This window comes from Streptomyces sp. NBC_00887, assembly GCF_045207585.1.
The window spans coordinates 228,125-457,885 of sequence record NZ_CP108788.1; the positions used below are offsets into that span (position 1 = coordinate 228,125).

General features: G+C 67.8%; 195 protein-coding genes and 20 pseudogenes (2 of these 215 only partly in view). 108 read left to right on the plus strand and 107 right to left on the minus strand.

Annotation, left to right across the window (positions count from 1 at the left end; translation table 11 throughout):
- Positions 1-472, plus strand: partial view of a CU044_5270 family protein gene (locus OG844_RS01100; RefSeq protein WP_406387473.1) — the 3' end only. The gene continues 578 nt to the left of window position 1, outside the view; only the last 472 of its 1,050 coding nucleotides appear in the window; its start codon lies off the left edge, out of view; its stop codon occupies positions 470-472.
- Positions 473-559: 87 nt separating this feature from the next.
- On the opposite strand, the gene OG844_RS01105 is transcribed toward OG844_RS01100, so the two are convergent.
- The 5 genes from OG844_RS01105 to OG844_RS01125 form a co-directional block, all read right to left on the minus strand.
- A complete protein-coding gene (locus tag OG844_RS01105; RefSeq protein WP_406387474.1) occupies positions 560-1,282 on the minus strand; it encodes a GNAT family N-acetyltransferase in 723 nt (240 codons plus the stop codon).
- 337 nt (positions 1,283-1,619) lie between these two features.
- Positions 1,620-1,823, minus strand: coding sequence for a cold-shock protein (locus OG844_RS01110; RefSeq protein WP_406387475.1), 204 nt, complete (start codon positions 1,821-1,823; stop codon positions 1,620-1,622).
- Positions 1,824-2,421: 598 nt separating this feature from the next.
- Positions 2,422-2,667 (minus strand): hypothetical protein, encoded by a 246-nt coding sequence (locus tag OG844_RS01115; RefSeq protein WP_406387476.1) that lies wholly within the window; start codon positions 2,665-2,667, stop codon positions 2,422-2,424.
- 112 nt (positions 2,668-2,779) lie between these two features.
- Positions 2,780-3,082, minus strand: a complete 303-nt coding sequence (locus tag OG844_RS01120) for a muconolactone Delta-isomerase family protein (protein ID WP_406387477.1) — start codon at positions 3,080-3,082, stop codon at positions 2,780-2,782.
- Between the two features lie 90 nt (positions 3,083-3,172).
- A complete protein-coding gene (locus OG844_RS01125; protein WP_406387478.1) occupies positions 3,173-3,793 on the minus strand; it encodes a TetR/AcrR family transcriptional regulator in 621 nt (206 codons plus the stop codon).
- 206 nt (positions 3,794-3,999) lie between these two features.
- Between OG844_RS01125 and OG844_RS01130 the strand changes: the two genes are divergently transcribed.
- Positions 4,000-4,713 (plus strand): SDR family NAD(P)-dependent oxidoreductase, encoded by a 714-nt coding sequence (locus OG844_RS01130; protein WP_406387479.1) that lies wholly within the window; start codon positions 4,000-4,002, stop codon positions 4,711-4,713.
- 166 nt (positions 4,714-4,879) lie between these two features.
- Here the strand turns inward: OG844_RS01130 and OG844_RS01135 are convergent, their stop codons facing one another.
- On the minus strand, positions 4,880-5,095 hold the full coding sequence (locus OG844_RS01135) for a dodecin (protein ID WP_406387480.1): 216 nt from the start codon (positions 5,093-5,095) through the stop codon (positions 4,880-4,882).
- Between the two features lie 253 nt (positions 5,096-5,348).
- On the opposite strand from OG844_RS01135, the gene OG844_RS01140 reads away from it, so the two are divergent.
- Together OG844_RS01140 and wrbA are read left to right on the plus strand one after the other, a co-directional pair.
- Positions 5,349-5,714: an SgcJ/EcaC family oxidoreductase gene (locus tag OG844_RS01140; RefSeq protein WP_406387481.1), complete on the plus strand. Its 366-nt coding sequence runs from the start codon at positions 5,349-5,351 to the stop codon at positions 5,712-5,714.
- A gap of 406 nt (positions 5,715-6,120) precedes the next feature.
- Positions 6,121-6,732 carry an NAD(P)H:quinone oxidoreductase gene (wrbA, locus tag OG844_RS01145; protein WP_406387482.1) on the plus strand — a complete coding sequence of 204 codons (612 nt, stop codon included), beginning with the start codon at positions 6,121-6,123 and terminating at the stop codon, positions 6,730-6,732.
- Between the two features lie 338 nt (positions 6,733-7,070).
- Here wrbA and OG844_RS01150 read toward each other — a convergent pair whose 3' ends face one another.
- On the minus strand, positions 7,071-10,742 hold the full coding sequence (locus tag OG844_RS01150) for a S8 family serine peptidase (protein ID WP_406387483.1): 3,672 nt from the start codon (positions 10,740-10,742) through the stop codon (positions 7,071-7,073).
- 1,201 nt (positions 10,743-11,943) lie between these two features.
- Here OG844_RS01150 and OG844_RS01155 point away from each other — a divergent pair.
- The gene (locus tag OG844_RS01155; protein WP_406387484.1) at positions 11,944-12,945 is read left to right on the plus strand and encodes a helix-turn-helix domain-containing protein; all 1,002 of its coding nucleotides are present in this window, start codon (positions 11,944-11,946) and stop codon (positions 12,943-12,945) included.
- Between the two features lie 140 nt (positions 12,946-13,085).
- Here OG844_RS01155 and OG844_RS01160 read toward each other — a convergent pair whose 3' ends face one another.
- Together OG844_RS01160 and OG844_RS01165 are read right to left on the minus strand one after the other, a co-directional pair.
- Positions 13,086-14,534: a dihydrolipoyl dehydrogenase family protein gene (locus tag OG844_RS01160; protein WP_406395953.1), complete on the minus strand. Its 1,449-nt coding sequence runs from the start codon at positions 14,532-14,534 to the stop codon at positions 13,086-13,088.
- 236 nt (positions 14,535-14,770) lie between these two features.
- Positions 14,771-15,802 (minus strand): hypothetical protein, encoded by a 1,032-nt coding sequence (locus OG844_RS01165; protein WP_406387485.1) that lies wholly within the window; start codon positions 15,800-15,802, stop codon positions 14,771-14,773.
- Positions 15,803-16,603: 801 nt separating this feature from the next.
- Between OG844_RS01165 and OG844_RS01170 the strand changes: the two genes are divergently transcribed.
- Together OG844_RS01170 and OG844_RS01175 are read left to right on the plus strand one after the other, a co-directional pair.
- The gene (locus OG844_RS01170; RefSeq protein WP_406387486.1) at positions 16,604-17,476 is read left to right on the plus strand and encodes a Bax inhibitor-1/YccA family protein; all 873 of its coding nucleotides are present in this window, start codon (positions 16,604-16,606) and stop codon (positions 17,474-17,476) included.
- A gap of 671 nt (positions 17,477-18,147) precedes the next feature.
- On the plus strand, positions 18,148-19,248 hold the full coding sequence (locus OG844_RS01175; RefSeq protein WP_406387487.1) for a DUF475 domain-containing protein: 1,101 nt from the start codon (positions 18,148-18,150) through the stop codon (positions 19,246-19,248).
- A 779-nt stretch (positions 19,249-20,027) separates the two neighbouring features.
- Here the strand turns inward: OG844_RS01175 and OG844_RS01180 are convergent.
- Positions 20,028-20,453, minus strand: a complete 426-nt coding sequence (locus tag OG844_RS01180; RefSeq protein ID WP_406395954.1) for a TIGR02611 family protein — start codon at positions 20,451-20,453, stop codon at positions 20,028-20,030.
- Between the two features lie 343 nt (positions 20,454-20,796).
- On the opposite strand from OG844_RS01180, the gene pspAA reads away from it, so the two are divergent.
- Positions 20,797-21,075, plus strand: a complete 279-nt coding sequence (pspAA, locus tag OG844_RS01185; RefSeq protein ID WP_406387489.1) for a PspA-associated protein PspAA — start codon at positions 20,797-20,799, stop codon at positions 21,073-21,075.
- Between the two features lie 507 nt (positions 21,076-21,582).
- Here the strand turns inward: pspAA and OG844_RS01190 are convergent.
- Positions 21,583-21,852: a hypothetical protein gene (locus tag OG844_RS01190; RefSeq protein WP_406387490.1), complete on the minus strand. Its 270-nt coding sequence runs from the start codon at positions 21,850-21,852 to the stop codon at positions 21,583-21,585.
- 224 nt (positions 21,853-22,076) lie between these two features.
- Positions 22,077-23,387: a preprotein translocase subunit SecY gene (gene secY, locus OG844_RS01195; RefSeq protein ID WP_406387492.1), complete on the minus strand. Its 1,311-nt coding sequence runs from the start codon at positions 23,385-23,387 to the stop codon at positions 22,077-22,079.
- Between the two features lie 1,298 nt (positions 23,388-24,685).
- On the opposite strand from secY, the gene OG844_RS01200 reads away from it, so the two are divergent.
- From OG844_RS01200 to OG844_RS01215, 4 genes and pseudogenes are all read left to right on the plus strand, one after another.
- Positions 24,686-26,182, plus strand: a complete 1,497-nt coding sequence (locus OG844_RS01200) for a sugar ABC transporter ATP-binding protein (RefSeq protein ID WP_406395955.1) — start codon at positions 24,686-24,688, stop codon at positions 26,180-26,182.
- Positions 26,172-28,209: pseudogene (locus tag OG844_RS01205) on the plus strand (substrate-binding domain-containing protein). The gene OG844_RS01200 and the pseudogene OG844_RS01205 overlap by 11 nt, the downstream one beginning before the upstream one ends.
- Positions 28,210-28,242: 33 nt before the next feature.
- The gene (locus OG844_RS01210; RefSeq protein WP_406387493.1) at positions 28,243-29,151 is read left to right on the plus strand and encodes a ribokinase; all 909 of its coding nucleotides are present in this window, start codon (positions 28,243-28,245) and stop codon (positions 29,149-29,151) included.
- A gap of 932 nt (positions 29,152-30,083) precedes the next feature.
- A complete protein-coding gene (locus OG844_RS01215; protein ID WP_406387494.1) occupies positions 30,084-32,939 on the plus strand; it encodes a S8 family serine peptidase in 2,856 nt (951 codons plus the stop codon).
- Positions 32,940-33,551: 612 nt separating this feature from the next.
- Here OG844_RS01215 and OG844_RS01220 read toward each other — a convergent pair.
- Positions 33,552-34,163 carry a GPP34 family phosphoprotein gene (locus tag OG844_RS01220; RefSeq protein WP_406387495.1) on the minus strand — a complete coding sequence of 204 codons (612 nt, stop codon included), beginning with the start codon at positions 34,161-34,163 and terminating at the stop codon, positions 33,552-33,554.
- Between the two features lie 491 nt (positions 34,164-34,654).
- Between OG844_RS01220 and OG844_RS01225 the strand changes: the two genes are divergently transcribed.
- Both OG844_RS01225 and OG844_RS01230 read left to right on the plus strand, forming a co-directional pair.
- Positions 34,655-35,254 carry a GPP34 family phosphoprotein gene (locus OG844_RS01225; protein ID WP_406387496.1) on the plus strand — a complete coding sequence of 200 codons (600 nt, stop codon included), beginning with the start codon at positions 34,655-34,657 and terminating at the stop codon, positions 35,252-35,254.
- A 1,053-nt stretch (positions 35,255-36,307) separates the two neighbouring features.
- Positions 36,308-39,955 carry a S8 family serine peptidase gene (locus tag OG844_RS01230; protein WP_406387498.1) on the plus strand — a complete coding sequence of 1,216 codons (3,648 nt, stop codon included), beginning with the start codon at positions 36,308-36,310 and terminating at the stop codon, positions 39,953-39,955.
- Between the two features lie 254 nt (positions 39,956-40,209).
- Here OG844_RS01230 and OG844_RS01235 read toward each other — a convergent pair whose 3' ends face one another.
- Complete coding sequence (locus OG844_RS01235; protein WP_406387500.1) at positions 40,210-40,971, minus strand: VOC family protein; 762 nt, start codon at positions 40,969-40,971, stop codon at positions 40,210-40,212.
- A gap of 744 nt (positions 40,972-41,715) precedes the next feature.
- On the opposite strand from OG844_RS01235, the gene OG844_RS01240 reads away from it, so the two are divergent.
- Positions 41,716-41,892 carry a hypothetical protein gene (locus OG844_RS01240; RefSeq protein ID WP_406387502.1) on the plus strand — a complete coding sequence of 59 codons (177 nt, stop codon included), beginning with the start codon at positions 41,716-41,718 and terminating at the stop codon, positions 41,890-41,892.
- Positions 41,893-42,125: 233 nt separating this feature from the next.
- Here OG844_RS01240 and OG844_RS01245 read toward each other — a convergent pair whose 3' ends face one another.
- A complete protein-coding gene (locus tag OG844_RS01245) occupies positions 42,126-45,452 on the minus strand; it encodes a S8 family peptidase (protein ID WP_406387503.1) in 3,327 nt (1,108 codons plus the stop codon).
- 686 nt (positions 45,453-46,138) lie between these two features.
- Complete coding sequence (locus tag OG844_RS01250) at positions 46,139-46,648, minus strand: MarR family winged helix-turn-helix transcriptional regulator (RefSeq protein ID WP_406387504.1); 510 nt, start codon at positions 46,646-46,648, stop codon at positions 46,139-46,141.
- A gap of 92 nt (positions 46,649-46,740) precedes the next feature.
- On the opposite strand from OG844_RS01250, the gene OG844_RS01255 reads away from it, so the two are divergent.
- From OG844_RS01255 to OG844_RS01265, 3 genes are read left to right on the plus strand one after another with little or no spacing between them, the layout of a single operon-like run.
- Positions 46,741-47,772, plus strand: coding sequence for an LLM class flavin-dependent oxidoreductase (locus OG844_RS01255; protein ID WP_406395956.1), 1,032 nt, complete (start codon positions 46,741-46,743; stop codon positions 47,770-47,772).
- A 3-nt stretch (positions 47,773-47,775) separates the two neighbouring features.
- On the plus strand, positions 47,776-48,471 hold the full coding sequence (locus OG844_RS01260; RefSeq protein WP_406387505.1) for an NADPH-dependent F420 reductase: 696 nt from the start codon (positions 47,776-47,778) through the stop codon (positions 48,469-48,471).
- Positions 48,472-48,529: 58 nt separating this feature from the next.
- Positions 48,530-48,907: a DoxX family protein gene (locus OG844_RS01265; protein WP_406387506.1), complete on the plus strand. Its 378-nt coding sequence runs from the start codon at positions 48,530-48,532 to the stop codon at positions 48,905-48,907.
- A gap of 548 nt (positions 48,908-49,455) precedes the next feature.
- Here OG844_RS01265 and OG844_RS01270 read toward each other — a convergent pair.
- From OG844_RS01270 to OG844_RS01280, 3 genes are all read right to left on the minus strand, one after another.
- Positions 49,456-50,103 (minus strand): DsbA family oxidoreductase, encoded by a 648-nt coding sequence (locus OG844_RS01270; protein ID WP_406387507.1) that lies wholly within the window; start codon positions 50,101-50,103, stop codon positions 49,456-49,458.
- Between the two features lie 763 nt (positions 50,104-50,866).
- Entirely contained in the window at positions 50,867-51,229 is a 363-nt protein-coding gene (locus OG844_RS01275) for a UBP-type zinc finger domain-containing protein (RefSeq protein WP_406387508.1), read from the minus strand.
- A gap of 227 nt (positions 51,230-51,456) precedes the next feature.
- Complete coding sequence (locus OG844_RS01280) at positions 51,457-51,939, minus strand: hypothetical protein (RefSeq protein WP_406387510.1); 483 nt, start codon at positions 51,937-51,939, stop codon at positions 51,457-51,459.
- A 76-nt stretch (positions 51,940-52,015) separates the two neighbouring features.
- Between OG844_RS01280 and OG844_RS01285 the strand changes: the two are divergent.
- A pseudogene (locus OG844_RS01285) lies at positions 52,016-52,890 on the plus strand (transposase).
- Here the strand turns inward: OG844_RS01285 and OG844_RS01290 are convergent.
- The 4 genes from OG844_RS01290 to OG844_RS01305 form a co-directional block, all read right to left on the minus strand.
- Complete coding sequence (locus OG844_RS01290; RefSeq protein ID WP_406387512.1) at positions 52,792-53,379, minus strand: Imm21 family immunity protein; 588 nt, start codon at positions 53,377-53,379, stop codon at positions 52,792-52,794. The pseudogene OG844_RS01285 and the gene OG844_RS01290 overlap by 99 nt on opposite strands.
- A 153-nt stretch (positions 53,380-53,532) precedes the next feature.
- A complete protein-coding gene (locus tag OG844_RS01295; RefSeq protein ID WP_406395957.1) occupies positions 53,533-54,996 on the minus strand; it encodes a UvrD-helicase domain-containing protein in 1,464 nt (487 codons plus the stop codon).
- A 106-nt stretch (positions 54,997-55,102) separates the two neighbouring features.
- Positions 55,103-55,966 (minus strand): DUF6083 domain-containing protein, encoded by an 864-nt coding sequence (locus tag OG844_RS01300; protein ID WP_406387513.1) that lies wholly within the window; start codon positions 55,964-55,966, stop codon positions 55,103-55,105.
- Positions 55,967-56,122: 156 nt separating this feature from the next.
- The gene (locus OG844_RS01305; protein ID WP_406387514.1) at positions 56,123-56,386 is read right to left on the minus strand and encodes a helix-turn-helix transcriptional regulator; all 264 of its coding nucleotides are present in this window, start codon (positions 56,384-56,386) and stop codon (positions 56,123-56,125) included.
- A 1,463-nt stretch (positions 56,387-57,849) separates the two neighbouring features.
- On the opposite strand from OG844_RS01305, the gene OG844_RS01310 reads away from it, so the two are divergent.
- The 4 genes from OG844_RS01310 (at position 57,850) to OG844_RS01325 (ending at position 60,319) form a co-directional block, all read left to right on the plus strand.
- Positions 57,850-58,458: a hypothetical protein gene (locus OG844_RS01310; protein ID WP_406387515.1), complete on the plus strand. Its 609-nt coding sequence runs from the start codon at positions 57,850-57,852 to the stop codon at positions 58,456-58,458.
- A 323-nt stretch (positions 58,459-58,781) separates the two neighbouring features.
- Positions 58,782-58,967: a hypothetical protein gene (locus OG844_RS01315; protein ID WP_406387516.1), complete on the plus strand. Its 186-nt coding sequence runs from the start codon at positions 58,782-58,784 to the stop codon at positions 58,965-58,967.
- Positions 58,968-59,048: 81 nt separating this feature from the next.
- Positions 59,049-59,669 carry a hypothetical protein gene (locus tag OG844_RS01320; RefSeq protein ID WP_406395958.1) on the plus strand — a complete coding sequence of 207 codons (621 nt, stop codon included), beginning with the start codon at positions 59,049-59,051 and terminating at the stop codon, positions 59,667-59,669.
- Positions 59,666-60,319: a hypothetical protein gene (locus OG844_RS01325; protein WP_406387517.1), complete on the plus strand. Its 654-nt coding sequence runs from the start codon at positions 59,666-59,668 to the stop codon at positions 60,317-60,319. Before OG844_RS01320 ends, OG844_RS01325 begins: the two co-directional genes overlap by 4 nt.
- A 769-nt stretch (positions 60,320-61,088) precedes the next feature.
- Here OG844_RS01325 and OG844_RS01330 read toward each other — a convergent pair.
- Both OG844_RS01330 and OG844_RS01335 read right to left on the minus strand, forming a co-directional pair.
- Positions 61,089-61,823, minus strand: a complete 735-nt coding sequence (locus OG844_RS01330; RefSeq protein WP_406387518.1) for an HNH endonuclease family protein — start codon at positions 61,821-61,823, stop codon at positions 61,089-61,091.
- 448 nt (positions 61,824-62,271) lie between these two features.
- Entirely contained in the window at positions 62,272-62,748 is a 477-nt protein-coding gene (locus tag OG844_RS01335; RefSeq protein WP_406387520.1) for a lamin tail domain-containing protein, read from the minus strand.
- A gap of 849 nt (positions 62,749-63,597) precedes the next feature.
- Between OG844_RS01335 and OG844_RS01340 the strand changes: the two genes are divergently transcribed.
- Together OG844_RS01340 and OG844_RS01345 are read left to right on the plus strand one after the other, a co-directional pair.
- Positions 63,598-64,215 (plus strand): hypothetical protein, encoded by a 618-nt coding sequence (locus tag OG844_RS01340; protein WP_406387521.1) that lies wholly within the window; start codon positions 63,598-63,600, stop codon positions 64,213-64,215.
- A gap of 242 nt (positions 64,216-64,457) precedes the next feature.
- A complete protein-coding gene (locus OG844_RS01345) occupies positions 64,458-65,282 on the plus strand; it encodes a hypothetical protein (RefSeq protein WP_406387523.1) in 825 nt (274 codons plus the stop codon).
- A 1,002-nt stretch (positions 65,283-66,284) separates the two neighbouring features.
- On the opposite strand, the gene OG844_RS01350 is transcribed toward OG844_RS01345, so the two are convergent.
- From OG844_RS01350 to OG844_RS01395, 10 genes and pseudogenes are all read right to left on the minus strand, one after another.
- Complete coding sequence (locus tag OG844_RS01350) at positions 66,285-67,544, minus strand: tetratricopeptide repeat protein (RefSeq protein WP_406387525.1); 1,260 nt, start codon at positions 67,542-67,544, stop codon at positions 66,285-66,287.
- Positions 67,545-67,834: 290 nt separating this feature from the next.
- Entirely contained in the window at positions 67,835-68,644 is an 810-nt protein-coding gene (locus OG844_RS01355; protein WP_406387527.1) for an AAA family ATPase, read from the minus strand.
- The gene (locus OG844_RS01360) at positions 68,631-70,271 is read right to left on the minus strand and encodes a Mu transposase C-terminal domain-containing protein (RefSeq protein ID WP_406387529.1); all 1,641 of its coding nucleotides are present in this window, start codon (positions 70,269-70,271) and stop codon (positions 68,631-68,633) included. The genes OG844_RS01355 and OG844_RS01360 overlap by 14 nt, the downstream gene beginning before the upstream one ends.
- A 15-nt stretch (positions 70,272-70,286) precedes the next feature.
- Entirely contained in the window at positions 70,287-70,760 is a 474-nt protein-coding gene (locus OG844_RS01365) for a type I-E CRISPR-associated protein Cas6/Cse3/CasE (protein WP_406395959.1), read from the minus strand.
- Positions 70,670-70,969: pseudogene (locus OG844_RS01370) on the minus strand (type I-E CRISPR-associated protein Cas6/Cse3/CasE); the annotation flags it as partial. The gene OG844_RS01365 and the pseudogene OG844_RS01370, both read right to left, overlap by 91 nt.
- Positions 70,951-71,763, minus strand: coding sequence for a type I-E CRISPR-associated protein Cas5/CasD (gene cas5e / locus OG844_RS01375; RefSeq protein ID WP_406387530.1), 813 nt, complete (start codon positions 71,761-71,763; stop codon positions 70,951-70,953). The gene cas5e and the pseudogene OG844_RS01370, both read right to left, overlap by 19 nt.
- On the minus strand, positions 71,760-72,944 hold the full coding sequence (gene cas7e, locus OG844_RS01380) for a type I-E CRISPR-associated protein Cas7/Cse4/CasC (protein ID WP_406387531.1): 1,185 nt from the start codon (positions 72,942-72,944) through the stop codon (positions 71,760-71,762). Before cas7e ends, cas5e begins: the two co-directional genes overlap by 4 nt.
- Positions 72,938-73,531 (minus strand): type I-E CRISPR-associated protein Cse2/CasB, encoded by a 594-nt coding sequence (casB, locus tag OG844_RS01385; RefSeq protein ID WP_406387532.1) that lies wholly within the window; start codon positions 73,529-73,531, stop codon positions 72,938-72,940. Before casB ends, cas7e begins: the two co-directional genes overlap by 7 nt.
- Complete coding sequence (casA, locus tag OG844_RS01390) at positions 73,531-75,126, minus strand: type I-E CRISPR-associated protein Cse1/CasA (protein ID WP_406387533.1); 1,596 nt, start codon at positions 75,124-75,126, stop codon at positions 73,531-73,533. Before casA ends, casB begins: the two co-directional genes overlap by 1 nt.
- A 369-nt stretch (positions 75,127-75,495) precedes the next feature.
- Positions 75,496-78,399, minus strand: a complete 2,904-nt coding sequence (locus tag OG844_RS01395; protein WP_406387535.1) for a CRISPR-associated endonuclease Cas3'' — start codon at positions 78,397-78,399, stop codon at positions 75,496-75,498.
- A gap of 1,716 nt (positions 78,400-80,115) precedes the next feature.
- Here OG844_RS01395 and OG844_RS01400 point away from each other — a divergent pair.
- The 4 genes and pseudogenes from OG844_RS01400 to OG844_RS01415 form a co-directional block, all read left to right on the plus strand.
- Positions 80,116-81,063 (plus strand): annotated as a pseudogene (locus tag OG844_RS01400) (helicase associated domain-containing protein); the annotation flags it as partial.
- 973 nt (positions 81,064-82,036) lie between these two features.
- Positions 82,037-82,282 (plus strand): annotated as a pseudogene (locus OG844_RS01405) (ATP-binding protein); the annotation flags it as partial.
- A gap of 127 nt (positions 82,283-82,409) precedes the next feature.
- Positions 82,410-82,562 carry a hypothetical protein gene (locus tag OG844_RS01410; RefSeq protein ID WP_406387537.1) on the plus strand — a complete coding sequence of 51 codons (153 nt, stop codon included), beginning with the start codon at positions 82,410-82,412 and terminating at the stop codon, positions 82,560-82,562.
- A 174-nt stretch (positions 82,563-82,736) separates the two neighbouring features.
- Positions 82,737-83,030, plus strand: a complete 294-nt coding sequence (locus OG844_RS01415; RefSeq protein WP_406387538.1) for a hypothetical protein — start codon at positions 82,737-82,739, stop codon at positions 83,028-83,030.
- Positions 83,031-83,623: 593 nt separating this feature from the next.
- On the opposite strand, the gene OG844_RS01420 is transcribed toward OG844_RS01415, so the two are convergent.
- The 4 genes from OG844_RS01420 to OG844_RS01435 form a co-directional block, all read right to left on the minus strand.
- Positions 83,624-84,474, minus strand: a protein-coding gene (locus OG844_RS01420) for an IS5 family transposase (RefSeq protein ID WP_406387540.1) whose coding sequence is annotated in 2 segments (ribosomal slippage) — positions 83,624-84,123 and positions 84,123-84,474 — 852 coding nt in all. Because the reading frame shifts where the segments join, the coding sequence is not laid out codon by codon here.
- Positions 84,475-85,199: 725 nt separating this feature from the next.
- On the minus strand, positions 85,200-86,426 hold the full coding sequence (locus OG844_RS01425) for a putative PEP-binding protein (protein WP_406387542.1): 1,227 nt from the start codon (positions 86,424-86,426) through the stop codon (positions 85,200-85,202).
- Positions 86,427-88,328: an FAD/NAD(P)-binding protein gene (locus OG844_RS01430; protein ID WP_406387543.1), complete on the minus strand. Its 1,902-nt coding sequence runs from the start codon at positions 88,326-88,328 to the stop codon at positions 86,427-86,429.
- Between the two features lie 261 nt (positions 88,329-88,589).
- A complete protein-coding gene (locus tag OG844_RS01435) occupies positions 88,590-89,138 on the minus strand; it encodes a carboxymuconolactone decarboxylase family protein (RefSeq protein ID WP_406387545.1) in 549 nt (182 codons plus the stop codon).
- Positions 89,139-89,682: 544 nt separating this feature from the next.
- On the opposite strand from OG844_RS01435, the gene OG844_RS01440 reads away from it, so the two are divergent.
- Together OG844_RS01440 and OG844_RS01445 are read left to right on the plus strand one after the other, a co-directional pair.
- The gene (locus OG844_RS01440) at positions 89,683-89,874 is read left to right on the plus strand and encodes a C40 family peptidase (protein WP_406387547.1); all 192 of its coding nucleotides are present in this window, start codon (positions 89,683-89,685) and stop codon (positions 89,872-89,874) included.
- A gap of 396 nt (positions 89,875-90,270) precedes the next feature.
- On the plus strand, positions 90,271-90,495 hold the full coding sequence (locus OG844_RS01445; RefSeq protein ID WP_406387548.1) for a cold-shock protein: 225 nt from the start codon (positions 90,271-90,273) through the stop codon (positions 90,493-90,495).
- A gap of 131 nt (positions 90,496-90,626) precedes the next feature.
- On the opposite strand, the pseudogene OG844_RS01450 reads toward OG844_RS01445, so the two are convergent.
- Positions 90,627-91,345, minus strand: a pseudogene (locus OG844_RS01450) (ferritin-like domain-containing protein).
- 228 nt (positions 91,346-91,573) lie between these two features.
- On the opposite strand from OG844_RS01450, the gene OG844_RS01455 reads away from it, so the two are divergent.
- Entirely contained in the window at positions 91,574-91,702 is a 129-nt protein-coding gene (locus OG844_RS01455) for a hypothetical protein (protein ID WP_406387550.1), read from the plus strand.
- Positions 91,703-92,224: 522 nt separating this feature from the next.
- On the plus strand, positions 92,225-92,698 hold the full coding sequence (locus tag OG844_RS01460; RefSeq protein WP_406387552.1) for an ATP-binding protein: 474 nt from the start codon (positions 92,225-92,227) through the stop codon (positions 92,696-92,698).
- A 321-nt stretch (positions 92,699-93,019) separates the two neighbouring features.
- Here OG844_RS01460 and OG844_RS01465 read toward each other — a convergent pair whose 3' ends face one another.
- Positions 93,020-93,460, minus strand: coding sequence for a hypothetical protein (locus tag OG844_RS01465; protein ID WP_406387554.1), 441 nt, complete (start codon positions 93,458-93,460; stop codon positions 93,020-93,022).
- Positions 93,461-93,671: 211 nt separating this feature from the next.
- Between OG844_RS01465 and OG844_RS01470 the strand changes: the two genes are divergently transcribed.
- The gene (locus tag OG844_RS01470; protein WP_406387555.1) at positions 93,672-93,827 is read left to right on the plus strand and encodes a hypothetical protein; all 156 of its coding nucleotides are present in this window, start codon (positions 93,672-93,674) and stop codon (positions 93,825-93,827) included.
- Positions 93,828-94,585: 758 nt separating this feature from the next.
- Here OG844_RS01470 and OG844_RS01475 read toward each other — a convergent pair.
- Positions 94,586-94,783: a hypothetical protein gene (locus OG844_RS01475; protein WP_406387556.1), complete on the minus strand. Its 198-nt coding sequence runs from the start codon at positions 94,781-94,783 to the stop codon at positions 94,586-94,588.
- A 14-nt stretch (positions 94,784-94,797) separates the two neighbouring features.
- Between OG844_RS01475 and OG844_RS01480 the strand changes: the two genes are divergently transcribed.
- From OG844_RS01480 to OG844_RS01490, 3 genes are all read left to right on the plus strand, one after another.
- Entirely contained in the window at positions 94,798-95,115 is a 318-nt protein-coding gene (locus OG844_RS01480; RefSeq protein ID WP_406387557.1) for a hypothetical protein, read from the plus strand.
- Positions 95,116-95,260: 145 nt separating this feature from the next.
- Positions 95,261-96,110, plus strand: a protein-coding gene (locus tag OG844_RS01485; protein ID WP_406387559.1) for an IS5 family transposase whose coding sequence is annotated in 2 segments (ribosomal slippage) — positions 95,261-95,619 and positions 95,618-96,110 — 852 coding nt in all. Because the reading frame shifts where the segments join, the coding sequence is not laid out codon by codon here.
- Positions 96,111-96,687: 577 nt separating this feature from the next.
- Positions 96,688-97,173 carry a hypothetical protein gene (locus OG844_RS01490; protein ID WP_406387561.1) on the plus strand — a complete coding sequence of 162 codons (486 nt, stop codon included), beginning with the start codon at positions 96,688-96,690 and terminating at the stop codon, positions 97,171-97,173.
- A 1,905-nt stretch (positions 97,174-99,078) separates the two neighbouring features.
- Here the strand turns inward: OG844_RS01490 and OG844_RS01495 are convergent.
- Positions 99,079-99,759 (minus strand): hypothetical protein, encoded by a 681-nt coding sequence (locus OG844_RS01495; protein WP_406387562.1) that lies wholly within the window; start codon positions 99,757-99,759, stop codon positions 99,079-99,081.
- A 977-nt stretch (positions 99,760-100,736) separates the two neighbouring features.
- Here OG844_RS01495 and OG844_RS01500 point away from each other — a divergent pair.
- The 4 genes and pseudogenes from OG844_RS01500 to OG844_RS01515 all read left to right on the plus strand — a co-directional run bounded on the left by OG844_RS01500 (position 100,737) and on the right by OG844_RS01515 (position 106,859).
- The gene (locus OG844_RS01500; RefSeq protein ID WP_406387564.1) at positions 100,737-101,693 is read left to right on the plus strand and encodes a hypothetical protein; all 957 of its coding nucleotides are present in this window, start codon (positions 100,737-100,739) and stop codon (positions 101,691-101,693) included.
- Positions 101,694-101,942: 249 nt separating this feature from the next.
- Positions 101,943-103,175, plus strand: a pseudogene (locus OG844_RS01505) (transposase).
- Positions 103,176-103,463: 288 nt separating this feature from the next.
- Complete coding sequence (locus tag OG844_RS01510; protein ID WP_406387565.1) at positions 103,464-104,525, plus strand: YihY/virulence factor BrkB family protein; 1,062 nt, start codon at positions 103,464-103,466, stop codon at positions 104,523-104,525.
- A 1,458-nt stretch (positions 104,526-105,983) separates the two neighbouring features.
- Complete coding sequence (locus OG844_RS01515; RefSeq protein ID WP_406387567.1) at positions 105,984-106,859, plus strand: SDR family oxidoreductase; 876 nt, start codon at positions 105,984-105,986, stop codon at positions 106,857-106,859.
- Positions 106,860-106,995: 136 nt separating this feature from the next.
- Here OG844_RS01515 and OG844_RS01520 read toward each other — a convergent pair whose 3' ends face one another.
- From OG844_RS01520 to OG844_RS01545, 6 genes are all read right to left on the minus strand, one after another.
- A complete protein-coding gene (locus tag OG844_RS01520; protein ID WP_406387569.1) occupies positions 106,996-108,612 on the minus strand; it encodes a phytoene desaturase family protein in 1,617 nt (538 codons plus the stop codon).
- Positions 108,613-109,193: 581 nt separating this feature from the next.
- Positions 109,194-110,285, minus strand: a complete 1,092-nt coding sequence (locus OG844_RS01525; RefSeq protein ID WP_406387571.1) for a glutamate--cysteine ligase — start codon at positions 110,283-110,285, stop codon at positions 109,194-109,196.
- A gap of 242 nt (positions 110,286-110,527) precedes the next feature.
- On the minus strand, positions 110,528-111,565 hold the full coding sequence (locus tag OG844_RS01530; RefSeq protein ID WP_406387573.1) for an NAD-dependent epimerase/dehydratase family protein: 1,038 nt from the start codon (positions 111,563-111,565) through the stop codon (positions 110,528-110,530).
- 182 nt (positions 111,566-111,747) lie between these two features.
- Positions 111,748-112,932, minus strand: a complete 1,185-nt coding sequence (locus OG844_RS01535) for a zinc-dependent alcohol dehydrogenase (protein ID WP_406387575.1) — start codon at positions 112,930-112,932, stop codon at positions 111,748-111,750.
- Positions 112,933-112,943: 11 nt separating this feature from the next.
- Positions 112,944-113,336: a hypothetical protein gene (locus OG844_RS01540; protein ID WP_406387576.1), complete on the minus strand. Its 393-nt coding sequence runs from the start codon at positions 113,334-113,336 to the stop codon at positions 112,944-112,946.
- Between the two features lie 261 nt (positions 113,337-113,597).
- Positions 113,598-115,868, minus strand: coding sequence for a catalase (locus OG844_RS01545; protein ID WP_406387578.1), 2,271 nt, complete (start codon positions 115,866-115,868; stop codon positions 113,598-113,600).
- An 860-nt stretch (positions 115,869-116,728) separates the two neighbouring features.
- Here OG844_RS01545 and OG844_RS01550 point away from each other — a divergent pair.
- The gene (locus tag OG844_RS01550) at positions 116,729-116,866 is read left to right on the plus strand and encodes a hypothetical protein (protein ID WP_406387580.1); all 138 of its coding nucleotides are present in this window, start codon (positions 116,729-116,731) and stop codon (positions 116,864-116,866) included.
- A 48-nt stretch (positions 116,867-116,914) separates the two neighbouring features.
- Here OG844_RS01550 and OG844_RS01555 read toward each other — a convergent pair whose 3' ends face one another.
- Positions 116,915-117,496 carry a fasciclin domain-containing protein gene (locus tag OG844_RS01555; RefSeq protein WP_406387582.1) on the minus strand — a complete coding sequence of 194 codons (582 nt, stop codon included), beginning with the start codon at positions 117,494-117,496 and terminating at the stop codon, positions 116,915-116,917.
- Between the two features lie 361 nt (positions 117,497-117,857).
- Between OG844_RS01555 and OG844_RS01560 the strand changes: the two genes are divergently transcribed.
- Positions 117,858-118,199 (plus strand): DUF6233 domain-containing protein, encoded by a 342-nt coding sequence (locus OG844_RS01560; RefSeq protein ID WP_406387584.1) that lies wholly within the window; start codon positions 117,858-117,860, stop codon positions 118,197-118,199.
- Positions 118,200-118,301: 102 nt separating this feature from the next.
- Positions 118,302-118,529, plus strand: coding sequence for a hypothetical protein (locus tag OG844_RS01565; protein ID WP_406387586.1), 228 nt, complete (start codon positions 118,302-118,304; stop codon positions 118,527-118,529).
- A 183-nt stretch (positions 118,530-118,712) separates the two neighbouring features.
- On the opposite strand, the gene OG844_RS01570 is transcribed toward OG844_RS01565, so the two are convergent.
- The gene (locus OG844_RS01570) at positions 118,713-118,835 is read right to left on the minus strand and encodes a hypothetical protein (protein WP_406387587.1); all 123 of its coding nucleotides are present in this window, start codon (positions 118,833-118,835) and stop codon (positions 118,713-118,715) included.
- A 207-nt stretch (positions 118,836-119,042) separates the two neighbouring features.
- Here OG844_RS01570 and OG844_RS01575 point away from each other — a divergent pair.
- Positions 119,043-119,933: pseudogene (locus OG844_RS01575) on the plus strand (transposase); the annotation flags it as partial.
- Here OG844_RS01575 and OG844_RS01580 read toward each other — a convergent pair.
- From OG844_RS01580 to OG844_RS01595, 4 genes are all read right to left on the minus strand, one after another.
- Positions 119,888-120,010, minus strand: coding sequence for a hypothetical protein (locus OG844_RS01580; protein WP_406387589.1), 123 nt, complete (start codon positions 120,008-120,010; stop codon positions 119,888-119,890). The pseudogene OG844_RS01575 and the gene OG844_RS01580 sit on opposite strands and share 46 nt — an antisense overlap.
- Positions 120,011-120,025: 15 nt before the next feature.
- Positions 120,026-120,433: a hypothetical protein gene (locus OG844_RS01585; RefSeq protein ID WP_406387591.1), complete on the minus strand. Its 408-nt coding sequence runs from the start codon at positions 120,431-120,433 to the stop codon at positions 120,026-120,028.
- Between the two features lie 4 nt (positions 120,434-120,437).
- Complete coding sequence (locus OG844_RS01590; RefSeq protein WP_406387592.1) at positions 120,438-120,665, minus strand: UDP binding domain-containing protein; 228 nt, start codon at positions 120,663-120,665, stop codon at positions 120,438-120,440.
- An 818-nt stretch (positions 120,666-121,483) separates the two neighbouring features.
- Entirely contained in the window at positions 121,484-122,146 is a 663-nt protein-coding gene (locus OG844_RS01595; RefSeq protein WP_406387593.1) for an HSP18 transcriptional regulator, read from the minus strand.
- 129 nt (positions 122,147-122,275) lie between these two features.
- Here OG844_RS01595 and OG844_RS01600 point away from each other — a divergent pair, with 129 nt between their 5' ends.
- The 3 genes and pseudogenes from OG844_RS01600 to OG844_RS01610 all read left to right on the plus strand — a co-directional run bounded on the left by OG844_RS01600 (position 122,276) and on the right by OG844_RS01610 (position 123,714).
- Positions 122,276-122,710, plus strand: coding sequence for an Hsp20/alpha crystallin family protein (locus tag OG844_RS01600; protein WP_406387594.1), 435 nt, complete (start codon positions 122,276-122,278; stop codon positions 122,708-122,710).
- 111 nt (positions 122,711-122,821) lie between these two features.
- A complete protein-coding gene (locus OG844_RS01605) occupies positions 122,822-123,217 on the plus strand; it encodes a DUF2267 domain-containing protein (RefSeq protein WP_406387595.1) in 396 nt (131 codons plus the stop codon).
- Positions 123,218-123,323: 106 nt separating this feature from the next.
- Positions 123,324-123,714 (plus strand): annotated as a pseudogene (locus tag OG844_RS01610) (DUF2267 domain-containing protein).
- Positions 123,715-123,788: 74 nt separating this feature from the next.
- Here OG844_RS01610 and OG844_RS01615 read toward each other — a convergent pair.
- Together OG844_RS01615 and OG844_RS01620 are read right to left on the minus strand one after the other, a co-directional pair.
- The gene (locus OG844_RS01615; protein ID WP_329204906.1) at positions 123,789-123,962 is read right to left on the minus strand and encodes a CsbD family protein; all 174 of its coding nucleotides are present in this window, start codon (positions 123,960-123,962) and stop codon (positions 123,789-123,791) included.
- Between the two features lie 222 nt (positions 123,963-124,184).
- Positions 124,185-124,313 (minus strand): annotated as a pseudogene (locus OG844_RS01620) (hemolysin III family protein); the annotation flags it as partial.
- 322 nt (positions 124,314-124,635) lie between these two features.
- Between OG844_RS01620 and OG844_RS01625 the strand changes: the two are divergent.
- The 6 genes from OG844_RS01625 (at position 124,636) to OG844_RS01650 (ending at position 131,523) form a co-directional block, all read left to right on the plus strand.
- Positions 124,636-125,238, plus strand: coding sequence for a DUF485 domain-containing protein (locus OG844_RS01625; protein WP_406387597.1), 603 nt, complete (start codon positions 124,636-124,638; stop codon positions 125,236-125,238).
- Complete coding sequence (locus OG844_RS01630; RefSeq protein ID WP_406387598.1) at positions 125,235-126,854, plus strand: cation acetate symporter; 1,620 nt, start codon at positions 125,235-125,237, stop codon at positions 126,852-126,854. The genes OG844_RS01625 and OG844_RS01630 overlap by 4 nt, the downstream gene beginning before the upstream one ends.
- A gap of 727 nt (positions 126,855-127,581) precedes the next feature.
- Positions 127,582-127,806: a hypothetical protein gene (locus OG844_RS01635; RefSeq protein WP_406387599.1), complete on the plus strand. Its 225-nt coding sequence runs from the start codon at positions 127,582-127,584 to the stop codon at positions 127,804-127,806.
- Positions 127,807-128,392: 586 nt separating this feature from the next.
- Positions 128,393-129,595, plus strand: coding sequence for an MFS transporter (locus OG844_RS01640; RefSeq protein ID WP_406387601.1), 1,203 nt, complete (start codon positions 128,393-128,395; stop codon positions 129,593-129,595).
- A gap of 154 nt (positions 129,596-129,749) precedes the next feature.
- Complete coding sequence (locus tag OG844_RS01645) at positions 129,750-130,073, plus strand: hypothetical protein (RefSeq protein WP_406387603.1); 324 nt, start codon at positions 129,750-129,752, stop codon at positions 130,071-130,073.
- A gap of 262 nt (positions 130,074-130,335) precedes the next feature.
- Positions 130,336-131,523 (plus strand): hypothetical protein, encoded by a 1,188-nt coding sequence (locus tag OG844_RS01650; protein WP_406387604.1) that lies wholly within the window; start codon positions 130,336-130,338, stop codon positions 131,521-131,523.
- Between the two features lie 691 nt (positions 131,524-132,214).
- Here the strand turns inward: OG844_RS01650 and OG844_RS01655 are convergent.
- Positions 132,215-133,270, minus strand: coding sequence for a GDSL-type esterase/lipase family protein (locus OG844_RS01655; RefSeq protein WP_406387606.1), 1,056 nt, complete (start codon positions 133,268-133,270; stop codon positions 132,215-132,217).
- 346 nt (positions 133,271-133,616) lie between these two features.
- On the opposite strand from OG844_RS01655, the gene OG844_RS01660 reads away from it, so the two are divergent.
- The 7 genes and pseudogenes from OG844_RS01660 to OG844_RS01690 all read left to right on the plus strand — a co-directional run bounded on the left by OG844_RS01660 (position 133,617) and on the right by OG844_RS01690 (position 140,358).
- The gene (locus OG844_RS01660; RefSeq protein ID WP_406387607.1) at positions 133,617-133,973 is read left to right on the plus strand and encodes an HIT domain-containing protein; all 357 of its coding nucleotides are present in this window, start codon (positions 133,617-133,619) and stop codon (positions 133,971-133,973) included.
- Between the two features lie 1,810 nt (positions 133,974-135,783).
- On the plus strand, positions 135,784-136,197 hold the full coding sequence (locus tag OG844_RS01665) for a hypothetical protein (RefSeq protein WP_406387608.1): 414 nt from the start codon (positions 135,784-135,786) through the stop codon (positions 136,195-136,197).
- A 795-nt stretch (positions 136,198-136,992) separates the two neighbouring features.
- Positions 136,993-137,661, plus strand: coding sequence for a DUF4232 domain-containing protein (locus tag OG844_RS01670; protein ID WP_406387609.1), 669 nt, complete (start codon positions 136,993-136,995; stop codon positions 137,659-137,661).
- Positions 137,662-137,775: 114 nt separating this feature from the next.
- Positions 137,776-137,898, plus strand: a pseudogene (locus OG844_RS01675) (IS5/IS1182 family transposase); the annotation flags it as partial.
- Between the two features lie 1,282 nt (positions 137,899-139,180).
- The gene (locus OG844_RS01680) at positions 139,181-139,363 is read left to right on the plus strand and encodes a hypothetical protein (RefSeq protein WP_406396389.1); all 183 of its coding nucleotides are present in this window, start codon (positions 139,181-139,183) and stop codon (positions 139,361-139,363) included.
- Positions 139,321-140,163, plus strand: coding sequence for a helicase associated domain-containing protein (locus OG844_RS01685; protein ID WP_406395960.1), 843 nt, complete (start codon positions 139,321-139,323; stop codon positions 140,161-140,163). The genes OG844_RS01680 and OG844_RS01685 overlap by 43 nt, the downstream gene beginning before the upstream one ends.
- A gap of 18 nt (positions 140,164-140,181) precedes the next feature.
- Positions 140,182-140,358: a hypothetical protein gene (locus OG844_RS01690; protein WP_406387610.1), complete on the plus strand. Its 177-nt coding sequence runs from the start codon at positions 140,182-140,184 to the stop codon at positions 140,356-140,358.
- A gap of 59 nt (positions 140,359-140,417) precedes the next feature.
- Here the strand turns inward: OG844_RS01690 and OG844_RS01695 are convergent, their stop codons facing one another.
- From OG844_RS01695 to OG844_RS01705, 3 genes and pseudogenes are all read right to left on the minus strand, one after another.
- Positions 140,418-141,050 carry a hypothetical protein gene (locus tag OG844_RS01695; RefSeq protein WP_406387612.1) on the minus strand — a complete coding sequence of 211 codons (633 nt, stop codon included), beginning with the start codon at positions 141,048-141,050 and terminating at the stop codon, positions 140,418-140,420.
- Positions 141,047-141,178 carry a hypothetical protein gene (locus OG844_RS01700; RefSeq protein ID WP_406387613.1) on the minus strand — a complete coding sequence of 44 codons (132 nt, stop codon included), beginning with the start codon at positions 141,176-141,178 and terminating at the stop codon, positions 141,047-141,049. The genes OG844_RS01695 and OG844_RS01700 overlap by 4 nt, the downstream gene beginning before the upstream one ends.
- Positions 141,179-141,404: 226 nt before the next feature.
- A pseudogene (locus OG844_RS01705) lies at positions 141,405-142,257 on the minus strand (IS5 family transposase).
- 86 nt (positions 142,258-142,343) lie between these two features.
- On the opposite strand from OG844_RS01705, the gene OG844_RS01710 reads away from it, so the two are divergent.
- Together OG844_RS01710 and OG844_RS01715 are read left to right on the plus strand one after the other, a co-directional pair.
- Complete coding sequence (locus OG844_RS01710) at positions 142,344-142,688, plus strand: C40 family peptidase (protein WP_406387615.1); 345 nt, start codon at positions 142,344-142,346, stop codon at positions 142,686-142,688.
- A 222-nt stretch (positions 142,689-142,910) separates the two neighbouring features.
- Positions 142,911-143,342 (plus strand): hypothetical protein, encoded by a 432-nt coding sequence (locus OG844_RS01715; RefSeq protein ID WP_406387616.1) that lies wholly within the window; start codon positions 142,911-142,913, stop codon positions 143,340-143,342.
- Positions 143,343-143,368: 26 nt separating this feature from the next.
- Here the strand turns inward: OG844_RS01715 and OG844_RS01720 are convergent, their stop codons facing one another.
- Positions 143,369-143,980, minus strand: coding sequence for a DUF6461 domain-containing protein (locus tag OG844_RS01720; protein WP_406387617.1), 612 nt, complete (start codon positions 143,978-143,980; stop codon positions 143,369-143,371).
- Between the two features lie 409 nt (positions 143,981-144,389).
- On the opposite strand from OG844_RS01720, the gene OG844_RS01725 reads away from it, so the two are divergent.
- Together OG844_RS01725 and OG844_RS01730 are read left to right on the plus strand one after the other, a co-directional pair.
- Positions 144,390-144,566 (plus strand): hypothetical protein, encoded by a 177-nt coding sequence (locus OG844_RS01725; protein ID WP_406387619.1) that lies wholly within the window; start codon positions 144,390-144,392, stop codon positions 144,564-144,566.
- 13 nt (positions 144,567-144,579) lie between these two features.
- Entirely contained in the window at positions 144,580-145,590 is a 1,011-nt protein-coding gene (locus OG844_RS01730) for a hypothetical protein (RefSeq protein ID WP_406387620.1), read from the plus strand.
- Positions 145,591-146,463: 873 nt separating this feature from the next.
- Here OG844_RS01730 and OG844_RS01735 read toward each other — a convergent pair.
- The 4 genes from OG844_RS01735 to OG844_RS01750 all read right to left on the minus strand — a co-directional run bounded on the left by OG844_RS01735 (position 146,464) and on the right by OG844_RS01750 (position 149,166).
- On the minus strand, positions 146,464-147,261 hold the full coding sequence (locus OG844_RS01735) for a hypothetical protein (RefSeq protein WP_406387622.1): 798 nt from the start codon (positions 147,259-147,261) through the stop codon (positions 146,464-146,466).
- Between the two features lie 514 nt (positions 147,262-147,775).
- Positions 147,776-147,925: a hypothetical protein gene (locus OG844_RS01740; RefSeq protein WP_406387623.1), complete on the minus strand. Its 150-nt coding sequence runs from the start codon at positions 147,923-147,925 to the stop codon at positions 147,776-147,778.
- Between the two features lie 146 nt (positions 147,926-148,071).
- Complete coding sequence (locus OG844_RS01745; protein ID WP_406387624.1) at positions 148,072-148,983, minus strand: esterase/lipase family protein; 912 nt, start codon at positions 148,981-148,983, stop codon at positions 148,072-148,074.
- 33 nt (positions 148,984-149,016) lie between these two features.
- Entirely contained in the window at positions 149,017-149,166 is a 150-nt protein-coding gene (locus tag OG844_RS01750) for a hypothetical protein (protein WP_406387625.1), read from the minus strand.
- A 189-nt stretch (positions 149,167-149,355) separates the two neighbouring features.
- Between OG844_RS01750 and OG844_RS01755 the strand changes: the two genes are divergently transcribed.
- The 4 genes and pseudogenes from OG844_RS01755 to OG844_RS01770 all read left to right on the plus strand — a co-directional run bounded on the left by OG844_RS01755 (position 149,356) and on the right by OG844_RS01770 (position 153,388).
- Positions 149,356-151,914, plus strand: coding sequence for a BTAD domain-containing putative transcriptional regulator (locus tag OG844_RS01755; protein WP_406387626.1), 2,559 nt, complete (start codon positions 149,356-149,358; stop codon positions 151,912-151,914).
- Entirely contained in the window at positions 151,829-152,203 is a 375-nt protein-coding gene (locus OG844_RS01760) for a tetratricopeptide repeat protein (protein ID WP_406395961.1), read from the plus strand. Before OG844_RS01755 ends, OG844_RS01760 begins: the two co-directional genes overlap by 86 nt.
- A pseudogene (locus OG844_RS01765) lies at positions 152,194-152,415 on the plus strand (helicase associated domain-containing protein); the annotation flags it as partial. The gene OG844_RS01760 and the pseudogene OG844_RS01765, both read left to right, overlap by 10 nt.
- A 757-nt stretch (positions 152,416-153,172) precedes the next feature.
- On the plus strand, positions 153,173-153,388 hold the full coding sequence (locus tag OG844_RS01770) for a hypothetical protein (RefSeq protein WP_406387627.1): 216 nt from the start codon (positions 153,173-153,175) through the stop codon (positions 153,386-153,388).
- Between the two features lie 292 nt (positions 153,389-153,680).
- Here the strand turns inward: OG844_RS01770 and OG844_RS01775 are convergent, their stop codons facing one another.
- Positions 153,681-154,706 carry an MmcQ/YjbR family DNA-binding protein gene (locus OG844_RS01775; RefSeq protein WP_406387628.1) on the minus strand — a complete coding sequence of 342 codons (1,026 nt, stop codon included), beginning with the start codon at positions 154,704-154,706 and terminating at the stop codon, positions 153,681-153,683.
- Positions 154,707-154,822: 116 nt separating this feature from the next.
- Between OG844_RS01775 and OG844_RS01780 the strand changes: the two are divergent.
- Positions 154,823-155,530: pseudogene (locus OG844_RS01780) on the plus strand (transposase); the annotation flags it as partial.
- Positions 155,531-155,570: 40 nt separating this feature from the next.
- Here the strand turns inward: OG844_RS01780 and OG844_RS01785 are convergent.
- The 7 genes from OG844_RS01785 to OG844_RS01815 form a co-directional block, all read right to left on the minus strand.
- Complete coding sequence (locus tag OG844_RS01785; protein ID WP_406387629.1) at positions 155,571-157,211, minus strand: L-lactate permease; 1,641 nt, start codon at positions 157,209-157,211, stop codon at positions 155,571-155,573.
- Positions 157,212-158,191: 980 nt separating this feature from the next.
- Entirely contained in the window at positions 158,192-158,641 is a 450-nt protein-coding gene (locus tag OG844_RS01790; protein ID WP_406387631.1) for a hypothetical protein, read from the minus strand.
- A gap of 319 nt (positions 158,642-158,960) precedes the next feature.
- Positions 158,961-159,401, minus strand: a complete 441-nt coding sequence (locus OG844_RS01795) for a transposase (RefSeq protein ID WP_406395962.1) — start codon at positions 159,399-159,401, stop codon at positions 158,961-158,963.
- Positions 159,398-159,895: a transposase gene (locus tag OG844_RS01800; protein ID WP_406387633.1), complete on the minus strand. Its 498-nt coding sequence runs from the start codon at positions 159,893-159,895 to the stop codon at positions 159,398-159,400. The genes OG844_RS01795 and OG844_RS01800 overlap by 4 nt, the downstream gene beginning before the upstream one ends.
- A gap of 596 nt (positions 159,896-160,491) precedes the next feature.
- Positions 160,492-160,977 (minus strand): hypothetical protein, encoded by a 486-nt coding sequence (locus OG844_RS01805; protein WP_406387635.1) that lies wholly within the window; start codon positions 160,975-160,977, stop codon positions 160,492-160,494.
- 415 nt (positions 160,978-161,392) lie between these two features.
- The gene (locus tag OG844_RS01810; protein WP_406387637.1) at positions 161,393-161,707 is read right to left on the minus strand and encodes a hypothetical protein; all 315 of its coding nucleotides are present in this window, start codon (positions 161,705-161,707) and stop codon (positions 161,393-161,395) included.
- A gap of 56 nt (positions 161,708-161,763) precedes the next feature.
- A complete protein-coding gene (locus OG844_RS01815; protein WP_406387639.1) occupies positions 161,764-162,855 on the minus strand; it encodes an IS630 family transposase in 1,092 nt (363 codons plus the stop codon).
- Positions 162,856-163,075: 220 nt separating this feature from the next.
- On the opposite strand from OG844_RS01815, the gene OG844_RS01820 reads away from it, so the two are divergent.
- The 3 genes from OG844_RS01820 (at position 163,076) to OG844_RS01830 (ending at position 164,050) form a co-directional block, all read left to right on the plus strand.
- Complete coding sequence (locus OG844_RS01820) at positions 163,076-163,210, plus strand: hypothetical protein (protein ID WP_406387640.1); 135 nt, start codon at positions 163,076-163,078, stop codon at positions 163,208-163,210.
- A gap of 122 nt (positions 163,211-163,332) precedes the next feature.
- On the plus strand, positions 163,333-163,713 hold the full coding sequence (locus tag OG844_RS01825; RefSeq protein ID WP_406387642.1) for a hypothetical protein: 381 nt from the start codon (positions 163,333-163,335) through the stop codon (positions 163,711-163,713).
- 40 nt (positions 163,714-163,753) lie between these two features.
- Positions 163,754-164,050 (plus strand): rubredoxin, encoded by a 297-nt coding sequence (locus OG844_RS01830; protein ID WP_406395964.1) that lies wholly within the window; start codon positions 163,754-163,756, stop codon positions 164,048-164,050.
- Here OG844_RS01830 and OG844_RS01835 read toward each other — a convergent pair.
- A complete protein-coding gene (locus OG844_RS01835; RefSeq protein ID WP_406387643.1) occupies positions 164,003-164,653 on the minus strand; it encodes a TetR/AcrR family transcriptional regulator in 651 nt (216 codons plus the stop codon). The genes OG844_RS01830 and OG844_RS01835 overlap by 48 nt on opposite strands.
- 134 nt (positions 164,654-164,787) lie before the next feature.
- Between OG844_RS01835 and OG844_RS01840 the strand changes: the two genes are divergently transcribed.
- From OG844_RS01840 to OG844_RS01855, 4 genes are read left to right on the plus strand one after another with little or no spacing between them, the layout of a single operon-like run.
- On the plus strand, positions 164,788-165,666 hold the full coding sequence (locus OG844_RS01840) for a metal-dependent hydrolase (RefSeq protein WP_406387645.1): 879 nt from the start codon (positions 164,788-164,790) through the stop codon (positions 165,664-165,666).
- 31 nt (positions 165,667-165,697) lie between these two features.
- The gene (locus OG844_RS01845; protein ID WP_406387647.1) at positions 165,698-166,792 is read left to right on the plus strand and encodes a PDR/VanB family oxidoreductase; all 1,095 of its coding nucleotides are present in this window, start codon (positions 165,698-165,700) and stop codon (positions 166,790-166,792) included.
- A gap of 30 nt (positions 166,793-166,822) precedes the next feature.
- Positions 166,823-167,692, plus strand: a complete 870-nt coding sequence (locus tag OG844_RS01850; RefSeq protein WP_406387649.1) for a M24 family metallopeptidase — start codon at positions 166,823-166,825, stop codon at positions 167,690-167,692.
- Positions 167,689-169,470 (plus strand): SDR family oxidoreductase, encoded by a 1,782-nt coding sequence (locus tag OG844_RS01855; protein WP_406387651.1) that lies wholly within the window; start codon positions 167,689-167,691, stop codon positions 169,468-169,470. The genes OG844_RS01850 and OG844_RS01855 overlap by 4 nt, the downstream gene beginning before the upstream one ends.
- Before the next feature lie 8 nt (positions 169,471-169,478).
- Here OG844_RS01855 and OG844_RS01860 read toward each other — a convergent pair whose 3' ends face one another.
- The 4 genes and pseudogenes from OG844_RS01860 to OG844_RS01875 all read right to left on the minus strand — a co-directional run bounded on the left by OG844_RS01860 (position 169,479) and on the right by OG844_RS01875 (position 171,855).
- Positions 169,479-170,441, minus strand: a complete 963-nt coding sequence (locus OG844_RS01860; RefSeq protein ID WP_406387652.1) for a hypothetical protein — start codon at positions 170,439-170,441, stop codon at positions 169,479-169,481.
- Positions 170,442-170,493: 52 nt separating this feature from the next.
- Positions 170,494-170,847: a hypothetical protein gene (locus OG844_RS01865; protein WP_406387654.1), complete on the minus strand. Its 354-nt coding sequence runs from the start codon at positions 170,845-170,847 to the stop codon at positions 170,494-170,496.
- A 66-nt stretch (positions 170,848-170,913) separates the two neighbouring features.
- Positions 170,914-171,159, minus strand: a pseudogene (locus OG844_RS01870) (NAD(P)H-dependent glycerol-3-phosphate dehydrogenase); the annotation flags it as partial.
- 195 nt (positions 171,160-171,354) lie between these two features.
- Positions 171,355-171,855 carry a hypothetical protein gene (locus tag OG844_RS01875; protein WP_406387656.1) on the minus strand — a complete coding sequence of 167 codons (501 nt, stop codon included), beginning with the start codon at positions 171,853-171,855 and terminating at the stop codon, positions 171,355-171,357.
- A 142-nt stretch (positions 171,856-171,997) separates the two neighbouring features.
- Here OG844_RS01875 and OG844_RS01880 point away from each other — a divergent pair.
- A pseudogene (locus tag OG844_RS01880) lies at positions 171,998-172,433 on the plus strand (integrase core domain-containing protein); the annotation flags it as partial.
- Between the two features lie 781 nt (positions 172,434-173,214).
- Here the strand turns inward: OG844_RS01880 and OG844_RS01885 are convergent.
- The 4 genes from OG844_RS01885 to OG844_RS01900 all read right to left on the minus strand — a co-directional run bounded on the left by OG844_RS01885 (position 173,215) and on the right by OG844_RS01900 (position 176,226).
- Positions 173,215-173,760, minus strand: coding sequence for an MOSC domain-containing protein (locus OG844_RS01885; RefSeq protein ID WP_406395966.1), 546 nt, complete (start codon positions 173,758-173,760; stop codon positions 173,215-173,217).
- Positions 173,761-174,236: 476 nt separating this feature from the next.
- Entirely contained in the window at positions 174,237-174,506 is a 270-nt protein-coding gene (locus tag OG844_RS01890; RefSeq protein WP_406387658.1) for a hypothetical protein, read from the minus strand.
- Between the two features lie 244 nt (positions 174,507-174,750).
- Complete coding sequence (locus tag OG844_RS01895; protein ID WP_406387660.1) at positions 174,751-175,548, minus strand: hypothetical protein; 798 nt, start codon at positions 175,546-175,548, stop codon at positions 174,751-174,753.
- 225 nt (positions 175,549-175,773) lie between these two features.
- Positions 175,774-176,226, minus strand: a complete 453-nt coding sequence (locus tag OG844_RS01900; protein WP_406387661.1) for a hypothetical protein — start codon at positions 176,224-176,226, stop codon at positions 175,774-175,776.
- 310 nt (positions 176,227-176,536) lie between these two features.
- Here OG844_RS01900 and OG844_RS01905 point away from each other — a divergent pair, with 310 nt between their 5' ends.
- Both OG844_RS01905 and OG844_RS01910 read left to right on the plus strand, forming a co-directional pair.
- Complete coding sequence (locus tag OG844_RS01905) at positions 176,537-177,181, plus strand: hypothetical protein (RefSeq protein WP_406387662.1); 645 nt, start codon at positions 176,537-176,539, stop codon at positions 177,179-177,181.
- 59 nt (positions 177,182-177,240) lie between these two features.
- A complete protein-coding gene (locus tag OG844_RS01910; RefSeq protein WP_406387664.1) occupies positions 177,241-177,471 on the plus strand; it encodes a hypothetical protein in 231 nt (76 codons plus the stop codon).
- A 1,680-nt stretch (positions 177,472-179,151) separates the two neighbouring features.
- On the opposite strand, the gene OG844_RS01915 is transcribed toward OG844_RS01910, so the two are convergent.
- Complete coding sequence (locus OG844_RS01915) at positions 179,152-180,018, minus strand: helix-turn-helix domain-containing protein (RefSeq protein ID WP_406387665.1); 867 nt, start codon at positions 180,016-180,018, stop codon at positions 179,152-179,154.
- 384 nt (positions 180,019-180,402) lie between these two features.
- Positions 180,403-181,182 (minus strand): hypothetical protein, encoded by a 780-nt coding sequence (locus OG844_RS01920; RefSeq protein ID WP_406387666.1) that lies wholly within the window; start codon positions 181,180-181,182, stop codon positions 180,403-180,405.
- Positions 181,183-182,743: 1,561 nt separating this feature from the next.
- On the opposite strand from OG844_RS01920, the gene OG844_RS01925 reads away from it, so the two are divergent.
- The 4 genes and pseudogenes from OG844_RS01925 (at position 182,744) to OG844_RS01940 (ending at position 185,357) form a co-directional block, all read left to right on the plus strand.
- The gene (locus OG844_RS01925; RefSeq protein ID WP_406395917.1) at positions 182,744-183,364 is read left to right on the plus strand and encodes a phosphotransferase; all 621 of its coding nucleotides are present in this window, start codon (positions 182,744-182,746) and stop codon (positions 183,362-183,364) included.
- Positions 183,365-183,711: 347 nt separating this feature from the next.
- Positions 183,712-184,512, plus strand: a complete 801-nt coding sequence (locus OG844_RS01930) for a maleylpyruvate isomerase family mycothiol-dependent enzyme (RefSeq protein WP_406387668.1) — start codon at positions 183,712-183,714, stop codon at positions 184,510-184,512.
- 157 nt (positions 184,513-184,669) lie between these two features.
- Positions 184,670-184,993, plus strand: a pseudogene (locus tag OG844_RS01935) (transposase); the annotation flags it as partial.
- Positions 184,994-185,012: 19 nt separating this feature from the next.
- On the plus strand, positions 185,013-185,357 hold the full coding sequence (locus OG844_RS01940; RefSeq protein ID WP_406387669.1) for a transposase: 345 nt from the start codon (positions 185,013-185,015) through the stop codon (positions 185,355-185,357).
- Here OG844_RS01940 and OG844_RS01945 read toward each other — a convergent pair.
- Positions 185,314-185,893, minus strand: a pseudogene (locus OG844_RS01945) (hypothetical protein). The gene OG844_RS01940 and the pseudogene OG844_RS01945 sit on opposite strands and share 44 nt — an antisense overlap.
- Positions 185,894-186,270: 377 nt before the next feature.
- On the opposite strand from OG844_RS01945, the gene OG844_RS01950 reads away from it, so the two are divergent.
- The 4 genes and pseudogenes from OG844_RS01950 to OG844_RS01965 form a co-directional block, all read left to right on the plus strand.
- Positions 186,271-186,555 carry a hypothetical protein gene (locus tag OG844_RS01950; RefSeq protein ID WP_406387670.1) on the plus strand — a complete coding sequence of 95 codons (285 nt, stop codon included), beginning with the start codon at positions 186,271-186,273 and terminating at the stop codon, positions 186,553-186,555.
- Positions 186,556-187,011: 456 nt separating this feature from the next.
- Complete coding sequence (locus tag OG844_RS01955; RefSeq protein ID WP_406387671.1) at positions 187,012-187,407, plus strand: YciI family protein; 396 nt, start codon at positions 187,012-187,014, stop codon at positions 187,405-187,407.
- A gap of 558 nt (positions 187,408-187,965) precedes the next feature.
- Positions 187,966-188,406 carry a VOC family protein gene (locus OG844_RS01960; protein ID WP_406387672.1) on the plus strand — a complete coding sequence of 147 codons (441 nt, stop codon included), beginning with the start codon at positions 187,966-187,968 and terminating at the stop codon, positions 188,404-188,406.
- Between the two features lie 512 nt (positions 188,407-188,918).
- Positions 188,919-189,008: pseudogene (locus tag OG844_RS01965) on the plus strand (IS5/IS1182 family transposase); the annotation flags it as partial.
- A 110-nt stretch (positions 189,009-189,118) separates the two neighbouring features.
- Here the strand turns inward: OG844_RS01965 and OG844_RS01970 are convergent.
- Positions 189,119-189,766 (minus strand): dihydrofolate reductase family protein, encoded by a 648-nt coding sequence (locus OG844_RS01970; RefSeq protein WP_406387673.1) that lies wholly within the window; start codon positions 189,764-189,766, stop codon positions 189,119-189,121.
- Positions 189,767-190,620: 854 nt separating this feature from the next.
- On the opposite strand from OG844_RS01970, the gene OG844_RS01975 reads away from it, so the two are divergent.
- Positions 190,621-191,892, plus strand: a complete 1,272-nt coding sequence (locus OG844_RS01975; RefSeq protein ID WP_406387674.1) for an APC family permease — start codon at positions 190,621-190,623, stop codon at positions 191,890-191,892.
- Positions 191,893-191,917: 25 nt separating this feature from the next.
- On the opposite strand, the gene OG844_RS01980 is transcribed toward OG844_RS01975, so the two are convergent.
- Positions 191,918-192,340 (minus strand): DUF6223 family protein, encoded by a 423-nt coding sequence (locus OG844_RS01980; RefSeq protein WP_406387675.1) that lies wholly within the window; start codon positions 192,338-192,340, stop codon positions 191,918-191,920.
- A 194-nt stretch (positions 192,341-192,534) separates the two neighbouring features.
- Between OG844_RS01980 and OG844_RS01985 the strand changes: the two genes are divergently transcribed.
- Positions 192,535-193,662: a sensor histidine kinase gene (locus OG844_RS01985; protein ID WP_406387677.1), complete on the plus strand. Its 1,128-nt coding sequence runs from the start codon at positions 192,535-192,537 to the stop codon at positions 193,660-193,662.
- Complete coding sequence (locus tag OG844_RS01990; RefSeq protein ID WP_406387678.1) at positions 193,659-194,321, plus strand: response regulator; 663 nt, start codon at positions 193,659-193,661, stop codon at positions 194,319-194,321. Before OG844_RS01985 ends, OG844_RS01990 begins: the two co-directional genes overlap by 4 nt.
- A gap of 265 nt (positions 194,322-194,586) precedes the next feature.
- Here OG844_RS01990 and OG844_RS01995 read toward each other — a convergent pair whose 3' ends face one another.
- Positions 194,587-195,120 (minus strand): GNAT family N-acetyltransferase, encoded by a 534-nt coding sequence (locus OG844_RS01995; RefSeq protein WP_406387680.1) that lies wholly within the window; start codon positions 195,118-195,120, stop codon positions 194,587-194,589.
- A 447-nt stretch (positions 195,121-195,567) separates the two neighbouring features.
- Positions 195,568-197,277, minus strand: coding sequence for a RecQ family ATP-dependent DNA helicase (locus OG844_RS02000; RefSeq protein ID WP_406387681.1), 1,710 nt, complete (start codon positions 197,275-197,277; stop codon positions 195,568-195,570).
- Between the two features lie 450 nt (positions 197,278-197,727).
- Between OG844_RS02000 and OG844_RS02005 the strand changes: the two genes are divergently transcribed.
- Positions 197,728-198,408 (plus strand): pyridoxamine 5'-phosphate oxidase family protein, encoded by a 681-nt coding sequence (locus OG844_RS02005; protein WP_406387682.1) that lies wholly within the window; start codon positions 197,728-197,730, stop codon positions 198,406-198,408.
- Between the two features lie 139 nt (positions 198,409-198,547).
- Here OG844_RS02005 and OG844_RS02010 read toward each other — a convergent pair whose 3' ends face one another.
- The 4 genes from OG844_RS02010 to OG844_RS02025 are packed head-to-tail and all read right to left on the minus strand — an operon-like array spanning position 198,548 to position 201,556.
- Positions 198,548-199,222, minus strand: a complete 675-nt coding sequence (locus OG844_RS02010) for a hypothetical protein (RefSeq protein WP_406387684.1) — start codon at positions 199,220-199,222, stop codon at positions 198,548-198,550.
- An 11-nt stretch (positions 199,223-199,233) separates the two neighbouring features.
- A complete protein-coding gene (locus tag OG844_RS02015; RefSeq protein WP_406387686.1) occupies positions 199,234-200,448 on the minus strand; it encodes a hypothetical protein in 1,215 nt (404 codons plus the stop codon).
- Entirely contained in the window at positions 200,448-200,963 is a 516-nt protein-coding gene (locus tag OG844_RS02020) for a DUF4259 domain-containing protein (protein ID WP_406387687.1), read from the minus strand. The genes OG844_RS02015 and OG844_RS02020 overlap by 1 nt, the downstream gene beginning before the upstream one ends.
- A 14-nt stretch (positions 200,964-200,977) precedes the next feature.
- Positions 200,978-201,556 (minus strand): dienelactone hydrolase family protein, encoded by a 579-nt coding sequence (locus tag OG844_RS02025; protein ID WP_406387689.1) that lies wholly within the window; start codon positions 201,554-201,556, stop codon positions 200,978-200,980.
- A 341-nt stretch (positions 201,557-201,897) separates the two neighbouring features.
- On the opposite strand from OG844_RS02025, the gene OG844_RS02030 reads away from it, so the two are divergent.
- Complete coding sequence (locus OG844_RS02030; RefSeq protein ID WP_406387690.1) at positions 201,898-202,539, plus strand: dihydrofolate reductase family protein; 642 nt, start codon at positions 201,898-201,900, stop codon at positions 202,537-202,539.
- 305 nt (positions 202,540-202,844) lie between these two features.
- Here the strand turns inward: OG844_RS02030 and OG844_RS02035 are convergent, their stop codons facing one another.
- The gene (locus OG844_RS02035; protein WP_406387691.1) at positions 202,845-203,588 is read right to left on the minus strand and encodes an esterase/lipase family protein; all 744 of its coding nucleotides are present in this window, start codon (positions 203,586-203,588) and stop codon (positions 202,845-202,847) included.
- Positions 203,589-203,858: 270 nt separating this feature from the next.
- Here OG844_RS02035 and OG844_RS02040 point away from each other — a divergent pair, with 270 nt between their 5' ends.
- The 5 genes from OG844_RS02040 (at position 203,859) to OG844_RS02060 (ending at position 209,720) form a co-directional block, all read left to right on the plus strand.
- Positions 203,859-204,731 carry an oxygenase MpaB family protein gene (locus tag OG844_RS02040; RefSeq protein WP_406387693.1) on the plus strand — a complete coding sequence of 291 codons (873 nt, stop codon included), beginning with the start codon at positions 203,859-203,861 and terminating at the stop codon, positions 204,729-204,731.
- A gap of 292 nt (positions 204,732-205,023) precedes the next feature.
- Positions 205,024-206,166: a polyprenyl synthetase family protein gene (locus OG844_RS02045; RefSeq protein WP_406387695.1), complete on the plus strand. Its 1,143-nt coding sequence runs from the start codon at positions 205,024-205,026 to the stop codon at positions 206,164-206,166.
- Positions 206,163-207,734: a phytoene desaturase family protein gene (gene crtI / locus OG844_RS02050; RefSeq protein ID WP_406387696.1), complete on the plus strand. Its 1,572-nt coding sequence runs from the start codon at positions 206,163-206,165 to the stop codon at positions 207,732-207,734. Before OG844_RS02045 ends, crtI begins: the two co-directional genes overlap by 4 nt.
- Complete coding sequence (locus tag OG844_RS02055; protein ID WP_406387698.1) at positions 207,721-208,716, plus strand: phytoene/squalene synthase family protein; 996 nt, start codon at positions 207,721-207,723, stop codon at positions 208,714-208,716. Before crtI ends, OG844_RS02055 begins: the two co-directional genes overlap by 14 nt.
- Positions 208,713-209,720 (plus strand): DUF5914 domain-containing protein, encoded by a 1,008-nt coding sequence (locus tag OG844_RS02060; RefSeq protein WP_406387699.1) that lies wholly within the window; start codon positions 208,713-208,715, stop codon positions 209,718-209,720. Before OG844_RS02055 ends, OG844_RS02060 begins: the two co-directional genes overlap by 4 nt.
- A gap of 91 nt (positions 209,721-209,811) precedes the next feature.
- Here OG844_RS02060 and OG844_RS02065 read toward each other — a convergent pair whose 3' ends face one another.
- From OG844_RS02065 to OG844_RS02090, 6 genes are all read right to left on the minus strand, one after another.
- The gene (locus OG844_RS02065) at positions 209,812-211,365 is read right to left on the minus strand and encodes an FAD-dependent oxidoreductase (protein WP_406387700.1); all 1,554 of its coding nucleotides are present in this window, start codon (positions 211,363-211,365) and stop codon (positions 209,812-209,814) included.
- Complete coding sequence (locus tag OG844_RS02070; RefSeq protein ID WP_406387701.1) at positions 211,362-212,093, minus strand: methyltransferase domain-containing protein; 732 nt, start codon at positions 212,091-212,093, stop codon at positions 211,362-211,364. Before OG844_RS02070 ends, OG844_RS02065 begins: the two co-directional genes overlap by 4 nt.
- Positions 212,090-213,313: a lycopene cyclase family protein gene (locus OG844_RS02075; protein ID WP_406387702.1), complete on the minus strand. Its 1,224-nt coding sequence runs from the start codon at positions 213,311-213,313 to the stop codon at positions 212,090-212,092. Before OG844_RS02075 ends, OG844_RS02070 begins: the two co-directional genes overlap by 4 nt.
- Positions 213,310-214,020, minus strand: coding sequence for an SDR family NAD(P)-dependent oxidoreductase (locus OG844_RS02080; protein WP_406387703.1), 711 nt, complete (start codon positions 214,018-214,020; stop codon positions 213,310-213,312). Before OG844_RS02080 ends, OG844_RS02075 begins: the two co-directional genes overlap by 4 nt.
- 102 nt (positions 214,021-214,122) lie before the next feature.
- On the minus strand, positions 214,123-215,370 hold the full coding sequence (locus OG844_RS02085; RefSeq protein ID WP_406387705.1) for an NAD(P)/FAD-dependent oxidoreductase: 1,248 nt from the start codon (positions 215,368-215,370) through the stop codon (positions 214,123-214,125).
- Between the two features lie 324 nt (positions 215,371-215,694).
- A complete protein-coding gene (locus tag OG844_RS02090) occupies positions 215,695-216,159 on the minus strand; it encodes a hypothetical protein (protein ID WP_406387707.1) in 465 nt (154 codons plus the stop codon).
- A 53-nt stretch (positions 216,160-216,212) separates the two neighbouring features.
- Here OG844_RS02090 and OG844_RS02095 point away from each other — a divergent pair, with 53 nt between their 5' ends.
- The 3 genes from OG844_RS02095 to OG844_RS02105 all read left to right on the plus strand — a co-directional run bounded on the left by OG844_RS02095 (position 216,213) and on the right by OG844_RS02105 (position 218,111).
- On the plus strand, positions 216,213-216,398 hold the full coding sequence (locus OG844_RS02095; protein ID WP_406387709.1) for a hypothetical protein: 186 nt from the start codon (positions 216,213-216,215) through the stop codon (positions 216,396-216,398).
- A 37-nt stretch (positions 216,399-216,435) separates the two neighbouring features.
- Entirely contained in the window at positions 216,436-217,479 is a 1,044-nt protein-coding gene (locus OG844_RS02100; RefSeq protein WP_406395967.1) for a zinc-binding dehydrogenase, read from the plus strand.
- Between the two features lie 236 nt (positions 217,480-217,715).
- A complete protein-coding gene (locus tag OG844_RS02105) occupies positions 217,716-218,111 on the plus strand; it encodes a DUF6355 family natural product biosynthesis protein (RefSeq protein WP_406387710.1) in 396 nt (131 codons plus the stop codon).
- 75 nt (positions 218,112-218,186) lie between these two features.
- On the opposite strand, the gene OG844_RS02110 is transcribed toward OG844_RS02105, so the two are convergent.
- The gene (locus tag OG844_RS02110; RefSeq protein ID WP_406387712.1) at positions 218,187-218,918 is read right to left on the minus strand and encodes a S1 family peptidase; all 732 of its coding nucleotides are present in this window, start codon (positions 218,916-218,918) and stop codon (positions 218,187-218,189) included.
- A gap of 174 nt (positions 218,919-219,092) precedes the next feature.
- Positions 219,093-219,668 (minus strand): CGNR zinc finger domain-containing protein, encoded by a 576-nt coding sequence (locus tag OG844_RS02115; protein ID WP_406387713.1) that lies wholly within the window; start codon positions 219,666-219,668, stop codon positions 219,093-219,095.
- Positions 219,669-219,844: 176 nt separating this feature from the next.
- Between OG844_RS02115 and OG844_RS02120 the strand changes: the two genes are divergently transcribed.
- Together OG844_RS02120 and OG844_RS02125 are read left to right on the plus strand one after the other, a co-directional pair.
- A complete protein-coding gene (locus OG844_RS02120) occupies positions 219,845-220,300 on the plus strand; it encodes a VOC family protein (RefSeq protein WP_406387714.1) in 456 nt (151 codons plus the stop codon).
- A 13-nt stretch (positions 220,301-220,313) separates the two neighbouring features.
- A complete protein-coding gene (locus OG844_RS02125; protein ID WP_406387715.1) occupies positions 220,314-221,285 on the plus strand; it encodes a pyridoxamine 5'-phosphate oxidase family protein in 972 nt (323 codons plus the stop codon).
- Positions 221,286-221,425: 140 nt separating this feature from the next.
- Here OG844_RS02125 and OG844_RS02130 read toward each other — a convergent pair whose 3' ends face one another.
- From OG844_RS02130 to OG844_RS02140, 3 genes are all read right to left on the minus strand, one after another.
- Positions 221,426-221,587 carry a hypothetical protein gene (locus OG844_RS02130; RefSeq protein ID WP_406387716.1) on the minus strand — a complete coding sequence of 54 codons (162 nt, stop codon included), beginning with the start codon at positions 221,585-221,587 and terminating at the stop codon, positions 221,426-221,428.
- 187 nt (positions 221,588-221,774) lie between these two features.
- Complete coding sequence (locus OG844_RS02135) at positions 221,775-222,092, minus strand: hypothetical protein (RefSeq protein ID WP_406387717.1); 318 nt, start codon at positions 222,090-222,092, stop codon at positions 221,775-221,777.
- Positions 222,093-222,522: 430 nt separating this feature from the next.
- Positions 222,523-224,373 (minus strand): serine/threonine-protein kinase, encoded by a 1,851-nt coding sequence (locus OG844_RS02140; RefSeq protein WP_406387718.1) that lies wholly within the window; start codon positions 224,371-224,373, stop codon positions 222,523-222,525.
- A gap of 513 nt (positions 224,374-224,886) precedes the next feature.
- Between OG844_RS02140 and OG844_RS02145 the strand changes: the two genes are divergently transcribed.
- Both OG844_RS02145 and OG844_RS02150 read left to right on the plus strand, forming a co-directional pair.
- Complete coding sequence (locus tag OG844_RS02145) at positions 224,887-225,741, plus strand: hypothetical protein (RefSeq protein ID WP_406387720.1); 855 nt, start codon at positions 224,887-224,889, stop codon at positions 225,739-225,741.
- A gap of 153 nt (positions 225,742-225,894) precedes the next feature.
- Positions 225,895-226,359 carry a GNAT family N-acetyltransferase gene (locus tag OG844_RS02150; protein WP_406387721.1) on the plus strand — a complete coding sequence of 155 codons (465 nt, stop codon included), beginning with the start codon at positions 225,895-225,897 and terminating at the stop codon, positions 226,357-226,359.
- Between the two features lie 91 nt (positions 226,360-226,450).
- Here the strand turns inward: OG844_RS02150 and OG844_RS02155 are convergent, their stop codons facing one another.
- Entirely contained in the window at positions 226,451-227,068 is a 618-nt protein-coding gene (locus OG844_RS02155; protein ID WP_406387723.1) for a TOPRIM nucleotidyl transferase/hydrolase domain-containing protein, read from the minus strand.
- Positions 227,069-227,500: 432 nt separating this feature from the next.
- On the opposite strand from OG844_RS02155, the gene OG844_RS02160 reads away from it, so the two are divergent.
- From OG844_RS02160 to OG844_RS02170, 3 genes and pseudogenes are all read left to right on the plus strand, one after another.
- Positions 227,501-228,601 (plus strand): DUF4037 domain-containing protein, encoded by a 1,101-nt coding sequence (locus OG844_RS02160; protein WP_406387725.1) that lies wholly within the window; start codon positions 227,501-227,503, stop codon positions 228,599-228,601.
- A gap of 161 nt (positions 228,602-228,762) precedes the next feature.
- Positions 228,763-229,281: pseudogene (locus OG844_RS02165) on the plus strand (LLM class flavin-dependent oxidoreductase); the annotation flags it as partial.
- 81 nt (positions 229,282-229,362) lie between these two features.
- A protein-coding gene (locus OG844_RS02170) for an SDR family NAD(P)-dependent oxidoreductase (RefSeq protein ID WP_406387726.1) crosses the window boundary here: on the plus strand, positions 229,363-229,761 show its beginning. The gene runs 564 nt beyond the window's last position; the window shows 399 of its 963 coding nt (coding positions 1-399); its start codon is at positions 229,363-229,365; its stop codon lies off the right edge, out of view.

Consider the following 229,761-nt stretch of genomic DNA (forward strand, 5'->3'; position numbering starts at 1 on the left):
CGGACGTCTCAACGCCCCCACTCATGACTACCTCGCCACCCTGCCCACCGACGCCGACACCCTGCTGGCGAAGATCTACAAGGAAACCAAGGGGATGGGCAACAACCCTGACCAGCAGGCGTTCACCACCATCGGAGACCTGCTCAACGAATCCCTAGCTCCCGCCGACCTCAACACCGCACTTTTCAAGGCAGCCGCCAAGGTCCCTGGAGTAGTCCAGGTCCAGGACGCTGTGGACGCGGCCGGCCGCCACGGCGTGGCTGTCGCGCGGCTCGACGAAACCAGCGGCGCCCGCACCGAGATGATCTTCAACGCCGAGACCTACACCTACCTCGGCGAGCGCACCATACAAGTCCGTCCTCACGGCGGTGACTCGGGCAAGATCGAGCCCGGCACCATCCTGTTCACCTCGGCCATCACCGCCCGGCAGGTCGTCGACGACCTGAAGGAGGTCACCTCCTCCCGGGCGTAGCGAGCCCGCCCGTGCCGGTGGGGTGTCATGACATCGGCGGTAGCAGCACGGTGTCGAACGCGTTCTGATGCAAGAGGCTTGGCAGAGTCACTCGGCGGCGGTGCAGGCACGAGTCTGCGCGAGTGTTCGGCGCTGGATGCCGTCGGTGTCGAAGTTGGCGGGCGCCAACCAGGCACCGAACGCATCGCGGAGCGCCGGCCACTCGCTGCTGACGATCGAGAACCAGGCTGTGTCGCGGTTGCGCCCCTTGTAGACGACTGCTTGGCGGAAGGTGCCTTCGTAGCTGAAGCCGAGTCGCTCTGCGGCCCTGCGTGAGGGGGCGTTGAGACTGTCGCACTTCCACTCGTAACGCCGGTAGCCGAGGTCGTCGAAGACATAGGTCATCAGGAGGAACTGTGCCTCCGTCGAGATGACGGTGCGCTTCAGCAGTGGCGAGAACATGACGTTGCCCACCTCGATCACCCCGCCGGCCGGGTCCTGGCGCATGAGCGAGAGGGTGCCCACTGCCCTTTCGGACCTGTTGTCGACCACCGCATAGTGCAGGGGGTCCGTGCCGGCCGCGGCGTCGGCTGCCCAGAGGCGGTACTCCTCTGCGTCGGAGAAGGGACCGACAGCCATGTAAGTCCAGTCACGATCGTCCGGCGCCGACCGAAGCGCGCTGAACACGTCCTTGGCGTGACGTTCGGGGTCCAGGGCCTCCAGCCGGCAGTGTCGGCCGCTCAGCGTACGGCGGACCGGCAACGGGCGGGGGCTCCATTCCGGAACCGGGTCCCCGATGGACTGACCCCACTCGTTCGTGCGTGCAGGCATTGGACTCCGTAGGTGATGCTGGGCCGCGACGGCAGGAGCCACTGAGTTCAGCGAACTCCGGCCTCCGCCATCGGACACACCGGCAGGCTTAGCCGTGCTCGTGGCCCGCGAGTCAGCCCGTCGAGGCGAGTTCGGAAAAAACACTACGGGTTCTCACGGGGGTGCGGGCCGGAGATCGGCGCCAAGGCGGGCGTGCTTCCTGCGTGGATCCTGGCCGTGTGTGCCGGGATCTTCCTCGTCCGCGCCTCCCCCGTCTCCAAGCGCGCGAGGAGGGCGGTGTGCGGGGAACCAGGCCCCCGGGAGCGGGCTCGTGGGCCTGGGTGAGCTCACCTGCTCGTCAGGCGAGGGTGATGTTCTCCGCCTGAGGGCCCTTCTGACCCTGGGTGATGTCGAAGGTGACGGCCTGGCCTTCCCGGAGCTCCCGGAAACCGGTGGCGTTGATGGCAGAGTAGTGCGCGAAGACGTCCGGCCCGCCGCCGTCCTGCTGGATGAAACCAAAACCCTTTTCGGCGTTGAACCACTTAACGGATCCGCTGGCCATGCTGGTGCCTTTCACGTTGACATCCGGTTCCGCATCATGCGGCTCCGGGGCTTGTGGCCCGCTCTTTGCAGCGAAACGCCCGCACCGGAGCGCGGGCGGGTAGTGCGGACCACGACATCTGGCGGTGACGCTACATGGTGAATCTCTTCCCATCACAGAGCAACGCCCGATGCGGGTACTTCTGGTGTGGCTCCAGCGCCGCTTGAGCCGTTCCGTCTCCCCGCGAGACTTTCGACGCTACAGCGACGGACAACAGAAGTGATCTGAGGGTGTGGCATGGGTTTGAACCGGAGGCCGGCAACACGTGCAGGTGTCACGGCCGTGGGGCGGCGTGACACCTGCACGTGTTGCCAAACTCAACGCGCTGTTGACCGATGAGTCACGCCACCCGAACTCGGCTGCCGCCGACGCACGGGCCCGCATGGCAAGGCCAGTCGGCCTTGAGGATCAGTGGCGGGCACCGCAGCGCTTTCGCAACAGCCCTCGACACTGCGGCGGCACGACTACCACTCCCTCGGTACAGCTACCGCGGCAGCTTTCGTCATCCGAGTCTCCGCGTGCGCAGGCTGAACACGTCCTGATGAAGCACGTGCTCGCCCTAGAACCACTTGGTCCACACGAAGGTGGCTACGTAGGCCTGGCGTACCGCGTCCATACCTCGCTTGTGGTGAAAGTGCGTGACCACGAGGCCAATGAAAAACAGAGCGGCAAAGGGTCCGGCCACGAGGGCAGCTACGAGTGGGTCCACCAGCATCCCCACGGTCACAGAGGCGACGATGACGACTCCCGAGCAGAAGTACGCGGCGGCCAGGTCTCCAGTGCTTGCCTCCCGTGGTTCCCGCATGTCTGGATCGTACTCACCAGCCGTTTCGAGCTGGTGTCTGGGTCTTCGGGGCAGCATCCGAGGGCCATGGCACGGGGCAGCGGATGCCGGGGAAACAAGTGGCCTGTCGGGGTCAGGTGGCGGAGCTGGCTTTGCCCGGGTCGTTGGGATGAGATTGCAGTGCCGTGATCGTTGCTGTCATCCACGGCCACAGAGGCAAGCTACCCAGGACCTTTTCTCGCAACTCATTTTCGTCATCGGCACACCACACGCCGATACTGCGCAGTTCTCCAACAGGGCGCCACAGCCGCACGAGGTGCCCGTCGGCCGCAAGTGTCTTCGCGCGCAGGCCTTCTGCGGCACGGATCCGTTCGACTTCAGCCGAGTCGGTGCCCTCGGGAACAGTCGTAATGAGCTCGACGAGGAACTCCTTCATCACTACCTCCGTTTGGTGCTGTTTCCTGAAAAACCCAGGAAAGATACCGGTGGCACAACAGCAGCCGTTGCCTGCGTCTGACTACGCCTGTCACACCGTCGCTGCGGTTTCCGCAGGTGCACTCGCGCGCAACAACGCCAGGCAGTTCGCCCACAGCGTGTCGAGCTGGTCGGTGTTGTTGTAGAGCTTCGCGAACAGCACCTGGCCCTCCAGTTGCGCGACAACCGAACGGGCGGCCTGGCGGGTGTCGGCGACAGTGATGTCTTCTCGCTCCAATGCTGCGGCGATCACTTCTTCGACCATGCCCACCTGTGCGTCGAAGATTTGCTGCAAGCGTTCCCGGATGGCTTCGGTCTGGTTGCTCAGCTCCAGGGAGAGATTGCCGAACATGCATCCGGCGACGGAGCCGCACGTGGCTTGACCTGCACTTTGAGCGGCTTGCGTCTCCTCAAACAACTGCCGGAGCCGCTTCAGAGGCTCTTCGTTGCCGCCCAGGGCCCGGGCCCACCCCTGCTGCTGGAGAGCCCAGTGCTCATCGATTACTGCCAGGGCCAGGGCCTCTTTGGAGTCGAAGAAGTAGTAGAAGCTCCCCTTTGGAACCTCGGCCTTCTTGCAGATCTCCGCCACGCCCAGGGCCGAGTACCCGCGCAGCTCGATGAGCGATTGCGCGGCGGTGAGGATCTTGTTCCTGGCGTCACTGGTGCGTCCCATAGCGCAAGTATACGACCATCCGACTACAAGTAGTAGATCGGTCGTCTATTACCCTGAGCCATGGAGGTTCCAAGGTGCGAGCCGCACCCCCAGGGCGCAGGCGACCGAGGCGCCGGACGGTCAACACCAGCCTCTTTGACTCCGTCGAGCCGGTCGGTTACCTTATAGACGACCAGTCGACTATTTCTCTCATCCAGGAGGTCATCATGAGCACGCAGGGACAGAAGGTAGCGGTCATCACAGGCGCATCCCAGGGCATCGGCGCCGGCATCGTCGCGGCCTACCGTGAGCTCGGCTACGGCGTCGTGGCCACGTCACGCAGCATCACCGCGTCGCAGGACCCTGACGTCGTCACCGTCCGGGGTGACATCTCAGACCCGGCCACCGCGGAACGCGTCATCGCCGCGGGCATCGAGCGCTTCGGCCGCATCGACACTCTGGTCAACAACGCAGGAGTCTTCATCTCCAAGCCGTTCACCGAGTTCACCCAGGAGGACTACGACACGGCGCTCGGGGTCAACGTGGCGGGCTTCTTCCGCATCAGCCAGCTCGCAGTCGCCAGGATGCTCGAACAGGGCGGCGGCCACATCGTGCAGATCACGACCAGTCTTGTCGACCAGCCCAGCTCGAAGGTTCCCTCGATCCTCGCTTCCCTGACCAAGGGAGGCTTGCAGTCCGCCACCAAGGCCCTGGCCATCGAGTACGCCGCCAACGGGATCCGCTCCAACGCTGTCTCCCTGGGAACGATCAAAACCCCCATGCACGACGAGCAGCACCACGACACACTCGCCGCCATGCACCCGGTCGGCCGTATGGGCGATGTGCGCGACATTGTCGACGCGGTGCTCTACCTCGAGAACGCGCCGTTCGTCACCGGCTCGATCCTGCACGTTGACGGTGGCCAGAACGCAGGACACTGACCCGCCCTGCCGGACGCCGGATTGTCGGCGGGCCAGGGACGGGCAGCACCGCAGGCGGCATCAGGCGCCGCGGCAGACGCAGACCTGGCTCGGCTCGCCCAACCGGGCAAATGGCACGTTCGCGGTCTCAGGCATCGTCACGGGACAGGTCCGGACGGGCGGGGCCTCAGGCGCCGCCCTCGAGCCTGAAGCCGACCTTCATGCCAACCTGGAAATGCCCGATCGCCCCGTCGACGATGTGACCACGGACCTGTGTCACCTCGAACCAGTCCAGCCCCCGCAGCGTCTGCGCCGCACGCTGGATGCCGTTGCGCACGGCTTGGTCGACGCTCTCCGTGGAGGTGCCGACAATCTCGGTGACGCGGTAGGTGTGGTTCGACATGAGCCGCTCCTGTCGGTGGATTTGTTCTACCGTGCCCCAAGCCAACTGCCTCCGCGACAGCTCGGCCGGCCACCGGGAACCAAGGCTTCCCGCGGCGAGCGCCTGCAGCTCCCCCTCCAGCCACCCACGCTCTTCTGCGCACCAGGACTGTGTGGGCAATTTTTATACGACCGGTCTACTATGCCACTGCCAAGATGGCGCCCCTGGACGCGGTCCCGATGGTGTCCCGCACACCGGAATGAGAGTTGACGCGATGAGCCACCCGATGAATGCCGTACTGAACCAGTGGAAGGCCGCGTTCGACGGCCACCAGCCGGACGTCATGGCCGACTTGTTCACTCCGGACACCCTCTTCCAGGGCTTCGGGCCGGTGGTGCTCTCCGGCAGAAGCGCGGTACGCGACTACTACGAGGCGGTCGCAGCGGACCGAAGCGCAGACGTGACGGTGCTCCACACCTACTCGCTCGGCAAGGACATTGCCGGAGGTTTCGCAGACGTCACATTCAGCGACCCGTCCGGCTGGGAGGCCAAGGTGCACATGTCACTGGTCTTGCAGCACGGGGACGACCGCTGGAGGATCCGCCAGTACCACGTTTCCCGGGTGGCCACTCAGAGCTGAGAAACTCCGAGCATCCCTTCGAGGGCTGGATGCCCCCGCGGGCCGGTAACGGTCCGCGGGGGCATCCAGCACCGGGCAGGCCGCTGCCGACAGACCCAGAGCCTGATCGACGGGCGGACTGCCGGCGCCGACCACAGCCCATGGCGCCTCCCCGTGGGATTCGGCGAGCTTTCGCATCAGCGTCAAAGGCGCCTGGGCAGGTGTCGAAACCGGCAGCCAGGCCGAGCGCCGCTAGGTAGAGGCGATCGAGGCACTGCGGTGTGCGCCGGCGAATTCCCGGACGAGGCGCCAACCTGTGTCTCTTAAGTCACTCGGCATTCCTTTGACAGGGATCGCCAACCCGCCTACTTTATAGACGACCGGTCATATAGCCGGTGAAGTCGAATCCAGAAATGAGATGACCCCCATGACCACCGCTGTGAACGTCGCTGTCGTGTACTACTCCTCCACCGGCACCATTACCGAGATCGCCAAGGAACTGCGCGACGCAGCGGTCAAGGCGGGAGCGGAAGTTCGTCTGGTGAAGGCACCGGAGCTGGCTCCTTGGGAGGCCATCGAGTCGAACCCGGCCTGGGCCGCCAATCACATCGCCACGACGGACATACCCGAGGCGACGGTGGAGGACATCGCGTGGGCCGACGCGGTCCTGTTCGGGACGCCGACTCGATTCGGCAACGTCTCCGCCCAGCTGAAGCAGTTCATGGACACCCTCGGTGGCCTGTGGGCCCAGGGCAAACTGACCGACAAGGTCTACAGCGGCTTCACATCCTCGGCCACCGCTCACGCCGGCCAGGAGACCACGCTGCAGGCGCTCTACACCTCCGTCCACCACTTCGGCGGCATTTTGGTGGCTCCCGGCTTCACCGACCCGGTCAAGTTCGAGGACGGCAACCCTTACGGCACCTCGCACGTGGACGCGCAGGGCAACAACCCGGTGGGTGACACCACCCGTGCCGCGGCCCGCCACCAGGCGGAGCGCGTGGTGAAGATCGCTGGCAAGCTCAAGGCCGCCGCCTGACCGCTCGGCGTGTGCGCCCCGGCTCCCGGCCTGCAATGACACATTGCAGACCGGGCTGGAGAGCAGAAGGCCGACGCAGATCACGCTGAGTCGGGCCCCCGATCCGCTCCTGCAGGACGCGCGCAGAATCAGTACCCCTCTGATCTGCTCGGCGCCTCAGGAGCTTGGGCAGAGACTGGACCTCTCTGCCACAGTGCCGTCCAGACTCCCCCGGTCTGGGCGGCACTGTCATGTGCAGCACCCGGCGGCAGGGACCTCGGCGCAGGTCCCGGTGGGGTGGGCACGCACCGGGGCGAAGGGGAGCGGTTCGAGCGGCTGCACCGCTCCCCGTGCGTTGCTTACTTCAAGCCGTAGGCTCGGGTGAGGGTCTGGGTGATTGATCCTCCCTTCTCGTCTCTCGCCGTGGCCCGCAGGGTCACGAATGATGCTGCTTTCGGAGCCGCGAGCGATGTCTTCCAGGTGCCCTTGTGGTGCGTGGTTCTGGGCCGGTGCCACGTGGCCCCGTCGTCGTAGGAGACCTCCAGTCCCAGGGACGAGACGTTGGTGCCCGGGTCTCCGAGCACTGAGGGTGTGACTTCCAGAGCCGCATTCCGGCGGGCCCTGCCCTCGGCATCCAGATTCACTTCGTAGTCGAGCTGGACGAGTGGAAGAATCTGCTGTTCCGCTTCACCCGAGACGAACGACCACTCGGTGCGGGTCGAGGTCGAGTAGGGGCTGAAGGCGGGGTTGGCGTTGACGCCCTCGACCACGAGCCTGTACCGCGCCGCTTCGGGGGGTAGGTCCCAGGCGTATCCGCTGTCGTAGTCGGACTCGGCGAGCAGTTCCTCGCCCCGGTAGAGCAAGGTGCGCTGGGACAGACCGCCGCTGTTGTACCCCTGGCCGGCGTGCGCCGTTCCGTTGTCCCCCCATGCCGGCGTCGTGAAGACGAGTTTTGCGCCGTACTGCCGTACGGGGAGGTGTTCACTGATCATGCGTGGTCGCATGATCGGTGTGAGCCATCGGTCCTGGTAGGTGTGCGCCGGGCGGTAGGAGACCACGTCGGTTGACTGGTCGAGCACCTCCCTGGCGCTCACCTTCTGCTGCCACCTGATGTCGTTTCCTGTGGAGACCCAGTCGGTGCGTGGTCCGCGTGCCACGGGCGAGGACGGGAAGCTCGAGCCGCCGCCGAAGACATAGGGCGGGAAGTCCATCCTGGTCTCCGTCGCCCGGGTCTTCGCATCCTGTCCGAAGGTGAGGTCGATCCGCGCCAGGTTCTGCGGTGCGGCCCGGTAGTCGAGGTCCTCCGGGATGCCTGCCGTGTGTTGGCTGACCAGGTCGTACAGGTAGGAGGGGTCGGGGTGCGCGGTGGCCCGCAGGCGCACCTTGGCGCCATGTGATTCCGCTATGTCGGCGATCAGTGCCTCACCGTCGTCTCCTGTCACCGAGGCGACAGCCACCGGTCCGGCGGACTCGTAGTCGTCAAGGCCGTACCAGGTGTTGAGCCGTCCTACGGCGTCATTGACCACAAGAAGCATCTTCACTCCTGCGGCGTGGGCGGCCTGGGACTGCTCGTAGGGGGTGACGGTGGTGCTGCGACGCACGACGGCGGCCTTGCCCGCGGCGGACAGGCGGGCGTAGTCGGCCGGGGTCCCGGTGCCCGCGAAGACGGCGTCCGCCATCGTGGTGGTGCCCTCGGGCAGCGGCTTGGAGCCGTTCTGGGTCAGGACGTCTATGTCGTGTCCGTCGTAGGAGACGGTGAGCGGGGTCTGCGGGGCTCGCCATCTGGTGGTGAGTATGAATCCGCCGTGCTTCACCTTGCCGGTGGAGGGCTGGGCCCAGACGCTGTCGTACTCCGGGCCGACCGTTCTGTTGTCGAGCACGTCCCCGGGTGTCCCGTACTGCGGGTGCGTGGTGGTGAACGAGCGCCAGTATTCGAGTCTGGTGTGGGCGGGCATGTTCGGCTTGGGGGTCAGGGCCCGGATCTGGTGTGCGCGGGAGGCGTCGAAGATGACGGTCCGCTGCTCGGTCAGTTCGATCTCGGGGTCGCCCAGCAGTGCCAGGCCTTTGGAGTGTGCGCCGTGTGCCCCTTGCACGTCCTTGAACATCGTGGCGGCGTAGGAGCCGCGGGGTAGGTGCAGGGTCAGCCCGGACTCGGGGATTTGGAGGAACTGCGGCCGCAGCGGGTCCTGGGCGGATACGAGCTGGGCGGTGCCGGTGGTGGGCCGGCCCTGGCGGTCTTTCGCCTGGAGCACCAGGTCGTGGCGCTCAGTTTCCGTTCTGGCGCTCAGCATGGTGTGGACGAGGGCCGTTCCGGCATGGTCGTGTGCGATCACCTGGCCGGTGTGGGCGCCGGCTGCCACCTCACGCGGGTCGATGACGAGGGGGACGGAGGTGCTTCCGTGTGCCGGGACGGTGACTTGGTCGGTGCCCATCGCGAACAGGGAGGGTGGGCTTGTTCCCCGCTCCAGCGAGAGCCGCAGCTCGATCGGGGTGCTGCCGCTGTTCGTGTAGGTGATGCGGCGTTCTATCGGTTTTGGGTCGCGTGCCCATTTGATCAGTCCGGTGTCGACTGCGCCGGAGGCGACGACCTGGGTGCGGAAGGCTGCGGAGATGTCGGCGCGTCCGGAGCCGCCACGGTAGGCGGATATGCCGGAGGTGACCTTGCTGGTGCTCATCAGGGCGTTCTTGAGTTGCTGCCCTGTCCAGTCGGGGTGCTTTTCCAGGAGGAGCGCGGCAGTGCCGGCGACATGTGGTGTGGCCATCGAGGTGCCGCTCTTGGAGGTGTAGGCGCCCTCTCCGGGCAGGTGCTGTGAGCGGGCTGCCAGTATGTTGACGCCGGGTGCGGTGAGGTCGGGCTTGAGGCCTTGGTCCCCTTCTCTTGGTCCGCTGCTGGAGAAGCCGGCCATCTGGTCGGTGACGTCCACGGCTCCCACGGTGAGCGCGGTCTCTGCCGTGCCGGGTGCGTTGACGGTGTATTCGCCTGGCCCGGAATTGCCTGCTGCAATGACGAAGAGCGCCCCCGTCTCCTGACTGAGCGCGTTGACGCTCTGGCTCATGGGGTCGGCCTGAGTGTGGGTGGAGGAATTGCCCAGGCTCATGCTGATGATCTTGGCGTGTTCGGTCCTGGCCGCCCACTCCATGCCGGCGATGATCCCGGATTCGGTTCCGCTGCCGCTGTCGGAGAGGACCTTGCCGATGGCCAGGTCTGCTCCTGGGGCGACTCCTCTCTCCTTGCCTGCTGAGGCGGCGCCGGTGCCAGCAATGATCGAGGCCACGTGGGTGCCGTGCCCGCGGCGGTCGGTGACGTCCTCACCGGGCACGAAGCTTCGGGTGCTGACGATCCTGTCGTGCAGGTCCTGGTGAGCGGCGTCAACTCCTGTGTCCAGGACGGCGACTTTGACTCCGGTCCCGATGGCTCCTTGTTCCCAGACCTGGGGTGCACCGATCTGGGCCGTTGATTCGGCGAGAGTTGCCCTGACTTTGCCGTCCAGCCAGATCCTGTCGATGACGCCGGGCAGGGATCGCCCAGTGGAGGATTTCGGGGCGGGGGTGCGCTGCGTCGCGGGAAGAAGTGACTTCCACAGGAGCCCTGCCCTGGCCCGGTCCGCGGTTGCCGCCACGGCGCGGGCGGACGCCAGTTGGCCCTTGACTACGACTCCTGGCAGGTGTGCGCCAGTCATCCGTGCTGCTGCTGCATCGCGGGTGATGATGAGGGGCAGACCGGTGGTGTGCGTGTCGTCGTATCCCTGGGCAATGAGGCCGGTGACGTTGAAGAGCCGCTTGTCGAGCAGCCCTTCGGCAACATATGTGTCGGCATCGCCGGGGTACACGTAGGTGCCGGTGGCGTCGGTGACGGTGCGCAGTGATCCTGTGGCATCCGCAGGGCGTTGCACGCTGAGTGTGGGCCCGCCCTTGGGCCTGGGAGTGAGAGTCACCTTGTCGCCGGTGATGAGGGTGACGGTCCGGGCGGCCTGACTCGGCGCCGGGGGCGCGGCGGTCGGCTGATGGGCTGCGGGCGTCGCCTGGGCCATGGGCGAAACGGCGCCGCCCAGCATTGTGATCGCAGCGCCGAGCGCTATTGCACCTATTTTGCGAGCAGCGTTTTGCTGCACATTTTCCTCCCTGAATTGCTGACGGGCGGAATGTGATCACACATCGTCAGCTTCGTTCAAGGAGTAATCCGGTGGCTGTTTTGTCAGTCGCGGTTGAGCAGGATCTAAGTCGAGGGGGAAGGGAGGTGATGGGGGCTTTGCATGCGGTGCGGGAATGCCTACGACGGCTCTTCCGGTGTGCCGCGATGGCTGTCGTGGGGATGTTGTTCGTTTCCGTGATGCGCCGTTCGCCATCGTGGGGTCCCTCGGCGTTGGCGTCAACCGGGTCCCGGCACTTCGTCAGGTGCCGTGCGTGGCCTCTGTGCTGCTGCATCGGTGCCACTGCCGGGCTGGGCAGGACCATGTGCGGCCGGAGTCGGAGCATGGCGCAAAGGCGACTTGGCGCTTTCTGGACAAGGTATGAGGGTGACTATCCGCTTCCGGTGCCGCCATTGTGTTCCCGAGCGGGCGACGAGCTGGTCCGCATTCAAAGGTGCGGCAGTCGACGGCTCCGGGTGGCGTGTGGGCGCGATCCCCCCGTGGGGGGTGGGATCGCAAGGGCCGCCCGAAAGGAGGGGGTGCGGTCGGAACGCATGCCGACCGCACTCTCCCTCTCGCGGTTTCCTTTACCCGTGTGGAGAATTCGCGGAATTCACCGCACGGCATCACCCAGTATTTCGTTGCGTGTTGCCCGGTGCTGCAACAGGCGCTGCCGGGGCCAGGAGCTTTGGCGGCGGCCGGTCCCACCGCCCCCTCCGTCTTCCGCGCGCTCTGCCCGGTTCACCGGCGTCGTGACCCGGTGGGCAAGGGGGGATGTGTCTAAGCAGCGGAGCCGGTCGGCGGCCGTGTGGCCCGGTTATGCGTACCCTCACTCATGGCGCGGTTGGGACATGTCATATCTGTGACACCGCGATTCCGATGACATGTCATGTGGCATCGGCGGATCCTGTGCTGCAGCGCGTTGCGTCCCGCCGGATCCATGACATCGGCACGACACACCTTCTCGTGTCGATGGGTGGTGGCGTCGCACAGGCACATCGACTCGGCGGAGACACACCCACCATCAGGTATAGTCCAATATTCAACGACATGTTCGGCAGGTACACCTGCCGGCACTCGCCCGCGCCACCAGGGAGGCGGCATGCTTGAGGCAGCGGGCCTCACGGCAGTCGAAGAGGCTGTCTACCGGCTTCTGATCACGAATTCAACGGCGTCGGCCGACGAAGTCGCCTCGCAGACCGGTCTCACGTCCGGGCAGGCCGAGGGTGTCTTGGCGGCGCTCGCCACTATGGGGCTCGCGAGTCCCACCGACCGGCAGCCGAGCCACTTCACCGCGTCCCCTCCCGATGTTGCGTTGCTGCCGCGTCTGCAACGCAACGCGGACGCTCTCGATCAGGCCCGGGCCGCAGTCACCGACCTGCTGGAGAGCTACCGCGGCACCAGGCGCCGCGGGGACGCCGACCAGCTCATCGAGGTCATTACCGGCGCCGAGGCTCTGCGTCAGAACTTGCGGCAGTTGCAGGAGAACGCACGTCACGAGATGTTGTGGTTCTGCAAGGCCGAGTATGTCGCCATGCCTTCCGGCAGCAATCGTTCCGAGTACGAAGCTCTGGATCGCGGGGTCCGCTACCGCGTCCTGTACGAGCGGGCATTCTTCGATGACGACGGCGCGGTTGACAACGTTGTTGAGGCTGTCGGCGCCGGCGAAGTCGCGCGGTCGGTTCCCCACCTCCCCCTGCGGCTCGCCGTCGCCGACCGGTCCATCGCCATCTGCCCGCTGGTACCGGGCGGGCCTTCCGGGAGCCCCATCGAACCCACCGCGGCGCTGCTTCGCGACAGCAGTCTCCTGGAGGCGCTGACGGCGCTGTTCGAACGCTACTGGGAGGACGCTGTGCCGCTGCACGTCAGCGGCGTCGGTGCGGTTGACGTCACCAAGGAGGCCCACGGCACGGGCACCCTGCGCGAGACCGACCGCCGGCTGCTCTCGCTCCTGGTCGCAGGCGTGACGGACAAGGCCATTGCCAGTCATATGGGATTGAGCCGGCGCACGGTTCAGCGCCACATCCACCAGATGATGACTCTCGCGGGCGCCACCACCCGTATGCAACTGGCCTGGCAGGCTGCCCGACGTGGCTGGTTGTAGCAACGGTTTCGAGCGCGGCGGGTGCCCGATCCGGCCCTGGTGCAGGCGAGCCGTCGCCTGGATTCCGTGGACATGGGCCTGCCGGACGGCCTCGCGCACCACCTCACCCTGGTGAGGGTTTTCATGTCATCCCGGTCGCCTCACTTGGCGCGGTCGCGGTAGGTCTCCAGGAGGCGGAGCCAGACCTCACTGATCGTCGGGAAGGCGGGGACTGCGTGCCACAGTTGTTCCACGGTTGCCTCGGTGGTGACCGCGACAGTCGCCGAGTACAGCAGTTCCTGGACTCCCGGACCGACGAAGGTGACGCCGAGAACCGTGCCGTGGTCGGCGTCGATCAACATGCGTGCCTTTCCACGGTAGCCCTCGGCGTACTGGGCGGATCCCGCAAGATGGGCAAGGTCGTAGTCCACCACGTCAACTGGTCGCCCGGTGTGCTCGGCTTCCGGAGTCGTCAGGCCCACACTCACGACATCCGGGTCGGTGAAGATCACCTGGGGGACGGCCTTGATGTCGGCCGTCGAGGCATGCGCGCCCCACTTTCCGATGTCAAGCGGCTTACCCTGGGCGCGTGCCCCGATAATCGCGCCTGCGATCCGTGCCTGGTACTTGCCCTGATGGGTCATCAGTGCCCGGTGGTTGACGTCGCCGACCGAATAGAGCCAGCCTTCGGTGATCGCGCTCACGCGATAGGTGTCGTCCACCACCAGCCAGTCCCCCGGTGTGAGGCCGACCGTCTCCAGGCCGATGTCCGCGGTATGGGGAGAGCGGCCGGTTGCGATCAGGATTTCGTCTGCGGTCAGCGAGTCGCCGGTTGACAGAGTGATCTGTACTGGGCTGTCCGGGCCGTTCTGGCGTGCCACCTCGCTCACCGTGACCCCGAAGCGCAGGTCGACTCCAGCCTCCTCCAGGGAAGCAGCCACCATTTCTCCGGCGAAGGGTTCCATACGGTGGAGCAGCCCGCTCCCCCGCACCAGCAGAGTGACTTGGGAGCCGAGCGCCTGCCACGCCGTTGCCATCTCGACCGCGACCACTCCGCCGCCTACTACGGCCAGTCGGTCGGGCACACTGCGGGCGGCGGTCGCTTCACGGTTCGTCCAGGGGCGGACCGATTCGAGTCCCGGAAGGTTCGGGAACGCGGTGACGGTGCCCGTGCACACCCCGACGACGTGCCGTGCGGTGAGGCGGACCGTGTCGCCGTCGGGGGTCTGGACTACGACCTGCCGGGGGCCGTCCAGACGCCCATGGCCCCGCACCAGGTCCACGGACACTGAATTCAGCCAGTCGACCTGGTTCTCGTCCTGCCAGTTGGCGGACATTTTGTCGCGGTAGGCAAAGACTGCGGGAATGTCCAAAGGTCCCTCGACGGCGCGCCTGAGGCCTGGGATGCGACGTGCGTCGGCACGTGCAACTACCGGACGTAGCAGCGCTTTGCTGGGTTCGCATGCCCAAAAGGAACACTCGCCGCCGAGCAGTTCGTTTTCCACGATCACTGAGGTGAGGCCAGCAGCGCTCGTTCGTTCAGCCAGGTTTTCTCCTGCAGGACCGGCACCGAGAACAACGACATCGTAAGTCCGAGAACTGTCACTCATGCCCACTCCAGCCGCTCGTTATTGATGCTCTCGGTCTACACGACGGGTAAGCCCGGGAGCGACTTCCCTCGCCGCTGCTATGCGGCGTTGGTGGCATATCTTCTTCGGTACTGTGCGGATTCCCCTTCTATTTGATCCCCGCATTGCCACATCACCGGACCGGCCCGGGGCATGTGGCGACCTGCCGCGGCAGCTGCAGGCCGCGTTGCTGCTCTGCGCCCACGGGCCGCCTCCGGTCATGGCCGGCCTGTGGCCTTCGTTCTCGAGAGCTTCGGCCGGGCCGCGACGAGCAGGGCAGCCCCGACAGCCCAGATGGCCAACGTGATCATGGGCATGAGCATCGAGGTGTTCTGGAAGTAGCTGAGGTTGCCGATCGCGCGGACGGCTGCCCCTGGGGGCAGCAGGGGCGAGATGAAGTGGGCGGGACCGGGCAGCAAATTGGCCCCTATGACCGCACCGCTGGTGGCATTGCCCAAGGTCAGCAGGAGGAGTGTGGCGACGGGGACACCAATGGGGCCCATGTAGATACCGAACAGTTGGGTGGTGAAGGCCGCAGCAGCTGCCAGCAGTGCCAGGGTGATGGCCAGAGGAATCACGGGTGCTGGCACTGCGCCGAGGGCGGGGCCCGCCAGAACCGCAGCAAGGATGCCTGCAGCAGCGGAGAAGGCGGTGATGAGCACGAAGCGGTAGCGCTGGGGCAGCACCGCTCTGAGCCCCAGCACGCTCTGCGCGAGAACAAATCCTGCGAGTGTGACACCGAAGGAGAGGTAGAACCCCGCCAATCCCCGGGCGTCGTATTTGACCAGGGGGATGACATCGTCGACCGTCAGTCGCTGGTCGGTCTCCTGTGCGTACGTGCGCACGAGGCCCGTGACGATGCCGGTGGTGGACTGCCCATTTGCTCCGGCGACTTCGAGGTGCAGCGCACCGGCACCGGGGTTCTGGGTCAAGGACGCCACCACGTCGCGGCTCTCGAGCGCCTGCCGTGCCGCGGCGGGGGTAGCTGTGTGGACAATGTGCGCGCTGGTGCCCAGCGCGTCACCTACCTCATGGGCCAATTGCTCCCCTGTCACCGCTATCGGAAGCTCGTGGGGCTGTGGATTTCTTTGGAGGCCGATGTAGGCGCCGATGAAGCCAGCCAGAATGGCCAGGCCGATCAGCGCCGGCTGCAACCACGCTTTTGTCGGTACCCGGCTTCTTTCCGCCGTGGCGGGCGCGTCGGACCCGGCGCTCCCGGCAGAGCCGGCACTGCTGCGGTGGGAGTTCAAAAACGCCTCCGTAGGTGCAGTGAGGGCGCATCTCTACTCTTCGGGTTGCGCACATGGGCCCGGCCCATGAGGGCTGCAGGCGTCCGGGACCTCGTCCTGCAGACCCTCCCTGGTGGGCGGTTCGGTCGTTCCGGGCGCGCACTCACGGCACGGAGGCACTTTCGTCCGTTGCGCCCAGTCTCCCATCGTCGCCTCGTCGTCGCCGCTCAAGAGCCGGCGCACCCGATCGGGCGGACACCCGCAGAGAGCAGTGGCCCCATGGTGCTCGGGGTGGCTCTGGCCTGGGCGCGGTTGGCCCTTTTCTGCGGTGTTCGGCACCGGCCGCTGCAGAAAGGTTCGCCCAGGCCGATGTGCAAGCGCCGAAACAGTCCTGGCCCCGGTGTGCAGCAGGAGGGTGATCGCCTCGCTCCCTAGGGCGCAGGCGTCGTGCCGGAAAAAGGGCTCACCATGTACCTCTTGAGCAGGGTGAGGCCGACGTGGTCTGCCTCGGCGGACAGAGCAGTCCGGCTGCACCCACCACCCGGGAATCCGCCTCTGCGGGACTGCGCGAAAGAGTAGAGACTGGGCGGGTAACCCCGAAAGATGCGGTCTGGAGACAGCGTCTCTTCGTAGCGGCTCACGGATGTGCTCACCGGGCTTCCGAGAGGGTGCGCCGGTAACGAAGCTTCACCGTCTGCAAAGAAATACGAGGCGAAGTCCCGGACAGTCTTCGTAGTGGAGAGGGTTCTCCCCAGAAGCCGGCACCACCCGCCTTGTGTGGGTTGCCCGGCCCAAGGCACCCCCTCGAAAGAGCTGAGTGAGATGAAGAGCTGGAATCCCCTCCTGAAGCCACAAGCGGCAAATCGCCGCAGCGGCTCGTTGGACCTTCAAGAGCGGGCCTCCGGGACGAACGGTGCGCCAGGACGGTCCAATCCGTACGCCAAAACTGTCAGCCTGACCAAGGGCGCATGGGGCAACGACACCGCCCCGTCCGGCACCGCCGGCGTAGCGATGACCATGGACGACGTCGTGGTCCGTACGACAATGACACTCGGTATGGTCGTGCTCGGGGCGGTCTTGTCATGGGTGCTCCTGCCGGTCGACGAGGAGAACCTGAATACGTCGTACGGCATCGCGGTGGGTGCCGCCCTGGTGGCTTTCATCCTCGCCCTCATCCAGGTGTTCACGCCCAAGCCGGTGCCTGCGCTGATCCTCTCCTATGCGGCGTTCGAAGGTGTCTTCCTCGGAGTGATCTCCAGCGCCGTGTCCACCTACATCAGCCCTGGCGTCGTCGTGCAGACGGTGCTGGGCACGATGGCTGTCTTCGCCGGCGTACTCATCGCCTACAAGCTTCGTTGGATCCGCGTCACCAGGCGCTTCTACGGATTCGTCATGGCAGCGGCAGTGGGATTTTTGATCCTGATGCTCGCCAACCTGCTGTTCTCCGCGTTCAGCCGCGGCGACGGGCTCGGTTTCCGCAGTGGCTGGCTCGGCCTGCTGTTCGGTGTCGTCGGAGTGCTCCTCGGGGCAGCGTTTTTGGCGCTGGACTTCCGGCAGGTCGAGGACGGCATCAACGAGGGCGCACCACGGGAGCAGTCCTGGCTCTCCGCTTTCGGCCTCACTTTGTCCCTGGTCTGGATCTACCTTGAGATCCTGCAGTTGCTGAGTTTGATCCAAGGTGACGACTGGACCTGAGCAGGACGGTCTGGACAGATTGCCGCCGCAAGAGGTCCGGGGGCTCACCGCTGGCTGAAGGGCAGGGGCAACTCGCTTCGAGTCACCGCATGCGTGCCCGTAATGCCGGTCCGTCCGAGACTCGCTGACGGTGCTGCCATGGTGTTGCGCCGGGATGCGCTGAGCCTCTCCGCCTTCCAAATCTGTGATCTGGCCGAAGTGCTGCCCGGTCAGGGCCCTGACCGGCAATGCCCGCTACGCCCGACTGCACTTGCACCAGTTCCTCAAGTGGGCGCCACACTGTCACGCCCTTGGGGCACTGGGGTCACAGGCCGAGGGTATGCGTGGGATCGGTTCATGCTGCCGAAGCCCCGTGAAGCTTCGGCCGTCTCGAGCGGCGACGTTGCATCGCCTTCAGCATCGTTGCGGGGCTGGATGGGCCACGGGAAGCACATCCGGCGCGGCGTTCGATTGCAAGCACGGGTTCGCGGGGTGGCTGAGCGGGGTCAGGAAGAGTGAATTCCCACCATGCGCATGCCGCCACTGACGGTCGCACCGACGCAAAAACGAAAGTACAGAGGGCAAGCATCTAAACTGCCGAAATCCGCCCGAAGTTCGCATCATGAAGCTGCGTCAGGCGCGGGATACCGCTCAGCTGCGAAGAATCCGTTACACACACGAAGAGGTAGCCAGTGCTTCTGAAAACCTTCGGCTGGTCGTTCGCGATTACCGCGGCTGGCTTGGTTGCGGCGGTGTTCTACGGTGGGTGGATGGCATTCGGGATCGTCGCGATCCTGTCGGTCCTCGAGATCTCGCTGTCCTTCGACAATGCGGTGATCAACGCCGGAATCCTGAAGAAGATGAGTGCCTTCTGGCAGAAGATCTTCCTCACCGTCGGTGTGCTCATCGCGGTCTTCGGTATGCGGCTGGTCTTCCCCGTCGTGATCGTGGCCATCAGTGCTCAGTTGGGGCCGATCGAGGCAATTGATCTTTCGTTCAACGACCCTGACCGGTACAAGGAACTGGTGACGGACGCGCATCCGTCCATCGCCGCCTTCGGTGGCATGTTCCTGTTGATGATCTTCCTCGACTTCATTTTCGAGGACCGGGACATCCAGTGGCTGCACTGGATCGAGCGTCCGCTCGCGAAGCTCGGCAAGGTCGACATGCTGTCGATCTGCGTCGCGCTGATCGTGCTTCTGATCGCCTCGATCACCGTGGCTACCCATGCGCATCAGCACGGTGGCGGGCACGCGGACAAGGGTGAGACCGTCCTTCTGGCCGGTATCGCAGGTCTGATCACGTATCTCGTGGTCGGTGGCCTCTCCGGGTTCTTCGAGAGCAAGCTCGAGGAGGAGGAAGAGCAAGAAGCAAAAAGGGCCGGGGGCTCTGCCTCCGTGACGGTTGTCGTGGGCAAAGCCGCGTTCTTCATGTTCCTCTACCTCGAGGTGCTCGACGCGTCCTTCTCGTTCGACGGTGTCATCGGCGCCTTCGCCATCACCAACGAGATCGTGCTGATGGCCCTCGGCCTCGGTATCGGTGCCATGTACGTCCGTTCGCTCACCGTGTACCTGGTCCGCCAGGGCACGCTGGACGACTACGTCTACCTGGAGCACGGCGCGCACTACGCGATCGGCGCGCTGTCCATCATCCTGCTCGTCACCATCCAGTACGAGATCAACGAGATCATCACCGGTCTCGTCGGCGTCGTGCTGATCGGCTGGTCCTTCTGGTCCTCGGTGCGGCGCAACAAAGCCCTCGCAGCAGCCAGCGGGGGCCCGGAGACCACCTAGCCGGCCATCTTCCGGGCATGAGGCGGCGCGCGAGACGGACTCTGCCGACCGGACACGACTGCGTCCGGCGTCCGATGCGCGCAGTTTGCACCCGCCCGTGTGGGGCGGGCACTGTTCGCCGGCCCCGGTCCATCTGGGCTCCCTGCCAACCGTGACCGCCGCACTGCGCCGGCTGGGCGCGTATCTGTGGTTGGTCCGGACACTGCTCCAGCGGGTCGATCCGAAGTGAACAGGGCCGGCTCCAGTCGGCTCTTGAGTCGGCGGGAGCTCCGGGCCGCTGAGTTGGCGGCGCTCCTGTGAAGCGCCTGCTCCGGGCGCGCGAAGGAATTGCGGTGGCGGATCCAGGACGATGGGCCGCACATGATTCCCGGGGAGTCAGGCGCCGGGTCGCCGTGGCTGGGGAAGCACAACCCCGTGGCGCTCCAGGCAGTCACTGCTCGGGCGGGACTGAACCGGGCGATCAGGGTTTGGAGCGAGAGGCGGAGCGAGGGCCATACCGCACCAGGCAAACGAATAGGGTTCGGCCAGATAGCCCCACACGTCGCGGCTTCGCAGGTAGGCGTCCCTGGCATTTCGCAGGAAATCAAATATCTTGTGCACCTGCCCAACCCCCTTAGGGAAAACCGTCCCCACCGGACGCGTCCAGCACCAGAAGGAGATACAGAGAGACCGATCCGGCGGCACCAACCGGCTTTGATATTAAACGGTCCTGCGAGCGCACTACGCGTTTGTTGTCCAGCCTCACTGAATCTAAAAGGAGTGCGCGCGGACCTCATCGCTCACCGCAGCATCACGAATCCGTATTCCCATACGGAGAGATAGACGGCGGCAGCAATGAGCACCAGCGCCACCGTCAGGATGATCAGGTTCCTGCGCCGGACTGCGGGATCCCAGGCCTTTTGGGCGGCATCGGTGACCTTACGTTTGACCCACCGCAGCAAGAGCTGGGCCCAGACGAACTCGGTTCCCCAGATACCCACACCAAGGAAGATGACCACCCAGCCGGGGCCGGGCAGGGGCAGCAGCACGATCCCGGCACCGACCACGGCGAGACCGGCGATGAAGACTCCGATCTTCCAGCTTGTGTGCAGCACGCCGGAGCGCTTGATGAAGGAGGGAGCCCGGGATCCCAGGGCCCTGTCTCGCGCATTCTCTTGTGTATCCAGACCGGTCTGGGGAGAACCGTTTTGCAGAGCCTCGGACATGGACGGGCTCAGATGCCCGGTGGCACCGGATTGTTCACTGTTTTCTCCGCTGGATTTCATGCCGCTCAACCTCACCGGACGATGTGCCGCAGTCTGTCAGGATACGCCCACAACCTGGCGCACAACACTCGCCGGAATAGGGGAACTGCCCAAAATATTCGCCGGATACTGCCACCCCTGATTTCATTCGTGTAATTTAGGGCAATGAACGATAGACGCCGGAGGCGTAGTTCTAATTCCCCCCGTCGAGGAGTGGGCATGAAAGGAGTGCCGCGGCATGCGGGCGCTTGGCGTTTCTGGGACTGTGAGCGTCCAGGGGTCGGCAGCGCACCAGGGAGGCAGAATGATCACGAGGATCATGGGGGAAGGGCAGTGGAGGCTGGCAGACGCCCATTTCCCCGAGCTCAACAAGCTGGACGACGAGTTGCTGGCCGAGCTGGAGAGCGGTAACGAGGACGGCTTCCGGCGCACCCTCGTGGCCCTGCTCGATGCGGTGCGTCGGCTGGGGGTTCCGCTCCCCGACGACTTCCTGGAGCCCAGCGAGCTGATTCTTCCGTGCCTCGACGCCTCGATGGACAGCGTCAAGGGGATGCTGAACGACGACGGCCTCATCCCGGGCTGAACGAGCACGCCAGCGGGCGGCACGTACCCGAGAGGGCTGACCGGTCCCACGGGTGATCAGAGCAGCAGCTCCCGGCGCCCGGACGTGGGGCCTGCTTCTTTTGTGCCGGAGCCGGCGGCCAGGGCCCGGCCCGTCTGCTGACTGCCTTCGCACGGCCCCGGCCGGCCTGGCCTGCGGTTGGTGCGGCCGATGCGGTCGCCCCTCTCGTGTCCCCGTGGGGCCGGGGTTACGGGTACACACCTCTGCGGCGATCCGTGCCGCTCGCTCAGCAGGGCAGGAAGTCAGCGGGATGTGTCGGCGGGTCGGCCAAGCAGGCTGCGGCTCTCCGACTCGTTCACCAGGCGAGGTGCGCAGCCGGCCGCTGATCCGCTGAAAGGGAGCGGCTCGGGTCGTTTCCCAGGCAGTGCGCCACTTCGCGGACGCCTGGTCAGGTGTCATACGGGGAACCGGGCTGGGCTGAACGGGTTGCCGCTGCCGCGCAAGGGCCGGGCGCCGCCTTTGACGGCGTCAGCGCCTGTCCCCACGCCAGTCCCACCACTGCGGATCAGTGGCGCGAGGCCCGTACTCGGAGCAACCGCCTGGTCCGTAGGTTCCGTCGTCGGTGGCCAGATCGAGCCCGTTGGCGATTTCCGCTGCGGAGAGGGCGGTGATGTCGATGAGCAGTCCGTCGAGCGGGCCACCGACCAGCTCCCGGTACGCACGACCGGTGTGCGGGGCGGCGCGGGAGTCGTCGGGGTCAGCACGGTAGACCCGACGCTGCTTCATTTCCTCATCCATACACGCATATTCACAGCCCCCTCGAATGCCGGCGACCGATGAACGATGGACCCTGAACGGTTCGGGGTACTGCCAATGCTCGCCTGCGGTGATGGGGCAGTTCGACCGCGAGCGGTCACCCCGTTGGCCGACGCCTGTGGCCTCCCCGCCCAGCAGGGCTGTGCGCGTTCGCCACAGGTCGCATTCTTCCTCGGGTACGTTGCCCGATCCGGGTGAACTCCCGGTCAGCGGAGAAAGCCGGAGTAGTCGTGCTGCTGGAGCTGGCTGGTGATCTGTTTGACGGTCTCCAGACCGACACCCACGATGATCAGAATGCTGATGCCGCTGAGCTGGCTGGCTCCGCCGTAACTCGCGAACGCCACTGTCGGAAGGAGGGAAATAATTCCAAGGTAGAGCGCACCTGGCCACGTCATCCTGTTGATTACATACCCCAGGTATCGCGCAGTCGACTTACCGGCCCGGTAGCCCGGGATGAAGCCGCCATGTTTTTGCATATTCTCCGCGATCTCATCCGGATTGAATGTGATGGAGACGTAGAAGAATGCGAAGAAGACGGTGAGGAGGAAAAAGGTGATGACATAGTAGGGATCGCTGCCCGTGACGAAATTGGATTCGATCCACGCCTTCCATCCGGAGTCGGAACTGGAGAACTGCGCAAGGAGGGCGGGAATGTAGAGCAGCGAGGACGCGAAGATGACGGGGATCACGCCCGCCTGATTGACTTTCAGGGGAATGTAGGTGGACGAGTGGCTGTAGGATTTTCGCCCGATTACTCTCTTGGTGTATTGCACCGGGATACGGCGCTGGGCCTGCTCGACGAACACCACCAGACCTACCAGGACGAAGCCGATGGCCAGCACGCTGGCGAAGTTCACCCAGCCATCGGCGATCTTCCCGTTCTGCTTGATGGCCCACAGAGCGCCCGGCAGCGTGGCGGCGGTGGAGATGAACACGAGGATCGACATACCGTTGCCGACACCACGGTCGGTGATCAGCTCGCCGATCCACATGACGCATGCCGTGCCGGCAGTAATGGCGAGCACCATCATGGCCGTAGTGAAAACTGATTTGTTCGGCACGATGTCCGCTGCAACGGGGCAGCCAGTGAACAGGGCTCCACTGCGTGCTGTGGTCACGAGTCCTGCGCCCTGGAGAAGCGCGAGCCCGATCGTGAGGTAGCGGGTGTACTGCGTTGTCTTGGCCTGCCCGGCCTGACCCTCTTTTTTCAGTGCTTCCAGCCGCGGAATTACAGCGGTGAGCAGCTGAATAATGATACTTGCCGTGATATACGGCAAAATTCCCAGCGCAAAGATGGTGATCTGCAGCAGTGCGCCTCCACTGAACAGATTCAGGAGGCCCAGGAGCTTGCTGTTGTCGGCCTCCACTGCGTCGATACAGGTCTGCACATTCGGGTAGCTGACACCGGGGATCGGGACATGTGCCCCGAAACGGAAAATGATGATCATGCCGAGCGTGAAAAGTATCTTCTTACGCAGGTCAGGGGTCGTGAAGGCCTTGACGAACACGGTGAACAAAGCGCCTCCTTCGCTCCTGCTTCAGCAATGCAGAGGCGATTGTCTCGAAAGATGCTGAATCATCGGTGCAGAAGCGCTTCACCGTAAGAGCACGATCGCCGAGTCCTCCAGGAGGCGTCCCGTGCCCGGCCCGGCAACACAACAGACTCCCGGTGCGAGCGTGCCACGCCCCCAGCCCTCTCACGACTCGGCGATACCAGGCTGTCGGCGCCGCCACCGCGCTTGTCACACGGCAGTCGGTCCGGGAGAGCTGTTTGAGGGTTTAGGCCGTTCGCGCCGTGATGCGTCAGGCAGCGGGGCGGACAGTCGCTCTGCCGGGGCGTCACTTGCTGCGGAGGCGAGCAGGAGACGTCGCTTGCGGGTCCGGATTCGACCAGCTGCTCCGGCTTTCCCGAGTCCGGGTACCGCAGGACCGTGGGCCCGGGCGGAATGGCGTGGGGAGTCCGGCCCCGGAGGGCCGCATACAGGGTGAGTACGGCCGGGCCGAAACGCGAAACGGCCGGGACTGGGGCACCGTCGGCAACCGCAGCGGCCGAATGCAGGCCGGTGTGCGTCGAGGTATTGGACGCCCGGTGAGCCGGTACCCGGCCGCTGCACGTCGAGCAATGCGCGCCCGAGCTGATCTTCGGCACGTCGCGGTCGACTGCCGTCCCGCTCGCTGGCCCCCGGCGCCCGGGTGCGCGTCGCCCGCACGACTGGGTCGGCGCCTGCCGGACCAGCCTCGGTCACCAAGGTGGCCCGGCGGGACCCAGTGTCTTTGGCTGCGGAGGTCGTGAGATGCAGCTCACTGTCCCCGATGGATTGGTTTGACGGAAATAGCCGTTACCTCCTTAACAGGTTATCGACTCCGGACGGCAACGGGCTGCACTGCATGACCGGCCGTTAGAGGCACCGCACCAGTGCGGCGTTGGGATCTCACTTCTTGGCCGGAGCCCTTTCGACCCCTTCATGTAATCGATTCCATAGGAGGTGAATCATGGAGAGCCGACTGACGGTGCTCAGTCCGCCCGCAGCCGCACCCGGCAGCGGGCAGGCCGGAACACTCCGTGGTGCACTCGCGTATGCGAACCATGCGCGGCCGGGCATGTGCACCGGTCCGGCCGGCTTCCGTGCCGGCAGCGGGCGCCGGTTCACCGACAGCATCACGCCTGCCGGGCAGCGGGTCCGCGTGCCCGCCTTCGGGCTCCGGGGCCGGCCGGTGCAGGCCCTTTCCCTTTACGTCCGTACTCCGTGGGCGGGCGCCTCTGCGGAAGCGAAGGGGGCCCCCGGTGAACAGCAGTAGCCCCGTGCTCCTGCGCATGGAGGGTGTACGCAAGGTCTTCCCTGGCGTTGTGGCACTGGACAAGGTCGACTTCGAGCTCCGCCGTGGCGAGGTCCACGTCCTGCTGGGCGAGAACGGCGCGGGCAAGAGCACCTTGATCAAGATGCTTTCCGGCGCCTACCGCCCTGACGCCGGGCGTGTCCTGCTCGAGGACCGGGAGGTCCGCATCCACGGTGCGCAGGATGCCGAGAAGCTCAAGATCGCCACGATCTACCAGGAGTTCAACCTCGTCCCCGCACTGAGCGTCGCGGAGAACATCTTCCTGGGCCGTCAGCCCCGCCGCTTCGGGCTGCTCGACCGCAAGAAGATGAACGCCGACGCAGCTCTGCTGCTGGCGCGCGTGGGGGTGGACGTCGATCCCCGCACGCCCGTCGGTGAGCTGGGCATCGCCCGCATGCAGATGGTGGAGATAGCCAAGGCCCTGAGCCTGGACGCCCGCATCCTGATCATGGACGAGCCGACCGCGGTGCTCACCAGCGACGAGGTCGCCAAGCTTTTCCGCATCGTGCGCAGCCTGCGGGCGGACGGTGTCGGCATCATCTTCATCACCCACCACCTCGAGGAAATCGCAGCGGTCGGCGACCGCGTGACGATTCTGCGCGATGGGGCGAGTGTGGACCGGGTCCCGGCAGACACACCCGAGGACGAACTGGTCCGGCTGATGGTGGGACGCAGCATCGAGCAGCAGTACCCGCGCGCCCGCAGCGAGGCCGGCCCGCCGCTGCTGCGCGTGCGCGGGCTTTCCCGCAGCGGCATCTTTCAGGAGATCGACTTCGACGTGCGGGCCGGTGAGGTCGTCGGGCTGGCCGGCCTCGTGGGGGCCGGGCGCACCGAGCTCGTCCGGGCCGTCTTCGGAGCCGACCCCTACGACTTCGGACTTGTCGAGGTCCAGGGCAAGCGCCTGCCGGGCCACGACATCAATGCAGCCATGGACGCCGGCCTCGGCCTGGTCCCCGAGGACCGCAAAGGACAGGGCCTTCTCCTGGAGGCCAGCGTCCAGGAGAACCTCGGACTCGTCACCTTGCACCGCTCCACCCGGTTCGGGTTCATCGACCGGGCAGGCCAGCACGGGGCCGCCCAGCAGATCGCCGAACAGCTCAAGGTCCGGATGGCCGGCCTGCACCAGCACGTGGGCACCCTCTCCGGCGGCAACCAGCAAAAGGTCGTCATCGGCAAATGGCTGCTTGCCGACACCAAGGTCCTGATCCTCGACGAGCCGACCCGCGGCATCGACGTTGGCGCGAAAGTCGAGATCTATCAGCTCATCAACGAACTGACGGCCTCCGGGCACGCCGTGCTGATGATCTCCAGCGACCTGCCCGAGGTCCTGGGCATGAGCGACCGCGTCCTGGTCATGGCCCAGGGCCGCATCGCCGGTGAACTGCCCGCCCACGAAGCCACTCAGGACGCCGTCATGGCACTCGCCGTCGGCACCAGGCCCTTTACCGATACGGAGCACTCCCGTGGCCACTGACACCCTCAAACCCAGCAGGAAGGCCGGCCGCGGCGCGGCCACAGTGCGTCAACTGCTCCTCAACAACGGTGCCCTGACCGCGCTGATCGGCCTGACCGTGGCCCTGTCCCTGCTGTCCGGGGACTTTTTGACCACGACGAACCTCCTCAACGTGGGCGTCCAGGCTGCCGTCGTCGCGATCCTGGCCCTCGGTGTCACCTTCGTCATCGTCTCCGCCGGCATCGACCTGTCCGTCGGCTCGGTCGCCGCCCTGTCCGCAACCGTCCTGGCCTGGACCGCGACGTCCGCGGGCCTGCCCATCTGGCTCGCACTCCTCATCGCCGTAGCCACAGGCATAGCCAGCGGCCTGATCAGCGGCATGCTGATCGCCTACGGAAAATTGCCGCCCTTCATCGCCACCCTTGCGATGCTCTCCATCGCCCGGGGTCTGACCCTGGTCATTTCCCAGGGCAGTCCCATCGCCTTCCCCGACTCCCTCTCCCACCTCGGTGACACCATCGGAGGTTGGCTGCCGGTACCCGTCCTCGTGATGATCGCAGCCGTCGTCATCACGGCCGTGGTTCTCAGGCGCACTTACATCGGCCGCTCCATGTACGCGATTGGAGGGAACGAGGAAGCAGCCCGCCTCTCCGGGATCCGCGTCCAGCGCAAGAAGATCATCATCTACGCGCTGTCGGGACTGTTCGCCGCTGTCGCGGGAATCGTCCTGGCCTCACGGCTCTCCTCCGCCCAGCCGCAGGGAGCCATCGGCTACGAACTCGACGCCATCGCGGCAGTCGTCATCGGCGGCGCCAGCCTGGCCGGAGGCGTCGGCAAAGCCACCGGCACCCTCATCGGCGCGCTGATCCTCGCGGTCCTACGCAACGGTCTCAATCTCCTGTCCGTCTCCGCGTTCTGGCAGCAAGTCGTCATCGGCGTCGTCATCGCCCTCGCCGTCCTGCTCGACACTCTGCGCCGCCGGACCTGATATCCCCGCGGACACGCTCCGCCCGGCGCCTGCCATCGGTTCGTTCCGGCCGGAGCGAACCGTCTGCTCCGGCTCCCCCATCCCTAATCGGCCCACCCTTTTTCCGAACCTGCAAGGAACTCTCATGCGCATCAAAACCGTCAGTGCTGTGGTCGTCTCGGTCGCGGTGGCAGGGCTCGTCGTCACCGCCTGTGGCCCCGGCTCCTCCTCTTCCTCCTCCGACGTGAACGTGGGCCTGTCGATCTCCACCCTCAACAACCCCTTCTTCGTCCAGCTGAAGGAAGGCGCCCAGGCCGAAGCGAAGACCCAGAGCATCAAGCTGACCGTGACGGACGCCCAGAACGACGCTTCCCAGCAGGCCAACCAGCTGCAGAACTTCGTCAGCCAGAACAACGAGTCGATCATCGTCAACCCGGTGGACTCCGACGCCTCGGGCCCCTCGGTCAAGGCCGCCAACCGGGCAGATATCCCGGTCGTCGCTGCCGACCGCGGCGTGAACAAGGCCGAACTGGCCACCACCGTCGCCTCCGACAACGTCGGAGGCGGCAGGCTCGCCGCGAAGACACTGGCCGACTCGCTGGGCGGCAAGGGCACCGTCCTGGTCCTCCAGGGCACCGCCGGCACCTCCGCCGCACGAGAACGCGGCCAGGGCTTCGCCGAAGGCATCAAGGCCTACCCCGGCATTGATGTCGTCGCCCAGCAGAGCGCCGACTTCGACCGTGCCAAAGCGCTCGATGTCACCACCAACCTGCTCCAGGCACACAGGAACGTGAACGGTGTCTTCGCTCAGAACGACGAAATGGCACTCGGCGCGGTCAAGGCCCTGAGCAGCAAGGCCGGTGCCCAGGTGAAGGTTGTCGGCTTCGACGGCACGCCCGACGGCCTCACCGCCGTCAAGGCCGGCACCCTGCACGCCTCCATCGCCCAGCAGCCCAAGGAACTGGGCAAACTCGCCGTCCGCAACGCAGTCAAAGCCGCTGCGGGCGACAAGCTCGACAACACCGTCAAGGTGCCCGTGAAGGTCGTCACGAAGCAGAACGTCGCCGCTTTCACCTCCTGACCACCCTCACTGCCCCTGGAAGGGAGCACCACGGTGTATCGCTACGACGTGCTGGTCATCGGCTCGGCGAACGCCGACCTGATGATCAGCGTCGACCGCCGGCCAGCCGCCGGCGAGACCGTCCTCGGCTCCGATCTGGTTACCCTCCCCGGTGGCAAGGGGGCCAACCAGGCCGTCGCCGCCGCCCGCCTCGGCGCCCGCACAGCTCTCCTCGCCCGCGTAGGCAACGACGCACACGGACGTCTACTCATCGACTCCCTGGCCACTGCCGGTGTCGTCACTCCCGCAATCCGGACCGACAGCGCCCCCACCGGCGTTGCCCTGATCACCACAGACCCGACCGGCGACAACAGCATCGTGGTCTCCCCCGGGGCCAACGGCCGGTTCGGGCCAGCCGACGCAACACGGATCCTGGCCCTGTCGGGCCGGGCCCGGGTCGTCTCGCTGCAGTTGGAAATCCCCGTGGAAACAGTGATCGCCACCGCAGCAGCCGCGTCGGCGTCCGGGGCTCGGATCGTAATGAACCCCTCACCACCCCAACCTCTTCCGCCTAGCACACTCGCTCTGTGCGACCCCCTGGTCGTCAATGAACACGAGGCGGTCCACCTGCTGGGCGACATCGGCCGAGGCGACAGCGGTCCCGAACAATGGGCAGCCCAACTGCTCGCCATGGGACCGCGCTCCGTCGTCATCACCCTCGGCTCCGCCGGCGCCCTGGTGGCCGATGCCAAGGGCACCGTCCGGGTACCGGGTCTGCCCGTCCAAGCAGTGGACACCACCGGCGCCGGAGACGCGTTCACCGGAGCGCTCTCATGGCGGCTCGCCCAGAACGACAGCCTGGCCACAGCCGCACGCTTCGCTGTCCGCGTCGCCGCCTACGCCGTCACCCGACGTGGAACACAACTGTCCTACCCCACCCTTGAGCAACTACGTGATCTCTGACAGAGCCCACAGTTCCTCCTGGGGGGACGGTGCGGGCTGGGGGACGGGATAAAGAGATACAGGGCTTGGGAGCGGTAGAGGGGCCGAGGCCAGTAGGTACCAGGGGGGCGGTTGATGCTGCCTGTGTCACTGCTCGCGGTACCGGACAGCTTCCGTTCTAGTGGTCGTCGCAACACCCAGCCCAGGGGATGCGATGGAGTTCGAAGTCCGGAAGGTCCGGGCGGAGTAGGACCTGTGCCATGGCTGCCTGGCGAACTCGACTGTGAGGCGAGACAGGTGCTCGGTCGGGGCACGTGGTCGATCGATACCACCTGCGGAGACCGGATCGGGATGATCGAGAGCAAGGTGCGCGACGCTTCCTTCGCGGTGATGTCCGGCAAGCCTGACCCAGTCGGCAGTGGCCCACATTGGGCACTACCGCGACCACGTCACCGGTGACAGTTCGTTGCGGAGTACTCCGCATGGTCTGGCCGCCGGGGTTCGCTGGTGTTCCCCCCTCTGACGTGTGCGGAAGCGACGTCAGTCCTCGCGGCGCGGCCGGCGGCCGGTTGCTCCGGGGTGCACGCGTGTCCGGACTTGGTGGGATACCGGTTGGGGCGGGCAGCCGTGGCGAGTTGTCGTGTTTGGGCCATGGCCAAAGGCGTCACATCTGCATCTGGACCTAGTCGGCGCCAAGGCCTTCACTTTCGAGTCGTGAAGATCATGACGGGAAAAGCAGTTGGGCACCGCCCCTCGGCCACCCGGTGTTCGGTCTCGCACGTTGTGCTGCCCTGTTGCACCTCATCTCCTTCTGGAGGACGAACGTGGCCTTGATGTCACGCAGAAGATCAGCCGCCGCAGGCGCGGTTGCGGTAGTGGCCGCTCTCGCCTTGGTACCCCTCTCCCCCGTCCACGCCGCCCCTGGTCCGGACACTGCGCCCACACCGGTCGCGGTGAACGGCTCACCGGGGCCCGGCCGCTATATCGTCACCCTCGCCGACCCTGCAATATCCGTCTACCGGGGCGAGGTCGCAGGCATACCTGCCCGGGCCTCGGGCGGGGGCGGTGCGCTGGACCTCACCAACGAGAGCACCGCCCGATACCGCAAGCACCTCGTGGCCGCGCACCGGGCCACGGCCGCTTCGGTAGGGGCGGAGATCGAGCAGCAGTACACGGCTGCGACCAACGGGTTCGTCGCCGATCTGTCCATCACACAGGTGGCCCGGCTGCACCAGGACCGGCGTGTCCTTTCGGTCGAGCCGGACGCCGAGCACCGCACGACGGATGACCGTAACTCCGTGGACTTCCTCGGCCTGTCGGGGCGCGGTGGGGTGTGGTCCGAACTGGGCGGCACGCGCGCTGCCGGCAAAGGTGTCGTCGTCGGGGTGATCGACACCGGGATCTGGCCTGAGAGCCGCTCGTTCACCGGAACCCGCCTCGGTGCGACGCCACCCCCGGTCAAGGACCCCTTCCGGCCCTACCGCAAGGGCGAAAGCATCGTGATGCGGAAGGCGGACGGCGGCACCTTCACCGGTACCTGCCAGAGCGGTGAAGAATTCACCGCCGATCTCTGCAACACCAAGCTGGTCAGCGCCCGCTCCTTCGGCGACAGCTGGCTCATGGCGGCGACGGATCAGGAGCGGGAGGCGGAGTACCTCTCCCCGCGCGACCTCGTCGGGCACGGCACGCACACCGCTTCCACCGCAGCGGGCCGAAGCGGCGTCGACGTCCGCCTTCAGGGACGCAACTTCGGTGAGATCTCGGGAGTGGCGCCCGGCGCCGCCGTCGCCTCCTACAAGGCACTGTGGGGAGGTGTGGGGATGTCCTCCGACATCGTCGCGGCGATCGACCAGGCCGTGGCCGATGGGGTCGACGTCCTCAACTACTCGGTGGGCACCTTCGCGGAGAGCCACCCCGACAACGTGGTCCAGCAGGCGTTCCGTAACGCCGCCGCTTCGGGGATCTTCATTGCCGCATCGGCCGGCAACCAGGGACCGGCGTCATCCTCGATCGACAACTCCACGCCGTGGCTGACCACCGTGGCCGCGAGCAGCGCGGCACCCTATGAGTCCTCGCTGCGGCTCGGCAACGGACGCATCCACGTCGGGGGCAGCGTCTCGGTCAACGCACCCCTAGGGCCGAAGCCTCTCGTCCTGGCCGAGGACGTGAAACGTGCCGACGCTTCCCAGGGCCAAGCATCGGCTTGCATCGCCGGCACTCTGGATCCTTCGAAGGCCAAGGGATTGGTCGTCGTCTGCGACAGGGGTGTCAACGGCCGCATGGACAAGTCCCAGGAAGTCCTGCGTGCGGGCGGCGCCGGGATGATCCTGGCGAACTTCTCCCAGGATTCCACCGACTGGGACCTGCATCCGGTCCCCACCGTCCACGTCGAGCACGCCGCAGCCGCTGCCATCCGCACCTACGCCCGGACCTTGAACGCGACAGTCACCCTGCTGCCGGGAGGATCATCGAACCGACCTTATCCCCAGGTCGCTTCCTTTTCGTCGAGAGGCCCCTCGGCACGCAACCACGGTGACCTCCTCAAGCCCGACATCGCTGCCCCGGGCGTGGGTATCCTCGCCGCTGTCGCACCCGGGTCCAACCACAGCATGAAGTTCGACTTCCTGTCCGGCACCTCCATGGCAGCCCCGCACATCGCCGGGCTGGCAGCCCTGCACCTCGCCCGGCATCCCCGCTGGTCCCCGATGGCTGTGAAGTCAGCCATGATGACCACGACCACCCCCACCAAGACCGCCGCCGGCACACCCAGCACCGACGCCTTCGCACAGGGCGCCGGTCACGTGCGGCCCACCCGGATGCTCACTCCCGGCCTCATCTACGACTCCGCGGAACACGACTGGCTGGGCTACCTCGAAGGCCTGGGCACCGACACCGGCACCGATACACCGCCCATCGCCGCCAGTGACCTGAACTACCCCACGATCGCGATCGGGAAAATGGTCGGCACACAGACCATCACCCGCACCGTCACCGCGACCACCCCGGGCACCTACCGGGCCTCCACCGACCTGCCCGGCATCACCGCCACGGTCAAGCCCGCTGTGCTGCACTTCTCCAAGGCCGGCCAGAAGGCCACCTTCACCGTCACCTTCCGCCAGACGAAGGCGAAGACAGGCCGCACCGTGACCGGCGCCCTGACCTGGAGCAGCCACCGGGCTGCCGTGCAAAGCACCATCGTCATCACACCGTGGAGCGTCCTCGCCGCGCCCGTCGCAGCAGGACCGGCAGGCACGGGCAGTACCTCCTTCCAGGTCACCCCAGGCGCCGGTCCCATTACTGCGACCGCCCTCGGACCCGTCACCGGCACTCCCCTCAAGGACACACTCACATCGCAAAAGACCGACCAGGGGTTCCGGTTCACCGTCACCGAGAAGGACGAAGCCGTCCAGTTCTTCGCCACCTGCAGCAACCCCGATGACGAGGTGGCGCTCCTCGTCGTCAGAGAGCGTGAAAACGGCGAACCAGCCGAGATCGTTGGCAACACCGCCTGGCTGCCCGAACACCGCCCTGTCGTCAGCGTGACGAATCTGCAGCCCGGAACCTATACCGCCTACGTCGTGTCCCTGTCCGACAAGGACATTCCCTTCACCTTCCAGGCCAACTTCGTCGGCCCGCACACCTCGCCGGCACCACCGCATACTTTCCGGGTCACCACCCCACCCACCCACACCCAGCCCGGAACGCCCTTCAACCTGACAGCGACCTGGAACAACATCCCCACCGACCGCCCGGCCACCGGATACATCAGCTACCCCCAAGGAGCCGGAACCCTCATCACCATCGGCTAACGGTCACCACCCCAACACCCCGCCACGAGAACTAGGGTGACCACTCCCCCTGCCCCCCGGGGGCAGGGGGACAAACGGCAGAAGCACGATCAAGAGCGGGAGTTGCGGACACGGCAAGGAAGAGGTTGTTTCGTATCTCGTAGCAGTTCCCCAGTCGCTGCAGTCGCGGAACATCGGAAGGTCCGTTCGGCGTCCCGTTGGGTCGCTCCCGCCGGAGCGGTGGGTTGTGGTGTCTTCGCTGGCGATCGCGGTGTAATGAACGCGGGCTCACAGAAGGTGGCGGTGCATACCGGTACCTCGGTCGGCGAACAGCGAGCCGGGCCGGTTCCTCAGTCTCCCGCGCATACTGCGGATCCGGGTATCGCGTCCAGCAAGGGCATCAGTCGCGTGACGTTGTCATGGATCCCCGCTGGTCAGCGGGTCGGGCCGGTCTACAAGCAGGTGGCGCCCCTGACGGGTTCGCGCGGCCGAGGCGTAGGTTCGAAGTGAGCCCCCTTGAGGGCTCGACATGTGAGCGCACTGCCGCTAATCCATGTCCAGTAGGCCCACAGTGCCGCTGTCGCCTCGCCGACCAAACTGACGATGCCTCAGGCACCGTGATGTCATGGGTTGTTAGCCGACATAGCTATCCCATAGACCATCCAGCTTGGCCTGCGTGATGATGCTTTCCTCCCTCTCGGCTGCCAGTCCCGCCAGCGCCTCCTCAACAGCTGACAGCACGGCCGCCACGGCTTCATCTGTTTCGGCGGCGGAGCGATGAGGCTGCTCCGTGCGGATCCCGACAGAGGCTGCCAGGGCCACAAGGACGGGCTCGGCTGAAGCCCAGCGCTCCAATGCCTGGCGGTGGGCGGGAGAGTCAACAAGAACGACCTCACGGCTTCGGAGGGGGTGCCCACGAGGACGTCTCCGAGTGGCCAAGTCTTCCGTCTCAAGAGCGGCTGTATAGCGCTCCACGAGCATGTCTTCCCTGTTCCCTAGCCAGTCGCTGACCAGCTGGTATGGCTCCGTCAGGTGCAGCGACTCCATAGCCTGCTGCAGGCAGTGGTCATCAGGCACAGCCTGCCGGCCAGGCACGAGGTATCCGTTGTCCAAGCCGATTGCCTTGGCCTCCAACAAGTCGATCAGCTCGGCACCCGCAAGCGCGACCGATAGGTCAGCTGGATCTACCCGGCGGGTGGATGTCTCATCCATGGTGATCATCAGTAGGTTCTGGGGTGTAGTCATGAGTTCACATCCAAGCCGCGCCAACGACGAGTCGTGGGCATTCCGGTAATTCCGCCGGGTGCGTGCTAATCCGTCAAGAGGAGGCTTGGTGTGAGAACTGCCAGGCTGGCTCTGAGTGGCTGCACCTTCCCCTGCCCAATACGGTTAGTCCTGATCTCTTATGCTCTACACCACCTCAGGGAATTAAGCGACCGCTGGCACTGCGGCAGAAATCGTAATTCGCAGTCGCACGAGCTAACCCCGATTACGTCCGCGGGAATCGCCGCTGACTGCTGCGACAGCAGGTAAACCCGACACCCATAGGTTCCGCAGCCGCAGAACCTATGGACACAGTGATCAGTGATACTGAAAGTACCGGAGATCCGTGTGTCCTTGGCGCGGGTGACCGCTTCCCGGCCCCGGGGGCACGGGGGTGTTGCCCTCCGTCGCACCTCGGGCTTCGGACTGGCCAGTGGCGGTATTTCGCTGTCACCGAACCGAGGGAGTCGTTCATGACTACAGCGAAAGACCTGTTCATGATCGCCATAGACCTTGGGCCCAATCCCTCCGTGAGGCAAGGCGACCTTTCGCTCGCGCTCGCTGGAGCAGAGCTGATCGACCTCATCGAAGCAGAAGCCGTCACCTTGGATGACAATCTCATCGCTTCGAACTCGCAGCACCCACTCGATGATCACTTTTTGCGCGAGGCATCATCGGCTCTCACAGGTCAGGCGGAGCACGTCGAGGACTGGCTTTGGCGGCGAGGACGTGACCTCTCCGCCGCGTACCAAGGTGCCCTTGAGGAAATTGGTCAGCTGAAACAAGCACGGCACAGCCGATTTTCCTTGAGGGCCGCACGCCTGGAACTGGTCGATACGCCCGATCGCCGCGGAGCCACGAGCCGCTGGAACAGTGATGAGCCCGTTCTCGTCGCCCTGGCAGCGGCTGCCGGGATCGACAGGTCGCGGTCCGTGGACGGATCAATCCTTGAGAACGAGGCCGTGACGACCGTGCTGGACGCCGTCCACAATGCAGTGATGGAGCTTGAAGCTGAACGCCAGAAGCGGACGATCGAGAATGAAGCGTTCGACAACGTCTGGCGACTTCCCTGACGCCCTGCCAGGAACATTTGCCAACAGACCGGCAAGTCCCTCTCGCTTACCGTAAGTGCGGGTACTGAGGGGAACTCGCCCTCTGCAACTGGGAGACAGGGGGCTCAAGTGGTCGGCTTGCGCGAACACCCGGCGCGTGGCTGACGGTTACTTTGTCCACGCGGCCACCGTTGCCGCGGGGCGTCCAAGCAGCCACGAGGCTCCCAGGAGCATTTCAGCAGGCCTGACCTTCGTAAGCCTTGGGCTATGGGGAGTGCGACGCTCTTGATGTGACAGCAATGCCCGCGAGGGCACAGCCCTTCTGGGTGGGCTGTGTCCCTGGTTTGAGTCAGCGCAGCCTCGGTAGGAATGCGGACCTCCCAGCGCGCTGAGGGGGCTGACTCGTTCCGCCAGAGCGGAAACCCGGCTGGTCGGCCAGGCTAAATACCCGCTCTTCCGCGTGATCCCGCAAAAAATCTGGCGCCTCTGGTCGGTTCCCCCTGTCTTCTCTTGGGCAGTGACGGTACTCAAGCCCCGTTCCATGGTGTCTCTGGGCCGGGAGACACCATGCCCTGAAGTGTCAAGCACGGAAGGCAGAATTCTGGCGGCACCGGGGGCCCTGCTTGTGGAAGCCCGGACGACGTTGGCGGCAGAGAAACTCTGCTTAGCCATCCTGGTTCCGTGCCGCCAGGCGGTACTTCGCCGCCCTCCCCTGCGCCTCGGAGCGTCACAGACCACGCCCGTGATGCAGTTCGTCGCCGCCGAGGGCCTTCTCGTGTCGCCTTTGGGACGTGACACCAATGCGACATCTTCACGCGTTGGCCTAGCCGGATTCCCCCTGGATGATGCGTCGGGATACGTGTCCGACATGCTTGTTTGTCTATCTAGGAAATTCCCATGCCTCCATCGCCTTCTTCTGGTCGGCGGGGGGTAGCGCTCGGCATCGCCCTGGCGCTACTCCCTTCCCTCGGCGCTGTCTCGGCGTCTGCATCCCCACCACATGTTGGTTCCGCGGCCAACGGGGCACTCGCAGCGAAGGCAGCAGTGCACAGTGCCGGCACCGCCCCTCGTACCGTGACGTTGCTCAGCGGCGACAAGGTGACCGTTACCGGGAACGGTGCGTCCATGGTCACGACCGTGGAAGGCGCCGACGGCAGTCCGGTATCGGCTCATACCACTCGGATCGATGACGAGACCTACGTGTATCCGCACAAGGTGATGCCGTACGTCTCGTCGGGCGTCCTGGACAAGAACCTCTTCAACATCACCCGGCTGCTTGCCTACGGTTACGACGATGCCAGTACTGACGGTGTGCCGCTGATCGTGCGCTATTCCGACGTCGCCCATGCGCGCGCCAGGGCGGTACCCGCCGGCGCCGCGAGCGTGCGCTCGCTGAGCAGCATCCGGGGTGCAGCTCTGGCGCAGAAGCACGATGATGCTGCGAAGTTCTGGTCCTCCCTCACCAAGGGTGTGAAGCCCGCCGATCTGACTCGCAACACCCTGGGCGGCGCCCTCGGCGGCGCTGCCCGTGCTGTGGGTGGTGCGAAGGCTGCCGCACCGGTGCTGGCCGGTGGTATCGAGCGCGTGTGGCTGGACGGCAAGGTGAAGGCTGATCTGGCCGAGTCGGTCGCCCAGATCGGCGCGCCGCAGGTGTGGCAGGGCGGTAACACGGGGCAGGGCGTCGATGTCGCGGTGCTGGACACCGGTGTTGATGCCGGACATCCCGACCTGGTCAGCCGGATCGCCGCGGCGGACAGCTTTGTTCCCGATGAGACGGCTGTGGACCGCAACGGACACGGCACTCACGTGGCATCGACCATCGCCGGTACCGGCGCGGCTTCCAGCGGCAAGGAGAAGGGGGTCGCCCCCGGTGCCCGGCTGCACGTCGGCAAGGTTCTGGACGACACAGGCGGGGGCCAGACCTCCTGGATTCTGGCCGGCATGGAGTGGGCGGCGCGCCAAGAGCACGCCAAGGTCATCAGCATGAGTCTGGGCAGCCACGATCCCAGTGACGGCTCGGACCCGATGAGCTTGGCCGTCGACGCCCTCAGCGCCGAGACGGGGGCACTGTTCGCCGTTGCCGCAGGTAACAGCGGTCCCAAGGGGGCCATCGGTGCCCCTGGGGCCGCGAACGAGGCGCTGACCGTCGGCGCTGTGGACTCCTCCGACACCCTCGCTGATTTCTCCTCCCGTGGGCCCCGCGTCGTTGATGCCGCCGTCAAGCCGGAGATCACCGCGCCCGGTGTCGACATCCTGGCCGCCCGCTCGCAGTTCTCACCGGGTTCCGGCTCCTACATGCCGCTGAGCGGCACGTCCATGGCCACGCCCCACGTGGCAGGCGTGGCCGCGCTGGTGGCAGCTGCGCACCCCGGGTGGACCGGCCGCCAGATCAAGGACGCGTTGGTCAGCACCGCCAAGGCCACCCCGAAGTTCACGGCCTACCAGGCCGGCAACGGGCGGGTGGACGCCGCAGCAGTCACGTCGGCAACCGTGACCGCCACGGGTGTCGTCTCTGCAGGCTTGCAGTCCTGGCCTGCCGCCCCGGGCACGACTGTTGAGCGGGAGGTGACCTACGCCAACACCTCCGGCACTCCCGTCACCCTTGCTTTGAAGGTCACGGGTTCCGCGGGCACTCCTTCCGGTCTGTTCACCCTGTCGGCTCCGTCGGTGACCGTGCCTGCGCACGGCACCAGCATCGTGACCGTGACCGCACACATGGACGCGGCTTCCTCGGGCAGGGTGTATGACGCCCGCATCGAGGCTGCAGCCGGCGGTTCGGTGAAGGTGGCCACCGCGGTGGGCATCAGTACCCAGAGCGAACAGTTCAAGATGACGATCATCCCCAAGGATCGTTCCGGGCAGATCGTCACGGAGGACACGCTGCTGTTCTTGCAGCAAGGCCAGTACCCCGGCCTCGCTGGATGGGCCACCATCAACGGCCCGGTCGCCTTCATGGTCGACAAGGGCTCATGGACTGTCGCCACAACCATCCCTGTGCAGGGCGCCAACGGCCCGCGCTCGCGTGGCATGGCCCTTGTCGCCGAACCGGACTTCGTTCTGAACCGCGACGCCACTCTCACCATGGACGCCTCCAAGGCACGCCGTATGAATGCGGCCACTCCGAAGGAGTCCGTCACCACCGCGATGCGCGTCGACTACAGCCGTACGCGCGAGGCCTCCGGCTCCTTCGAGTGGAACTTCGGCTTCTGGCCCGACTACGACAGCTTCTACGCATCGGCCACCGGTAAGAAGGTCAGTGACGGTGACTTCACCGTACGGGCCCGTTGGCGCAACGAACAGCCGGCGCTGAAGCTCACCTCGGAGAAGAGTCCCGTCGACGACATCCTCGTTCGCCGTGGGGCCAAGCCGCTCCCCAAGGGGAACAGCCGGCCTGACGCTGTCTACCTCGGACAGGGTGCACCCGCCGACTACGCCGGCCGCAAGGTACGCGGGAAGGCCGCTGTTGTGCGGCGCAATGACACCGTGCCACTGCCCGACCAGACGGCGGCCGCCGCCGCGGCCGGGGCCACCATGCTGATCGTGGTCGATAACGGCGTCAACTGGCGGCTGGACCCGCGCACGCAGGTCACCCCGCCGCTTACGGTCGTATCCGTCGGCGTCGACCAGGGTGAGCGTTTGATCCGCCGCCTCACCACGTCTGGCAACCCCACCGTGCAGGTGTTCTCCCACCCGGCCACCGAGTACTTGTACGACCTGACACATGTCTGGGACGGCGCTCTGCCGGCTGACATGACCTACCGTCCTGGCGTCAAGGAACTTGCCAAGGTCGAGATGGCGTTCAACAACTACCGTGCGGCCGACGCCCAGGAGTACCGGTACGACATCTGGCCCGGATTCTCACTGCTGGGGCTGGGCAGGGAACTCCCGCGCCCCGCGCAGGGCACCCGTACCGACTGGGTCTCAACCGGCTCCGGCGTTCAGTGGGCACAGGCCGCCACCGTTCTCGAAGAGGTCAGGGTTGTGGCGCCGCAGCGCTCCTACGCGCCCAACAGAACCACCCGCGATCAATGGTTCGCCCCGATCGCCCGGCCCCGCCTCAACTTCGCGACCCCCGGCTCAGTCACCTGGCGGCAGGACGACATGATGTTCGTCGACGTCCCAGGCTGGGGCGACGCCGGCACCCGCCGTGAGGGATACGCGCGCTCCGCGGACGCCAAGGCCACGGCGTCGCTCTATCAGGGCAGCACCCTGTTGAAAACCTTCGACGGCACTTACGCCTACACCGACGGCCTGAAGCCGGTGCCGCTGCCGTACCGGTACGTCCTCACCACTGCCCGCGGCAACGGGGCCAATCCGTACTCCACCTCCACCAAGACGGCATGGGACTTCATCTCCGCCCCCGGCGCGCCGAACCGGGGCGTCGCCCTGCCGCTGATCCAGCTCGACTACGACGTCGATACCGACGTCAAGGGCAGAACCCACCGTGACGCGCGCGTCAGTGTCACTGCTTCGCACCTGACGTCGCCCGACCCCGGACAGCACCTCCCGCCCACCTCGGCCATCGGCAAGGTCAGCCTGGAGCTCTCCTACGACGACGGCGCCACGTGGCACAAGGCCCCGCTGACCCACATCGGCGGCAGCTGGCGCACCACCCTGGACGCCCCGAAGCGGGCCTCGTACGTCACCATCCGCGCGACGGCCAGTGACGACCAGGGCAATGCGGTGAACCAGACCATCACCAGGGCCTTCGGCCTGAAGTAGCTCTGCGACAGCGGGCCGGAGCGGGCACCATGCTCCGGCCCGCTGCGTGGAGGTGTGGTCCGGTAGCCGTGATCGGAACTGTTTCTGGCTTCGCGAACCCTCTATTTCCGTCGAAGATCGCCAATCGGCAGGCCGAGCGCAGGTGCACTGCAGGACAGGCCGTGGGAAGAACACACGGCACGGCCAAGGGGTGCCCAATTCGCCAACCCGTCGTCCCTGCGGACTAGTTATCGTCCAGGTCCGGCGACATCGCTTCAGACCTTGGAGATGGCGAAGATGCCGCCTTCGGAGTCACGGATCACGTGTGCTTCCCCTGCCCCGGCCACCCGGGAGGACATGCCTCCGGCATCCACTGCGGCAGCCGCTGTGCCGGGGGGGTCCTCCACGTGAAAGTCGACGATCCACCGAGGCCAGATCTGGAGACCGAAGTCGGCTTCGTTGCCTCCTTCACGCAGCACAGCGACGGTCTGTCCACCAGCTTGGACGCCGATCTGGTTGTGGTCGTGGTCAAGATGGAAGTCGGGCTCGGCCCATTTGAAGACCTGGGTGTAGAAGCTGGCGGCATTGCGTGCGTCGCGGGTCTGCAGAGCGAGCCGGGCCGGAGCAGCTCCGTCTCCAACCGACCAGGCCAGAGTGGGGCCTTCCCAGAATCCGAAGACCGCTCCATCTGGATCCGCGGCCAGGCCTGCGCGGCCGCCGCCCATGGCAATCGGGCCGATAGCGACAATGCCTCCCCGTTCTCTGATCCGGGCTCCGGCTTGGTCCGCGTCCGTCACTGCAAAGTATGGCGTCCAGACTGCAGGAAGGCAGATTGAGTTCGAGCGGGAGCCGACCCCAGCGACAGGGCTGCCACCACTGGCCAGGGCGACCGAGAACTCATCACCGAGGCCACTGTTCCTGAACTCCCAGCTCAGCACCGCTCGGTAGAACGCATGTGCGGCCTCGAGGTCATGGCTCATCAAGTTCACCCAGCATGGTGCGCCGATCACCGGGACATTCTGCTTAAGGGCTGTCATCGCTTTCCCGCTCCCATACATCGGCGTCCGGGTAACTGGTGTCGGATTCCCCTTGCCGAATAGGCCGAAGGGGAGGTGGGGCGGCCAGTTCGTCGTCACGGCCTGTCACCCACTCTAATCGTTCACCATTATTTCGACCCGGATTGTCGCCCCGTCCGCGACGTCGGAATCGGCGGGTCCACTGTCCTCCGCAATCGATCTTGACGACTCGAACGCGCACACCGTTCCCCACTTAACTCAACGAGCGAGCCCCGTGCAGGACGCCGCCTTAAGAGGGACAACTCAGCCCGGACCACAGGATGCTCCGAGACTTCGGTGAAGACATGGGAAATCAACTCTCCGAGCCCAAGGGAATAAACCGTCGCGGCAGTGGAGCGCAACTCGTCCAGTGTCCACCAGCGGCCGGCAGGACGTGGTCGGTCTGGGTGGCTCCGGCCGGATCGATATCGCGCGCCAACAAATACTGCCTTGGCGGCCGACGCCGGGCTGCTCATTGCTTCAGTGAGAGGCGGTTTTGTCGTGCGATTCGCCGTACAGGACACTTTTGCGCCCCCGGGACGCGTGCTGATCCGCACACACGATCGCAGTCCAGCGAGACCGCCCCGTTCCGATTCTCATCAGTGCCGGAATCGAGCGCCACGGGAGGTGGCATGGCACCCTGGTAAGAGAAGCGTCGGCGTGATTCGGCCGGTCCGTTAACCAGACCGGGAAGCGAACCTGATCGCCGAATTCACAGGAGGCACCATGCACGACCTGCGCAGGCTCGTGCGAGCGAAGGCGCTCAAAGCCCGCGGCCTGATCGAGGAGTCCTACGGACACGCGCTAAATGACGAAGGACTCAAAAGGGAAGGCCGTCGCCTGCGCACGGCCGCTCAGGAACAGGAGCGCCTGCTCCGAGGCGCGGGATCGGCGGACCATTGAACATCGACGCTGATGACCGGCTCGGCGCCTGCTGGCCCCGCCGTCGGGCGCTGTGCATGTCGATCGCCGCTTCGTAGCGGTTTCTACGGCCACCAGTGCTTCGCCGCTGGGACCAGTAGTTGCAGCTCGCAGGGTGACTGGGGAGGTTCACTGCGGCACTTGCAGGTCTCTCGAAGGTCCATGACGCAGGCCCCCGCTGCTGGCGGGGGCCTGCGTTTCGGTCGATGGCGGTTCTACTTGGTCAGGTACGCGTCGTAGATGGTTTCGTTGACGGCGTTGCCTTGCTTGTCGACTGCTTGGGCCTTGAAGGAGACGCTGCCGCCGGCTTCGGGGTTGGTGATTTGGACCCGTCCGTTACGCACGGGCTGCTCGTGCCAGTGGGCTCCGTGGTCGTAGGAGACTTGGACTCGCAGGGACTTGAGGTTTCGTCCCGCTGCAGAGCCCTTCACAGTCACTGGTACGGCCATCTTCGCCCTTGCCTTGGCGGTGTTGTCCAGGGACAGCTTGGGGGTGAAGCGCACGACGGATACGGGAAGTACGGTGATTCCCGGTGCGTATTCAGAGGAGAATGTCCAGCTCGCGGTGACGTTCGTGGAGACGTCGGTGACTGCGCCGCGGGCGATCGAGGCAGTCAGTCGGTAGTCGGTTCGCTCGTTGGCCGCGATGTAGAAGAAGTCCATCGGGTAGATGCTCGTGCGGAGCATCTCTCCGTTGCCGTATAGGGTCGTTTGAGCACTTTCATACGCCGAGTTGTTGTTGCTTTCGTTACCGCTGCCGTCCGACAGAATCGGCAGGGTTCCCAAGAGCGCCTCGTCGGCCCGCACGAAGCCGGCGCCCTCCGGGAGGTCGGGGCCGAAGACGCCCATGTTGAATTCGTGCCGGTAGGAGCGGCCCGGCGTGAACGTCCGTACGGGTGAGGTGTAGTTGCTCTCGAAGTTGTTGTGTGTATCCACCTGGTCGAACAGCAGCAGCCACGAGGGATTTTCCGACAACAAGTGGAGTGTCGTTGTGTCGGGGAGAGGCCGCTCGGTGCCGAGACCAGCACCGTTCTCCGTAACAGGGGTGACGAACCCGATTTTGCCTCTCGCCGGTGCTCCGAGACTCACCCTGACCTTCGAAAGTTCGCGGTCCCTGACGTGGTGCGTGAAGCCGGTCAGTAGTTTGTCGCCCTTCGGCTCGTACACCAGATGGTATTCATCGTGACCCTTGGCTCCGGTGGAGAACGAGAGACTGAGCTGTTGGCTCAGCCGGAGATCAGGGTTCACCTTCGGGCCCAGGTGGGCGGAATGAAATTCTTTGAAGGATGCGACGAAGACACCGAACCCGCTGCCAACTCCGTCAACCGGATCGGCGTGTGCACTGATGTGGCCAAAGATTTGGCTGACAGTGCGGCCTGGGACCGTAACGTCGATCTCCCGGGCGGTGCGGGCATCCAACGTGACCGTGGTGTCCTTGGTGATCTCAAGCATGGGCTGGTTGATCCAGTCAATGCCCTGGGCGGTCGACCCGGCAGGGTCGACTCTGAGCATGCTGTTGAGGAAGTACTGCCCCCTGGGGACCCGCACCGAGTATGTGTCTCCAAAAAGGAGGACGGATGCGCCCGCGGCGGGACCGGCCATGCCCACCATGTATGCATCCCAGGAGGGGGCGGCAGCGGGCTTGCCCTTGCGGTCCAGGGGCTTCACGGTGAGAGTGAATCTCTCCGCCTCACGGTCCACTGCGAGTGCGGTGCCGACTGTCTGCCCGTCTCCTTCAGCTGTGATCCGCCCGGTAAAGGCACCCACTGTGTCGCCGCCGAGTCGGGTATCGGCGGTGACCTTCACGGTCGCCTCGCCGTGCGGCGCGATGGTGACCTGGTCGTCGAAGGTGAACATTCCGTTGGGCACGGGGCTGCCGTCAGGGCCGGTGGCATCCATGGTCAGCTTGAGGGTTATGGCGGCACTGCCCATGTTGCGGTAGGTGAGGTTCTTACTGACCGGCTGATCATCGGTGTGCGGCCACAGTGCAATACCGAAGGAGAGGGACGCCTCCCGGGTGGTCACCGTCTGCTTGATCGCCTTGCGCAGGTCGACCCGGCCCGAGCCCTGCTCAAACGGTGTGTACGCGCCCGGCGTTGTTGAGGTGAGCAGCGCCTTCTTGATGTCATCGCCAGTCCAGTCGGGATGCTGCTGGGCGAGAAGCGCAGCGGCACCGGCGACGTGCGGGGTGGCCATGGAGGTACCGCTGAGGCCCACGTACCCTTCGGCTACTTGATCACCCCTGTCAGCAAGCAGGCTGCCTTTCGCAGCTGCGGCTGCAATGGCCACTCCGGGTGCCGTGAGGTCGGGTTTGATCCCAGAGTCGCCGATGCGGGGGCCTGTGCTGGAGAACGGAGCGAGACGGTCTTGCTTGTCCACAGCTCCGACGGTGAGAGCGGCTTCCGCACTGCCGGGTGTGCCGACCGTACCGGAGCCTTCCTGGCCGTTGTTTCCGGCCGCGATGACGAAGAGGGTTCCGCTCTCGGCCGACAGCTTGTTGACGGCCGCCTCCACCGGGTCGATCCCTGGAGTGTCGTAGGTGCCCAGGCTGACGTTGGCGACATCCGCCTTCTGCGCTGCCGCCCATTCCATGCCGACGATTACGCCGGAGAGGCTGCCGGTGCCCTCGTCGTTGAGCACTTTGCCGTTCAGGATGCGGGCGCCGGGCGCTACTCCTTTGTATGTGCCTTCTGACTTGGCCCCGGTGCCGGCCGCGATGGACGCTACGTGCGTGCCGTGGCCGTACAGGTCCTGCGTGTTCAGTGAGGTGGAGAAGTTGCGCTCAGCAATGACCTGCCCCGCGAGATCGGGGTGGGTGGCATCAACGCCGCTGTCCAGGATGGCGATGCGTGTGCCCGTGCCGTCGAAGCCGGCCGCCCACGCTTCGGGGGCGCCGATTTGCGGCACGCTCTGGTCGAGAGTTGCTTGGACCACCCCGTCGAGCCACACCGAGGCGACGCCCGGTGTAGCGGTTCGGCTCGTCGCGGTGGCAGGTCCGTCCGTGAGCGTGGACCAGAGTTGTGTAGAGCCGTTCGCAGGGGCGGTGACCGCGTCGGCGTTGACGCTCGCCAAGGTGTGCTCGACCTCGGCACCTGTGATGGAGCGAATGGCTTTCCTGGACTTGGGACGTGTCTCGTCGTACATCACGATGAGGCCCAGGCCCGGACGCTGTGCGTAAGCGGGAGTACTCAATGTGGTGATGTCGAAGAGGCGCCGGTCCAGCCAGCCGCTGCGTACCAGGCTCCGTGCGTCATCCGGCATGGCATAGGTGTGCTTGCCGATGGTCTCTGTCCGGATGGGTATGTGCTCTCGCCCCTTGGCGGGGCGCACGGAACGGATTTCGCCCTTTGCGTTCACCCCGATCCGGTCACCTGTGATCAGGGGGATCCACCGTTGAGCTGTTTCGGTTGGGGTGCCCTTGACTGCGGAGCTGGGCCCGAACGCCGACGTCGGCGTCGGCACCAGGACCGAGCCGGGTGGATCTGCGAGTGCCAGGGATACCGAGGGGGTCAGGGCGACCAACAGCATACTGATGCCCACCATTGCGCCCAGGGCATGTTTCGGGGACGTGGGTTTCACGGCTTCCTCTCGCTCGTTCACCTTGTGTCCACCCATGGATCGCATGGCTGGATCAGGTTGCGGCGGACAGCGCGGCACAAGCGTGTAGCAGATGCCAACGGATGACCGCGTCCAGGAGTTAGTTGCTAAATACGGCCATGGTTAAGGGACTGTCGGCCGGAATTCCCGTAGGCGTGAACTGACAGACAGACGTGACGAGTCGTCGAAGACTCGTAAATCATCGTGATGGCTGTCCTCCCACTCAAGAGGCGGCTCTGGCGATCTTGCGCCATGACTCATTCGTGCCATGCAGGGGCGGACACGCGGGCGGGGTGTGTGGGAGCGGGTTTCAAGCCCTGGAGGGGCGCACCCGAGCGGAGCCGCGTGCCGCCTGATGCGCGGCAGCGTCGATGGCCGAGCTGTCGACGGGCCAACTGTGAGTTGGGGCGTCGTCCCCGGTGAAGAAGCTCGCGGGCCCTGGCGGCGCGGGCCTTGATGGGCATGGCCTGGGTCTGGACGGTCTTGGTCGCGATCGTCAACGCCTCGGGCACACCAACCGTTTCGTGGCGCTCCTCACCGGCGTCCGCTCCTTGGGGAGGTACCGGGTTCGGTCGATGACGGCGTGGCCGCGGGTGGGATAGCCCCCTCCGGATGGTCGGCGGTCATCCGGGTCAGCGGTTGGCTTCGGTGCCCGGGTTTCGCTTGGGGGTGTGCGTGTTCGGGCGGCGCAGGTCGAGGTGGGTGTGCAGGGCAGCAGCGATCTCGCCCGCGGCGGCGAGCTGGTCGGGCGACAGGGCGTCGATGAACAGCTCGCGGACGGCGCGCAGGTGCGGGAAGGTGGCCGTCTCGAATGCCTTGGCGCCGGTGGGCGCCATGGCGATGTCCGCGCCGCGGCTGTCGGTGGAGCACTTCTCGCGACGGATCAGCCCGCGTCGTTCCATGCGGCCCAGGTGATGGGACAGGCGGCTGCGTTCCCAGCCGATCACCACGGCCAGTTCGGAGGACCGGAGTCGGCCGTGCTCGGCCTCGCTCAGCGCGAGCAGGACGGCGTAGTCGCCTGGGGACAGATCGGTGTCGTCCTGCAGGCGGGCGGCAAGGATTGTTCGCAGCGCTTCGGTGGTCTCGATGAAGTCCCGCCAGGTGCGCAGTTCCTCGCGGGTGGGCAGTTTCCGTTCCGGCATGGTCACATTCCCTCTTACTTGACGCGTCAAGCATATGACGTCATAGTTGAAGCGTCAACATTGACATGTCAATCATCGCGGAAGTGAACACCATGGAAGACCTTGTGCTGGGCCTGGACACCTTCGGCGACATCCCGGCGGACGACTCCGGTATGCCGGTCTCCCACGCCGCTGCCATCCGGCAGGTCGTGGAAGAGGCCGTACTCGCCGACGAACTCGGCGTCGACGTCATCGCCGTCGGTGAGCACCACCGCCCGGAGTACTCGATCTCCACCCCGGAGACCGTCCTGGCCGGCATCGCCTCCCGCACCTCGCGCATCAAGCTCGCCTCCGGCGTGACCGTGCTGAGCTCCGATGACCCGGTGCGCGTCTTCCAGCGTTTCGCCACCGTGGACGCGATCTCCCGCGGCCGCGCCCAGACAATCTTGGGCCGCGGCTCGTTCACCGAGTCCTTCCCGCTGTTCGGCTACGACCTGAGCGACTACGACCTGCTGTTCGAGGAGAAGCTCGAACTGTTCGTGAAACTGCTGGACGAGGAGCCGGTCACCTGGAGCGGCACCACCCGCGCCGCCCTGGACAACGCCGAGGTGTTCCCCAAGACCGAGTCCGGCCGCCTGGACACCTGGGTCGGCGTCGGCGGCTCCCCCCAGTCTCTGGTTCGCACCGCACGGCACGGCCTGCCACTCATGCTCGCGATCATCGGCGGCTCCCCTGAGCGCTTCGAGCCCCACATCGACCTGTACCGGCGGGCCGCCGAACAGTTCGGCACGCACCCCCACCCCGTGGGTATGCACTCGCCCGGATTCGTGGCCGACACCGACGAAGAGGCCAAGGAGCTGTACTACCCGTCCTACAAGGTGATACGGGACCGGATCGGCGCGCTGCGCGGCTGGCCGCCGGTGCGCCGCGCCGAATTCGACGCAGAGGTCGAGCACGGCTCGATGTACATCGGCGCGCCCGAGACCGTCGCCCGCAAGATCGCCCGCACGATCACGGCGCTGGGCGTGGGCCGCTTCGACATGATCTACAGCGCCGGGGACCAGCCGGCCTCGGCACGCATGCGCACGGTCGAGCTGTTCGGTGCGAAGGTGGCGCCCATGGTCCGCGACATCCTGGCGGGTTGAGCCATGACCACCCTCGGCGTCCTGGGCGCCGGCAAGGTCGGCACCGTCCTGGCCCGGCTCGCCGTCGCCGCAGGCTACGACGTTCTGATCGCCGGCTCCGGCGACCCGGCCAGGATCGCCCTCATCGTGGACGTCCTCACGCCCGGTGCCCTCCCGGTGACCACGGACCAGGCCGCCCAGCGCGCCGACATCGTCGTGTCTGCCCTGCCTCTGGGCAAGCACCGCGCCCTGCCTGCTGACGCGTTGGCCGGCAAGCTCGTGATCGACGCCATGAACTACTGGTGGGAGGTCGACGGCGTCCGGGACGACCTCACCGACCCGCGCACCTCCTCCAGCGAGATCGTGCAGGCCTTCCTCCCGCAGTCACGGATCGTCAAAGCCTTCAACCACATGGGCTACCACGATCTCGAGGAAGGCGCCCGCCCGCCCGGCGTCCCCGATCGCAAGGCGATCGCGATCGCCGGAGACGACCCGGACGACCTCACCGTGACCGCGGCCCTGGTCGACGCCCTCGGCTTCGACCCGGTCGTGGCCGGGGCACTGGCCGAAGGTGTGCGCATGCAGCCCGGCACCGAGCTGTTCGGCGCCAACACCGACGCCGCGGACCTGCGGGCGATGCTGGACCGTTTCCCGGCCTCTGACTCCGGCCGCATGCTCGCCCAGGCCCGCGCCACACCACCCCGCAACGCCCATCACTGACCCCCACCACGCCCACCCCTACCAACGCGCCATTGCGCTTACAGTCAGGAAAAGAAAAATGAACGTCGTCCTGTGGATCAGCGCCAGCTTGCTGGCCGTCCTCTTCCTCGGCGGCGGCGCGGCCAAGCTGCTCCAGCCCAAGGAAAAGCTGGCCGCCAGCCCCAACATGGCCTGGGCCGAGCCGTTCTCCCCCGCCATGATCAAGCTGATCGGCCTCGCCGAGGTCCTCGCCGCGATCGGCCTGATCCTCCCCGCGCTGCTGAACGTCGCCCCCCTCCTCGTCCCCCTGGCCGCCACCGGGCTGATCCTGATGATGATCGGCGCCATGACCGTGCACGGCCGCCGCAAGGAGAACCAGGCCGTCGTCATAAACGTGATCCTGCTCGTCTTGGCCGCCTTCGTTGCCTGGGGCCGCTTCGGCCCACACGCATTCTGAACCGGCCGAACAACCAACCAGCGACGACGCGCACGATCGTGCGCGTCGTCGCTGGTTCAGCTGAGTGGACGATCTGTGGCCGAAGGACCGCCTTCGTCCGGCTGCCCAAGTCGCAGGGTCAGGGGCTGTCCTGCCCCTCATGCCGAGGGCAATCCGCTTGAGTTGCTCGATGTCCGGTGCGGGCTCGTTGCCCGGTGGCCGGCAACCGGTAGGAGCCCTCATCGACGGCCGTGATCGCCACCCCAGACCGTCCTTTCGGAAGGTGTCGACGATCCAATCGACCGCGCCTGGAGCTCCGCGGCGAGCGGGGCTTTTCCGAACACTGAAGCGGTGCCGTCGGACACGGCGTTAGCCTTCCGGAACCGTTCCGCCGTGGTGGGATCGTCAGGCCTCCAGCGCTGAGCGTTCACCGGCACAAGGCACTCGCCGCGGTCGTCATCGACCATGACGTGCGCGAGGCCGTCCGCCCCGCCTTCCCGCACCACGCGCAGCTCGGCAGGAAGGGTGCCCCGGCGGCCCGCGCCAACCGACTGGCGTCGTCGGAGCCGTTACGCAGCCGGCCGATCCGCCCAAGCCTGTTCCAGTGCCTGGGTAAACGCCTCGGGTGACTGGACACCACTCACCCCGTAGCTCCGGTCCAGCACGAAGAAAGGCACGCCGCCCGTGCCGAGTTCCGCGGCAAGTCGCTCGTCGGACCGCACTTCTTCGGCGAACGCGTCCGGATTGTCGAGCACCTCTCGCACCTCCGCCTCGCCCAGCCCCGCCTCCACGCCTACGCCCACCAGGGTCTCCCGGTCGTAGATCGAGGCTTCCTCCGCGAAGTTGACCCGGAAGGCGAGGTCCAGGAGCTTGCCCTGCAAGCCGCGGGTGCCGGCGAAGTGCGAGAGACGGTACACGTCAAAGGTGTTCCCGAAGACACGTCCGCCGACGCGGAACTCAAGGCCAACGGCGTTCGCCATGGCCGCGGCCTGCTCCTCCCGCGCGACCTGCTGCTCGCGGGTGCGACCGTACTGTGCCGCGACCGCGTCGATGATCGGAACCGTGCCGTTCTCGGCCTGGGGATTGAGCTCGAAGGATCGGTGCACGACCTCGACCTGGTCACGGTGCGCGAAGGCGGCGAGCCCTCTACTGAAGTGCTCCCGACCTATGTAGCACCACGGGCAAGCGACATCGGTCCACATGTCGACACGCATCATCTGGAATCTCCTCTATGCGGGGGCGGCGGGCTTCCAGCGCCCGGCACGGAATGAAGGGATGCCCGATCAGCCCATCACACCGAGTGACATCCCAATGCTGACCAGTACCTCTCTCACGAGAATAGACGACCGACCATCTTTTGCCAACGTGCCTGGTGGAAGGCCTTGTGTTCGCTGGAAGCTGCTAGATCGAGTGCAACGGATCCTTCCGCGCCGCCGTCGGCGGCACCGCGGAGGGTCATCAAGCTCGGCACGGCAGGGCACAGAGGGAGACTGGCAGCTCCACGCCCCCGGACCCCTTGTGCTCGGTGGTTCAGTTCGCGGAACCGATGTCGGGGCTCATGCGGTGCCGCGGTGGAGACGGGGCGGTCACTGTGCGGTGGACGCTGTTGCCGAGTGCGTCGGTCACGGCGACCCGCAGCGCGACGGAGGCTCAGTGGTGCGCCGGGCTGGGCTCCAGGTCGAACGTCGTCGCACAACGCTTCCATCTTGAGAGACGTCACGGGCGGCCATATCGTCCTGTGCGGACTCAGTCCGGCACCGCGCGTACTATCCCGGCCCACCGCGTTCTGCGCGTCATCCGGCACGTCGTAGTCGAGCTGGAGGAGCGGCAGGAAGCCGCCATCTTTGCTTCGCAGCAGACACCAGGCCGGTTCGCACGTTCCGTCGTCCTCGGGCAGAGGGCATCCAACACGCCATCGCAGCCGCCTGCTTTGCAGGTCCGGACTTGGCGGTCGGAGCCTTGGCTGCCATGAGCGCTGTGTCAGTGCAGTTGCTGCTGCCAGTCGGCCGGTACAGGCCCAGCAGGTCCGGGCGCGGGCTGTGCAAGCGGGCGGGCGGTGGGTTCGGAAAGTTCGGGGCCATCCTTGTAGTACTGCTCGGTCTGCACGTTCCAGAACCAGCTCTCGCCCGGCTCAAAACTGGTGAGGAATGGGTGGCCCGATTCCATCGCGTGGCGTGTCCCATGCCGTGAGGGGGACGAGTCGCAGCAGCCTATGTGCCCGCACTCGGCGCACCGTCGCAAGTGCATCCACCACCCTGGCCCATCACCCGCCAGGCACTCGACACATCCGGTGCCGCTGGGTCGTGCGGTCGGGTCGATACCGGCAATCCGGTCGCCTGCCATGGGCTGCTCCTCGATCGTTGTCGAACCCTGGAGGCACTCATGCCCTCGTAGCCAGGTTCGCGCCGTGAGCACGTGATCGCCAGTCGCCCCGGCCACAGGGTCGGTGCGTTCACCTGGCCGCTCACGGAACAATCGGGGTGCTGGGAAGCTACGCGCTCCCCGGCTCGGCGCTGGCAACCATCCCCGCTGCCTCGCCCCAGCAACCGGAGAGCTGGGCGCTGGCCCGGTCATGTGGCTGATCGCCGAAGGGTCTCCCTCCATTCGTCTCTCACTTCGCGGGATTCATCCATAGCGGGATCGCGCCTTCCGCCGGGTGCATAGGCCGGGGACCGGTCTGCGCGGAGCGGTATGTGGGCGCAATACCAGGCCCGCTCAGCGCCTGCCTGCTCGGCGTCCGTGCCGGTCTGTCGATAGTCGAGCAGGGCGGTCATGACCCGGTGGCGCCCGAAGGCATAGACCGCTGGTTCGACGAACCAGAGGCAGAAGCTGGGGTCCGGGTCATAGACGGCTGCAGCCATCAACGGGGCGAAGAACTCTTCGGGCAGGTTGGCACGTTGGAGCAGTGGCTTGCGCACCGCATGGGCCAGGTGCCGTGCGCGGCGTGCTTCCGGTACGTCGGCCGCGTTCCCGAGATCCATCAGCCGCGCCACCTCGGTGGCGCATGACAGGAATGAGCGTGCAGCTGCCTCGTTGTGCTCTTCGTCCGCCATGGCGACATTCTGAACCTGCTCAGGCCGAGAGGGTACGGGACGATGATTGCTTCTCACCGAGTGAAACGATCACGTCGTGGCTGGTGCGATATCGGCGTCGGTGCCGTCCTGGCTAGAGCCCTTCACTGGGCTGAGCTCGTGCTGTTCGGCAAGAGTTGGTTGCCTCGGTACGACGCGAGCAAGGCGTGGATCAGCAGCGCGGCCGGCCCTGGAGCCTGTCGCTAGAGGACCGTGTCCTGCTGGTGGCGGCGTACTGGCGCACGACCTTAACGATGCGCCAGCTTGCTCCGTTGTTCGGGATCTCCAAGTCGGCCGCGGACCGGATCATCGACCATATTGGGCCGTTGCTGGCGCTCCGGCAGCGGAACCAGTTCCGCAAGGACACCGTGCTCATTGTCGACGGGACCTAGTGCCACCCGCGATCACTCGGTGGCCAAGCAGTCGAAGAGCTACCGCTACTCCACTGCCCACCAGGTCGTCATCGACGCTGACGCCCGACTGGTCGTGGTGGTCAGCCGGCCCTTGCCGGGAAGCCGCCACGACTCCCATGGCTGGGAGGAGTCCGGGGCCAAGGCTGCCGTCGGCACCACAATGACGATCGCCGACGGCGGCTACCAGGGCACCGGCCTGGTCATCTCGCACCGCCGCCGTAAAGGCGAAGAACTCCCGCCCTGGAGGGAGAAGCACAATCGCTCCCACAAACAGGTCCGCGCCCGCGTCGAGCACACCTTCGCCCGGATGACGAGCTGGAAGATCCTGCGCGACTGCGCCTCAAAGGACGGCGTGCACCACGCCATGCTCGGCATCGCTCATCTGCACAACCTTGCGCGCGCGACTGACCGCACCCGGCGTTCAGGATTCGGCGGGCAGGAGCTGGACCAGGCCGACCCAGTTCTCCTCGTCCACCTTGGTCTGTGTGGCGCGGACCCGCCAGCGGCCGGCGGGCAGTGAGACCGGTGCCACGGTGGGCATCCCGCCGTAGGGGTACTCGATGCCCAAGTCCGAACCCGCCCATGCGGAGTCCATGAGTACCGCCGGACCGTCCGAGACCCAGGTGCCGCTCTCATCCCACTCCGTGGCCGGATCTGCGAGGGCAGTGTCTGCCGCGGCACTCAGTCCGGCCTCGGAGTCGGCAGCGAGCCACCGCAGAAACACTCGGTGCTGCGGCAGATAGCAACTGGTCGCCGGCTCATCGGCCAGCACCAGTGCTTGCGCACCGTTCGCGTCAACAGGGATCACACCGGCCAGATCGTCCACCGCGCAGGCCCGGTCGTAGTCGTCCGGGGCGGTGGAGTCTCCCGCCATAAGACCACTCTCCGTACTCCCGCCCCAGGAGGCCAGGGCAGAGACGGGGACGACGATGAGAGGGCCGCCCATCGACTCCACCCAGACAGGGAAGGGGCCGGAGGCATCGTCTGCAGTGGATGAAGGGTTAACCATGCGAGCCAGTGTGCCCTCGCCCTCTGACAACGTCCCTGCGCTCATGGGAACCCAGCACGGGAAAGCTCAACGTCGCAAGCAGCAGTTACGGGACAACCTTTAGCACCGGCCCCAGGACGTGGGACACGGCATCCGGCCCTGGCGGGGCGCTGATCATGTGGGGCTTCCGTCGGGGTGGTCGTTCACCCATGTCAGTCCCCCGATATCGAGTTGGTGGCGGGCGCGGGTGACTGCGACGTAGGCGAGTCGGGCTTCGGCCTCGTCGATGGGGCCAGGGATGGGCCGGCCTTTGTCGTCCTTCTCGTCGGAGTCGCGGGGCGGGGTGAAGTCAGCTGCGATCCTGATGCTCCCCCATTGACGGCCTTTGGCTTTGTGGGCGGTCGAGACGGTCACGTCAGCGGTGTCCTCGCTATCGAGGCGGTGGACGGCGTTGAGGATGGCGTCGGTGCCGTGGGTGTCGACCAGGTCGACGAGCGGCTGGAGGTCTCCTCCGGCGGGGTCGTTTCCTGCGTAGTCCTGCAGGTCGCCCCAGGTGGGGAAGAGGAGGAGCTCGGGGTGGGATGTGCGGCGGCCCGCTCTGAGGTCGTCGGCCGCACGAGCGAGGGCTCGCAGGGATTCGCCTCCCCCGGTCAGAGCTACCCGGAGCTCTGCTTCGAGCAGGTGCATGACTTCGTGCATGGCGCCCACGTTGGTGCGGCACAGGATGGCATCGGGTTGTTCGACCGGCCCGAGGGTGGTGGGGATGGTTTCGGTGCCTGCCAGGCGCAGGGGTGCGTCGGCGATGGCGAGCCAGCGGTTGGCCTCGGTGGCGAGTCTGGGGCCGAAGCGGAACGACTTGGACAGGGTGAGAGCCGTGCCGCGGAAGGTGGTCATGATGTCGCGGGCGCCACGCCATTGGTAGATGGCTTGGGCTGAGTCTCCGACCATGACGAGCTGGGCGTGGTCACGTTGGGCGTTGAAGATCTGCTCGACTACGGGGTTGGTGTCCTGGGCTTCGTCCAGGAGGAGGAAGTCTGTGGGGATCCTGGGGCAGGTAAGTGCCCAGATTTTGAGGTAGTGGTCGTGGTCGAATCGGACGGCTCCGCTCATGGGGTGCTGGAGGTCTGCCCATGCCTTGCGGGCGAAGGGCATGACGATCTGGGTCAGTTGGCTGTGGTCGTCGGCGTTCTCGAGGCTGCGCAGTCTGGGGACGTGGTGGTCGGCGAGCGCTGGGTCCGCGGAGTGGCAGAAGCGGGTGATGGTGCGCAGGGTTGCGTAGGACAGGGCGCGGGGTGAGAGGTCTCGGTCGCCGATGCGGATGGTTTTGGTGATGCCGAGGTCCTGCCCGGTTTTCCAGCTGGGTTGGCGGGGGCCGTTAAGGCGGGTGCGGTAGCGGTGGCCGATGGCGGCGTAGGCGAGGGCGTGGGCGGTCTTGCAGGTGACGGTTGCGGGGAAGCGTGCGGCGGCGTCCTGGGCGATTGCCTTGTTGTAGGCGAGGTATCGGCCGGTGCGTTTGGTGCGGTGTGCAAGGAGTGCGAGCGTGCTGGTCTTGCCGGTGCCTGCGCCTGCTTGAAGGGTGAGGTGATCGCCGGCGTGGAACCGGTCGGCCGCGGTGGTCTGTTCGTCGGTGAGCGTCAGCACCGGGAGGGCTCCAAGAGTGGGCGGCGTTCGGTGAGGCGTTGTGCGGCTTCGTCGCGGCCCGGGTTTCTGCAGTGGTGGTTGCAGGTCGGCTGCGCGTTGGGGGTCACGGTCGGTGGGTGTGGGGGCGGCCAGGCAGTCGTGAGTGGATGTGCTGCCGGTGCAGAAGGGGATCGAAGGGCTCCCACTCGACGAGGCTGAGGTCGGCTGCTCCTGGGGCAGCGTGGTCGGGGCAGTGCTGGTGGCGCCATCGCAGCTGCTCTGCGTAGGGCAGGTGGGCGAGGTCGTACACGGCCATCAGGTTCGCCGGACAAGGTGGGCGGCGGCCGGCGGTGGGTGCTGGGAGCAGTGTCCAGATGCCGCCAGGGGTATCGGGGTCGAAGACTGGGCGGGTGCAGCGACGGCGCTGTCGCGTCTGCGAAACGCATTGGATGGTGTCGATCGGGCGCGGGGCTAGGCGGAGGACGCGCAGGAGATGGATGACGGGCCTGACTGGCCTGCAGGTGGTGGTGGGTGATGGGGATGGCTGGGCGGCCGGGGGTGTGAAAGCGCCGTTGTTGATGAAACGGCGGGTGTGCAGGGCCATGTGGCGGCGCAGGGTGGTGATCTGTGGGGTGAGGACGGCGGGAGCTGGTTGTGCGGGGCACAGGGTGGCGTGCGGGATGCGGCACCAGGGGCTGCCGTCGTGAGCTGGGTGGGCGGTGCCGGAGCTGACGTGCCAGCGGCTGGTGACCGGGACGGCGGCTGCGGGAAGTTCCTGCGGATGGAGGGGGACAACCCGGCCGTCGTCGGCGGAGTCGGCGCAGGGGTAGCGGTCGATGCGGTTGCCGCAGTCGGGGCAGCGGCCGGGCTGGGCGCTGCGGACGAGGCGGGTGGGGCTGTCAGGGGTGACGCGCAGGGCGCGTGAACGTGAGGGGCGGGCGGGGGAACCGTCCCATCGGCGGCCTGATGAGGCCGTGGCGGAGCACATGTCGGCGAAGGTGGCAGGTGACACGCCCGTGGTGAGGGAAACGTGCCGAGGTGTCCTGCGAACGACTTAGCGTCGTGGAACGCGTATGCGATTGCCCGTACGGGAGTTCCCTGTGGCGACTGGATCGGGTGATCTCCGGGCGGTGAAGCCTGGGCGTTAGGTGCGGGGTTCTGCTGGTGGTTCGTGGCCTTCGCAGAGGCGGGCGATGAGGTGGTCGACGGGCACGTTGAAGGCGTGGGCGATGGCGTGCCAGGTCTTGAGGGATCCGATGGTGCGGCCCTGCTCGATTTCGATGAGGGTGCGTCTGGCCAGGCCGGTACGGTCGGCGAGTTCGTCGTAGGTCCAGCCTCGTTCGCTCCTCAGCCGGGCTAGCTCCAGGCGGAGTGCGGTGAGGTTTGGGTCGGGCGGGAAGGTTGTCACCTCACCATCCGATGGTGCAGACCCCTGCCCTGTCAGTGCAGACCTCTGCCCTATTTCCGCAGGTCGCCGCACCGCCGCGAGGGCAGAGGTCTGCACTACGGTGCGTTTCCTCACCCCGCTCCCTCGGGATGAGGGACTCATTGGCATCACGGCGAGCAGGACCGGAGGAAGACGCGCCCCATGAGGCAGTGCACGATGCAGCCAGTGCAGCGCACCTGGACGGTGGAGCTACGCCCCGAGCGCGGCGGACCTGTGCTCGTCTGCTCAAGGTGCTCTTCGTCAGGCACCGCACCTATTCGCGCCTCGGCGCACGAGGCGATGACCCACCTGGCCCTGCATGCGCGCCGCGACGCGCTGCCCGCACACTTGCGCACCTGCCAGTGCCACGCACGCGGCTGCAGGTGGCACCCCAGGCATCGCGGCTGCGCCGGGAGCATCCTGCTCGTCCTGGCCTGGGAGCGCGGCGGTCGTCAATGGCGGCTCGCCGACACCTGTGCCGCCTGCGCTGGTGCCACGGAACATGCGGCGGTCGTTCCGGAGACTGCGCTGCCCAGTTCACCCCCCGGTTTCCCGCCCCAACACCGCAGGCTGCACGGTCTCGCTGACGAGGTTCGGGTGCGCGAGATGCTCAGCTATCTCGCAGCCGCCCTGCCGGCAGAGGCTTCTGCGGCTTCCCGCTTGCTTGCCTTGCAATGCGCACTGCGCTCGAGCTGCGGCGGCGATGTGCGCATCCCCACCGGCCTCGTGCGCGGAATGCGGCTGGGTTCGGATGCCACCCCACTAGGAGAACTGGAATGGGCAGGCTGGCTCCATATCCACGCTGTGCGGCCGAACAGCCCTCGCCAGGGATTCTCCGCTCGGCTGCTGGATCCCACGGTGCGCACCCAAGCTCCTGGGCGACTGAGCCGTGCCCGAGCAGCCGACTGGGCGCTGCGCGTCTGTGGAGCGCGCCAACTCGGCCCGCTCGGGGTGACCACCAGGCTGCTCGCGCTGGTACTCGGGGCGCATCTTCCTCCCGGTTCTGCTCATGCAGCCGTCGATCGGGAGATGCTCGGGCGCTTGTCCGGGCTTGCTCTGCCTCAGCTGTCCCAGGAACTTGACCTGCTTGCCGACAGGCGGTTCCTGCGTTCATGGACCTTCGAAGCTGTATCTGAAGACGTTCGGTGGGCCCTCTGGTCGCCGAATCAACTCACTCATGATGAGTCTTGAAAGCAGTTGCTCGCTGGCCCAAGCGTTGGAACCGACTGGCTGCAATTCCGTCCCTAGTCTCTGCCAAAAGGGGGTGTACTGCTAGTAGTTCAGGCCAGCGGGCTGCGCCCGGGCGTGTGCAGGATTCTCTTCGCTCAGAGTCAGCGCGGGGGTGTGGGTGTGGGGTGAATTCACGGCCAGGGAAGTTGCTCACAGCAAAGTGTGAGTAGCATCAGGGACTTACCCCCATTCGCAAACAGAAAGATGAGGGCCTCATGTCCCAAGTCGCTGCAGCCTCCACCGTCACCGCAGGTTACGCGCAGAAGGTCACGGAAGACCTCGCGCTCACCAAGAAGGAGCAGGAACGGGTCCGTGCTGAACTGGCCCGGCTGCAGGACGAGCTCCAGCAACTCGAGGAGAGCGAGAAGGTCCTGGTGAAAATGCAGGATGTACTTGGCGGTTCCAGCGAGTTGAACCACGGGGGCGGGAAGAAGGCCCCCGTGCCGGCTGCGCGTCGTGGAAAGGGTGCGACAACGCGGCAGAAGAAGGTTTCGCGTACGGCCAAGCCTTCGAAGGCCGGCCGTGAGGCTCCCGCCGGGAAGACCGCCTCGCCCAAGGGCGAGGCCGAAGAGACATGGGCTGCGCTGGCCAGCAGTTACCTGGCCGGGCAGAACGAGCCGAAGTCCGCCGCGGAGGTCTCCGCCGCGTTGACCGAAGCCCATCCCCAGCGCAAGGTGCAGGCGCCTGTCGTGCGCAACGCCCTGGAGCATGGTGTTGCCCGCGGTCTCCTGGAGCGTTCCAAGCAGGGCCGATCCGTGTACTACACCCCTGCTTCTGCCGCCACAGCGGCTTCCTCCGATGAGCCCGCTACGTCTGCCCAGTAGGCACGGCAGCGAATGGCAGAGTGTGCGGTGAGTCGGCCGCCCTGCTGGTCACGGACGACCAATGTCGAGCAGGAGCTGACTTTTACCTCGGCGGCATCAGTTACTCCTCCGAGGTTGGTCCGTGCGCAGCGACCTCCTAGCCGGATTGATGGGTCACGCGAAGTCTCCGCTCAGCCGCCTGGTCATCGCCTTGGTGGCCGTTCACGCACTGCCTGGTGAAGAACTCCGCACGATTCGGACAATCGATCTCAACCTTGCCTGCGGCACCCTCGAAGTCCGCCGCGGCTTGCTGCGGCCGGCCGGCATCGACGAACCCCAGAACATTGCCTCGCAGGACCCTCCCCAAGAACGTCACCCTCGTCGGCCTGCGGCAGGACCGCATGCTAGACGAGGCGTTTGCCACCGGTGATCCCCTCAAGCTGATGCGGCTTTTCGGGATCACCGCGCAGACCGCTATGCGCTATGTCAGCGCCGCCTGCCCGGAGCGCACCGCGAAACTGCCCTGGTAGCGGGCCTGCTCCCAGCCCGATGCCAGCTGAAAGCCCGTGGCGGTGTAGCAGTGGGTCCGGCATCATCCCCATGTGATTGTGATGCAACCCGTTCTGGAGATCTCCGCAGCCGACGACTTCGCGCTCTGGCCTGTTCGCGAGCACGAGTCATATGGCTACCTCGTGCTGAACGGGGAGCTCACTCCGGCGGAAGTCGGCACGGCGGTTATGCAGATCGCCGACTGCAACGACTTCGAGCCGGAGGAGGAGCACGGGCCGTGTCCGACCGACCCGCTCGGCACCTTCCTGCACGGCTTGCTCACCATGCCTGACTTGTTCGCCGCCGGCGGCTTCCGGGTGACCGACAACGCCACCGACATCGTCTTCGTCGAGCCAGGCTGCTGCAACGGCCTGGAGACCTGGCGCGACTGGCTGGAGGTGCTCAACGGCACCGGCTACTCCTACTTCGGCCACGATCCGTCCTCGACGGCCGAACGTCTTGGCGACATCGTCCGGCTGACGCTCGACGCGCACGAGACGGACAGCAGCCCGGTGATCGAGCTGTCGGTAGACCAGATACGCACGCTCGTCACCGGCGCCCAGCAGGATTTGCAGGACTTCCTCAGCCTTGCCGAAACCTGGGCTGAACAACACCTGCCGGCACACGCCGCCGCCGTCACTGCCGCCCTGGCACGGGCACTGAACCTGGCGCCCACACCATGACCAGCTTCCTGACCCACCGAGCGCGCGTGCACGACGCCCGGCTCCCCCTCCACCGGCGGCACAGCGCGTTGCGCACTTGCCTCACCGTTTTTGCTCCTTACGGCTTGCGGGCGACATACCACCACCTCACGCTCAGCGCCGCGATCCCCCGTCGGTTGGAGGCGGACCCGGACGCGCTGTCGCGGGCGGTGGAGGAACTGCACGAGGCGCGGGTGCTGTGGCTTGTGCGGGCAGACGAGTACGCAGCGCAGCGCCGGGCGGAGAAGCAGGCTGGGCGGCGGGCTGTACCGAACCCTCGGCCGTGGTGGCTGCAGAGCTGGTGGGAAAGCCCCGACCGTGCCTGGTACGAAGACCCGTTTCGCCACCCGTCGCTGCGTCTGTCCGAGTACGTCCGGCGACAGAACGCGATTCTGGACGGCGCCGAGCCGCCCGGCTGCCCGGCTTGCGGGGATGAGGGACCACGAGTGCTGAGCTCGACCGGGCACGGTTGGGTCGAGCTGTGCCGTGGGTGCGCACGGGCGCTGGCGCCATGTCCGTGCGGGCAGCGGCACCGGTTCGTGCCAGAGACCCCGTTCAACTGGAACGAAATCTGGCGACGGGCGCACATGAGCGATGACGGCACGCCGAACCCACATTGGCCTGCCGGTTAGCCAGTTGGATCGGCAGCACTGCAAACGCTCGGAAAATCAGATTCCGGCAGCTTCGCCGGAACCCGCGTGCGGGACCGCCGCAGCTATCAACTGACGCGCAGGTTCCGGCCTGCCAGCGTTCAGGAATCTCGGAACCCGCGTGCTTCCATCGACAGGTAGTTCAAGTGCCACGACGTGTTCTCGGGCCAGGTCGTGGTGCAGGCGGCCTGGCCGGGACGGCGTGCCGTCCAGGATTCACAACCGCTCCAACCGCACGGGGGCGCTCGCCGATTCTCCGCCTGAGCCACGAAATCAGTGGTGTGCCTCTTCAACAGCAAGCGAAGGGCCGCCCTTCGCATGAATGGACGGCGGACAGACCCCACATGTCAGATAGCGCCCCTGCCTACCGCTCATCGAACAAAGCTGCCCCGCCCGGACAAGCACGCCGGGGCTTCTGACAAAGTGGCGTGGCCCGGGGTGGACGGCTGGTGTGCCCGGCCGGCGACGGAACGTTCACCCCGGGCATTCGTGTGCTGTTTCAGGCGTGGTCATCATCGCGCTTGCGTCGACGCGGCTGGTCGACGGATACGAAGCGGAGCGCTTCAGTCTTCGGCACGGACCTGAACCTCCTCTCCCGCGCGGGAATGCGTCACGGTGGACGGTATGAGGCATGGCAGCATGCTTCACCTGGTGGCTAATGCCCTAACCGCCCGCGCGGCGACGGTCGTTTCACCGCGATCGGGTGCACTGCCAGTCCCGCACGCCTCGCCACCGAGCCGTACAACCGGGCTCAGGGCGCGACTTCGTAGTTCACAGTCGTGTCTGCGCAGCTGTCGGCGAGCTTCACCAACGCTGCCCGTTCCTTGTCGTCGGCGTTGAGTCCCCACCGCAGTTTGGTTGCAGTCCAGTCTGCGGCGTACTGGCAGTGGGTAGCTTCGGCCGGCGGCAACCAGCTGGCAGGGTCCCTGTCGGACTTGCTGCGGTTCGTCTTCGCGGTCACCGCCACCAGCGAACGCTCGGCGCCAAGGTCGTTGGCGAACGCTTCGCGGCGATCAGCGCTCCAGCCGAATGCCCCGCTGTCCCAGGCTTCGGCGAGCGGGATCATGTGGTCGATGTCCAGCTTCCTCGCCTCGGTGATCTCGGCGCCGTCGTAGTACGACATCCACACACCACCAGTGAGTACGCACCGGTCCCCTTGCTGGGGCTTCGTGGTCGCCTCCTCGAGGAGGACTTCGGCCCGGGTCTCGCATCCGTCGTCGTCCTCGTCGACCCAGTGATTGAAGCTGTCGCGTTCATACCCGTCGCGCTTTTCCGTCCCGGCCGGGATCTTCGCGATGGCGTCCGCGAGCGAGAGGGCACCCTCGGCGGGCCCGCCGGCCGCACCGGACGGTGCCGGCGAGGCGGCGGACGATCCCTCGGCCTCGGAGGGTTTCGAGTCACCGGTGTCCGCGGCCTGGGGGTTGCACCCGGCCAACGACAGGGCGAGCAAGGCGGCAGCAACGGGCGTGATGCGGCGACGGTTCACAAGCGAACTCCCTGATGGGATGCAGTGGCCCACTCATGTTCGCAGCGTTACGCCTTTACTGACAGGTGGTCATGTGTGCGGGCCTACCTGCAGTAAGCAGGCCGTGCACCACCTGGGCCCAGTGCCGACAGATGCCGGTAGCCGCGGCTGTTCAACTCAGCCCAGGTAAAGACTGGAAGGGACTATCCAGCCCAGGGTTCCGGCCCCTGCCTGACGGCGGGGGCTCCCTAGACTGGTCGGCGGGGCCGCAGTTCGACCGATCACGGTCCTGCTCAGTCCCGGCTGCGCGCCCGTGGTCGGCATGACGGCCGAACTGCCCGCACCGGACGGACGGTGCGGGCAGTTGATGATGAGGATGGATCCCGGCTCCGGCGGGCCCACTCACCTGCGCTCACCCCGCGTGGGGCCCGGCAGGCAGGAGCCGGCTTTCAGCCCGCCGTGCCGTTGATCAGCGGCGGTGGTGGTGGCGGCCGCCCCAGGACTCGGTGTCGACGGTGCGGCCGCGGTCGTTGCGCAGGACGGCGGTGTCGGAGTAGTTGTCCCAGACGTAGGAGCGGCGGTCCTGGAAGAGGTCGGTGCGGGTGTCGCGGCCGATGCCGGTGTGGACGCGGACGGTGGCGCGTCCGGCGAGGCGGACGTCGTCGAAGCGGTAGCGGTTACCGTCCTCGTCGCGCAGGGTCCAGCCGTCCAGGTTGACCGCGCGGCGGCTCTGGTTGGTGATCTCGACCCACTCGGCGTTCAGCGACCGGTTGCTGCGGTTGTCACGGCCCGGGCTGTCGGCCTGCACGTCACTGATCACGACGCGGGGGCCGGGGCGGTGGCGGTCGCCGTCGTCGGCGGAGGCCGGCAGCGCGATCGCTGAGACAACGGCACCGGCCGCCAGGACGGTAGCGGCTGCGCGGCGGGCGGTCGAAGAAGCAGACATAGGTGATGTCCCCTCAATCACAATGCCCCGGGCCCGGTTCAAGACCCCAGAGGCGGTACGAGTTCCCGACCCGTCCTGGGCCGAGAACACACACTGTGCGACCCCGACCGGGGCCTCGGGAGACCGACTCGACCCCGGTAACCAAATGCGGACATTTCCGTAACGATCCCCTGCATCGGTCAATCGATTAATATCGACATGAACTCGACATTCGATGAGGGCTACACCCACCCTGCGGGTGATCGGCAGCAAACGCTTGCGCACCCCCGGCGCACAACCGGTCTATCCACAGGCGCATCGCCATTCCGGATGTCGCCCAATCGGTAACAAGCGGCATCCGCCGATTCTCGAACACACGGCATGGCGTCACACACTTGCGCTAAGTGGTACTCATCAGCATCAAGCGGATCGGCCACTTCGAAGCGTCCAAGCGCTGAAGCCGAGGGGCCGAATCTCGCAGATGTCGTCACAGGCAGGCGGGTTCAGCGGCTTCGGTCAAGAGGCCGGTGCAGGTCCGGTTGGCTCCGAGAGAGCGGTCGCAGAGCATCCCGTATGGACGGGGTTGGACCCGGAGGGCAATCCTCACCGCGCAGGAGTCGGTAGACGGAGACGTGGGGCACCCGGATCGGCAGTGAACCGACCGCCCAGCCGGTCAGCGTGCCCGAACTTGAAGCTTCGGCCAGAGATGTGTCCTTGCCGTCGGCTCACACCGGCCCGCTCATTCGGCACATGGAGGCAGACAGCGCATTGGAGACGCCACCTGCTCATGGGATTCGTGGTCCGGGCTGCGGGCGTCGCTGCACCAACAGGGAGATGGCACATGTTCAACCTACCCACCCGTGTGGCGGCATGGACCGCATTTTCCGCGGGGTGCACCTCATGAACGTCTTCGGGAACGGCCTCGCACTCGTGCAGGTCATTGATGCGCTCGCGTCCCCCGGTGACGTCGCGCAGGTGGCGGCCGGCAGCAGTCAGGTGCTGGCGCCCCTCTTCGCCTCTGTGGTGAGCCTGCTGGTCGCTCTGCTGGGGTGGCGGCTGATTCGTCGGCACCGGAGCAGCGACCATGCCAGGTCCGGCCTCGTTGCCGTTGAAGAGATCCTCGGGAAGGTTCACGTAGAGGTTCTGCGGCTGACGGCGCTTGAACGCGCTGCCATGGGTGCGGACTTCGCGGCGTTGCGTGAACTGCTGCCGCGCGTGCAGCATGTCGCTGGACAGCACGAGTCCGCGCTGCACGACGAGCTGAGCGGAGTCGTCCTGGCGATGTCCGCGTACATCGGTTCGGCCGTCATCTCGGCCGACGAAGTAGGCGCGGCTTACCTCGCCTCCACTTCTACCGCCGAGGTCCCACCTGGGCTCGCCCTGGACAGGCTCATCAGCCAAGTACAGAAGCAAGGGCGTGAGGCCACCCACCTCATCGACCTGATCACCTCGGCCGAGAAGCTCGTCAGGGAGCTGCGGAAGCCATAGATCAGCCGTAGGCGGTGTGCCCCTCCCCGGCCGGGGAGGGGCACACCTCTGCGTTGTCCCGGTGCAGGCGGCCCTCCAGTTACGGGGAGGAAGGCTGCGCCCTGGTGGTGGACAGCGGCAGCCGAGTTCAGTCGAACAAGAGTTCATTCAAAGAATCTTGGTGAACCGCTCACACAAGGCGCCGTTTTGGACACATCCCTCTTGGTCGGGGGGACAGCCGCCGAAACGGAGAACAACACGTTATGACCGAGTCCGCCGAGAGCCGGAAGGATTCCACGCTACCCGGGCAGCGTGGTCCTTCCCCGGGTTCTTCTGATGGTGCACCAGAAGATCAACAGCCGTGCCATGAGGATCCGCAGGACGAAGAGAGGGATGCACCTGAACTGCCGTTGGAGGCACGTGAGCTGATAGCAAGGCTCGCCGGCCAGGGAAAGTTCCGGCGGAAGATCGGCCGAATGGTAGGCGAGCGGTTCCAGGACGACGTCTTCCAAGAAGCGCTCCTGGGACTGGTTATCCAAGTCGGCAGGACCGTGGAGCGGGACAGGCCTGCGGACGGGTCCGCCGATGCCCCATCACCGGCCGCCGTACCTGAGACCCGCCAGGAGGGTGATCTGCTGGTGCAGGCTCCCGACCTGCTGGCTTCTGAGAGCGAGGAAGTCGATCCGCCGTCGGTCGATGGCTCGGTGCGCGACTGGTCCGCGTACTTCATGACGATCTGCAAGAACAAGGCCAACCAGAAGCTCAAGGAGATGAGCCGGTCGATCGAGGTGTACGCCTCCGATCCCGCCGCGCATCCGTCATCAGGGAACTTGCTGGTGGAACTGGCCTCCGATCCGGACTCCGGATCGCGGGCACTCACCGTGCTTCGGGAGGTGCTGACCCCTTATCAATTCCAAGTCTACGTACGCCGTCACTGGTACGACATGGATCTCAAGGCGATCGCAAACGACCTCGGCAAGTCGTATGCCGGCATCCGGCGAGCCCTCACTGACGCGAACAAAAAGCTGCGGGATCCACGTGTCCAGGCCCGATTCGACTACAAGCCCCGCAATAAGAAGAACCGCTAGCGCTTGTGGATCCCGTTGCGAGACCACGGTCTTCTCTCGCCCAGGGAGATGACCGTGGGCTCTGATCGGGGCCCAGAAGTGCCTGCGGCAATCAGGCAGTCCTGCTCCGAACCCCAGACACAAGGAGACCAATCCATGCCTCTCATCTCGCTGCTTACCGGGATGTTCGCCGCTACGTTCGACGCACTACGGCAACTTCTCGATCGCTGGGTGACTCCACGGGCAGCTTCCCCTGTCCCTCCGCGGAAAGGCCGGCTGTCAACCGATGAGCACATCCAACTCGCCCTGCGCAGGTACGGTGCCAGTTCTCCTGCGCAGGGGCGCGCCAGCACCCCGTGGGGAGCCTCGGACTGCGAACCCCGCAAGCCCGATGGAAACCGCGGCTCAAGGGCTTTTAGCGCCCTGCGCCGGACGACATCCGGAAAAATTGGGCGCCACGCTGGGCCACCCCACGCGGCCGTCATCGCAGCCATCGGCTTCGCGGGCACTGACGCCACATCATCGACACCACGATCTGGCGTACTGGTTAGTGCACTGTGCCTGATCAGCGCAATGGTGGTGCTTGCCAGCGTGGCAGCATGCCTCAGCCTCGGGCTCACCCGGCAGCAACACACCGCCGCACTCAACGAGTCCGGACGCCACGCCCAGGGGGAACTCCTAGCCGACGCCGAAAGGTAGAACTGTCCAGCAGGCCCCCGCGCGCAGGATTCGGGAACTCTGGCATCCGGCTAGCCCTTCCCGACCATCGCAGTGGTGGCCTCCGTAAAACAGGAGAACTAGCTGACCTCATAGATTGTCCGAACGGGCAACCCCGCGCATGACGGGCCTATTGCCTACACATCAGACAGCAGGGGCTGTCGAGGGCGCTGGCCCCCGGCAGCCCCAAGCTCTCAACATGCCAGCAGCATATGAACCAGCCCACCTGTCCTCAATGGCAAGCCTCCTATCCACGTACCCGCCCGCGACGAGCGGTGGAGACGTGGCACGTACCAGCCCGAGCTGTCAGAACGGTGGTTCGGTGGAGTAGGCGCCGTCCCCGGCGGGTGCGGTCGGTTTGCTCACCGGCTGCTGGAGGACTCGTACAGCGTCCTCGATGCGGCCGAGTTCGATCAGGCGCTCGGCACGGAGAGAGCCGCCGAATGTCGGGTGCCGTTCGAGGACTGCGGCAGCTTCCTCGGTGCGGCCGGCTTCAGCAAGCACGTCGGACAGGACCCAGGCCGCGTACCACGTGTCGCCCTCGGGGTGCACCCGCGCCTGCTCGATCCCTTCATCGAGCAGGCCGCAGTCGGCCATGAGCGGAAGCCGCATCCGGAAGAAGTCCCACTCCTCCTTGCCACCGTGGCGATCCCTGAGGGCATCGAGGTGGGCCAGGCCGTCCCGGGGCCGGCCGTGATCGGCGTACAGGGTGCAAAGAGTGTGGACGATCCAGTCCTCCGCGCCGTGTTCGGCGAGCGCGCGCATCACCTCGATCGCCTCGTCGCCCCGTCCGTGCCGGACCAGGAGCTCGGACAGCGGTACAGCCACATGCCACATGCCGTCCGGCGTAGCACCAAAGGTGCGGTAGGCGGCGATCGCGCCTTCCACGTCGCCGCGTTTTTCCAGCACTTCGGCAAGGCGCTGCGCGGCGTGCCCGTGGTACTCGGACGCCGCGTACGCACGCAGTTCCGTGATTTGGTCGTGCCTGGCCAGCAGGTCGGCCAGCTGGTCACGGCCGTTGACGGAGGTGGTCTCGCGGGTGTGCAGCAGGGCGATCGCCTCCTCGATCCGGCCCTGGCGTTCCCTGATCGTGGCGAGCAGGCCGACTGCGTTGGACGGTTCTATCCGCAGGTTGTGGCAGTCGGCGTCGCTGCAAGCGGGGACCGCACCTTCTACCCGGGCCTCCAACAGGGCCGCCGCTTCCTCGTCCATGCCCGCCGCTTCGGCGACGTCGACCAGGCACTCGGCGAGGAACCAGTCCTGGATTTTGGTGCGCAGCAGCATGAACGCCTCGCCGCTGCGGTCGTGGCGGGCCAGCAGGCGCGCGAAGAAGACCAGCGCCAGCCGGTCACCGGCCTGCGCGTACGGGCGGGACAGCGCGATCGCGTCCTCCACCCGGCCCCAGCCCTCCAGCAGCTCCGCACGGGCCCGGGCCGCCGGCCACCAGTCTGTGGCGATGTACGGAGCGAGCACCTCCAAGGCCTGCTCGCGCTGGCCCCGATGCCCGAGCAGTCGTGCCCACTCCAGCGCGCAGAACCACTCCCCGCGGCCGGCCTGGAACTCCACTTCCCGCTCATGACCGAGTTCGAGAAGCCGCGCCACCAGTAGTGGAGGAATGCAGCCCGTCAATGTTCGGGCCCGGTAGTCAAGATCAGCAGCGTCCACGACAGCGCACCCTAGCCCTCACCACTGACACGGCCCGCACGTCAGAGCCATCGCACGGGAGTGCAGACGTCAAAAATCGACCCGGCGGGGGCGCCTGAAAGCCCCAGCACTTCGGGGATGATCTGCGCATCGAATCAGTTGGACGTCAGACGTACCTGTGCTCCGGTGTGGAAGCCGGCTCGTTGTCTCTCCTACATGTATCCGCTGCTGTTGTGGTGGTCGTTGTAGGAGCGGTCGGTGGAGTCCATGTCGGCGAGGACGGCGCGTGCGAGTTTGCGGCTGAAGGATGAGTCCTCGCGGTCGGGGTCGTCGATGGCTTCCTGCAGGTGGAAGGTGAGGGTGGCCCAGTTGCGGAAGTTGCCGTGGCAGGCGAGGTCGTTGACCCACAGCAGGTCTTGGGGTGACACGTCGGCCCACACGGGGTGGTAGTTCGGCATGGTGTCGACGACTTCGTCGGGGCGCAGGGGTGCGTATTGCTGCCATAGGCAGATTCGGGATGCGAGTGCGGCGCGGCTGCGGATGCGCTGGTAGCAGTTCTCTCCGCCGACGAATACGACGGCGAGGTGGGTCTGTTTGTCGGCCCAGAGGTCGCGGATGTATTCGAGGATGAGGTTGCTGAGGGTTTGTGCTTCGTCGAGGACGATGATGCGCGGTTGGGCGGCCAGGGTGCTTTTGATCAGGCGTTGTGTGGTGCGGTGGCCGGGTTGGAGGTCTTCGGGCAGTTCGAGGGCTTCGGCGAGGTCGGCCCTGAAGTCGTTGAGGGGGTATCCGGGCGGGTACTGGAAGCGCAGGGTGGTGTGTGCGGCGAGGTCGTAGAGGTTGGTGTTGACTGCGAGGGTTTTGCCGAGGCCGACCGCGCCGTGGATGCACATCATGCCGTTGGCTTTGATGACTGTTTTCAGGTGTGCTGCGGTGAGGCGGGTTGCGCGGGTGGGGCGAAGGGTGGCTCCGCGCAGGCTGAGGTGGTGGTCTTCGGGTGAGGGCGGGCTAAGGGCGTGCATGTCCGTCTGCGTCCTTGTCCGTGGTGGGGGTGGTGTCCCAGGAGGAGGTGGGTGCGGGGAGGTTGGCAGCGGGCTGGGTTGGCAACTGCGGTCGCGGAATGCCGTCGGGGGCGGTCTCCCAGGAGGTGGTGGGCTGCGGCAGATCCCGGAGGGCGTCTTGTGGGGGTGGCTTCGGGTGTGGTGTGGAGAGGTTGGCGATGGTGGGGCTGAGGAGGACTGGCGGGGTTGTGTCGGTGACGGCGCTGTAGCGCTTGCGCAGGCTGGCTTCGGTTTTCTCCAGTCGCCGTCTGAGAGCTGCGGCTGATCGTTTGCGGGTTCTGAACAGCTCGTGGCGGCGTTGTTCTGCGTCAGGGTCTGGGACGCCTTGTTTGAAGCCGGGGCCGAGGTAGGTGCTGGTTTTGGGGTCGGTGAGTTCGATGCGCTGGTCGTGGTGGGGCATGAAGCGGACAGCGACCTTCTTGCCGACGCAGCCGTTCATCCAGGCGTCGAGGTAGATCTTGTTGTCCCAGTGGACGCCGTTGCCTTGGATGATGAAGGTCTTGCGGGCGGGTTCGAGGGTGAAGGTGTGCAGTGCCTCGGGCGGGATGTCCCTGATGATCGTCAGGTCGTCTTCCCAGGCCTGTGCGGGCGTTTTGTTGCCGAGGTTGCGGATCTTGTGTTCGTAGTTCCACCAGCGGACCCATTTGAGCAGGAGGCCAACGAACTGCTCGAAGGTCAAAAGGTCTTCTATGGGCGGGCGTTTGCTTCGTCCTGGCTTCGTGGTGGGGCGTTCGGTGTAGCCGGGAAGTCCGGCGAAGAGTGTGTCTTTGACTGCGTCGTTGATTGCTTCGATGGTGCCTTTGAGTTCGGGATGGCGCGGAGGCAGGTCGACGCGTCGGATGCAGAAGGCGGCAAGTGCTTCTTCGACGGTTTCGCACAGGAAATCTTTCCCACGGTCGATGCGGATGAGGGTGGGGGCACCGCCGAAAGGGCCGTGGTGGCGGCCTCTGAGGATCGCTGAGCGCAGAGCAACGAGGATCGCTTCGCGAGACGGGGAGTGGGGCGTGATCGCCACTCCGCAGATGGCATCGGTAGCCGCCTCGGCGAACCATGTGATGTGGGGGCAGATGACCTCGTTGTTGAGACCAACGTGGACATCGGCGGTCTTATGGTCGCCTTCCCAGGCATCGTTGCGGTTTCCCCGCTCCCGGGTGTTGTGGACGTCGTAGCGGCGGCGTGCGGTTTCGCCGCCCTTGAGACCTGCGAGGTGTCCGGGGTCGAGTTCCCGGGTGATGGTGCGGTGGAGGGTGGCGTAGGAGTAGCGGCGTCCTGGCTTGCCTGGGATGTCGAGGTGGCCCTCGTCTGCGAGTTCGCGGTAGGCGGCGGCCGTGTTTCCGCACCAGCGGGCGAGTGCGTCGTGGATTTGCGGGGTCAGCCGCAGGCAGTCGCGTGGCTGGGGTGTGTAGGTGCCGTCGTGGGAGAGGGCGTTTTCGATCCAGCGGTCGATGGTTTTGGTGCTGCGGCCGAAGGCGCGGGCGACGAGTCGTTTGTCATCGGTGGTGAGTTTCCCGGTCTGCTGCAGGTGGAGGAGGTTACTGATCGCGGCTTGTCGCTGGGGCCTGGTGTCCGGGGTGGGTTGGGCTGCCATCGGTGTGTTCCATTGCTATGCGGGGGCGAGGGAGAGCAGTCCTGCGCCGTAGGACTGTCCGCGGCCGATGCCGTTGACGAGTGCGGTGGCGAGTGACTGTGGATCGGTAATGAGCGCGGTGCCGTCGAACTGGACCAGGCGGTGGAAGGGGCCGGGTCCGGCGCTCCGGGGCCGTCGGAAGTTGCGGGGTTCCATGGTGGTGGTGTCGGGGGCAAGTCCGGCCTGGGTGGCGCGGCGGTGCCACCATGCGAGGGCGTCGGGGCCGCGAAGGGCGACGACTGCTCCTCGCCGAAGGGGGTGGCGGGGGTGGTCTGTCGGCCACTGGGGCCGGGATGGCGGCGTGGCGGGTTCTTTCCGATGCGGGTCGAGGGGTTGGCGATGATGCGGTAGCGCACGCGCATGGAGGGTGTCAGGCGGTGGATGACGGGGGCGAGGTCGATGGTGCGGGCGTCGCCGTAGCCGGGGGGCAGGTGCTCGAGTTGGGGTGATGCGGTGGTCTGCACGTACAGCAGGGGTGTCGTGTGCTCGTGCTCCAGTCGGAACAGCAGGCCGGCGGCTCGGCGTGGGTGGGCGCAGTCGGGGTCGTGGGTGGCCAGGCGCATGAGTGTTTTGTGCAGCCCGACGTAGTCGGCGAGGTCGCGCCGTACGGCGGGGTGCGCGAGGTTGAGCTGGATGCAGGTCAGGCGCGCTTGGTGCATGAGGGTTCCCGTTCGAGGTAGTCGGCGAGAGCCGTCTGGGGGTGGCGTCCTGCGTAGAGGTGGGCTGGGAGGTGTTCGGTGGTGTGCCACGGGCGGCGCCGGGAGTACTGACGGGTTTCTTGGGTGTAGTCGCGTGGCTGGTCGGTGAGTTCGTAGGGACGCGCGGCGGATGTGTGGGTGGGGGGCTGTTCCCACACGACGGTGACGGGGACGGTTTCCGCGTCTGGGCGGGGTGGGTTCGGCAGGGTGAGGGGGGTGTGGTGCAGAAGGTGGTGGACGGGGTCGGTGAGGGGCTTGCCGAGGACGAGGGGTTCGTCGGGGACGCATGCGCGGCGTCCGAGGTAGGGGGCGTAGTGGGGGTGTTCGAGTTGGTCGGCGATGGTGTCGATGAGGTGGGGCGGACCGGTCAGGGCGAGGGTGAAGGCGGCGTCGGCGAGGTAGATGCGGTGGGAGGGCAGGGCGGAGCCGCTGGGCGGTCGGTGGTTGCCGGTGCTGGTGCGCAGGGACATGGGTCGGGGGTAGCCGCCGCCGGTGACGTGGTAGTCGGTGTGCAGGGTGCCGGGCTTGTCGATTCGGATGGTGAGGGTGAGGTCGTGGTAGGTGGGGTGGCCTGGCAGGTCGGAGAAGGGGTGTAGGACCTGGTTGCGGGGGCGGCCGGCGGCTGCGGCGAGCAGGCCGATGACTGCGGAGCGGGTCGGGTGGATGTTGGTGTCGCGGTGGGTGAACGCGGCTTGGGTGCCGTAGGCGCTGAGGGGGCCGGCGAGTCGCAGCAGCAGTCCGCTGTGGGCGCTCATGGGGTTGGCGGTAGTGCGGCGTCGCGGACGGCGGAGGCGATGAGGTCGTCGAGACTGTCGTGGTGGGGGCCTAGGTGGTCCAGGGGTGTGGGGTGTGCGGTGACGTGGCCGTGGCCGATGCGTCGTCGGGTGCCGATGAGCCGGTCGGTGAGGGCCGCCTCGGCGGCGAGGGCGTGCCGGGTAGGGGTGAGATAGCCCCCCGCGGTGGCGGCGCGCACGGGTTGTTCGAATGCGGCGGCATAGGAGACAGGGCGGCGGTCGCGGACTGTGTAGTGGACGGTGTCGGGCAGGGTGTGGGGGGCGGTGGAGGTGGCCTTGCCCTGGGGAAGGGTCATGATGAAGGCGTCCATGTACATGGCGAGGAGCTCGAGGGCCTGTTTGCTGTCGCCGTCGAGGTTGTGTGTGAGGCCGGGGATATTGATGGTGGTGTAGCAGTAGAAGACCCCGGCTGTCAGGAATGCGGTGCTGAGGTGGGCGCTTCCTGTGTCGCCGGGTGCGGGCCAGTCCTCCTTGGCGGTGAGGAAGTCCGGCTGGAAGTCGCTGGTGTGCGTGGTGAAGGCCCAGGCGACCTGAACGGCGCCGGTGACGCTGCTGGCTTCATGGCCGGCGAGCATACGGCCGAAGAGGCCGATGCAGGCGGTGCGGCGGGCGAGGATCTCACCGATGTCCTTCATCGGAAGCAGGCTGGGCGGCTCGGCTTCCTCCTGCTTCTTTCTGCCTTTCTTGGCGGAGCCGTTGAGGGTGGCGGCCAGGGCGTCTTCGAGCTGGGCGCGGTGGCGGGTGCACAGCGCGGTGAGGTCTTCGAGGAGTCCCTTCTCGGCGGTGTAGATCATGGCCTGGGTACGGTGGCCCTTGGTCGGGTCGGTCTTGAGGCCGCCTTTGATCGCGCTGCCGGCAATCTGCCTTCCGGCGAAGACCGCAAGGTCGTCGGGCCAGCCCGCCGTTTTCAGGGCGGTGATGACGCGGGGCGGGATCCTGCGTGTGCGGACAGCGGGTTCGGCGAGTTCGTCCTCGATTTCCATACGGATTGCGCGTTTGATGGCTTGGCTGGAAATGGCTCCGCGGGTGCTGTTGCCCAGGAGCAGTGTTTTGGGTTCCCCGTACTCTCCGCGGTTGGTGTTGGCCAAGGGGAGGCTGCGGGTGATGTGAAGATCCAGGTAGCGGGCGCGCATGATCACCATTCCCGGGGGTCGAGGGTCGGGGCGTCGTCAGGCAGGGCCAGGTAGAAGGAGTCCATCCAGCGGCTGACGACGGCTGGCCGGTCGTGGTCCCACCACGCAAGGTCGTTGAGGAGGACAGCCCAGTCGGGTCGACAGCCGGCCTGCAGCAGCTGGTCGGCGAGCCCTGGCAGGCGGGGGTGCAGGACGTCGGTGGACAGGCGGGACAGGAGCTGCAATTTCTCTCCCCAGGCGACGGCGCTGACGGGGCGGCGTGCGGCTGCGGTGGCGAGGGTGGCACCGAGGTTGGGCCTTCGGTGCCACAACGCCGGCCCCTGGTCGGCGTCGTCGTCCGGTTTCTCGGGCGGTGGGGTGCTGTTGCGGGCGGGGGGTTCGAGTGCGATGAGGGCGGCAACGGTGTAGTGCGCGCGCCTGGCCCCGTGGGCGTGGGTGAGTTTGCTGAGGTAGGGGTGGGCTTTGGTGCACTGCTGCACGCGGCGGCCTCGGCTTCCGGCCAGGTCTGCCCGGATTCGGTTGGTGGTGCACAGGTCGCGGACCTGGGCAACGAACTTGTCGTAGTGAGTTCGGCGTTCGACGGATGTCAGGCTCATCAAGGGTCCTTGGGACGGGGAGCGGATGCTTTGCGGATGGTGGCGATCGCGCGGGCGAGGGCGGGGCCAGCGCCGCAGTGATGAGCCAGGGCCGGAGCGGTGACCTGGCGCAGGATGTCGGCCGCGAGGAAGGCGAACACCTGGAACGCGGGGCGTTCGGGGTGCTGTTCGACGAGGTTCCAGAAGATCTGCTCAGCGCGCGGCCAGTAGTGGGCCAGGGCCTGCCTCGTCCATAGGGGCTTGGCTGTATCCCCGCGTCTGCCCGGTGTGCGGGCCCTTCCAGTGGGCGGGGTGACGGTCTCGCGCCACGCCTGGGCAGCGGCGCGTGCCAGTACGGCGGCCAGGGTTTCGGCCGCCCGGCGGCACTCGGCGATCCGGCTGGCCATCGCCGGGTCGTTCTCCTGCGCCCACGGCCAGATCGGCGGTGTGACCGCGGTGTACCAGGCGCGGTCCTTCGTCTTGGCTTCCTGGTCGAAGCCGTGAACCCGGACGGTCAGGTGCTTGGCAACCTCTTCGGGCAGTTCGTTGAGGTGTGCAAAGGCATCAGGGCGCCGGACGTTGTGCGTCTCATCGCCTGCCAGCAGCAGAGTGTCCAGGTCCCGCCACAGAGCCCGGTCAGCGTCGGCGCGCCGGGGCCTGTCGCGTGTTTCGGCGGGCTTATTCGGATCGGTGTGGATGATCAGGTAGGGGTCGGTGGCCGGCAGGCCACGATGGGGTGCGGCCCAGGTCAGGAAAGCGTTGACGGCGTGGCTGCCGTCGCCGTCGGGCACCAGGAGCAGGGCGTGGCGGGAGCGGCCTGTCAGCACGCCTCCGGGCCAGGTCACGGCTGCGGGAGGGTCGAGCGGGTGGGGCGGGCTCGTTGCTTCCCAGGGGCACAGGTCGTCTTCGGGCTGGTTGTCTCCCTGGTAGGGCGTCAGGTGCAGCAGCAGCGATTCGTACAGGGTGCGGCCACGGGGGTGGAAGGAGATGGTTCCTCTGACGGGGCCGGCGCGGAGGTCGGCTTGTGTGATGCCGTCGACGGTGCGGGCGGAGCATCGTCCGGCGCGTCCGTAGTAGTGGTGAATGAGCAGGTGCCAGGCTGCTTCGTGGCTGGGTACGGGGTGGGGGCGGGTGTCGCTGTGGCTGGAGAACCAGGCGAAGTTGTTCCCGGACGGGCGTCCGTGAACGAGTGCGTTCACGCCGGCTGCTTCCCGGCATTGGTCCGGGAGGCGGGGGTCTTGCAGGAAGGGCCGCTCGGTGTCGTAGAGGTCCCAGACATATGAGGTGAGGTAGGCGTCGATCGCCTCCGTGTCGAATCCGCTGCGGCTGTTCAGGAGCGTGGCGCGTTTGGTGTGCCATTCGTTGCGGGTCATGTCCGGGCGGTCGAGGCCGGTGATGCGTGCGGTGATCGCGGTGAGGATCCGCCACAGTGAGGACTCGGCCGGCGGGATCGGCAGCGCCAGGTCCTCGATTTCGTGGGCGTGATGGAACACGCCTGAAAGGCCCAGCCCGTCGTGATGGGATCCGGAGCGGATCGGGATCCATGGGCGTTCGGCGAGACAGTAGCGGGGGGTGATCGCAAGGCCTCCTCTCGACAGCCCTGGTCCCCTGTCCAAAGGAAAGGGAGACGGTCGGGGCGGAGCAGGGGATCGGGCGGGTGCGCGGCGTTGAGGGGGCGGGCAGCAGCTGCCGAAGGCGGATGGCCCGGAGCACAGAGGTTGCGGACCTGTTCAGCACAGCACGCGCGAAGGCTGACCGGACAGCGAACGATCTCTTGTCACACAATCCAGCGGTAGCGCGCGCAGTCTGACGTGCGCCTGGCGCACAACTCCCCGGATGTTGGCTCCTCTTGCGGCTAGCGTGTGTTCAGCTGCCAGAGGCAGCCTTCCGTGCGGTGGCGCGTGCGCTGTGCTGGCAGCTTCCCGGGACTGCGCACTTGTGGGCGCCGAGAGTTGTCCGGGCCGCCTCGACTGGGTTGGGTACGGTCAGGTGAGGATGCGGTGGACCAGGCCGAGTTCGTGATCCATGTGCAGCTGATGCCGGCCGAAGCAGACCGGGCCCGGGTGTTGGGGATCGTGTGCGAGGAGGATCAGATCCGACAGCAGAGGATGCTCCGTCCATGCCTTCGGCCTGGGCGCGTCCTGGTCGGGTGCTTGCTGCACCCACGCTGCGGGTACGGGCACGGCGCACTGGAGTAGGCGACGGATCTCGTGCGGTTTGAGGCGCGGCCCTTGTGGCAGCGGAACATTTCCGTGGGCATCCAGGGTGAGGCGGCCACCGGGTTGAACGTGGCATGGCAGCAGGCGGCGGGGACGGTCACCGTCGCGCGTGGCGGCCTGTCCGGCAGTGGTCGGCCGGCGGTGCAGGTCGGCCAGGGAGCCGACCCTGTCTGGTGGAGGAACGGCCTGAGTGGCGCCTAGGTACGTGGCGTGCCGTTCGGCGGCCACATGCGCGGTGTACAGGTCGGCGAGAGCATCCGGCACGCGGGCGGGGTGTTGCGCCGGGGCGTGGAGTTGCTGAACGAGGTCGGGCACGTCTTCGGGCAGTCTCACCTGGTACGGGTGGGAGGCAGACAGGAGGGCTGCGGTGCGGTGCATCCAGAACTCGGTGTCCCCCGTCAGCCATCCGTCAGGAACAGCGGTGCGCCCGTCCTCGACGGGGTTGAGCACGGTCATCACCGGGCCCTGCTTACGCACCCACGTCGGCCTTCGGGCATCGAGGCCGTGAGGGTCGTGGTCGCGCCAAAGGGATTCGAACCGCCATAGGCGGCCCATGCGTTGCAGCAGCCGGTGCAAGGATGCAAGGTCGCTGACCTGGACGTCCAGGTCGATGTCCAGGCCCATGTCCAGCAGGTTGGTCGTCACCGCGATCAGCCTGCGTGGCCGTCGGCCGCGTGGCCCGAGCACGTCGCAGATCCGGCGGGTGAGGGGCTCCCGTTGATGGCCGGGAAAGCGTGCGTGGAGGAGAACCAGCTCTTCTCCTGCCGCCATGCCGGCTGCTTCAAAGGCCCGGCGCAGGTAGCGGTAGGTGTCCTGGGCCTCGGCAACGGTCTGGGTGTGGATTGCGGCGGATCCGCCGTGCTCGGCCACCCGTTCCACCTCGCGGGCAATACGTTGCAGCCGCCCGTCCGTGTCAGCGATTCGGTCTGGGTCTCCATACGGCTGGTGGGTGACGTCGGTCAGGCTGATCGAGGCGGTGGAGCGGTGCTCACGGATGTGGGTCTGCCGCGTCTTCTCATCCATCAGCGTTGCAGAGGCGTCGTGGGCAGCGGCGAACAGCCAGCCGGGATAGGGGACCGTGAAGTCGCGTTCCGCAAGGTCTGCGGGCGGGTGGCCGGCTCCGGACAGGTAGGAACGGATCAGGCCGGCGGACTGCTCTGCGGGGAGGGTCGCTGAAAGCACCACAACCGGGCAGCCCAACGCGCCCAGCCAGTGCACCAGGCGCTGCATCAGCGTGAGGGTGTACGGGGTGTAGGAGTGGGCTTCGTCGATGATGACGGTGCGGCCCGACATGGCCAGCATCCGCAGGGCGCTGTATCGGCTGGGCAGGACGCCCATCAGTGCCTGGTCGAGGGTGGCGACGGTGAACTGGGCCAGCAGGGCACGGTCGAATCCGCGCAGCCACGGATCGGGCACGGTCACCTTGTGCTCGGGCCGGCCATGGATGCCGGGGCGGGGCGTGAAGTACTCGTCCAGGGTGAGCTGCCCTGCCCTGGCCAGGGCGTGGTCGGTGTAGGCGGGATTCAGGTAGCTGTGGCTGTGGACAAGGGTGACCGGTGCTCGCTCCGGCCGGTGTGCGGCCACGTACGTCACAAGCGTCTCGTACAGGGCATCAGCGATGGCAGTGGACGGCTGCAGGATCGCCGCGCCTCTCGTGTCGCAGTGGTGGTTGAAGATCCGCTGCGCTTCCAGTGCGGTGACGGTCTTACCTGCTCCGGTCCTGTCCGTGACAACCAGGATTCCCGTACCCCTGTCCGCGATCACGGGGTCGAGCTGCCGTATGACCGATTCCTGCAGTTGGTTGGGGTGCTCAAGATGCGGGTGAGCGGTGGTGAACGAAGCCGGCGGGAGATCGACACGCTCCAGGCCGGAGTCAGTAACGATCTGTGCAGCCCAGGACTCGTCCGCCATCGGCGACGCAGGCCTGCCGGCCGCGGCGTAGTGCTCTGCTGCTCCGAACGCCGGGGCCATCGCGCGGGGCACCCACACGTGCGGCTGGCTCGCCAGACGGTCCGCGACCATCACCAGCCCTGAGATCAGCACAGCCGCCGGCACCGACACCTGTGACGGAACCGCGCTGCCGCCGGTCAAGTGCCGGACCTGCGCCGCATAGCGCAACCGCACCTCCTGCCAGAGCGGTCCGCCGAGCTCGGCTTGGACTCCGGCGCTGCTGGCTGAGCCGCGCACATCGCACTGGTGAAACCAGCCGTGATGCCCGCCAATAATCTGAGCGGCCCGGACCGCGGGGCTCGCGTTCCCGCTCAGGGGGTAGCCGAACTCGGCCAGGATCTGCGCCATCGCGTGCATCGATGCCCGCTCATGCCGCATCAGGGGCCAGCCGCCAGTGTCCGCGCGCAGCTCGTCACTCACCCGCGCCCAGCCGACCGGCTCGCACTCCTGGAAACGGCTGACCTTGCCCAGGTCATGGCAGCCCGCCCAGAACATAACCACTTTCCGCGCGTCAGCCAGGCCAAGCCCCAGGCCGTCCGCGATCAACCGGCGTTGCTGAAGCGTCAGGTATTTGTCCCACAACTCCCCCGCCACCACGGCAACATCCAGCATGTGAAAGAGCACCGGATACCCGAGTCGGAACCTCTGAATGAACTTCCCCCACACGCATAACGGAAGACCGCCGAACCGCCCGTCCTCAACCACCCCCACACAAACCACACTCCCGTCACTGTCACGCTGCCTTCGTGGGCTCGCACCGCTGACTACCCACTCCAGTCTCAGCAACTGACAAACACAGCAGCGAATTACCTCCTTCTAGTGAAGACCACTCTCAGACCACCGCCACGCCAACGATCCGTGCGACAAAGGATCCACGAACCGTAAACGAGGAAGTTCAACAACCTCCCAACCGGCAAATACCTCAACAAACGATCTCGAGAGACACACTTGTCGCGCAGTGCGGATCAGCCAGCAAAACACTGGACCTTGGGCAGCTCCATGGTTCGCTATTGCCACAAGGAGAATTCACAGCGTCTCCGAATTCCAGCAGGCCTCCTCTCCACTCGCGGGGGGGGGTGACTCCGGTAGGGCGCTGACCTCGCTGCGAACCGCGGGGGGTCGTCCCCACGCGCGTGGGGCTGATTCCAGATTTCGCACCTCCGGGCTGGGGTTTCTCTCTCATCCCCACACGCGTGGGGCTGCTTCCCCCTCTTCAGCCGAAGCCTTCACCAGGGCGGTCTCGTCCCCACACGCGTGGGGCTGACTCCGCGGCCTATCTCTCCGCGCCCAAGGCATGGCTGTCGTCCCCACACACGTGGGGCTGCTTCCTCGATGGGCAGCATCCGCTCGACCAAGTCGCCCCGCATGTGCGTGGGGCTGGCACGGCTCAGCAGCGGATCCCTCAGATGTGCCCCGCTTCCCCACAGGTGTAAGGCACACCCGGACGCCGTGCGAGCTTCGGTCGCCCACGACAATCGCCCTGACCTCAGCGAGCAAATCACCGCCACGCAGGCGAGGTTGTATCCCAGGTCCGGACGTGACGTCCGGCAGCCACAGTTCCATCCGACCGTGATCCGAGGACCGTGAAGATCCACCAACGCCCCCAGAGGCGAAGCAAATGGGCAAGGAGCTTGCAGGGCTATACGGTCCGGTGCTGTCATAAGTGAAGGAAATCCCGACTGCGGCTCCGCATCCTCCCAGGTCAGCAAGCCTCGTCCCCACGCCCGTGGGGCTGCTTCGAGCGCGCTCGCCGCGCTGGACGCCCATGAACCCTCGTCCCCACGCCCGTGGGGCTGCTTCGGCGGGGGCATGGCCGAACTGCGGCCGCTACGTCTCGTCCCCACGCCCGTGGGGCTGCTTCTCCGGTGAGAACGCGGTGGCGGACCGGGAAGGTCTCGTCCCCACGCGCGTGGGGCTGCTTCCGAATGCGCTAGGGCGACCCGCACTGCTCAACCTCGTCCCCACACGCGTGGGGCTGCTTCCAGCTCCTCAAGTCTCCCGGCATCGGCAGAGACCTCGTCCCCACGCGTGGGGCTGCTTCTCCGCCCGGGTGGCTCAGGAACGGCCCAGAGCACTCGTCCCCACGCCGGTGGGGCTGCTTCCGTCTCGGCACTCAGCAGGGCGCCGGCCTCAGCCTCACCCCCACGCCCGAGGGGCTGCTTCCTTGTCGTCGTCGGCGGGCAGTCGGGCCACTCGGATCCCCCACTATCACTGCGAGGAATGTTCTCTTCCGGCAGCCCATCCCTCGCCAGTGGTCAGAGAAGCGTCTACTTGGGCTTGCATCCCAATGTCCTGGGCAATTGCACACAATGTCCCCTGACACTCGCGCGTCCCGTCCATGGACTCTGCCCAATCCGCCAGGTCAGCAGGCCGAGTCGGCGGACACTCTCAAGCAAGTATTGAAGACATTGGAGTGCTAGTCATCACGAGCACTGGCGGCGCGGTGTGGAGGCCGCCGTCATCTATGCCCGCGATCACGGCGACCTGCGTGTGCCGTTCACATACCGCGTGCCGGAGGTCGGGTGGCCGGCCTCGCTCGCCGATTTCCCGCTGGGGCAGTGGACCGCCGACGCCAGGAGGTTCTACGCCCGCGGGGACATGGACGAGGGCCGTGTCGCCCAGTTGGAGAAGCTCGGCATGGTCTGGTCCCACTTCGACGTCGCGTGGGAGGAGGGCGTGTCCGCCGCCCGTGGATGGGCGGCGGAACACGGCCACCTCCTGGCCCCGCTGGACGCCGCCCACCAGGGGTACAAGGTCGGTATCTGGCTGAAGAACGCCCGCGCCGCCGCCCGGCGCGCCCAGGACCTCGAACAGCGCCGGGCCGAAGGGCTGCCGGTGGAGTCACGGGCCGGCGCCCTGTCGGAGGAGCGGCGCGAGCAGCTGGAGGAGATCGATCCGTCCTGGTGCCCGGCCTGGCCGGTGGAATGGCAGCGCGCCTTCCACCTCACCCGCCTGCACCTGGAGGAGGTTGGCGGCGAACTGCCCACCGAGCCGGGCGTCGTCGTACACCGCGGCGAGGACCTCGGGCGGTGGGTGCGAGCGCAGCGGCTGGGCTGGGACAAGCTCACGACCGTGCAGCAGTGGATGTGCGAGCAGGTCCTCGGGGTCACGCCCGCGACCGAGGACGAGAAGCCGAGGCCGAGGGCCAGCCAGGCCGAGAAATGGGCGCTGCACCTCGCCGCCGCCCGGCAGTTCTTCGAGCGCGAGGGGCACCTTCGGGTACCGCGCAAGCACGTCGAGACCATCGTGGTCGGCGACGGTGAGGACGGGGCGCAGCGGGAGGTCCGGCTGGGCGCCTGGGTCGGTAACCAGCGGTCCCGGGCCGCGACGCTGGCACCTGAGCGAGTGGAGCGGCTCTCCGCGATCGGCATGAGGTGGGCGTAAATGCCCCTTTCACACGCCCCGGGCGTGTACACGGCTGTAGGTAGCCTGTTGCGTTGCTGTTCACGTACCTGTTGTTCCGCAATCGGCATCCGTCTCCGTCGGCGTGTCGTCGGTTCAGGGTCTCTCTTCCAAGATCCTTGTGAGCGTCCTGCGAGTGGCCTCGGCGAACTCGTCGTCGCCCCTTCGCTCAGCTTGTGCAATGACCTTCTGGCAGTTGCGCTTGCCCTCGGACTCACGCCTCTGTCGGATCAAGCAGAGTCCGTAGCCGGCCTTGCCTGGTAGGTGCCTGCGTTGGTGTGGCGCTCGTTCTTCGTCCAACCGGTCGGCCGCTTGGAGGAGGTACGGCTCGGGCTCGTCGCACCGATCGGTGTTGTGGAGAGCGCTGGCAATCCAGCCCTGCGCGCGGTGCGGACAGAGGATGGCCGCGCTCGATGACCGCGTGCGGCTCGGTAATGCCTGGGTCGGCCTGCCCTTGCTCAATGAGAGCCCTCCCTCGCAGCGTTCGCTTCTGGCTCAGGACCGGGCCGGGCATGAGCAGCGAGCGTGTCGATCGCGTCATCCAGGCCGGGGAGAGCGGCTTCCATGTCGGCCGCTCGGAACGCTGCCTCGGCAGTGCGCCGGACGGCTTGCGTTGCCTCGACCTCCGCGCAGGCCGAGGAGGAACTGGGGGTGGCGGCGCAGACGGACCGCCGTGCGCCGGCCGGTCCTGACTTGGTTCCGCACGGCCCCGCACCCGGTACCTGTGTCCGCCCCGGGCCCTCGCGCACACCCATTCGTGATGAGGACGGAGCTGATGATCGCTGACTTGGACTACGGGCTGCTGTCCGGCGGGAGCGTAGGCCATTTCCTGGGCCTGGAGCAGGCCCAGTTGGTCGGCACGGGCACGCTGCTGACCACTCGGGACAACGTCGGGGCCGTCATCGGGGCCAGGGCCATGATGGGCGTCTGCGGGCCGGCCGGATCCGGCAGGGCCATGTCGGTGAACTCCGCGTTGCGTTATCTCGGCCCGGACTTGTCCCACCGCCTGGAGCTGCGGGCCGGGCAGGCCCCGCGCGACATCCGATACGGTCTCTTCCAGGCGCTGGGGCTGCCCGGTGAGCCGCCGGCCCGCCCGATCGGGTTCGACACCCTCCTCAGGGAGGTGCTCGCCGAGGAGTTCTGGGTCCTGGTCTGTGATGAGGCGCAGTGGATGGAGATGGCCGGGTTCGAGTTCTGGCGCCATCTGTGGGACGGCATACGCACCAGCATCGCCGTGGTCTTCGCCGGGGGCGACGGCTGCTGCAAGGTCTTGCGCCGCGAACCGCATGCGGGCATCCAGGATCTTCATCTGGCAGGAGTTCACCCGCATGTCCAAGGACGAAGTGAGGGGGACGGTCCCTGCCTTCCACCCCGTCTGGACACAGGTGGCGACCGCGTTGGTCGACGCGGTCGCCAAACGGGCCGTCCACGGCAGCTTCCGCGACTGGGCCGGCATCACCACCTGCATCCTGGGCGGCTGAGGGAACTGGACCTCGGACAGGTCGACGAAGACCTCGTGCGCTGGGTCTTCAGCAAGATCGGCGGCATGTGGTGCAGGCGGTGTCCTCCCGGCCGTCACTGTCCTCGTCGGCGAGGACGACCACTCCAGCTGGACGGTCGCCGCGCATGCAGCACACGACCTGGTCCTGGGACGTGTGAGCGTCGACCCCGGTTCTGCCATCGGAGCACCCGCCGCCCTCGTCCACGACCTGCTCCACGCCCTGGGCAGGGGACTCCCTCATGGCGGAGAGACGTACGGGACGTGGGCCGGCTCCCAGCGCCCCGCCTTGGACGTGGTCGCCGCCTGGATCCTCACCCACCGCATCGGGCATCTCATCGTCTGCCGCACCGACTGCCTCACCACCGCCCGCCGGCATCAACTACTCGCCCTGCGCGAACGCTGCGGCATCCGCGTCAGCCTTCTCTTGCACCGGCCGGCCCTGCCCTGAGAACGCTCCTCGAACAGACCCCGTACCGCCTCGTCGACACCCTCCCTCTGGCCCGTGCGGTCCTGGACCGCACCATGGGCCACTCACCGGACGGCACGCGAGGCGCCGGACAGCAAGCGATCACGGGACCGGCCTCCAGCCCGGGCGAGGCGCAGTGGATCACCTCCCCGGTGTGGTCGCAGGGCGTGGTGACGGACCGTCCGAAACGTGCCCCGTGCCAGGGCGCCCCCGCGCTCGTGCCGACAAATGGCGCACCGTTCGCGCAAGATCGTGACCGCGCACCGGCAGACGTCCTCGCCGCACGGCTAACCACGGTGGCGCACTCCCCTGTACGCGGCAGCGCTGGCCGTCCGCGCGGTCACGGGGGCAGACATCAGCGGGCTCGCGCTGATCCGCGGCATCGGCGTCAACGAAACCGCGGTCGCCGTCGAAGTCCACGACCACGCAGCCCACCGCAGATGCCGGCTCTGCCCCCTCTCGACCTGGGCGCGCTGCCTCGTACGCACCGGCGGCGTCCGCGGACAGCTCAAGGACCGTGCATCGGACAGTCCATTCTTCCCACTCATCACGGCCTAGGGCCTGTCTTCAAAGGGTCATATCCACATCAGGAGTGACGCGATAGTGAGTGCCGCTTCGTAGGATTCGCGGGTTTTGTCGTAACGGGTGGCGATGGCCCGGTACTGCTTTAACGCATTGAAGCAGCGCTCGACGACGTTGCGCTGCTTGTAGCGCTCCTTGTCGAACGCGGGCGGCCTGCCGCCGTTGCTGCCTCGACGGCGGCGGTTCTCCTGCTGGTCCGACCGTTCAGGGATGGTGTGCGGGATACCGCGTTTCCGCAGGTAGTTACGTATGCCTCGGCTGCTGTATCCCTTGTCACCCAGGAGATGATCAGGCCGGTTGCGCGGTCGACCTGGGCCTGGACGGCAGACCCTGATCTGCGCAAGGATCTGCTCGAACTGCGTGCAGTCGTTGATGTTGCCGCCTGTGACGACAAAGCCGAGCGGACGGCCGCGGCCGTCGCAGGCGAGGTGAATCTTGGTCGTCAGTCCGCCACGGGATCGTCCGAGGGCGTGAGCGTGTGCCGTTTCTGCGGGACCTGCCCCTTTTTACGGGCGCCGGCCGCGTGCTGATGAGCGCGGGCGATCGTGGAGTCCACCGATACCAGCCAGTCAACGTCCCCAGCCGCATCCTTCTGAGCCTGAACGGCCTCAAGCATCCGCGTGAACGTGCCATCGAGCGCCCACCTGCGGAAACGTGTGTACAACGTCCGCCAGGACCCATACCTCTCCGGCACATCACGCCAGGCCGAACCAGTCCGCAGCTTCCACACGATCCCGTTCAGCACCACCCGGTCGTCCCGCCGGGGCCGCCCCGTGCCCGTCCGCGGAAGCAGCCCCGACAGAACGTCCCACTCGTCGTCCGAGAGCTCATGCCGCCGCACCATGCGTCACATGATGCCCCATCAACAGCCTTTGAAGACAGGCCCTAGGGCGGTGAACGACTCCGCCTCACCGCACAGGGGATTTGCTACACACTCGGCCACCATTGGTAGAAGGCGACGGTGCGCCGCCTCCCACGGCCCCCGACACCGCGGCGCATCGCCCGCACACACTCCTGACCAGCGGCAACGCGCTCCCCGCTGTGCGAACCTGCGACCAATTTGACCCGTATCAACGCCAAAGATTGTCAGCACCTGCTCGGTGTCCCTGACAGCAGCGGAATTCGCCCACGAAGTCACTGAACAGCTGAGAGTTCGATACTCGCCCACTGACATGACGGTGTCGAACCCTCGGTGACAAGAGCCCGCAGATCATCAGGTGTTGGCGGGAATTCCGGACGCCCCCAACCATCCGTGGGGAGTGCGGTTTTGCTGGTTGGACGGCTCCGGAGTTCGATTCGCCTGTTCAGGCCTGGAGCGCTTCGGTAGGCGGGCGTTGCCTTCCGATGGGCGATGAGGACCGCTTCGTTTTCCAAGAGGAGAAGCAGGCGAAGGCGGCTGGGGCCGCCCATCGGCCTCGCCGCCCATCGGTCTCGCCGCCCGTCGCGACTGCGACCCCCGTCTCTCGAAGCGGCGTTGCGCCCACATCAGGTGCAGCCCTGTTCTTGTGTCGTGGGGGGGTGCCACGCGTTCCCCGGGAGGGGAACGCCCCGGGAAGGACAGTCTGGGGCTCAGGTCCGGGAGGGGGGTGGCAGGAGCATCTGCTGGAGTTCGGCAGTACACATCATGTAGCCGTCGGGCGTCGGTAGGTTCTTGAGGTAGTGGTCAAGGTCCGATGCCAGTGAGAAGACGCGTACCGGGGTGCCTGCGGCACGGGCAGACTCCACGACCCTGCGCACACCGTCCAGGACGGCCGGATGGCGGGTGCGGTAGGAGTCTGCGACCAAGTGGTTTCCCCGGTCCGCAGCGAGATAGAACTGCACCAAGTCCTTGATGCCGACGAACAGTTCACTGACGCCGGCGGCACACATCGCCGAGGTGGCGTGGACTGCGGAGGGTGTCTCGATGAACGCGGACAGGGGGGCGCCGTCGGGTAAGTCGAGATGCGCTCTGAGTTGGGCGAACTCGGTCTCGTCGCTGACGAACGGCACCGAGAGCTGTACGCGGTCGGCGTCGTCGCCGAGGCGCTTGCGCAGGGTTGCCAGCACAGCGTGCAGGGCTTCGCGGTAGGCGACGGAGCCGAGCAGCCAGCGTGCGCCGTGCATGCCCATCTCTGGATTGGGCTCGACCGCGACGGGGGCGGTTTCTGTGACGTCGGCCGCGTGGTCCGAGCGCAGGTCAAGCATGCGCAGGACCAGCCGCTGGCCGGGCAGGAGCGCCTCGACGAAGCCGCAGAGCCGCTCTGCGATGGCCTGTCCGTAGGCGGTGATGTCGGCGGGTCCGCCGGCCATGGCGTCGAGCGGGCTCAGGCTCAGGGCGAGGCAGAGAAACTCCTCGCGGATGAAGAAGGACTCGACGCGTGCGGCGTTCGGTCCGCAGGAGTTGATGGTGGTGATGTCCTGCAGGTCCGCGATCACCGCACACGCCGAGCCGAGGTCATCCAGTGTGGGACTGTCGGCCTCGGGCTCCGAGGGCGTTTCCGGTCCGACAACGATCGACGCGCTTTCCAGGTACAGCGTCACTTCGCCGACCAGGTCGGCGAGGTCCGCCTCGTCGACGCGGAGCACGGGTATCCCTCTGCCTCGGCACAGCGACTGCATGTGGCCGGTGAGTCCGCCGGAGCCGCACACCACCGCGCGGGCGGCCACGATGGCGTCATACAGCCCGGCTTCGAGAGAGGGGGCGACGAGGATGGTTCCCTCGCGTGGACTTCTTGTCCGGTTACAGGTGCCCTGCAGCACGCTTTCGGTGCCGCCGGCCAGAAGAATTCCCAGAATCCGTCGCCCGTTCCCGTTCAACTAGCCCTCCGGATTTTCGGCGTTCCCTATCCCCAGTTGTCGACGTAGCTGCCGTGGCGTCACGGAGACGTCGTTGAGCCGTTCGACGGCCACCCGGTTGACGGCCGCCCTCATCAGGCGGTCGTGCCGGGAGATGTCCGCCGGAAGTGTCGGGAGACCGCCCAGGGATCGGATGCTCGCGTTCAAGCGGGAGTCGAGTGCCTCTCTTTCCCTTCGCTCACGTGTGGCCAGCCTCCGCACTTCCAGTAACACAGACTCCTCCAGCGCCGCCCGGTCCGCTTCCTCCGGGTTGCTGACAAGGCTGTGGTAGCGGGGATGCTGGGCCGCGATGTCGTTCAGGCCGTCCAGCCGCAGTTCAAGCTGCTCGATCACGTGTGCGGCGACGGAGACCGAGTGGTTCTTGATGGCGGCGAGGTTGAACGCGAACGCGCCGGTTCGGCCGTGCCGGACGATCTCGTCCCCCTCCCGCAGCACGCCGACCGTGGAGACGGGGCCGGCCGGTTGGCCGTCGGCGTCCAGCAGAGTTCCGCGTTCATCGACCTCCAGGCCGCGCCCGGTGCGTGCGTGAGGGACCGCGAGGCCCTTTTGGAGGAGGTTTCGCCAGAGTGGCTGTTCTACCTTCTCGTAGTCGAACTCCCTGCCGAAATTGGATACCACCAGGTCGGCTTCGACGCTGTGTCGCTCGTGTTGCGCGGCGACCGAGACCAGCAGCCCCCCCGACTGGGCGGGTGTGATCGCTTGCACCCTTCCGACGACCAGTTCCACCCGCCCGTCCTGGGGGTGCATCGCGCGCTCGATGATCGCCATCGTGTACTCCACCGCACCGACGCGCAGGGCTGCGATGGTGGTGGCGAACTCGTCCAGCAGACATCGCAGCTCGTTTGTCGGGATGCGTTCGATGACCTCGGGGAGGTACGGCTCCCACGCTTTGGCGATCCGCTCGGAGACGATCACGGAGGCGATGTCGGGGTGCTGTTCCCGGACCGTCGAGCAGGCCGTTCGCCATGCGGCCCTGACCCGGGCGAGGAATTCCTCGCGGTCGCGGTAGGGCTCGAGCAGGGTGTCGGGGCGGGGCAGCCACAGCACGCCGTGTTCGTGGGTGCCGGGGTAGGTTCGGAAGATCGTCCCGGACTTGGAGATGAGGTGGATCCGCCCGGTGTGGCCGTTACGCAGCAGCAGGCCCGCCGAGTCGTAGGCACTCAGCACCGATCCGACGATGGCCACGGTTGCGTCGGGCGGCAGCTGGGAGAGTTTACGGATTCCGGTCGCGGAGTACGGGTTCCGCACGAAGGAGGGGTGCCCGGCGGCCTCGGCCGCGAAGGGTGGCTCCTTGAGTTCGAGCCCGGTGGCCAGGACGACGTGGTCCGCCTGGAGCAGCTGTGTGTCCGCCACGGGTCCGGGGCGCAGACCTTCGATTCCGTGGGCGGCGAGGCCGCCGAGCGTCACCTCGAAGCCCCGGTCGCACGCTTGCATGTCGAGCGCCTCGCCGTCCGCTTCGACGAGGACGACGCCGGGGCAGGACTCCTTTGTGGCCTCGGCGAGCCGGTCGTGGAGGTAGTCCTGGAAGAGGCGGCGGGGGGCCGGGCCCTGTTCGGTGAACTTCTGGGCGGCCCAGCGCTGCGGCCAGTCCCGGCGGTCGGCCTCCTGGTTGGCCCAGTGGATGAAGTCGAGGACGTCCTCCCGGAACACGGACATCCGGCCGGCCTGGATGTTGAAGACGTGGTCCCAGGGGTTGCCGTCGCGGTGGTAGGCGACACCTGCGGAGCGGTAGTCGGGGTGCCGCTCCAGCAGGACGATCTCCAGAGGTCTTCGCGCGAAGTGGAGCAGCCGGATCGCCGTTGCGGTGCCGGCCAGGCCTGCCCCTACGACGAGAACTCTGGGACGCACACCCGTTCGACTCATGAAGAAGCCTCCCCGCTGGACCAAGGGCGCCCGGTCGTGCAGTCCACCACCGGCGCCGCGTACCGACCGCAAGCCGCCTGACTGAAAGTCAACTTCGTTGCCCGGTATGACTTTTGGGGCACACAAGGGCTTCCATGATTGTGGCGCAGACGATACCCGAACCTGTGGGGCGCCGAGGTCTCGATGGGCAACCGCGGCCGGTCTCCCAGTCGGCTCCGGAGCTGTGCGGCCCCGGAGCCGGACGGGAGCGGGCCAGTGGGATCAGTCGTCGATGTCCGGGGCGGCGGGGACGTCGAGTTCCGTGCGGACGTAGTGGTTGAAGTAGTTGGTGTACAGGTTCAGTGCCACATGGACGAACACCTCGGTCAGCTCGGTGTCCGTCCAGCCCTGGGCCACGGCCTCGTCCCACGCCGCGTCGGATGCCTCGCCGATCTCACCGGCGATCTCCCTCGCGACCTGGACCAGGGCGGCGAGCTTCACGTCGTCGCCCGCCTCCCCGCGGCGGATCACCACGGTCTCTTCCACCGTGAGGCCCGACACCTTCGCCGACACCGTGTGCGCCGACTGGCAGTACGCGCACGCATTGACCGCGCCCACGGCCAGGGCTATCGCCTCGCGCGTCCGGGCGTCGAAGGTGCCATGATCGGCGATAGCCCCGGTGATGCCCGCGTAGGCCTCCAGGACCACGGGGGAATGGGCCATCCCTCCGTGGATGTTGAGCACCCTCCCGAATCGCTTCTGCAGGCGGCGCAGAATCTCTCCGCCGGCTGCGGGCGCGCTGTCGATGGTGTGGACGGGAATCCGCGGCATGTGGATGCCTCTCCTCGTAGTGGTGGGAGTTCCTCGTCCTCACAGTCTGCCGAAGCTGCGAAACGGGTGGGTCGCCTTCGGCGCCCTCCAACCCATTCTTGGCATGTCGCCTTCGACAGGCCCCGGCCCCGGGCGATGAGTACCCGGCAGAAGATCCCGGGCCGCTCAGGGCAAAGGACGAGGGACGTATCTTGATGGTGTGAAGAGACGGCCCGGTGGTCCGCCAACAGCTTGTGGGCTATGCGGTGGGCGGCTGTAACCGCGGCCTTCCCGTTCCCGGCCAAGGACTTCGATCAGCCGACAGACCTCGCGGGGTGCGCGGCGAGTACTGTGCCGGTCACTGCCGTAGGCGAAGTCGGCGGTCGGCTGCGGCGGCGCTTGTTCCCTGACCGGGAGACGGGCTGACAGTTCGGCTGGCCAGCGCCCGTACTTCCTCACCCGCCCGCTTCGGGTGAGACACCTGGTCACGACAGTGATCGGAGCGCTCAAGCCCGGCGACGTCGTGTTCTACCGGCGACGTCGTGTCCTACGGCTACATCCCCAAGTGATCGGAGCGCTCAAGCCCGGCGACGTCGTGTTCTACGGCTACATCCCCACCCGCAACAGCACCATCCACCACGTCGGGATCTACCTCGGCAACGGTCAGATGGTCAACGCCGCCCGGCCCGGCACCAGAGTCCGCGTCGACTCCGGCACCTCCATGTCCCACTACGCCGGAGGAGCCCGCATCCTGTGACCACCACACCTGCAGGCAACAGCCGGGGACGAGCTTTCCTCGCGGCAGCCGGGGTCCTGGCCGCGACCGGCTGCACGCTCGTCCTCTACGCGACACCCCCGGGCGACAGGCCAGCATCTTCCACACCGCTCGACCTCTTCCGCCCACCCCACGCACACCCCGAGCAGCTCGGACACCAGTTCGGCCAGCAAGGGTCCTGTGGCCGACGAGGCGCGGTCCTCACCAGCGGCGAGCACCGCGTCGCCACCCGTCCTGTCCGACGAAGAGGCCCTCCCGGGCCAGGTGCCGTTCCACGAGCTGACCGGCTGGTACAACGCGCGTGGTCACCCGCGGTCCGGACGCTGCCGCTTGCGTACCGAGCATGCCGGCGCAGACGAAGCCCGTAGAGTGCCGCCCATGGTGACTGCGACTGTCCGCGAGTGGAACGACGAGGAAGGGTGGGGCGTACTCGATTCCTCCGAGACCCCCGGCGGCTGCTTCGGCCACTACTCCGACATTCAGCTGACCGGCTTCCGCACGCTGTCCTCCGGACAACAGGTGGACCTCACATGGAAAGACCCTGGCTTCAAACAGGACGGGTACGACTACCGCGCCGTGAGTATCGTGCCTCGGCCCGCCTGACACCAACGCCGACGCACGACCACGATCCCTCCCGGTCCTCTACAGCGCCGCACCCTTTACCGCAGTCTGTAGTAGCGCGTCCTCGATCGAACTCCCAAAGAGGGTGTAGGAAGCGGTGGAGCTGTCTGTGGTCAGCCCGCGCTCGTCCACGCACCTGGGCGGGGCACCAGCACTGCGGAGACCACCGCCCGGGACGAGGTCATGACATCGACCACGAATCGCAGGCGCCCGATATCGAGTTGGCCCAGTGCCGGACCGTGGTCGGCGGCGACGACGAGAGAGACCGCGAGCAGAAGAAGTCGCCACAGGGCCATCACGGGGCGGCGCACTGCACGAGGCAGCTCCGCCAGGGAGGCGTGCAGTCGCTCGCAGTGGAACGGGACATGGCGCTGCTCGTCGGACAGGATCCGCCCCGCCACATCCGCAGTGAGCGAGTCGCCGGTGCCATCGCGCAGCGCCCGATAATAGCGCAGCGCCACTACCTCCGCGATCATCAGCACCAGCAGCTCCATGCGCAAACCCATGAGACGCCGCAACCGTACGAAGACGGCGTCGCTCCAGTGCCCGGTCAACGCCGGCATGCCCCCCGCAGCCACCAGCCGAGCAAGCAGAAGAGCATAGTTGTGTTCCTCGGCGATGAAGAGCCGGACCGCCTGCCCGTAATCGGCGTCACCGGCCGCGTCCGCCTTACGGACGAGCTTGGCACCGTCACCGTCCTCGCCGACCTGGAAGCGCTGGATGCTGGCCCACACCACCGGATGCAGCGGGCGCGCTGTGCCCCCAGGGCACGCCTGCGCTCGCGCTCGTCCTCGAACCGCCTTGTCCACGTGGCGAAGCCGCCCGTATGCACCCATTCTCCCCTCTCCGAAACACAACCACCGTGCCCCGTAGAGGGACGACGCAGGCGGACACCAGAGCGTTCCACGGCCGCCCGACGACCACAGTTCACAGATTCACACGCGCGCCGGACGAGAGGCCTGCCGGTTCTCTCATGCACGGCCACTTCCCAGTGCACGTTGGCACGTTGACATCAGCGGCTGACATCAACGGCGTCGGACAATGATGGATCCGGGTGGTCATGAGTGGATCAGCAACCGCCCTGGAACACGACTACGAGCATCCCCGCGCTCCGTTGATCGAACTCCTGAAGCGGGTGTCGCAGGTTCGAATCCTGCCGTGGGCACAGCGCACTATCGCTCTGACCTGAGGTTTCTCCCCCAGGGAGGTGCTACTCGGCCTCGGACTCCTCGTCCGGGCCGTTTGCGTGAGCGGTGCGTGAGCGGACGGGGAGTCGCTGTCCCCAATCCGTCCCCACGGATCAGCGTCGTCCGGGACGGACTCGTCGGCCTCGCCGGGCTGGGCGCCCGCCCCGGGCCCGTTGTCCTTGGAGGTGACGCGTGCTCGCGGCACGAGCCGGGCCGCGGCCTTGGCGATCGCCAGGTCCGCCTCGGGGAGCAGGCTCGTGTACGTGTCCGACGTGATGGTGCTCGAGGAGTGGCCAAGCATCTCCTGGATGTCCTTCAGGCCGGCACGTCGTTCCGCTGGTCACCCGCACCGGCGACGCAGCCTTTCGCTGCACCGGACACTCGGGGTGTCACTTGCCGTCTGTCCGTGGATGCCCGTGCGTTCCTCCACGAGATGTCAGTGATCTGCCGTGAGTCGAATGATGTGAAGGTTTGGGGGTAAACGGAGCCTGGCGGTTGGGGTGTACCGGGGCGAGGCGGGCGGCATGCAGCAGACGGCAGGCGGCAAGGACCAGCAGGCCCTGCCGGGGGGCATTATCTCCGTGTCCGGGGTGTTCGAGGGCAGCGAGGACATCGCCGTCGCCCGGGACCTCACCCACGGCTTTCTCACTGATGTACAGGCCGTGCACGGGCTGCCGGTGTCCGGGCGGGCGATGGGCATGGTGCAGCTCGTGGTCAGCGAGCTGGTGACCAACGCCCGCAAGTACGCGCCCGGTCCGTGCCTGCTGACGCTGGAAGTCTGTGGCGGCTCGGTCGAGGTGACCGTGTGGGACAGCAACCCGACGCCACCAGCGATCCTCCCGCCCGACCCGACCCGAATCGGCCAGCACGGGCTGGAGCTGGTCCTGGCGATCGGTCAGAGCTTCGCGGTGCACCGCGAACCTGTGGGCAAGCGGATCTCGACAGCCATCGTGCTGGCCGACGACCCAGGCGGAGACGTCGTCGGCCACCACCCGTGATGGCCTGTACCGAACACGGGCACGGCGGGCGGCAGCAAGATGTCATCAGACCCAGCGAGCGACTTCGGTCGCTACTTCCCATGCCTACGGCAGAACTACGAACGTTGTTGTGACAGCCCACCGTCACTGCTGGTTTTCGTCGGTAGACGGCACGGGGTCGAGGAACTTGCGGACGAGGAAGGCGTCCTTCGTCGCGGTGGACTCGGACGGGCCGAAGAACGAGATCAGGTGGAGCGGGTCGGCTCCGGTAGCCAGGGCCTCGCCCAGGACGTCGTCGACACGGATACGGTCCAGGCTGACGCCGTTGAGGGTGACCTGTCGTCAAGAGGAAGTAACCGCTGACTGGGCCGGTGCCGTTCGCGGTCTGGCGGGAGACCACAACGTGCCGGCAGGGTGTGCGCCCATCGGGTCCGCCCGCCGCTCGGTGAGCCAGGCCCGCAGGGCGGCCCGGGTGAGAGCGCCCATCGGCTGGACGTTGCCGTAGATGGTGATGCGGTCTTGGCGGACATCAAGGTCGTCGAACTGAAGGGCCCGGACGGTCTCGCCCCGGGCCGCGTGAACGCCAGCCAGGACGACGGCGAACCTCGTGCCTGGGGACGCAGCGGTGACCTGCGTGTGGGTGACCTCGACGTCGGTCATCGGGGCGACGGCGCCCGGAACGCGCCAGCCGACGCGAATACCGCGCATGGGGCTGGTGAAGATGCGCCGGTACTTCCTGGCGTAGCGGAAAAGGGACCATAAGGAGGTGTACGGGCTGGCCACGGAGGTCGGCGACCGTGGTCATCACGTCGTCGCAGGTGATCTCCCGCAGTTGGTACGGCTCCCGGCCCACTTCCAGATGATCGGGCGGACGCCACCGAAATAGACGTGGAGGGCGCCCAGTGCCCGCGGACCGGCTGCGGGCACTACCGTCCAGCAGCCGAAGGAGCCAGTCCTGGACGTCGTCGGCGAAGCCGTTCGGCAAGGTGGCCGCATGGCGGTCAATCCAGTCCAGCGCGGCAGCACGCCGGTCACCGTTCGGCCGGTCCAGGGCGGCCAGAACCTCGGCGACACGGCCAAGCGGCCGTCTCGTCCCACCGAGTTGGTCGCGAAGTCTCAAGTAGCCGGCGAGGACGAAGCCCAGAGCTGATGGACTCTTCGGCTGATGAAGACGGACCAACCGTGTTCCTCACCGTGGCCGGCGGCGCACTGCCGCGCGGTAAGCACAGCGCCTGCGCCCGCGGGCTCGGGGAACTTGGGCGATACCGGCTGCCGCCCCAGCGCCGCCAAACGGCGGCGGTGAGCCCGGCTCCTGCAGACGTTCGCACAGTAGACCCGTCGCGGGCCCCGTCGGGAGCGGATCGGCACGGGTGCGCCGCACATCGGACACATCATCACGGTGGCAGCGATCGGTCGCGGCGTGATGGGCGGCTGTCCGGCAGCCTTCGCCGCGGGCTGCTCGTCCTTGGCGACGCGCAAGTCCTGAGCGGTCACCCGCAGGGCCAGGCGGAGCTGCTGCAATATTCGCGCCAACGAGGCAAGCGCAACCGGCTGCGGCACCGCCAGTGCCGCGCTCGTTGCGTTGTTTTCCATGCCCGCAACGCTATGACCGGCCAACACGCGCCGGAAGCATTGATCACCGGCGATCGGCTTGATTCACCGGCGATTCCTTGAAAGTTTTGCCGCAGGAGCACTCATTCGCCGGATGGTACCGACTCGCGCATCCTGGATGCCCTGCAGAGTGATGGCAGGAGAGCAGCAGGTCTAAAGCATGAGCGCGGTGCGCACACTCGGGGCACCGATCACTTGCTATCCGCACGGCTGCGGACGGCAGGAAAGGGCCGCCTGATGATTGTCCAGGCTGCAAGCGAAGCGTCGGCGGCATGTGCTGTTGCGGTGCCGGGCCGTCTATGCCTGCTCCACGGCAGCGGTCGCCGCCGCTGCCGCCCTTCGCTCCATGCCTGTCGACTTGGGCACCAACTGCCATCGAGATCTCAGGCCAGGCAACCGCATGATCCACATGCGGTCACCCCGGGTGAGCGTGACGATCGAGGTACGGGTGCGTGGCTGGAAGAGCATCGCGCGGCGCGACTCGGTCCCTCTCACACCGGGAGCAGAGCATGACGAGCAGAGAGAACGGACCCGACGACATCGACACCGAGGGCAAGGCCGTACCACCGTACGAGGGCCGCCGCCGGTCCGGCGATGTCCGGGCCAGGGAGAAGTCGATCAAGGGCGGGGCGAAGATCGCCGGCGCGACGGGACCCGTGACGGACGACGACGCGAAGGCAGCCGCTCCCGAGCGGACAGACCGAGGCGCCACAGCCTCACCGTCCGACCGAGAGCCGACCGAGCGGAGCGCGCAGCGTGGTTCCGAGGACACCGGAACCGGGCCCGCGCACCGCCGTGGGACGGGGCGCGCCGAGGATCAGTCCTGACGTCGCCCGCCTCTGGGCGGTCGAGGGTACGGCGCTTCGGTGGAATGCCGGTCCGTGAGCGGAGCGACGGCCTGTGTTGCCTCGGCCGGTGCGTCCGGCGCTAGGGCCTGTCTTCAAAGGCTGTTGATGGGGCATCATGTGACGCATGGTGCGGCGGCATGAGCTCTCGGACGACGAGTGGGACGTTCTGTCGGGGCTGCTTCCGCGGACGGGCACGGGGCGGCCCCGGCGGGACGACCGGGTGGTGCTGAACGGGATCGTGTGGAAGCTGCGGACTGGTTCGGCCTGGCGTGATGTGCCGGAGAGGTATGGGTCCTGGCGGACGTTGTACACACGTTTCCGCAGGTGGGCGCTCGATGGCACGTTCACGCGGATGCTTGAGGCCGTTCAGGCTCAGAAGGATGCGGCTGGGGACGTTGACTGGCTGGTATCGGTGGACTCCACGATCGCCCGCGCTCATCAGCACGCGGCCGGCGCCCGTAAAAGGGGCAGGTCCCGCAGAAACGGCACACGCTCACGCCCTCGGACGATCCCGTGGCGGACTGACGACCAAGATTCACCTCGCCTGCGACGGCCGCGGCCGTCCGCTCGGCTTTGTCGTCACAGGCGGCAACATCAACGACTGCACGCAGTTCGAGCAGATCCTTGCGCAGATCAGGGTCTGCCGTCCAGGCCCAGGTCGACCGCGCAACCGGCCTGATCATCTCCTGGGTGACAAGGGATACAGCAGCCGAGGCATACGTAACTACCTGCGGAAACGCGGTATCCCGCACACCATCCCTGAACGGTCGGACCAGCAGGAGAACCGCCGCCGTCGAGGCAGCAACGGCGGCAGGCCGCCCGCGTTCGACAAGGAGCGCTACAAGCAGCGCAACGTCGTCGAGCGCTGCTTCAATGCGTTAAAGCAGTACCGGGCCATCGCCACCCGTTACGACAAAACCCGCGAATCCTACGAAGCGGCACTCACTATCGCGTCACTCCTGATGTGGATATGACCCTTTGAAGACAGGCCCTAGCAGCGCTTCCGCCGACCGTTCTCGATCTTGCTCCGGGAAAGGTTCGTTTCTGAGAACACCTGACGGTGCGGCCAAACTCTACGACGGGGCTCGCGGGCATGGGGTGGGTGCTACCGCAACCAGGCTGGAGCGTAATCGTTGATCGTGAGTGATCAGTCTCCGTTCTTCTGCCAAGCGTTGCCTGTCAGGCGATGTCGCACGGGGCGAGAGCGACGTCCGTTGTGGGGTCTCAAATCCCGCGGCACACTGGTCAGCGGATGCGCCTGGCGGGGGTTGCCGCTGTGCTTCCGGATATCGAAGTCGACGGCCCATCGCAGGTTCCTGCGCACTCGACCGCATCGGCCTGGCGGAATCCCCGTTCCTTGCCGGTGACATCCAAGGGGCCGCCGCCGAAACGACCCTGGCCGTGCAGGCCGCGAGAGGCACGCAGTCGGGGCGTGTCCGTGCTCAACTCGGGCAGCTGTATCCCTACACCGTGGGACACAGCGCGTCGCGACCAGTGCGTGAGGCGCGCGATAGTATCCGCGACCTGCTGTCGAGCTGAGGAACAGGGAGCATGACAACACTTGCTGTGACCGGGCACATGGACCTGGCTGACGAAAGCGTGCCGGTTGTGTGGGCCGCGCTGCGTGAGCTGCTCGCCGAGTACAGCGATGACTTGACTGGGGTGTCGTGCATTGCCGCCGGGGCGGACAGCCTCTTCGCGGAAGAGGTCTCCGCGATCGGGGGCCGTCTGGTCGTGGTGATTCCCTCTCGGGATTACCGCGCTGCGAAGGTGAAGCCAGCCCACGTCGCAGTCTTCGACCACTTGGTGGAGGCGGCCGAGCACGTGGTGACTCTGCCGCATTCGACTGCGAACCGGGCTGCCTACGAGGCGGCGAACGCTGAGCTGCTGCGACGAGCCGATCGCCTCGTCGCCGTGTGGGACGGGACGCCCCCTTCGGGCAAGGGCGGCGGCACCGCTGACACCGTCGAGCAGGCCCGCGAGGCCGGGCTACCCGTGGATGTGGTCTGGCCCGCCGGAACTGTTCGGCGCGGATAGCCTCCAGATACACGAAAACGCCCCCTGCCCCGGCCGTAGCCGGCACAGGGGGCATTTCATCGTGCCTCCCGGGCTGCGGCAAACCCGGGAGCCATCGGGACGAGCGGCATGCTGAGTAGAAACCTTTTCTACAGGTTCAAGGCCCCTCGCTCCGCTCGTCGCGCGCTCCCCGGCTACGCCGGTCCCTGACTGAGGGGAACCGTCGGGCACGAGAAATGCCTCCGGCGGGGGGGCTCAGACTCCGGGATGGGAGGGGCGCCGTTCGCGAGTGCCGGCGGATTCGTGGTGTGCGTCGTGGGGCTCCCATCCCCACCACCTTCACCCCAGGCAGAGCCGAGCAGTCGCGGCCCAGGACGTCAAGGTCGTTCCTACAGTGGCGCGCTCCACCTTGACGCCCTGAACCACGACCGCTCCACGACGTGTGGGTCGAAGGCGGACGGGATGGGAGCTTGGGGGCCAGTGGTGGGTTGGTGCAGGGAGCTCGTGACCAGCTCCCGGACGGCCGTCCCCGTCTGGAACCGCTCCGCCGACAGTGCGCTATCGTGCGCGGCCAGGAGGCCAGGTGACTGATGGCATACCCAGATGGCGCAAGCCTCGGTTCTGGGTCGGGCTAATGACGTTCACTTTTGCGGGGAGCCGCATCGCGAAAGGCGCACTCATCGATGGGAACACGGTCTGGCAGGTAGTTGGGGTTGTCTTCCTGATCGGCTGTGCCTCCCTCATTGGATATGCCGTCGGAACTCGGTCGGCAACGCGAACCGGCGTCAAGGCCGCTTCGGATGCTGGCACCAGCATCTGGCACCAACAAGCACGAACAGGCATGATCAGTTGCGAGCTTGAGGCGCGTTGATGGCGCTCTGTGAAATCGGCCATCTCCTGCTCGGCGGTGACCCCAGACCTGCTCAGTGGATCTCCCCACATTGCCTGATGGCCAGGCGGCTCCAGGGGCAGGGCGAGCCTCGGCCGGACCGCCTGCTGACGGCGGCTTGCGCCAGAGTCCGCGTAAGCGTGAGAGCTCGCACCTCGGAGGTGGTCCTTCATCGCGGTGCGCGCGATCTTGGCCGTACGGCGGTCAGAGTGTGACTTTCAAACAGGGCTCAGATATGGGGCCAGTCCTGCCTGGCTGGCTGTCACCTCGCGTGCGATACGACGCCACTGGTCCTCTCCCCCGGGCAGCGGCCATACCCAGGTCGGCTGTTCCACGGTGTTCAGGTCATGAAGAAGGCGGACGAACTGTGGGCCGGCGGTTGCGGCACCGTCTGGAGCGGTGGGGCCGTGAATGGTGCGGAGTTCGGTGAAGCGTGCCAGTTCGTCCTCGTAGAAGCCCGTGGCCTCATCGATGCGCGCGGTCAGGTCAATCGCGCGGCACCGTGCGGTGCAACTGCAGCAGCGGAGGCTCGACGGATGCGGCGATCGCCGCGGCAAGCCGTGCGTGACCGTCCAGGATCAGACGGCAGTCAAGGACACTTATCACCACAACAGGACAGATGGGAGCGTCCCTTCACGGGCCTGCTTGCGGTACGCCTTGACCCGGCTGTCGTCAGCACCGGGCAATTCCACATCCAGGGCGGCGGCCGGGCGGTGGTGTCCCAGGCCGGGGCCGTGCTCTTGGTCGAGAGGTTCGCAAAGCCGCGCTGGGTCAGGCGTTATCAGCCGGCTGACACCCAGGCGGCGCCCTCGGGCGGCGCACGATTCAGGCAAGGTGCTGCTGGACGTGGCCCTCGCAGTCGCGATGGGCTGGGAATGCCCGACGCCTGTCACGGCCCGAGCCGCAGCTTGCCGCACCGGTTTTTCGGGTATGGCCCCCGGCCCGGCACGCGGACCTGTTCGACACCGCGTTCCGCGTCGCCCGCCGCGCTCCACGCTTTTCTGTTCATCCTGGCCGAACCTGCCGCAGACGCCGTCTCATCCCGTTGTGTGGATGGTCGCCACGCCCGCGCCATCGATGGCGCAGCTCTCGGCGCCAGATTTCCGCTCGATCAGTACGAACCGCGCCTCGCGAACGTCACTTGCGTCACTCTGGTCACCTGCTATGCAGAACTCCGCGCGCAGAGGGGCAGTGCCGTAGTACTGGCCGTTATCGTTCGGGCAGTCGAAAAGGTCGGGGTCGGGCGCAGAGCAATCGCGGCCTGGAGGAGGATCACGCCTCTCGGGGTGAGTGAATCCCGCGCAATGCATCATCTCATGAATGAGTGTCTGAGATATCTCCTCATTACCCTGCGGGAACAATACGCCGAAGTTCACATTGAGAGTGGAACCGCCGACAGTCGCGCTGGCGTTCGCATCCGGGTCACTCAGGATCGTGTGATGAATTGCACGTCCGTACGCTGCCTTGAGCGACTCCTTTTCCGTTGCCGCTAGAATGCCGCTCGACAGGCCCCTAGACAACGCTATCCAGTGACGGGCGATCAGCGTACCTCTGTTCTCACTTGAGATATCGCCGTCGAAGGTGAAACTCGACAACGCCGCACGCGCTTGGTCGTGAGCACCAATCAGTGCCACCAGGCTAGAGACGTCATATCGCTGAACCAAAGTGGCCATGCTCATATCGCCATGAAGGCCTTCGTCTTGGGCGAGCTGCCTCACGCTTCTCATGTGTCGCCTACTTCCAAGGTCGAATGTGTCGCCTACTTCCAAGGTCGAATATTTTGCGCGTCTACACAGCACTACGCACCCTTTGCGACAGTACGAGAACGATGCCTGCGGCGTTCCGCAGGCGTCGCAAATGATCAGCCGATCTGACTAGGCAGGACCGGCGAGCGCGAAGATCACCCCTGCGCCCGGCGCGAAGAGCTCGGGCCTTTGCTAAGCCCTGCTCTTTGATGGTCCTACTGTCTGTTGTGTGGTGCAACTGGGCAGCCGGGAAGGGCAGTCAGGCAGGGTGCGCCCACGCGTCGGGATGTCGGTGCCTTCGCGCTGTGTGCGCTTCAGGTCGCCTCGACGCGTTCCTGCCATGCTCCGCCGAAGGCGGATTTGCGGTCGGCAAGGGGAAAAGCCGCTGTCGGCCCGGTGACGGCGAGCCGCAGCAGATCGCCGAGCAGGACTACTTGACTTTCGGCGGGGACGCTGGCGTCGCGGACAACAGCGGCCAGGAAGGGAACCGTGACCTCGGGGCAGGTCCCTTGGTGAGAGTCGGAGGCAATATTTCCGGCCAGTCCTCCGTAAATGACCTCTGAGCAACTACGGTCAGCGGGCGACTCCAAATCCCTTTCGTCTCCGTGAAGTTCGGCGAATGGGTATCGAGCACACTGCTCGCCGCCGAAGCCTCACTTCCGAATAGCGAGCCGACCCCCGAGCGCGGTTTGAATGGATGTGACGCCGCCGTCGACCGGCTGTTGAGTCGGCAGGGCACTGGTCATCGTCCGCGCTGCTGTCCGCCGTGAACATTCGGCACAGCTGCAACAACTCCTGGCCGCCGCGTCGTGCCTTCGCACCCTGGTTTGCGCCCGTCCGTTTTCCGCATGAGAGTTGAAGGAGAAGTACCTCGTGTTCCCTTCATACCCAACCCCCATCGAAGCCGGGTCCGCCACGCATGCCGGACCTGCGGAAAATGGAGAATCAGAATGGCCATCAACGAATCAGTGACGGGCGACGACAGTGTGGCGATCACCGGGACTGCCCACCCGGGCGAGCGAACGGTCGGCGTCGGAGGGCGGGGCGACGCTGTGGGCGTCCAGGGCAAGGGCACCCGCTGGCATGGCGTAGAGGGCCTGAGTAGCAGCGCGATCGGAGGGGCCGGAGTCTACGGATCGAACTCCGCTGGCGGCGCCGGTGTGGTGGGCGAGACCTCGGGCCGCTTCAACCCCGCCGTGTACGGCAAGCACAGCGGCACCGAGGGCCAAGGCGTACTTGGCGAGGCTGATAACGGCGCCGGCACGGCAGGTAAGTCCAAGAACTGGGTGGGTGCCTACGGGGAGTCGGCGAGCACCTCTGGTGGGAGCGGTGTCTGGGGCGAGCACAAAGGCGCCGGTACCGGGACGATCGGTTTCAGCGCCGAAGGCGTCGGCGTGCACGCCCGCGGTGGCCGCCTCGCCGGCTTCTTTGAGGGCAATGTTGAGGTTACTGGTGACCTCGTGCTCACAGGGGCCGATGTAGCCGAGCAGTTCGACGTGGCCGTAGGCAGGGGCGATGGTGAGGACATTGGTCCTGGCGCGGTCCTCACCCTCGATCACGAGGGCGCTCTGACACCTTGCACGCTGGCGTATGACACGCGCGTGGCAGGCGTGGTGTCAGGGGCGGGTGACCGAGTTCCGGCACTCGTCCTGGATCGCCAGGAGGCGGGGACAAGCCGAGAGGCCGCATTCCGTAAAGCAATCGCCGTGATCGGGAAGGTCTGGTGCCGTGCGGACGCGTCGTCGAAGCCCATTGGCGTCGGCGATCTGCTGACGACCTCGTCGACTCCCGGCCACACCATGGTTGCGACCGACCGTGAGGCCGCATTTGGTGCTGTCCTTGGGAAAGCTCTTACCCCACTGGCATCGGGGACCGGCATGGTCCTGGTTCTCGTCGGCCTGGGTTGAGACTCCCGGAATTCGACTTCGAGCGTCGCTGCCTCACAACGGCGACGCTCGAGAGGTGCCCTCCCAAGTTGTGTACCGGATCGGTGCGAAGTGATCGAAATGACGGAACTCTAGGCCCCGGACTTTCACGAGGCGGCCTGTCCGAAGCATGATCGAGAAAGCGAGAAGTGCTCCTGACCTGCAACGATAAGACTTGTCGAGGGTCCAGATCGTGCCGTGGAAAGAAGCACTTCTCAGGTGGAGAAGCCTATGGGGTCGTACCCGCGTGTCCGCATCGAGGGCTGCGGCCGGGCGGTGGTCTCCCGGGCCGGGGGCGTGCTGCTGGTCGAGACCGTCCGCAAGGTCGGCTTGGACACCGCGATATCAGCGGTGCTGGCACCGTGGGGAAGGCTCGGGCGGCGCACGATCCGGGCAAGATTCTGCTGGACGTGGCTCTCGCGGTCGCGCTGGGCGGGGACTGTCTGGCCGACATGGGGATGCTGCGGGCCGAGTCAGCCGTGTTCGGCCTGGTTGCCTCCGACCCGACCGTCTCCCGCCTCATCGACACCCTGGGCGCGGCCGGCCCGAAGGCCCTGAACCGCGATCCGGTCAGCTCGGGCCGAAGCGCGAGCGTGTCTGGAAGTTGGCTGGAGCCTCCTCGCCGGACACCACCGGTCAGGTGATCGTGGACCTGGACGGAGTGCTGGTACTGGCCCACTCCGGGAAGCATGACGCCACCGCGACCTGGAAGAAGACCTACGGACACCGCCCACTGATGGGCTTCGTCGACCACGGACGCGGCGGCACCGGAGAGCCGGTGGCCGCCCTGCTGCGGCCCGGGAACGCGGGCAGCGAAACCCCCACCGCCCACATCACCGAACTCGTGGGTGCCGCCGGCGGAGTCGGTGCGGATCAGCGTGCGGCGTCCACGCCCGTATGTCTTCGGTAGCTGCGCCAGGGCGAGTTGGGCGGTCGGACGGGGACATCCGTGACGGCGCGTGGGTCGCAGAGCTCGACGGTGACGTAATGAAGGGCTGGCCGAAGGGAATGCGGCTGATCGTCCGCAAAGAACGCCCGCACCCTGGCGCCCAGTTGCGATTCACCGACGCCGACGGACTGCGGCTCACCGCGTTCGCCACCAACGCCCCGATCGCCGCAATCGAACTGCGACACCGCCAGCGGGCACGCGCCGAGGGCCGCATCCGGGCCGCCCGCGCCACCGGACTGCGCAACCTGCCCCTGCACGACACCGCGCAGAACCAGATCTGGCTGGAGATCGTCCAGATCGCCCTGGACCTGCTGGCCTGGATGCCCATGCTCGCTCCGACCGGTGAAACCCGCAGGTGGGAGCCCCGCCGACTGCGGCACCGCCTCTCCTCCGCCGCCGCCCAACTCGTCACAACTGCCCGCCTCCGGCACCTGAGATTCGCACGCCATTGGCCCTGGACCGACGTCATTGCGGACGCTATCGAGCCTCTCGACGTGCTCCCGAACCCGGGCTGACCAGCAGATCCACCCATCCCTTCGAGGGAACGTTCCATCCCGGAGTAGTGGAACCCGGCGTTCACCCGACACGACGCTCGGGCCCACGGCCTGCCCAACCACGGTCATCGGCAACGAAATGGGCCACCGACTTCGTCGGCGGCCCACACGAAAGAGTGCGCTGGCAGGTGGCGGCATTTCATTCTGCAGTGGTGATGCGGCCGCTTGGTCAGTGGGCGGTCATCCATTGAGACGCATAAACCGGCTGGAAAGTCGCGTAGCTGGTGCGACTGAGGTTGTGTGCTCCATATGCCGAGTGAACAGCGCAGTGAGGACAGCGCAGGTCCGCGCGGGGAACGGTCGGGTGCTGGACCGGACCCGCAGGTGGAGCGAAACGCGCCCGACACGCCCACGAAGGTTGGCAAGGCTTCTTGGGGGGCGGTGCTGAGGCGCACGCTGAAGGAGTTCAAACGGGATGAACTCCCCGACCGGGCAGCTGCCCTGACCTATTACGGAATTCTGGCCCTGTTCCCCGCCTTGCTGGTCCTCGTCTCACTACTCGGCATCGCGGGCAAGTCGACGACACAGACCGTTCTGGACAACATCAAGAAGCTGGCCCCGGGAGCGGCACGTGACGTCTTCGAAGACGCCGTGACCCAACTGCAGTCCAGCAGTGGGACCGGCTGGGTGGTGGCGATCGTGGGTCTGGCGGTTGCCCTGTGGTCGGCGTCCGGCTACGTGGCGGCGTTCATCCGGACCTCCAACGCGGTGTACGACCTGCCCGAGGGCCGTCCTGTCTGGAAGGTGCTTCCGGTCCGCGTAGGTCTGACTCTGGTGCTCATGGTGTTGGCCTGCGTCAGCGCGCTGATCGTCGTTCTCTCAGGCGATCTCGCCCGTCGGCTCGGCACCGCGCTGGGGGTCGGCGATACGGCCATGACCGTCTGGGCGATCGCGAAGTGGCCAGTCCTGGTGGTGCTGGTGACCCTCATGCTGGCGATCCTGTACTGGGCGGCACCGAACGCCAAGGGGCGAGGCTTCAAGTTCGTGTCGCTGGGCAGCCTGCTGGCGCTCCTGATCTGGATGGTTGCGTCGGCCGCCTTCGCCTTCTACGTCGCCAACTTCAGCTCGTACAACAAGACCTACGGCGCCCTGGCAGGCGTGATCATCTTTCTGGTCTGGCTGTGGATCACGAACCTGGCGATTCTGCTCGGCCTCGAATTCGATGCGGAAATGGCCAGGGAGCGGGCCATCATCGGCGGTCATCCACACCTGAAGGAGCCGTACGTAGCCCCGCGGGACACCCGCAAGTGGACCGACGAGGACCGCAGGGCCATGGGCGACGCCGGACCGTCCGATCCGCGCTCCGACTGAGTTCGCCTTCTCCCGAGCAGGCGCATGCAAACGGGCTGTCGCCCTCCGGCGCACCGGCGGTTCGGTGACGCGACGGCCTTGACCGTGCTGGCCCGACGCGGCGGTCCGTGACCCCCCCCTCGTCGCCCTCGTCCGAGCCGGCGCCGACTTCGAACGCGGCCACCTCATCGAACGAACCAGGGAAAATCGCTGCTTACGACCTGCCCCACGATTGGCCTGGACGAGAGTCCTGATCGATGGGCGGGTTCGGGAGTTCTGCTACCGGGCTGTCGACACCGCCCTCGGGGGAAGTCGGCCCGGCAGCGTTCACCGGCCGACCAGGTATATGGACCTTCGCGCGCGCCAGTCCGTAAAGACACGGGCTGATCGTCCAGATTCGAAGGCAGGATCTGGTCGCAGGTGGCCCGGCCGTCGAACCACAGTGAGCCGTGGTGCGGAGCCGTGACGACGAGCAGGGTCGAGAAGCCACAGCCGTTTTCCTGGATGAATACAGCTCCAGACGTCTTGCGCTCCTGGAACACCTCGTATTCGGCGTCCCATGCGACCACCAGGCCGCACGCTGTGGTCCGGCGCCGCCCGGCCCGGGCGGATGCATCACCAGACCGCCAGCGGAGTCATCCCTGCGTCGAGGACTGCCTGACGTACTTCGCGTACGCCGTCCAGGTCGTCTGCACCGTCGGTGACAAGGCCGAGAGTCCGGCCGTCCCCCGGCCACTCCTTGAGCTGGGACAGAGCAGGGCTTGGCTCGACTGCCGCGAGCGGGAGGCCGGCCTCTCCGGCTGCAGCACGCGATATGTCTCCCAGGCCCGGCCCATACAGCGGCCCGATCACGGACCCAGTTGCCGTCGCACCCCGGTCGCTATCCCTTTCCTTCGCCGGCCGTGGGTCCTCACCTTCGAAGCGTCCGCAGGAACTCACCGGGCCGACAACATGCGCGCTATCCAATCGGTGAGATCATGAAGCGGTGGGGAAACGCTCTCATCCTGATCGACGTGATCAACACGTATGAGCACCCCGAAGCCGAGTTTCTTGTTTCCGTCCATACGCAAGGCGTTACCTCACATCGTCCAGCTTCTGGCGACAGCGCACGCCGAAGGCGTGCCCGTCATTCACGGAAATGACAATGACGCCGAATGGCGCTGTCACCACGGCGAAATCATCGAGACTGCTCAGGCCGGGCCGAGAGGCGAACTTGTCCGTGAGCCCACACCCACAGTGACCTTGCCGAAGCCGCACTGCTCATGATGGAGCGCAGCATGCGAGCGACCATCACCGCGGCGACACGGTCGCGCTGTAGTGCTCGCGATCGGGAGACGTTCTCACCCCACTCGGCGGGCAGCGCCGTCAGACGGTGCTGTTCCGACGGGTCATTTCGTCGCTCGTTCTCTCCGGGCCGCCCTCATCGGCCTCTGTTCGCGCCTGATCACCCACCACCGCCACACACTCGCAGGAGCTCTCGTGACTGATCGGAAGCACATCCTGAGCGGACGTACAGCCGTGGTGACCGGCGCCGCACGCGGCCTCGGAGAGGCCGTCGCCCGAGAGCTGGCCGAGAGGGGCGTCCGCGTGGCTCTGCTCGGCCTGGAGGAGGACGCTCTCGCCCGGACGGCCGACGAACTTCCGACCGCGTCCCAGCACTGGCATGTAGACGTCACTGACGACGAGGCGATGGCCCGCACGGCCGAGGAGGTGGTCCGTCAACTGGGCCCGGTTTCGGTCGTCATCGCCAACGCCGGTGTGGCAGAGGGAGGTCCGTTTGCCGAATCCGACCCGGACAGCTGGCGGCGCGTGATCGAGGTCAACCTCGTAGGCAGCGCGATCACCGCACGGACGTTCCTGCCCCAACTGCTCAGCACCCGCGGTCACTACCTTCAGATCGCCTCCCTCGCATCCATCGGCGCCGCGCCGATGATGAGCGCGTACTGCGCTTCCAAAGCAGGCGTGGAGTCCTTCTCGCATTCCCTGCGCGCCGAACTGGCCCCCCGTGGGGTCGGCGTGGGAATCGCTTATCTGAACTGGATCGACACCGACATGATCCGCGACGCCGACCAGCACGCCGTGCTGCGGGAGCTCCGGGCCCACATGCCTCCACCGGCCCGCAAGACCTATCCCCCGGAGTACGTGGCCCGTCTCGTGGTCAACGCAGTCGAACGGCGGGCACCTTCCGTCTACGTGCCCGGGTGGCTCCGGAGCGTCCAGGCGGTGCGCGCCGGTCTGCCCGGGCTGGTCTCGCGGCTGGCCCGCCGGGAGCTGACACGTTCACAATTCGCAGGCACCGGGCTCTTGGGGGCCGGTGGACGTGCAGCAGAGGCAACCGAACGAACGCGGGCCTGACACCCAGGCCGGCCGCTCATGTGACAGCCCCACATCGGCGAGCAAGTCCCCCTCGGCATGAACAGAGTGCCGGCCACAACGCCCCGTTGTCGGTGCCCCGACTGGGCGACGGGAAGCCGCGCCCCGGGACTGTCGATCATCCGGTGCTGCGCCCTGTGCGGTCCGCCCACGGCGTGCCCGACACGTGCAGGCGGATACCGCGCGCCCCGCGCAGCGCGGCCCGCGCGGCGTTGGCACCAGGGGCACCGTGGACTCCGCCGCCGGGGTGCGCGGAGGCTGAGGCGAGGTAGAGGCCCTTCACTGGTGTTTCGGGCCGCCCGGTGCCCGGGACCGGCCGAAACAGAAGTTGTTGGTGGGCTGCTGCGGTTCCGCCGTTGATCGCGCCGCCGTGCAGATTGGCGTTCATGGACTCGATGGTGGGCGGTGCGAGAACGCGGCGGGAGATGACACGGGAACGGAATCCTGGGGCCCAGCGTTCGACTTCGTTCTCCATGCGGTCGGCCATGGCTTCCTGCTCGCGCCGGTCCCATCGCCCCGTCAGGTCGTCCTCACCCGCGTCACCCTTGATCCGCTGCGGGACGTGCGTATAGGCCCAAGCCGATTCGGTGCCGGCGGGTGAGCGAGTGGAGTCGGCTGTGGTCATCTGCCCGAAGAGGAGGAAGGGGCGGTCAGGCACTCGGCCCGTGGCGATCTGCGCCGCGAAGCGGGTGAGACCGTCGACCCCGTCGGCCAGGTGGACCGTGCCCGCCGAGGCAGCCTCACCAGCGGTCCAGGGCACCGGGGCGGTCAGCGCCCAGTCGATCTTGAACGTCGCGAAGTCCCACTGGAATGCGCGCAGGTCCTTGAGCAGCCGGTCGGGAAGGTGCTGCGCGCCGACCAGCTCGCCGTACAGCGCCGGTGCGGACACGTCGGCAAGGACGGCGCGGGATGCCGGTACGGACTCGCCCCCTGCGGTGCGTACGCCAACAGCACGTCCGCCGCGCACGACGATCTCGTCGACACGCTCCCCGCACCGGACCACGCCGCCGTGCCGCTCCAGCCTCCGCACCAGAGCCGCTGTGAGCGCCCCGGCGCCCCCGACCGGCACCGGAAAACCGTAAGTCTGTCCGAGCATGGACATCAGCCACCCGAAGCCCCCGCTGCCTGCAGCTTCGGGGCCGAGGTCCGCGTGCAGCGCGTTGCCCGCGAGCAGGAGCCTGGCTGCCTCTCCGCGGAACTGCTCCTCCCCCAGACATCGCACGGGCAGCAACAACATCCTCGCCAGTCGAAGCCCGCCGGCCGCCCGAAGCCTGGCCGCTAGGCGAACGCCGGAGCGCACCGGCGGGAAAGGGGTGAACAGGGCACGCAGGATGTCTGGACCCAGGCGATTCCACGTGCCGTACAGGTCGAGCCAGGCGGGCCCGTCGCCCGCGGCGAACATGTCCAGCCCATCCGCTGTGTCCTCGACTCCGCGTTCGAGAACCGCGCAGCGGCCGTCCGGCAGCGGGTGTGCCAGGACGCGCGGGGCGCAACTCCAATTGAGCCCTTCATCTTGCAGGTCGAGTCCTGCGAGAACAGGGGATGCGGCGGCCAGTGGGTAGAAGGCACTGAAGAGGTCGCTCACGTAGTCCGGGTGGACGCCTCGATCGCTGCGGACCGCGCCGCCGGGCTCCGGCTGTTCCTCCAGCACCTCCACACTCCATCCTGCAGCGGCAAGGAGATTCGCCGCCACAAGGCCATTGGGCCCCGCACCGATAACCACCGCGTCCGGCATCGATACCTCCCGTTCTCGCCGTTCCGAGTCCGCCCTACCGCCCAGCCGTGCTCTTCAGGCACGGCCCGGGCTGCCACCAGACCACTTGGTGCGCACAGGATTCACTAAAGCAAACATTCGGACGATCCGCCGCCTGCCGGGCACCCTGCGGGTAACCCACATCACATACCCCTCCACCCCTCGAGAAGGCCCTGACCACTCCTCTGCTCCCACTCTTCATCCTTGGGGACGTCCTTGGCACGGGCGTGCAGGCCCTGGTGGGACAGGTCGCCGCCGAATTCGGCGTGCCGTTGGGCTCCACAGCCAGTCGCGTTATGTCCGGCTGGCGACAGTCACCTCTTACGTGGAACTGGTCACCGGATATCCGCGTGCGGGCGGGGCGTCGCACTACGCCAACCTGTCATACGGTGCTGCCGTCGGGCGCTGCATGCTCGCCACTGACGTCGTGTCGGCGGCATGATGGTGCAGTGCCCGTGTAGTGCGTCGACGTTGTCCGCTCGCGCCGGCTCCCTTCCGGCCGATACAGGTCCGGCTTCATCGTGGGCGACCGTCTGCGGGTGGGCCCTGGCCGGGGACCGATTTCAGCCCTGGGTCCTGGAGACACACTCGGTTACCACGGCGCGCAGGCTGCCGGTGCGCGCGAGCGCGTCGCGTTGCGTCCGCGCCCCGGTTCCACGCTCCATGAGGTTCTTGAGCGCCTTCTCGACCGAGCTGAAGTCGTCGGTCTCCTCCAGGGCCGCTTGGACGTGACTGAGCAGGGCACCGATGACATCCGCCGCAGGCTCGGGGCGCATGGTGCGGGGATGCAGCAACCGGCCCTCCAGCCCTGACCGTCCGGCCTGCCAGGTGGCCATGCGAAGGACACTCACCCCGCTCGGATCCGGTGGGCCGCCGGCATGCCATTCGCGGGCCGCCGTTTCGACGAGGCCGCGTACCAACGTCGCAAGAAGCACGGTGTCGCCCGGGTCCAGACAGACATCCGCCACTCTCACCTCGACTGTCGGATACCGGTGGGAGAGCCGGGCATCGAAGTAGATCATTCCTTGGTCGCGCAGGACCCCTGTGTCGACCAGCGCCTGAACCTGTTCGTGGTAACGGTCTGCGGAGCCGAAGACTTCCACCGGCCCGGCCGAGGGCCATCGACCCCAGACTCTGCTGCGATAGCTGGAGTACTCGGTGTCCTGCCCCTGCCAAAAGGGCGAATTGGAGCTGAGCGCCAGAAGAACGGGCAACCAGGGACGCATCCGGTCGAGCACCCCGACGCCTTCCTCGTCCGAGTCGACCGCGACATGTACGTGGCATCCGCAGGTCAGCTGTTCCTGGGTGGTCAGACCGAACCGCTCGGCCAGCCACCGATACCGCTCTCCCTCCCCGATCGGGGGGTTGACGGGAAGAGGGGCCGTCGCCAAAGCCGCCACCGCTGCCCCGGCCTGCGCGGCGCTCTCCGCCGCCTCGGCCCTCCAGCGCAGGATCTCCTCCGCCAGTTCAGCCATCGCGCTGCACGGTTGGGTGGCGAATTCCATCTGCTGAAGGTGCAGCTCCGACTCGAAGGCCGAATCTCCCTCCGCGCGGACTTCCGCAAGTGCCAGCACCGCCGTTGACAGCGCCCGGGGCTCACCACTGTGCTCGTCGACGAGCAACAGCTCCTCCTCGACACCAACGGTCCGCACCATCACGCCTCCCAGACAGTCGCCGTAAGGCGCGCTCTCGCATGTGCCGCAGGCGGCGTCGTCCGTCCGCCCGGGTAGACCACCACGAAGATGTACATCGCTGTCCCAGCATGCAGCAGCCTGAGCCCTTCGCTGGATTCGCGCGTGACTTTCATGAGTGCGTGAACGAAGGGGAGGAACTCGTCCGTGCTCGTTCCCCCGGTTGCCTGCCGGGGGGAACCTCTCTGCGGCCGACGCTGGTTCGTTCAGCCGAAGCTCCTTCCCGCCAGCGGAGCGGTGTCCTCGCCTTTGCCGTGGCGTACGCCGTGCAGGAAAGCGCGCAGCGCTTGGTCGGCTGAGTGAACCGGTGCCCAGCCCAGTTCGTCGTGTGCACGGCCGCAGTTCATCACCGGCAGCCGCAGGACGGCGTCGAACAGATGCGGGGAGGCAGGGACGGCACGTGCTTGCCAAGCGGCGGCCAGGGCGCCGCGCACCAGTGCCCGGGGCAGCGGGACTACGTGGGCGTCGAGGAGTTCACCGAGGGCACGGACGTCGGTCACTGAGTCGGCGGCCAGATTGAAGGCGCCCCGAACGTGGTGGAGTGCGGCTAGGCGGTAAGCCTCGGCGGCGTCGTCCGTATGGAGGACCTGGAAGCGTAGGCCGTCGAGGTCCGGCACGAAGGGCAGAAGGTCGGGCCGAAGCAGTGTGCCGGGGACATAGCGGCCCGCGAAGATACGACGCTGTTCGCTGGCCGCTTGCTCCTTGAACAGGAAGCCGGGCCTCATGCGCACGATACGGATCTGGGGATGACGCAGTTCAAAGGTATCGAGTACCCGCTCCAAATATGCCTTTTCCCGGCAGTATGCGGCGTCGGGCCATCCATGGGTCGGCCAATCCTCGTCGACACCAGGCTCCTCCTTCGGGCCGGGAGAGTACGCCCCCACGCTTGAGGCGGGCACGAGGGCTGGGACTCCCGCATCACGCACCGCGTCGAAGACCCGTAGCGACCCCGCGACGTTGCTCTGCCACGTCACGACTGGGTCGTGGGTCGGCTGGAACCGCCACGCCAGGTGAATGACGGCATCTGCACCTGCGAACTGGGCCTTGAGTGTGCCGGCACTGGCCGGGCTGGAGAGGTCCACCGTGTCCCACTCCACGCCGGGCAACGTGATCTGTGGGCGGCGCCGGGCCAGGCCGAGGACCGATCCCACCCCCGGGTCGCGTGACAGAACTCGGATGACGCTTGTTCCCACGTTGCCGGTCGCACCGGTGACCACGATGCGCGGAGCGGGGCCTGTACTCATATGTCACTCCTCTGTACGGACCTTGTTCCCTCGAAGCCGAAGCGTCGGCCCGACCGAGGACGGCTCACCACTGCAAGCCGTGAGGTGCGTTGCGTTCTCCGGGTGCGTGGTCTGACCGATCGCGCACGCCGGTCGCTGTCGACCTTCAGACAGTCGCTCCTCGGGCGTGATCCTGCGGCGATTCAGGGTGTGAAGAGGATCTTGACCGCGCCATCCTGCTTCTTCTGGAACATGCTGTACGCCTCCGGCGCCTGGGCCAGGGGCATGCGGTGTGTGGCGAAGTCGTCGACGCCCAGCGGGTCCGCGTCGGTGAGCAGCGGCAGGAGGTCGTCGACCCAGCGCCATACGTTTGCCTGACCCATACGCAGTTGCACCTGCTTGTCGAACATGGTCAGCAGCGGCATGGGGTCGGTCATGCCTCCGTAGACGCCGGAGAGCGAGATCGTGCCGCCGCGCCGGACGAGGTCGATGGCCAGGTACAGGGCGGAAAGTCGGTCCACGCCGACGCTTTGCATCAGCTTGGCGGCCAGTGCATCAGGCAGGAGTGTGGTCATGTTCTGCATGCCCTTGACGATGGGGGCGCCGTGGGCTTCCATGCCGACAGCATCGATGACGGCGTCGGGGCCGCGGCCCTGTGTCAGGTCGCGGACGGCCTCGCCGATGTTTTTGCCGTGCTCGTTCAGGTCGAGGGTGTGGACACCGTGTGCTCGTGCCCGCTGCAGCCGTTCGGGAACGAGGTCGATCCCGATCACCTGGCCGGCACCTCGGTGGGCGGCGATGCGGGTGCACATGTCCCCGATCGGTCCCAGCCCGAGCACAGCGACGGTGCCGCCGGACGGCACCGCCGCGTAATCAACGGCCTGCCAGGCCGTCGGCAGGACATCCGACAGGTAGATGAATCGGTCGTCCGCAGGGCCGGGAGGCACGGCGATGGGAAGGGTGTTCCCGAATGGCACACGCAGGTATTCCGCCTGCCCGCCGGGAACCTGTCCGTAGAGCTTGGTGTAGCCGAAGAGGGCTGCCCCGTTGCCGTGTTCACGCACCTGGGTGGTCTCGCACTGGGACTGCAGGCCTTGATGGCACATGAAGCAGGATCCGCACGAGATGTTGAACGGGACGACGACCCGGTCGCCGGGGCGCAGATTGGTGACCTCCGCGCCGACTTCTTCGACGATGCCCATCGGCTCGTGGCCGAGGATGTCTCCGGCCCCGAGAAAGGGGCCGAACAACTCGTACAGGTGCAGGTCGGATCCGCACAGCCCGGTCGTCGTGACCTTGATGATCACGTCGGTCGGATCCTGGATCTCGGGGTCCGGAACGGTGTCGATCCGTACGTCGCGCTTACCGTGCCACGTCAGAGCTTTCATGCTGCCTTCCTCTATTCGGTGCCGTCGCGTTCGCCCGAGCCCGGTTCCGCCATCTCCCGGTGCGCCTCGGCCTTGGCCGCATCGGGAAGGACCTTGTGGGCCAGTCCCTGGGCCTCGGTCTTGACCGAGGCCCGTCCCTGGCCCTCGGTCTTGACCGACCCTGCGACAATCTTGTTCTTGCCGGCGAAGAACACGTCCAGGCCCTGCTCGGCCACCAAAGCTGGATCGTCATTGGACTGCCGGCCGACTTTGGTGTCGTCCATGCCCGCGCGGTGGAAGAAGTCCATCTCGGTCGGCCCGGGCATGGTGAAACGGACGTTCAGATCAAGCAACTCCAGTTCGTCGGCCAGATCAGTTTCGAGAAACGCCCTTGCCCGGCCGACACCCGCGTTCAGCGCCGCCACAGTTCTCGCCGGCCCAGACCTGCCGTACCGGTGAAGCGGGTTCGTGGAGCCGACGGTGGATCGGACCTGCTCGCTCGGCAAACGGCGCGAGTCGATGTTGTTGCAGTGATCCCAGACAGTGCGTACGTGAAGGAGGCGCAGCAGCGCGGCTGTGGCGCTCTCAGCACGGACCGCCGGGACGGACAGGTGGGGTCTGTTCTCGGTGGGGTTGCCGCTACAGGCTCGCTGTCTGGCCTGCAGCGGCATGCGTAGGTCAGAGTGTCAGGCCTGCGGGGCGAATCGCGCCCAGACGCGGTGGGTGCCCAGCAGCGTGGTGATCTTCTCCAGGACAGCGATGCCGTTCTCCTCGCTCACCACGCCCGGTGCGTCTACGGGGACACCGGCCTGCGCGAGGATGCTTTCGCCGCCGGCCCATGCGCCGATCGCCTTGCCGTGGCGAAATGCTTCGTTCACCAGGAGCAGGGCCCGCGGGTCGGTGGCGACCGCCGACGCGGTTCGGGTGTTGTCCGCCTTGGCGTCCCTCGCCCCGGCGGCATCACCGCCGGGGCCCGGCGCTCCGGCGAGCAGGACGACGTCGAACTCGATGGAGCGGGCGGTCGCGAAGGTGCGCTGGACCGTGATGGGGTTGCCATCCGTAGCGAGCCGGCCGCCGGCCGGGGCGATGACCAGCGGGACCATACCGGCATCGAGCACTGCCTGGCGGACGGTCCGGACGCCGTCCAGGTCGGCGTTGGCGTCGGCGACGATGCCGATGATCCGCCCGTCGAGCGGCCACACCGCGCCCACTTGCGAAAGTGCGGGGCTCGGGGCCGGTTCGGGCAGCGCCTTTTCGGCTGCGGGGGCGGGCAGGCCGAGTCCTGCTGCGACCTCCTCGCAGAGCTGGGCATCGATTCTCGCCAGCACCCCGAGCGCACGTTCCTTGATGACTTGTTCGTAGCACTTGCCCAGCTCGAAGGTGTATGCGGTGACGATGTGCTCGCGCTCCACCGGCTTCATGCTGAGCCAGAACTGTCGGGCCTGGCTGAAATGGTCGTCGAACGAAGCCGGGGCTTCGCGCACCTTCCGACTTTCCGCTACCTCGGCGGGTACTTCGATGAAGGCGCCGGTGTCCGCGCCCGCTTGGAACGGGCATCCTCCGTCAAGGGAGTTGGGCCTGTAGGGTGCCACGCCCCGGTGTACTGCAGTCTGGTGCATTCCGTCGCGCAGCATGTCGTTGACGGGTGCGTGGGTGCGGTTGATCGGCAGCTGTGGGAAGTTGGGGCCGCCGAGCCGGGTGAGTTGGGTGTCGAGGTACGAGAAGAGCCGGCCCTGGAGCAGCGGGTCGTTGGTGACGTCGATGCCGGGGACGAGGTTGCCCAGGTGGAAGGCAACCTGTTCCGTCTCGGCGAAGAAGTTCGACGGGTTGGCGTTCAGGGTCATCAGACCGACCGGCTGAACGGGGGCGAGCTCCTCGGGGACGATCTTTGTGGGGTCGAGCAGGTCGATGCCCTCGAAGGTCTGTTCCGGGTTGTCGGGGAAGGTCTGGATACCCAGTTCCCACTCGGGGAATGCACCGGCCTCGATGGCGTCGGCCAGGTCACGGCGGTGGAAGTCGGGGTCGACACCGGCCGCGATCTGCGCTTCCTCCCACACCAGGGAGTGGACGCCCAGCCTTGGCTTCCAGTGGAACTTCACCAGGGTGGAGGTGCCTTCGCCGTCGACGAGCCGGAAGGTGTGGACGCCGAAGCCCTCCATCATCCGGTAGGAACGCGGGATGCCCCGGTCGGACATGTTCCACAGCGTGTGGTGGGTCGCCTCGGTGTGCAGGGTGACGAAGTCCCAGAATGTGTCGTGCGCGCTTTGTGCCTGGGGGATTTCGCGGTCGGGGTGGGGCTTTCCGGCGTGGATGACGTCGGGGAACTTGATGGCGTCCTGGATGAAGAAGACGGGGATGTTGTTGCCGACGAGGTCGAAGACGCCCTCCTCCGTGTAGAACTTCGTGGCGAAGCCCCGGGTGTCACGCACGGTGTCGGCCGATCCGCGTGAGCCCAGGACTGTGGAGAACCGGACGAAGACCGGAGTCTGTACGTCCTTCGCCAGGAACGCAGCCTTCGAGATACGCGCCGCGGTGCCGTAACCGCGGAAGACGCCGTGGGCGGCGGCTCCCCGGGCGTGGACGACCCGCTCGGGAATGCGCTCGTGGTCGAAGTGGGTGATCTTCTCCCGCAGGTGGTGGTCCTGGAGGAGCACCGGGCCGCGGGGGCCTGCTTTCAGCGAGTGGTCGGTGTCGTACAGGCGTGCGCCCTGCGCTGTGGTCAGGTAGGCACCGCTCTGCGCCATCCGGGCGCGGTCCGCGCCCGTGGGCTGTCCCGTGGGACTCACCGTCTCCGGACCGCTCTGGTCGTGCTTGGCCGGCAAGGGCTCTCGCGGTGTTGTGGGCTCCTCTGCCGAGGGCGGGTCGACGGCCGGTTTCCCCGGGATGCCGTCCTCGGCGCCGTCACTGCCCAGCACGGCATTGGCAGCCGCCTTCAGAGGGTTCTTCTTCTCGCTCATGAATCGGCTCCCGAGAGGCTCAGCACTGGACGGACAGGGGTAAAACAGTAATAACGCCCGAAAGCGCGCTGAGCGTGCTGATTGCGCCGCCTGGCACGTGCCCGCCACCCTCCTGGTCCTCGTCGTTGCGCCCAGCACCACCGGGCGAGAGTCGTTTCGGGTCGTTTGTCGATAGACAGCGTCCGAGCGGGGTGTCTGGCAACAGCTCCACCGGGCACCGGGTACGCGTTAGGCGCAGGGCAGACAGTCACCAAGCCTGGCGCGCCAGACCCCCCCCCGGCCAGCGGCTCCCGTTTCCCGACCTCCAGGATCGGACCGGTGCTCGGATCAGCCGCGTTACCGACCGGACAGGGTCTGTCCCCGGCCGGGCGGTGTCGGCGACCGCCCGGCCAAGATGCACCACTGGAGGGATGCGGACTGGGCGTACCCACACGGGTAGAAGCTGGACTATGTCGCGGCTGAGGCCTACGAACAGGCGACCCAGGTGTCCCACGAGTTCGCCACCTTCTGTGAGGCGGTGGACTCTCTCCAGGGTGACGACGAAGTGGTTCGACACCCGCTCGGGAGGCGCTGGGACGTGCGAGTCGAGCTCGAAGCGTCGTGCAAGCTGCCGCAGCTGAGCTCCAGGTTCCGATCACGATGCAACCTGAGCTGAAGGGAGGGAACCCGCCGGTCAGCTTCCCTCTGCTCTCCGAAGCGGGGTAGGGCTGGTGACCTGTTCTGGAAGGGCTTTGTTGATCGCTCTCTTCGTTCGCCTTACCAGTGCCGTGAGCGACATGGAACGTCCGCCGACCGCTCGTTCCAGTAGAGGCCCGCCAGGCAGCACCATCGGGCTCTATTTCGACCGTCGTGCTCCGCCCGTGGAGACCAACGGACGCTCGGAGAACGGCAGCTGGATCGTGCGGTACCGCAACAGCACCAGGACGGCCGCGGTGGAGACCGTACGCCGCCTGGTGCACACCCACGCTCCTTGGCTGCCGATCCGCTACGCGCTCTGACACCTTTCAACGCGGGGCGGGCCGGAGCCCTGTAGTGCCGGAGCCCTGTCAGGACGCGGGCATCAGCACGGTGTCGATGAGCTGAACGGTCGCGTTCTCCGTCTCGACGTCACCGCAGACGATCGCCGCCGAGTCGTTCACCTTGAACGAGTCCCCGGACCCGGACGTCGTCAACGTGCCGCCCTGAAGGGTCTTGAACGAACCGTCGGGCAGCTCGTCGATGGTCACCTTCTCGCCGACAACGTGGTAAGTGAGCAGGTCGGTCAGCTTCTCCTTGTCATTGAGGATCTTGTCGAGGTCTGCCTTCGGGATCTTCTCGAAGGCAGCGTTCGTGGGCGCGAACACGGTGATGTTCTCGCCGTTGTTCAGCGTGTCCACCAGGCCGGCCTTCTTTACGGCGGTGACGAGGGTGGACAGTTCGGGGTTGTTCGACGCAGCGGTGGCGACCGGGTCGTCTGCCATGCCGGCGGCGCTGCCTTCGCCACTGGCCGGCAGGGACGCACACGCCGGCCCGAACGGCTCCGCCACAGGGCCCGCGTTCGCTGCGGGGGCCACGGCGAAGAGGGCTAGGGGGGCGAGAAGCGCACCGGCTCCGGTGAGAGCGGCACCCCTGAAATGGTTGATGATCATGACCTTCACCTTTTACTGGTGGGAGGAGTGGCGGCATATGCTGCTGCCCGTCACATCAATGTCTTCGCGCGATGTAGCCCAGTCGGATGACTTCCGGCGCAGAATTCTGAGAAACCACGAGTGGGCAGCGCTTACGGAGCGGACTGTGCTCGGCACACAAGGACGAACCGCCCCGCCGCCTCAGGGACCACCGACTTACAGGTTACGCCGACGACGCACACGCAGCATTCAGGGCTGTGCCCTGTGGTCCGGGTGGCCGCGAGTACTGCGCCCTTCTTTCATCTCGGCCTCGTAGAGATGCTGACGGCCGTCGGCGAGTTCCTGCCGCCCGCAGGATCTCCGCGACGCCAGAGGCATAGCCATGCCCGACCCGTCCCAGATATCTCGCCTGGACAAGCTCCGGATCACCCGCGAGTACCTGGCGTATCAGCTGCAGCGGACGGACACGGCTATCCGGGAGCTGGCGGCCCAGGAGGAACAGAACCGGCACCGTGCGGAGCAGGCGCGCGCGGATCAGGGGTGGAAGATCCAGCCGAAGCGCGGTGAGGCGCCGCCGGTGCTGCACCGCGGTGGCTGCGCCACATACAAGGCCAGGGACGGGATTCTGCTGGACCGAGCGCAGGCGCGGCTTGTGGTGACACATGAGACGTACATCGTGATGTGTGAGATCTGTACCCCGCAGACGGATCTGCGGGATCAGTAGGGCCTGGCATGAAGGGGCTCTTCGAGGCCCGAGGGGGGTTGCGCCGCTAACCCTCGCACCCCGCACAGTCCTGTCCGTCAGCGAACGGACAGGAGAAAGTCCATGCCCACCAAGAAGACCTCCCACCGCCGGGAGAAGGAGATCGAGCGCCGACCCTACGTCGATCTGAGCATCGGCCGAGCCCGAGTCACCGCGCCGAAGCGCACCGCCCGCCGCGCCGTCCGGGCCGTCCGGGCCGTCCGGGCCGTCCGGGCCGTCAGGTCGACCGCCACGCACGTCGGTGCTTCCTGCCTCACCTTGGTGGTGGTGCAGGTGCTCGCACGGCGGTGACGCGTGCGGTCCCCGGAGACGAGCACCGTCCCCGGGGACCGACGCACGAGGGCAACGGCTCCTCACCTCCAGGGAGCTTGCGGTGCCCCGCAAGGGTGGCCCAGGAGTCCTAGCTGAGACACCCGTACGCCGATAAACTGTGACGACGACCTCGAGTGCTGGCGCCAACTTCTGCCAGGAGATCTACGGCCGATTCTCCGCCGCACCGCGGAAGCGGGCGGCCGCGTGCCGCGCGTTGAGAGTGTCGCGGTGGTCGGCGCCGAGGACCCGGTCCTCTTCGGCGAGTTCGGCGATGGCGGCGGCCACGTCGTCTGAGGCCGCGTAGGCCGGATCTCAGGCCTCGCCAAGCTTGTGCGTCGCCTCATGCTGCGCATCTAGTGCTGTGACCACATCGGTTCGCCGGGTTGGTGGTTGGGGCGGTTGGAGGTGCGGTGATGCCCGATTCCGTCCGGTGGAGGTGCAGTGGCCGAGCCTCTCCGCGTGCGCAGACTGACCGACCGGTAAGGGCAGAGGCTGCTGCAGATTGCGCGCCGGGGCAGCACCAGTTCAGTGCGCTACCGGCGAGCGATGATGCTGCTGGCCTCGGCCGGCGGAAACCGTGTCCCCGTCATGGCCGAGTTGGTGCAGGCGGAAGAGGACACCGTCCGCGGCGTGATCCACCGCTTCAACGAGATCGGCCTGGCTGGCTTGGACCCTCGCTGGGCGGGAGGCCGTTCCCGCCTGCTCAGTCCCGCATCGGTCGCGAGGCGTTACGGTGCCTGCTCGCCCGCCGCGGCGTCACCTTCCAGCGCACCAAAACCTGGAAGGAGTCCCCGGACCCCGAGCGCGACGCCAAGCTCGACCGGATCGAGCACGTCCTTGACCGCTTCCCGGACCGGATCTTCGCATTCGACGAGTTCGGGCCGCTCGGGATTCGGCCCACCGGTGGATCAGCCTGGGCCACCTCCGGCCACCCGAACGGCACCCCGCGACCTACCACCGCACCCACGGCGTGCGGTACCTCCACCGCTGCTACTCGATCGGCGACGACACCCTGTGGGGCGTCAACCGCGCAAGAAAGGCACCGCGAACACCCTGGCCGCGCTTCGGTCGATCCGAGCGGCCCGCCCCGACGGCGCCCCGATCTACGTGATCCTGGACAACCTGTCCGCCCACAAGAGCACCCGCCTCCGGGACCGGGCCAAAGAACACCGGGTCGAACTGTGCTTCATCCCGACCTACGTCTCCTGGACCAATCCCATCGAGGCCCACTTCGGACGGCTACGGCAGTTCACCATCGCCAACTCGAACCACCCCAACCACCCGGTGCAGACCCGAGCCCTGCACGCCTACCTGCGCTGGCGCAACGCCAACACCCGTCACCGCGACGTCCTGGCCGCCGAACGCAGGAAGCGCGCCCGCGTCCTGGCGTTGGCCAGGACGTCGGCGGGCTGCTCGGTGATGTCCCCGCGTACGGGGGTGATCGTCGGTCGTGTCGTCATGCGGACATCCTGCCGTCAGCCCTGGTGTTCAGGTGCCGCCTGCGGTGGCCGGTGGGCTGCTGCGAGAGCGTTGCGGACAGCAAGGCGGCCGGCCTGCCGGAACGCCCGCGGGTGGGAGTCGACCGGGTGGAAGCGCATGCGCCGTAGGACTACCGCTGTAGCTGGAGACAACCCGGTCGCTGACTGTGTGAGTTCGTCGCGTATTCCCGCCTCGACAGCGGCCTGGCACTCGGCCTGCCACTTCGGATCGTCGTCGCCGTCAACAGCCAGTTCAGGGGCTGTCTCGAAGGTGACGCCTGTCTCCCACGGCTCGAAGTCGACAGTGACGTCCGCGAAGTCGGAGGGACAGCCGGCCTGCCGCGCGTAGACGGCGTGGACACCCCGGATCGGGTGAGGCGGGAACGTTGCGGTGTCGGATTCCACGGGGTCACGATACCGAGTGAGATTGTATGGAAGTCGTGCCGCCGCCGCACACCCCCCGCCCGTGAACGGTGACGAGGCCGCCGGCCTGCTGGAGCGCTCGGGCGAGCGCGAGGGCCGGGCTCTCCCTGACGTCATTGGTGCCGGGCTTGAACGCGGCACCCCACACGGTGACCCGGGAGCCCTTGAGGGGGCGGTCGCCCAGGGCGCGGGTGATGAAGCCCAGGGCAACCACGGTGCGACTCTCGTTGATCTCCTCGGCGGCGCGCAGCAGGACGGCGGCCTGGTCTGCGCCGAGCTGTCGGGCGCAGGCGCGGACGTCCTCGCAGCCGCCGCCGTACGAGGCCGGGTTTCATGCCGCCCTTGCCGATCCTGGGGTCGATGCCGAGGATGTACACGATCTGATCGACGTCGCCACCTGCGGCTTCGCCCATGTCGGCGTCCGCGTTGATGTAACTGATCTGATCTGCCGGCGACGTCTTGCGTCCCTGCCCGGACAGGCCGGCCGATAGCGCGAGGGCGCTGTCGTCTCACTCCCAGCTGGTCTCCGGGATGTGGTGGTGAGAGTGCGTGCCCCATCCGTCGCGAGCATGCCTGGAGCAGTGGTCGGCAACCATGCCTTCCCAGGACCGATCCGGCCACCACAGAGCTCCGTGCTCCTCATGAAGATGATCGTGGAGAGCCTTCAGCGCAACCGGGTCCGTGACCCGCGTGAAGACGTGGAAGGGCCACTTCTTCCGCCCGGTGAAGATCCAGGTCTGCCTGATCTCCCACCTACCCATGAACACCCCCATGTCGCGGCCGACATCATGGGGCATCCGTCAGTATCGCGCTCGGCAGTTGATCAGGTTAGGAGCGGTACCCCTCCCCACCCCGCCCGCGCGGCCACCGCGATCGGCACGACTGTCCGTACAGCTCGCAGGCGCCCGAACGGCGGACCTCTGCGATGTCGGCGGGATCCGAGGAGGACCAGATCAGGGCCGCGCAGTGTCTGCTGCGCGGCCCTGATCCGTGCCTGAGCCGGGATCGACCGACGCAGCCGTATCAGGCCAGTCAGCCATTGCGCTGCTCGTGGGTGTTCTGGCGGAGCCGGTCGGTGTGCCGGGTCATGGTGTCGATGTGATCGGCGAGGGCCGAATCTTCGGCGCGCAGGTGGGGCCGGGTATCGGTCAAGGGGAGGACGAGGTGGGCCGCGTCGTTGTCGGCGAGGGCCCGGTTCAGGTCGCTGACGGCTGCCGCGGCACCGTCCGGAAGACCGGTGAGCGCGGTGATCTGGCCGGCGAGCCGGCGCAGGTCCGCTGCGTTGTCGCGGGCCCAGGCCGTGACGGCACGGTCGGCGGCACGGGTGTCGCGGGTGGCCTGCACGCGCTCCTCGCCGGTGGACCCAGCGCTGCCGGGGCGCAGGCGCAAGTAGCGGCGTTCGGCGGCCTGGCGGCTGGCCACCCCGAGCGGCCCGGCGAGCTCGGCCCAGCTCGCACCCTGGCTGCGGGCGGTCTCGATCAGGCCGCTCTCCCAGCCGGCAAGTTCCTCCCGTACCTCACGCAGCATGAGGAGCGCGGCCAAAGCCGAGTGTGGTCCGGGCGTGTCCGCCGCCTCGGACGAGGGGGTTCCGGCGGTTGATCGCTGAACGCTCTTCACTGCCTGGTCGATGGCCCGCAAAGCCTCCGCCGCAGCGGAGACCGGGACCGGAGTGGTCGGCCGAATGACTTTGTCCATGACACCTCTCAACTGGATGTCACCCTCCGGGTGACATCTTGCTTGTCATCGTTTCGATGACATGTTACAACGGATGTGCATTGAAGCGCATTGGCAGTTTCTGCCTGAACCAACTGGAGGTGTTTCGCGATGTTGATGCGCACTGACCCGTTCCGCGAGATGGACCGGATCGTCCAGCAGCTGTCGGGTACGTCCGGGACCTGGTCGAAGCCGACCGCCATGCCCATGGACGCCTACCGCGAGGGCGACGAGTACGTCATCGCCTTCGACCTCCCCGGCGCGAGCACTGAGGCGATCGACATCGACGTCGAGCGGAACATGCTCCGGGTGAAGGCCGAGCGCCGGCCCGCCCCGAAGGCCGACACCGTGCAGATGGAGCTCTCCGAGCGCCCCCTCGGTGTCTTCTCGCGCCAGATCGTCCTGGCCGACACCCTGGACACCGAGCGCATCCAGGCCGACTACGACGCGGGCGTCCTGACCCTGCGCATCCCGATCGCCGAGCGTGCCAAGCCTCGGAAGGTCAGCATCGGCCGTACAGACGGGCACAAGCAGATCTCCGGCTGAACCGGCCCCACCCGCCCGCGGAGGACGGGGAACCGACCCCCTCCGGAAACCCCGTCCTCCGCACCCCGCAATCCGCTCCTCACGCCTCACTGCATTTCCGGAGGTGACGTGATGCCGATGCGACACGAAGCATTTCTGGCCCAGGTCCGCGAGCAGGGCCAGTACGCGACCGCCCAGGAGGCCGACCGGGTGGCCCGCGTCGTCCTGGCTCTCCTGGGCGCCCACCTCGTCGGCACGGTACGGGCCGAGCTCGCGGCCCGGCTTCCCGAGGCGTACGCCCTGATCCTGCTCAACCCCCTGCAGGCGACGGAACCGCTCTCGCCCGAGCGTTTCGTCCGCGCGACCGCGGCCTGGATCGAAGGCGCCACCGAGAAGACGGCCCTGTGGGATATCAACGCCGTGCTCTCCCCCGTGGCCACCGCTGCGGGCGACGCCCTCACCCACGAGGTCCTGCTCCAGCTCCCGCCCGGTTACGACCTCCTCTTCGGCCGCCCCCAGTCCCCCTGAGCAGCACCCGGCCGGAACGCGAACCCTCGAAGAGAAAGGACACCTCACCGCTGTGCACGCCCGGCTCCGACCTGACCGGTCCACCCCGACCGTGACGTTCGACCAGATGCTGGAACGCGTCCGCTACGAGCGGCATCTACCCCACCCGTGAGCGCGCGGAAGAATCCGTACGCACGGTCTTGGCCGCACTCGGCCGGCAGATCACCGGTGAGGAACGCGTCGACCTCGCCCAGCGAATGGCGCTCGAAGCGGCCCTCGCCCTGACATCCTCGACTACCGACATCGAACAGCTCAGCGGCTGGGGTTTCGCCAAAGACCTGGCCACACGAACCGGAGTCAGCCCGGCCGTTGCCCACTGGGACGCCGGCGCCGTACTCGCCTCAGTCTCCGCCCTCGCCGGCCCCGACCTCCTCGCCCGCATCCTCCAGCGACTCCCCGACGGCTACGCACTCCTCTTCGGCCAGGCCCAACTGCGTCGGCACCAGCCCGCCGCCTGAATGGAACCGGCTGCGCGGACACGCGTCAGGGCCGGGACAGCATCTGCTGTCCCGGCCCCGACGCATACGTGAGGTCAGTGCTTGAAAGCGTCCTTGACCTTCTCCTTGGCCTCGCGAGCATCACCCTTGGCCTGCTCCGCGCGGCCCTCGGCGGTCAGCCGCTCGTTGCCCGTCAGGCGCCCAGCGGTCTCCTTGAGCTTGCCCTTGGCCTGCTCGGCCTTTGCCTCGGTCTTCTGCTCACCAGACACAGCTGATCACTCCCTGTTCGATGGAAAAGGTCTTACAGAACCCCGTATGACCGGCGAGCGCCCGCCCAAACAGACGGCGTCATCGCCTCAGTCGCAGCCGTACCCCACCCGGGACTGCTGCGTCCCTTCAAAGGCACTGTCGACCCAGGGCCATACAGGGCTGATGGTGAGCGGGGGATCGCATCAGGCCGGTGCCGTCAGGACGTGGTCCGCACCTGGAAGGCGCACCGGTGCCCAGCCCAGGGCCAGGTAGCAGGGCGTGTACAGCGAGCGGGGCGCTCCGATCCACAGAGCGCGGAAGGCGATGCCGGCCAGAGCGCCCGTCCACACGGTCCACAGGAGAACAGAACGGACCGCTGCCCCGGGCCCGGGGCAGCCGAGGGCATCCACCCGACCACATCGTCGGCCCGCCCTGCGCATGCGCCGGACCGGTCGCGCCGAGCGGTTTGCCCGGCCCCAGGGGCGGCCCGAGACTCCCGAGACTCACCCGTGACCTGCGGGAAGATCCACGACCGGGGTTACCGCGGGTTCCGTCGCCACGGGCACAGGATCGTCACCGAACCGACATACCGAGCGGTCGGAAACCCCTTACGCAAGGGCTATACCCATGAGTAACGTACGCGGACCACCGGCGCCACCCGCCCGTTCCCCGGGGCGGCAAGGAGCAAGATCGATGTCGTACCACCAGCCTTTCCCCGGCCCACCGCCCGTACCCCAGCACCGGAATGCCGGGCGGCACCGCCAAGAGGCGGCGTCGCAGTCCTGGGAGGGTGGATCGCCGCCCTGGGACACCGATCCACAGGCAACCTGGGACTCGTCCACGCGAGCGTGGGACTCCTCGCCGCCGGGCTGGGACTCCGCGCAGCAGCCCTGGGACGCGTCCCCACAGCCGCAACCACCCGCCACCACCGACGATCGTGATGATCTGCACCGGCTCGGATCGGCTTACCGCAGGCTCCGCCGCGTCGCCACCTTCACCGCGCTCGGCTACTTCGTCATCTTCCTTTTCCTGTCCGGATACGCCCCCTCGATGATGACCAGCATCTTCACCGGTGGTCTCACCACCGGTCTGGTCCTGGGGCTCCTCCAGCTGCCCGTGGCGCTGGCTGCGATCGCGCTGTACGAGCGGAGCGCGCGCAACCACGTCGACCCGCTCGCCGCGGCGATCCGCGAACGCGCCGAGCAGGCGGCCGCGGCAGCCGCGCCCCGGCCAGAACGCCAGAGCCGCTCCGGAGGCCCCGTGTGGCAGCAGCCCACCGGAGGTGCGCGCGCATGACCAGCTTCAGCTCCGAGGCCCAGACCATGTCGCTGATGGCGTTCATCGCGGTCATCACCGTCACGCTGCTGCTGTGCGTGATAACCGGCCCCGATCGTGACGACCTGGGCGACTTCTACACCGGCTACCGCTCGCTCTCCCCCGTGCAGAGCGGCCTCGCGATCGCCGGCGACTACATCTCCGCCGGCACCGTGCTCGGCACCATCGGCATCATCGCGCTCGTCGGCTACGACGGTGTCACGCTCGTCCTGAGCACCGTGCTCTCGCTGGTCCTGATGATGTTCCTGCTCGCCGAACCGCTGCGTAACGCCGGCCGGTTCACGATCGGCGACGTCCTCACCCGGCGTCTCCCCGGCCCCGCCGTGCGGATCACCACGGCCGCGGTCACCCTGACCGCACTGCTGCCGCTGGTGATCTTCCAGCTCGCGGGCGCCGGCGATCTCCTCTCCGTCGTCCTCGGCTTCGACGCCGACGGCTTCAAGACCGGGGCGATCGTGTTCCTGGGCCTGCTGATGATCGCGTACGCGGCGATAGGCGGTATGAAGGGCACCGCCTTCATCCAGATCGTCAAGACCGTCGTCCTGCTCGGCGCGTCCCTCGCGATCGCCGCGCTCATCCTCAACCGCTTCGACTTCAGCCTGCCCTCCCTGCTGGACGCCGCCAAGCGCGGCAGCGGGGCCGGAGACGCCTATCTCGCCTCCGGTCTGCAGTTTGGTGGCAACGAACTCGACATGATCAGCACTCAGTTGACGGTCGTGCTCGGCGCCGCGGTGCTGCCACAGATCACCATGCGCATGTTCACCGCACGCAGCGCGGCAGCCGTGCGGCGCTCGATGTCCTGGGCCGTGTCGACCGTCGTCGTGACCTGTCTGCTGATCGCCGTCATCGGCTTCGGCGCGGCGGCGATCGTCGGCCACCAGGGGATCGTTGCCGGCGACCCGCAGGGCAAGACAGCGTTCCTCATGGTCAGCCAGGCCGTCATGGGCACGGACCAGACGACCGTCGAGACACTGCTGTTCACGGCCGTGGCGACAGCCATCTTCCTCACCCTGCTGGCCTCCGTCGCCGGGATCACCCTCGCCTGCGCCAACACCCTGGCGCACGACCTCATCACGCACGGGCTGCGCCGCAAGGCGCAACTGAAGGACTCCGCAGAGATGGCCATCGCCCGGACCGCCGCTGCGGGCGTCGGGCTCGTGGCGATCGCGATCGCCGCCGGTGCACGGCATCTGAACCTTCAGGCACTGCTCACCCTGTCGTTCTGCATCGGCGCGTCCGCGGTCGCACCGGCCCTCATCTACAGCCTCTTCTGGCGCCGCTACTCCCGTACGGGACTGCTCTGCACCCTCATCGTGGGCAGCGCCTCCGCGTTCATCCTCATGACCGGCAGCAACCTGGTGTCCGGATCGCCCCAGGCGATCTTCCCGGACCAGGACTTCAACTGGTTCCCGTTCACCACCTCGGGCATCCTCTCGGCCCCGCTGGGCTTCCTCGCGGGCTGGCTCGGCACGGTGCTCTACGAACCTGACCCGGCCTACCAGCGCATGCGGTACGAAGCGGTGGAGGAGACGATCCTGGCCGGCACACCCGCGGCTAACAGCGCCTCCGCGTCCTGACCCGCACGCCCCGCGCCCGGCCTGAAGTTCCAGGCCGGGCGCCCTTTCGGCTGTCCGAGGCGCCTTGGGCCTCTCGTTTGGATCTTGCCGGACTCGCGTGCCCTGGTGCCGCACCTCGCCGCGTTGTCGTCGGTCGGCATGGCTCCCTTGCCTCAATGTCTTCGGCTGTGATCGGAGAGAGTTGCGCCTCCATTGCGATCCGCCACACCCCGGCCGGATCGCTCGCCGTCACGTCCGCCCTCCACGCGCCCTCCGGTCCGCGCACCTCCACCTCCGTGTGCGCGCCGGCGGCCCGCGCGGCGGCCGCCAACTCCGGCTTGAGCAAGTGGTGCGCCATCGACTCCTCGGCGGCGGCGCACTCCGGAGTTTCCGGAGCGTGGGCAAAGAACCGCAGCCCCGTTGGCAAGACCTTGGCCGCAGCGGGTGTCGACACTCATCGCACACCAGTGGCGCAACCGGCCGCACTCGCCATACGTCCTCCCACGCCTGTCCGCAGCCGAGCACCGGGCGGGACCGGTGCCGGTGCAGTGCGGAGCGGCCCCCCGGGCACGGGCGAGGCAAGGTGGGACCGGGCCGGGCCCGTGCGGACCGGCCCGGGCCCGTGCAGTGCCGGGCCGATGCGGTGCGGTGAGGCACGGGGATGATCTTGCGTGACCTTTGGTCCCGCCAGTGGTTGAGACGGATGACCAGGTGGGCGTATCCGTCGAGGAATGGACGAGGACACACGATGCAGGCACAGCAGGCACGGACACTGACCCGGTTACTGTTCGGGTCCGGTGCCGTACTCATGGCGGCAGCCCTGCCCACAACAGCGGTACACGCCGACGAAACCCACACCCACTCACACAACGCACCACACCTCAGCCTCATCCAGACCGGACAGATCGACGACCCACTCGAGGACGTCCTGGAACACCCGACAATCCTGGGAACAACCCACGTCTCCGACTGAACAAGCCGCCCGCCGTACCACCCGCAGCCCGCACACCCCTGTTTGAGGCCGACAAGCCCCTCACAACGCAGAACAGAACTACCCGCCACGGGCCACGGGCTACGGGCTACGGGCCACGGGCCACGGGCCACGGGCCACGGCTCGATGAGGAACGAGTCGATCTTCGTCCAGGCAAGATCAGGATGCCCGTTGGCCACTGCCCAGTCCCCGGAATCTGCGGGCGTCGCGGCTCATGCCGGAGAGAATGCTCTTGTTGTCCCAGCGCCCGAACCATGAGCCCGGCTGAAACTGCCGGGGATCCGCGCGGGTGCTTTCACCGTCTTGTCGGGGAAGGCCCAAGTGATGATGCCGGTCGTGAAGTCCCACGACCGGGCCGAGCAGGCCGCCCAGTCCCAACAGGACACCCCTCACTGCTCCTCAGCACCGGCAAGCAATACCCGCTCCGTGGCGCCAGCTTCCGGGCGGCTTCCTGCGCTTCCAGCTCCGCTGGGCGCACCGGACTCGGCTTCTTGAAGCCGTAGGGTCTGACATTCGGCCACAGCGTGCAAGGCCGAGGAAGACAAGGGCTGGTCAGAGGTGGGTTTCTGTGAACGTTGGGGTGCAGCGCGGTGCGATCGCCGTCGTGCAAGTTCTCGGCCTCGCTGTGTGGTTCTCCATGTCAGCGGTGGTGCCGAGCCTGCGGAACGAATGGGGGCTCACGGCCGGCAGCGCGGTATGGCTGACGGCTTCCGTCCAGGTCGGTTTCGTCGCCGGGGCCGTGACGTCGACTGCCCTGAACCTGGCTGACCGCCTCCCGCCCCAATACCTGCTCGCGGCCAGTGCCGCGGCCGCCGCCGGCTGCACCCTGATGCTGGCCCTGTTCGCCGACCGGCTGGCCGTCGCCGTTCCCCTGCGGTTGATGACCGGGGTGTTCCTGGCCGGGGTATACCCCACCGGCATGAAGCTCATGGCCTCATGGGCCGGCAGCGCCGGGCGGGGCAGGACCATGGGCGTTCTCATCGCAGCCTTGACGCTTGGCTCCACACTTCCCCATCTCATCGCCGGGCTGGGATCCCTGCCCTGGCGCGGTGTCCTGCTCACCGCGGCAGCAGCCGGACTTGGGGGCTCCGCCATCGCGCTGCTCCTCCTCCGGCCCGGCCCCTACGCAGCGCCGGGCTCCCCCGCCCGCAACCCCCGCTACGCACTGAGTATGTTCACCGAACGCGGGCCTCGGCTGGCCAATCTCGGCTACTTCGGGCACATGTGGGAGCTCTACGCCCTGTGGACCTGGATCCCGTCCTTCCTGTTGACGACCGGCACCAGGAGAGATCTTCCGGTCTCGGTGGAGATCACCGTCTTCCTCACCATGGGGATCGGCGGGGCAGTCGGCTGTCTGCTCGGCGGGTGGGGCGCAGACCGGTTCGGCCGCGCTCCCGCCGCCCTGACGGCGCTCCTTGTCAGCGGCTTTTGCTGCCTGGTCTCCCCGTTCTTCTTCCACGCTCCGCCGCTTTTCCTGTTCGCCTTCTGCACGCTGTGGGGTGCTGCCGTGATCGCGGATTCAGGGGTGTTCTCGACAGCCCTGAGCGAGGTCGCCGACCAGCGATACATCGGGACGGCCCTGACCGGCCAGACCGCGATCGGGTTCGCCCTCACCGTCATCAGCATCCAGCTCACCCCACTCCTGGCCGAAGCCGTCGGTTGGCGTTACGCCTTCCTCCTCCTGGCTCCCGGCCCTCTTGCCGGCGCCCTCGCCATGCGCGCCTTCGGGAAAGGTGTTACCTCCGCTCCCTCCGCGCAGGGCAGCTCGTGACGACGGACGGCCACGTGCGGCACGAGCGTGGTCGCCGATCGCGTGCCAGCCTCAGAAATGAATCCGGGGGCAGCTCGTGAGGAGAATCGCGCCACCGCGCGGCAGTCGGGTCGTCGGTGGACCCCGGTTCGCCGATCAGGAGCGGGCCGCTGATGTGGAACTCGCCGTCGGCGGTGAACGTCTCGAAGCAGGTGCCCCAGCCGGTCGACTCCACCCGGGTGACGACCACCGCTCTTCGCGTCGGCGTTCCCCGCTCTTCGCCCCCGTCTCCTGGACCCGTGCGAGCGGCCGGCGCGAGGACGGCGTCCGGGTCGGCTTGGGCCAGGCGTACAGCGTGCTTCGCGTCGCTTCGTCGACCGAGACGGTGCGGACCACGGCGGTGAACAGCGTGGCAACCACCTCGAACGAATCGTTCAGCGGCAACATCATTCAGACCGGAACCAATTCCTACCTCCTCGCCGCTCCCCATGCCCAGTGACCAAGCGGAGCGAGTGACGGCTGAGACCGAGGCCTGACGGGGTCGAGAGCCGGGTGAGCGCCGCGCAGGACGTCGGCCCAGACCCGGCCCGACGAGCCACCGCCTCAGTACGACCCTGGCCCGTCGCTGCAAACTCGGTAGGGAAAGGCGGAGGAGGCACCGGACGTGCAACCGTTCGAGATCGGCAAGAGTCTACGGACCGAAGGGCTGTTCTCCCGGAAGACACCGTCCGTTTGCCCGCGTCCCAGCAGAGGTTCTCTCCATGCCGATATCCCCGCACAACCGTCGTGCCTGCCGTGCCGCTGTCGCCGCCCTCGGCGCTGTCGGCCTGATCGCGCTGACCGGGGCTCCCGCCGCCTTCGGCGATGAAACCGCACCCGCATTGGTCATTGGGGGCATCGAGCCGATCGACAGGGTGAAACCGGGGAGCAGCTTCGATGTGCCGGTCACCGTGGCGAACAAGGGCACCGGGGCCGCCGAGAAGGTATGGGTCTCCTACTCCGTCACCCGGGGACTCGACTTCACGGAGGTTCCCTCCAACTGCCGAGCACAGCAGGTCCCGTCCTACGACGAGATGCCCGAGAGGTGGATCGCGGTGTGTGCGTTCGACCAGGCGGTGGAGCCGGGCGTCGTCTACACGCCCGAGAAGCCTCTCCGTGTAAAGGCACTGGACCGCGCGCTCAACGACGAGCTGCGCGTGCGTGTCGGGGACGTCGATCCCGGGGCGGACGAGAACGGCACTCCGCCTGTGGCGGGAACCGCACCGGCGGTGAAACTGGTCGAGGGACAGGCGGGGAGCGAGGGGGCCGCGCAATTCGTCGACGTGCCCGTCACCTCCATCAACACGGCCGACTACCAGGTGACGGGTGCCGCGTTGAAGGGGAGTGTCGGTGAGACGGTGAGGATGACGGTGAAGTTCACCAACGCCGGGCCCGCCTGGGTTCTGACCAGGGAGGGGGACCGGCTCGTCACGGTCATGATCACGCCTCCCGCAGGAACGTCGGTCATCAAGCCCCACGGATTCTGCGAGGCCAAGGGTGAGGCGTACGCCTGCGGCACCAGTCAGCGGTCGGTCAATGAGGGCGGCCTAGAGACTTACACCTTCCAGCTGAAGATCGACAAACGGGTGGCGGACGCCAAGGGCTCGGTGGCGCTGAGCACCGAAGCGCGGCCGTTCGACCCAAACAAGAGCAACGACAAGGCCGACATCACTCTGGACGTCACGGGTGGGGGGTCGACCGGCTCGACGGGCAGCTCGACCGATGGCTCGGACGGCTCAGCCGGCGGGTCGCCGTCGACCGGCGACGACGGGACGACGACGACGACGAACAGCGGCACCCTGGCGGAGACCGGCTCCTCAACGTGGACGATCACGGGCGCGGCTGCCGCGGCGGTGGTCGCGGGTGCGGGCACGCTCCTCATCGTGCGCCGCCACCGGGCCCAGACCTGAGCTGACGACCGTCCGACGTGGCCGTCCAGGGGTACGTCGTTCTCAGGTCCGAGGACGGCCCGTCCTGGCTCCTGCTGACCACCGGCCCCCGCCGTGGAGAGGTGTGGGTGATCGCTGACGTCTGCGCCCCGGCGAGGACTGGTGGGGGTGATCGTTCCATCCTGCACAGTCGTAGGTTGCGGACCGTTCGAATCGCGTGCCGGCGCACCGTCGCGGTCCTTCCCGCTCTCTCTGATGCCTACCGCACCGGACTCGTTCGCCACCCTGCGCTCGACCAGTACCGCTCGATCCCACCCCAGAACCACGAGGAGCGGGCGGTGTGCGACCTGCGCGACGCCCTCGCCGCCCGGACAGCACTCCCCACCTGCTGCGTGGCGTCGGCCGAGGGCTCCCGTCTCGAGGCTTGTCGGACACATGTGTTGGCTCGGAGTGTCCCGTAGCTTTGGTCGCCGCTCCGTCGTCAGGAGCTGCAGGAGCGTCCCGCGCCGATTCCGACGAGGAGCGCAACGCCGAGCGACGGGTGCCGGGGAGCGCTTGCCGACCGCCCGGCGGGGTGTCGGAGGCTTGCCCCTCCGACACCCACCGAACACTTGCCCATTGGCTGGGTTCAGGTGCTGGCGCAACCGCACGGATCCGGACCGGCGCGGACCGCGACCTTCGGGGGCTCGGCCACTGCGGCATGGATGACCTCTCAGGACGCCGAACACGTAGCCGTAACCGATGGCGTGCCCGCCGCTGCCGACGTACTCGCGAGGAAGCCGAAGGTGGTACTGGCCCCCGCCTTCAGCGCGCCGTTCCACCCGGCGTCGCGCACCGTCGTCCCGGTCAGTGCGCCGTTCCAGACCTGGGTGAGCTGACTGCCCGCCGGGAGTGCGAGGGCAACCGCCCAGGAAGAGATCGCCGCCGTGGACGAGGCGTTGGTCACCGTCACCTCACCCTGATAGCCGCCCTGCCACGCTGACACCGCCCGGAAGGCCGCCGCGCAGCCACCATTCCCCGGGTCCTCCGGGCCCTCCGGGTCACCCGGGGTGAGCAGCGCCGACAGCGCCGGGTACCAACGGTCCGCCATCTTCGCGTCGCCGGAGGCGTTGGGGTGCACGCCGTCGTAGGTGTCTGTGGCCGTGTCGAAGCCCGTCCACTGGTCGACGACGGATACCGGCGACTGCGCGGTGGTGATGCCGTGGGCCCAGGCCGGAATGCGCTGGTTGAAGGCGACGGTGCGAGCGGCGCACTCGGCGCAGCTGCTCGGATTGATCGGGATGAGCTGGGCGACCAGCACCTTCATTGCCGGGTTGCCGGCCCGCATCTGGCCGACCAGCTTGGTGTACGCGGCAAGGATGGTGTCCGGCGCGATGCTGCTCCAGACGTCGTTGGTGCCGAAGTGCATGACGACGATGTCCGGCGCTGTCGCCGCCAACCATCCGGGCAGGAGGTTCTGGTCTGCGGTGGCGGTGGCAAGGAACCCGCCGTGGCCTTCGTTGTCGGCGTCGTGCGTGAGGGCGCAGCTCTGGGCGTTCAGCGTGCCGACGAAGTCGATATCGGTGTAACCGGCGTTCTGCAGCTGGTTCCAGAGGAGGGAACGCCAGCAGCCCGGGGAGCCGGTGATGGAGTCGCCGAGCGGCATGATCCGTACCGGGGTCGCGCCGGTTGCGGCGGCGGATGGGGCCCCGGCCAGGCCGAATCCGGCGGCGAAGACACATAGGGCGGCCAGGAAAGTGGCGAGGAGGGGGTGGCGTCTGCTGCGCACGGGGGCCTTCCTGAGGTGGGGGCGGAAGTGGGATGGCGGTACGCATCCCTGGGAGCGCTCCCATTCATCAAGCCACGATTGTCGCTGGCACGTCAATAACCCAAGGAGGCCGGGAGTCGGCGCTCTCGGTGCCGCCGCGACCGAGGTCTGGGCAAGCATCGGCTCGACGACGGTCGCAGGACGACTGGTCAGGCGTCCGGATGGGCCTGAGTCCGCAGCAACCACGCCGCACCACTGCAGTCGGAGGGAGGGGCGGGAAGCGGTGCCCTTTCACGTCCGTACTCCAGTGATGCCCTCCCCCGCGGTCACACTCGTAGATCCCGCTGTCCGGCACGATCTCGCCCGGATGCCACGACGTCATCAGGCCCTCAGTGGCAGCATCCCGCTGGAGGTAGCGGCCGAGACGGAGCGGGTACTGGCCTGTCACCACACCAACCCCTCGCATACGGTTCACATCGTGGTCATCCCGAAGGAACACGTACTATCGCAGACCGATCTCGCGGGCGCCGATGAGGGACTACTGCTGGAACTGGTCCAGGTCGTCCGTCAGGTCGCCGCCCAGGTCGAGGAGGAGCATGGCTCCTGCCCGGTGGTCACCAATTTGGGCCTGTACCAGGAGAGCAAACACCTGCACTGGCACGTCCTCTACCGGGGTGAGGACGAGGCAGCGATCCTACAGACGTATGGGCACCACGACCGCTGATCGTCAACATGGCAACCCTCGGATCCCTTCGAGCCTCCTCTGGGCGATCAGGCGGACGGGCGCGGTGTACGTCCACGGGCGACGGAGCGCGCTCCCCAGAACGGGACGCTTCTTGGGGGGCAAGGCGCGCGCACGTATCGCACAGCACGGCCGGACCCACTTCCCGCGGCGGGACCCGTCGGCCAGGTAGTTTCCGGGGGAAGCCGGCACGCGTACTTGCGGGCATGAGGTCCTCCTCGGCCGGCTCCCAGTCGGTGTAGAGCGTGACCTTGTCACCGCAGGCGGTGTACGGGTCGGAGTGGGGTCGATCTTGATGCCGCTGACCACGTAGAGATCAACAGTGTTGTCCTTGTCCCGCGCGGCAGCGCAGCTCGTAGGGCTTGCCCAGTTCCTCGACCACCCAGCCATCCTTTTCGTAGTGGTTGACCGCGTGGTCCCCGGCGTGCAGCTCTATGGCTTTGCGCTCCTTGGGGTCGAGACGTAGCCGGCGCGGCGGCGCTGGGGCTTCTCCTCGCCCCCGACCGTCGGCGGTGAAGCCAGGTGACTTGTCCAGGGGAACGTCTTCGGGCTGTCGGAGTCGACGGGGATGCCAGCGAGCTCCAGGAGGCGCTGGGCGGGCATCTGGACGCGTTTGCCCATGCCCCCGGTCGGTGCCGGAGCGGCGGATGGCGTAGCTTCCTGCTTCGGTGAGCGGACCATCGGGGCCCAGGGGCTTTATGCCGAAGCGCTGGGGGTACTTCAGGCGTCTCTCGGCCTCCTCGTCGGGCCAGTGCCAGAATTCGCCTTCCTGGAAGCCGCCGCCGACCCGGAAGAGGTAGAGGGTGGCAGTGCCCTGCAGCCAGTTCTCTAGACGGAATCGCGGGGAAGCGCCCGTGGCCAGGACGCCGAACTGGGATGACTGTCCTCGTATTCGGGCTTCTTCTGGGAAGCGGCGTGGAACGCCCGGGACGCCCTCACCGGCCCCGAGGTGCTCGCGCCACCAGGCAGACCAGCAGATCGGCTGCATCTACACCGCCCAGGGCATCGAATACCGGCAACGCGGGCACGCCCACTCGTAGGGCTGGCGACGAACCGCTGCCCACCTCTCAAGCCACCAGCTTGCACCGCATCTGAGAGCAGCCGCAGCGGGCAGGCCCGGGACGTAGCCGCCCACGGTGTCCGGCCTTGGCGCTACCCTCCGCGCGTGAACTTGCACTTCGACGACACCTACTTCTCCTGCACTCTGTGCGACGACGACAACGACCCGGATCCCCGGTTCCGGCGGGTCGACAAGGACCTGTGCGTCCGCTGCAACCGCGGGCAGCAGCAGGCTCGTACGTACTCGCTCTCCATAGCGCAGGTGAACGGAATCCCGGTTCAGCGCGACGCCTGCGCACTGTGCGAGGAGGAACCTAACTATGAGTTCGGCAGGGTGGACGAAGCCGGCCAGACCTTCTGGAACATCGACCACGACCATGCCTATTGCGGACGGGCAGGCTCCTGCGGCCGATGCGTCATCCGTGACACCCCCGCTTCAACGCCTACCTGGACAACCCTCCCGCCCGGCACCCAGACGCCCAGTCATGACTCCCCGTCCCCGACCCTCCTTGATGAACTACCCAAAGTGAGGCTAGCTGATAGAGTAGCTATTCGTTAAACAGAACACTGGGGGTAGAGCTTGAAGTTGACTGTCTTTCAGTTCGAGGGAACCGCCGAGGAACTCGACGCTTCCCAGGCTCTACGGGAGCTCACACAGCCCCGCCGTGGGACCACCAGCGTGGTGCAGCAGTCGGGACCGACGAGTTCAGCGATTCGGAACGCGATGCCTCGTGTGCCGGGGGTAGCTGAGGAAGGTCAGGAGACGGTCCGCGCGCTGCTCGGGCGCAGCCCGGCACCTGAGCTGTTCGTCCGCTTCCTGGCCGAGGCGACAGGGTGGGAGAACGTCGGTGTGCACGGAATCAAGCGCAAGGACGCGCAGCCGGGTGCTCCTCTCGACTACAGCCGGTACCTCCGGCTGCGCCGACAGGGCTCACAGCTGGGCGGCTTCGCCTACGTCTTTGCGGAGCGCAGCAGCATCAATCTCCGGCTCAACTACACCCGGGAGGAGCTCGACGAGGTTGGGGCCACGCAGGCGCGCATCCTCGTCACGGGTCACCGTGCGTACCGCGTCAGTGTCGATCTCAGCAACGAGACCAGCCTGACCCAGGCACTCCAGCTTGCCAATCTGGCCTACAACGCCACCTGAAGCAGCCGCTTCGCTGCTCGGGACAGAATGGGAAGACCGGCATGAACGTACGCCCCCACCAGAGAGAGGCCGTCGACGCGGTCCTGCGCGCCCTCGCCCTGCCAGACCGGGCCCTCCTTCCCAAGCGAGACTGAGGACGCAGCTCGTCATGGCCACCGGCTCCGCAAGACGCTCGTCGCCGCCCGCAGCGCGGAGGAGCTCCACGCGGGCCGCGTGCTGGTGCTTGTGCCCTCGCGTGTCCTGCCGCAGCGCGGACTGCCTCGGTATGCGGGGCGGGCCACCGCGTCGTTTCAGGCGTTGGCCCACCCCGCTCCGCAACAGAGTGGCTGTCTTCCCTGCGGTGCAGGCCGGGTCCAGGAGCAGGTCCTTGAGAGCGATGGCAGCCTCGCGGGCGGTTCGACCGCGGCGTGCCGGGCCTCCCCGTCGTCTTTGTCCCAGCGGCGGGCGTACTGATCCGGCGGGTAGCCCCAGTACGTAGCCGGTCGGCCTGGATCGGCACCCAGCTCGTCCACGGGGTCGATCCGCTTCTCCGCCACCGTGCACAGGTGGGCCCAGTTTGTCGCCCATATCTCGACCGCGCCGCCGTGAACGCCGACCTCACCCTGCTCAGGGCCTCGCCGAGCCGGGTCGGCGGCGTGTACGGCCACCGCTCGATGCCGGGTACTCCCTCGCCACGGCCGCCGTCACAATGTCACGAACCTGTTCGAAGACCGCTCCCGCTCGGTGCGATCAATGGGCAGCACCGCTCCCATGAGGCACGATCACCGGGACATTCCGAATCCCGGGGGACTTCTCATGGCTCACACCGCTCGTTCACGCCGTACCACCGCCGCACTCGCCGCTCTGTCGATCGGCATCCTGGCCCTGACCGCATGCGACGGTGACGTCGAGAACGACGCGGCCACCCCGGGCACGCACGCGAGCCCTTCCGCTACGAGTACGGACGAGGGCACCGACAAGCCCTCGTCGGCCGACCCTGGTGGCAGCGGCAGCGGGAAGTTCTCCGACAGCCCCAGCACCCCGCCGTCGTCGCCGAAGCCCGGGGCCGACGACGATCAGGACGGAGGTGTCGGCATGTGCGAGACGGCCGACCTCACCTACAACGTCACCGTCGCGTCCAGGCCGGTCAACCACGCCTTGCTGACCGCCAGCAACAAAGGCAGCGACCCCTGTCTGCTGTCGCCGAACGAGCTGGTGATCACGATTCCGGGGCTCGACGGCGCCGCCGGGCACATGGGACCCGCCGGCAAGGACTGGATTCTGAAGCCCGGCGAGAGCGCGTATGCCGGGATCATGTTCTCGCGCGCCGACACCGCGGGTGGCAAGAGCGCCGACAAGGTGGAAGTCGCACTCGCCGCTTCCGAGAGCCCGACGACCGTTCCGGTCAACGATGGCCCCGTCACGGTCAACGACAGCCAGGTCACCAGCTTCTTCGGTACCGCCGAGGACGCGCTGACCTACTGAGCTCTTTCAGCGTGGCCACTGATCGGGTGACGGGCTCGACGCCCGCGACGCACGAGGCTCCTGTGGCGCTGGGGGATTTTTCCGAAGTCTCACCCCCCAGGCGCAGGAGCCGCGTTGGTTCCGTATCCTGCCGCACGCGACCTGCCCCACGCCCTGGTCGAGCGGGCCACCTTGCTCATCGTCACCAGTGAGGGTGACCGCAGCTGCAAGCTCCCACCGCACCAGCATGCCCTGGTCACGGAGCGGAACCGGCTCGACGTACTGGCCGGCACCGTCTCCTGCCGCCGCCGTCCATGGACTGCGGGCCGGTTCGACAGACCGAATCACCGCTCCGCACCGTACCCATCGCCCCCCCCCAGGTCGGCGCCTCCGGATCAGCACTCCAGTTCGTGCCGACGATCGCGTCTTCCGTAGGCGATCTCGCTCGGGTCGCTGACGCTGCGTCGGGCCAGTACCCAGGGTCCGAAGCCGTTCTCCCAGTACGGGCGGATCGCGACACGCGCCCAGTCGCAAATCCGCTCACCGTGCGCGCCGGCCCCGCCGGAGATCCGGTTCCACCGCTGGCAGGCAGCGCGGCAACCAGCTGCTCCACCCGCGCGTCCGCCCCGCGCACGGTGATCACGGTGTCGTTGACCTTCGTGGCCAGCACGTGCGCGAGCCGTCGTTCCTCCAGCCACACTCGCAGGTGCGTTGCGGAAGTTTCCGCCGTTCTTCCCGGCCGGATCGTGCCCGTCATGGCCGAGGTCAGCTGCCGGCCATCGGCTTGAGCCCGGGCCACGATCTCGTTCAGGAACTGGCCGTCAACCGACGCTGACGCGGCTCCTGCCGCAGACGGCTTGGCTATGTTCTCGCTGGTCACAGGTGCACCCTTCCATGATCGGAATTACACCGTTCTTCTTACGGTCCTGCCGGTGGCGGTGAGGCAGCCGTCGCTGAGGTGGGGTCGGAGCTGGATTCTGCGTAACTCGCGGCGGAGTGTGCGGTCGAGGTCGTCGGGTGTGTCGAAGGCGGTGTTGGCCGTGGCTCTTCGCCCGAGTGACCAGACTGAGACGGCGGACAGCATGCTGACCTCCCCGGCGTTCGGCGGGCCGGCCAAGCTCTTGGAGGCGTTGCGGGCGCACAACGCGCGGATCGTGGAAACCCTCGCGGAGCAGCAGGCACCGAGCGCCTACAAGCCCGTCAGCAAGGACGCCAGCGGGAAGAAAGCACGGGCGAGGGCTCCGGGGGCGTCAGCGCCCCCGCCAAGGCCCTGCTGAGGTTCTCCACGCCCCGCGACCCGGCCACCCTCGCCGCGTTCATCAACCTGCGCGTCCTCAACCCCGAGCACGAGCACTGGCGCCGTGGCGTGGAGGCCGCTGTGATCTACGCCCGCGAACACGGTGACCTACGGGTGCCGTTCACGTTTCGCGTCCCGGCCGTCGACGACCAGGAGGCGGAAGGCGAGGGGTGACCGGCCGCGCTCGCCGGGTTCCCGCTGGGGCAGTGGACCGCCGACGCCAGGAGGTTCTACGCCGGCAACATGGACGAGGACCGTGCCGCCCAGTTGGAAAAGCTCGGCATGATCTCGTCCCACTTCGACGTCGCGAGGGAGGAGGGCCTGACCGCCGCGCGCGGGCCGCCGCCCGCAAGGCTGCCGAGAACGGGCACCTTCTGGCACCGCTGGACGCCACGTTCCAGGGTGCGGCGGTGGGTATTTGGTTGAAGAACGCGCGGGCGGCCGCGCGGAAGGCGCAGGAGATCGAGCGGCGGCGCGCGGAGGGTCTGCCGGTGGAGTCGTCGGCCGGTGCGCTGTCGGACACCCGGCGCGAGCAGCTGGAGGAGATCGACGCCTCTTGGTGCCCGTCGTGGCCGGTGACGTGGCAGCGGTCCTTCCACCTGGTCCGGATGCACCTGGACACCGGTGAGGCGCTGCCCACCGAGGCGCGCGAGGTCCTGCGCCAGGGCGAGGATCTGGGGCGGTGGGTGACGTCGGTGCGGTACGGGTGGGACCAGCTCACCGGCGTGCAGCGGTGGATGTGCGAGCAGGTCCTCGGGATCACGCCCGCGACCGAGGAGGAAAGGCCGAAGCGGCGCCGTTCGCAGTCCGACAAGTGGGCGATGAACTACGAGGCCGCCAAGCAGTTCTACGAGCGCGAGGGGCACCTTCAGGTCCCAAGGAAGTGGGTTGAGCGGATCGTCGGCGAGGACCAGGAGGAGCGGGAGGAGCGGGAGGAGCGGGAGCACAAGCTGGGGGCCTGGATGGGGAATCAGCGCAGCCGGGCGGCGACGCTGACGCCGGAGCGGATGGAGCAGCTGTCCGCGATCGGGATTGCGGTGGGCGTAGCGCGCAAGCGCGACAGTGGGCTGGGTAGGACTTCTGCCCAGCCTATTGCCGTCGATGCCCGGGGAGCCCGGCCTTACTCACAGCCCCGGCTCCTTGGGGTACTCGGGGACGCTGTGGTCCGGATCGCGCAGCCACTCACGTGTCACAGCGGCACGCTGCCGGGACGATGGCGTGAGTAAGATCCGCGCGGCAGAAGGATGGCTGTTGAGTGGGAGCGCATCGGGCAGCCCCTGTTCGACCGGATCGTCGAGGCCTTGGTGCACCGCCTGTACGACGCCGAGGCGACGGTGGAGGTGGTCAACGGGCGCGGCAGGGACGACGGCATCGACATCAAGTCACCAGCGGGCCGGGGTGCGTTCAAAGCAGCACGATGACCTCTTGCGTCCGCTGCCCGCCTGGCAGGGCAGGTCAGAACGCATCAGCTGCGCCACAGTTACGAGGTGGTACGGGTACCGGGGATGTAGTGGATCTGCCAGCGTTTCCAGTCGCGTCGTGTGTGCGCGGCCAGCTCGGTGGTTGTCAGGGCGGCGGTCTTCGCGGAGGCAAGACGTTGATGCCACGGGCCGGAACGGGGGCCGGTGAGAAGAGCTTCCAGCAACGGGCCGGCCAGGACGTGGTGGTCGAAGCGGGCAGGGCCGGCGGAGGCGAGCAATGCCAGTGGCGGCAGGTGGGCGGGGCGCAAGCCGGCCAGGGTTCGGCGTACGGCGGGGGCCGCGCCCCAGCAGGTGTCCAGGATCAGGGCTTTGGCCGTCAGCGGGCTGCTCAGGGAAGCGAGGTCGGTGTCTAGGAAGCCCTCGGGCTGAGGTCCGGGGTAGGAGTGTGCGCAGAGGTAGAGGACGTCTGCGGTGGCGCCGAGCGCGCGGTCTGCGTCTCCGGGTGCCACGATCAGGACTGGCTCGGTCGGGGACGGCAGGGAGGTCACGCGGCGCAGGTAGGTCAGGCGGGCGGCGACACGGCGTGCATCCTCCTGACAGCGTGGGGAGCGGGCGGGCGCGGCTGTCAGGACGCGCAGGTTCCGCACGATGCGGATGTGTCGTCGGCCGGAGTGCTGCGGGCCGGGTCTCATCCGAATCTCTCCCAGCCTGCCGTCGTGCAGTCGGTCTCGTAAGCGGGCAGTGGGGTGTCGTTGAGGTCGCGGTACTGCTGCTTCGGGTCCACCGTCCGGCCCGCGACCTGCGGGTTCTGCCCCGTCATCCGCTCCCCCTGGGCTGTCGCGTGCCGGCCCGGCGTCGTGGTCCTGTGCGCCCTGCTGGCGTCCGGTGCTCGTCATGTTCTCGGTCCGGCTTCCCAGCCGGTCTTGCAGAGCCTACTGGGCGTCACGGGTCGGCTGTTCGGTGATGGTGGCACGGTCTGGGCGCAGGTGGCGGGACGGGTCAGCCGCGTGGGGTGTACCAGGGCACTGGGGCCTGTCTTCAAAGGGTCATATCCACATCAGGAGTGACGCGATGGTGAGTGCCGCTTCGTAGGATTCGCGGGTTTTGTCGTAGCGGGTGGCGATGGCCCGGTACTGCTTTAAGCACTTTCGACAAGGAGCGCTACAAACAGCGCAACGTCGTCGAGCGCTGCTTCAACGCGTGGCGGCCTGCCGCCGTTGCTGCCGCGACGACGGCGGTTCGCCTGCTGGTCCGACCGTTCCGGGATGGTGTGCGGGATTCCGCTTTTCCGCAGGTAGTTGCGTATGGATCGACTGCTGTATCCCTTGTCGCCCAGGAGATGGTCGGGTCGGTTGCGCGGTCGGCCTGGGTCTGGGCGGCGAACCTTGATTTGCGCGAGGACCTGCTCGAACTGCGTACAGTCGTTGGTGTTGCCGCCTGTGACGACAAAGCCGAGCGGACGGCCGCGGCCGTCGCAGGCGAGGTGAATCTTGGTCGTCAGTCCGCCACGGGATCGTCCGAGGGCGTGAGCGTGTGCCGTTTCTGCGGGACCTGCCCCTTTTTACGGGCGCCGGCCGCGTGCTGATGAGCGCGGGTGATCGTGGAGTCCACCGATACCAGCCAGTCAACGTCCCCTGCCGCATCCTTCTGAGCCTGAACGGCCTCAAGCATCCGCGTGAACGTGCCATCGAGCGCCCACCTGCGGAAACGTGTGTACAAGGTCCGCCAGGACCCATACCTCTCCGGCACATCACGCCAGGCCGAACCGGTCCGCAGCTTCCACACGATCCCGTTCAGCACCACCCGGTCGTCTCGCCGGGGCCGCCCCGTGCCCGTCCGCGGAAGCAGCCCCGACAGAACGTCCCACTCGTCGTCCGAGAGCTCATGTCGCCGCACCATGCAACAGTGTTTGAAGACAGGCCCTAGCGCAGAAGGGCGTCCCGTACTCCTGGGGCGGCGGCAACGCGAAGGGCCCCTCGTCGGGGGTGTGCTGCTCGCCCGGAGGGCAGGACGGCCGCAGGGTCACGGGGTTCGACTGCTCAGGGCTCGCCCTGTACGCATTCGCCAAGGTGGGGATATCGCTGCCGCGTACCGCCTCCGCGCAGGCCTGTGTCGGCACCCGGATCCCCGCCTCCGCCGGAATCGGAGCACTCAAGCCCGGCGACCTGGTGTTCTACGGCTACATCCCCACCCGGAACAGCACCATCCACCACGTCGGGATCTACCTCGGCAACGGTCAGATGATCAATGCCGCCCGGCCCGGCACCAGGGTCCGGGTCGACTCCGGCACCTCCATGTCCGACTACGCCGGAGGAGCCCGCGTCCTGTGACCACCACACAGTCAGGTAGCGGCCGCGGCCGCGGCCGCGCCCTCCTCGCAGCAGCCGGGGTCCTGGCCGCGACCGGCTGCACGCTCGTCGTCTACGCGATGCCGTCGGGCGAAAGGTCAGCACCTTCCCTACCGCTCGCCCTCTCTTCCCCCCCACCCGGCGCAGACCCGGAGCAGCTCGGACACCGGGCTGCCGGCCGACGAGGGGCTTGGGGCCGATGAGGTGAGGTCTGTACCAGCGGCGAGCACCGCGTCGCCACCCGTCCTGGCGGAGGAAGAGGTCCTGCCGGAGCCAGGTGCCGGTCCCCGTGCCGACCCGCTGGTGCAACGCGCGTTGGACCGGGCGATTCCTGCCGACCTGTCCCCGGAAGATGAACGACAGCTCACCGCGCTGGGGCGGGCGGTGTGGATGGCAGAGATCACCGGTGCGGGACGGTCGAAGTGGCCCGCCTACTTTCCCGAACGACGGACGGTTGCGACGTACTCCCGGATCCGGATCCAAGGGCTGATCGCCCGCCGCGACACCTACCATCCGGCCGGCGTGATTGTGCAACTCGTACGGGCGGGAGCCGACCCGTCCGGCGCGTTCATCGATGGCCGAGCCGCCGCTGTCCGCTTCGCACGCAAAGCACAGACGTGGGCACCCGTACGGTGAACTTCCGCCGCATATCCGGTCGGGAGTTACCTGAGTGGATCGGGCACACGACCGCAGGTGAACTCCGCCGACGCGAAGAGCTCTGGGGTCAGGCGTACGCCTGTGATGTGTTCGGCGAGGGCGAAGGCAGCTTCGGTGTGCCTGTTGAGGTTGTCTTCGTCCATGTCGTTCAGATCGAAGCCCGCCTCCTCCATCTCCGTGAGGAGCCCGTCGGGGTGGCCGCCGTCGCGGCGGTTGGGCATGCCGGGTTCGAAGTGCAGGCGGGTGGCTCCGTCCTGGTACCAGTAAAACTGGTCGCCCGCGTTGACGTTGCAGTAGTGGGAGACCACTGTCCGGCCGCTCGAGATAGGGAGCATGATCGTGTCCGCGATGCCCACGTAGCCGTTGTGCTCGACCATCAGCGTCCAGTCACCAATGGAAGTCGCCGCCACGAAGCGCTCACCGTCTTCGACCTGTCCGTACGCTAGCCCGTCCAGTGCCCTCACACCCGTCATGCGTTCCCCGGGGTCGGCCCCGAGCGCCTTGAGCAGCGCATCCGGGCCAAGGCCTTGGATAAGGGTGATGCAGTACGCCTCCATGAGAAATGGGTACTGCTTCTCGAGCCATAGATAATCGGCGGCGGTGCTCCTGTCGGTCATGCCCGCAGCATGCCAGCCGCTGCTGCCACCCAGCCGTCTGCACGGCTCCGCGGTGAGTGAGTGGGCGCGCAGTCGTGGTGAGTTCGCTCCCAGAGGCTCATAGCACCCTGCCGCCTGGACCTTCGCGCACCACACGCGTCCCGGAGGCTCTGACCAGGGATGGTGAGTGCGAGATGCACCGCCACGTAAGCGTCAGCAACTCACCACCGACCCCGTGCCCCAACCGTGATCTCAACCGGGTGGCCATGGTGAGCGAATCGGTGAGTGGCGCCGGGTTCCTTAGGAACAACACCTGATCGCCTCTCCCTTCGGAGTCCCGCATGCCCCTTCAACTCTCCCGCGCGACGAGCCCGGCCCCGCCGACGGCGACGGAGCCGATCACGCACGCCATCCCGTCCGAGAGGGACTCATGACGTCCCGCACGATGAACCTTGCCTCAGCCCCTGCGGCCGCATGGGACACCCTGACCTCCCTCGGCTCCCTGGCCTGGTCATGGGCGAACTGGACGTACGAGTACGCGTGGCTGCTGGGGCTGATCGGCGGCATCGCGGGTGGCGCCTCGGCGTCTGTCTGCAGCGGCTCTTGAGCGGCGGACGTACGTGGAGCTGCTGCCGTCGCGTCAGTTCGAGGCGAGTGGCGAGGAGATCGGCCGGTTCGGCGCGCAGTTGGTCCGGGCTGCCGGTGCGGGTCCGTGGTGGACACCGAGGTCTGCTCGTACGGTGCGGGTGCGGCTGCGAGCCGACGGCAGCAAGCCGCTGACCTACCGGGTCGAGGCCCCGGCGTCGGCGCGGCATCTGCTGTTGCAGACGCCGTACGCCCGGGTGCGCTCGGAGCCGGCCCGGCCGATAGGAGACAAGCGCAAGCTGCCGGAGCACACGGTGCGGGCGGTATTCAGCCTGCACGGCGCCCCGGGGTCACGGCTGCGGGAAGTACCGCTGGAGCCCGATCCGCTGCAGCCGCTCATCGACGCGGTCGCCGACCTGCGGGCAGATCTGGGCGATCTGGCAGAGATGTGTCTGGACCTGTCGCCGGCGTCGAAGTGGCGCCTTCGGGCCAGGCGCTGGCAGGTCGTCGACGCGGCGCGGGATCACGCGCGGCGTGAGTCTCGGCGGGAAGCGCGGTGGATGACGCAGGACGCCGCGACGATGGAGGACGCCCTGACCTGGCAGGTGACGAGGCTGACCATGCCTCAGGAGCAGCGGTCGGGGTCGGGGCGGAGTCTGCTGATGGCGCCGCGGCCGCCGAGGGTGGATCGGGACAAGGCGCTGGGGAAGCTGGCGGAGGATGCCGGGCTGGTTCGGGTGCAGTTGCTCGTGCGGTGTTCTTCCGACGTGGTTGGCCGGGCCGAGCGACGGCTGCGGCACATCGAAGCGGCCCTGGACGTCTACGCGGCACGAACCCGGTTCTCCTCGGCCGGCTGGTCCCTGGGCCCGCTGCGTCTGGGCCCCGACCGGTGGCCGTGGCGGGACCGGTTCGACGAGCAGTGGACGACCGGACTGATCCGGCCCGGCCGCAATGCGTGGGCCCGGGTCGATGAGCTCGCCGGTTTCCTGAAACCGCCGACCGTGCACGCCCGGGTGCTCCACCATCGCCCGAGCCAAGCACTATAAGGCAACGCCGTTCCATGGATCCGAAGGTCGTCCGCCGGTATTTAGATCATGGCCATGAGTCGGTCCCCGTGAAGCTGATCAATCCGAGGGTTGGGCGGGCGTGTACTTTCCTCGCCGCGAGGTGCCGGCAGTTATGCCGACGCAGTGCCCGAGCGGCGCAGGAGTGCACTCCCTGTAGCTGCGGCGCCTCCGGCCCCAGAGTGCGGCCCGACCTGTGCGGGCCCCCGGTGGATGCGTCCTCCCCCGGGGGCCCGCCGCCCTCTTCGGAGCTCCGAGGACCCCCAGCGTCGTAACGACGGACCTGCAAGGGCTCGGTACCGCAACTCAGCTGCGGGGAGCAGGTTATGGGTGCTAGTCGTAGCTGGACGTCGAGCGAGAGCTAGGGCAACGCATGATCATTCTGGACAGTTGCGTGATTCGCAGATTGAGTCTTGACGGCGGCGAGGCGGACGTCCTGCGCGCCATCAGGCGGACCAAGGCGGAGCGGATCTGCGCTCCCTGGATGGCAGTTGAGGAACTCGCTGCCCAAAAGGCACTGGCCTACGAAGAGGCGCACGAGGCCGCCGCACTTGCACTCAGCCGCCTCCAGGGCAGGAGCCACCAGCCGGAGCCGAAGCCAATTCCGAGCCCGTCGCCCGCACGTGGCCGTTGTAGCGGAGCCCGTTACGCTCAAGGTGGATGGCATGGTGTCCGCCAAGTGGGACGCCGTCGGGCGTCACGAGAGGCTCATCAGAGTCGATCGGCGCCGCGTAGAGACCGAGAAGATCGCGGAGCGATGTCGGGCGTTGGGGCCCCAAGGCCGAGCGAACCGCTTCCAGGCTGCCGACACCCGGCCCGAATTGCTGACGGACACTGATCATGGTCTCGTCCTTCTCAGCGAGGGCTGACCAGGACACGGACGAGTCCGCGGCCGCTGGCGAGCGGGGTCAATGCCTTACCGATGATGGCGCCAAGCGCCCTGTGGGGTTCTGTCACGCGGCGAGCATGACCGTTGGTGGAAGAGGTTGTGAGCAGGTTGCCCGGGTGGATGGGGGTGGCATCGGCGTCGGCCAAGCACCACACCTTGCCCACTAGCGCAACCGCTACGCCGCCGTCGTGGCGATCGAGCACGACGGCCGGCTTCTCTCCGCCAGTACCAGACACGATCCCGGCTACTGCTGTGTCGTATTCCTGCTCACATGCTTGGACCTGACCGTCTTCACCGACTATGACAACCGTTCCAGGAGCAACGGCGGGGTCAGCAGCAGTCAGGGCCTCGGCGTAGTCGGCACCTGCGAGGAGAAGGTCGCCCGTAACCAGGACGTCGCCATCAAAGACGCCGGCTTTCCCCCCGGCTACGTTACTCGTGGCGAATACACCATTTCCACCCCTACCAAACAGGCCGTTGCCGCCGTTGTCGTTCACTCCGGCAACGCCGGCCTTAGCGGAAATATTGCCTATTCCCAGAACGCCGTCGTTGTTCTGGCTTACTCCGACAACGCCGTTCCCGTCCTTGCCGTCTCCGAATAGGCCGTTGAAGCCCCGGCCGAATACGCCGTTTCCGCTGTTTTCGTTGACGCCAGCAACGCCGGCCTTGCCGGGAGCATTGCCGAGTCCAAGGACGCCGTCTTCCTTCTCGCTTGTTCCGAGGATTCCAGCCTCGCTCTGTCCGGATCCAGATATCTGCGCCATGGCTACCTCCCTGCCCTAGTCGAGCTTGCTCTAAATTGACCACGTAATGGCCGAGTATTGGATCACATGGTTCGATTCTCGTTTGTGATTCCGAAAATCGAGCAATAGCTCAACGGTCTCACTGGGGTGTTGTGGGTTGTATCCCGGATTAGCCCCGGAGCCGCGATCCAACCAGGGGACTCGATCTACAATCAGTTCCCCCCACGAACCGCGCCCCATACCCACCGTGACACAGACCCCAGCCAGCCGCACCGTCAAAGGGCGTAGGCTCCCCGAACTTCGGGCCATCTTCGAGGAGTAGCGGATGCGGCGCTGGCGCAGCTTGATTATCGATGCGTGGGGAGCACTGGCCTACAAACCTGCGTTCGAGCAAGTGGCTGACGGCCGTTCCGGTCGACTACCTGGCCACGCCGGGGCTTCTTGGGCCACTGAGCTGGGACTTTGCGTGTTGCGGTTCTGTCCGGTTGAGCACGTGAGTTCCGGTTGATCATGTCAATCCGAGTGTGGCCAGAGGTCAGCCTGGGTGGCGGGCATTGTGGCGGGTGGCGGCAGCAATGTTGGTGTGGCCGTCCTGTCGGCAGACGCTGATAGCGAGGTTGCGAAGACTGGCCATCACGCGGGGCAGGCGGTCGGCGCGGATAGTGGAGGCGTCCTCGGCAAACATGGTGCTGCTTTCTACGGATCGCGGTCCCGTACGACGGACATGGGTTAATCAGCGTCCGTCGTACGGGGTGCTCCCCAAGCAGTGCCGGGCTACTGGCGGTTGCGCTCAGCGACAGTAATCGCTCGCCATGCCATTTCTCGGAGGGTTCACCAGCGGCTGTGCCAGTAAAGGGCGTTCATGGTGGCCCGCAGAGGCGCAGCGCCTTGCGGCAGTGATCCCCAGGCGCCGCCGTTGTTGGTATACCGGAGCGGGAAGGTGCCGGCCCGCTTGGTGCGCAGCTTGGTGTGATCGAGACCGGAGCTCTCCGAGTAGCGCACCAAATGCTGCGCCCCGACGTCAGTGGGAGCCGCGTTGCCGGCGCCGACCGTACCGTCGGCATTCGAGCCGATGAGCGTCCAGTCCGTTCCCCCCTTCGCCTGGGGGAGGGTGGGGCCGAGCCAGCGTCGGAAGGTGCCGTTCGGGTAGCGCATCTCCCGGCACTGCAGGTTGGAGGAGCAGAGGGCGGCAAACAGTGCGGCCTTCTGCGGGGTGCCCAGGTTGACGACGTCCTCTACCAAGAGGACCGGCGGCCAGGTCGGGTCACCCTTCTCGTATCCGGCCAGCGCGGCACGGGCGATCAGTCCGCCCATCGAGTGGCCGACGACGTCGACGGTCTGCCCCTTGGAGGAGTACATGTCGTGGATCTTCCACGCGAGGCCGCGCCCGAGATCTTTCAGGGAGGTATCCACGGTGCCCTTGCCCTCAGGGTCGATCCGTACGTCACACCCGATGCCGCCGTTCTCGGCGTCCTCCTCGTCGTCCTCCTCATAGAAACCGACGCGGTGTAGGGTCCCCTCCCACTTGGACTTCTTGAACAGTGTGGCGGCGGAGTTCCACTTCTCTCCACAGGTGTGACCTGGGGTGTAGCCCTTTATGAAGAAGACCGGGCGTTGCTTGCTGTCTTCCCGCGCAGCTGAGGTCTCGGCCTCAGAGGAAGTGGCGGCGCTGGCCGCAGGCGTCATGGTGAGGAGGACGGCGGCGCTCACTACGGACGTGACGAGAGACGATCTGAGTCGCATAAATACTCCCATTAAGGATTGTCCCGTAACGATCTAGGGGACGGTGGCGGCGGGGCCGGTCGCGGTGCCACCCCTTCGCTTTCCGGCGAGGGCGAGGTTGTGCAGTCGGGCGGTGCCGAACATGGCGTGATGGACGCCGTCGCCTTTGAGTCGGCAGTCACGCAGGATCTTCCAACCCTTCATGCGGGCGAAGTTGTGCCAGCTACCCGTGTCCTTGCCAGGCTCCGAACCACCCGGTTTGGGACACGTCTGCTACTATGCTCGGCCGACTTGGGGGAAACCTTGCCGAAACCTTGATACAGCAGGTCAGAGTGGCCGCTCCGGCACCTCTACCTGCGCGAGAGGCACCACGGCATGGTGAAGTTCTGTTTGTTGAGCGCCCTTGAGGTACGGAACGAGGGGCACCGGGTACCCCTGGGTCACCCGCAGCAACAGTCCGTGCTGGCGGCCTTGCTGATCGACGCCAACTACCCCGTGCCAGCCGATCAACTCCTCCACCGGGTGTGGGGCGGCGACGGGACCGCACGGGCCCAGACCACGCTCTACGCCTACATCTCCCGGCTCCGCCGCGCCCTGAGCCCTCACGGCACCCGTATAGTCCGCCGCTCCGGCGGTTACGTCCTGGAGGTCGACGAGGCCGTAGTGGACCTGTACCGCTTCCGCCGTCTGATCCGGCAAGCCGCGGAAGCCACTGATGACCACGCCGCCCGGGCACTGTTCGAACAGGGGCTCGGGTTGTGGCACGGTGAGCCCCTGTCCGGGCTGAAATCCCCCTGGTTGGACACCGTGCGCGCGCAGTTGGAGGCGGAACGGTGGGCCGCGCAACTGGATCACACCGATGTCATGCTGCGTACCGGCCGCCACAGCGAATGCCTCGCCCCCCTCACAGCGCGGGCCGACGCCCATCCGCTGGACGAGCGCCTCGCCGCCCAGCTGCTCCTGGCCCTGTACCGCAGCGGACGCCCCACGGACGCCCTGCACCACTACCAGGGCCTCCGGCTCCTGCTCTCCGAGGAGCTGGGCAGCGACCCGGAACCGGCGCTGCGCGAGCTCCACCAGCAGATCCTGAACTCGGACCCGCAGCTCGCCCCGCCGGCCCGCGCCCCGTTGAGCGTGGCGCGGACCACGCCGGTCCCCCGGCAGCTGCCCGCCCCGCCGCCGTTGTTCACCGGCCGCGGCAGCGAGCTCGCCCAGCTGGACAAGCTGTTGACAACTGAGTCCGAACCGGGCGGTGCAGTGCTGGTCTCGGCGATCTGCGGGACCGGCGGCGTCGGCAAGACCTGGATTGCGCTGCACTGGGCCCACGGCCGATACGAGCAATTCCCCGACGGGCAGCTCTGTGCCGACCTGCAGGGGTTCACCCCTGCAGGGGAGCCGGCCGACCCGCACGTGGTCATGCGGGGATTCCTGGAAGCCCTCGGCGTCAGCTCCGCGGACATCCCCACGGACCCGCAGGCGAATGCCGCGTTGTACCGAAGCCTGACGACAGGCAAGAGGATCCTCATCCTGCTCGACAACGCCCACAGCACCGAGCAGGTGCTGCCCCTGCTCCCCGGCAGCCCCACTTGCACAGTTCTGATCACCAGCCGGCGCCAGCTCCCCGCACTGACGGCCTCCCACGGCGCCGCGCAACTCACCCTGGAAACCCTCGCCCCTGCCGAGGCGCACGACCTGCTCGCCCGGCGCCTCGGCGCCGAACAGCTCACCGACGACCCCGACACCGTCACCGAGATCCTCCAGTACTGCGGCGGGCTCCCCCTGGCCATCAGTGTCCTGGCCGCCCGCCTCACCACCAGCCCGATGCTCACCCTTACCGCCCTGGCTGCAGAGCTGCACCAGACCGCGACCCGGCTCGACGCCCTGGACACCGGCGAGACATCCGCCGACGTGCGGACCGTCTTCGCCTCCTCCTACCTCGCCCTCGACGACGACTGCGCCCGGGTGTTCCGCCAGCTCGCCCAGGCACCCGGCCCCGACCTCGCCCTGCCCGCCGCCACCAGCCTCACCGCCCAACCGCCCGCCCGCCTCCGCACCTGGCTGCGCCGCCTCCAGGCCCACCACCTCGTCCAGGAACGCAGCCCCGGCCGCTTCTCCTGCCACGACCTGCTGCGCGCCTACGCCCTCGAGCTGGCGCAGACCGTAGCTCCCGCCGCCGAAGGGCGGGCGGCCCTCACCCGGGTGCTCGACCACTACGCGCACACCGCATATGCCGCCGACCGGCTCCTGCTGCCCCACCGCGACCCGATCCCACTGGCCCCGCCCGCACACGGCGCCCTTCCGGAAGAACTCACCACGCACGACAGGGCGATGGAATGGTTCACGAACGAGCACCCCGTGCTCACCGCGACCGTCGACCACTCCGTGCGCACCGGCCAGGACGCCCGCGCCTGGCAGACGGCCTGGGCCCTCACCACCTACCTCGCCCGGCGCGGACGCTGGGCCGACATCGCCGACCTGCACACCCTCTCTCGCCGCCGCCGTCCGCCTCGGCGACCCGGCCGCCCAGGTCGAATCCCACCGCTCGCTCGCCTGGGCTCTCACCGAGACCGGCCGCTACGCCGAAGCTCACCGCGAGCTGGCACATGCACTGTCCCTCCCGGAGACGACCGGCAGCCTTGTCCCCCGGGCCCACACCCACCTCGCGCTCGGCTGGCTATACGAACGCGAAGACGACCGGGCCGCAGCCCTGCGACACGACCAGAGCGCCGTCGACCTGTTCACCTCCGCCGGACACCTCGCAGGAAGGGCACGCGCACTGAACGCGGTGGCCTGGGACCACGCCCAGAACGGAGACCACGCCACCTCGGTGCACCGCGGTCAAGAAGCACTCGCCATCCAGCAGGAGCTGGGCGACTCCCGCGGCCAGGCCGGCACCTGGGACACCCTCGGATACGCCTACCACCAGCTCGGCGACCATACGAACGCCATTGACGGTTACGAACGCAGCCTGGAACTCAACCGCGCACTGGGCCACCGCTACAACGAAGCCGAGAACCTCTTCCACCTGGGCCAGACCCACCAGGCGACAGGAACCGTCGAAGTTGCCAGGGAAGTCGTGCGGCAGGCCCTCGACATCTACCTCGAAGTCCGCGCCCCCGAATCAGACCTGGAGCAGGTCCGCGCCCTGTTGGCCGAACTCGACGCAGCGCCCGCTGACGGTGGCGCATTCAACCAGACAGCAGAGCTCCATATGCCGGGCCGGTGGGGTGGGCGGCTGTGAGCGCCTTCGAGAAGGGCGTGGCGGCCCTGGCGCAGTACAAGGCCCGCGAGGGCTCTGTGACCGTCCCCAGGGCTCATGTGGAGCGGCTGGAGGACGGGAGTGAGGTGAAGCTGGGGGTGTTCCTCAGCAACAGCAAGAGCCGCCGGGCCAAGCTGACCGCCGACAAGATCGCCGCACTGGCCGGCCTCGGGCTGGAGTGGGCCGCGGCCTGACGTCGTTTTCAGGGGCCCGGCGTCGCCCGATGGACGGAGTGCAGCGCCAGGTCGGACTGGAGAGGACCCCGGGCGAGCCGTGCGGCCCGGGGTCTTTCGCTGACCCGGGCCCAGCGGCACCGCGTCCCAGGGCCTACACGCACTCCAGTGCGATGTCGTGCCCCCGAAGGCGGCGGCATCGCACTGGAGTGCGTGTAGGCCCTGGGATCTTGGGCGGCCTGCGGGCAATGTGGAGCCGTGCCGCCACTGACGCGAGGGTGCAGCAGCCGCTGTTCAGCTCAGGCGGTAGTCGAGGAGCGCGAGGCCGGCGGCGGCGCGGTGTTGGTAGGCGCGCAGTCCGGGGGCGCCGGGGGCGCGGGCTTCCGGGCGTTGCGGTGCCAGTGGCCGGTGAGTGCGGCCAGGAACGCCGTGGTGGTGTCCGGGCTGTCGGCGGTGGCGGGATGGTCGCGGAGCAGACGGGCGACGTCCGTGGGCGCGTGTCCGGCGAGGACGAGCTGCGGGGCGAGGGAGGCCGACAGCCGTCACTTTCAGCTGCCCGGGCGGCAGACGAAACAGCTCGCGGAGTATCTTCTGTGGCATCCCTTGTCCGCGGAGACAGCCTGAGCGCTGCTGCAAGAACCCGGCGAAGTGGTTCCGGCCGCCCGACGGCTACCAGTGCCAGGCACGGTGAGCTCCTACGAGCCCGACCCGGGTCGGGTGATATTCGTCCCGGCGGGCGCCCACCCGGCCATCGCCGTGCCCGCTCACCGGACCCGAGATGGACGACACGGCCGCACCGCCCCGCCTGCAGTCCTGGCGGAACCGTCTCACCGTCGACCATGCCGGGCTCCAGCTCCGCCTCGGCCCGGACGCCCACTGGTACCCGTACACACGCGAAAACGGCGAGTGGTGGCCGTGCGCGCCCTGTACCCCTGACCCGGTCGCCGCCCTCACCGCCGCATGGGACAGCCGCCAGTCACCCGGCGTCGCGTAGACCGGTCATCGGCGCCCTCGGGCAGGCCGCGTCACGCGCTCGGCGCCGCCGAGCGCGACTCACGGCCCTGCGGGGACAGAGGCCGGTAGTACTGGCGAGGCCGACGCCGCGCGCACCAGATACCGTGCCGACCGATACCGCGCATACGCAGGAGACCGGCTGTGATTCTTGAGATCCGTACCTACCGGCTGAGGCCGGGCACCGGTGACGAGTTCGTTCGCGTGATGCGGGAGGAGTCGGTGCCATTGCTCTGGAGAAGGCCGGTATCCGGGTGGTTGATTACCGTTCCGCCTCAGCCGGGTCCAGCCTTCGTGATCTTGACGTACAGGTATTCGTCCAGGACCTTCGCGAGGGATACGGAGGGTCGGCCGACCGCCCCGGGCAGATCCTCCTCGGTCACGTCCATCGCTTCGAGCAGGCTCTGTGCCCAAAACCGTCCAAGCCGCAGATGGCCGGCGAACGCCGCAGCGTCGCGTGCGCCGTGGAGTTGCTCGGCGATGGCCGCGTCCCACGGCATCACACCGTGCGGTCGCAGGGCATAGAGCGCCTTGGCCGCTGCCGTCGGGCCCAGCGAGCGAGCGCGCGGACCGGAGGCGACGCGGAGCGCCGCGAGTTGTGCGTAGGCGTCGGCGAATGTGGAAATGTCGCGGTCCGAAAGGGCCGTCAGGCCGGCAACGGGCAGTTCCGCGCCGCAGTCGCGCCACCACTCCTCCACGCCGGTGTCGAACGGTGCCGGTTCTCCCTCGCGGGGATAACGAATACGGCAGCCCCATGAGTTGAGCCATCGCAGGAGCGCGGCCCTGTGGTGCTCATCGGACAGGTCCAGTGCCGGCCGTGTGCTGTCCAGGAGCCTCAGCCAGCTGGTGTCAATGTTGCTGAATCCGTTGAACACACCGGCGGCGTGCCGCAGTTCGTCTGGAGAGGGAGCAGCCGGGAAGGGCGGGGCGGAGGCCGGCACGTCGCGGTCGAACCGGGTGCCGCGAAGGCGGTCCGCGGCCACGCGCTTCGGCACGACCATACGCCAGGCCTCGATGACGATTTCCTCCATCTCGGTTACGTCGAGAGCGTCCAGGCGGACCTCGAGCCAATTGAATCGTTGAATCGCCGGAGCAGGCATGCTGAATTTCTCGGGCTCGGCGGCGATCGCATCCGCCCGTTCTGCTTTAGGGAATGCGAATCCCATCGTGGTCTCGTCCTTGGAGAACGAGAGGTAGACGATGCGGTTGACCCGGAACTTGACTCGATCCCTGACCACAGCCTCTTCCGTTCGCGGCAGGGAGTGTGCCAGTTGGCGCACCTCTTTGATCGTTGCCATCATCCTGAGGATTCCTTTATTCTTCAACTGGTCCTGGTGCTCACTGTTGCCCGCCACAGGGCGGAGGAGGCGTCGCAGCGACGCCTCCGGCTCAGCCTCCCATGATGTACGGAGGTGGCCGCCAGTGCGGTGAACGCCGGCGCCAGGCCGCCCATCCCGCCAAGGCGGTGCCCGAGCTGGTCGCGACCGGGCCCTCGCAGGTGTTCACCTGGGACATCACCAAGGCCGCCGGACCGGCCAAGGGCGTCTGGTATCACGCCTACGTCATCATCGACATCTTCAGCCGGTACATCGTCGGCCACACCGTCGAGCGGGCCGAATCGGCGGTGCGGGCCGAGGAACTGATCCGCGAGACCATCGCCCGCAACGGCATCGTGCCCCAGACCGTGCACGCGGACCGCGGCACCTCGATGACATCGAAGAAGGTCTCCCAGCTACTGATCGACCTCGGCGTGACACGCTCGCACTCGAGGCCGAAGGTCTCCAACGACAACCCGTACAGCGAAGCCCAGTTCAAGACCACGAAGTACATGTCGGACTATCCCGAACGGTTCGATTCCCTGGCCCACGCCCGCGAATGGTTCGACACGTTCCTCGCGTACTACAACCACGAGCACCGGCACTCGGGCATCGGCTGGCACACACCCGCCTCCGTCCACTTCGGGACCGCCGAGGAAGTCCGCGACCAGCGCGCCGTCACCCTCGCCCAGGCATACACCCGCCACCCCGAACGCTTCGGCCGCCACCCCCGACCACCCGCAATACCCCAGACCGCCTGGATCAACGACCCGGCGAAACGCAGAGACCCCGCACCACAAATCTCATAGCGCCACAACCGTCTCACTGGACTTGAAATTCACCGGCCCGTCAGTGCACGGTCATCCAGCCGAGCACCCGTGTCGTCTGGAGGAAAACGATCAGGCACATTCCGGCAAGCAGAAGCACGCTCCATCGGAACATCCGCCGGAACAGATCGCCTTCAGCGCCGTGCATCCCCGTGGCTGCGGCGGCGATGGTCAGGTTCTGCAGCGAGATCATCTTGCCCACCACGCCTCCCGAGGCATTCGCCGCGGTGAGCAGGGTCGCCGGAAGGCCCGCCTTGTCGGCCGCGGTGACCTGCAACGCCCCGAACAGCGCGTTGGACGAAGTGTCCGATCCGGTCAACGCAACACCGAGCCATCCGAGAATGGGAGAGATCACGACAAACGCACCACCGGTACCGGCAAGCCAGGTGCCCAACACCATCGTTTGGCCGCTTGCATTCATCACGAACGACAGAGCCAGCAGTCCCGAGATGGTAGTGATCGGCCCACGCAAACGACCGAGTGTTTCGGCGAGAGCGGTGACCGCGACCCGGGGCGGTATGTGCAATACCACCATAGTGGCGAGGCCCGAGATCAGCAGCAAGGTACCGGTTGCGGCCAGCCAGTTGAACTTGAACATCGGCAGCGTCGACGGTTCTCCCCCCGATGTCAACAGATGCAGGCCGGGCCAAGGGAAGGTGACCGTGGCCGAGTTGAGCGCATCAGCGACGGGCTTCCACTGCGAGAACACGAAGATGGAGACGATCGCAAGGTAGGGGGCATAGGCACGCCAGACCTCCGTTCGGACGCCGGACGTCACTGGCAGCGGGGACGCACTCGCCTGGGGCGTGTCGGGATGAGCGATGACAGACGGAGCAGGGGCAGGGGACCGACGTACATGCTGTGCGCGGACTACTACCGTGACCACGCAGGCGCTCACCAGCGCGGAGCTGATGTCCGCGAGCGGAACGGAGATGTAATTGGATGTCACGAACTGTGTGAGCCCGTACGACACACCGCAGGCCAGGGCGGGAAACCACGTCTGGCGGACGCCCCGGCGCCCGTCCGCGATCCCCACCACCAGGAGAGGGACGAACACCGCGATGATCGGTACCTGCCGACCGGCCATCGCGCCGAGGTCGGCCATCGGCAGATCACTGACCTTGGCCAAGGTCGTGATGGGCAGCCCCAGCGGACCGAAGGCCGCCGGCACCGTGTTCGCGACAAGAGCCACTGCCGCTGCGCGCATCGGGCGGAAACCGCCCCCCACCAGCATGACGGTGGTGATCGCCACCGGAGTCCCCTGCCCGGCAAGCCCTTCGAGTAACGAGCCGAAGCAAAAGGCGATGATGATTGCCTGAATGCGCTGATCCTTGCTCACTGCGGCGAACGAGTGGCACAGAACGTCGAAGTGGCCGCTGTGCACCGTCATGGAATGGATCCAGATCGCGGCGACCAAGGTCCACGCGAGAGGGAACAAGCCGAAGGCCGCCCCCTGACCGGCGGCGAGCACAGCCTGCCCGGTAGGCATGCCATAGCCGAGAACAGCCACCAGCGCAGCGACTGCCAGGCTTCCCCAGGACGCCACCCAGGCTTTGGTGCGGAAAACTCCCAAGAACACGAAGAGGGCTGCGATGGGGACCAGGGCGAGCAGCGCGCTCCAAGCCAATGAGCCGAACACCGGATCGATGGTTTGCCGGTACAAGGCAGCCCTCCTCAGTCGACGGAAGGCCGGCACATCCAGCCACGGCAGGTCGCCTGCTAAGGATCAGACGCGGGGTGTGCACGATCATCTTCCGTATTGCTCTCTCCGTCGAGGGCCAGAAGCCACGTCGACGACGGGGAGACAACGCAGCAGGTCGCGCAGCCGCAGGAGCGTTTCCTGGCTGTGTCACCTTCTCCGGGCCATGGTCCTGCGCGAACGCCGTTCGGCATCCAGCATGCCGGTGGTTGCGGGCAGGTGTTCCCGAGGTGATTGCGGCGGTATCCCAGGGAGTTCGACGTGCTTGAGGACACGCAATCGACGAACGTCGAACCTCGACCGGACGCACGGGGGAGAGCGGCTCATCCTCGGCCGGCTGACTGTGGGACGGCGGATCGTTCTTGGGTGCGGATCCTCTCCGGGGATGATTGAGCTGGTGTTTTGCTGATTTGGGTGTGGGCGGGATGCTGGCGTCTCTACCGTGCGGGTAGAGGAGGTAGGTCGCTGACCTGCGGCGGGATGCCACAAAAAAGGAGGGGCCGCCAGATAGTCAGCCAGGTCCAGGGGCGGGACGGACTGTCCATGGCGGGAAGCGCGCGAGCGCCGAGCTCTGGAGGCACGACAATCCATCTACCAGGAGCTTCATCTCTTCTCGCACCCAGCCACACACCAACTCACGCCGCCGTCAGCCAGGTTCGCAAGGCCAGTGCAAAGGCTGACAACAAATGAGCAGGGTCGGTGCCGTAGGAGCCCGGCCTCCCGGGGCCCTACGGCACCTGGACCAAGGACGGCGGCCAGGACGCCGCGGAGCTCGCGCCGAGCAGCTGAACCGAGTGTGCCTTCGCCCTCGCTGCAGGTGCCGAGCGGGCCATAGGCGCCCTGGCGCACGGGCGCGACGGGTGATCACCCAGGCGACGTCTCCCCGCGGGCCCAGTGCCCCCATCGCTGTTCGGTGGCCTGGCGGGCGATACCTCCGACCCCCGTCAGCCGTCCACGGACGTTCTGGTCATCTCGTCGCAGTCGGAAGGTGTCGTGTCGTTGGCCCCGTCGACGAGGCATATCTTCAGGCCCACTTTCTGACCCGCCGTGACGTTGCCGAACGGGTCCCAGACCACGTACTCCCAGGCGCCGTTCCCGTTGTACTTCGAGCCGAGGTAGGTGCCGTCGAGCCATGCGTAGGCCCTCACGCCATGGGTGTCCTCGCAGGCGTCCCAGACCTCGATGTAGTCGTCGTTGGACCCGCCGCCCGGGGCTCCCTCTCCGTAATCGATGAAGTCGGCCGAGCCGCACACGTCGGCGGTCCAGACCGTGAAGCTGTCGTCCACTGCCACGGCCGAGGGGGCGGCAACTTTCTGGGCTTGGGCCGCCGGCGCCCCCCACAGCGCGACCGCCGTAGCAGCGACTCCCAGCCCTGCAATGATCTTCTGGCGCATATCGCTCTCCGATTCTGGTGATCCATCCGGAACTGAGGGAAAGACCGAACCCCATGACCGTCCGGCAGTCCGTCGCCCGGATGGCCCCTTGGGGCTCGCATCACCGAGTTCAGCGGTCGGCGCATTGTTTGGCAGGGCTGTTCCAGCGGCCAAACAATGGCCGGTCGCGAACTCTCCGGTCGGTGGTGGGGGCGCCTCGCAGGGCTTTGTTAGCTTCTACGGTGTGGTTCGGGTTCTGGGGCGGGTTGGCCACATATGGAACAGGCGCCGGTCCAGGTGGCCAGGAGTGCCTGGAGTTCGCGGAGGACCGCGTACAGGGTCAGGCCTGCGCAGGGGCCTTTGGGTCGAGTCGCAGGAGGGTGCAGAAGGCCTGGGCGAGGGCGGCGAGGGTGACGTGGCGGTGCCAGCCCAGGTAACTGCGGCCTTCGAAGTGGTCCAGGCTCAGGCCGTCCTTGAGTTCGCGGTAGTCGTGTTCAACTCTCCAGCGGATCTTGCAGATGCGTACGAGCTCGCGCAGCGGTGTGTCGGTGGACAGGGTGGAAAGCCAGTAGTCGGTGGGCTCGGCGGTGTCGTGGGGCCATTCGGCGATCAGCCAGCATTCGGGCAGTGATCCGTCGGCGGCGCGGGGTATGTCCTTGTTCGCCGGCCGTACGCGCAGGGCGGTGAACTGCGAGCGCATTTCGGCGGTGGGGTTGCGCTTGCTGGTCTTGGTTCCCTGGCGCCAGGTGACGGTGCGGCGGGCTGATCTGCCTGCGTTCAGGGCGAGTTGGCGAAGGTTACTTGGTTTGTCCGGGTAGGCGGGGGCCGGGGGGGGCCTCGGCCTCTGTAGGGGGCGCGTGCTGGTTCAGCGTCGGCGGGTTGTTGGGCACTGGTGGTGGCATTGACGGCCACCGCGTAGAGCAGACCGCGGTAAGTCAGGCCCTGGCGGAAACCGGTGGCGTCGCCGTAGCCGGCGTCGGCGGTCACCGGCAGGCCGGGCAGGCCCCACTCGCCCGTGACTTCGTCGAGCATGTCCAGGGCCAGACGCCACTTCTCGCGGTGGCGCTCCTCGTCGGGGATCTTTGCCTGGGCGCGGCGGCGCACGATGGCCCCAGCCATCAGCGGGTCGTCACCGTGCTTGGCATCGTCCCAGCTCTCGGGGATGAACAGCCGCCAGTCGATGGCCGAAGAGGCCTTCTCGCTGGCGAGGTTGACGCTCACGCCGATCTGACAGTTGCCGCGCTTGCCCAGCGCACCGCAGTACATCCGGGCCACCCCGGGGAGTCCATGCCGTCTTTGGGGAAGCCTGTGTCGTCGATGGTGTACGCCTCGGGGGTGATGTGCGCGTTCGCCCACCGCACGACCTTGGAACTGCGCCCTGTGCGGTGCACGCCTGCACCGGGATCGGTCTCTCGGCACCCACCAGACCAGCACTGGACTCCTGAGCGAACCCACCGAACTCTGGGCCTGCGCGCCCACCTGCCCGTGACCACAACTGTGCGGCATCGCAGTGGGAAGGGCTCGGAACGGGTGTTTCGGTAGCGCTGCGGCCGTGCCAGGTCGCACGGGTCTTGTCCTGGAGCGGCATCGCCGCGTATGTGCCGGATGCGGGGCGGCGGGCGGCACTCGCCGTCGCTTAGCCACTGTGCCGGGCTTCATCGGCTTGGAGGTCGACGCTGCCGACCGTTCAGTTACGGCCTGTCTGAAGCGGTTCTTCCTTCAACACCGCGGCCCACACACCACCCTTCATGACGACAGCTTGAGCAGGGCAGGTCGGACAGGCCCTCCGTGGGAAGCGGAGCTGTTTCTCGCGGTCAGTGCGGATGAAGGCGGCGGCCCAGGCCTGGCCGCCGCCTTCATCACGGGCAGCCTCAGATCTGCATGAGCCTTGTGCACCAGATCTCGTTGTAATCGCCGATGCTGCAGTCGGCGAACTCCCCGCTCCACAACTTCGTCCAGGTGCCCGCCGTCCGCCAGTGCCACGTGCCCGTCCGCGAGAATCGCTCGTGGTAGCCCCAACCGTTGAACGTGAAGGCGTCGACGTCGACGCCGGTGCCATTGCCGCCCACGATCCCGTTGCCGATCGACTTCTGGTCACATGGGAGGGTGTCGGGGTGACTCGCGGTACCGCCGTCAATGTTCCACACGTAGCAGCGGCCGTTGCCGTCGCCGAGATTGGTCGTGTAGTTCATCGCCCGGCCGGTCCTGTTCTTCACCGCGCCGCAAAAGTAGTCACCGAGACCGCCACAATTGTCCGCGGAGGCGGTGGGTGCCCCCGCGACGACCATCCCGGATGCCATGAGGACAACGGCGGCGGTTGCACCGGCCGCCCGATTCAGGCGAGATTCCTTGCGCATGACAACCCCAATTCCTTGATCGTGTTCGTACGCCTTGCCGTTCGGATATCCAGACAGTGGGCCCCCGGACGCAGGCTCCACAAGGGTGGGACGGGAGATGGAACGCCTGGGACAAAAACAGGCCGCTGACCTGCAAGATTGCGAGGGGGTGGGACGCCGCAGACAGACTCACTCAAGCCGAACCAATCGGCTGGTGACAGCGTTCCTACCGGCACCCCAACTACGAGTCCACCCGGACTTGGCGCCGGAGCGCTTGGACGGTGGCGAATGCCAGTTCGCGCGTGTGCGCGACCCCCGTGATACGTGTTCGAGAATCAGCGGAGACCGCTTGTTACCGATTCACCGGCGTCCGGGGGACCACGCGCCTGGCGGTGGACCGGTGGTGCGCCGGGGGTGCGTAAGCGGTTGCTGCCGATCATTGCCGGGTGGGTGTAGCTCGCACTGCTGCCGGGGCGCCGGACAGCCGCAATGGGGAGTCCGGGACGCTGTTGCGGGTGTAGACCGGCAGCTCGCCGTTGCAGCTGAAGGCGTGAAGCGATGGGGGAGCATCGTTGAACCATGCCGGACAATTCTCCTCGGCCCACGCAGCCGCAGCGTCGACACGATCCACATGCGACAGGAGATGCTCAGGAGCAGGCCCGCCACTGAACTGCACGAGGAAGCCGTGAGCGTCCACTGCCCACCAATCCCACGTGAATCCGGGTCGGGGATGCCGCAGGATCGTCGTCATGCCGTCACCGTATCCAGGCCAGACAGGGTCGTTGAAGGTGATCCGAAGGAAACGACCTAGTGACCTGAGTCAGAGATTCGGTGGCAGTAGGCGGCGACTTTGTCGAGGATTTCGTCGGCCGTCTTGGTCCAGATGAAGGGCCTGGGTTGGTCGTTCCAGTCGGCCAGCCAGGCCCGGACGTCACGTTCGAGGGCCTGGACGGAGCGGTGTACTCCGCGCTTAAGCTTCTTCTGTGTGAGTTCGGCGAACCACCGCTCGACCAGGTTCAGCCACGACGCGCTGGTAGGTGTGAAGTGCAGGTGGAAGCGCGGGTGTGCCAGCAGCCACTTCTTGATCTCGGGCGTCTTGTGCGTCGCGTAGTTGTCGAGGATCAGGTGGACCTGAAGGCCGGCCGGGACTTCCCTGTCGAGCTTGGCCAGGAACTTCTTGAACTCGACGGCCCGGTGGCGGCGGTGGAGCGACCCGATCACCTTGCCCGTCGCGACTTCCAGGGCGGCGAAGAGAGTGGTGGTGCCGGCGCGGATGTAGTCGTGACTTCGGCGCTCGGGAACCCCGGGCATCATCGGCAGGACCGGCTGGGACCGGTCCAGGGCCTGGATCTGCGACTTCTCGTCCACGCAGAGAACCAGAGCCTTCTCCGGCGGGTCGAGATAGAGGCCGACGACATCGCGGACCTTATCGATGAAGAACGGATCGGTGGAGAGCTTGTAGGTCTGCGAGCGGTGCGGGGCCAGAGCGAACGCCCGCCAGATCCTGGATACCGTCGACTGCGACATGCCCGTCGCGGCGGCCATCGAGCGCGTCGACCAGTGCGTCGCGTTCTTCGGCGTCTCCTCGAGCGTTCTGACGATCACTCGTTCCACATCCGCGTCGGTAATCTTCCGCGGGACACCCGGCCTGGGCTCGTCACACAAGCCGTCCAAGCCGTTCTCCAGGAAGCGCCGCCGCCAGGTGCGGACGGTGTCCGGCGCAACCCGCAGCCGACGGGACACCTCCATGATCGAGTGGCCGTCCGCGCACTCCAGCACGATCCGTGACCGCTGAGCCAGCACCTGCGCGGTCGTCCGCCGACGCACCCAGCCCTCCAGCACAGCCCGTTGAGCATCGGTCAGTGACAGCGGCGGAATCTTCGGCCCCGGACGACTCATAGCCAACTAACGCCAAACCTCTGACTCAGGTCACTAGCTCAAGGCAGAAGTCTCGGCACGGCCGGCGTCACCTCATGGTCATAGCCCCAGCGTCGCCATTAACCATCATGATCGGCATCGCTCCACTGGCGATCTCGACCGGAGGCGTCCGCGCTCCGGGCTGGCTACCTGATTGCCGGCGTCGTGCCGGACGCTCGGTGCGGCAGCCGGCCTGCTGACGATGTTCTCGTTCAACACTTTGCAGATCGGCGTGTACGGCCTGCTCGGCACGCAGTTCGCCGCTGCGTACCACCGCTTCCCCGCTAGCCCCCTTCCGTGGGGGCTGTTCGCCGCGATCGGCATCGTGCTGGTGTGAAGGCTCGGACGGCGCCGTATCGACGTCGGAGCGAAGGTGCACGGCGTCCTGCTCGCCGCCGAGACACTCATCCTGGCGTTGCTGGTGACCGCAGTGCTGGGTACGGGGCGGTGCCAACGGTTTTGACCGCTGGCACCGTCTCGCCGGAAGCCCTGTCGCAGCCCGGCATGTTTGCGATCCTGGCACCCAACCCTGCATCAGACCCGACCGAGGCCATCGGCGGTTGGTGGAACCGTCAGAACAACCCCGAGATCGATCTCATTGGTGCAGACCGCGAGCCGGTGGCCCGGCAGGTGCACTTCGTCGGCTCGGTCAAGTGGCTGGAGACCCCGCCCTTCGGCCGTCATGAGCACGACGCCTTGGTACGCGACATGCTCGCTGTCCCCGGTACCGCCCCGGACACTCCGTTGGTCGCGGTTTCCCGCTGCGCGGTGGCTGATGATCTGCCACTGACCGCCACTGGGGACCGGAGGACCTCGTACGGGGCGTGGCAGACCCGATAGCCGCGGAGCCTTGGCGGTGAATTTGCCGCACTGCTCGATGATGCAATGCGCACCAGCGAGTGATCGACTGAACTGTCGACAGGCTGTCGACGCGTTGGATCGGGGCCGTCGCAGCGTTCCAACGGCCAAGGACGGACAGAACTCGACAACAAACAGACTGGCGCCCCGCGAGGGTTTCCCCGCCGGTACCCGGTGGGCCCGAATACCGGATGACTGGTCCTGCCCGGACTGCGACGCAGCCAAGGTGGACTTCGAGATTGACCGAGATCACCCAGACCTGAGTCCTTCGTCATCCGCGTGGCGTGCTGCCCATCCGCACCAGGATCTCTTCCCATAGCTGGTCGTCGTTGAGTGCGGTTCTGACGAGTTGGTACATGCTGCGCTCACACAGGTCGACCAGGGCGGCGCGGTCCATCCCGGGCCGGTCGAGCCACGCCAGGACGACTTCCTCCATGTACGCCAGCCAGCCGGCCACGGCCAGGTCGAGCGCGGGGCTTGCCGGTGCGCCGACTTCGGCGAGGGCTTCGGTGAGCCAGCCCGCGAGGGTGGCGCGTGCCGAGCGGTGCAGAGTGCGCACTCCGGCGCCCGTGTTGAGGCGGGTGATGGCCTGGTAGATGGCCGGATAGCGGGAGACGTAGTCGATGAAGGTCTCGATGCTGGTGGTCAGCTGTTCGGCGTGGCTGAGTGCCGGGTCGGGGCGGACATGGGCCAGCAGTTCGTCGGCGGCGGACTCCAGGATCGCCTCCCGGAACTTGCGCTGGGATCCGAAGTAGTGGAACAGCAGCCCCGGTGAGACGCCGGCCTCGCTGGCGACGGCTTCGACGGAGACCTCGTCGATGGCGCGGACCTCCAGGACCCGGCGGGCAGCCGCGAGGATCTGGGTCCGGCGGTCGGTGGGCGGCATCCGGGATGCGCGGGCGGCAGAGGTCTGACGAGCCATGACCCCATCCTATTGACAGGAAATCAATAACTCCTACTGTTGAGTAAACCTCAATAACGGGGGCCGGCTCTGTCGCTGTCCCGGTTCTGGCCTGCTTGCCCAGCCCCCTCTCTTCGTGACGGAGGAGTGCCTTCATGAGCACCACCGATGAGCACGACAACCTGGTTCTTCAGCCGCGCGACGTCCAGTTCGACTGGTCCCGGCTGCCCATGCACTGGATCCCCGGCGAGCCGATGGCCACGCATGTCATCAATGTCCTTCACCTGCTGCTTCCGGAGGGCGAGCGCTGGTTCGTACGCACCTTCCAGGAAGCGGTGCCGCTGATCACGGACGACGAGTTGCGCGACGATGTCCTCGGCTTCATCGGGCAGGAGGCCATCCACGCCGAAGCGCACCAGGGTGTCCTGGACCATCTTCTGGCGAACGGCCTGGACCCGCGTCCGTACGTGGAGCAGGTGGAGTTCTTCTTCGGCCGGGTGCTGGGGGAGCGCCCCGGCATGTCGGCGGGACGGATGCGCGAGCGCGTGATCGAGAGGGTCGCTATCATCGCGGCGGTCGAGCACTTCACCGCGTTTCTGGGCGACTGGGTACTCAACGCCGACGGACTGGACCGGGCAGGCGTCGATCCGACCATGCTCGATCTGCTGCGCTGGCACGGCGCGGAGGAGGTCGAGCACCGCAGTGTGGCCTTTGACCTGCTGCGCCACCTCGACCCCGGATATCTGCGGCGTATTCGCACGTTGGCCATCGGTGGTCCGGTGCTGTTCCATCTGTGGATACGCGGGGCCCGGTTCCTGATGGCGGCCGATCCCGGCCTGGCCGCCGGGGCCAAGCCCACCTGGCGCGCCTACGTGGACGGAGCTCGGCGGGGGCTGCTGCCGCGACTCGGCCGGCTGACGCGCTCCGCCTCGCGCTACCTCAGCCCCCGCTACCACCCCTCGCAGGAGGGTTCGACCCGGCAGGCGGTCGCCTATCTCGGCTCCTCTCCCGCCGCCCGCGCCGCCGCTCACTGACCGACGTACGTCACGACAAGGACCCGCCACGATGAGCCGCGATCGCGACACCCAGTCTGCCGCGCCACCTGACCTGTACGGACGAGCTCGCCCCGACCGCCTCATGCGGTTCCTGGACGTGTTCGGCAACTACTACCTCCCGGCCGTCACGAAATCCGACCGGTACGGAAGACGTCCGGCGACGGAGCCGTCCGCCCCACTGAGGCTTGTGGTCACCGCCCGCAAAGCCCTGGCCGAGGATGTCGTCTCCTTACGGCTGGCAGCCCCGGACGGCTCGCCGCTGCCCCGCTGGCAGGCCGGTGCGCATCTGGATCTGTATCTGCCGTCCGGCCGCAGGCGGCAGTACTCGCTGTGCGGCGATCCGCAGGACCGCTTCGTGTACCGGATCGCGGTACGTCGTATCGAAGGTGGCGGGGGCGGGTCCGCCGAAGTCCACGACATCCTGCGCGAAGGCGCGCGGGTCACTGCCCGGGGGCCACGCAACGCCTTCCCCTTCGCCGCGGACCGTTCGGTGCTGCTCATCGCTGGAGGCATCGGCATCACACCCATCCTGCCGATGGTCCGGGAGGCGGCCCGGCTGGGCCTGGACTGGCAGCTGATCCACAGCGGCCGCTCCCGCGCCTCAATGCCGTTCGGCGCGGAACTCGCCGCGCTCGAACCCGGCCGGGTCGAGATCCTGCCGGACGACGAGCACGGCGTACCCGACGGCGCGAAGCTGCTCAGCCGCGCGTCGACCGGGGCTGCCGTGTACTGCTGCGGGCCCGGTCCCATGCTTGATTCTGTCCGCCGTGCCTTCGACGACAGCGCGGCATCCGCTCTGCACTTCGAACGGTTCGCGGCCGCGCCGATTGTCGACGGCAGGCCCTTCGAGCTGAAGCTGCGCCGCAGCGGTGCGGTCCTGCCCGTTCCGGCCGACCGGTCCGCCCTCGACGTCCTGCTGGAGAGGAACCCGGCAACGCCGTACTCCTGCCGTCAGGGTTTCTGCGGCGTCTGCACTCTGCGGGTGGCCGCCGGCACCGTGGACCACCGCGACAGCAGGCTCACCGAACAGGAGAAGGCAGCCGGCCGGATACGCGTATGCGTCTCCCGCGCGCCCGAGGGCTCCCGCCTCGAACTGGACCTGTAGCTCCTTCCCTCACGATGCGAAGGCGAGACCATGAGCACGCACGCACCAACCCGCAGGGCGGGCTCGTCCGCCGCCCCCGCGTTCCCCTTCGACGACCATGACCTCGACCGGTTCCGCGAGCTCCAGCAGCTCGCGTACCACTGCGCGCAGAAGGTCGGCGACTGGCTGGAGCCGGGCGTGACGGAGCGTCAGGCGGCGGCCCGGCTGGGCCGCGAGCTGGTCGCGGAGGGGGTCGAGGACTTCTTCCACGTACCGTTCGCATGGTTCGGCGACCGCACCGCCTTCCGGCACTTCAGGACGCCGCTGCAGTTCTTCGCCAGCGGCCGCCGCCTGGAGGAAGGCATGTCGTACGTCCTGGACTGCGCGCCCGTCGTCGACGGCTACACCGCCGACATCGGCTACGCCGGAAAGATCGGCGAGAACCCGGTCTGGGACAAGATCGCGCTGGACCTGCGCCACTACCGGGAGCTGATCGTCCAGGAGGTGCGGGACCGCAAGCCCCTCAACGAGATCTACGCCTCCGTGGACGCACTCATCGCCAAGCACGGCTACGACAACCGTCACCAGGTCTATCCCGGCCGGGTGATCGGCCACCAGGTGACCCGGATGAAGGCGCGCGGTCCGGCCGGCGTCAACGTCTTCGGTTTCGGCGTACGCACCCTGCAGACCCTGGGCCGGGAGCTGATCAGCGAACGGCTGCACGGACGTTCCCCCCTGTGGGCCGACGGCCGCTCCTCGCGCCACGCCCCGGCCCCCGGGCTGTGGGCGGTCGAGCCGCATGTCGGATTCCGTGACGTGGGCCTGAAGTTCGAAGAGCTGCTGGTCGTCACCGACGACGACGCCTACTGGCTTGACGACGACCTTCCCCACGTACGCCGCTGGGAGGACGCGGCCCGATGAACGCCATACCCGACCGCCTCGCCGAGCCACGACGGCGCACCGTGACATCCGGTGGCATCCCGCTCGCGGTGTACGAGCAGGGCCACCCGGAGCGCCCCACCGTGCTGCTCGTGCACGGCTACCCCGACACCCACCGGGTGTGGGACGACGTCGCGGACGCCCTCGCCACCGGCCACCATGTCGTGCGTTACGACGTGCGCGGCGCCGGTGAGTCCGGGCCCTCTGCCCGGCGCCGGGACTACCGGCTGGTGCTGCTCGCGGCCGATCTGTTCGCGGTGGCCGAGGCCGTCAGCCCTGACCGTCCCGTCCACGTGGTCGCCCACGACTGGGGCTCCATCCAGTCCTGGGAGGCCGTCACCCACCCCCTTGCGCCCGGCCGGATCGCCTCGTACACCTCGATTTCCGGCCCCTGCCTGGACCATGTCGGCCACTGGATCCGCCACCGGCTCGCCCGCCCCACCCCCCGCCATGTCGGCCAGCTCCTCAACCAGTTGGCGCACTCCTGGTACATCGCCGCCTTCCACCTTCCGGCCCTCGCCCCCGCCGCCTGGCGCAACGGACTCGCCGACCGCTGGGACGCCGTGCTGCACCGGGTGGAAGGCGTGACCCCCCGCCCCGGACACCCGCAGTCCACCCTCACCGCAGACGCGGTACGCGGCATCAACCTCTACCGCGCCAACATGCTCCCCCGCCTCCTGCGCCCCAGGCAGCGGCCCACCACTGTGCCCGTGCAGCTCATCGGCCTGACCAAAGACCACTACGTAAGCCCGGCACTCGCCGACGGACTCGAACGCTGGGCCCCGCACCTGTGGCAGCGGACCATTCCCGCCACCCACTGGTCCGCCTTGCTGGAGAGAGGAACCACCGTGGCCCGCATGGTCAAGGAATTCGTCGCCCACCATGAGGGCCAGGAGGCCGCAGGTCCCCTGAACAGATCCCGCCGGGGCCAAGCAGACAGCCGCATGCCCTTCACCGGACAGCTCGCCGTTGTCACAGGTGCCGGCAGCGGCATCGGCCGGGCCACAGCCCTGGCCTTCGCGGAACAGGGCGCGGACATCGCCATCTGCGACGTGGACCTCGAAGCCGCCGAACGCACCGCCGAACTCGCCCGCCTGATCGGAGCCTCCGCCCGTGCCTGGCGCGTGGACGTCTCCGACGGCCCCGCCGTCGACGCCTTCGCGTCGGAAGTCGCGGCGGAGTACGGCGTTCCGGACATCGTCGTCAACAACGCCGGTATCGGACACTCCGGCACCTTCCTGGAAACCACCGAGAAGGAATGGCAGCGCGTCCTGGACGTCAATCTCTGGGGCGTCATCCACGGCTGCCGCGCCTTCGGCACCCTCATGGCCGAACGTGGCGAGGGCGGCCACATCGTCAACCTCGCCTCCGCCGCCGCCTACCTCCCGTCCAAGATGCTCGCTGCCTACGCCACCAGCAAGGCCGCCGTCCTCATGCTCTCCGACTGCCTGCGCGCCGAAATGGCCGCCTCCCACATCGGCGTCTCCGCGATCTGCCCCGGCATCGTCAACACCAACATCACCAAAACCACCACGTTCTCCGGACTCGACGCCACACAGGAGGCCACCAAGCAGAAGCGCATCTCCGGCATGTACGCACAGCGCAACTTCCCCCGGGAGAAGGTCGCCGACCAGATCCTGCGCGCCGTCACCAAGGATCGAGCCGTCGTACCCGTCACCTTCGAAGCCAAAGCCGCCCGCCTCATCGGACGTCTGTCTCCCGCCCTCCTGCGCACCGCTGCCCGCCTCAACATCGGCTGAGTGGCCGTTCAGGAAGGCTTCCCATGTCCAAATCCCTCGGCATCGGCTCGAAAACCCCGACGCAGACGGCGTTCGAGCCCGCCGCGAAGGCTGGCTGAGCGCGCCTGAGCTGGGTGGTGCCGCAGTCCTGCGAGGACTGAGCGGAGTCGGGCCCCATCCGTGGACCAGCGCATACCTTGATCCTCTCTTTCAGATGAAGGCGAGGTAGGTGCCGACGTAAGGCCGGAGAAGGTGATGAGTTGTCGGGGCTTGAGGCAGGTGAACGCAACATGCATGGCGATGCCCGCGGCCACTGTGTACGGCATCGTCTGCGGGATCAGTAGCGCTGGGGGCAGTGCGAACTCCGCTGCGATGGCTGTGGCCGATGCCAAGCGCCAGAAGCGGATGTCCCGGTCGGTGAGGTTGCCGGTGTGGTGGCGGACGAAGCCGGGGACGCCGTATTGGCGGCGGTGGGGCAATCGGTCTCTGATCTGGGCGTAGACGTGGATCCACTGTGCAAGGTAGAGGCCGGTTCGGAACTGGGTCGAGCGGAGTTTCTGCCAGGCGCTGTTCCCATAGATGTCGGCGGTGACCAAGACGAGGAGGCACTGCGCCCAGGTGTTGGTGGTGCTGGGGTGGTGCTCGATGTGGAGGCCGTGGCCGAGGTCGCCGGCAAGGAGGAGACAGGTGCCGGTCAACAGGGTGAAGAGCACGGCGTTGGGGCTCTTGAGGTAGAGAAGTTCCATGGCGGCGCCGGCCAGGACCAGCACGAGCGACAGCCGAGGCAGGAACCCAACGGCGAGGACGACGGCCGCGAAGCTGCGGATGAACAGTGCGGGCCGGTGGAACCGGATCAGGAGGCGGGCCCGCTTGCCGAAGCGCTGTTTGGCAAGGTGCGTGCTGAGCGAGTCGGGGGTGAAGCGGTCCCAGCCGCCTTGGCCGAAGGACAGGGCGAAGCGCAGGGTCAGCACCGTGCCGATGACGATGCGCAACAGCTGGAGGCGGCCGGGGTCGGTGGGGTTCTGGAAGCCGGAGGTGATGCTGTCAAAGAACCACACGGCTGCCCCTCACCTCGATGTGGTGTTCGCCCTGGGCATTCAGGAGGCGGCCGTGTCCGTCGAGGCGGTCGTACCGGCCGCTGCGGACCAGGTAGTTGAGGATGGCTTGCAGCTGCGGCGGGCCGAGGATGAATGAGCCTGGGGAGAGATGGTCGTAGACGTTCACCGACTCGGTGCGCCCGTCTTTGGTGCCGGTGAGCGTGATGACGGTGAAGGTGGCCCGGCAGAACATCTTCCAGCGGAGCCATCGGCCGGGGAGACGGGTGAAGCCGGTGATCATCCACGCGCCGAGGGCGAGGGTGACGGCGGTCTGGGCAGCAGGCAGCACGGATTCGTGCATGGGTGACAACCTCCGTGACTTGGAGGGTGAAGGTGCGGTGGCCGGCCCGGTGTGCGGGCGGCGGGGTCAGCGCTCGGGCTTGGGCGGCCGCTGCATCAGTGCGGCCGCGGCCTGGCTGAGGCTGATCTTCTCGTGAAGAAAGTCCGACATCACTTCGGTGATGGGCATTTCCACGTCGTGGCTGCGGGCCAGGGCGAGGATCGCCTCCGCGCTCTTGACGCCCTCGGTGGTCTGCCGGGTGGCAGCCGTTGCCTGTTCGACGCTCAGGCCCTGGCCGAGGTGGGTGCCGAAGGTGCGGTTGCGGGAGAGGGGCCGGAGACCGCCGGCGTTCGACCGCGAGACCTGCAGAACAGCGCAGGATGTCCGCCGGACGTGGTGCGAAGGGCTACCGCTTCTACGACTGGCGTCATCGACCCACCAGGTCCGCCGCTACCCGCCCTGCAGCCGCTGGTAGATGTATCCGCGCTTGCCATAGCAAGTGGCCACGGCCCGGGACCCCGATGCCCCTCACTGCAGGGCTCCTGCGCGGCGGCCCTCGGTGAGCAGCGCTTCCACCAGTTGCGATTTCACGCCCGGTGCCAGGAACGTGAGGGGTTTGGCGGTCTGGTTCCGGTGGATCTCCATGCGGTGCGCTCCCATGTAGAGTTCCACGACCGTTGTCTGCTGGATACCGGTCACGTCGCTCCAGGCCACGGAATCGGTCACCCGGCCGAAGCGGTTGGTCACGGCCACCCCCTCCGCCAGGAGGTAGCACCGGTTCATGCCGAGCCGGGCGGTCAGCAGACGCCATCCGAACGTCACGGTGTAGACCGCGATCACCACCGCCGTCGTCCAGGCGAGGTTCCCGTCGACCTGGTCGGGGGTGAACACGGTAAGACCGGCCATGACGACCCAGAAGATAAGCAGGAATCCCCGAAATATCTGCAGCAGGGTGCCCGCGAACGGGGTCATGACGGTGTAGTCCCCTCGGATCGGACCGAGGCCCAGTCCGGACACGCGAGTGCGCACGATTCCCCCATCAGCCAGATCCGGTCCGAGCCCTGACGTGCGGTCGGCAAGGCAGGGCATATGCAGGGCATACCCCTACGCACGAGGGATCGAACAGGCTTGACCTGGATCGTGCCGGCTGGCGCGCGGAAGGCGCCGCCACATCCACTCCGCCGTCGACGACCACTCCCGGCTCGCCTACAGCGAGGTCCTGGCCGACGAACGCCAGCACACCGCGATCGGGTTCTGGCAGCGGGCTCACGCGTTCTTCAAGGGACACGGCGTCACTGTCGAACGGGTTCTGACCGACAACGGCTCCTGCTACAAGTCCAAACTCTTCACCCAGGCCCTCACCGCGGATGGCATCGCCGACAAGCGCATCCGCCCCTACCGGCCACAGACCAACGGCAAGGTCGAACGCTTCAACCGCACCCTCCAGGAGGAGTGTGCCTACCTGCGGCCCTACACCTCCAACGACGAGCGCACGGCTGCCCTGGCAGACTTCTCCTCCACAGCTACAACCACCACCGCTGCCACACCGCACTCGACGGCAAGCCACCGATCACCGAGTCAACAACGCTGAGGGTAAATACACCTAGAAGGCTGGTGCAGGCGTTGAGTTTTGACCCCATCGCCGACGTGGTGGGGTCCAACTCCTTGGTGTGGCGATGTCGCTGTCTGACATCAATGTCGGCGCACGCAGGCAACCGCGGGCGTACAGGTGCATGCTGGCCAATCCGGGCCGGCGCCGCGGCCGCCTCCGACGCAACATCAGCCGGCACTCCTCCCGCCCGGATCCCCGCCGCCACCTGGTACCGCCACATCGCCCGGCAGAAGGGCCGCGCCCCTCGCGCTGCTGCACGCCGCCGACAAGAACGGCGCCACCGCCGTCCGCGCCCTGATCGAGACCTGGGAACTCACCTGGGGACTGAACGCCCAAGAGCCCGATGTCGTCGAGGCCGGGACTGGTCCCCACGGCCGACGAGGTCCCGCAGGTAGTGGTTGATGCTGACGAGAACGTCGCGGAGGAAGGCCCGGGCCGCGTCCATGGACTGGTACGAAACGTACGCCGCCTATGGTTCGTCGAACCGGGTCGTCATCTGTTGAAGCTCCTCACGCTCGTAGCCAGCCAGGACCTCGGCTGAGAGGTCGTGGAGTACGAGTACCCGTCCCAGTACAGCCTGCCGTCACCCGTCACAGGATCCGACACCTTGCTCAAAGCACGGATTTGCCCCTCAAGCAACGGACGTCGCTCTGCGGAGACAAGGATGATCACAGATGGCCAGGACACGCGTTACCTCCCAGCCACCGTAGCCGAGCAGCCTTCGGGGCGCCGGACTTTCCGGTCGGCTGGGCAACTTCTCAGCCAGGCCACAGCCTCTAGACCCGTTCCAGCGAACGGTGGGGAGGTGGCGGGGTTTCGACCTCGATGGAATCACCGGGGCGGACGATCCCTCCTCGGCGGACAACGGCCATGACGCCGCACTTGAAGGTGAACTCGCCGGACAGGGAGTCCATGGTGAAAACCTCACCGAGCAGCCCACTACGGAAGTCGTTGATCTTCGCGCACGGATTGCGCAGCCCCGTCACCTCGAGCACCGCCCGCTCTCCGAGATGGAGCAGAGCACCGGTGGGCAAACCCAACAGGTCCACCTCACGCGTAGTGATGTTCTCACCGAGCTGGCCCGCAGAGACTTTGAAGCCCTTGCGCGCGAGCTCGCCGAAGAGTTCCTCATGCATCAGATGGACCTGGCGCAAGTTGGGTAGGTCCGGCTCGTAGGTCATGCGGAACTGGTGACGGATCGTCTCACCTGCGTGAACGTCTCCTTCCACTCCGAGCCCCGTGAGCAGCGTGATGGAATCACGATTGGGCTTGCCGAACGAGTACACCTCGTTCCGACTTACAGCGCCTACCAGACCAGCCACCACGTCTCCCACTGTCGTTCTTCTGCGGCTGCTCGATCCTAAAGGCGGGGCAACCAGCCCTGTGAACGGACTTCGCTGGACGGATGCGTCAGGGTGCGGAACCCGACCGGCTTCCTCCCGTCAGCGTGTGTCAAGGGAACAACTGTCACGTCGCAATTGATCTTGTCTGTGGGTAGGACTATGACCTGTGACGACCAGATCAATTGACATGCCGCGCGGCCGGAATTCTCAGTTGATCTGGTTCCGACTGGTTGGATGCCGGGTGCTGTCTCGGCTGGTCCGGTGACGCCGTTTCGGACTGGAATCAGGGCCGGGTAGTCAGCCACGACTGGTAGTCGCTGAAGATCTTGGCGATGCTGTTCGGTCGCTCTCGCGTGTCGAAGAACTCGGCGAGGAGCCGATGGAGAGTGGTCACGGCCTCGGTGTCGGCTTGGGGCGTGAGTGGGCGGGCCAGCCGTTGGGGGCGAGGTGGCGGGTCAGAGCCGCCCAGGTCCGGTTGTCGTCACGGTCATGTCGGACGACGAGCCACTCCCGGAAGCCCGTGCGCATATTCTTCCGGAGGTGCCGGCGTCCATGCCGAGGATGAAGGCGGTGGTCGTGGCGAAGGTGCAGTCGAGGTCGTGCCTGGCCGGCTCCCGAAGGACGGCGGTCACGACGCCCTCGTGGTGCTTGAACACGCCGGCATGGAGGGCTTGTTGGGATTCGGTCAGGACATCGCCAGACATGATTCCGGTTTGACTGGTCATGGGCCCCGGTTCCTGAGCGGGTGGGTGGCTGGACATGTGGCGGTGAACGGTGCACTAGGAGACATCGGCGTCGTGGTCGTCCAGCCTCCGTCATGCTCCAGCGCATCGGGAGTAGACCAGAAGGCCGCTTGCCCTTCCGATAAGCGAACAGGTCGACCACGGCGAGATGTCGTATTCATCTTCGGTGAGGTCGGGCCATCGTTTCGGGGACCCACGTCCCAACCGAGCCCGGTCGACCTGACGACTACAGGCCCGCCTGGGTCAGCAGCCACTCCATGCGCTCAACAGGAAGGAACGGCGAGGCGCCGGCGGCCTCCGCGACACGCTCCGAGGAGTCGGCGAGGAGTCGGCGCAGGGATGTGAGCGGGAGGCTGCGGTGGGCCGCGACTGCGCGGCGGACGCGGTCTTCGGGGTCGAAGGCCAGCTTCTCCGCGAGTTCCGGGGGCAGATCCGGATTACGGGGCGCGAAGGAGCGGAGCCGGGGCTCAGGGTCGGTGGCGAAACGGCTCAGGGCTGTCGGCGGGAACGTCAAGACCTCCGCCTTGTCCCACCAGAACGTGAACTTGTCCCGCCGAGGGTGGTAGCGGCGCTCGATGCTCTCGGCGGTCTCAGGATCGACCAGGTGCGGGGCGGTGTGTGCCGTAGTGAGGCGGACGATCTCCTCCTCATCGTCGAGCAACCGGGACACTGCGTCGACGGGAAGGGCCCTGCTGGCGGCCGCGGAGACTCGGAAGCTGACATAGGGCGAGTCGATGTGCGGCAGCGGATCGGCCGTAACCCATGGCAGGCGCAGGATCCGGAGGTCCGTGGGTGCGAAGGCATTCTGATACCACTGCAGGACTGCCTCATCGTCGGCGTCAGGGCCCGGATCGGCCATCGAATGCGAAAGCTCGTGGACCGAGGCGTGGATCTGTGCCCGCATGTGCTCCGGCGTGTCAGGTCGGGCGAAGACCTTCACCCGGACGCTCAAGGCCGGATCGCCGGCAAGGACTTCGCGGACCGACGGCGGCAAACCGGGATGCTGGGCGAGTTCAGTGCGCACGTCGCTGTCCTGATCGTCGGTGAGCCGCTGGAGAGTGTCTGCGTCGAGAACGGCGTGAATCACCGCGCCCGCCCGAGTCACAGGATCCGACAACAGCGTCGGCAGCAGGTCCGAGGGCGGTACTGGATGCGGCCGATGCGCGAAATAGGTGGAGCAGGCCGCGGCGCGGACCTCGGCCTCGGGATCGGTCAGCAGGATCCGGCGGACCTCTTCCGGTGCCTGTGTCTAGTGCTTCGCCAGCGCGGCGCGGACCCTGGGGTCGGAATCGACGGCGAGGCGGGCCCGGAGGTCGGGCGGTGTGTGACGGCCCTGGGCCAGGTACTCGCGGACCTGTGACTCAGGATCGTCGATGAGCTGCTCCAGCATCTCCCTCGGCGCGGTCTCGGCGTGTGTAACGAGCGCGGACCGCACCGCGCTGTCCCGATGGGCGGCCAGACGGATGCGGAACCGGTCCGGCAGGCGGTCGTTGAGCGCCAGGCTGTGCAGGAGCCAGTGGTCGTCGATGGCAATGATTTCGGCGATCATGTCCTCGGTGAGGTCCGGACGCCTCGCCACCTTTCCGCGGCCCCGCCGCCATGCGAACAGTCGCCGGATCATGGATTCCGGCAAGGCGGAATTCATTGCCAACCCGTCCATCACCATGTCGAGGTGGACCGGAGTCAGGGCGTCGGCGTCCATGCGGCCAGGATGCCAGGCAGGCTTCGATCCGAAGCTACCGGGCTCCGGCTCGACACCGGTCAGGCCTCATTCAACAGGCGGAGTCACCACTTACTGACCACGTAGAGCTACAGCACCATCGGGCCGGATCACCTGAGACAGGGACCAGTTCGACTGGGACGGGACAACAACCCTTAGCAGCGCGACCTGCTAGACCTGCTCTGTCTCACTGAAGCTTGGTCACGCCTCATCGACGTTTGAGTGAGTACCCCTGCCTACGTGAGTATGCGTACTCACGCGCGGGAGGTTGGCTTGATCAGAAGCTGTGCGCATGACACGAATCCCTGCTGCAACCAGCACGTTTGCCCGCTCCCCGCGCCGTCTGCGCCTCACCCTCGCCGTAACAGGGCTCTCTGTGCTCGCGCTTGGTGCGTGCGGCACGGAAGGCACCGCAAAGCCGACCGTCGGCGCAGAGCAGACCAAGCGCGCGGAAGCCGTCGGAGGCCAGGCCGGTCCGTCCCTCACTCAGATCCGGGACAGGTTCGAGCAGTCGTGTCCCCCGAGCGCCCCGCCGGAGGGGCCGCCGACGGGTCCGGCGGAGGAGCTGCCGCCGGGTGCCGAGGTGCCGAGCGATGCGATCGAGCCGATCGCTCCTGCAGCGGGGCCGGAAGTGGAGTTGAACGCTCGCGACTGGTGCGCGAGCAACCTCCACGAAGAGCGCATCGCCCAGGCACTCTGGAACCTGGTGGACCCCTCCCCCACCAAGGTCAGGACGATCCTGAACGACCTCGGCTATGCCGACGAGCGCATCCATGATCTCAAGCAGTCCGGTGCGTCCACGCGGTTCTTCCTCGACCTGCGCGAGAAGGGCGGGCGGCTCTGCCTGGAGGGCTCGGCAGCCGGCGAGAGGACCGTCATCGACAAATGTGTAGCCCCCGCGACCGGTCCGTTCACGCCTGGAGTTCGGAAGCAATGACCACCAGCTCGGCGCGATCGCCCCGTGTGCTGTCCGCGCCGGCGGAGGTGAGCCGGCGCATGCTGCCAATGCGGGCATGCCACCCGCCGCCGGCTGCGGTTCTCGGCTTGCGGCCCGGCGGCCACGATCCGTGGGGCAAGGCGTGGGAGCAGACCACTGTCGACCAACGGAAGGTCGTCTGCAGCCGTGTCGCCACCGAGGGCGCCGAGACTGCGAGCCAGGACATGGCAGACACATCGGAGTGGACGGCAGTCGACGTGCGCCAGTACCAACTCGACGAGAGGTACTGACATGGCACCCGGGCGGCGGTCGCCCCGCGCCCGCCGGGGAGTTCGCCTCTGCCGTCTTCCACTGTCGCCTTCCGACGACCGGACTCGAAGCGGTCCGCCCGGCCGCCGCCGCTGAGGGCGAGTCTCTGAACCAGTTTGTCCACGACCTTCTGGGCTGCAGCAGCTCAGCGATTCCTGCGGAACACGCAGCTCCCGGTGCTGCCTTCGTAGCTCCGGGAATCACGCTACGCGGAATCAGCACAGGGGCCGGGGGCGACGGCGCTTCCAGCAGCGGCCATCCGTCGACCTCCACCGCCCCCTGCTCCCCCGGCTGCCACCCGCGAGCCAACGCCGCGTCGAGCAGGGCCCGGACGGCGCCTGGTTCGTGCAGGTTCAGGGAGCCGCCCCCCACGAATCCCACGTCCCCGGAGCCCAGGGGAAACCCACCTGGAACGTACCGGCCCGGGTGCTGGGCGAAAACAATGCGCAGCGGGCCGCCGATGCCGGGCGGTTGAGGGTGCAGCGTGAGGGTCTCGCGGCAGTCCGCGGACCGGCCGCTGTCCGGCGCTCGGTGGCTGTGGCGGAGCGACCACAGGTATACGCGCCCGTCGGCGACCAGCTTGCGGGGCTTGTTCGGATGACGGGGCACGGGGCCAAGGGTACGTGGTCTGCTCAAAGCGGCTCGGGCGCACCATGACCGCCCCCGAAGCGCCTGGACGGGCACCACACTCACCGATCGCCGTGCCCATCCGCGACAGCCGCTGTCGAGCGCACGGGCCGCCCGGGCCGCCGGCTCGATCTCCTCGTGCGAACAGTCCGTGAGACGACGACCGTTTCCCCGCGACGGAACTTCACGTGCTCAACAGCCCGTCCAAGACGACGGTTCCTCGCCGGACTGCATTCCTGAGGATGAAGGGTGCGGGGGCGATCGTTAGGTCGGCGCGGGGGGTCTCGCCTCCCGCTCAGGACTCAAAGGTGCGACTCTGCACTCCTCAGTCACATCCGGCACTCATCGGCGACCTTCACCAGCGCGGCCCGTTCTCTGTCGTCGGCGCCGAGTCCCCACCGCAGCGTGGTTGCGGTCCAGTCCGCGGCGTACACACGGTGGGTGGCTTCGGCCGGCGGCAGCCGGCCGACTGAGTCCCTGTCTGACTTACGGGCTGCCCCACGATCGATATCGGGGTGTACCGGCTTGGGGTTCGGCTGGGCGGGTGGCTCAGCGGGCCATCGTGCGGGCGGGCACGAGTTCGGCGCTCGGCTGGTGTCGGGTGATGCACCGGGCAGCACGGTCGGAGGCCAGGCCAGGCCGGCGACGGCCAGATGGATCTCGCCGTAGTCCTCGCGGCGTCCGGTGTACGGCTGGAGGGGCGCCGTTGTCGATGCTCGGCGTTGGCGTGCTCGACGGTGTTCCGGCGGGAAGATTGCCGGCGTCGCAGCTCGCGCCACCTGTACCGCTCGGTCAGTGGCGCGTTGTCGATGTCTTTCGGCCTCGGAGGCGGGGCGCTGATCCGGTCGGGGAACTCGTTGGCCGGACCGCGATAGACACATGGCCGTGCGGATGTACTTCTTGATCACACTCGAAGAACCCGCACGGCCCGCCTCCTGTCACGGCCGACCGCCATCAATCGTGGGGGCGTAAGCCGGACAAGTGGCTGTACGAATTCGGCGGGCTGCCCTGCGAGCCCGTAGCCGACGTCGGATTCAGCCGCTGACCCGCTCCACCGGAATCCACACCTCCGCGTCCGCGTGTGTGCCGTCCTCGGACACCCGCGTGCGCGAAAGTGATGGACCCGGCCGGCTCCGGTACGGGTTTGACGGGAACCACTGCGTGTACACATCTCGCCAGAGGTACTGCACCGCCTGCGGGAACTGGCCCGAGGACTCGAACACCGCCCACATGCCCGGCTCGACGTCAAGGCTGTCCGAAGCGCCGGGCACCTCCGCGTCGCTCACCACCCCGTGGAAGTAGTCGATTTCGGTGCCCTCCGAGTCGTCCGCGGAGTGGTTGCTGACAGCGGCCACCACACCGCCGGGCTCCCCGTCTGCGTACTCCTCCCAGCGCCCCAGCGTCTCCTTGCCGATGCTCTTGACGAACTCCACGATGGCCGGGTTCATCCCCTCGTAGACCAGCGGGACCTGTGTCCCCCTGCCCATGAGCCTGAATCCGTCCCTGTCCACTACCCGGTACCGCATGCTGCTGCTCCCTTCTACGATGAGTCGGAAGGACATCCGTGGCTGGGACTGCAGCGCCGCACCCGTCCGCCGTGCCTCGCCGGGGCCGACCCCGTGCACGGCGCGAAAGGCACGCGCGAACGCCTCGCTCGAGCTGTACCCGTACCGCACCGCCACATCGAGCAGAGTCCGCTCCCCGGCGAGCACTTCGGCCCCGGCGAGCGTCAGCCGCCGACGGCGGACGTACTCGGAGAGCGGGATGCCCGCCAGCGCGGAGAACATCCGCCGGAAGTGGTACTCCGATGTCACGGTGATACGGGCCAGATCAGCCGCGTCGATGCGCTCATCGAGGTGCTCCTCGATGTGGTCCATGGCCTGATTCAGCCGCTCCAGCACTCCTGGCCGTCCTTTCCTCACTGGTCTCCACGCTAGGGAGGTCCCACTGTGCCGGACCCGACATCCTGTGCCCTGTGCGGTCGGGTCAGCTCGCCGCCCGCGTGTCTCGCGTGCCCTCATCACGTAGTGCCGGATGGCGGAGGTCACGCATGCCTGACGGCTCCGGCGTCGTCGGCGCCGAGGGGGCAGCGCCCCGGCCGCCCTCACACTGCGGTCCGAGGGTCACACCGGCCGGGACACGCTGATCAGGGCTCGCCATGAGGCGCCGTTCCGACGTTCCTGCCCCGTCGTCAGTCAATCGCGGGTATGCCGTTGGAGGCCATCTCATTTGGGGAGTCTGCGGTAGCAGATGGGGGTGCAGGCGGCGATGTCGGTCGAACCCGCTCAGCCGGCCGAAGTGTTCTGTGTCGCCTCGCGTGCCTCGGTGAGGGCTCGCTGCCTGAGGTTGCCGCCGAACAACTGAATCGTGGTGGCGGCCAGGATGTCGTCCCTGCCGATGGTCCGCCCGTCCCCCCTGCGGGCGGGCAGGGCACGGGGGGAATCCTGGAGGAACGGGGGTGGGGCCGGTTCGCCCGACATCACTGGGGTGACCGTACCGAAACGTTTGACCCCGCCCTCGCGGGCGACAAGGGCAGCTTCCCGGGCGAGGTCCGTCAGGAACACGCTCGCGATTCCGTCCAGGTCGCGGATCATCTCCGGGACGGCCGTCGCCCCCTGGCTCCACAGCAGCTTCTTGACCCCGGCCTCGAACCTGTGTGCGCCGACCACAGCACTCGGTTTGCGCGACTTGCTGCGCCTACGAGAAGGCACGATGGCACCCTCGGCGTCGTACAGGACACCGGTCATGCCTTTGAACGTCGGGCTGTGGTCGTACCATTTGTGCCCCACCTCGAGCTCGACGTTCCGGTCGATCGCCGAGACAAGGTCTCCGGACAACAGCTTCTTCCGGGATTGCTCCGCCGCGGCTCTCCGCGCGCCGTCGATGATCTCCGTCAGCACTGTCCGCGTCACCGACGCGGCGGCCCACGCGGCCGACCGAGAGACGTGCATCGGGGTCACGTCCCTGAACACCGCTTTGACGAGAGAAGACTTGAACGGCAAGACATCCATGACCGAGGTGGCCTCGGGACCGCTGTGCTCAGGGCGTGCGGGCTGTGCGGTCATCGGAAGAAACGCTCCCTGCTGTCGGAGTTGTCAGAGCGGCCCACACTTCACCACGCAAGCCCGCTCTCTTCCCCATCCTCCGTCGAAGCGGCGCCCGGTCAAAGGCCTGACGGGCACATCCCGACGGCCGGGCCGATGATCAGCCACCTCCCGCACGCCCTCTTGCCGTGGCACCTGCGTCCCCCGCCCGGCCGTCCGGCGGTACCCCGTTCTCCCAGGCCCCTGCCACCGAGGAGGAGCAGCTGGTGAGGCGCACGCAGGACGGCAAGTGGACGGTCAACGTGCGGGGCGACGGAGGCATTCCAGGCCCGCGAGGGGCACTTGAACGTGCCCCTCAGAGCCTGCGGCAGCAGATGAGGGTGCACGCGAGCTGGTGAGGGCGAGGAAGTGGGCGGCTTCGCGTTCGTAACGTCGGTGGAGGCGGCGGCAGTCGGCGAGACTGGCGAAGAGCGTCGTCCCCACGGCGCTCTATTCGAAGTCGCCGGTGGCGACGGCAAGGGTGTCAGGAGCGAACGCTAGGGTGCGTGCTCGTGGACGCTACTGATCTTGACCACCGGGCCCGGACGCGGTCCGGTTGTATCCCACCGGAACTGGTCTCGCGGCTGCTCGAACATGGCTACGCCGACGTGGTGGAAGCGCGGGCCGGGCGTGGGGAATGGTTCTGCGCGCTCGCATGGGCGCGGTTGCTGGGCGAGCAGGGGCGGCAGGCCGACGCGTTGCAGGTGCTCGCTCCGTACCTGGCGACCGGCTGGTGGACGGCCGTGGAAGCCGCCGCGGACCTGCTGGAGGGCTGGGGCCGCGTCGAGGAGGCGGTCGAGATCACTCGGGTCCGTATGGAGGCCGGGCATCCGATGGCGCTGGAGTCCTACACGCGCCTCCTCGCCCGGAACGGGCGCGCCGCGGAGGCCTTCACCCTGCTGCGACCGCACCTCGGTGAGCCGTCCCTGGCCGAGGCGTTGGTAGACGTCGCGGGACCCGCCGGGCGCGACGACGAAGTCGCCGCTCTACTCACGGCCCGAACCGAGCACCGGTGTTCCGACTTTCCGTGGTGTTGCCGAGGCTTCGATCGCGACATGGCGATCGGGCTGCTCGCCACCATCCGCGAGCGCCAGGGCCGCATCGACGAGGCGACCGCCCTGCTGTGCGCCGAGAACATCACGCCGGTCGGACACCGTGAGCAACTCGCTGCACTGCTGGCACGGCACGGCCGGCTCGACGCACTGCGGGCGGCCGCGACGAGTGATGACTCCGGGTTCGCCGTGCAACGGCTTGCGCGGTTGCTGGAGGAGCGCGGCGACGTGGAGGGCGCGGTCGCGGCATACCGTCAGGCCGAGGGAACTGTGGATCGAACGTCCAACTCGGCATTCGAGCTCGCGCAGCTCCTGGCCCGGCACGGCAGGGGCGACGAAGCGATCGATGTGATGCGCGTCCAGGCCGAAGCCCACAACGGGGACGACTGGATCCTCCACACTCTGTCCGGTCTCTACCTCGAGCACGGCCGCCCCCAGGACGGTCTGGAGCTCCTCGACTCCCTCGCCGCCGCCCGCGGGGGAGAGGAGGAATGGGACCTGTACTGGATACGACTGCCGCTGATCGCCGCCTGCAACGGTATCGACGAAGCGATCGCACAGGCCCGTGCCCACCCCGAAGGTGCCACCTCGTACGCGGCGCCGCATATCGCCGAGCTCCTCGCCGGCACCGGACGCACCGAGGACGCTCTCGCCGTCCTCGAACAGCACGCCCCCGCGAACAGGCACGACCTGGCCGGCTACCTCATCGACCTCGGCCGCGTCGAGGATGCCTTGGCCATCCTCCAACGGCCCACCCCACCGCCGCCCGAGTACTGGGGCGGCTCCTGGCACGACGAGCCCTCGCTCTGATTCACGGCACAGTTCGGGGCAACCTGCTGATCGACGGCGGCCGACTGATCTCCGTGATCGACTTCGGGTGCACGGGGGTGGGGGATCCTGCCTGCGATCTGTTCCCAGCGTGGAATCTGCTGCCGGCCGCTGCCGGAAAGGTCTTCCGCGAGGCACTCGCTGTGGACGATGCAACATGGATCCGCGGCCGGGGGAAGACACTCTCGCAGGCGCTGATCGCGCTGCCCTGTTACCGGAAGACGAACCCGCCTATGGCACACAACGCCCGGCATGTGATCCGGGCGGTGCTGGAGGAAGGCTGAGTGGCTGTTGTTGTTCCGAACTTGAGGAGTGCTGGTCGAACGGGAGTCACCTGAACTCCCGACCCGACCGGTCCTCCCCCGCCGTCGTGACCTCCGCGTCCATCACATCGAGCGGCAGCATGACCGCGCGCACCGGGTGGACGTCACGTCGCCGAGGTGCCCGGCCGCACGGCGAGGCCAGAGCACCCACAGGCACGGCGCCTGGCGTACCGCCACCACCAGCGTCCTCGCAGCAGTGCGCAGCTTGTCACCCGAGCGGTGGGAGGCGAGGACGCCCGCAATGGCCAACCGGCGGCGACTGTGAAAATCGCTGTCCGATCACCGGAGCACGGTGATAGACATCCGGCGTGGAAAAGAATCTTGAGTTCCCTGACCTGTTGCGACTGATCGATGAACGGTCGACCGCCTTCCGCGCCGTGGTCGCCGCCGCGCCCGGTCTCGACGCGCAGGTGCCGACCTGCCCCGGGTGGACGCTGTTCGATCTGGTGAAGCACCTGGGTGGGGGCGACCGTTTCTGGGCCGCCATCGTCGGCGCGGGGTCTGCCGACGCTCCCCCGGCCGAGGCCGTCGCCGCGCGCGCCGCGCTGGAAGTGCCGCAGGAGCGTGAGGCCCTGCTGGCCTGGCTGGCCGCGTCGACGCAGCTCCTGCTGGGCGCCCTGCGCGAGGCGGGACCGGAGAGCGGTTGCTGGACGTGGTGGCCCGCGTCGCAGTCACCGCAGACCGCCGGCGGCACCGCCCGGCACCGGATCCAGGAGACCGCGGTGCACACCTACGACGCCCAGCTCGCCGGGGGCGCCCCGCAACCGCTGCCGGTCGAGCTGGCACTCGACGGTGTGGAGGAGTTCCTGTTCACCGTCTGCGGAACGCCGAGTGCCTGGCCGCACAAGCCCACGGCCTTCGACTTCCACTCCGCCGAGGGCCGCTCCTGGCGCCTCACCGTCGACGGCGACGGCGCACGCACCACCCGCATCCCCGCGCCCACCGCGGCGACCGGCGAAGACTCGGACGCAGCCGGCGCCTCCGTCCACGGCACGGCCAGTGAGCTGGTCCTCTACCTGTACGACCGGATCCAGGCCGACTCCTTGCGCGTTGACGGAGACGCAGGGCTGCTCGACCTGCTCCGCGCCTGGGAGCCGGAGGAGAAGTAGGACGTAGCGGGGGCGGTTGGCCGCGCCTCGAGCCGGTAAGACACGACTCTTCGCCAGGTTCGTCAGTCGCGGCACCGGACTCAAACCCGCGAGGCGGCCTCGGGGCGTCACCAAGCCGACCGTCCACCTGGATGGCAGTCGAATTTGCCACCGCGCGATGCTGGACGCGATCCGCTACCTGGTCGACAACGGCACGAAGTGGCGGGCCATGCCTGCCGACTTCCCACCATGGGACCGGGTCTACGCGTTCCTCCGGCGCTGGCGCAACCACGATCTGGCCCGCGAGTTCCACGACCAGCTCCGCCGCCTGGTCCGCGAGCGGGCCGGGCGGGACTCGGAGCCGGGCGCCGGCGTGATCGACTCGCAGTCGGTCAAAGCGGACGCGGTCGTCGGCTCTGACAGCCGCGGCTTCGACGGCGGCAAGCTGATCGACGGGCGCAAGCGGCACGTCGTGGTCGACACCCTTGGCCTGCTGCTCGCGGTGATGGTCACCGCAGCGGATGTGGGCGACAGCGCCGCGGCCCAGGTCCTGCTCACCCAGGTCACTGCCGCGCACCCTGGCCCTGGTCTGGGCCGACGGCGGATACACCGGCAGCCTCGTCGAGTACTGCCTCGCGGCCCTCGCCCTGGTCCTCGCCATCATCAAACGCAGCGACGACATGCGCGGCTTCGTCGTGCTGCCCAAGCGGTGGATCGTCGAGCGGTTCTTCGCCCACCTGATGCGAAGTCGCCGTCTCGTGCGCGACTTCGAGCGTTCCATCGCCAGCGCGGAGGCGATGGTCTACTGGTCGATGACGATGCTCATGACCCGCCGCGTTGCCCGGCCACGTCCTTCGCGAGCGTGAATCGGCCAGGTGCCGGATCGATCAGCCAGCCGCGCGCCGTCAGCCGCTTGGCCTTCGATCGCAGTGCCTCCACCTTTCCCGGTACGGGGTCCAGGCCGAAACAGGCGGCCATCTCCTGGCACGTCAACGCTCCTTGACCGAGTCGGTTACGGTCGCTGAGGGCCTGCAGGATGCGCTGGTAGTCCACCGACAGCGCCGACCAGGCCAGCCCCGCGCGCCACACCTGCACCACTGTTTTCGGCTTCGCCGCCTCCGCCGGTTCGGGCCGCGCCGGTTGCACACGGGGAGCCGGCAGACCCTCGGAGGCGGGGGGCCGACGACGGCGTCGTTGCCCGGGGCCAGTACCTCGCCCACGCGTGAGCGGGCGATGACCCACTCGTTCCACTCCCGCTCAGCCAAGGCCAGCTCCGCCTGGAGGCGGCCGGCCTCCTCCCGCAGACCGTCGACACGACGGCGAGCGGTGAGCGGTGAGCGGTGAGCTCACGCTGTTCCAGCAGTCCCACGACCGACGGCGTCCTCGACCTACACCAACGCAACGACACGACACGTCACCACTGCCACGAGACCGCCGACCCTATGCCTGACCAGCGAGAACGCAGTCTCAAGCCCGGAAAGACAACAACCTCTGAGTCAATTCACTGTGTGCTGACCCGTGCTGGTCATTGTCACCCGGTCCGCAGCGGCGGTGACGGAGGGGCCGCAGGATGAGAGCGATCGCCCACGACGACTGGCTGCCCTGCGCGAGGCAACTCCCATAACCATTGCGCCGTAATGTTCGACCTCAGGGGCAGCCCCCTGCTCACCGGCGGGCGAGGGGCCGCAGGACTGGCCGAGACGGACCCGAGCCCCAACCGAACAAGGTAGGCAGCCCCACCTCCAGAACAGGCCGGAGGCGGAGTGCACCCAGAGCGCGTTGGGGACCCGCGTCCGGCGCCCGCATGTGGTCGACCGGACGGCCGAGGAGTGGGACGTGGGCCTGGCCGGCGAGGTGCCCGGCGGCATCGAGGACCCCTTCTTCCGGCGGCCGCTCTGGCTTCAGACCCGCTGCGCGGGACGGATCCTGTGGGCCTACGACGAGGAGCACGTGGATGCCCTCGCCGCCTGCGTGGGTGCCCGGCTGCGCGAGCGTCATGCCTCCTCCGACGATGGGGATGTTCGCCCGACTGCCTGCCTGGATGAAGTCCGCGGCGCACCGTGACGAGATACCGGCCGGCCTCGCGACGCTGGGGGCCCCTTGCTCGGATCGCGGCCTCCGCCGTCTGCGTTGCGAGCAACTAGCCATCAAGGTGCGGGCTCCGTCGAACCCAGCAATGACGAAGGCCACGCCCAGGGCTGGGCGGCCTCACAAACAGGTCTTCATCAGCGGCAGGTGATGCGGGTGATGACCACACTGTTGTGACTGATGATCCTGATCCCGCGGGATCCCTCCCATGCCTGCGTCAGCTCAACGTTCCGTTGTTCGAGTCACCGCCGGGTGAGCTGGCAGGCGACGCCGGAATGCGACTGTCTCCCGCATCGTCGGGGGTTTCTACCCGGCGGGTATGTGCTGGCGGAGCATAGTGAGGACGGTTGCAGAAATGAGTTCCGCAATGTCCGGCTGTCTTCCTCTTCGTAAGCCCGAGGAATTCCCAGCCGGCCCGGGAAAGTGAGAAACATGAAGTACATGATCCAGATGAACGTGCCTGCGGCCCAGTGGGACGCCATCATGTCGTCCTACTCCACAGCCGACATGGAGGCCATGTTCGCCCACATGAACGCCCTCAACGAGGACATCAATGCCGCTGGTGAATGGGTGGACGGTCAGGGCCTCGGCGGCCCCTCGCTGGTCAAGACGGTGAGGGCCGGAAGCGATGGGCGCCCGCAAGTGACCGACGGGCCGGCACAGGCGGAACAGCACATCCTGGCCGGGTACTGGGTGGTCGACGTCAAGAGCGAGGACCGGGCACTGGAGATCGCCGCACGGGCGTCCGCGTGTCCCGGCCCAGGCGGGAAGCCCGGCAGCGACCCGGTCGAAGTGCACCCGATCCCCGAGGGCCCACCGGAGGCCTGATCCGGCCCGGTCGACGCATGGGGGCCGGGATCGGTTCGTGCCTGAGCCCCTCCCATGTGACTCTGCGCGCCGGTGAGGCCGTCACGGTCCCACCACCCACGCCAGAGTGCGGGCTTCAGGCCGGAGTTCGACCATAACGGCCGCTGGTTGCCGGTGCCGACAACGGTCTACCGGTGTGTCAGCGCGTACCTCGGCGACGAGGTTCGGCTGAACGGGACGTACCGGAGCTTGTTCCCGGGGCCTCATCCATCCCTGATCTGCATTCCCGTCCACGGATGCTCGGGCCCGCTGGGGGCAGCGCGGCCCCAGCTCGCGCCGACGCCGCGCGGCAGGGCCCCGACTGGTGCGGCGAGGGCGGCGCCACGAGGAACTCACCCGCCGAGGGTGACCCGGCACCGTGAACCAGTTGTGGAGGCGCAATGCCCGAGGGCGCACGCAGCGCATCGTCGAGGAAGTAGTGCGAAGGTCGCGCTGAGGATGTCGAGAGCGTGCCACCGGCGCCGTCCCAGGGACATCAGCGGCCACCACCGGCCGCATGAGAACGAAGGAGACACCACCATGGCGATTCAGCGGATGGACAACGTCGGCATCGTCGTCGAGGACATTGATGCCGCCGTGGCGTTCTTCGTGGAACTCGGCATGGAGCTGGAGGGCAGGGCGGAGGTCGAGGGCCTCGTCGCCGACCAGTGCACCGGACTCGACGGCGTCCACTGTGACATCGCGATGGTCCGGACCCCGGACGGTCGCAGCCGGCTCGAGCTGGCGAAGTACCGCAGCCCTGCGGCGATCAGCGCCGGGCCGCGCAACCGGCCACACAACATTCTGGGCACGCACCGCGTCATGTTCGCCGTCGACGACATCGAGGCCACCGTTGCCCGGCTGCGCCCTCATGGCGCCGAACTCGTCGGCGAGATCGCCCGGTTCGAGGACAGCTATCTGCTCTGCTACCTCCGCGGGCCGGACGGCATCATCGTCGGGCTGGCCCAGCAACTGCACTGAGAAGGAGAAGTCGAACCACGCAGCAGAACAAGATCATCGAGGTGCGGACCCGCCGATCAGCCTGGAGCTCTGGCCGGTGACGTGACCCACCTGACCCCCGTCGAACCTGCCCCCGCCGGTAGGCGCCGGGCATCGTCTCGCGGGACTGGGGGCATCGGCTCGGCCGGTGGGCGGAGGACCACAGGTCAGGTGTCCGGATGGGGCCCTGCGTCCGAAACAACTACGCGCTGCCTGTGCAGTCGGACGGAGGTGGCGGGAACCGGCGCCCCTTGCCCGACATCGACGCCTTGGCCCCCTCCAGCCCGCGGGCGGGGCGGGGAAGCGCCGGGTGGGACGACAGGTGCTGATCGTCCGAGACCACGTTCTGTCAGGCCGGTCGCTCCTCCGTCGAGGAGAGGGACGCCGCGCGCACCGCTCGGGGCCGTGTGCCGGGGCCCGGATTCACCTGGCGCACCAGGAGGTCACCGCGGAGCGGCCGGGCTGGTCACTCGACCTGCGCCGACGGCTGCTGACGCCAGCACCTCGTGGAGCACACCGCCACTCTCGGCATCGACATGAACATCGTTCACCGCGACCCCACCAGCGGTTTCGCCGTCCTCCCGCCGGCGGACCCTCGAGCAGACTCGCCGGCCGTGTGCAGCAGGCTCGACGGCCCACCTCAGGGCGGCCTCGGGAGGTGGGACAGCCGACCGGGGCCGGCCCTGAGGACGGGTCACTTCCGCCAGAACAGGTGGTGTTTCACGCCGCTCGGGCTGGGCACGACATCCAGGTGGAACCGGTCGAGCAGCTCGTCTGGGGACTCCCAGAGTCGTAGTCCGGACCCGAGCTTTACCGGCGAGACCGCCACATGCATGGTGTCGACGAGGTCGGCGTCGAGGAACTGCCGGATGGTGGTCACCCCGCCGCCGAGCCGGACGTCCTTGCCCTGCGCCGCCTCCCGGGCCTGCTCGAGGACCGTGGCCGGATCACCGTCGACGAAGTGGAACGTCGTGTCGGAAAGTGTGAACGACGGACGCTCGTGGTGGGTCAGGACGAACACCGGGGTGCGGAACGGCGGCTTGTCACCCCACCAGCCCTGCCATTCATGGTCCTGCCAGGGCCCGCGCTGGGGCCCGAACTTGTTGCGGCCCATGATCTCTGCGCCGATGTTGCGGTCGTAGTCCCTCGTGAGGTAGTCGTCCAGGCCTCGGCTCCCTCCTGGGTCCGTGCGCATGGGCCAGCTCGCCGTGGCGCCCGCCCAGGCGAACAGCCTCTCGGGCTCGACCCCATCACCGAACGGTCTCTCGAGGGTCTGGTTCTCTCCCGCGCCGATTCCGTCACTTGAGACATTGAAGTTCTGGACTCTCAGTAATTGATTCACGCGTTCCTCCCGCGATGGGCGATGACGGTAGTGAGACTAGCCGGGCGGTGAGAATTCATCGCTGATTCCGTGACGGGTCAGAAACTGGGCTACGACAGCGTCTCTCCCTGTGAAGTTTGCCCAGACTCCGGCGGTGAGCGGGCGTCCGCGCCGGTGGGGTCTTCGACTATCCGCTCGGCCATCGAGGAGACTCGAAGGCACTGCCACAGACGTCGGACGGGTCGTGAGAAACGCCCACGCGGCGTCACGCGCACACGGCCTCGCTGCGTGACCTGATCGCCGCTCTATCGGTGGCGTCACCACAGCAGACCATGGAGGTGGAGTCCGAGCACTACCCTGATCCGGCTGTCGCGGACAGCCGGATCAGCGCTGCAACGGCCGGCGGCATAACTCGGTGTCGATCTCGCACCGGCACCCGGCGAACGGGGCCCACTCGCTTCGGCCGGCAACGCCTCGTCGGTCCTGAGCGCAAAGCCGCTGTTCCGCGCTCCCGCAAGCGCACCGAAACCCACGAACGCGGGCCGGACGGCTGCGGTGATGGTGCTCCGTTTGTGCCCCTGATTCAACCCGATCAACTGTTTCCGGTCATGCCTCTGTCGTCTGGCTGATTCCAGTGCCATGCTGATCGCGCGGAACCCGGTCATCCCCCCGAGGATCGGGATCCCGCAACGGCCCCGCCTGCGCGCTTCGGCAAAGGCGGGGCCTGCCGCCCCTCCCGGCCTCCCCACGGGAGGGTCGCTGCACGCCAGTTGCCCCCGACAGCGGCCGTTACGAACTTCGCTGACCCCGCCTCGACACCTTGTTCCTATACGGTGCGCCGGTACATCTACCGGAGTGCGGCTGGGAAACGAGTGATGGACACGAAGTCAGGGCCCGCGGGCGCGGGCGAGTTGAAGCGGCACCTGGGTGTGTTCGATGCCGTGGTGATCGGCCTGGGGTCGATGATCGGGGCGGGGATCTTCGCCGCTCTGGCTCCGGCGGCCGATGCGGCCGGGTCGGGGCTGCTGCTCGGCCTGACGCTGGCGGCCGTGGTGGCGTACTGCAACGCGACGTCCTCGGCACGCCTCGCCACCCGCTACCCCGCTTCCGGTGGTACCTACGTCTACGGGCGCGAGCGCCTGGGCGAGTTCTGGGGCTACCTCGCGGGCTGGGCGTTCGTGGTCGGCAAGAGCGCCTCCTGTGCGGCCATGGCGCTGACCGTCGGCTCCTACGTGTGGCCCGGTCAGGCGCACGCCGTCGCGGTCGCGGCCGTGGTGGCGCTGACCGCGGTCAACTACGCGGGGGTGCAGAAGTCCGCCTGGCTCACCCGCGTCATCGTCACCGTGGTCCTGGCCGTCCTGGTCGCCGTGACGGTCACCGTGGTCGCCTCCGGCGATGCGGACGCCGCCCGGCTCGGCATCGGTGACGACGCGACGTTCGGCGGGGTGCTCCGAGCGGCGGGCCTGCTGTTCTTCGCCTTCGCCGGCTACGCCCGCATCGCCACGCTCGGCGAGGAGGTCCGCGACCCCGCCCGCACCATCCCGCGGGCCATCCCGCTCGCTCTCGGCATCGCACTCGTCGTCTACGCGACCGTCGCCGTCGCCGTCCTGCTCGTGCTGGGCCCGCAACGCCTGGCGGACGCCACTGCCCCTCTGTCGGATGCCGCGCGTGCCACAGGCGCGGACTGGCTGCCGCCGGTCGTACGGGGAGGTGCCGCGGTGGCCGCGCTCGGCTCGCTCCTCGCCCTGATCCTCGGGGTCTCGCGTACGACCCTGGCGATGGCCCGCGACCGGCATCTCCCGCATGCCCTGGCTGCCGTCCACCCGAAGTTCCAGGTGCCGCACCGCGCCGAACTCGTGGTCGGCGCCGTCGTCGCCGCGCTCGCCGCGACCACCGACGTACGCGGGGCGATCGGGTTCTCCTCCTTCGGGGTGCTCGTCTACTACGCCGTCGCCAACGCGTCCGCGTGGACGCTCGCCCCGCACGAGGGCCGACCCGCGCGGATCATTCCGGCCGTCGGGCTCGCAGGCTGCCTCGTCCTCGCATTCGCCCTGCCGGCCTCGTCGGTGATCTCCGGAGCCGCAGTTCTGACCGTCGGCACCGCTGCCTACGCGGTACGTCGCGTGGTGACCGCCCGCAGTGGGTGACCACGGTTGACGCGCATCCGCTCTGTCAGCGGGTGCGGCGGACGCGGCCCAGAGCTCGCCTGCCCAGGGCGGTGCCGATCAGCCCCAGCATCAGGGCCACGTATGCCCCGCCCAAGCCGTTGCCGGTGCCGAGCCCACCGTCGGCGGTGGCCGCGACCAGCCCGCCGAGAGCCATGGCGACCAGTCCCAGGACCACGGCTGCCGTGGCCCCGAGCGACCCGTTGGCAATGCCGAGCCGGCCGGCAGGTCGGGTCAGGGCCAACACGGCGATGACCAGTGCGGCCAGCCCCAGCAGCCCGCCGGTGGTGGCTCCCAGCCTCCCGAGGCTGAATTCGGTGACGCCGGCGGCGACAGGCTGGACCGAGGGGTGTGCTGCCGCTGGTGCGGCAGGACCGAGCCCGCTGAGCAGGGCGGTCGCAGAGGCGGTGAAGAGGCGACGAGCGGACATGAGGGTGCTCCTTTTCCCACGAAACGGATGTGGTTGGAGCATCTCGGCCCGGCCCCGCCAGGTCGTCCAGCAGACGCAGGCACTTCGCGCTACCGCGGTCGCAGCAGGTGCTTCGGTGCTACTGCGCGCGCGGTAGTCGGCCGCTCGTCCGCACGCGGGATTCGCCCGCGGCGGCCACGGGCTACGGTGCGGGCATGAGCATGGGACAGTTCCGCATTCGAGCCGATGTCAGAGACTGGCTGATAGCCGTGGGCGTGGCGACAGCGCTGATGGTCACCGGGTTGTCCGGGCAGCACTCCGCCACGGGACTCGACCTGCTCGGATACGTGCTGTTGACGGTGGGCGGCCTCGCGCTGGCCGCGGGCCGCCGAGCTCCGATCGCCGTCCTCGCCGTCACCGCGCTGTGCGCGGTGGGGTACCAGGCGGCAGGTTTCGACGTGGCCGCCGTCGCGTTCCTCTTCGCGGTGTACGCGGCGATGCGGGCAGGACACCGCCTCATCACGGTGGCGGTGAGCGTGGCCGTGCTGGCCTCTCTCCCCCTCGCAGCCCTGACCTCCGGCCTGCACGACACGGGCGAGGCGTTCGCGCAGGCCCGGGGCGCCCTCGAAATCGCCTGGCTCATCGCCGCCGGCGCCGCCGGCGAAGCCCTCCGGCAGGCCGAGCAACGGGCGGACGAAGCCGAACGTACCCGCGAGGAGACCGCGCGGCGCCGCGCCGACGAGGAGCGGCTGCACATCGCGCGCGAGCTGCACGATTCGCTCACCCACCAGATCTCGGTCATCAAGGTGCAGTCCGAAGTCGCCGTCCACGTGGCACGTAAGCGCGGCGAGACGGTGCCAGAGGCCCTGCTGGCGATCCGTGAGGCCGGCCGTGAGGCGTCCCGGGAGCTCCGCGCCACGCTGGAGGCGCTGCGTGACGACGACAAGTCCCCGCCCCGTGGGCTCGACCACATCCCGGAGCTGGTTGAACGGGCCGGCAGGGGCGGTCTGCTGGCGACACTGACGATCGAAGGAGAGCGCCACGACGTGCCGGCCGCAGTGGGCAAAACCGTCTACCGGGTCGTTCAGGAGTCACTGACCAACATCGCCCGCCACGCGGACGCCGGCACGGTGTCGGTCCGCATCGGATACCGGCCTGACGCCCTTGCGATCCGCGTCGACGACGACGGCAAAGCCACCCCGGACAGTGCGCCGCAACCGGGCATCGGGCTCCTCGGGATGCGCGAACGCGTCACCGCCCTCGGAGGCCGACTGCGGGCAGCACCACGCAGCGAGGGCGGCTTCACCGTCCAGGCCGAACTCCCCCTGGAACGAGCCTCATGATCCGTGTCCTGCTGGTCGACGACCAGCCACTCATCCGCAGCGGATTCCGCGCGCTCCTCGACCTGGAGGACGACATCGAAGTCGTGGCCGAAGCCGCCAACGGCCACGACGGCCTGAGACTCGCCGAGGAACACCTGCCCGACATCGCGCTCGTCGACATCCAGATGCCGGGTCTCGACGGCATCGAGACGACTCGGCGCATCGCAGCGGACCCGGCCCTGGCCGGAGTACACGTCGTCATCCTCACCAACTACGGCCTGGACGAATACGTCTTCAACGCCCTGCGCGCCGGCGCGGCCGGATTCCTCGTCAAGGACATCGTGCCGGAGGACTTTCTGCACGCCGTACGCGTAGCCGCGCGCGGCGATGCCCTGCTCGCACCCTCCATCACCCGCAAGCTGATCAACCGATACATCACCCAGCCGCCTCCCACGGCCACTGATACGGCCCTGGAAGAGCTGACCAGCCGCGAACGCGAAGCCGTTGTCCTGGTCGCGCAAGGCCTTTCCAACGACGAGATCGCGGACCACATGGTGATCAGCCCGCTGACCGCGAAAACCCACATCAACAGATCCATGACCAAACTCCGGGCCCGGGACCGTGCCCAGCTCGTGGTCCTCGCCTACGAATCCGGCCTGGTCACCCCCCACAACTCCTGACAACCAGCGACGGCCACGTCGAAGTCACCTCCGTGCTCACGCGGACGGACATCCCCACGCGTGCCCTGAGCACCCCCAACGGATCCGGTCTTCGGGCCGCCTGAGCTTGCAGGGCTCGAGTCAGGTCACGGCTCGCGGACCGGGGCGGCGTGAACCTCGGCGACATCGTCGGGTCGCCCGACCCCAGCTGCTCCCGCGCATCGAACGCTCTTTGGCTCCGCTCATGAACCGCCGACCAGGCTGCGGGATCGAGGCTTGCATGTGATCACTGGGAGAGCGCGCCGGAATGCGCCGACGCCGGATTGGCAGCCCAGGTGTACTCGAACTCGGGCAACTCAAACCCCTGCTCGAACAGGCAGACACGTTCATCGGTACGGACAGCCCCGTGGCGCTCGTAGAAGGCGATTGCGCGTGTATTGGCGCGCAGCACCTCCAGATACACCGCCCGCTCGGGATGCTCGGCAGCAGCCCACGTGAGAGCGTGCTGGAGCAGCTGACCTCCGATGCCGGAGCCCGTACGGCCTGGCCTGGCATGCAAATTGTCCAGGAGAAGCCGACCGTCAGGGCGCGGGGCCACGTATGCGAAACCGACTGTTTCGCCCCCGTCCACAGCAACGAACAATCCTGCGCCGGACTCCGGCTCAAGAAGCCTCGCGCCCCAGAGCTCCAGCCGGCCCTCCAAGAGGGGGCCGCTCAAGAAGCTGGTCGGCATAATCCCCGCATACGCCGTACGCCAACTCTCCGCGTGCAGCGCTGCGATCTGCGCGACATCATCGCGCACGCCCTTTCTGATCTCCATGCGGACCAGCCTCACGCATGACATGGGGTGATGCCACATCCCTATTGGTGAAACAGCCAACAGAGCCACTTGGACATCGCCCAAGGCGTAGGCGCGGTCGGGCGGGCCGCAGGCTGACTTGCCACTACCGTCGGGCCGGTCCGCTGCACGGGCCGCTCGCACACGGCCGAAACAGATCTGAAATGGTGACCCGCGAAGTCTGGGGCTAGGGTCTTTCGTTTGGATCAGGCCGGGTCAGGGAGCGGGGTCTGGTGCTGTGCCTCGCAAGGCGGAGGAGGGAGGCGACGCGGAGCGTCGGCGACGGACGACAACGCCGCGAGGTGCGGCACCAGGGCACGCGAGCCCGGCCTGATCCAAACGAAAGACCCAGCTGGAGCGGGCCCGCGATCCCGGGCTGCGGGGCGAGTGCCCGCGGCCCGGCCCGTGGTCCGCGCCGGCCGCGGGCCTTCAGCGCAACGTCAGCAAGCCGTTCTGTTCGACCACGTCCAGGGAGAGCGTGCGGTAGCCGGCCGTCTCGAACAGCACGGTCAGCCGACGGCCGTCCTGGCTCATCACCGAGCCGTCCCCCCACTGACCGTGCCGGACCCGGGCGCCGAGCCGAAAGGGGTGCGGGGCGGCGCCGGCGCGGCTCACCTCCTGCGGGGCCACCGGTCCGCCGGTGCCGGCCAGCACCCCCGCGGCCGCCTTCGGGCCGTCCGGGGAGAGTGCGGCGGCCTCGCAGCGGTCGCAGGAGCCGCAGGACCCCCCGGCTTCCGGTTCCTGCCCGAAGTAGCCGAGCAGGAACCGCCGCCGGCAGCCCGTGTTCTCCGCGTAGCCCCGCATCATGTCGACCCGCGATCGCTCCAGCTGCTGGTGTGCGTCACCGAGTTCGACGGCCTTGCGGGCGGCCTCCGCCGGATCGGCGGCGCCGGTGGTCTCCAGGTCTCCCGATTCGGTGGTGCGTACCGCTTCGACCTGTTCCAGTAGATTGACGACGGCCGTCAGCCGACTGGCCGTCAGGCCCGTCTCGCTGCGCAGGTCGCTCGGCCGGACCGGGCCGGCGTGTTCCTCCAGTGTGCCGGCTACCTGGGAGACGGTGTCCGGGTCGGGGCGTCCGGCGGCGAAGAACCGCTGCATGCCGAGGTCCTGCGACCGGTAGGCGAGGATCGCCCGGGCCGGCTTCCCGTCCCGTCCGGCGCGGCCTATCTCCTGGTAGTAGGCGTCCAGGGAGCCGGGCACCGAGGCGTGCAGCACGAACCGGACGTCCGGCTTGTCGATGCCCATCCCGAAGGCGGAGGTGGCCACCACCACGTCCAGCTCCCCCGCGAGAAAACGGTCGTGCACCGCGCCGCGTTCCTTGGCGGGCAGGCCGGCGTGGTACGCCGCCACGCCCAGCCCCAGGTCGCCCAGCTCGCGGGCGTACTCCTCGGACTCCTTGCGGGTCGCAGCGTAGACCAGCCCGGGCTTGGGTTCGGCGGCGGCGCGTTCGACCACCGCCCGGCGCTTGTCGGCGGCGCTCCGGAAGGGAATGACCTCCAGGTGGATGTTGGGCCGGTCGAAGCCGGTGACCACCTCCCGCACGTCGCGCATGCCGAGCCGCTGGACGATGTCCGCCCGCACCGGGGCGGCGGCGCTCGCCGTGAGGGCGAGCACCGGCGGGCGGCCGATCCGGTCGATCACCTGGCCCAGCCGCAGGTACTCGGGCCGGAAGTCGTGCCCCCAGGTCGACACGCACTGTGCCTCGTCCACGACGAACAGCGCGGGCCGTGCCGCCGCGAGCTGCTCGACCACCTCGTCCTTGGCCAGCTGCTCCGGGGCGAGGAAGACGAAGTCGACGTCTCCTTCGCTGATCCGGTCCCACACCGCGTCGTTCTCGCCGCGGCTCTGGGTGGAGTTCACGGCCGCGGCGTCCGCACCGGCCCGTCTCAACAGGCCGCTCACCTGGTCCCGTTGCAGGGCGATCAGAGGGGAGACGACGACGGTGGGGCCGGACAGAAGTACCCCGGGCACCTGGTAGACGGCGGACTTCCCTGCGCCGGTCGGCATCACCACGAGAGTGTCGCGCTGTTCCATGACCGACTTCATCGCCCGCAACTGCTCCGGGCGCAGCCGCTCCCATCCGAACACCTTGCGCGCACTGCGCTGCAGTCGCCGGGACAACGCGCTGAAGGTGAACATGGTGCTCCTCGGGGGCTGTGGGATCGGGCCGGGCGGCAAAAGCGCCGTCCGGGTGACCTCCGACTACCCCGCGTCCGCCACCTCACGGCACCGAATGCGGCTGATCCCGTCGACCGCCCGCGCGACAGCTCGCCCGCCCCGGACTGTGCGCGCGAGCGGCACGCCGCGCCGGCGGGGTGCGCATGTCGCTCAGCGCCGCATGTCGCAGCGCCGTCGCGGACCGGGATCGCGGCACCCTCACCTCCCGCACCGCCCCACACCTTGCAACGGTTTTCGCACCTTTTCAGGTTCCGTAGAACTGATTTCGTTGAGGGCTGGCACCCAGCTACCGATATCGGTAGCTTGAGGGCGCATCGACCTCGGTGGAGCGCGCGCCTGTGCCGGGCCGCGACAGCCGTCCGGTTCGGCATGAAGTCCAGCAACGGACAACGCCCTCGTGAAAGAGCTGACGTGAACCCCAGCCAACTGCCCGCCACGCTGCCGGAAACAGACCGCACCCGTCACCGCCGACTACGGGAACAGGGCAGCCTGGACCGCGGCGAACTCGACGCGATCCTGGACGCAGGCTTCTTGTGCCACTTCGGTGTGGTCATCGAAGGGGACCCCATGGTCGTCCCCACCGTCTACGGAAGCGACGGGGAGAACCTCTACTTCCACGGCTCCGTGGCCAGCCGGAGCCTGACCGCCTCGCCGGGGGCGACGGTATGCGTCACCGTGACGCACGTGGACGGCCTCGTCCTTGCGCGGTCGGTGTTCGAGCACGGCGTCAACTACCGCAGCGCGATGATCTACGGCGTCCCGCGCCTGCTCACGGATGCGCAGGGGAAGCTGGAGGGGCTGCGCTGCCTGACCGAGCAGGCCGCACCGGGACAGTGGGACCACGCACGGCGGCCGAACCTCAGGGAGCTGGCGGCGACCTCACTGCTAGCCATTTCGCTTCGAGAGGCGTCGGTCAAGATACGCACGGGCGCCCCGGAGGACGGCGACGGACCCGACGCCGCCCTCGGGATCTGGGCGGGCGTCCTGCCCTTGGTCTCCACCTGGGGCGCCCCGGAAGCCGACCCTCTGCTCCCTGACGGCATCGAACCGCCCCGGCACATCGCCGCCCGCAGCGGAACCCGGGCGGGTTGAGCCGCCGCCCGGACGCGGTCGCAGCCGCTCTCGCCCCGGGACACGGGCCCGCCATGATCCAAACGAGAGGCCCAAGGTGGCCGACCGCTCCAGTTGGCCATTCTGGACGACTGGAGCGCTCAGTTCGAGGGTCGGCCGGTTACGGAGCTGCTTCGCGGAAACGCTCCAGGAGGGCATGTGCCTGCGGGGCGCCCGCGTCGAAGAACTGCGTGGCCAGTGCGGGGGGTACGGCGGTTCCCTGCATGCGGACCTCATAGCAGCTGAAGCAGAACGCCGCCTCGAACAGCACCAGGTCGAGAGTGTCCGCGTACGCCCGGACACTCCAGCCCGGCAAGAAGCCGCAGCGGTGCTGCTCACTGCCGGGCAGGCTTTCGATCAAGGCCAGGGCGCTGACGGCCTCGCTCCCGATCCAGTGGGCGCCCGCACTGCCTGGATACGGGGTGCCCCGCTTTGTCGGGAGGTCGGAGATTCTTACGACCTCGAGCAGCGCAGTGGCGGCCAGGGCTTCGGCGGGGAGCTTCATGTGCGTAGTCTGCCCGCGCCCGGTGTCGGGCGGAGCACCTGCCTCCATCAGTGACGGAGACCGTGCCCGGTTGAGGGGTCGGCGGGGACGGACGTCAGCAGTACGTGCGTACCAGCCGTCGACGGTGGCCTCGGCGTTCAGCACGCCGGTGTCGAAGTGACAGGCCAGAACCGGGGTCCCGTGTTCGTCACCGGTGACGGCCCAGCGCAGGCGCAGACACAAGGTGACACGGCGCTTGGCGGCGATGACACCGATCCGGGGATCGGAATTCGCTCTTGCGGGGCCCGTCAAGGTCAGAGCAGCTAGCCAGTAGCGACCGCCAGCCGTACTCGGGCTGCGGCTCTCACCTCAGTCGTCTCCATCGGGTCATCACGCAGCGCGGCGATCCGGCTCAGAGTCTCCGGGTTCGTAGGTGCCGAGGTGATCCCCAGCAGCCGCGTCGTTTCCTCACAGTCCCACAGGGACTCGGTGTACACATGCTCCAGACCGTCCCGGTCGATGGCGGCGAGTGCCTCCAGGTACGCGGTCCGCTCGTACGAGTGCGGGGTGTGCAGCCAGAAGCGCCGCAGGTAGGGAACCGCCCCGGCGGCGTCCCGGCCGAACCTGGCCAGGCGCCGGGCCGTCTGGTCAGGACCGCACCAGGCCCGCGCCGTCCACTGTTCGACGAGTTCTTGCACGAGTCCCGGCAATGCTTCCGGTCCGGGATGGTCGGCCAGGACGTCGGTACCCAGCTGTGCCAGCCAGGGGTGGTCCTCCTGTGCCCAGCCGTGCGCCGCCGGTACGGCCAGGGTGCCCAGGCGCTCAACGGCCCGTCTGAGCAGGGGCAAGGGTCGACGGCCGTTGGCCATGCCCAACGAGGGCACCAGCGGTATCAGCTCCACAGCAGGCTCTCGGGCATTGAGCGCGCGCAGCGCGTCGACCTTCGTGTTGCCTTCCGTGTGACTGTCGGCGAGCAGAGCGAGGAGTTCGGCGGTGCCGAGTCCGTTCAGTGACGTGCGCGGAACGAACGAACGGCTCTGGCCCTTGATACCGAACCGCGTCCACGGCTCGGAGCGCCACGGAAGCTCCGGCTCCGCGCCGATCCGGGCGCGCGCGATGTCACCGAGGACTTCCCACCACTGCGACGGCCAGCGGGCTGACAGCAACTCGAGCACGCGGGCCCGGTGCTCGCCTTCTCGGACGTACCCCAGAAGCCCTTCCCTGGCGTCGCCTGATCCGGCGAGAGCCAGGAGCACCAGCACCTCGCAGGCCCGCAAGCAAGCCTCCTCATCCCCCGCCAGCATGTCCACGATCGGCAGGGAGGACAGGCCCAGATCACGGACCAGCCGCGCCAGGTACAGGGACCGTTCATCCGACTGGTCGTCCCACCGCCAGTTGCGGCGGATCCCGTCATACACGAAGGCGGCAGCCCTCTGCGGATCCCGAACCGCTCGCACCGCACCCAGACCACGCCCCCGTTGCAGCAGGCCCTCCAGGGAGTTGGGGAGGGCATAGGGCACCTCGCACGCATCGCTCATCACCAGGCACCCTGCCCGACCCGGGCCTCGATCCGCCAGGCAATATCGGTCGGGTCCCATCGGGCCGGCCCTCGTGGTTGGACGTCGCGAAGGCGGGTGATGTCCTGGCGCCACTTCGGGCCGTTCGCAGCTTCGGCCCAGAGCCCGGCGAGTTCCGAGAGCTCGGAGACCACTTGGTCCAGAGCGTCGACGACGAGCGTGCGAAGATCCGCGGGCAGCTCCGATAGCGGCTCTGATGGGCCGTAGTTCGAACAGGCCGGCTCGCCATCAGGATGCTGGGCAACGACCAGGGCAGCCGCGGCCGGTACGCGCTCGCCGTCGGAGGTGCCGAGGTGGTCCGCAGGGTCCGCGGCACGTTTGAGTGCACTGCGGATCATGGATTCGCGTTTGCCCGTCCGGCGAAGGCGTCCGGCTCGGGGCAGTGGGCCAGAACGGGGCGTGGGCTTCGGAGTCGGCGACGCACCAGTACTGGGAGCGGAGTTCGGAGCGGGCTCCCTTTGGCTTTGGCCGCCCACGCCGAAACGCCGGGCTACTTGATGCGGTCGAGGAAGTCCAGCACACGACGGGTGGCCTGCGTTGCGGCGTGCTCGTCGTGCGACGGCAGGCTGCTGTCGGTGAACAGGTGCCTGTCGCCGGGGTAGAGGAACAGTTCGGCATCCGCCGCCGTCTCGACGAGCGCCCGGGCTGCGTCGACATCGCCCTCACGGGCGAAGAACCGATCCGCGTCCATACCGTGGACCTGGACCGGAACATCAAGGGGCCAGGCGCCGCCGAACTCCGCGACCGGGACGCATGCCTCCAGCAGCAGCGCGCCCCTTGCCCCGGGGCGGGTCTGGGCCAGCTTCTGCGCCGGCAGGACGCCGAGCGAAAACCCGAGGTAGACGAGTTCCGAAGCCAACCCCTCGGCAGCGGCGGTTCCGCGCGCGACAACCGTGCCGAACCCCACGTCCTCGGCGTAAGCCAAGCCCTCCTCGAGAGTGTCGAATACCTGCCCCTCGAACAGGTCCGGGACGTGAACCGTGTGTCCGGCCCGTCGCAGCCGCTCGGCGAACTCACGGACGCCGACGGTCAGCCCATGCCCATGGTGGAAAACCAGCACCTCAGTCATGCCGCTCCCCTCGTGCTGCGGGGCCCGGGCGGCACCGCAGCACGAGTATGGCCCGGGCCACTGACATCTGCGGGTCGCAGCCCGAACTGATCAGACCCTTGTCCCCGGCCGATGACATGCTCGATCCAGGCCAGCTCTCCGGGACCCGGGGACCGTGGCCCGATGGTGGCGTCCAGCGCCCAGAAGTCATCGCGGACTGCCTGCTCCCCGAACACTTCCCTACCGACTTCGTAGATATTCCGCCGGACCAGGTGAAACCGGGTGCCGTCGCGGCGATGAGTCTGCGGGCATCCGCAGGTCTATCCCTTAGGGGGAGACAACCGACTCATCGGGAGTAAGTCATGGGCTCCATCCACATCGAGCTGTTCGCGACCCTCGACCTCGTCGGGCAGGCGCCCGGCGGCCCCGACGAGGACCCGGTGGGGTTCCCGTTCGGTGGCTGGCAGGCGCCCCTGCTGGACGAGGTCGCCGGGGCACAGGTCGGTGCCGCGTACGAGGGCACGGACGCCCTCCTGCTCGGCCGGCGGACGTACGAGATCTTCGCCGCCTACTGGCCTCACCAGGAGGGCGGCGAGGACAACGAGATCGCCACACTCTTCAACAGCGTCCCGAAGTACGTGGCCTCTCGCGGCAGGCCCGACCTCTCCTGGGCCGGGTCCACGCAGCTCGGGCCGGACCTCGCCGAATCGGTGCGCGAGATCCGTGACCGGCACAAGCACGTGAAGGTCGTCGGAAGCCTCAACCTCGTGCAGACCCTGCTGCGCGAAAGGCTCTTCGACCGTCTCGACCTCTGGCTGCATCCGATCGTGCTCGGCGTCGGGAAGAAGGTGTTCGAGGATGGCGCGGTGCCCACGAACGTCACGCTCCTCGCCCCTCCGGTAGCCGGCCCGAAAGGCACCGTGTACCTGCGCTACGGGCTCGCCGACGGCACGCCCGCGACGGGGGACATGAGCGCACCCGATCGCGGTGCCGGAAGCGGCTGACGCCGCCCTGGGAGCTGCGACGGAAGGTCGTAGTCGGTCGGCGAGTTCTCACGTGGCCGGCCGACCGGCCTGGGCGCTTGCATCCGATACCTGGGTAGAGGTCTACCCCCGGAGGTGTTCCCAGCCGCCGGGACGTGATGACCCGGAGCCCGTGCTGCCCGGCCCCCTTCACCGACCTTGCCAAGGCGGACCGCCATTCCGGACCCCGCTGCTGACCTGCACACCCGCGCGCCCGGAAGGCGCTCGCCGACACTCCTTGTCCCCGGCACCACGGGTGCCGGGGACAAGTCGGCTCGCGCGACAGGTCAGGAAGCGACGAAGCGCGCGATCTGGCCCAGCACGACCGTGTCCGCCAGGAACCCGATGTGGGTCTGGCAGACCACGTTGTTGTTCGTCGCGCCGCTCAGCCGCGTGCTGGTGTACGGGAGGATGATGCCGTCGCACGCCGAGTACCAGCTCGCGTACCTGGTGTCACCCGGGGTCTCGTCGCCCGAGGTGATCTGGGCGATGAACGAGGAGCCCGGGTACATCTGCTGGCAGGTCGTGTAGATCAGGCAAGCGCCGGCGTACGTGGTCCCGTGGTTCGCGCCCGCGATCGAGGCGAGGTGGCTGACGCTGGTGTTGCCGCCCAGCACCTTCAGGTAGTACTGGCTGACAAGGCCGCCCATCGAGTGATTGACGATCGCGACCTTGCTCGCTCCGGTCCGGGACTTCACGTTGTTGACGAAGGAGGCCAGGCCCTGAGCGTTACTGATGTTGTTGCCGTAGGAGTTGTACTCGTAGGCGAAGAGCTTGGAACTGGACCACCCGTTGAGCTGGAAGACGCTCATGGCGGTGGCCCAGTTGGAGGCGTTGCCCGTGTATCCGTGGACGAAGACGACCGGGGTGCTGGTCGAGAGCGGCTGAGCGGCGGTCGCAGCGGCCTGTGCTGCCGCAGGGGTGGCCGCTGTCTGGGCTGCGCCTGCCGTCGACGCCGAGGAGAGCACGGTGAACGCGACCATGGCGGACGCGAGAACGCCGAGAAGCCGGCGGGGTGAACGACGACGCATGGAGCACTCCTGATGGGGATGCGGGGATAGGGTGCCTGACCCGACAAGAGTCGGGGCGCGAGGCACTGGCGCCATCGGCGAATTCACCGGCGTTCCCCGATGGGTGCCGGGCGCTCCGAACGCCTGGTGGGGGTTGCCCGGCCGCGTGGACCGCACCTGAGGGGGACGACCCGCCGGTGGTCGCCCAGCCGAGATCCGCTCTGCGGGCGTGTCCCGCTGGGGCGGCCCTCGCTTCTCTCGCCCGGGCGTCCGTGAGCGCATACTGGCCTCATGGACGCGTCCACGGGTGGCGGACCCCGCCTGCGGGAGCGACTGGGCAGCGCCGTCTTCGCCCGGGTCGCGGGTCCCGAAGGACCGGAGAACCGTGCCCGCATACACGGAACGCCCGGCCCGCGCTGGTTCGGTGCGCACCGGCCGATTCGCGTCGTCCACGGCGATGCGTCCATGTTCATCGGTGGACTCCGGGCACTCCTGCTCCAGTCGCTGCACCCGTTGGCCATGGCTGCCGTGGAGGCCCATTCCGGCTACCGCGGCGATCCCTGGGGACGGCTCCAGCGCACCAGTACCTTTCTCGCCGTCACCACGTACGGGACAGCGGATCACGCACAGCAGGCGGTCGAGCGGGTACGGGCCGTACATGGCCAGGTGCACGGAACGACTCCGTCCGGAGAGCCTTACGACGCCGCCGACCCGCATCTTCTCGGCTGGGTGCATGTGGCTGAGGTCGACAGCTTCCTGCTCGCGCACCAGCGCTACGGGGCCGAACCGCTCGACGCCGCCGGGTACGACGGCTACGTCGCCGACACGGCACGCGTGGCCGAAGCGCTCGGCGTCAGCGATCCTCCGCGCGATCGGAGGGAACTCGCCGCCCAGCTCGCGGCCTACCGTGGTGAACTGCGCCCGACGGAAGAGGCACGCGAGGCAGCACGCTTCATTCTGCTGCACCCGCCCCTGCCCTGGGCCGCCCGCGTCCCCTATGCGGTCCTCGCCGCCAACGCCGTCGCCGCCCTCCCCCGGTGGGCCCGCACGTCGCTGGAGCTACCTCGGCTGCCCGGCATGGCCGAAGCCGGTGTGACCCCGACCGGGCGCGCACTGACCGCCGCAATTCGCTGGGCCATGGCTCCACCACGCCGGCCGTTGTGATCGGTCGGCAGCACCACGAGCCCGCCGCTGAGCGCTTGAGCGCGGCGCGACCACTGACGCCTGACCGACGCCCCAGGCCCCCACGCACGCCTGTGCACGATGCACCCGGCATCGAGGCGCCGTCTCAACCCCTGCGGTGGGGCGTCTGCCGCCGTGACACCCGTTCGGCTGGGCCGGTCGGGTGAGCATCATCCGGACATCCCGTCAACGGGGCAGACATCAGCGCATCCGCACAAAGGCATTCGCCGGAAGCACTGGTGTGCAGGTGACCGAGAGTGAGTAGGGGTTGTGCATGCTGGGACTACGGCCCACCGTGGCCGAACCGATCGGTCCCGTCGACGATCCGCTGACAGCCCTCGATGCCGTCCAGGCCCTCGAGACGGAACTCGAGCACGTCCTCGACGCAGGCCTGCGCAGGGCCCGCGATGTGGATCCGGTATTCGCTACTGACGTCGCCGACCGTGTCGCAGCGTTCGTCCGGCGCGGCGGAAAGCGGCTGCGTACGGCGTTCGCGTGGTGCGGGTGGCGGGCGGCGGGCGGCGCGGGTGACGCCTCGGCGGTACTGCGCACGGGTGCCGCCCTCGAACTGGTCCAGGCGTGCGCTCTCGTCCACGACGACGTGATGGACGGATCACCGCTGCGCCGAGGCGCGCCGGCGATGCACGTCGACCTCGCCCGTCTGCACCGGGAGGCGCGGATGACGGGCGCGCCCGAAGCGTTCGCGACCGCCGCCGCCGTGCTCGCCGGCGATCTGGCGCTGGTCTGGGCCGACGACCTGCTGACGGAGACCGCGCTCGGCTCGCCGCACGGCCCGCGGCTGTACCGCGAGTGGCGCGCGATGCGCACTGAGATGGTCGCCGGACAGTACCGGGACATCCACGCGCAGGCGGCCGGGTCGTGCGGTCTCGACGAGGCGGTGACCATCGCCACGCTCAAGAGCGCCCTGTACACGGTCGAGCGCCCCCTGGCGCTCGGCGCGTCCCTGGCCGACGCCGAGGAGCACACCATGGACGCGCTGCGCTCGGCCGGACGGAGCGCGGGGCTGGCCTTCCAACTCCGCGACGACCTCCTCGGGGCTTTCGGTGACCCGGCGCTGACGGGCAAGCCGGCCGGTGACGACCTGCGGACGCACAAGCTGACCTACCTTCTCGCCATGGGTCTCAGGCTCGCCGAGTCCTCCGGCGACGAGGAGGCCGCCGACGCGCTCGCCATCGGAGCGGTCTCACGGTCGGATGACGGCGTGGAGCGTATGCGGGCCGCGCTGGAGCGGAACGGGGCCCGGGCCGTCGTGGAGTCCCGGATCGCGGAGCTGGCGGCCACGAGCCTGCGGCACTTCACGACAACCGGCGCGGACCTGGCCGTGCGGCGGGAGTTCACGGCGCTGGTCGAACGGGCCTCGGGTGTCGCCCTGGACGACGCCGGGGAGGCGGCGTGAGGACCGTACCGGGTGCGACGGACCATGTCGTCGTCGTGGGCGCAGGGCTTTCCGGTCTCGCCTGCGCCCTCCATCTGCTGGGCGCCGGCCGAAGAGTGACCGTGGTCGAACGGGACGGCGGCCCGGGCGGCCGGGCCGGCCGCGTACGCCTCGGCGGCTACCAAGTGGACACCGGCCCCACGGTGCTGACCATGCCGCATCTGGCGGACGAGGCCTTCGCCGCCGTCGGCGAGAGCCTCGCCGGCCACGTCGAGCTGGTGGCGCTGCACCCGGCCTACCGGGCGTGCTTCGCGGACGGAACGTCGCTCGACGTCCACACCGACGGCGAGGCGATGGAAGAGGAGGTCCGGCGATTCGCCGGACCGTCCGAAGCGGCCGGCTACCGCGGGCTGCGGGACTGGCTGGAGCGGCTGTACCGGGTCCAGATGCGACGCTTCATCGACACGAACTTCGACTCGCCCTTTCAGCTCCTGCACCCGGACCTGGCCCGTCTGGCGGCGCTGGGGGGCTTCGGACGGCTGGACAGGCGCATCGGCCGTTTCCTCTCCGACACCCGCCTGCGTCGCGTGTTCTCCTTCCAGTCCCTGTACGCCGGGGTCGCTCCGGCCAGGGCACTCGCGGCCTATGCGGTGATCGCCTACATGGACACCGTGGCCGGCGTCTGGTTCCCCAAGGGCGGTATGCACGCGCTGCCCCGCGGCATGGCGAACGCGGCGGCCGGCGCGGGTGCCGACTTCCGCTGGTCGGCCGAGGCGACCGAACTGGAACGCTCGGCCGGCCGGGTACGTGCCGTACGTCTGGCCTCGGGCGAACGGATCGCCTGCGACGCGGTCGTGCTGACGTGTGAGCTGCCCGCCGCCCACGGTCTGCTGGGGCGGGCCCCCCGGCGCCCGGTACGGCTGCGTCACTCACCGTCCGCCGTGGTCCTGCACGCGGGGACCGACCGTACCTGGCCCGGCCTCGCACACCACACCCTCTCGTTCGGCGGGGCCTGGGAGCGCACCTTCGAGGAACTGACCCGTTCGGGGCAGCTGATGAGCGACCCGTCCCTGCTGATCACTCGGCCGACGGCGCACGACCCTTCCTTGGCGCCGCCGGGCAGGCACCTCCACTACGTGCTGGCGCCCTGCCCGAACACCGACGTCGGCCCCTCCCCCGCAGCCTGGCGGGACCTGGGACCGCGCTACCGCGACGACCTGGTCGCCGAGCTGGAGCGGCGTGGCCTGAACGGGTTCGCGGACAGCGTCCAGGAGGAGCTGCTGGTGACGCCGCTGGACTGGGCTGCGCAAGGGCATACGGCGGGCAGCCCGTTCTCCGTCTCCCACACCTTCGCCCAGACCGGCCCGTTCCGCCCACGCAATCTCGTGCGCGGCCTCGAGAACGTCGTGTTGAGCGGCTGCGGGACGACCCCCGGTGTCGGCGTGCCGACGGTTCTCCTCAGCGGCAAACTCGCCGCCGCGCGTGTCACCGGCGGCGTCCGCAGCGGCCCCCTCCGTACCCGACCGGCACCGCGTGTCACGCGTGTGGCGGCGGCCCCGACCGAGGAGGACGCCCATGACCCGTCGTGAACTGGACGCCGCCGGGATCACCGGCCCCGCCCTGCGCGCCGCCTACAGCCGATGCAGGCGGCTCAACGCCCGCCACGGCAGGACCTACTTCCTGGCCACCCGGCTGCTCCCGGTGGAACGCCGCTCCGCAGTGCACGCGCTGTACGGCTTCGCCCGCTGGGCGGACGACATCGTGGACGACCTCGACCGGCCCCGGACGCCGGAGGAGCGGGACGAGCAATTGCGACGCCTGGAGAGCGACCTCGCACACGGGCTGCTCACCGGCGGCGGGGACGAGCCCGTGGTCCGGGCCGTGGCCGACACCGCGGACCGTTACGGCATCGACCACACGCTGTTCACCGACTTCCTGGCCTCGATGCGCAGCGACCTGCACGTCACGGACTATCCGACCTATGCCGATCTGAGGGATTACATGCACGGATCGGCCGCGGTGATCGGCCTGCAGATGCTGCCCGTGCTCGGCACGGTCACCCCGCGCGAGGAGGCTGAGCCGCACGCCGCGGCCCTCGGCGTAGCCTTTCAGCTCACCAACTTCCTGCGCGACGTCGGCGAAGACCTGGACCGGGGTCGGGTGTACCTGCCGACGGACCTGCTCACCGCCCACGGCGTGGACGGGGGTCTGCTGGAGTGGAGCCGCCGCACGGGGCGCGGCGATCCGCGGATCCGTGCGGCGCTCGTCGCCGCCGAGGCCATGACCAGGGACGTGTACCGGTCGGCGGAACCGGGCATCGCCATGCTCGAACCGCGGGTGCGCCCCTGCATCCGCACAGCGTTCACGCTGTACAGCGGCATCCTCGACGCGATCGCGGACCAGGGGTACTCGGTGCTGCACCGCCGTGCGGTGGTGTCGCGCGGGCGCCGTGCGGCCACGGCCGCCGTGGGGGTCGTGCACATCGCGGGCGCGCGGTGGCGCGCCCGCACCGCGCAACGGGCGCTCCGGGCGGGTGGCACGGCGCTGCAGGTGAAAGGACCTGTGCAGTGAGCGACCGAGCGGACCGGACCGGTTGGACACCGCCTCTGCGGCGACGCCGCCGGTCGAGCTGGGCGACACAGACACCGACGTGGCGTCAGGCACGCCCGGCGCTCATCGCCGACGCGCTCGAACGGGCTTCCGCCCGTCCCTCGGGCAACTGGTTCGTCGTCGGGGCCTCCCGGGACGTGCGTGCCGGTGGCCGCCCGTGCGGCAGAACGGTGGGCGGCGTCGAGGTCGTGCTGTGGCGGTCCGACACGGGTGAGCTCCACGCTGGGCCCGGCGCCTGCCCGCACCTCGGTGCCCCCCTGCGCGACAGCCGGGTGGTGTGCGGCACTCTGGTGTGCCATTGGCACGGACTGGTTCTGGACGGTGGGTCGTTCGCCGGCTGGGATCCGTACCCGGTCCATGACGACGGGATTCTGGTGTGGGTCCGGCTTGACGCTGTCGGGGGCGAGGAGCCCTCGGAGCGTCCCGTGGTACCGGTCCGGCCGGCGGCGGGCAGCGGGGTGGATGCCGTGTTCACGGTGGTGGGGCGATGCGAACCGCAGGACGTGGTCGCCAACCGGCTCGACCCGTGGCACGGTTCGTGGTTCCATCCGTACTCGTTCGTCGACCTGACCGTGGACCGGGAACCGCAAGGCGGGGATGACGACGCCTTCGTCGTCGACGTCTCCTTCCGCGTGACGGGAAGTCTGGTGGTCCCGGTCCGGGCGGAGTTCACCGCGCCCGATCCGCGCACGGTCGTCATGCGCATCACCGGGGGTGAGGGTGCCACGTCCGTGGTGGAGACCCATGCCACGCCGCTGTCCCGCAAGGCGGCCGGGCGGCCACGGACCGCCGTGATCGAGGCGGTCGTCGCCGCCTCGGACCGGCCGGGTTTCGCACTGGCACGGGCCGCCGCGCCGGCGCTGCGCCCGCTGATGCGCCGTACGTCAGGCCGGCTGTGGCGCGACGACCTGGCGTACGCGGAGCGGCGCTGGAGTCTGCGCAGCAGCGGGCGGTTCCCGGGGTGACAGCGGCGGGAAGGCGTCGGCGGCGTCGGCTTTCCCTTGCGCGTACGGCCTTTTGTACGCTCGCGGCCTGGGCCGGCGCGCCTCGTGCGCATCAGCGCGTGCCGACCGTGCCGAGGGCTCGCAGCAGAGGTGAACGGCCCGCCCGGGGAACCGTCCACAGGGTCTGCCCCCGGACGCCCCAGCCGGCGAGCAGAACGCCTGCTGCAAGGAATCCGGTGGTGGCGGCCCGTTCCATCAGAGCCACGGGCAGGTCGCAGCGGATCGCGTCACCGGCCAGCGTCACCTGGGGGTGGGGCGTCGACACGGTGGGCCGCCGGGAGTACGAGCCGACGGTGAAGAGGGGGCAGTCGGAGTGCCATGCGTGCCGTGCGTCCACGATTCGCGCCTGCCGTGTCTCCGGGTAGACCTGGTGCAGGCTGTCGACGAGGCGGGTCTGCACCGTCTCCGTGTTCGCTCCGGCGGCGACCGCGTAGGCGTGCAGCTCCACCACCGAGCCACCGGTGCGCGCCGCCCAGCGGGCGGCCTCGCCCTCGTAGCGTTCCAGGACGCTGATGTTGTCAAGGCCGTCGTATCCGCTGGTGCCGAGGAACCCGGCGCGGTCGGAGCGGACCGGCCGGTCGAGCCAGAGCCGGGAGACGAGGTACGGAGGGGCGGTGCGCAGGGCGGCGATGTCGTCGCGCCAGAGGGGGGTGCCGAGACCGGGTGACGCCGCGACAACCCCGCGCAGTGCCCCGGGATCGAGGGCGAGTACGACCGCGTCGTGCCTTTCCGCGGCGGCGTCGGTCCGCACGTCCACTCCCCCGCCCTCGCACGGGTTGACGCCGCGCACCGGTGTGCCGGTGCGCACATCCGCCCCGAGACGCCGGAGGTAGTCGCCCAGCGGCTCCCACAGTGCCTGGGGGAAGGGCTCGTTCGGCACATCGAACAGCAGGCCCTCGGAGGAGCCGAGGAAGTAGATGTGGAACATCAACAGCAGTTCTGCTGCGGACAGTTCACGTGGATCGGCGAAGAAGCTGCGTGAGAACACCTCGAATGCGAGGTGGTGCGCGGCTTCGGGAAAGCGGACACGTTCCAGAAAGCGCGTCGCGCTGACCGAGTCGAAGCGTTCGTAGACCTCGGGCACGCGGACGTCGAGGAGTGGCAGTGCTGCCCGGGCGTCCATGGCGGCGAGATCGCGCCAGCCGAAGGTGGGGCTCAGGGCGACGAACCCGAGCGCACTGAACGGGGGTGTACGGGGGATGTGGGCGAAGCTGTCGATCAGCCCGCCGCTGTGGCGCAGCGGGTAGTCGGGCAGCGGACGGAGACGGTCGAGTCCGGGATCGGTCCGCCGCAGCAATCCACGCAGGTTGTAGTACTGACGGAAGAAGGCGTGGAACCCGCGGCTCATGGTCGCCTCGGAGCCGTCTGCGAGGCTGGTGCGCCAACCCGCGAGACGGCCACCGAGCCCCTCCTCCCGTTCGTAGAGGGTGACGTGGGCGCCTCGTTCGGCGAGCAGGGTGGCTGCGGCGAGACCTGCGATGCCTCCGCCGATCACGGCGACGCCGGGAGCGTCCGCACGTTCGAAGCCGTCCCGGCCGGGGACGGGCTGGAGCATCTCGGCCTTGCGGTCCCGGCCTCGCCGGGCGGCGCGCTGCGGGACGCTCATCGGGCGTACTCCGCTGTCGCGGGGGCACCGCTGCGGGCGAGGAAGGTGTGCACGATGCCGGTCTGCCATCCGGCGACGGGGGCGGCGCGCACTCCCGTGAATCCGGCGGCCGCGAGACGGGCGGTGAAGGCGGGGGCGGTGTCGAAGGCGAGAACGCTTCGCCACAGGTGTCGGTAGAGGGCGCGGTCGCCGCTGAGCGTGCCCGCGGGAATGATCACCCCCTGGCACACGGCCGTCCACAGGGCACGGTGGGCGGCCGAGCCGCTGAGGCTGTACTCGTGCACGGCGAGCCGGCCGCCCGGTCGCAGCAGGGACCGGACGGCTGTCAGGACGCCGTCCGGGTCGGCGACGTTGCGGAACAGGTAGGCGGCGAACACCGCGTCGTAGGTTCGCTCACCGTACGTGACCACTTCTTCGGCGGTCCGGTGCTCGAACTGCACCCGGGCCGGCCACGGCTTGGCCATGGCGCGCCCCAGCATCCCCGACGAGGCGTCAACGGCCGTGATCCGGGCACGGGGCGCGGCCCGCAGGAGGGCCCGGGTTGAGGCTCCCGTGCCGCAGCCGAGGTCGAGGACGTGCAGGCCTTCCCCGGCGCGGGGCAGGCGGAGCCGTCGGGCCGAGCGCAGGAGATCGGTGCGGTAACCGGGGTTGAGGGCCGTGAGGAGGTCGTAGGCGTGCGACGCGTGGTCGAAGGCGCGTGCCAGGTCGTGGTCCCGCAGCAGGGTCATCGGTGGTTGCCTCCGGATCGGGGGGCGGGGTGGGAACGGCGGGGCAGGAAGGGAAGTTCGACGGCCGTTCGGATCATGGGGCCGATGGGGGTGCGCATACCGATGCCCCATTCCTCCCAGGGCGAGGTGGCGCCGTCGAGGAAACGCAGCAGCCGTTCCGGCGGGATGCGGCGGAACAGGTCGGTGAAGAAGTCGGGGCCGTCGATCCGTCCGGTGTCCAGGGCGCGCAGCAGTACCGCGTCCATGGCCAGGGCACGCCGTCCGTGGGGCGGTGGCACGATGGCTCGTCCGCCGTGGAGGGCGGCGGCGACGGCGCGGCTCTGCCGCTGCACGGCGGCGAAGGTGTAGCCGGTCGCCGGGCGGGTGGCGCCGCCCGCGGTCCCGATCCGGAAGACAGCCGGCCCGCTCCGGCGGGCGAAACGGCCGTCCGTCATGGGGATGACGCCCTGCTCCGCCGATTCCACGGTGAACGCACCGAGTTTCAGGATGTCGCGGCTGTAGTGGGCCAGCGCCGTCTCGTACGCGGATGTGGTCAGCGGAGTCCGGGAGAACTCGGTGTACTCGACGAGGGCCCGGTCCGGCGCCAGGGGCAGGACGTAGCCGAAGGCGAGCCCGTGGACCGGCTGGGGCACACGGAAGTCCATCAGGTCGGCGACCGTGGGGTCGAACCGGTCCGCGTCCGTGTGCACGAGCCATCCGCGGAAGTGCTGCATCAGTTGTGTGCGGGCCGGTGGCAGGGCGCGCCGCGGGCGGGAGTCGAACACGTGGCGGGCACGAAGTGTGAGCGTCCGGCCGTCCGCCGCCGTGCAGCGGACCTCCGCGCCGTCGACTGTGTTGCGTACCGTGTCGGCCGTCGCGCGCAGGAGGCGTCCCCCGGGGGACAGCGCCAGTCGGGAGTGCACGAGCCGCTCGAACGCCGTCGAGCGGAGCATGTGGTAGCGCAGCGGGGACGGGTCGACGGTGACCTCGCTGCCGTCGGTGGCGTGGATCCGCAGCCGGGACCAGGAGGCGGTGATCGCTTCGCCGAAGTCGCCGGTCCCCTGGTCCCAGTAGCACCAGGTCCGCTCGGGCGGTCGTCGTGGACCGTCCGGTGCTTCCACCAGGGTCACGGTGGGGGCACCTACCGCCGTCAGGCGATGCGCGAGGCTGAGCCCGGACGCACCGCCACCGACGATGACCACGTCGGACGTCCCGTCGAGCGTGTCGGAAGGTCCGCTCATCGGGCACGCCGTTCGATGACGGGCGTTCCGTCCGACGTCGTGCGCAGCAGCTCGGCATCCGCCTCCATCGCGTCGGCGACCGCACCGACGACCTGGTGCGGGTCGCCTCCCGTCGGCATCGGCGGGGCAGTGCCCGCGACCGCCCGGTCGGCGAAGCCGGTGTCCAGGTGTCCGGGCCGGACCTCCAGGACACGGATGCCGGAGGTCCGTGCCTCGCGGCGCGCGGCGCCGAGCCAGGCGCTCAATGCGGCCTTGGAAGCGCTGTAGTCGGCCATCCCCGGCTGCGGGCGTTCCGCTACCACGCCGGTGAAGGCGACGATCACCGAACCAGGAGGCAGGATGCCGAGCGCGGCGCGGAAGAACGCGGCGGGCGCGAGGACATTGACGGCCGTCAGATACTCCGCGACCTCGTCACCGACCTCCGCCGCCCGGCCGAAGGCCACCGTCCCGAAAGCCGTCACGACCGCGTCCAGTCCCCCCAGGCCGGCGGCCGCGCCGTGTACGGCTCGGGCGCAGGACGCGGTGTCGTACGCGTCGAACAGGACGGTCGGAGCGCCCGGATGCGCCGTGGCGGCCCGGGCGAGGCGGGCCGGGTCGCGGCCTGCGAGCGCCGGGTGTGCTCCCCGGCCGGCCAGCTCGGTGGTGAGGGCACCACCGAGGACGCCGGTAGCACCGGCCACCAGCACGCGCGCGCCGTCAAGGTTCACGTCCCACTCCCGTTCGCCGGTCCGGGCAGGCTGCTTCCGCACCGCGTTGTGTGTTCCGTGGACCGGCCTGCGGTGGGTGCGGCGGACACGGTCCGGCCGGATTCAAAGGCGCACCAGATCGCTCATCACCTCCCGGGCGGCCCGCGTGCCCGACGCCATGGCACCCTGCACGGAACCGGTCGCACGATGGTCGCCGCAGACGTACCTGCCCGGGCCGAAACGCGTGGTTCGGCTCAGCGGCCAGGGCGGCTCCATGACCGGCAGAGCCCCGTCGACCGTGTACACCCCGACCTGCTGCCAGCCGCTCGTGTCGGTGCCGTACAGCTCGGACAGGCGCCGGAGCACCGCACCGTCCACGCCGGGTCGGTCGCGGCCCAGCACGGAGCTGGAGATCAGCGCGGTGCCGGGCGGCGCGTACGTGGGCGCGACCTCGGTGAGGACGCAGGTGTTCAGCACCGCTCCGGAGCCGTCCACCACCAGGGTCGGCTCAGCCAGCGGTGTTCCCATGGCAGCGTGGTAATACGTGGTCACCGTACGGCCGTCCGGCACGGCCGAACCCGGCATCAGACGGGTCGCGGTGACGGCGTCCGTCGCCACGACGACGGACGTGGCCGACAGCTCGCGGCCGTCCGCCAGGAGCACCCCCGATGGGGTGACCGCGGCGACGGGTGTCTCCAGCCTCAGGACGCCGTCGGGCAGGCAGCGGGCCAGCTGGGCAGGCACGGCACCGATGCCGTGCGCGGGCAGACAGAGCGTTCCTCTGACCATGCTCCGCCAGACCAGATGGAAGAAGCGGGCGGAGGTCTCCAGCCGGTCCTCCAGGAACACTCCGGCCAGGAAAGGCCGCAGGATCTCCGTGACCGCCTCGTCCGACAGCCCCGCACGAGACAGGGTGGCGGCGGTGGAGCGGTCCGGACGTCGTTTGAGGGGGCCGACGGGGAGGACGGCGTCCCGCGCGGTAAGGGCAGCCATGGCTGCCAGGTCCCGGGCCGTCAGGGCCCGCCCGGGCAGCAGCGTGCCCGCCCTCCTCGGCTGCCGGGTCGGATCGGCGAGGCGGACAGGCCCTTTCGACGTGTGCGCGATGATCCCTGGGGTGAATGGCCTCAGCCGCAGGCTGGGCAGGTCCAGGCGTCGTTTCACCTGAGGATAGGACGTGTTGAACACCTGGAATCCGCGGTCCAGCAGGAACCCGTCCCGCCGGTCCGTGCGCATCCGGCCGCCCACACCGTCGGACGACTCCAGCAACGCCACCTGCTGACCCGAGCGGCACAGATCCAGGGCACAGGCCAGGCCGCCCAGACCCGCGCCGACCACGACGGTGAGCGGAGAGCGACGATGTTGAGCGGTCATGACCTCTTCCTTCGACGCGAACCTCTGTCCGTCACGAGTTGAGTCCGTCCCCCGGTGGCCTTCCGCGTGTTGGTCGCACGCGCTGACCATGATGAGGCCCGTCGTCTGCGGTGCGTCGTGCGCCAGGCGCGGAGGGCAAACACTCACAGTGTCCACTCGAACACGTTCCGTCCGGTGGAACCAGGCGCCACTTCGACCGCGTGTCGACCGGTGACTCCACATCACCTGAGCACGAGCGGCGACTCCACCGCCATGGCCGCCTCCGCCTGGTCGGAGAGCACGACTTCCAGGACGACGAACGGATGACCGGGCCATGGGTCGGGATCAGTGCTCGGTTGCCGCTCGCTGCAGCTGCGCGGTGATTTGCTGCCGGTCGATCTGGATCCAGTACTCGACGATGCGTCCTTGCATGACGGTGGGGTCGTCGGCGAGGGTGAAGCAGACGACATTGAGGCCGACCGGCGCCAGGAGCCGCAGGCCGGGTGTGCTCTCGACGGCGTCACCCAGGGCGCGTGCGCATCCGACGCACCTTTCGGTGATCTCACGGCGGCCGTCCTGCCCGTAGGCCCGCAGGGTGAACCAAGCGGCGAGAGCGTGCAGGCGACGGGAGTTCTCCGGCGTGAGGCGGGCCGTGCCGGGGTGTCTCCGAGGGGGCCGAGGTAAGCCGCCGCGTTCTGGAAGACGTTCGTCTGCAGGTTCCCGCCCGGCGGACTCGCCCTGTGGCTGCGGCTGACCACCGCCCCCGCCGACACCGTCGTGGATCGAAAGCCTGCCGGAACGGGGTCGCACGCGCGGCAGGCCCACGGTTCGCGGCCGACGCCGCCCTCGTCCACCGTCTGCGCGTGCCCTACACCCCACCCCTCTACGTACTCGACGAGATCGCCGCCGTTCTCGATGATGCCTGCCGAGACGGAGAACGGTGGTACCTCGTGAGCCGCCCCCGTCCCCCTCCGCACGACGGTCGGCCGCAGGAGGTACTCGCCGACGCGACGGGCGACACCCGCTCGTTCAACCCTCGGCGGGCGTGATCCGTGCCCGCAGAATGGGCGGGTGAACGACACCGTGATGACTGCCGCCGTTCTCTTCCGGCACGGCGGTCCGGAGGCACTCGAACTTCGAGATGACTGGCCGCTACCGAGCATCGGGCACGGTCAAGTGCTCGTGCGCGTAGGCGCGGCGGCAGTCAACAACACTGACGTGTGGACCAGGGAAGGCGCGTACGGGCTGCCCGGCCGCCCCGCGGCGAAGGCCGGCTGGCGCGGAGCACTGGACTTCCCCCGCATCCAGGGCGGCGACATCGCGGGCGTCATCAGCGAAACAGCCGCGGACGTGCCCGACGCGTGGCTGGGTCGCCGGGTCCTGGTCGATCCCGCCTTCTATGCGGATGCCCGCGACGACGCCGTGCCCGTCGGACTGCTCGGCAGCGAAGCGGACGGCGGCTTCGCGTCCTACGTAGCGGTCGATGCCGATCGTGTCCACGACATGAGCGCCTCCCCGCTCTCGGACCAGGAACTTGCCGCCCTTCCGGTGGCCTACGGCACGGCGATGGGCATGCTGGAACGCTCCCGCATCAGGAGCGGGGAGACGGTGCTGGTGACCGGCGCTTCCGGCGGGGTCGGACTCGCGCTCGTCCAGCTCGCCGCCGCTCGCGGCACACGGGTGGTGGCGCTCACGAGTACCTCCAAGGAGGCCGCACTGCGGGAGGCAGGCGCTGCGGCTGTCGTCTTCCGGGAGGCAGAACCGGCAGAGCTGCAGCACCGGCTGAGGGAGTTGGCGCCCGGAGGCCTCGATGCCGTCGCGGACGTGGCCGGCGGACCGTGGCTCGAACAACTCCTGCCCGTGCTGCGCGATGGTGCTCGCTGGGTCATCGCCGGAGCTGTCGCCGGGCCCGTCGTCACCTTCGACCTACGCCGTCTGTACCTGCACAACCTCAGTCTCATCGGCTCCTCGATGCACACCCGCGCCCACTTCGCCTCCTTGGCGGAAATGGCTCGCAACGGCACCGTACGACCCCGCATCGCCGGCAGCTATCGGCTTGGCGAACTCCACGCCGCCCAGGAGGAATTCCGGCGCGGCACACACGTAGGAAAGATCACCGTCACTCCGTGAGGTTCGTCGGGCCTGTCGCCCTACCCGGACCGTTCGACGAAGAGCGCGCTGGGAGCCTCGTTGGTTTCCTCTCGCCCCACCACTCGATCCGGTGACATACGGCCACGACAATCCGACGTAGCGTTATGGTGCTGCTGTCGGTGAGTGGCTGTGCAGTCGGTGTTGTGGCGTCGGCGAACGCAATCAGCTCGTCGCCCGTCGTCATGGCTCACAGTGGCTCACCGTAAGGAATGTTCGTGAAACTCTCCCTGCCCACATCCCCTCGGGTCACCGTCGCACTGGCGTCAAGCGCGCTCATCGCCACGGCGATGGTGACGTCCACGGGTCCCTCGTTCGCCGAATCCGCCCGTGGTCCGGAAGTGCAGCAGGCTGCTGCGAGCACCGCTCCACAGTGCGGCTTCTTCCGGTACAGCGTCCGAGAGTCCCGGTTCGCCGCATACAACCACTGCGGTGGGACCACGGTGTTGATCCATGTCGACGTCAGAGGAGGCGGCAGCGGGAACGACTTCCATCTCTGCGTCGGCCCCGGAGCCACGCAACTGCCGGGTGCGGGGCCGAACTACCTCAACGCGTACTACATCGGCGGTGCCGGGTGCCGGAGCGGAGACCGCACCGGACACACCCCCCACTGAGGTGGATGTGCCGGTCACGCCGGGGGCCCTGCGCACCGGTCCGAGTCCGGCTCCGCAAAAATGTTCCGTCGGCACCTAGTAGAGGGACAGGCCGTACACCGACAGCCACTCCACGACCGGCTGGTAGTAGGTGGCTCCTCCTGCCGCACAGTTTCCGGTGGTGGCGACGATGACGCCCAACGCGGTGCTACCGGCGAACGCGGGGCCACCCACGTCGCCGGGCTCGGAGCAGATGTTGGAGCGGAACAGTCCGCTCACCACACCCTCGGGGTAGTTGACCGTGACGTTCACGGCCGTGACTGTGCCGCAGCGGTATCCGGTCACCCGGCCCACGTGGCAGACGGACTGACCGACCGTCGGATTCGCGGCACCCGTGATGTCCTGCACCCCGCCGGCGGAGCCGCGCGAAACCTCGCCGGGGAAGACCACCGACGAATTCGTGTAACGGACGAGCGCGTAGTCGTTGCCGGGGAAGCTCGCGCTCGTGGTGGTGCCGATGAGCACGCTCAGGCTCGCGTCCGCGTACCAACGGGTGGCCCCCTGGGCGCAGCGACCCGTCACCAGACCGTAGAGGCTACTGCCGCTGCGGGCGTTGAAGCCGACGGTGCAGCGCGTTCCGGCGTTGCTGTGGATGACGTCGCCGCCACGCACCTCGATCGCCTTGCCGGCCGACCTGGTGGCATGACCACCGGAATCCTGCGCGTACGAGGTCGACCCTGCGGCGCTGAGCCAGCTGAGCAGCAGGATCATCGCTGCGACCGCCGAGGCGGCTGCGCGGAACGACCTGTCGATGCGCTGCGGAATCATGTTCCCTCCCCGTAGTGCGGAGCTGACATGTCATGCCCTTGCCATTATGCTCGCCAGTCCACCTTCCACAAGGTGACGTAGGGCGGTGAGCGGAGAGTGACCGGGGAGTAATCACGCCTCCCCCCGCCAACCCTGCCATTTCCCGACCCTCTTCCAGCACCGGCCGGCCTCGCGTCAGGCGCCACTGCGGCGCGCGTAGTGGCGCTGGGCCTTTGCGCGGTTCCCGCAGCCCGCCATCGAGCACCAGCGGCGGGTCCCGTTCTTCGAGATGTCGTAGAAGTGCAGGATGCAGGCGTTGTTGGCGCACGGGCGGATGCGCTCGGGGCGGCCGGCGAGCAGTTCCAGCCAGTTCTCCGCCGCGTGCCAGGCGGGCGCCCAGGTCGCGTCGTCCACGTCCACCCGCGTGCGCGGCGTCCCGTCCGGACCCAGGATCCGGCGTACTTGACCATGGGACAGCACCTCGTTGAGCGCCTTCACCGCGCCCTCCGGGGGCGGGTCCCCGCCTGCCACCAGGCCGTCGAGTGCCGCACGTACCCGTAGGAGCCGGTCGAGCGTGGCGGCGTCGGCCGGCGGCTCGTACGGGCCGGTGAGTTCCCGGACCGTGGGCGCGGCGAGCCAGATGGCCAGCCCCTCGGGCGTTTCCAGCAGGTCGTGATACCCCTCCGGGCCGATCCACCGCGTGTTCAGCAGGTCGAGCGCCGGCGGTTCGCCGGTCAGGGGACGCGGATCGATCCCCGGGGTGTGCGGCACGGGTCGGGCCCTTCCGTCTCGGACAGGCAGCCACCGACAGGGCGGCTCACCACCATCGATACTAACCGGCCAAGCCCCCGTGACCGGTTGACGGTGCTCGTTCTAACCCTTAACTTTCATTTCAACGGTTACGAGAAGCATCTCGCAGCCTTGACCCGGAAGCATGGGGAGCAGCCATGAGCAAGGCACCGACACTGCAGACCGGCCACATCGGCCTCAACGTCACCGACCTGGACCGCTCGCTCGCCTTCTACCGCGAGGTCTTCGACTTCGACGTGCTGGCCGAGGGCAAGGAGGACGACCGCCGCTGGGCGTTCCTGGGCCGCGGGTCCAGGCTGCTCGTCACCCTCTGGCAGCAGAGCGAGGGCACCTTCGCGGCGGACCTGCCCGGCCTGCATCACCTGTCCTTCCAGGTGGACACCGTCGAGGAGGTCCGGGCCACCGAAGAGGTGCTGCGCGGGCTCGGCGCCGCGTTCGCGTACGACGGCGTCGTCCCGCACGGGGAGCACGGCACGTCAGGCGGGATCTTCTTCACCGACCCCGACGGCACCCGTCTGGAGATCTACGCGCCCACCGGGGCCGACCCGTCGGATGCGCCGACCGCCGGTGCTCCCACCTGCGGGTTCTTCTAGGAGGGAGCCTGTCGTGGACAGCTATCACCGCGGTGAGATCGCCGTACAGGACCGGGCCGGCCTCACCCGGCAGGCCGGGTCCGCAGGCAGAGCGCTCAAGGACAGCATTCCCGAAGTGGCCGCCGCCTTCCTCGCCGGACAGCCGATGCTGGTGCTGGGAGGCACCGACAGGGCGGGCCGGGTCTGGGCCACCCAGCTCACGGGCGAGCCGGGGTTCCTGACCACACCCGACCCCCGGACTCTGCGTGTCGGTGCGCTCCCCCTGCCGGAGGATCCGCTCGCCGGCGTCCTGCTCGGTACGGGGGTGGGCGAGGCGCCCGCCCCTGCCCGGGTCGGCGCGATCGCCATCGAACCGGCCACCCGCCGCCGTATGCGGATCAACGGCCGCTCCGTCCAGGACGGTGCGGGCCTGCGCATCGACCTCGACCAGGTCGTCTCGAACTGCCCCAAGTACCTCCAGACCCGCGACTACCGCCTCCTCCCCGCAGACGACCCCAGGACCGACCTCACCGCCGGCAACCGCCGCTCCGTCACCGACAGCACCTCCCTGAGCCCCGCCCAGCAGCAGGCGCTGCGGTCCGCCGACACCTTCTTCATCGCCACCGCGTCCGACCAGGGCGACGCGGACGCCTCGCACCGGGGCGGCAACCCAGGCTTCGTCGAGGTGCTCTCGCCCACCCGGCTGCGCTGGCCCGACTACCTCGGCAACTCCATGTTCCTGACCCTGGGCAACCTCGAAATCAACCCCGCAGCGGGCATCCTGCTGCCCGGCTGGGAGACGGGCAGCACCCTGCACCTCACCGGCGCCGCCCGCACGGTGTGGGACGCGGCGGAGATCGCCCGCGTCCCCGGGGCGCAGCGGCTCGTCGAGTTCGAGATCGCGGCCGTGCGGGAGATCATGGCCACCTCGCGCCTTCGCTGGTCGCAGCCCGGATACTCCCGGTTCAACCCGCCGGTCGCCGGGAGACCTTCTGATCGGCCATGACACGCACGTCGCACCGACGCCAAGCGCGGGGAAGTCCCGGTCAACCATCGGCCCGGGGCTTCCCCATGAGACGGATCAAGCAAGAGGAGCAGGTGGAGCGGTGAGACGCATCGAAGAGTGAGCCGGGTCAAGGCGGCGTGTCAGGACGCTGTCGGCGTCCAGGCACCGAGCCAGTCCACTGTCTCCTGACCTGCGGCCTGGCTGTCGGTCAGTTGCGGGCGGTCGCTGCTCGCGGTGCCCGCGCGCGGACCGGTGTCCCGGTACTCGGCGAAACGGTCGCCCTGCCACGAGATGCCACCCATGTCGGCCCACGGGGGGCCGCCTTGGTCACAGCGCTCAGCAAAGGACGGACTAGCGCGGCACATGGTTGCCGGGCCTGGTCGAGGCCCGCAGCACATCGCCTTCACCAGCATCGCCTGCACCCTCATCTGCTACCGCGGGCTCGTGTCCTGATGCGCCGGCGCGTCGCGCTGGACGGGTGGAGCCGCGTCACGAACCCTCGACAGGTAGCCCCGCCACGAACTCCGAAAGATCGCACGACCGGGGCGGGACCTGCCCATGAGAGAACCGCTGGTAGTGATTGGCGACGAGACGACGCAATTCGGCCTCGGCCGGTTCGTCACCGTTGAGTTCAAGGGACACCTGGTGCGGCTCACCCGTCATGCGCAACGGTCTGGCCAGGGCGTCGAACCCGCATGAGTAGTCGTCGGGCATCTCCCACCACGCCTCGGCAGACGCTCGGTCCTCAAGGACATACATGGAGTAGTCGTCATCGAAGAGGATCACGGGGCCGATCGGCATATTCATTGACGGAGTATTGCGCACCCTGCAGATCAGATGCGTGCCTCAGCAAGCGTGAGCCGACGCTGATGTTCCCGAGTGAGATGGCTTCTTATGGCTGGCGGACACCAGCAGATGCGTGCCCCGCTCGATCACCGTACGGTCGGTCTGAGCATTCCTGACAGGACGGTCCTCGTACTGGCCCGGGGCCACTTCGCACGTACGCGGGACCAGTCGTCCGTCGGCTGACGGACTGCGGCCGGCCCGCCTGCCCTCAGTTGCCGTCTGCCTCGAGAAGGTGACTCGCCACTTGGTCGGTGGGCTGCACCCGTACACGCGTGATGGGCACAGGCCGCACTCCCCCAGACATTCAGCACCACCCTGCTTACGGCGATCACCGCTTCGACGGCGGCAGCCCGGACCAGCTCGGCACGGACAGGTAGCCGCGAACTGCGTCCTACTTCTGGCGGCGAAGCAACGTGGTGAGCGCCTCCGATTTCGAGGACCGCACGAGGACGTCTGGGTCTCCGGCAGCCAGCTGATAGTCGTAGGTGCCACGCGGCGCTTTACACTTCGGCGCGCGGCCGACCGGTTGAGCACCGGTCGTCTGCAGCACCCCGTTTTCGTACGAGAGAAGAGCGGCCTCCCATCGGCACGTACGGTTGCCTGCGACCAGTTCACCGGTCACCGCGTCCGACCCGAGTTCGCCTTCACCGAACGTGATCCGCAGCCCGTTGCCGTCCCGCCAGACACCGCGCAGGACGGCGGGCACCTCCACGTACCCCGGCTCTACGTACTCCACGTCGGTCGAGGCGTTGCCCTCCACCCAGGCCATCGAACCGTCTGGACGGGCTTCCAGGCGCATGCTGCGCGGTACCCCGCAGGTCCGTGACGGGCCCGGGCCAGCCCCGTCCATCGTGAACTCAGAGACAACCAGCGCCTTCTCGCTCCTGGACGTCGCGACCGCGCTGCCCCGGCAGATGCCGTCACCCGTGGCCGCCACGACGTCGATCCCGTTGGCGGACGTGACACGCCGGGGTATGTCCAGGCGGATGACGAACAGGGGAACGTCCTCGCCGTGCTCTGCCAGCCACCCACCCGAGAAGTCGGTGCCCGGCCCGGTCGCGTCGAGGATTGACTCCCGAGGGGAGTCCTCCCTGCCCCAGAGTCCGTACGCACTTGCTGCTGCGACCAAGACCCCGGCTGTCAGCATGGCGGCCACGACGCGCCCGCGCCGGCGTTTCGGCGCGGGCTCCAGGGCTACGTCCGTGCCTGTCTCGTCCTTTGCGGGCGGGGAGGCATGCACCACTTCCGGTTCCGGCCCCATGTCCCAGTCTGCCGACGGCCCGGACGTGTGGATTGACAACACCGCAAGGCCGGAGCCCGCCCGGCCCTCCTCGCGTAAGGCCACGGCAGGCACCGGCTCCCCGGCGAACTGGTGGACCCGGGCCAGCAGGGTCGGCGGCAGCCACGCACCTTCAGGTGCGGTCCTCGTCCACTCGGCGATCTGCGTCGTACTTGGCCGCTCCGCCGGATCCTTCGCCAGGCAATCCCTGACCAGGTCGGCAACCGACTCCGGAAGCCCGGTGAGATCCGGCTCCTCGTAGGCGATACGGAAGAGCAGGGCGTGGATCCCGGAGCTCCCGTCCCCGAACGGAGTCCGGCCTGTTGCCGCGTAGGCCAGCACGGAACCCAGGGAGAACACGTCACCGGCCGGGGTGACCTGTTGGCCTCGCACCTGCTCGGGCGCCATGTACCGAGGCGAACCCGGCCCGGAACCGGCCGAGGACAGCGTGTCGGCGTCGGTCCCTTCCAGGGCCCTGGCGATACCGAAGTCGATGACCCTGGGCCCTTGCGCGGTGAGCAGCACGTTGGACGGCTTGAGATCGCGGTGGACGATCCCAGCACGGTGGATCGCGGTGAGGGCCAGAGCCATCCGATGGGCGAGTACAGGGGCGGACGCCGAGGGCAGCGGTCCGAACCCCCCGTCCACCACATTCTGCAAGGTGGGGCCGGCGATGTAGGTGGTGGCAATCCACGGAGGTGTCCCAGCGGTGTCCGCATCGAGAACTGGTGCCGTCCACACGTCACCGACCCGACGAGCCGCACGCACCTCACGGGCGAACCTGGCACGGAAGGTGGGATGTTCGGCGATCTCCGCCCTGATCGTCTTCACTGCGACCAGAGCGTCACCCGTCTCGTCACGGTGCCGCGCCAGATATACCCGCCCCATGCCTCCCGCCCCCAGTCGGCCGAGCAGCCAGTAAGGGCCGAGGTGTGACGGGTCCTCGTCAGTCAGTGGTCGCATGGCGTGGAATCCTTGCACGTCATTGATGCGACCCGGGCAGAATCCGGCCGAACCCTCACGCCACCGCAGCCGACACCCACTCCGTACGCCTCGTTGCCGTCGCCGACTTCGACAACGGGACGTGCGGGCCAGCACATTGGGACGCATGGCTCCCTCGGCGATACGGCCCATCTGTCACCCAGAGCGAGTTCACATCCGCCCGGCACCCGCCAAGCCGACCTCCAAACGGTGGGCTGTCCCGGGCGCAGCCCACCCGCAGTCCGTCCTGCCACGGCAGACCTGGCAATCGGATCGGAAGGCGGGTAGCCAGGCGGCCGTACGAGACGCACCCGTCACGGAACACACCTCGCCCGGGATTTCCGGCACTATCAGTTCCGTCGGCCAACCGATCTGACGGTTTCGGTAGCCCGTCCGGGCTGCCGAAGCGGGACGTGTCCGAACGTTCCGACGGAACGCCGGCGACGGTGCCATGGTGGATGCATGAATGCAGACCTCTCGGCGGCCTCCTCGTTCATGGCCGCTCATGCCCGAGTTCTCGATCGTCGACGGTTCGAGATGATCCTCGGCGAAGCCGACGCCGGCTCCGTACTCGCGGCCGTCGACGGCTACCGCAATCAGGACGGCGGGTACGGCTGGGGGCTCGAACCGGACCTGCGTGCGCCCGAAAGTCAGCCCGCTGGCGCGCTGCACGCGTTCGAGGTGTTCCAGGAGGTCGCTCCGGCCACAACGCCACACGCGGTGCAACTGTGCGACTGGCTGGCGTCGGTCTCGCTACCCGACGGCGGCTTGCCCTTGGCCCTGCCGGTCGAGGACGCGAGCGGCTGCGCACCGTTCTGGGCCCAGGCCGACCCGAAGGTCTCCACCCTGCAGAGCACGTCGTTCGCAGTCGGCGCTGCCTTGCGGGTGGCCGCGTACGACTCCGCCGTCGCCGCCCATCCCTGGCTCGACCGGGCGACGCAGTACTGCCTGACCGCAATCGAAGCGATCGGCGACAGACCGCACGCGATCGAATTGTCGTTCGCGTTGCGCTTCCTCGACGCCGTGTCCGATACCCGCCCGGAGGCGGTAGCGCTGCTCGACCGCCTCCGCCGGTTCATCCCCGAGAGTGGTGTGCTGCCTGTCGAAGGTGGTTCCTCGGACGAGGTCATCCGGCCACTCGACATCGCCCCCGCTCCCGGTCGTCCCGCTCGCACGCTGTACGACGCGGACGTCATCGACACCGAGCTGAGTCGGCTGGCTGCCGAACAGCAGGACGACGGTGGCTGGTTGGTCGATTTCGTAAGCTATTCGCCGGCCGCCGCCCTCGAGTGGCGCGGATACCGGACCGTAGCCGCCTTGTCGGTCCTGAAGCAGAACTCCGCAATCTGACACCGGCCACCCGGCGTTGTGCCGGCCGTTCCGACGTCACAACGGGCACATGTCTGCCGAACGAGGCCGGTCGGCATGGCGATGGCGGCCAACGCCATGGTCCACGACAGTTGACGGGGCAGCGAGGCGAGGCGTGCTGGCAGCATGGTCCTCATGGCCGTAGAGGGACTGGGGAAGATCGCCGTGCGCTGCGCACGCGAATGGGATGCGGACGCGCTGCTTCAGATCGACTCGGTGGCGATGGACGGCGACGACGAGCGGCGCATGAGCATCCACCGGTGGTGCCGACGGGGCCTCGTCGCCATGGCCGAGGATGCGTCGGGGGCCCTGGGCTACTGCGTGGTGGAGTACACGTTCTTCGAGCAGGGCTTTGTCGCAATGCTCATGGTGGCGCCCGCCGCCCGTGGCCGAGGCGTGGGTACGCGCCTGCTCGCCCACGCGGCGGCATCACGCACCACCCCGAAGCTGTTCACCTCGACGAACGTGTCCAACCAGCCGATGCAGCGGCTCCTGCAGCGGGCGGGTTGGAGCCCGGTCGGCCTGCTCCACGGCTTGGACGAGGGCGACCCCGAGCTGTTCTACCTCTGCCCACGGGAACCTGCCGCTGCTCGCCCGTGACAGGAACCTCTGAATACTCGACAGAGCGGCTCGCGCGCTCTGGTCCGGAGGTTCCGGCGGATGACGGTGGAAGCCTCAACTGCCGAGTCGGTCAGAGGGCGGCGAGCAAGTCGTCGAGTGGTGCGGGTACGCGGTCGGGCTCGAGGGCCTCGACGAGGACGTGGCCGTAACGGATCTTGCGTCCCTTCTTCGTGCCGAGGAAGCGCCGGAACTGCTGCTGCGAGGTGCGGCCTTGCTGTGCGGGCTGGTGCAGGAAGGTCTGCAGGGCACGCAGGTCGCCCTCCTCCTGGACGAGCTCCTCCACCCGTCCCACACCCACTGCGCGGATGAGCTCGTCCTCCAGATCCGCCGCGCAGACGAAGAACCCCTGATGTGCCGCACCGGCCCGCTCCAAGCCCCGCGCGTAGTAGCGGGCCTCGGCCTCGTCGCACAGTCCGGTGAGGCGGAGGCCCAGGCCCGGTGGCCCGAGGATGTGTGCGAAGCGCCCGACGCTCATCGCACCGCCCATCGACAGTACGCACACTCCTTCGGCCGCCAGGTTCCGGCCGCGGCTCCCAGCCAGAGCGCTGACCGCTGCGACGTCGCTCGGCCCTTCGAGCAGGACTGCTGCCCGGACGCCCAGTCCCGTGGCGAGTTCACGCGCGGGGTCGCCGGGACCACCGGCCGCCCACGCGGTGACCGCCTCCCGGAACAATCCCATGTCAGCCATGGGACGAGTCTCCGCCCTTTCCGACTGTCACGGTAGGGATTTCCTGCCGACGCCCCGGTCGGTTGCGGGCAGTCGTGCCCGGTCGGCAGAAAGGCGTGAGAGCCGCGAAGGCCGCGTCGTCGATCAGGGTGCCGCCGAGGCGCATCACCACCGTGCCGGCGGGGATCGGGACCGTGGCGTAGAGACCTTGGCCCTCGATCGGGGACGAGGGTAGTGCGGCGCTGGGTATCAGCCAGGATTCCGCTGGGTGACGGCGTGCGCTCATGCAGCAGAGCGTACGAGCGGCCGGTCAGCGCTCAGGTTCTCGCCACTCCCCCGCCCCGCCCGGTGCTCCGACCGGGCTCGTCGGCGGTGCTCCCCCACCGGTTCCGATCGGGGAGCGGACGGGGATACCCGGTGGCTTTCGTGGTCCTTCCCTCGCAGAGTGATCGCATGACGACTCCCGTTCCCGAGTTCCTCCCCGGTCTCGAGCTGTCGCGGATCCTCTACGAGGAGGCGGTGCGGCCGATTCTCGATGAGGCGTATCCAGGGCTTCAGTACGCCGCCGCGAGGGTAGGTGTCGGATCCGAGGTGCTCGGCTTCGATACCGCACGGTCGGCGGATCACGACTGGGGCCCGCGCCTGGATCTCTTTCTCGCACCGAAGGCGGCTGCCGAGTACGGGGCCGACCTGCACGCACTCCTGAGGGAAAGGCTGCCGAAGGACGTGCGGGGCTGGCCGACCCATTTCCGTCATGGGGACCCGGTCGACCCGGTGGGTCTCATGGAGCGCACGGACGGTCCGGTGAACCACCGCGTCGCGGTGAACGACGTCAGCACATGGCTGGCCGGTCGGCTCGGCCCCGGTTCGGCGTCCGGCGAGCCGACGGTGGGCGACTGGCTGGCGATGCCGCAGCAGAGGCTCGCCGAGGTCACCGGGGGCGCGGTGTTCCACGACGGGCTCGGCACGCTCACGGCGGCACGGCGCCAGCTGGCCTGGTACCCCGATGAGGTGTGGCGGTACCTGTTGGCGTGCCAGTGGCAGCGGATCTCCCAGGAGGAAGCGTTCGTCGGACGCTGCGCCGAGGTGGGAGACGATCTCGGATCGGCCGTGGTCACCGGGCGGCTCGTGCGTGACCTGATGCGATTGTGCCTGCTCCTCGGACGAACGTACGCGCCCTACAGCAAGTGGCTGGGAAGTGCGTTCCGTCGGCTGCCGGTCGCCGAGGACCTGATGCCGTCGCTGCGGGGCGCGGTGACGGCAACGGAGTACGCGGCGCGTGAGCAGCACCTCTGTGACGCCTACGAGGTCGTGGCCGCTCTGCAGAACGACACGGGGCTCGCCGAGTACGTGGACCCGACACGGCGGCGGTACCACAACCGCCCGTTCCAGGTGCTGCATGCCGAACGCTTCGCGCACGCTCTGGAACGGACGATCACCGACCAGGTTCTGCGGGGCCTGCCTCTGTCCGGGAGCGTGGACCAGTGGACGGACAACACCGATCTTCTTGGGCAGCAAGGTCCGGTGCGTGCGGCGATCAACGCTCTCGGATGAGGGTGAGGGTGAGGGTGAGCGGCTCAAGACCTCTGGCGCGGCCGGATTCTTTCGACGAGGTGCCCGGGGGTGTGGGTGCTCGGGCGTGCGGGGTGCGAACAGGGCGAGAATCGTCGGCCAGGTCCGGCCGAGGGGGACGGAGATCCGCCGGATCGGTCATCCACGGCGAACTGCTCACCGCGACCACACCGTTGCCGGCCCGCGTTCCGGGAGCCGAAGCCGGCGTGCCCCTCCTCGTCGCCGCGATGGGACCTCAAGCCCTGTGCGTCAGTGGCGAGTTGGCGGACGGAATCCTTCCCTACCTCGCCGGACCCCGCGCCCTGTCCGAGCACATCGTGCCGACCGTGACCGCGGCGGCGGAGGCGGCGGGCCGCCCAGCGCCCAGAATTGTGGCTCTGGTGTACGGCGTGGTCACCGATGATGCCGACGCCGTACGCGCAAAGGCAGCCGAACAGCTGGCGTTCTACGAGCAGTTCCCGTCCAATGCGAGGGCCATCGAGCTCTCCGGCGGCAAACGGGCTGCCGACGTGGCGGTGATCGGCGACGAGCGCATCGTCGCCGACGAGGTGCGACGCTATCGGGACGCCGGGGCCACGGAGGTGGTGTTCTCAGGGACGGACATCGCCGGGGACACCGACCGCCGCCGTACCTGGGATCTGCTTGGCCGGCTTGCGGAGTAGTTGGTCCCCGGATCCGTCCGACGTGGCTGTTCGTCACCGGCCCTTGACTTGGAGTCCTCTCCAGCACCTAGCGTCTCGGCCATGACGACACCTCAGCACAAGATCGGATCGGGCTTCGGTGCGCGGAGCACCACGGACGACGTACTGAGCGGGGTCGACCTCTCCGGCAGCACCGCGATCGTCACCGGTGGCTACTCGGGACTCGGCCTGGAGACCACCCGCGCCCTGGCGGGTGCCGGAGCCCGCGTCATCGTCCCCGCCCGGCGACGGGCGGCCGCCGAGGAGGCGGTCAAGGGCATCGACGGCGTCGAGACCGACGACCTCGACCTGTCCGACCTCGACAGCGTCCGCGGATTCGCCGAACGGTTCCTGGCCTCCGGTCGCGAAGTCGACATCGTGATCAACAACGCCGGGATCATGGCCTGCCCCGAGACGCGTGTCGGCCCGGGGTGGGAGGCGCAGTTCGCCACCAACCACCTC

Bases quoted from the DNA above. Each gene is read 5' to 3' on its own strand.
- OG844_RS01105 (WP_406387474.1), bottom strand. From the start codon at position 1,282: ATGCCTGCACGCACGAACGAGTGGGGTCAGTCCATCGGGGACCCGGTT.
- OG844_RS01110 (WP_406387475.1), bottom strand. From the start codon at position 1,823: ATGGCCAGCGGATCCGTTAAGTGGTTCAACGCCGAAAAGGGTTTTGGT.
- OG844_RS01115 (WP_406387476.1), bottom strand. From the start codon at position 2,667: ATGCGGGAACCACGGGAGGCAAGCACTGGAGACCTGGCCGCCGCGTAC.
- OG844_RS01120 (WP_406387477.1), bottom strand. From the start codon at position 3,082: ATGAAGGAGTTCCTCGTCGAGCTCATTACGACTGTTCCCGAGGGCACC.
- OG844_RS01125 (WP_406387478.1), bottom strand. From the start codon at position 3,793: ATGGGACGCACCAGTGACGCCAGGAACAAGATCCTCACCGCCGCGCAA.
- OG844_RS01130 (WP_406387479.1), top strand. From the start codon at position 4,000: ATGAGCACGCAGGGACAGAAGGTAGCGGTCATCACAGGCGCATCCCAG.
- OG844_RS01135 (WP_406387480.1), bottom strand. From the start codon at position 5,095: ATGTCGAACCACACCTACCGCGTCACCGAGATTGTCGGCACCTCCACG.
- OG844_RS01140 (WP_406387481.1), top strand. From the start codon at position 5,349: ATGAGCCACCCGATGAATGCCGTACTGAACCAGTGGAAGGCCGCGTTC.
- wrbA (WP_406387482.1), top strand. From the start codon at position 6,121: ATGACCACCGCTGTGAACGTCGCTGTCGTGTACTACTCCTCCACCGGC.
- OG844_RS01150 (WP_406387483.1), bottom strand. From the start codon at position 10,742: ATGGCCCAGGCGACGCCCGCAGCCCATCAGCCGACCGCCGCGCCCCCG.
- OG844_RS01155 (WP_406387484.1), top strand. From the start codon at position 11,944: ATGCTTGAGGCAGCGGGCCTCACGGCAGTCGAAGAGGCTGTCTACCGG.
- OG844_RS01160 (WP_406395953.1), bottom strand. From the start codon at position 14,534: ATGAGTGACAGTTCTCGGACTTACGATGTCGTTGTTCTCGGTGCCGGT.
- OG844_RS01170 (WP_406387486.1), top strand. From the start codon at position 16,604: ATGAAGAGCTGGAATCCCCTCCTGAAGCCACAAGCGGCAAATCGCCGC.
- OG844_RS01180 (WP_406395954.1), bottom strand. From the start codon at position 20,453: ATGTCCGAGGCTCTGCAAAACGGTTCTCCCCAGACCGGTCTGGATACA.
- pspAA (WP_406387489.1), top strand. From the start codon at position 20,797: ATGATCACGAGGATCATGGGGGAAGGGCAGTGGAGGCTGGCAGACGCC.
- OG844_RS01190 (WP_406387490.1), bottom strand. From the start codon at position 21,852: ATGGATGAGGAAATGAAGCAGCGTCGGGTCTACCGTGCTGACCCCGAC.
- OG844_RS01200 (WP_406395955.1), top strand. From the start codon at position 24,686: ATGGAGGGTGTACGCAAGGTCTTCCCTGGCGTTGTGGCACTGGACAAG.
- OG844_RS01220 (WP_406387495.1), bottom strand. From the start codon at position 34,163: ATGACTACACCCCAGAACCTACTGATGATCACCATGGATGAGACATCC.
- OG844_RS01225 (WP_406387496.1), top strand. From the start codon at position 34,655: ATGACTACAGCGAAAGACCTGTTCATGATCGCCATAGACCTTGGGCCC.
- OG844_RS01235 (WP_406387500.1), bottom strand. From the start codon at position 40,971: ATGACAGCCCTTAAGCAGAATGTCCCGGTGATCGGCGCACCATGCTGG.
- OG844_RS01240 (WP_406387502.1), top strand. From the start codon at position 41,716: ATGCACGACCTGCGCAGGCTCGTGCGAGCGAAGGCGCTCAAAGCCCGC.
- OG844_RS01245 (WP_406387503.1), bottom strand. From the start codon at position 45,452: ATGGTGGGCATCAGTATGCTGTTGGTCGCCCTGACCCCCTCGGTATCC.
- OG844_RS01250 (WP_406387504.1), bottom strand. From the start codon at position 46,648: ATGCCGGAACGGAAACTGCCCACCCGCGAGGAACTGCGCACCTGGCGG.
- OG844_RS01255 (WP_406395956.1), top strand. From the start codon at position 46,741: ATGGAAGACCTTGTGCTGGGCCTGGACACCTTCGGCGACATCCCGGCG.
- OG844_RS01260 (WP_406387505.1), top strand. From the start codon at position 47,776: ATGACCACCCTCGGCGTCCTGGGCGCCGGCAAGGTCGGCACCGTCCTG.
- OG844_RS01265 (WP_406387506.1), top strand. From the start codon at position 48,530: ATGAACGTCGTCCTGTGGATCAGCGCCAGCTTGCTGGCCGTCCTCTTC.
- OG844_RS01270 (WP_406387507.1), bottom strand. From the start codon at position 50,103: ATGATGCGTGTCGACATGTGGACCGATGTCGCTTGCCCGTGGTGCTAC.
- OG844_RS01275 (WP_406387508.1), bottom strand. From the start codon at position 51,229: ATGGCAGGCGACCGGATTGCCGGTATCGACCCGACCGCACGACCCAGC.
- OG844_RS01280 (WP_406387510.1), bottom strand. From the start codon at position 51,939: ATGGCGGACGAAGAGCACAACGAGGCAGCTGCACGCTCATTCCTGTCA.
- OG844_RS01290 (WP_406387512.1), bottom strand. From the start codon at position 53,379: ATGGTTAACCCTTCATCCACTGCAGACGATGCCTCCGGCCCCTTCCCT.
- OG844_RS01300 (WP_406387513.1), bottom strand. From the start codon at position 55,966: ATGTGCTCCGCCACGGCCTCATCAGGCCGCCGATGGGACGGTTCCCCC.
- OG844_RS01310 (WP_406387515.1), top strand. From the start codon at position 57,850: ATGTCCCAAGTCGCTGCAGCCTCCACCGTCACCGCAGGTTACGCGCAG.
- OG844_RS01320 (WP_406395958.1), top strand. From the start codon at position 59,049: ATGCAACCCGTTCTGGAGATCTCCGCAGCCGACGACTTCGCGCTCTGG.
- OG844_RS01325 (WP_406387517.1), top strand. From the start codon at position 59,666: ATGACCAGCTTCCTGACCCACCGAGCGCGCGTGCACGACGCCCGGCTC.
- OG844_RS01335 (WP_406387520.1), bottom strand. From the start codon at position 62,748: ATGTCTGCTTCTTCGACCGCCCGCCGCGCAGCCGCTACCGTCCTGGCG.
- OG844_RS01340 (WP_406387521.1), top strand. From the start codon at position 63,598: ATGGACCGCATTTTCCGCGGGGTGCACCTCATGAACGTCTTCGGGAAC.
- OG844_RS01345 (WP_406387523.1), top strand. From the start codon at position 64,458: ATGACCGAGTCCGCCGAGAGCCGGAAGGATTCCACGCTACCCGGGCAG.
- OG844_RS01355 (WP_406387527.1), bottom strand. From the start codon at position 68,644: ATGCACGCCCTTAGCCCGCCCTCACCCGAAGACCACCACCTCAGCCTG.
- OG844_RS01360 (WP_406387529.1), bottom strand. From the start codon at position 70,271: ATGGCAGCCCAACCCACCCCGGACACCAGGCCCCAGCGACAAGCCGCG.
- cas5e (WP_406387530.1), bottom strand. From the start codon at position 71,763: ATGAGCGCCCACAGCGGACTGCTGCTGCGACTCGCCGGCCCCCTCAGC.
- cas7e (WP_406387531.1), bottom strand. From the start codon at position 72,944: ATGGTGATCATGCGCGCCCGCTACCTGGATCTTCACATCACCCGCAGC.
- casB (WP_406387532.1), bottom strand. From the start codon at position 73,531: ATGAGCCTGACATCCGTCGAACGCCGAACTCACTACGACAAGTTCGTT.
- OG844_RS01410 (WP_406387537.1), top strand. From the start codon at position 82,410: ATGTCCAAGGACGAAGTGAGGGGGACGGTCCCTGCCTTCCACCCCGTC.
- OG844_RS01430 (WP_406387543.1), bottom strand. From the start codon at position 88,328: ATGAGTCGAACGGGTGTGCGTCCCAGAGTTCTCGTCGTAGGGGCAGGC.
- OG844_RS01435 (WP_406387545.1), bottom strand. From the start codon at position 89,138: ATGCCGCGGATTCCCGTCCACACCATCGACAGCGCGCCCGCAGCCGGC.
- OG844_RS01445 (WP_406387548.1), top strand. From the start codon at position 90,271: ATGGTGACTGCGACTGTCCGCGAGTGGAACGACGAGGAAGGGTGGGGC.
- OG844_RS01455 (WP_406387550.1), top strand. From the start codon at position 91,574: ATGAGTGGATCAGCAACCGCCCTGGAACACGACTACGAGCATCCCCGC.
- OG844_RS01460 (WP_406387552.1), top strand. From the start codon at position 92,225: ATGCAGCAGACGGCAGGCGGCAAGGACCAGCAGGCCCTGCCGGGGGGC.
- OG844_RS01470 (WP_406387555.1), top strand. From the start codon at position 93,672: ATGGCGGTCAATCCAGTCCAGCGCGGCAGCACGCCGGTCACCGTTCGG.
- OG844_RS01480 (WP_406387557.1), top strand. From the start codon at position 94,798: ATGACGAGCAGAGAGAACGGACCCGACGACATCGACACCGAGGGCAAG.
- OG844_RS01490 (WP_406387561.1), top strand. From the start codon at position 96,688: ATGACAACACTTGCTGTGACCGGGCACATGGACCTGGCTGACGAAAGC.
- OG844_RS01500 (WP_406387564.1), top strand. From the start codon at position 100,737: ATGGCCATCAACGAATCAGTGACGGGCGACGACAGTGTGGCGATCACC.
- OG844_RS01510 (WP_406387565.1), top strand. From the start codon at position 103,464: ATGCCGAGTGAACAGCGCAGTGAGGACAGCGCAGGTCCGCGCGGGGAA.
- OG844_RS01520 (WP_406387569.1), bottom strand. From the start codon at position 108,612: ATGCCGGACGCGGTGGTTATCGGTGCGGGGCCCAATGGCCTTGTGGCG.
- OG844_RS01525 (WP_406387571.1), bottom strand. From the start codon at position 110,285: ATGGTGCGGACCGTTGGTGTCGAGGAGGAGCTGTTGCTCGTCGACGAG.
- OG844_RS01530 (WP_406387573.1), bottom strand. From the start codon at position 111,565: ATGAGTACAGGCCCCGCTCCGCGCATCGTGGTCACCGGTGCGACCGGC.
- OG844_RS01535 (WP_406387575.1), bottom strand. From the start codon at position 112,932: ATGAAAGCTCTGACGTGGCACGGTAAGCGCGACGTACGGATCGACACC.
- OG844_RS01545 (WP_406387578.1), bottom strand. From the start codon at position 115,868: ATGAGCGAGAAGAAGAACCCTCTGAAGGCGGCTGCCAATGCCGTGCTG.
- OG844_RS01555 (WP_406387582.1), bottom strand. From the start codon at position 117,496: ATGATCATCAACCATTTCAGGGGTGCCGCTCTCACCGGAGCCGGTGCG.
- OG844_RS01560 (WP_406387584.1), top strand. From the start codon at position 117,858: ATGCCCGACCCGTCCCAGATATCTCGCCTGGACAAGCTCCGGATCACC.
- OG844_RS01565 (WP_406387586.1), top strand. From the start codon at position 118,302: ATGCCCACCAAGAAGACCTCCCACCGCCGGGAGAAGGAGATCGAGCGC.
- OG844_RS01580 (WP_406387589.1), bottom strand. From the start codon at position 120,010: ATGACGACACGACCGACGATCACCCCCGTACGCGGGGACATCACCGAG.
- OG844_RS01595 (WP_406387593.1), bottom strand. From the start codon at position 122,146: ATGGACAAAGTCATTCGGCCGACCACTCCGGTCCCGGTCTCCGCTGCG.
- OG844_RS01600 (WP_406387594.1), top strand. From the start codon at position 122,276: ATGTTGATGCGCACTGACCCGTTCCGCGAGATGGACCGGATCGTCCAG.
- OG844_RS01605 (WP_406387595.1), top strand. From the start codon at position 122,822: ATGCCGATGCGACACGAAGCATTTCTGGCCCAGGTCCGCGAGCAGGGC.
- OG844_RS01625 (WP_406387597.1), top strand. From the start codon at position 124,636: ATGTCGTACCACCAGCCTTTCCCCGGCCCACCGCCCGTACCCCAGCAC.
- OG844_RS01630 (WP_406387598.1), top strand. From the start codon at position 125,235: ATGACCAGCTTCAGCTCCGAGGCCCAGACCATGTCGCTGATGGCGTTC.
- OG844_RS01635 (WP_406387599.1), top strand. From the start codon at position 127,582: ATGCAGGCACAGCAGGCACGGACACTGACCCGGTTACTGTTCGGGTCC.
- OG844_RS01650 (WP_406387604.1), top strand. From the start codon at position 130,336: ATGCCGATATCCCCGCACAACCGTCGTGCCTGCCGTGCCGCTGTCGCC.
- OG844_RS01660 (WP_406387607.1), top strand. From the start codon at position 133,617: ATGCCACGACGTCATCAGGCCCTCAGTGGCAGCATCCCGCTGGAGGTA.
- OG844_RS01670 (WP_406387609.1), top strand. From the start codon at position 136,993: ATGGCTCACACCGCTCGTTCACGCCGTACCACCGCCGCACTCGCCGCT.
- OG844_RS01680 (WP_406396389.1), top strand. From the start codon at position 139,181: ATGGACGAGGACCGTGCCGCCCAGTTGGAAAAGCTCGGCATGATCTCG.
- OG844_RS01690 (WP_406387610.1), top strand. From the start codon at position 140,182: ATGGCTGTTGAGTGGGAGCGCATCGGGCAGCCCCTGTTCGACCGGATC.
- OG844_RS01695 (WP_406387612.1), bottom strand. From the start codon at position 141,050: ATGAGACCCGGCCCGCAGCACTCCGGCCGACGACACATCCGCATCGTG.
- OG844_RS01700 (WP_406387613.1), bottom strand. From the start codon at position 141,178: ATGACGGGGCAGAACCCGCAGGTCGCGGGCCGGACGGTGGACCCGAAG.
- OG844_RS01720 (WP_406387617.1), bottom strand. From the start codon at position 143,980: ATGACCGACAGGAGCACCGCCGCCGATTATCTATGGCTCGAGAAGCAG.
- OG844_RS01725 (WP_406387619.1), top strand. From the start codon at position 144,390: ATGACGTCCCGCACGATGAACCTTGCCTCAGCCCCTGCGGCCGCATGG.
- OG844_RS01735 (WP_406387622.1), bottom strand. From the start codon at position 147,261: ATGGCGCAGATATCTGGATCCGGACAGAGCGAGGCTGGAATCCTCGGA.
- OG844_RS01740 (WP_406387623.1), bottom strand. From the start codon at position 147,925: ATGTTTGCCGAGGACGCCTCCACTATCCGCGCCGACCGCCTGCCCCGC.
- OG844_RS01745 (WP_406387624.1), bottom strand. From the start codon at position 148,983: ATGCGACTCAGATCGTCTCTCGTCACGTCCGTAGTGAGCGCCGCCGTC.
- OG844_RS01750 (WP_406387625.1), bottom strand. From the start codon at position 149,166: ATGAAGGGTTGGAAGATCCTGCGTGACTGCCGACTCAAAGGCGACGGC.
- OG844_RS01770 (WP_406387627.1), top strand. From the start codon at position 153,173: ATGGACGACACGGCCGCACCGCCCCGCCTGCAGTCCTGGCGGAACCGT.
- OG844_RS01775 (WP_406387628.1), bottom strand. From the start codon at position 154,706: ATGATGGCAACGATCAAAGAGGTGCGCCAACTGGCACACTCCCTGCCG.
- OG844_RS01790 (WP_406387631.1), bottom strand. From the start codon at position 158,641: ATGCGCCAGAAGATCATTGCAGGGCTGGGAGTCGCTGCTACGGCGGTC.
- OG844_RS01805 (WP_406387635.1), bottom strand. From the start codon at position 160,977: ATGCGCAAGGAATCTCGCCTGAATCGGGCGGCCGGTGCAACCGCCGCC.
- OG844_RS01810 (WP_406387637.1), bottom strand. From the start codon at position 161,707: ATGACGACGATCCTGCGGCATCCCCGACCCGGATTCACGTGGGATTGG.
- OG844_RS01815 (WP_406387639.1), bottom strand. From the start codon at position 162,855: ATGAGTCGTCCGGGGCCGAAGATTCCGCCGCTGTCACTGACCGATGCT.
- OG844_RS01820 (WP_406387640.1), top strand. From the start codon at position 163,076: ATGTTCTCGTTCAACACTTTGCAGATCGGCGTGTACGGCCTGCTCGGC.
- OG844_RS01830 (WP_406395964.1), top strand. From the start codon at position 163,754: ATGCAATGCGCACCAGCGAGTGATCGACTGAACTGTCGACAGGCTGTC.
- OG844_RS01835 (WP_406387643.1), bottom strand. From the start codon at position 164,653: ATGGCTCGTCAGACCTCTGCCGCCCGCGCATCCCGGATGCCGCCCACC.
- OG844_RS01840 (WP_406387645.1), top strand. From the start codon at position 164,788: ATGAGCACCACCGATGAGCACGACAACCTGGTTCTTCAGCCGCGCGAC.
- OG844_RS01845 (WP_406387647.1), top strand. From the start codon at position 165,698: ATGAGCCGCGATCGCGACACCCAGTCTGCCGCGCCACCTGACCTGTAC.
- OG844_RS01850 (WP_406387649.1), top strand. From the start codon at position 166,823: ATGAGCACGCACGCACCAACCCGCAGGGCGGGCTCGTCCGCCGCCCCC.
- OG844_RS01855 (WP_406387651.1), top strand. From the start codon at position 167,689: ATGAACGCCATACCCGACCGCCTCGCCGAGCCACGACGGCGCACCGTG.
- OG844_RS01865 (WP_406387654.1), bottom strand. From the start codon at position 170,847: ATGCACGAATCCGTGCTGCCTGCTGCCCAGACCGCCGTCACCCTCGCC.
- OG844_RS01890 (WP_406387658.1), bottom strand. From the start codon at position 174,506: ATGACCAGTCAAACCGGAATCATGTCTGGCGATGTCCTGACCGAATCC.
- OG844_RS01900 (WP_406387661.1), bottom strand. From the start codon at position 176,226: ATGGACGCCGACGCCCTGACTCCGGTCCACCTCGACATGGTGATGGAC.
- OG844_RS01905 (WP_406387662.1), top strand. From the start codon at position 176,537: ATGACACGAATCCCTGCTGCAACCAGCACGTTTGCCCGCTCCCCGCGC.
- OG844_RS01910 (WP_406387664.1), top strand. From the start codon at position 177,241: ATGCTGCCAATGCGGGCATGCCACCCGCCGCCGGCTGCGGTTCTCGGC.
- OG844_RS01920 (WP_406387666.1), bottom strand. From the start codon at position 181,182: ATGACCGCACAGCCCGCACGCCCTGAGCACAGCGGTCCCGAGGCCACC.
- OG844_RS01925 (WP_406395917.1), top strand. From the start codon at position 182,744: ATGGGACCTGTACTGGATACGACTGCCGCTGATCGCCGCCTGCAACGG.
- OG844_RS01940 (WP_406387669.1), top strand. From the start codon at position 185,013: ATGTGGGCGACAGCGCCGCGGCCCAGGTCCTGCTCACCCAGGTCACTG.
- OG844_RS01955 (WP_406387671.1), top strand. From the start codon at position 187,012: ATGAAGTACATGATCCAGATGAACGTGCCTGCGGCCCAGTGGGACGCC.
- OG844_RS01960 (WP_406387672.1), top strand. From the start codon at position 187,966: ATGGCGATTCAGCGGATGGACAACGTCGGCATCGTCGTCGAGGACATT.
- OG844_RS01975 (WP_406387674.1), top strand. From the start codon at position 190,621: ATGGACACGAAGTCAGGGCCCGCGGGCGCGGGCGAGTTGAAGCGGCAC.
- OG844_RS01980 (WP_406387675.1), bottom strand. From the start codon at position 192,340: ATGTCCGCTCGTCGCCTCTTCACCGCCTCTGCGACCGCCCTGCTCAGC.
- OG844_RS01985 (WP_406387677.1), top strand. From the start codon at position 192,535: ATGAGCATGGGACAGTTCCGCATTCGAGCCGATGTCAGAGACTGGCTG.
- OG844_RS01990 (WP_406387678.1), top strand. From the start codon at position 193,659: ATGATCCGTGTCCTGCTGGTCGACGACCAGCCACTCATCCGCAGCGGA.
- OG844_RS01995 (WP_406387680.1), bottom strand. From the start codon at position 195,120: ATGGAGATCAGAAAGGGCGTGCGCGATGATGTCGCGCAGATCGCAGCG.
- OG844_RS02000 (WP_406387681.1), bottom strand. From the start codon at position 197,277: ATGTTCACCTTCAGCGCGTTGTCCCGGCGACTGCAGCGCAGTGCGCGC.
- OG844_RS02015 (WP_406387686.1), bottom strand. From the start codon at position 200,448: ATGAGCGATGCGTGCGAGGTGCCCTATGCCCTCCCCAACTCCCTGGAG.
- OG844_RS02025 (WP_406387689.1), bottom strand. From the start codon at position 201,556: ATGACTGAGGTGCTGGTTTTCCACCATGGGCATGGGCTGACCGTCGGC.
- OG844_RS02030 (WP_406387690.1), top strand. From the start codon at position 201,898: ATGGGCTCCATCCACATCGAGCTGTTCGCGACCCTCGACCTCGTCGGG.
- OG844_RS02035 (WP_406387691.1), bottom strand. From the start codon at position 203,588: ATGCGTCGTCGTTCACCCCGCCGGCTTCTCGGCGTTCTCGCGTCCGCC.
- OG844_RS02040 (WP_406387693.1), top strand. From the start codon at position 203,859: ATGGACGCGTCCACGGGTGGCGGACCCCGCCTGCGGGAGCGACTGGGC.
- OG844_RS02045 (WP_406387695.1), top strand. From the start codon at position 205,024: ATGCTGGGACTACGGCCCACCGTGGCCGAACCGATCGGTCCCGTCGAC.
- OG844_RS02055 (WP_406387698.1), top strand. From the start codon at position 207,721: ATGACCCGTCGTGAACTGGACGCCGCCGGGATCACCGGCCCCGCCCTG.
- OG844_RS02065 (WP_406387700.1), bottom strand. From the start codon at position 211,365: ATGAGCGTCCCGCAGCGCGCCGCCCGGCGAGGCCGGGACCGCAAGGCC.
- OG844_RS02070 (WP_406387701.1), bottom strand. From the start codon at position 212,093: ATGACCCTGCTGCGGGACCACGACCTGGCACGCGCCTTCGACCACGCG.
- OG844_RS02075 (WP_406387702.1), bottom strand. From the start codon at position 213,313: ATGAGCGGACCTTCCGACACGCTCGACGGGACGTCCGACGTGGTCATC.
- OG844_RS02085 (WP_406387705.1), bottom strand. From the start codon at position 215,370: ATGACCGCTCAACATCGTCGCTCTCCGCTCACCGTCGTGGTCGGCGCG.
- OG844_RS02100 (WP_406395967.1), top strand. From the start codon at position 216,436: ATGACTGCCGCCGTTCTCTTCCGGCACGGCGGTCCGGAGGCACTCGAA.
- OG844_RS02110 (WP_406387712.1), bottom strand. From the start codon at position 218,918: ATGATTCCGCAGCGCATCGACAGGTCGTTCCGCGCAGCCGCCTCGGCG.
- OG844_RS02120 (WP_406387714.1), top strand. From the start codon at position 219,845: ATGAGCAAGGCACCGACACTGCAGACCGGCCACATCGGCCTCAACGTC.
- OG844_RS02130 (WP_406387716.1), bottom strand. From the start codon at position 221,587: ATGGGTGGCATCTCGTGGCAGGGCGACCGTTTCGCCGAGTACCGGGAC.
- OG844_RS02135 (WP_406387717.1), bottom strand. From the start codon at position 222,092: ATGAATATGCCGATCGGCCCCGTGATCCTCTTCGATGACGACTACTCC.
- OG844_RS02140 (WP_406387718.1), bottom strand. From the start codon at position 224,373: ATGCGACCACTGACTGACGAGGACCCGTCACACCTCGGCCCTTACTGG.
- OG844_RS02145 (WP_406387720.1), top strand. From the start codon at position 224,887: ATGGCCGCTCATGCCCGAGTTCTCGATCGTCGACGGTTCGAGATGATC.
- OG844_RS02150 (WP_406387721.1), top strand. From the start codon at position 225,895: ATGGCCGTAGAGGGACTGGGGAAGATCGCCGTGCGCTGCGCACGCGAA.
- OG844_RS02155 (WP_406387723.1), bottom strand. From the start codon at position 227,068: ATGGCTGACATGGGATTGTTCCGGGAGGCGGTCACCGCGTGGGCGGCC.
- OG844_RS02160 (WP_406387725.1), top strand. From the start codon at position 227,501: ATGACGACTCCCGTTCCCGAGTTCCTCCCCGGTCTCGAGCTGTCGCGG.